Below are 230,686 nucleotides of genomic sequence, written 5' to 3' on the forward strand. Positions count from 1 at the left end.
ATCGCGCTCAACGCCCTGGCGAGGCTGGGCGGATCCACGATACGTCCGAGCTGGGCATCGACGATCCAGTGGCCGCCATCGGTGACGAAAACGTGGCCATCCTTGTCCCCGCCCTTGGCCTTGCGAACCGCCATTTGCCCGGAAACGCCGCATTCCGCAAATGCCTTCTCGATCGCCCGACGCGTCGCGCCGAGCCCGAACGGAATGACCTCGATGGGCAGCGGAAAGCCGCCGAGCGTCGGCACCCATTTGGTGTCGTCGGCAATCACGATCATGCGATCCGAGGCTGCCGCCACGATCTTCTCACGCAGCAGCGCACCGCCACCGCCCTTGATCAGGTTGAGCTCGGGATCGATCTCGTCGGCGCCGTCGACGGTAATGTCGAGATGCTCGATCTCATCCAGCGTCGTCAGCGGCACGCCGCAACGCTCCGCATCGGCGCGGGTCGCCTCCGAGGTCGGCACGCCGATCACCTTGAGTCCGGCGGCGACGCGTTCGCCCAGCAGCTCGACAAAATGCTTGGCGGTCGAGCCGGTGCCGAGGCCGAGCTGCATGCCGTCACGCACCTCTTCCAGCGCGCGCGCCGCAGCCTGCCGCTTCAACTGGTCCATGTTCACGTCTGGGCTCGCCTCTCAAATCAGGAGTGCCGCAGGTATCGTCGGCCGCGGCGGGCCTATGTAGCCTCGTTTTTCCCCGGAGAACAGGGTCTGGGAACAGGCCTATAAGCCGATCTTATGATCCCGCCCCTTGCGCCGGTACGGCCGGGCCGGTAGCGCTGGGATCATGACCTCCCCCTACACCCTCGTCTTCGATCTCGACGGCACGCTTGTGGATACGGCGCCCGACCTGATCACTGCGCTAAATCACGTGCTCGACCGCGAAGGCCTGCCGCCGGTGCCGATGGCCTCGGCCCGCAACATGATCGGCGCCGGCGCCCGCAAGCTGATCGAGCGGGGCCTGGAGGCCGAGGGCCGCACGGTCACGCCGGCCGACATGGACCGGATGACGGCAGATTTCATCGCCTATTACGCCGATCATATCGCGGTCGAATCGCAGCCGTTCGAGGGGCTGCTGGACGCGCTCGACCTGTTTGCGGCTCAGGGCCATCGTCTCGCGGTCTGCACCAACAAGCTGGAATGGCTGTCGAAGCGGCTCCTGGACCAGCTCGACCTGAGCCGGCGGTTCGCGGCGATCTGCGGCGCGGACACTTTTGGGGTCCAGAAGCCCGATCCGACCATTTTCCGCGAGACCGTGGCGCGGGCCGGAGGCGAGGTCAAAGCCAGCATCATGGTCGGCGACGCCGGGACCGATGTCGGCGTCGCCCGGCGCGCCGGGGTGCCCGTGATCGGGGTCAGTTTCGGCTACACGGACGTGCCAATCGCCGAGCTGAAGCCGGACCGGCTGATCCATCACATGCGCGACCTGCCGGCCGCCGCCCACAGCCTGATGACGGTTTCGGCGCCAGGCAAGGCCCTGATATAGCTGGGTTATTCCAGGGAACCCCGCGTTAACCATCTATTAACTATGCGCGCTCCGCCGGTTGCTTGCCTCAGGCGACGCTCCTAAGGTCCTGACGGGGTTATGTGGCGGTTCGTCGCAGTAAAGTGGATGGTCATGCGTCGTGTCATCGCGATTGCGCTAGCAGGAGCGAGCCTGGGTGGCTGCTCCTCGATGTCTTGGGACATGTTCAAATCGGCACCGCCAACGGTCCAGGTCCGGCTCGAATCCAATCCCCCGGGGGCCGACGCCAGGACGTCGCTCGGACCGGGCTGCAAGACCCCCTGCTCGGTCTCGGTTCCCGCGCCGGAGGCTCCGTTCACCGTCGACTACGCCCTCAATAAGTACCAGCCGACCAGCGTGCCGGTGAACGTGATCAAGAATCCCGGCGATTTCACCACGCCCGCCTCGGTGACCACCGATCCAAACCCGGTGTTCGCGGAGCTTCAGCCGGCGGTGCCGCCCAAGCCCGCGAAGAAGAAGCCGCACCGGCCGAAGAGGCCGAAACCGGCCGCAGCCGCACCCGCCGCGGCGCCGGCCGATGCTGCAGCGCCCGCAGCCGGTTCTGCGTTCCCCGATCCGAATGCGGGCAAGCGTTAATCCAAGCGTTGTCAATCCAAGCGTTGTTAATCTATGTATACCACCCGATTGTCCTCTGCCTGCGCGATGCTTAGATTGCGTCCGGAGCATCGCTGAAGCAAAGATGCGTCCGTCGCCGTAAGTGACCAGGCAGTTGGCAAGGCAGTTGGTATGAACGGATCTCCCGCGACCTCCCGCACCGCGCTCTCGAGCGCGATGACCGATCCGTTCGGGCGGACCATCACTTACCTGCGCGTCTCCGTCACCGATCGCTGCGATCTGCGCTGCTTCTATTGCATGTCGGAAGACATGACGTTCCTGCCCAAGGCCGATCTGCTGACGCTCGAGGAACTCGACCGGCTCTGTTCCGCCTTCATCGCCAAGGGCGTGAAGAAGCTGCGGCTCACCGGCGGCGAACCCTTGGTCCGGCGCAATGTGATGTCACTGGTGCGCTCGCTGTCGCGCCATCTCACTAGCGGCGCGTTGGGCGAGCTGACGCTGACGACAAACGGCACGCAACTCGCAAAACATGCCCGGGAGCTCGCCGATTGTGGCGTTCGCCGCATCAACGTCTCGCTCGACACGCTCGATCCCAGGAAGTTTCGCGAGATCACGCGCTGGGGCGAGATCGACAAGGTGCACGAGGGTATCGAAGCCGCGCGCGCCGCTGGCCTCGCGGTGAAGATCAACGCGGTGGCGCTGAAGAACCTCAACGAGGACGAGCTCCCCGATCTGATGCGCTGGGCCCACGGCAAGGGCATGGGGCTGACCCTGATCGAGGTCATGCCGATGGGCGAGATCGGTTCGGGCCGTATCGACCAGTATCTGCCGCTGTCGCTGGTGCGTGCGCGGCTCGCCCAGCAGTTCACGCTGACGGACCTCGCGGAAAGCACCGGCGGCCCGGCGCGCTACGTCAGTGTCGCCGAGACCGGCGGCAAGCTCGGCTTCATCACGCCGATGACCCACAATTTCTGCGAATCCTGCAACCGGGTACGCATCACCTGCACGGGCACGCTGCACACCTGTCTCGGCCACGAGGATGCCTCCGATTTGCGCAAACCTCTGCGTGCATCCGACGACGACACGCTGCTTGCGGCTGCGATCGATCGCGCCATCGGGCTGAAGCCCAAGGGCCACGACTTCATCATCGACCGCCGCCACGACCGTCCCAGCGTCTCCCGGCACATGAGCGTGACCGGCGGCTAGTTGACCCGCCGACGCCCGGGCAATTTCCCTTAACTATCAGCAAACTTCCAATTGACGGACGGCACGCCCGCTGGTTTTGTGCGGCGGCCTCATGCCTGCGCGGCGAGACAAGCCGAGCGCGCCGAGTCGGCGCAGACAAGACGGCCGGGGCACAAGCGGGGAGGACCTATCATTGACAGCGCTCCTGAAATTGAGCGGCAGGATCGACGCGTTTACACGCTGGACCGGCAAGCGCCTGGCCTGGCTGATTCTGGTCGCCGTCATCATCTCGGCGGCAAATGCGATCGTGCGCAAGGCCTTCGACACCTCGTCCAATTCCTGGCTCGAGCTACAGTGGGTCCTGTTCAGCATCGTGTTCCTGCTGTGCTCATCCTGGACGCTGCTCGACAACGAGCACATCCGGATCGATATCGTCAACGCCATGCTACCGAAGCCGGTTCGCAACATCATTGACGTGATCGGACACCTGTTCTTCCTGATCCCGCTGACGGTCGTCATGCTTGTCACCGGCGTGCCTTTCTTCCTGCGCTCGTTCCAGATCAACGAGCAATCAGGCAATGCCGGCGGCCTCCCGCAATGGCCGGCCAAGTCACTCGTCATGATCGGCTTCGCGCTGCTGCTCGTGCAGGCCATCTCCGAGGTGATTAAACGGGTCGCCATCATGCGCGGCATGATTCCGGATCCGCACGAGTCGCAGATTTCGGCGCTGGAGGCCGAAGTCGAGCACCTCGTTGAAGCGATCGAAAAAAAGTAGTTGGCGAGCGGCCTTCGTAGGGAGATTCAATGACCGCGTTTATTATCGCCAATATGGCGCCGATCATGTTTGCGTCGCTGGTGTTCGTGCTGCTGCTCGGCTATCCGGCGGCGTTTTCACTCGGTGCCGTAGGCCTGTTCTACGCCGTGATCGGCATCGAGCTCGGTCAATTCCATCCGGACTTTCTCCAGGCCCTGCCCGAGCGCGTCTACGGCGTAATGAACAACGACACGCTGCTAGCTATTCCGTTCTTCACTTTCATGGGGCTGGTGCTGGAGCGTTCCGGCATGGCCGAAGATCTGCTCGATACGATCGGCCAATTGTTCGGCACCATCCGCGGCGGCCTCGCCTATGCCGTCGTTTTCGTCGGCGCGCTGCTCGCGGCCACGACCGGCGTGGTCGCCGCATCGGTGATCTCGATGGGCCTGATCTCGCTGCCGATCATGCTGCGCTACGGCTACGACCGCCGCGTTGCGACCGGCATCATCGCCGCGTCCGGCACGCTGGCGCAGATCATCCCGCCTTCGCTCGTTCTGATCGTGATGGCTGACCAGCTCGGCAAGTCGGTCGGCGACATGTACGAGGGTGCATTCATTCCGGGTCTCGTGCTCGCAGGCCTCTATGCCGGCTACGCTTTTCTCGTCAGCTTGATCTTTCCAAAAGCGGTGCCGGGTCTTCCGAAGGAGGCGATCGGCTTCCGGGAGGACAGCGGCAGCCGCGGCCTGACGTCGCTCGGCGTGCTGTTCCTTGCGAGCTGCGTCTTCGGCTGGTTCATGATGCGGAATTCGGAGACGCATGGCGCCGACTTCGTCGTGCTGAGCATGTTCTTCGGCATCATCTTCGCGTTCGCCGTCGCCGTCGTGAACTGGATCATCGACAAGCTCACGGGCTTCCGTTTCCTTTCGAAAATGGCGCAGCAGACTACCTTCGTGATGGTGCCGCCGCTGTTCCTGATTTTCCTAGTGCTGGGCACGATCTTCATCGGCATCGCCACCCCGACAGAAGGCGGCGCGATGGGGGCCGCCGGCGCCCTGATTCTCGGTGCCGCGAAGCGGCGGCTGAACTGGGACCTGGTTCGCCAGGCCACCGAATCGACGGCCAAGCTGTCTGCCTTCGTCGTTTTCATTCTGGTCGGCGCGCGCGTGTTCTCGCTCACCTTCTACGGCGTCAGCGGCCACGTCTGGGTCGAGCATCTCCTGACCTCGCTGCCCGGCGGTCAGATCGGTTTCCTGCTCTTCGTCAACGCCTTCGTGTTCGTGCTGGCGTTCTTCCTCGACTTCTTCGAGCTCGCCTTCATTGTAATCCCCTTGCTCGGCCCCGCCGCCGAGCATCTCGGCATCGACCTGATCTGGTTCGGCGTCATTCTCGGCGTGAACATGCAGACCTCGTTCATGCACCCGCCGTTCGGCTTCGCATTGTTCTATCTGCGCTCGGTCGCGCCGAAGGAGCGCTATAATGACCGCGTCACCGGCAAGCGCATGGAGCCGGTCACGACCGGCCAGATCTATTGGGGCGCGGTGCCATTCGTGGTGATCCAGGTCATCATGGTCGTGCTGGTGATCACGTTCCCGTCGATGGTGATGCACTACAAGGGCGTGCAGTCGACCGTCGATCCGAACACCATCAAGATCGAGATCCCGCAAATCGATCTGCCGCCACTCGATTTCGGCCAGCCACAGAAGTAGCTGACGCGGACCGTCTGGCCTCTGCGTTCCAGGGCAATCACATGTGGGAGCGATTCCCGTGTGGCCATCCTTCGAGACGCCCGCCGTTGGCGGGCCCTCAGGATGAGGACCGGGTGTGCGGCCGTAGTTTTGACGAGCACCGATGCCGCTTAGCCTCATCCTGAGGAGACCGCGAAGCGGTCGTCTCGAAGGACGAGGCGCGCACTCAGCGGCGTGACAAGCGCCGGAAACGCAGGCATACCGGGCCATCCTCCAACAATGGACCGCCGCGCATGTCCCGATCGCTCCCTGCCCCATCGTTCGTTGGTTCGTTGATCGCGTCGCTCTGGCTGGCATGCGCCGCAACCGTCGCGCATGCCGCGCCGGTGGCGGATGTCCATACACTGGCGCAGAAGGAGCAGCAGCCGCTGCTCGACACGCTGCGCGATCTCGTCAGCATCGAATCCGGCAGCAAGGATGTCGAGGGCCTGAACCTGATCGCAGGCCGCGTCGCCGACCAGCTCAAGCAGATCGGCGGCACGGTGGAGATCCTGCAGCCCACCGACATCTATCGCCTCGACGACACGCCGGAGAAGATCGGCCCGGCCGTGCACGCCGTCTTCAAGGGCACCGGAGCTAAGAAGATCATGCTGATCGCCCATATGGACACCGTGTACCTGAAGGGCATGCTGAAGGACCAGCCGTTCCGCATCGACGGCGACAAGGCCTACGGCCTCGGCATTGCCGACGACAAGCAAGGCGTCGCCCTCATTCTCCACACCGTGGCGATGCTGCAGAAGCTCAACTTCAAAGACTACGGCACGCTCACCGTGCTGACCAATGGCGACGAGGAGATCTCCTCGCCCGGCTGGCGCAGCACCATCACCAAATTCGCCGCCGATCAGGACGTCGTGTTCTCGTTCGAGGGCGGCGGCACCGACGGCACGCTGCGGCTCGCCACCAGCGGCATCGGCTCGGCCTACCTCACGGTGACCGGCAAGTCCTCGCATGCGGGCGCGCGGCCGGAGGGCGGCATCAATGCGCTCTATGAGCTCTCGCACCAGGTGCTGCAGATGAAGGACCTGTCAAAGCCCGAGCAGGGCCTGAAGCTGAACTGGACCGTCTCCAAGGCCGGCACCAACCGCAACGTGATCCCCGCCGAGGCCACCGCCCAGGCCGATGCGCGCGCGCTCAAGGTCGCCGATTTCGACGAGCTGGAGAAGGCGCTGCAGGACAAGATCAGGAATCGCCTGCTGCCCGATTCCAAGGTCGAGCTGAAGTTCGAGGTGCGCCGTCCGCCGCTGGAAGCCAACGACGCCTCGCGGCATGTCGCGGCCTACGGCAAGACGATCTATCAGGAGCTCGGGATGCCCCTCAAGGTCGACGAGAAGGCGACAGGCGGCGGCACCGATGCCGCGTTTGCCGCGCTCAAGACCAAGGGCGCCGTGGTCGAAGGAATGGGCCTGTCGGGCTTCGGCGCGCATTCCAACGATGCCGAATATGTGAAGCTCGATACCATCGTGCCGCGTCTCTACCTGACCACGCGCATGATCATGGATCTGTCGACCGGCAAGCTGAAATAGCCGCCCCTTCTTCCTTCTCCCCTTGTGGGAGAAGGTGGCGCAAAGCGCCGGATGAGGGGTTCTATCGGCGAATTCAACTGCGAGAGGGACTCGCGGAGAGAACCCCTCACCCGTCTCGCCGCTAGCGCGACGAGCCACCCTCTCCCACAAGGGGAGAGGGAAAGGATCCTTCCTCCGCCAGCCTGAACCGTAGCGTGAATTCGGCGCCGCCGCCGGGGAGATTGTCCACCGCAACCGTGGCGGCGTGATCGTCGGCGACGCCGCGCACGATCGAAAGGCCCAGGCCCGCGCCATTGCTGCGCTGGCGATCCCGGCGCCAGAAGCGCTGGAAGATCAGCTCGCGCTCGGCTTCCGTGACGCCCGGACCGCAATCGCGCACGCGCACCGAACCATCGTCGCCGACCTCGACGTCGACCGAGGTCTCCTTCGCGGTGAACTTGATGGCGTTTTCGGCGAGGTTGAAGACCGCGCGCTGGAGCATCTCGGAATTGCCGTGGATCATCACCGGCGCGTCGGCGCCCCGGAGCGCGATGTCCTTGTGCTGCGCGATCGCGAGCGGCGCGATTGCGCCGACCACCTCCGCACAGACAGCGCGCAAATCCGCGGTCTCGCCGGGATCGAGCACCAGCGTGTCGAGCTCGGCGATCTCCAGGAGCTGAGCGACGATCCGGCTCATGCCTTCGATGTCGTCATGCAGCGCTTGCCTCGCCGCACTGTTGCCGAGCGTCTCGATCCGCGTGCGCAGGATCGCAAGCGGCGTGCGCAGTTGATGCGCGGCGTCGGCCGTGAACTGGCGTTGCACGCGAAAGCCGTCCTCGAGACGATCCAGCGCCCGGTTGACGGCGGTGACGAGCGGCATGATCTCGCGCGGAATCTGCTCCGTCGGCAGGCGGATGTCGGTACGCGACGGGCCGATATTGCTCGCCTCCTCCGAGGCCATCCACAACGGCGCGATCGCGCGGCGGAAGATGATGATATCGATGGCGAGCAGGATCAGGAGAATGGGGATGGTGATCCAGCCGACCCGGCGGAAGAAGTTGGACACGATGTCGTCGGTGATGACGTCGCGATGCGACAGGTCTTCCGCGACCTGAATGCGAACAATGGTGTCGCCGATCGTCTGGGACACGTCGGCGCCGGAGATCGACCCTGATTCCACGTCACCGGTCTTCTTGTGCGACGAGAACAGGACGCGGCCGTCGGCATCGCGGATGTCGTACTGGTAGCGGCCATAGGCTTCCGAATAGAGGCCGCGCAGGCTGTCGGGCAGATTGAATGTCACCCTGCCGTCGGGCTGGACCGCGATACGCTCGGCCAGCGTCTCGGCCTGGGCGCGCATCGCCGCGCGATGCAGCTGGTCGATCTCGGAGTTCAAGAGCCAGAACAGGACCAGCGGCAGGAAGATCGCGACCACCGCGACCGCGATGATGTGCAAGAACACGATGCGCGAGATCAGCGATTTGAACGACGGCCTGGCGAACAACCCGGCGGCCACGCTATTTCTCCTCGGCCATCATGTAGCCGACGCCGCGGATGGTGTGGATCACGACCTTGGCGCCATGCTCGGCAAGTTGCTTGCGCAGCCGGGAAACGTACACCTCGACCGCATTCGAGGCGACCTCGCCATCGAGCCCGAAGATGTGATCCTCGACGTTCTTCTTCGGCACCACCCGCCCCTGCCGGCGCAGCAGGATCTCCAGCACCGAGGTCTCGCGCGACGAGATGATGCGCGGCTTGTCGTCGATGAAGATCTGGCGGCTCTCGGTATCGTAGACGAGATTGGCAAGATGCAGCGAGCGGCCGAGCAGCTGGCCCGGACGACGCAGAATCGCCTCCAGCCGCGCCACCAGCTCCTCCATCGCGAACGGTTTTGCCAGGTAATCGTCGGCGCCGCTGCGCAGGCCGTTGACGCGATCCTGCACGCCGCCGCGTGCGGTCAGCACCAGCACCGGCAGCGGTTCCATCTGCCGTCGCAGTTCGCGCAACACCGACAGGCCGTCGCCGTCGGGCAGGCCGAGATCGAGGATCATCGCGGCATAGCTGACATTGTGCACCGCCTCGCGCGCCTCCGCGGTGCTGCCCACGATATCGCTCTCATAGCCGGCCGCCGAAAGCCCGCTGGCCACGAGCTTCGACAGCTCGACATTATCTTCGACGATCAGAAGACGCATCATATTCCCGGCGGATGTTCCGGTGTCGCCGCGCGGCTCGCGCCGCACCCTCGCTCTCATCCACCATTCCGGGCGTCTCGGCCAGCGAAAAACAACCCGACCGGCCGCTCGTCCATCTGTCAGGTTCATGTAAGCCCGAGCCGCGCGTATCGGCTGCGGGCAGTCGCGCCAATGCTTGATCTAACGTTGCCGCGTCCGAACGGACGGCGCCGGGCGTCAATTTCGGATTATTCGATTATCGTTTTCTGCAAGGCAAAGCCCCGGAGCCTTCGCTCCGGGGCCGTGCTCGTCAGCTGGGAACGCGCTTCGCTCAGCTCTGCGAATTGCGCGCCATGAAGTTGTCGTAGCCGACTTCGGCGACCTGGAACCACTGATAGCCGTTGTTCGAGAAGGCCGTCAGCGACTCGTACACCTTCTTGAAGTCCGCGTTGGTGGACGAGACCTCGGCATGCAGCTCCTTGGCCGCCTTGAAGGAGGCCTGCATGATCTCCGGCGAGAACGGATGCAGCTTGGCGCCCGCGGCGAGCAAGCGGCGCAACGCTTGCGGATTGGATTGATCGTACTTCGCCATCATCCAGTTGTTGGCAAAGTGCCCCGCCTGCTCGAGAATGCTCTGGTAGTATTTCGGCAGCGCATTCCACTTATCCTGATTAACGAAGGCGAGCAGCATCGGTCCGCCTTCCCACCAGCCCGGGAAGTAATAATGCGGCGCCACCTTGACGAAGCCGAGCTTCTCGTCGTCATACGGGCCGACCCATTCGGCGGCGTCGATGGTGCCCTTCTCCAGCGCCGGATAGATGTCGCCGCCGGCGATCTGCTGCGGCACCGCGCCGAGCTTCTGCAAGACCCGGCCGGCAAAGCCACCGATGCGGAACTTCAGGCCATTGAAGTCCTGGGGCACCTTGACTTCCTTGCGAAACCAGCCGCCCATCTGGCAGCCGGTATTGCCGGCGAGCAGCGAGACGACGTTGTACTTCTTGTAGAACTCGTTGAGGATTTCCCTGCCGCCGCCGAGCATGTACCAGGCCTGGTTGATGCGCATGTTTGGCCCGAATGGCACCGACGAACCGAAAGTGAAGGTCGGGTCCTTGCCGAAATAGTAATAGGACGCCGTATGGCCGATCTCGCAGGTGCCGTTCTGCACGGCGTCGAGCACCTGGAGGCCGGGCACGATTTCGCCACCGGCGAAGGTCTGGATCTGGAATTTGTTGTCGGTGGCTTCGGCCACCATCTTGGCCATCATCTCGGCGCCGCCGTAGAGCGTGTCGAGCGATTTCGGCCAGCTCGTCGGCATGCGCCATTTGATTTCCGGCATCGACTGCGCGATCGCGGGCGCCGCGAGCGTGGCGGCGCCGGCCGCACCAAGTCCTGTGACCTTGATGAAGTCTCGTCTCTTCATGGTTTCCTGCCCTGATGGATGGTGATTGTGGGCCTTCTTGCCGAGGCTTGGCGGCCAGCATGGCGCAACGCTCTCGCAATTTCCATTGTGATCGCACTGCGGTAAAAGAAAAAGGGCCGGCCTTCTCCTGGGTCAGGCGGACACGGTCGCGATCATTTCGGATTAAGCGATGATCGCCTTTTGCCACTGTTTTGCCCGACGTGTCAAATGGCTTCGAAGCTCGGGCTGAGCCCAACTCCATCCACGCGTCATTGCGAGCGCAGCGAAGCAATCCAGAATCTTTCCGCGGAGGGACGCTGGATTGCTTCGCTGCGCTCGCAATGACGGCGTGGGAACAGACGCGCGCCAAACACCGATGTCGTTCCCGGGATTCGTCGTCAGGCAAATCGCAGCACTAACTTCGACTACGCGCCGATTACTCTTCCCTCCGATTTATCCCGCCCCGCCAAACCGTTGGCCGCCGCCACCGGGCAACATGCCATCACCCCGCCTCTACTGTGCATGGGGTTGTTTTGCGGATTTTTGTTCGGCATGCGCTGTCGCCACCGCGCCCGCGGCAATGAAAAGCCCGGCCTCGCGAACGAGGCCGGGCCATTCAGTCTGACAGCTTGAGCTTGGATCAGCCGCGGGTGCGCGAGCGGATCATGAAGCTGTCGTAGGTGTATTCGGCGACCTGCCACCACAGGTACTCGTCCGAGCGGTAGGCCTGCATGGCGTCGATCGACTTCTTGAAGTCGGGGTTCTTGGCCGAGATCTCGGCCCACAACTCGTTGGTGGCCTTGAGGCAGGCTTCCAGCACTTCGTTGGTGAAGGGACGAAGCTGGGTGCCGCCGGCGACCAGACGCTTCAGCGCGCCCGGGTTCACCATGTCGTAGCGCGCGGCCATCCAGGTGTTGGTGTTGACGGTCGCGTTGGTGAGGATCGCCTGATAGGCCTTCGGCAGCTCGTTCCACTTGTCGATATTGGCGAAGGCGTGAACGGTCGGACCGCCCTCCCAGAAGCCCGGATAGTAGTAGTACTTCGCGACCTTGGCGAAGCCGAGCTTCTCGTCATCGTAGGGGCCGACCCATTCGGCGGCGTCGATGGTGCCCTTCTCGAGCGACGGATAGATGTCGCCGCCGGCAAGCTGCTGCGGCACCACGCCGACCTTCTGGAGCACCTGACCGGCGATGCCGCCGATGCGGAATTTCAGGCCCGAGAGATCGGCAACCGTCTTGATCTCCTTGCGGAACCAGCCGCCCATCTGGGTGCCGGTGTTGCCGCAGGGGAAGCCGACCACGTTCGACTTCTTGAAGAACTCGTTGGCGAGCTCGTTGCCGCCGCCCTGGTACAGCCAGGAATTCTGCTGGCGCGCGTTGAGGCCGAAGGGCACCGACGCGAAGATCGCGAAGGTCGGATCCTTGCCGACGTAGTAGTACGACACGGTGTGGCACATCTCGACGGTGCCCTTCTGCGTCGCATCCAGCGCCTGAAGGCCGGGAACGATTTCACCGGCCTGGAAGACCTGGATCTGGAACTTGTTGTCGGTCATTTCGGCGACGTACTTCGCCATCTGCTCGGCACCACCGTAGATGGTGTCGAGCGACTTCGGGAAGCTCGAAGTCAGGCGCCACTTGATCTCGGGCGAGGACTGCGCAATCGCCGGCGAGGCCACCGCGGCGGTCGCCGCCGCACCTGCCGCCGACACTTTCAGAAAATCACGACGCTTCATCTTCAGGTCTCTCCTTGTTGGGGCGTTTCCCCTAACTTCCTCTTTGCTGCCGCTCATTCCGGCGACGCGATGTAGGCCGCGTCGAACCGAAGGGGCTTCGCTGCCGTGGGCCTTTAACACGGAAGCCCCTGCCGCGGAACGCGACAATGGCATGACGGGGGGCGACGAAAGTCGCATGTCCCCGGACAATCGGCTCAGGCGGCTGCGATGACGCCCTTGAGCTGGTCCCGGACCTGTCCCGCGATGGCGCGATAGATCGCCGCATGGGGGCCGTCCGGCTCGCTGTCCACGACCGGATTGCCGGCGTCCGAGCTGGCGCGAATCGCCATGTGCAGCGGGATTTCGCCCAGGAACGGGACTGCGAGCTTCTCGGCCTCGTGGCGCGCCCCGCCATGGCCGAAGATATCGGATTTCGTGCCGCAATGCGGACACTGGAAGTAGCTCATGTTCTCGACGATGCCGAGCACGGGCACGTTGACCTTCTTGAACATGGCAAGCCCGCGCCGTGCATCGATCAGGGACAGGTCCTGCGGGGTCGAGACGATCACGGCGCCCTTCAGCGGCACGTTCTGCGCCAGCGTGAGCTGGGCATCGCCGGTGCCCGGCGGCATGTCGACGACGAGCACGTCGAGCGTGCCCCACGCGACGTCGCGCAGCATCTGCGTCACCGCCGACATCACCATCGGGCCGCGCCAGATCATCGCGGTCTCTTCCTTGACCAGGAAGCCGATCGACATGATGGCGAGGCCGAAGCGCCGGAGCGGAATCATCTTGCGCTCGGCGTCGAGCTCCGGCTTCTCGTGCAGGCCGGTCAGGCGCGGCATCGACGGGCCGTAGATGTCGGCATCGAGCAGCCCGACCTTGAGGCCGAGGTCGCGCAGACCCAATGCCAGGTTGAGCGCGGTGGTCGATTTGCCGACGCCGCCCTTGCCCGAGGCCACCGCGATCACGGCGGCCACGCCCGGAATTTCGGACTGCCGCGCCATCGGCGATTGGGCACCGCCCTGCGGCGGCGGCTTGTGGGCATGGACCGGCTGCACACCGGGCGCGCCGCGGCTCGGGGTTGGCGGCGGTGGCGGTGCGGCGCCGGCCTTGCGCTCGGCAGTCAGCGCCACCATCGCGGTGGTGACGCCTGGAATGCTGCGTACGGCGGCCTCGGCTTCGGCACGGACGGATTCCCAGGCCCGCGCCTCGGCGGCATCGACATTGATCGAGAAGAACACCTTGCCGTCGGACGCGCTGATCGCGCTCAGCACATTGGCATTGGTGAGCGCGACCCCGCGGGGCGACTTGATCCTGGCGAGGCTATCGAGAACCTGTTGCTGCGTGACGCTCAATGCGCATCTCCTAAAGTTCAGGATGCCCCATTAGAGCGGAAACGGCCAAAAGGCTACTGCTTGCCGATATCGTCAGCCATCTCGGCGGGCCCGGGCACCTGGCAGGAGTCGAATTTCATGCCCTTTGAAGCCAGCCGCTGCCTAAGGTCCGCCATCCTAGCACAGGAGGCCGCCAAACGAAGCCGTTGCCCTCCGGCCGCAAGGGTTTATGGTGCGCGCGGTCCGCTTTCAGGCGGAACCTCAGGACCCCGGCCGGCGTCCCTCGCCCGGCTGCAACCGTAAAACTCAAGCTACGGACACACACATGGCTAAAGTCGCTTTCCTCGGTCTCGGCGTGATGGGCTTCCCCATGGCCGGACACCTCGTGAAAAAAGGGGGCCATGAGGTCACCGTCTACAACCGCACCGCGGCCAAGGCGAAGGAATGGGCGGACAAGTTCGGCGGCAACACCGCGGCGACCCCGAAGGCCGCGGCCGAGGGCCAGGATTTCGTGATGTGCTGCGTCGGCAACGACAGCGATTTGCGCGCGGTCACGATCGGCGCCGACGGCGCCTTTGCCGGCATGAAGAAGGGCGCGACCTTCATCGATCACACCACCGCTTCCGCCGAAGTCGCGCGCGAGCTCGACGCGGCTGCGACCAAAGCCGGCTTCAAGTTCATCGACGCTCCCGTCTCCGGCGGCCAGGCCGGTGCCGAGAACGGCGTGTTGACGGTGATGTGCGGCGGCACCGAGGGCGCCTATGCCGGGGCCGAGCCGATCATCACAGGCGCCTACGCCCGGATGTGCAAACTGCTCGGGCCAGCGGGCTCCGGCCAGCTGACCAAGATGGTCAACCAGATCTGCATCGCCGGCCTCGTGCAGGGCCTCTCCGAGGGTATCCATTTCGCCAAGAAGAGTGGCCTCGACGTCGCCGCAGTGATCGAGACCATCTCCAAGGGCGCCGCGCAATCGTGGCAGATGGAGAACCGCTACAAGACCATGAACGACGACAAGTACGATTTCGGCTTCGCGGTCGAATGGATGCGCAAGGACCTCTCGATCTCGCTGGCCGAAGCCCGCCGCAACGGCGCCAATCTGCCTGTCACCGCGCTGGTCGACCAGTTCTATGCTGAGGTCGAGAAGATGGGCGGCAAGCGCTGGGATACGTCGAGCCTGCTCGCGCGCCTCAATCGCTGACCTGACACTGCCTTGCTGACAGCGATCGCCGCCATCTTCATCCTGACCTATGTGGCGATCGCGTTCGAGCATCCCCTAGGGATCAGCAAGACCGCAACCGCGCTCCTCGGCGCGGGACTGCTGTGGACGATCTACGCGGTCAGGATCGGCGATCACGCGCTGGTTAGCCATCAGCTCGACGAATCGGTCGCCGCCACCGCGCAGATCGTGTTCTTCCTGATCGGCGCGATGACCATCGTCGAGGTGATCGACGCCCATGACGGCTTCGAGGTCATCACCTCGCGCATCAACACCACGAGCCAGGTCACACTCATGTGGCTGGTTGGCTTCGTGGCGTTCTTCCTGAGCGCGATCCTGGACAATCTGACCACGACCATCGTCATGGTTTCGCTGGTCCAGCGTCTCATCGCCCGGCGCGAGGACCGCCTTCTGTTCGCCTCCCTCATCGTCATCGCCGCCAATGCCGGCGGCGCATGGACCGTGATCGGCGACGTCACCACGACCATGCTGTGGATCGGCGGACAGATCACGCCGTTGAACATCATGCGCGTAGTGTTCCTGCCCTCCCTGGTCAATCTGCTGGTGCCGCTGGCCTTCATCAGCCTGTCGCTCAGGGGCAAGACCGTCGCGGCACCGTCGAGGGACACCGGATTGCTCGCCGTCGACCGGTTCGAGCGCAATCTGATGTTCTATCTCGGGCTCGGCGTGCTGATCGCGGTGCCGGCCTTCAAGACGGTCACGCACCTGCCGCCCTTCATGGGCGTGCTGCTCGGCCTCGGCATCGTCTGGCTGGTCGGCGAGGTCGTTCATCGCGACAAGGACGAGCACGTGCGCGGTCCCCTCTCGCTCGCGCATGCGCTGACCCGGATTGACATGGGCTCGATCGTGTTCTTCCTCGGCATTCTGCTGGCGGTCGCCTGCCTCGAGCATGCCGGCCTCCTGACGATGCTGGCCCGATGGCTGGAGGCGACCATCGGCCGCCAGGACGTCATCGTCGTCGTGCTCGGCCTGCTCAGTGCGATCATCGACAACGTGCCGCTGGTCGCAGCGACCATGGGAATGTACGACCTCGGCCACTACCCGCCGGACACCTTCCTCTGGGAGTTCATCGCCTATTGCGCCGGCACCGGCGGCTCGATCCTGATCATCGGCTCTGCCGCGGGCGTTGCAGCCATGGGGCTCGAGCGGATCGAGTTCCTCTGGTACGCCCGCCGCATCGCCGTGCCCGCGCTTGCGGGCTATCTGGCCGGCGCCGTGGTCTACGTCGCGCAGCATGCCTGGCTGCATTGAGGGGCGACTGCCGGATCCAAATTAACGCCGGGTTAACGTAATTCTTTAGCTCCTTAAGTCACCTCTTAAGGATTTCTTGCCAGAGATAGACAATGCAGAAGGCCCGCGTCCGACGTGGGCAGGAATCGTTGTTGCTTGATGAGTAACCCCGCTGAAAAGCCTGAAGTTGTGCAGCTTCCGGCCGAGCCAATCAGCGCTCCGTCGGCGAGCAGCCGAAGGGCTGCGTCGCAGCGGGTGCGCGAGGCGCGCGATAAGTTAACGTCGACCAGCGGAACCCGGCCGGCCTTCGACGCCGAGCTGTTGCGCCAATATGCCCAGACGCGACTGTCCGCCTCCTATGTCGTGCTGCTGCTGGTGGTCGCCACCGGCGTGCTGTTCGGACTGTGGATGCAGCCGATCCCGGCCGCGGCCTGGACCGCCGGCATGATCTGCCTTCACGGGGCGATGATCCGCAGCTGCCGCCGCTTCCTGGCCGAGCCTGCCTCACCTGCGGCGACGCGTACTTGGCGGACACGCTTTGTCGTGCTCGATCTGCTCTACGGCCTGTGCTGGATGGCGATCCTGATTCATCCCGTGCTCGACATGGTCACGGAATCGCTGATGATGTTCCTGATGCTGCTGGTGATCGCAGTGTCGAGCATGTTGGCGGCCAATCTGCCGATCGCAGCCCTTGCCGCCACCGCGCCGGTTGCTGTCGCAATGGCGTTGAGCTTTGCGATGAGCGGTTCGCTCGACAACTATATCCTGGCCGGGCTCGCGCTCGCGGCCGAAGGCTATTTCGTGCTGCTGGCACATCGCCTGCACTCCTCGACCTTCGCTACGCTCGAGGCGCGCGCCGAGAAGGACGCGCTGATCGGCGAGCTCGAGCAGGCCAAGGCGATCTCCGACGAGGCGCGCCACCGTGCCGAATCCGCCAACGTCGCCAAGTCGCGCTTCCTTGCGCAGATGAGCCATGAGCTGCGCACGCCGCTCAATGCCATTCTCGGCTTCTCCGAGGTGATGAAGAGCGAGATCTTTGGCGCGCATGCGGTTCCGGTCTACAAGGAATATTCCGCCGACATCCATAATTCCGGCGTGCACCTGCTCAACCTCATCAACGAGATCCTCGATCTGTCGCGGATCGAGGCCGGCCGCTACGAATTGAACGAGGAAGCGGTGTCGCTGGTCGGAATCGTCGCCGACTGCCATCATCTGATGAAGCTGCGCGCATCCAGCCGCGGCATCACCATCCACGAGGTGTTCGAGCACGCCATGCCGCGGCTTTGGGCCGACGAGCGCGCGATCCGCCAGGTCGTGCTCAACCTGCTCTCCAATTCGATCAAGTTCACCCCGCAAGGCGGCGAGATCTGGCTCAAGGCCGGCTGGACCGCTTCGGGCGGGCAATATCTGTCGGTGAAGGACTCCGGTCCCGGCATCCCCGAGGACGAGATCCCGGTCGTGCTCGCCTCGTTCGGCCAGGGCTCCAACTCGATCAAATCGGCCGAACAAGGCGCGGGCCTCGGTCTGCCCATCGCCAAGAACCTGATCGATCTGCATGGCGGCACGTTCACGCTGAAGTCGAAGCTGCGCATCGGCACCGAGGTGATCGTCACCTTCCCGCCGGAGCGCGTGATGAGCGCGCTCGCGCCGCTGTCGGAGGATGCGCCGCCGCTCCAGCCGGAGAGTGCCATGGTGCCCGACGAGAAGCGCCGGCCGCGCCACAAGCCGATCATGAGCGCGGGCACGGGCTCGTAAACACATGCTTGCAGACATGCCCGCCAATCCTTCACTATGCCCGGATGAGCAAAGAAACGCCGTGTGTCGCCGTCTGCATGATCGATCCCAGGACCAAGCTGTGCTTCGGCTGCGGCCGGACATTGCCGGAGATCGCGCGCTGGCACGCCATGGAGAGCGCGGAACGGCTCTCAGTGATGGCGCTGTTGCCCGCGCGCCTGGCCGATGCCGGCCTGCAGCCGATCGCGGCATCGTCGAAACGCGCCTGACCGGTGAGCGTGCCATCGGAGGCGCGCGATGATCCGCTTCCTGCTCGTTCTCATCACGCTCGCCGCCACGGCCGGCGCCGTGGTCGCCTATGGCGATCCCGACCAGATCGCGCGCGCGAGCCACAAGGTCTCGCACATTTTTCGCGCGCAAACGCCAACGCCTGCCCCCGCCGTGCAAATCCCACGCGGCCAGGGCGGCGAGTTCGCGCTGCGCGCCAAGATCAACGGCGTGGCCGCACCCATGGTGATCGATACCGGCGCCACCTCCGTGGTGCTGACCTGGGAAACCGCGAAAGCGATCGGGCTGCCGCTCGATATGCTCGAATATGACGTCGATCTCGAGACCGCCGGCGGCCGCACCAAGGCGGCGCGGCTCACGATCGACCGTCTCTCCGTCGGCCATCTCGTCGAGAAATCGGTGCCGGCCCTCGTCGTCCAGCGCGGCCAGATGAAGACCAATCTGCTCGGCATGAGCTTCCTCGACCGCCTGGAGAGCTGGGGCGTGCGGTCCGATACGCTGATGCTCACCGGCTACCCGGAGCTCCAGAGCAGCCACCGCCGCTCGCGGACGGCGGTCGATTAAGGGCGGCGCTCGCCGTCCGCGCACGATCACTTCGACAGACCCGTCAGCCATCCACCGAACGACCACGGCTGTGGCATTTACGCCATTTACAAACCGTCTAGTCGGTTTATAAGGGAACTGTTCCCGGATCGGGGTTGGACGTGCGCCGCTCTGCGTGACGGAGGCGGCCGAGTGGGAGATTGAAAATGATGACTACCAGAGCCGCCTTACGCCGCGCGATGCGCACCCTGCCCTTTGCCGCGGCATTCGCCGCAGGCAGCGCCAGCGCAGCCGATCTGTCGCCGCGTTACGCCGCGCCGGCCTACACGGCACCGCAGCCTGTCTATTCCTGGACCGGCCTCTATGCCGGTCTCAACGCCGGCTACGCCGAGAGCGGCGACAACGCCTTCAGCAATCTCGTCGGGGTGAGCGGCGGCAAGGTCAAGGGCGCGCTCGGTGGCGTGCAGATCGGCTACAACTACCAGCTCTCGCCGATGTTCGTGGTTGGCATCGAGAACGACTTCGAAGGCGGAGACATCAAGAACCACGACGCGATCAACAGCGCCGCGATCAGCCTGCCCTGGTACATGACCGGCCGCGCCCGCGCCGGCATCGCGACGATGGATTCACGGCTGCTGTTCTTCGGGACCGCAGGTCTTGCCGCCGGCGAATTGAAGGACGGCCCGATCAACAAGATGAAGATGGGCTGGACCGCGGGCGGCGGCGTGGAATGGGCGTTCCTGCCGAAATGGTCGGCCAAGGCCGAGTATCTCTACACCGAGTTCAAGCACGACGACCTGCCGGATTGGAACGCTGCGAAATTCCACAGCTTCCGCGTCGGCGTGAACTACCATTTCGACCTGTTCCGCTGAGCATAACCGAGAGAGAGAGAGAGAGAGAGAGAGAGAGAGAGACGGATTCTGCGATCCGGCTCTTTCTCGGCTAGGCGGCCTCCGCCGGCGCGCGTGCACCAACACGCGCGATCGCATCACGCAAGACGTCGACGCCGGCGCCCGGCTTCACACCGTGCTCGGCGAGATGCCGGCGGAAGGCGCGCGCGCCGGGCACAGCGTGGAACGCACCGACGAAGTGGCGCGTGATGGCATGCAGTCGCGTGCCGCGCGCGAGCTGCGCCTCGATGTAGGGCATCATCGCCTCGAACGCGTCCTGTATGGTCGCATGTGATGCCGCCTCGCCGAACAGCTCGGGATCAACCGAGAGCAGCCGCCACGGCTCCTGATAGGCGGCACGGCCGAGCATCACGCCGTCGACATGCGCAAGATGCGCTTTCGCCTCCTCGATACTCGGAACGCCGCCGTTGATGATGACGGGCACATCCGGCATCGCGCGCTTGAGCCGATAGACGCGGTCATAGTCGAGCGGCGGGATATCGCGGTTCTCCTTCGGCGACAAACCGTTCAGCCAGGCCTTCCGGGCGTGCACGATCAGCGCGTCGCAGCCCGCAGCGACCACCGCGTGCGCCAACGTATCGAGCGCGACTTCCGGATCCTGGTCGTCGATGCCAATGCGGCATTTCACCGTGACGGGAATTGAGACTGCGCGCTTCATCGCCTCGACACATCGCGCGACGAGCTCCGGCTCCGCCATCAGACAGGCGCCGAAGCGTCCGTCCTTCACGCGATCGGACGGGCAGCCCACATTGAGATTGATCTCGTCGTAGCCAAAACCCTCGCCGATCCGCGCGGCTTCAGCGAGGTCGCGCGGATCCGAGCCGCCAAGCTGTAGCGCCACCGGATGCTCGGTCGCGTCGAAGCCGAGCAGCCGCTCCCGGTCGCCATGAATGATGGCGCCGGTGGTCAGCATCTCCGTATAGAGCAACCCCCGCCGTGTCAGGTGTCGGTGGAACACCCGGCAGTGCCGGTCTGTCCAATCCATCATGGGGGCAACGGAAAATACGTGAGCTAACATGTTGTTTTCATTAAGTTTTACGACCTCTGTCGGTCCAATCGACTTTGGTCCGACGGACAATCTAAAGCGTTAGAGCTAAAGCATTCTCCTTTCTTTTCAACGGTTTAATCTGATCGCTCGATTATTTCCGCTTATTTCGACCATGCCCGGTACTGCACGGCAGTACAAAAATGCCCGTGCAGTACCGCTCCTCGACAAAGTGTTTTGGCTACGCCAGCTCGTCGAATTTGAAATGGGAATGGCACTGCCGTGACTTAGACGCCTGACCGGTCAGCGGTGCGCGCGAGACCTATGTGGGTTCGTTCGGCGTAACCGCCCGATCAGAAAACAGATCACGCGTACCCAACACCTTGTAACCTATCGCCTGATAGCCAACACGGCGTTTCGCAGCCATGCGGGCCAGGACCGGCACTCTCATGTCGGCATAATCATAAATGATCACCTCGCGCTTGACGTCGTTGAGACGATGCAACCGTCCGGCGTACTGAGCGAGGGTACCTTTCCAAGCAATTGGCATGGTAAGAAAGAGGGTGTCGAGGCGGGAATCATCGAAACCTTCGCCGAGATAACGTCCGGTCGCGACAATGACACGTTCCTCGGCTTGGGGAATTGCAGCGAGCCGCGCGGCTATGTCGCGGCGCTGCTTTTCGCTTTGCCCACCGCGCAATACGACGACATGTTTTGCGAAACGCTCAAGACGCTTTGCGATGATCTCCAAATGGGCGGTACGCTCGGTTATCACGACGGGTGAACGGCCCGCTTCCAGCGCAGTCAAGACGTCATCAAATATGAGATCATTGCGTGCTTCATCGGCAATCATTTCCTTGAAAACTTCCTGGATAGAAGGGACCGAAGTGTCCAATGCCGTTTGAAGTTGGAAGCCGGTATCCCTGATCCGCACCACGTGATCGAATGGGCGCTTGGCTGCCTCGGATCGCGCATCTACGCGATGGCGGACGGGACCACATTGCATAACGATGATCGGGTGATGTCCGTCTTTTCGCGTAACCGTCGCTGACAGGCCGAGGACATAGCGGGCCTTGCTGCGGCGCGCGACCAATTCGAAGCTTACAGCCGACAGATGGTGGCATTCGTCGACGACGAGATGCCCATAATTGCCGACGATATCATCGACTTCAAGCTTGCGAACCAGGCTCTGAATCAAGGCGACGTCGACCTGACCTTTCGGTTTGCGGCGGCCGCCGCCGATCATGCCGATCGCGTCACGCGGCATATTTGAGAACGCGGTGAGTCTCTCGATCCATTGATCCATGAGCTGACGGCGATGAACGAGGACCAATGTATTCCGCCCGCGTTCGGCCATCATCCGGATGGCTAAGATCGTCTTTCCGAACGCCGTCGTTGCCGCGAGCACACCGGTATCATGCGGCAACAGGGCCGCTATCGCGGTTTCCTGATCGGAGCGCAATTCACCAGTGAAGGCAAATGGGATCGCCGCACCGGAAAAACGGCAATCTTCGATTGTTACTGTAATTCCAAATGACGCAAGCAGATCTAGTACGGCGTCGAAGCAGCCGCGAGGCAGCGCAACGTGATGGCTGGTCAACTCTGCGCAAGAGATGATCCGCGGCTTGTCATGGGTCGATCGGCGCATTGCTTGTGCGGCATAAAATTCGGGATTCTGGAATGCCGCCAGGCGAACCAGGCGCGCGATCAGCGACGGTGGCAGCGCGTGACGCGGGAGGTAGATCTGGTCCGCCTGTACGACAGTGATCGCACCCGGCAATGGCTCGCGGATTGCTGGCGGCGCCTGTCGCCGCGACGGCGGGGCTAGCCACGGTTCTTCGTCTTCGTCTGCGAGAGGAATACGCACACCCAGAATTTTTCCAGATGCACTTGCTTCCTCGACCAGATGTTCCACCTTTGCTCGCGGCATAGCTGCAATCGCGGACAGGAAGGCCCACTGATCCGGATACGGCGAACAAGAATCGTCGATGAACTCGCTGTTGCCAGAACTTCGCGCGAGCCCCTGAAGAGGCAAAGCAATCAGGTTGCCGAAGCCACCCGCTGGCATGATATCCTGACTCGGAAAAAACCGATCGTAGGATCCGAATCCGATATCGGGGACTCGTTCCATCGCGTCGGTAATCAGGAAGGCCCCAAGACGGCGCGCCAATGCCGCTGAGATCGGCTCGTCGAAAAAGATCCAGGCGTGAGCACCGTTTCCGGATCGGGACCGCTCAATGGCAACAGGTATTCCATGACGCTCGCAGGCGTCCCTAAACGCAAAGGCATCCCTTCGCCAATCCCCTTCGTCGAAATCCGCGGCCAGGAACGAACAGGCGTTGTCCGCAAGCATCGGATAGACGCCCATCACAAACGGGGCGCCGTTCGGGTCGGTTCCGCGGAGATGGCGTTCGATTGCCACGTCGTCTACGGGCAGGAATGCCTGATTTGGACATCCTGAACATTTGACTCTCGGTTTTTCGCAGATCCCACGGCGCCATTCATTCGCGCAGGCGGGTGCGTAGCCGCTCCGCTCCGTCGTACGGTTCTCCCAACGGATAGGGTAGACATCTGAGCGGCCGCGGAAGAGCCGGCGAAACAGCGCAAGCTTCTTCTCGATTGGCGAATTCCGGTCCGTGGGATCGCCAGCGTGTCCCGAAGGGACCACCTTGATTGGCTCGGTCTCCTCACTCCGCATCGATTGTAAGGTGTTGATCTCGGCTACGACATCCGCACGCTCGCGCTCCAGCGCGGTAAGCCGGGCCCTGAGTTCAGTAATTCTGGCGTTTGTTTGCTTCATCGCGAAGGCTGTAGTGCGCCGATGTTTATTCTCCCGAATAATACCAATCCTGAAGCAGCAATTTAACTCAAAGATCGCCAATCGCCGGTCTCGGCACCAGCAGTCGAAAGGAGTTGCCGACTCATACAAAATTTTGTATAGTCAGTTTTAATGATTGATCTCAAGCCGGTCGAATTCCGAGGCAGCGCACTCGACGATTTGCGTGCGTTTCCACAAGCGGCTCGGCGCGAGGCGGGGCATCAACTCGATCAAGTCCAGCATGGGCGCGAGCCCGACGACTGGAAGCCCATGAATACGGTTGGCCGAGGGGTGCGGGAAATTCGGATTCGCGATGCCGCGGGAGCATTCAGAGTGCTGTATGTAGCGAAGTTTGATGATGCCGTTTACGTGCTGCACTGCTTCCAGAAAAAGACACAGAAAACGAGCAAAGCAGATCTGAACTTGGCTGCGCAGCGTTACCGCGATTTATTAAAGGAGCTAGGTCAATGAGCAAGAAACGCTTCGACAATGTGTGGGATGCAATTGAGGATACACCTGCGCAGGCTGAGAACATGAAGCTCCGTTCGGCGTTGATCATGGCTTTGAAGGCTCATATCGCTCGGACAGGGCTAAGCCAATCGGAAGCTGCCAAGCTGCTAGGTGTTACCCAGCCGCGTATCTCTGATCTCATGCGCGGCAAGATCGAATTGTTTGGCCTCGATACCTTGGTCAATATGATCGGAGCTGCCGGCCTGCATGTTGAAATGCGCATCTCGGACGCAGCCTAAATCAAACGCCGCTCGCCGCGGGCGCGGTACAGCATTTGGTACTGCACGGCTGACTACGACCCCGCTTAAATGCTGATCGTATTTCCCTTTTTGAGATGTCCCGATCCAATCCATCATGGGTGCGACGGAAAAGAGATAGCTTTTTGGTTTCAATGACATACCTATGTAGGACGCACTCAGCCTTTGCAACATCATCCTCAAGATCGTGCTTGCAGGCAATCGATTTGAGAATCGCGACCATCAAGAGACGTCGCCGCGACCGCATTTTGCGGGCTGGCGTCGTTTGGGAGCGTGCTGTTGTCCGACGACGTCGGGTCGTTCACGGCGTTGGTGCGTTTCGCCGAAGCGGCCTTCAGGCCGCCACCGGTGTTCGTTCGCGCTCAAAGACGAAGCCGTGTCTTTTTGACCGGGCCCACTCCCACATGAGCTCGACGGGCAGGCGGTTGGGGAATTCCAGCTCGGTGTCGGGATCGACGACCACAAGCCCGTCGGGCTTGGCGACTTGTGAGGCGATTTTTGCCCAGATACTTGGTGCGCGCCACACCGACTGGGATCGGAAGGCCAAGCTCGATGCGCACGCACCAGCGGATTGAGCCGGCAATTTCGACAGGCGAACGATGGGTGCAGCCCGCAACGTCGGCAAAGGCCTGGTTAATGGAAATGCATTCCAGAAGCTGCGTGAAATCGCCGATCACCTTGATAGCTGTGTTACCCAGCCGTTGGTATTCCCCAAAATGCCCGCTCGCAAAGGCGATCTGCGGGCAGAGTTTGCGCGCCTATCGTCCCGGCATGCCCCCGCGCACTCCGAAGGCCCTGGCTTCGTACGATGCGGCAAGCATAACCCTACCGCCGACGGCGATTGGCTTGCCGCGCAACGAAGGGTCAAACAGCTGCTCTACCGAGGCATAGAAGGCGTCCAGGTCCGCATTCAAGATGGTGCTGTCGTAGCCATCCCGATCGAGTGCCCCTGGCGTTTCGAGGACGAAGTACTGCCGAGAACATCGCGAGAATATTTGTAACGAATGTCAAGCTACAGAGTGGGATCGAAGCAACACAGACCACGCGGCGGATTTCTCAAGGAGTGGGTATTGGCTTCAACAGATCGTCCAAGCGGGATTGATCTTCGCGAAAATCACAGCTCTTCGAGGCGACGCCACCCATGCAGCACGCGACGGCCATGCGAGCTGAGCGCGAAGAAGCAACCACCGCCAGCGGGTTGGTCATGGGCGCGATCAATCTCCAAACCGGAATAATGGCAGTATAAGAGAGTACCAACGCCACCGTGGCCGACAAAGAGCGCGTCGCCCGGCGTGTTGCGCGCCAGCACGTGCTCGACCTCGCCGACAATGCGCCGCTGGGCGTCGACCGCTCGTTCCCAGCCACGAATGCTGACGTGGGGTTGCCCGAAGAACTGATTGGCCACCGCCTCGAACTGGTCGGGGACGAGGAAGCCGGTGGCCGATCGGTCGTTCTCGTGCATCGCCTCGCGCACTTCTATGTCGACGCGCAGCTTTGCGGCAATGATCTCGGCGGTCTCGATCGCCTTTCGCTCTCCGCTGGAGATGACTTGTGTGGTACCTAACAACTCTCCCCCGATCGTCAGGGCCTCGGTACGCGCTTTCCCGACCTCACTGAGGCCCCAGCGCGGAACGGGAATCGACGGATCGATACTCACCTGAGGATGGGTCAGATAGCGTACGACATTCGTCATGATTGAACGATCGCGACGTCAGACCAACTAGCAATCGGCATCGCAACACGCATGCCGGAGGCGTCGAAGACGTGTACGTCGGGAGCTGCCGCAACGAGCGTCACCGTCTCGCCTCGCGACGGCGTCTGGCGGCCGCGGACCTCTGCAACGAACATCCTGCCGTCGGCGCGGCGCAAATAGGCGAACGACGCCTCGCCAAGCCGTTCGACGAGCTCGACGATGCCTTCGGCGGTAAAGGGACCGTTCGCGCCCCGGACAAGATGCTCCGGACGAACACCGAGCGTCAGCACATCGCCGACCTTCAGCGATGCCGCCGGCAGATCGAGATCGACAAACCCGGCACCGGCGACACGCGCGTGTCCGCCCCCGATGCTTTCGACCGTTGCATCGAAGAAATTCATCGCGGGCGAGCCGATGAATCCGGCGACGAACAGGTTAGCGGGTTCATAGTAGAGGTCGAGCGGCTTGCCCACCTGCTCGATGCAGCCCTTGTTCATCACGACGATACGGTCGGCGAGCGTCATCGCCTCGACCTGATCGTGCGTCACATAAACGATCGTCGCTTTCAGCACTCTGTGCAAATTGGCGATCTCGACGCGGGTCGAGACGCGCAGCGCCGCATCGAGATTGGAGAGCGGTTCGTCGAACAGGAAGACGGCAGGTTCGCGCACGATCGCGCGTCCGATCGCAACGCGCTGACGCTGGCCGCCAGAGAGATCGCGCGGATAGCGATCGAGTAAGTCTACGAGTCGCAGCATGCGGGCGGCTTCCGCGACGCGCCGCTCCCGTTCGGCCGGCGCCACGCCGGTGAATTTCAGGCCGAACGTCATGTTCTTGCGCACATTCATGTGCGGATAGAGTGCGTAGGACTGGAACACCATCGCGATGCCGCGTTCGGCTGGAGCGAGCGTATTGACGCACCTCTCTGCGATATGGATGTCACCGCTCGAGACGCCATCGAGCCCGGCGATCATGCGCAGAAGCGTCGACTTGCCACAGCCCGATGGGCCGACGAGCACGACGAACTCGCCGTCCTCGATGCCCAGGTTGATGTCGTTGAGCACTGTCGCCGCGCCATAACGCTTATTGAGATGCTCGATGCGCAGATTGGCCATTCAACAACCTATTTGACTGCGCCGGAGGTGAGGCCCGCAATGAGTTGGCGCGAGAGGATCACGTAGATTATGACGACCGGCAGGATCGCCATTGACAGCGCCGCGAGCACGGAATTCCAGTCGGTGATGTACTGGCCAAGAAACTGCTGCACCCCAAGCGTGACTGTATGCGTCGAGTCGCTCGACGTCAGGATCAGCGGAAACCAGAGATCGTTCCAGATCGGCACGATAGTGAAGACGGCGACGGTCGCGATCGCCGGGCGCAGCAGAGGCGCGACCACTTCGAAGAAGATCCGGGTTTCCGGCACGCCGTCGCAGCGCGCGGCGTCCCGCAAGTCCCTGGGGATCTGCTGGACGAACTCGCTCAATATGAAGATCGACATCGGCAGGCCTTGCGCGACATAGACGAGGATCAAGGCTGTCAGCGTGTCGTTCAGGCCCGCAGACCGCATCATGTTCAGGATCGCGACGGAACCAAGCCGGATCGGCACCATGATGCCGATCGACAGGAACAGTGCGAGCGCCGTCGAACCGCGAAAGCGGTATTCGGTCAGGGCCCAGGCCGCCATCGCGCCAAACAGCAGCACGAGCGCCATGCTGACGAGAGTCACGATCAGCGAATTCGAATAATAGGTCAGGATATGAGAGGAGCGAAAAACCTTCTCATAGCCGACGAGGCTGAAGGTCGCAGCGTCCGGCGGGGCGAGCGGGCTGCCGAAGATGGCGCTACGCACCTTGAACGAATTCATCACGACGAGCAGGATTGGACCAACCGCAAGCAGGCTATAGGCGATCAGGACGAGATGGACACTGAAGCTCTTTGCGCGCTGCTCCGCCGTCATGCCGCCCTCAGAATGCGTAACGGCGGATGCGCCGCTGAACGAGGAAGAGATAGAGGCAGAGGCCGAGGAGAATGATGAAGAACATCACGGTCGCGACCGCGGCGCCCATCGTCGGATTGCCGAGCTGGAGTTGATTGCCGAAGAAGGTGCGATAGAAGAACGTGCCGAGAATGTCGGTCGCAAAATTCGGTCCCGCAAGCGCACCCTTGACCGAATAGATCAGGTCGAAAGCGTTGAAGTTCGCGACGAAGGTCAAGACCGAGACCAGGCTGATCGTCGGCAGGACGAGCGGAAGCTTGATGTGGAAGAAGATGCGGAATTGTCCGAGCCCATCGACGCGTGCCGCGTCGATCAACTCTTCGGGGATGTTGAGCAGCGCGGCGTAGATCAGCATCATCGGGATGCCGACGAATTGCCAGACGGAAATGAGGGACAGGGTTACGAGCGCGCTCGATTCGAGCCCCAGCCAGGGAGCGAACAGGGAGCCCAGGCCCACGGCCTTCAAAGCGCCGGCAGCGACGCCCCAGAGCGGGGACAGGATCAGGTTCCAGGAGAATCCGACGATGACAACCGAGAGCATCGTCGGCAAAAACATGACGGTGCGATAAAAGCCCTTGAGCCTCAGGCCCGGCAGGCTCAGCAATCCTGCGAGCGCAATACCGATCGGATTCTGCATGCACATGTGCACGGCGAAGAAGATCAGATTGTTTCCGAGGGAATTCCAGAACGGCTTCGACCACAGCGCATCGCCGAGCAGCGTCTCGAAATTGGCGAGGCCGACGAAAGATCGGGCTCCGGACGCATCGCTCGTGTAGGTGGAGAGCGCCATGGTCGCGACGAGAGGATAGATCGAGAACAGGGTGTAGATCACGACCGCCGGTCCGAGGAAGAACAGCAGAAGGCCCGCGAGTTTTGCGCGAGGCATCTGGGCCGTGATGTTCGAGACCGATTCAGCCATGATGGAAAGAGATTAAACCTGCGTTGTCGTCCCTCTCCGCGCTTGCGGCTCTTGCCGTCTTGTTAGCGGAGCGTGCAGCCACTGTCGAATGAAACAAGGACAGTCCCCCTCCCCGCCAAAGCGGGAAGAGGGACCGACTCACTTGGTGGGCTTGTACCACTTGTCGAGGCCATCCTGGAGCTGCTTGCCCGCAGCATCGGGCGTCAGCTTGCCGTTGACGACCTGCGCGGACACGTTCCAGAGCTCGTTTTCCAGATTCGGCGTACCGCGCGACAGGATCTGATACGAGTTGCGGATCGTCGACTTGCAGGCCTGGCGCCATCCGACCATGGTTGCGGCGACGTCGTCGTCGACCTTCACGGCAGTCTTGGCGAGGGGGAAGAAGCCGGGAAGCGCGTTGGCGTAGATCGTTGCGAATTCCGGCGTCGCCAGCCATTCCAGGAATTTCTTTGCGTCTTCCTTGTTCTTCGATGCTGCGTTCACGCCCATCGCGATGTCGGTGTGATCGGAGATGTAGCAATCCGTCGTGCCGGCCGGCTGCGGTGGCGGGAATGCACCCATGGCGAATTTCGCCTGGCCCCGGAAGGTCGAGATATCCCACGAGCCAGCCGCATAGATCGCGCCCTTGCCGAGCGAGAACAGGTTCTGACTGTCAGCGTAGGTCTGCGCCTGGAAGCCAGATCCGAGGTAGGGCGCCCAGCTTGCGATCTCCTTGAAGGCCGCGACGTATTGCGGATCGGTGAGCTTCTCCTTGCCCGCAATGAGATTGGCGCGACCGGTCTCGCCCTTCCAATAGTCGGGACCGACGTTCTGGAATCCCATGGTCGCGGCCTCCCACTGGTCAGCCGTGCCCATCACCAGCGGGACATAGGTCCCGTCCTTCTTGAATTTCTCAAGCACGGCGTGGAATTCATCGAGCGTCTTTGGCTCAGATGCGCCGACTTTGGCGAATGCTTCCTTGTTGTAGATGAACCCGGCGATGACGGAGGCGATCGGAACACAGAAGGTGGTTTTGCCGTCGTCAGTTTGCCACGCCGCCTTCGCGACATCAGAGAAATTGTCCATACCCTTGAGGCCGTCGACCGCATCAAGCTGATGCTTTTGATAGAGCGCGAGCGAGGCGTCGAACGGACGGCACGTAATGAGGTCGCCGGCGGTGCCGCCATCAAGCCGCGCGTTCAGGGCGGCGTTGTATTCCTTGGGCGCCGAAGGCGCGAATTCGATCTTGATGTCGGGATAGTGCTTGTTGAAGGCGGGGATGATCTTCGAGTTCCAGATGTCAGCGTCGTCATTGCGCCAGCTCTCGATCTTCAACGAGCCTGCCTGGGCCGACGCAAGCCCCGCAAGCAACGCCAACGCGGCAAGCTCAGCTCCCATTGCAGCCTTGAATGTCCGTCTCATGCTACGCTCCCTTGTTCGGGCCTTCGCCCTTGATCCCGTTGGCTCTTGCGCATGCGCGGCTCAACGCGTCGTCTATCCGGCCTTCCGCAGCAGCGAGCCACGCGACGGCTTCGCTCATGCTGACGACACCGCAGGCAATCAGGATCGCCGGCTTAACCTCGCCGCTGGCCTCGCGCAGCGCCGCTTCCGCTTCCGCATCGCTGACGCCGGCGATTGTTGCGACGATCCCGCGCGCCCGCTCGCGCAATTTCGCATTGTCGGCCTTCAGATTGACCATGAGGCCCCGATGGATGTGACCAAGCTCGAATCCCATCAATGACGAGAGCATGCCTAGCGCGGCCTTTTGCGCAACTCCGGCCGCGAGCCGTGTCGAGCCGCGCAGCGCCTCCTCTCCGCTATCGAGCAAGATCGACGCGTCGGCACCGACGAGCAAGGGCGAGCCCTGACGATGCGCGATGCCGATCACGAAGGCGCCACGGCGGCGCGCCGCTGCGGCCGCTGCGACTGTGAACGGCGTCGAGCCGCTCGCCGATACGACGATCACGGCATCATGAGAGAGATCACCGAGCCCGGTTATCGCGTGCTCACCGGCTGCGGCATCGTCCTCCGCGACGCCATCGATGCGGAACGGCTCGGTGGTCCCGCCGGGCAGGACAATCGCGATGCGGCTCTCATCGAGGCCGAACGTGCCGGGAAGCTCGGCTGCATCTTCAGCGGCCGCAAGACCGGAAGAGCCGGCGCCCGCATAGATCAGCCGTCCCCCTGCTCGCCAAATCGCCGCGAGGCGAAGCGCGGCGGCGCGGATGTCGCCGGAGGCAGCCGCGACCGAAGCGATCGCCCGGCGGTAGGATGCGAGCATCGCCTCCGCGAACACCGCCTCATCGATGGTCACGACACCACCGGTGTCGCGGCACCTCTCTCCGTCCGTCTCCAGCCGCGGCAGCACCGACATCGTGGATACCAATGGTAGATACCTCTTGTATTTACTTTTGCCACCTGACATACCACTTGTCTAGTGGCGTTAAGAACTTTTTAGGAGGCTCCGTGGCGACGGCCCAGTTTTTCCTCGGTGTGGATGGCGGCGCGACCCGCTGCCGCGCGAGATTGCGGGATTCGTCGGGTCGCGAACTCGGGCACGGCCTCGGGCCGGCTTCGAACATCTATCTCGATTTCGACGAAGCCATGCGGGTCGTCCGTGAAACGATCGAGTCCGCCATCGCGGCCGGCGCACCAAGGCAGGAGATCGCAGTCGGCCTTAGCCTTGCCGGGCTTTCGGACGACGAGGAAGCGGCGCGCGTCTCCGCCGCCCTGCCCGGCTTTGCACACATCGTCGCCGTCAATGATGCAGTCGCCGCCTGCGTCGGCGCCAATGGCCTCGGCGATGGCGGCCTGATTATCGCGGGCACGGGCTCGGCGGGCATAGCTCGCGTGGGAGCTCGAACGACTATTATCGGCGGACGCGGTTTCTGGCTTGGCGACGACGGATCCGCTGCACGGCTTGGCGAATCGGCGTTGCGTGCGACGCTGCGTGCGATCGATGGCCTCGAGCCGATGAGCGGCCTGGCGCAAGCACTCGGGCGCCATTTCGACGGCGATCCGTTGCGGATGAGCCGCTGGGCAGCGGACGCAAGGCCACGCGACTACGGCGCCTTCGCGCCCCAGATCCTGGACGTCGCCAGGTCCGGAGATATGCGCGCGCGCGAAATTGTCGGCGAAGCAGCCAGCGCGATAGCGGCGCTTGCGAACGCCCTGAATGCACTTGGCGCCGAGCGCGTTGCCCTCGCCGGCGGCTTCGGTGAGCCCTTGCGCCCGTTTTTGCCGCCTGATGTGGCCAAGCGCCTCTCCGCGCCCCGGCGCGACGCAGTCGACGGCGCGATCCTGCTCATCGGCGGAACGCTCGCGGAGGACGCCGCATGTCCATGACGGTCGAAACCGCGCCGGGCCAGAAGCTCTATCGCGCCGTGGTCGACGCGCTTCGGCGCGAGATTGAGACTGGACGCTTCGCAGAGACGCAATTGCTTCCGGCCGAGCGCGAATTGTGCGAGCTGCTCGAGGTATCGCGCACCACGCTACGCAAGGCGATTGCCGACTTGATCGCCGAAGGCGTGCTGTTTCACCGCCACGGCGCCGGCACCTTCATCCATCGCGCGACGCCGCGCGTCGAGCAGCCCTCCTCGCGCCTGACGAGCTTCACGGAGGACATGCGGCTGCGTGGATTGGAGGCGAGCTCGCGCGAGCTCGAGCGCGGCGTGTTCCTGCCGACACCGGAAGAGTCCATGATGCTTGGCGTACGGCCGAACGAACGCGTGTTCCGGCTCGGCCGCCTGCGCCTGGCTGACGGTTCGCCCATGGCGATCGAGCGCGCCGCCGTGCCGATACGCTTTCTTCCCGAACAGGATTCGGTCGGCGGCTCGCTGTACGAGGCGCTCTCCGCGCGAGGCTTCAAGCCCGCCCGGGGCTTGCAGCGCTTGCGTGCGACCCTCGTCGATCAGTCGGATGCGGAACTGCTCGGCGTCGCACCGGACAGCCCGGCGCTCTATATCCAGCGCATCGCCTATCTTGCCGACGGATCCTGCGTCGAATTCACGAAATCCTGGTACCGGGCGGACGCCTATGACTTCGTCTCCGAACTCACGCTGTCGCCACCGGCCCGAAAGGCGCACCGATGACGACCTACATGCTTCAGGAGATCGGCGAGACAGGCGAAGCGGTCGCGCGCCAGCTCGGCCACAACGCGGAGCGGCTCGCTGAACTTGGCGCGCGTCTGCGCATGCTCGATCCGCCACTCGTCGCGACCATCGCCCGCGGCTCGTCGGATTGCTGCGCGCTCTATCTGAAATACCTGGTCGAGATTGTCTCGGGGGTGCCTTGTGCCTCGATCGGCCCTTCCATCGCGACGCTTTATCGTACCCCGATGCGGCTCGCAGGTGGCGTTTCTGTCGCGATCTCGCAATCGGGACGCAGCCCCGACATTGTCGAAATGCAGCGCGCCACACGACGCGGCGGTGCGCTGGCCGTCGCACTTGTCAACGACGTAGCCTCGCCGCTCGCGCAAGAGGCCGAAGTGCTGCTGCCATTGTGTGCCGGCACAGAACGCTCCGTCGCGGCGACCAAATCGATGGTTGCAGGTCTCGTCGCGTGCGCGAGCCTGGTCGCGGCTTGGCGCCAGGATCGGCAGCTCGCAGACGCCCTCTCCGACCTGCCGGACATCCTGCGCGGGCAAGCAGCGCCGCCGCCCACGGCCATGCTGGAGGGACTCGCAAATGCCCGCAGCGCTTTCGTGCTCGGCCGCGGCGCCACGCTTGCGATCGCCGCGGAGGCGGCGCTGAAGCTCAAGGAAACCTGCGCGATTCACGCCGAAGCCTATTCCGCGGCCGAGGTGCTGCATGGCCCGGCCGAACTTGTGGAACCCGGCTTTCCCGTCATCGCCTTCCTGCCGTCCGACGCGGCGCGCGAAGGCATGCTGCCGACACTTGCGGCGCTGGCGAGTGCCGGCGCGAGGGTGATTACAATCGAGGCCGGAGGCGCCGACGAGGCGGATCGTCTCGCGACCGCAAAAGTGGAGGCGACGCTGCTGGAGCCCATCGTCATGATCCACCGCTTCTACCGCCTTGCCGAGGCGCTTGCGCTCCGGCTCGGGCGAGATCCCGACCGCCCGCGCAACCTGCGCAAGGTGACGGAGACCCGTTGATGATCGTTTTGACCGGCGCACGGATTTTTGATGGCGAGCGTTTTTTTGACGACCACGCGGTCGTCGTCGAAGGCGACCGCGTCGCCGCGATCCTCCCGTACTCCGAGAGACCGCATGGCCCGGTACGCGATCTCGGTGGCGGCCTGCTTGCGCCCGGCTACATCGATGTGCAGGTCAATGGCGGTGGCGGCGTCTTGTTCAACGAGGACCCGACGCCCGAAGGCATCGCCCGCATCGCCGCAGCGCATCGCAAGCACGGCACCGTCGGACTGCTGCCGACGCTGGTAACCGATGCCCCGCAAGTGATGGCGGCGGCAATCGCCGGGACGCGCGAAGCACGGCAACTGACCCCGGCGACGCTCGGCATCCATCTGGAAGGACCCTTCCTGGATCCGGCTCGCAAGGGCGCGCATGAGCTCAGACATATCCGCGACCTCAGGCCGGGCGACATTGCGACGATCGTCGAGGCGAACTGCGGCGCCGTCATGCTGACGCTCGCGCCCAATCGGGTCGATGCGGCGAGCATTGCCGAACTCGCGCGGCGTGGCGTGCTGATTTCGCTCGGCCATTCCAGTGCAAGCTACGCGGAGGCGCGCGCAGCCGTCAAAGCCGGCGCACACGCATTCACCCATCTGTTCAATGCGATGAGCGCACCCGCCGGGCGCGAACCAGGCATGGTCGGCGCAGCGCTCGATCTCGACGAGGCTTTCGTCGGGATCATCGCGGATGGTCATCATGTGCACGAGGCGAACCTTCGTATCGCCTTTGCCGCCAAGCGGCATGATCGCTTCATGCTGATCACCGACGCGATGCCACCGGCCGCCGGCGGTCCCGATCAGTTCGATCTACAGGGCCGCCGCGTGACGTGTGTGGACGGTTGCCTGCGGCTCGACGATGGGACGCTCGCCGGCTCGGTTCTGACCATGGACGAGGCGGTGCGCTATGCCGTCAACGTCGTGAGGCTTCCGCTCGCCGATGCCCTCGCTATGGCATCACGCGTTCCGGCGACGTTTCTCCGGCGCGACGCGGAACTTGGCCGTATCGCACCAGGCTATCTCGCAAGCCTCGTGCATCTCGACGACGAGCTACGGGTACTCGAAACCTGGATCGAGGGCCGGCCAACCGCCGACGGCTCCAAGCGCGACGAGCTGGCAGGCAACACCTGACTGAAGGACCGATCGAGCCATGTCCTCGCCTTCCATTTTGACCGCACAGAATGTTCGCGTTCTCGTGGTTGGCCTTGGCACCATGGGAACGAGCCACGCCCGCGCCTACAGATCGGTCGAGGGATTTGAGCTCGTCGGTCTTTGCACCTCCCGCGCAGCCGATCGCGACGATCTCGAGGCCGAGTTTCCCTCTCTTCCGCGCTTCGAAAGCCTCGACGAGGCGCTCACGAGCTTGCGTCCCGATGCCGTCGCGATCTGCACCTACACGGAGCATCACGCCGCCATGGCCTTGCAGGCTTTCGCCGCAGATGCGCATGTTTTCTGCGAAAAGCCGCTCGCCAACACGCTGGAGGCCGCGCGGCGGGTCGTCAGCGCTGCACGTACGGCCGGAAAGGCGCTGCTGATCGGCTATATCCTGCGCGTGCATCCCGCATGGTCGCGCTTCGTCGAGATCGGCCGGACGCTCGGAAAGCCGCTCGTGATGCGCATGAACCTCAACCAGCAGTCTACGGGCTCCTTCTGGGAGGTTCATAAGAACCTCATGCGGTCGACTTCGCCGATCGTCGATTGCGGCGTCCATTACGTCGACATCATGTGTCAGGTGACGCGGGCGCGTCCCGTCGCGGTCCATGCGGTCGGGGCGCGGCTGACGAGCGAGATCGCGCCTGCCATGTACAATTACGGCCATCTTCACATCATGTTCGACGATGGATCCGTCGGCTGGTACGAGGTCGGTTGGGGTCCGATGATGAGCGAGACCGCTCATTTCGTGAAGGACTTGATCGGCCCGAACGGCAGTGTGTCGATCGTCGCGAAAGAGAGCACCGATGCGGGCGCGCATTCGGCGGACCATGACACGCATACGCGGACCAACGCCCTTCGCATCCATCACGCGGCGCTCGTCACCGAAGGCCGCTTTGCGAAGCCGGATGAGTTGATCTCGACCGCAGACGAACCCGGCCATCAAGAGCTCTGCGAGCGCGAGCAGCGGCTGTTTCTGAGTGCGATCCGTGGCGAGATCGACCTATCCGAGCATCACGAGGACGCGATCAACTCACTCCGTATCGTCTTTGCCGCCGACGAGAGCGTCCGAAGCGGTGAAGTCGTCCGCCTGTAGATCCGCGCCTATCGAATGCGCCGCGCACCCGGATCGGAGAGAAATACCCAGGCAAGTACCCACACCACTGCGCGACAAGCAACGTACCGGCATGCATGGGACATCTTAATACGAGCCGGCATGTTGCTTCGGCCTGCGCAAGGCAGCGTCGAACGGGTTGATCTTCGCCGCCAGCGCCTCGGCCTCGCGCCTTAGCACCTGGACCACAATCGGCAAACGCTCAGCATTCAGCCGCCCGATTGTGGTGCCCATGCTGATCGCGGCGAGCGGCTGCCCAGTGCGTTGCGGCTAGGGGACCGACGACTAGGCGCGTCCCAAGCACTCCAAGGGCTTTTGCCTTGTAAGACGCCGCAAGCGCAACCCCACCGCCGACTGCTATAGACGTGTCGGCAGTTACGTCATTCGAACCCAGGCACCCTTGCGTGCCGAGGACTTCACCGCAGCATCGATGAACTTCACGCCTGCTAGGCCATCCTCAACGGTCGGAAAGGTCACCTCGGGATCCGGCCGTCCGCCGGCCCTTGCCGCGCGGATGGCGCGCGCTGCCTCGGCATAGATTGTTGCGAAACCCTCAAGATATCCCTCGGGGTGGCCGGAGGGGACGCGGGTGACGCGGCCCGCCTCGCCCAAGGCGCCGGCCCCGCCGCGGGTCAGGAGCTGCTTCGGCCGGCCGTAGGGCGTGAACCAGAGATGGTTCGGATTCTCCTGCGCCCATTCGAGGCCGCCTTTGCTGCCGTAGACGCGCAGCGTGAGGCCATTCTCATTGCCGACGGCGACCTGGCTCGCCCAAAGCATGCCCTTGGCGCCGCCCTTCCACTTGAGGAGGATCTGGACATCGTCGTCGAGACGCCGTCCTTCGACAAAGGTCGACAGCTGGGCGAACAGCTCGTCCAGTTCGAGCCCGGTGACGAAGCAGGCGAGATTGTAGGCATGAGTGCCGATGTCGCCGATGCACCCGCCGGCGCCGGACCGTGCCGGGTCCGTGCGCCACGCCGCCTGCTTGTGGCTGCTTGCCTCTAATCGCTCGGTCAGCCAGTCTTGGAGATATTCGGCATGGACCAGCCGAATCTCCCCGAGGTCGCCATTCGCGACCATGGCGCGCGCCTGCCGGACCATGGGATAGCCCGTATAGTTGTGCGTCACCACGAACACCTTGCCGCTCTTCTTGACGAGCGCCACCAGCTCTTCGGCCTCCGCCACGGTCGTCGTCAGGGGCTTGTCGCAGATGACGTGGATTCCGGCTTCAAGGAAGGTCTTCGCGACCGGGCTGTGCATATGGTTTGGAGTTACGATCGAGACCGCCTCGATGCCGTCCGCTCGCGCGGCTTCGGCCGTCGCCATCTCTTCGAAGGAGCCATAAGCGCGATCGTCGGCGATGCCGATCTCCTTCGCCGAGGCCTTGGCTCGAACCGGATCGGACGCGAGCGCGCCGGCAACCAGCTCGAACTGGTCGTCGATGCGAGCGGCAATGCGGTGGACGGCGCCGATGAAGGCCCCCTGTCCGCCGCCGACCATTCCCAGTCGGATACGCGCATGACCGCCGGGTTCATTGCTTGCGTTGATCGGCATATTCTCCTCCCGCTCAGGATAGGCCCAGCATCTTGCGGTTCGCCGTGTCGTCCGCGCCCGAGCCCGCGAAATCGTCGAAGGCTTTCTCAGTGACGCGGATGATATGGCTCTTGATGAACTCGGCGCCCTCGCGCGCGCCCTGCTCAGGATGCTTCAGCGCGCACTCCCATTCGAGCACCGCCCAGCTGCCGTAATCGTGTTGCGTAAGCTTCGAGAAGATGGCGCCGAAATCGACTTGGCCATCGCCCAGCGAACGGAAGCGACCGGCACGGTCGGCCCAGCTCTGAAACCCGCCATAGACGCCTTGACGGCCCGTCGGGTTGAACTCGGCGTCCTTGACGTGGAAGGCCTTGATGCGCTGGTGGTAGATGTCGATGTAGTCCAGATAGTCAAGCTGCTGCAGAACGAAGTGCGACGGGTCGTAGAGCAGATTCGCGCGCGTATGGTTATTGACCCGCTCCAGGAACATCTCGTAGGAGACGCCGTCGTGCAGATCCTCGCCCGGGTGGATCTCATAGGCAACATCAACGCCATGCTCGTCCGCATAGTCGAGGATCGGCCGCCAGCGCTTCGCGAGTTCGTCGAAGGCTGTTTCGACGAGGCCGGCCGGACGTTGCGGCCACGGATAGACATAGGGCCAGGCAAGTGCACCGGAGAAGGTCGCGTGTGCGGTGAGCCCGAGACGCCTGGAGGCTAAGATCGCGCGCTTGACCTGGTCGACGGCCCACGTCGTGCGCGCCTTGGCATTGCCGCGCACCTCCGGCACGGCGAAACCGTCGAATGCCGCATCATACGCCGGGTGAACGGCGACGAGCTGACCCTGAAGATGAGTCGAGAGCTCGGTGATGCAGAGGCCGTGATGGGCTGCTATACCTCTCACCTCGTCGGCGTAGTCCTGCGACTCCGAGGCCTTCTTCAAGTCGAAAAGCCGCCCATCCCAGCTCGGAATCTGAACCCCCTTGTAGCCAAGCGAGGCGGCCCATCCGCAGATCGAATCGAAGGAATTGAACGGCGCCGCGTCGGCAGCGAACTGAGCGAGGAATATCGCTGGTCCTTTGATCATCTTCATCGAATGCTTCCTTCTATCCTAGACGCTCCAGCAGCACCTGCCCGCTGAGTTCGATACCCCACCAAAACTCGCCTCCCCTTGCTGGTTCCCGGAGACCGGGCGGGCATTTCACTCCAATACCCAGATCGGGCAATCTTAGCTGAGGACTGTCCCGGCTTCAGAACGTCTCCCCGGCCCACAACGCCATCGCCTCGAGGTCGGACAGCGGGGCCGGTCGCTCGACGCGCGAGCGCACTGCGATCTCTCCGCCTTCGACGCCGGCCTTGAGGATCGCGTGCTTCACTTCCAGCGCATGGCTCGCCAGCGCTCCGGAGGAGCGGTGTGGCGTGCCGTGTAGCACCGCACTTGCGAGTTCGGCGACGCCCAGACAACGATAGTTGGCCTGATTCGGCATGTGATCGGCCCAATTCGGCGAGCGCCAGTTGGGCTTGCCGAACGGCCGGTCGTCGGCTGCGACCGAGATCCAATCGCCACCCTTCTCAGTGTATTGCACGGCGCCGCCGAAGAAATTGGGATCCGGCACCCGCAGCGAGCCCTCGGTGCCGTAAAGCTCGATCGGCGGATGTCCGTGTTTCCAGACGTCCCAGCTCATCGCAAAGATGATGTCGGCACCCGACTCGAAATGCAGCAGCGACATGACCGTCGTCGGGGTTTCAACCGCGACGGTTTTACCGTTCATCGGCCCCTTCGAGGTGACGAGCCGCGTGGCGAAGCCGGCGCTCGCGCGCCCCTGAACTCGTACAACGGGACCCAACAGGTTGATGAGGGCCGCCAGGTAGTAGGGGCCCATGTCGAGGATCGGTCCGCCGCCCGGCTTGAAGAAGAAGGTTGGATCGGGGTGCCAATGCTCCATGCCATGCGACATCAGAAAACAGGTGCCATAGAGCACCTTGCCGATCCGACCCGTATCGACGAACTCGCGCGCCATCCGTCCGCCGCCGCCAAGGAAAGTATCCGGCGCGCAGCCGAGCTTCAGGCCGCGACGCGCCGCCTCCGCGACCAAGGTCGCGGCGTCTTTGGCCTCAACAGTGATCGGCTTTTCGCCGAACACGTGCTTGCCGGCGTTAAACGCCGCCTGGCTCACGTCGTAGTGCGCGTTCGGCGTGGTGAGATTGATGATGATCTGGATCTCAGGACGCGCCAGCAGCGCCTCGATCGACAACGCCTCGATGCCGAACTGCCCCGCCTGGGCTTGCGCGGCCTCGGGCCGCAGGTCGGCACAGGCGACCAGCCTAAGATCGCGGAATTTCGGCAAGTTGTGCATGTAGATCGTCGAGATGTTGCCGCAACCGACGATGCCGACTCCGAGCCTGCTCATGATCCCCTCCCTGTTACGTCCAAGCGGTCACGGTCTCGAGCGCCCTGCGCGCGAAGCGGGCGACGTCATTCGGCTTGTCGTGTTCAGCGACGAACAAGGAGACCCTGGCCTCCGTCATCGCCGCGCGCAGCGCCGGCCAGTCCATGATGCCGTGGCCGGGATCAGCCCAGCCGTCCTCGTCGACGCACTGTCCCGATGGCGCAAGATCCTTGATGTGGCAGGCGACCAGGCGCTGCGCATGTTTCTTGATCTCGGCAACCGGATCGCCGCCGCCGCGCACGATCCAGGCGAGATCAGCCTCCCAAACGAGGTCGGGCGCCTCCTCGAACAGACATTCGAGATAGGTCTTACCGCTGCCGCTACGGCCGTATTCCCAATGATGGTTGTGCCAGCCAAATTTGAGCCCCTCGTCGGCCACCGCCTTTCCGATGTCAGCAAGCTCGCGCCCAATGCCGCGCCATTCCTTTTCTCCGCCCTCGCGCTCGCCCAATGGTGGGGCCGGCGCAAAGATGGTCTCGATGCCGAGTCCCTTGCACATCCTCGCCGTGTTGACCGCGTCCCCGCGCAGCCGGTCGAGCCCGACATGGGCGCTCGGCGCGGTCATCCCGTGGACATCGAGGAGCCTCTTCAGCGTCTCGGGATCGTTGAACAGTCCGCCCCAGGGCTCCACCATCGTGTAGCCGAGGCTGGACAGCAGGGCGATCTGCGCCTCGAGCGGGGTGATGGAGCGGGCTGAATACAGTTGTATGGACAATCGGTCGATCGGCTTGGTCATGTCGCGCTTTCGGTAGCTGGAGGATCTAGAGGCGTTGTCCGCTTGTCTCGTCGAACAGCGACAGCGCCTGGGCGGGAAACCGCAGCGCGAGCGTGTCGCCCTCGCGCATTTTCGCGTCGGCGTCATCGCGGAAGGAGAAGGTCGTGCCGTCGGCGAGGCGGCACCAGATCAGCGTGTCGGCCCCCATCGGCTCGACCATCTCGACGCGGGCGGACACTGCGGACGGATCGTCGGACGCAGTCAGCTCGATATGCTCGGGACGGATGCCGAGAACGGCCGGCGCGTCGGTCGGCAGGCCGCGGAAGGCGTAGCCGTTCAGTCCGAGCCGGTTTGCGCCGGCGATGAATCCGGTCTCGCCGTCACACGCGATCCGGCCGGGAATGAAATTCATCGCGGGCGAGCCAACGAAGGAGGCGACGAACCGGTTGACCGGCTCGCGATAGATCTTCTTCGGCGTGTCGAGCTGTTGGATCACGCCACCCTGCATCACTGCGATCCGATCCGCGAGCGTCAGCGCCTCGATCTGGTCGTGCGTCACATAGATCATGGTGGCGCTGAGCCGTGCATGCAGCCGCTTGATCTCGACCCTGAGTTCGGCGCGCAGCTGGGCATCGAGATTGGAGAGCGGCTCGTCGAACAAATACACGCCCGCATGGCGTACCAGCGCCCGTCCAATCGCGACTCGCTGGCGCTGCCCGCCGGACAACTCGCTGGGGCGGCGGTCGAGGAGACTGGTGAGCCGCAGCATCTGCGCGGCCTCGCCGACGCGGCGCTCGATCTCCTCCCGCGGCGTTCCCGCGACCTTCAGCCCGAACGACATGTTCCGGCGCACGCTCATGCGTGGATAGAGCGCGTAGCTCTGGAACACCATCGCGATGCCGCGATCCTTCGGTTCTGCCCAGGTGACATCGCGGCCGCCGATATGGATCTCGCCACCCTTGACGTCGATCAGCCCTGCGATCGCGTTGAGCAATGTCGACTTGCCGCAACCGGACGGTCCAAGCAGTACGAGGAACTCGGACGCCTCGACGTGGAGATTGAGATTCTCCAGCACCTTCAGGCCGCCAAAGCCGATCTGAAGGCTCCTGATGTCGACGTTCGATTTCTGCATGCTGCGTCAGCCTTTCACTGCGCCGGCGGCGATGCCGCGCACGAACCACCGGCCGGAGCCGAAATAGACGGCGAGTGGCAACAGCGCGGTTAGCAGCGTCGCCGCCATATCGACATTGTAGGCGCGCTCGCCTTGCGTCGAATTGACGATATTATTGAGCTGCACCGTCATCGGCAGATTGTCGCGGCCGGCGAAGACAAGCCCCAGAATGAAATCGTTCCAGATGCCGGTCGTCTGCAAGATGACCGCGACCACGATCATGGGGGTGGCCATCGGCATCATGATCCGCGCATAGATCTGGTAGAAGCCGGCGCCGTCGACACGGGCGGCTTTGAACAACTCCACCGGCAGCGAAGCGAAATAGTTGCGGAACAGCAGCGTCATGGTGGGTAAGCCAAAAATCGTGTGGATCATCACGATGGTGAGGAGCGACTGCCCGAGGCCGGTGAAGGAGAACACCCGAACCAGCGGATAGATGAACAGCTGATAGGGAATGAAGGCGACCACCATCATCGCGCCGAACAGGATGTTGGCGCCGCGCACACGCCATAGCGACAGCGCATAGCCGGTGAGCGAGCCGACCAGGATGGAGATCGCGACCGACGGCACCAGGATGCGCAGCGAGTTTAGAAAACCGATCTTGATGCCCTGGCAGGTCAGACCGGTGCAGGCCGAGGTCCAGGCCTTGACCCACGCTTCGATGCTGGGAGCTATCGGCAAGGCCAACAGATTGCCCTGCCGGATCTCTGCCATCGGCTTCAGCGAGGTGACGACCATTACATAGAGCGGCAGCAGGAAGTAGAGCGCGGTAATGAAGATGAAGGCATAGAGGCCCCAGCGGGCCGGGGTCATGCGCTTCGGCCGCCGTGCTGCGGGTAACGGCTGCGCCACCGCGGTCATCGCATCTCCCCCTTGCGCGCGCGCCAGTAGAGATAGGGCGCGACGACCGCGATCACCGTGATCAGCATGGTGGTGGCCGCCGCCGTCGCAAGCCCGATATTGGCGCGTTCGAACAGATGATCCATAACGAATTTGGCGGGCACCTCCGAGGCGATGCCGGGTCCGCCATTGGTCATCGATACCGAGAGGTCGTAGAGGCGCACCACGCCCGTCGAGAGCAACACCGCGGCGGTCGCAAAGCTCGCACCCATCATCGGAATGATGATCGACATATAGACCCGCCATTTCGGCAGGCCGTCGACCCGCGCCGCCTTCCAGATCTCCTCGTCGACGCCGCGCAACCCGGCGAGCATGATCGCCATCACCAACCCCGAAGCCTGCCAGACGCCCGCGATGACCAGGCAATAGATTGCGGTCTCCGGCCGTACAATCCAGTCGAACGTTGCGTTCTCGAAGCCCCAGCTGCGCAGCACGTGCTGGATGCCGAGCGTCGGGTTGAGCAGCCATTGCCAGACCAGGCCCGTGACGACGAAGGACATCGAATAGGGATAGAGAAAGATCGAGCGGATCGTGTCCTCGGCACGCACCCGCTGATCGATCGCAACCGCCAACAGGAAGCCGATCAAGAGCGCGAATGACACGAACAGCACACCGTAGATAACGATGTTGTGGACCGAGGTGATCCAGCGGTCATTGCCGAGCAACGTCTCGTATTGCCGAAGCCCGACGAAATTGTTGTTCGGCAGCATGCGCGAGTTGGTCAGCGACATCCAGACGGTCCAGCTGGTGGCACCGATATAGACGACGAGCATCACCAGCAGCGCCGGCAAGAGCGCGGAAATCGCGGAGAATCGTGAGGTCAACGAAAGACGCATCGGGCCCGCGCGAGCAAGGGTAGATTTCGATGACGGTCTGGGGCGGCCGACTAGTCAGCCGCCCCTGGCCGGGCGCGTCAGTACTGCGCCTTCAGCACGCCGGCGACCTTGGCGGAGAATTCGTCTGCGCCCATATTGGTGTTCCAGTACTGCGAGATCGCATCTTCCAGCGCACCAATAAGCGCAGGAGGTGCCAGCATGTCGGCCGATGGCAATTGCTGCGCGGTATTGGAGACATATTGCATGCCCTTCTGGGCGCAGGCGTCGAGCTGAGAGGCATCGACGTCGCTGCGGACGGGGATCGACCCCTTCTTCAGCGAGAACTGAATCTGGGTCTCGGGCTTCAGCATCAGCCTTGCGAGCGTCACCTGCGCCTTGGTGGTCGAAGCGTCCTTCGTCTTCGGGAACACGAACACGTCCCCGCCCATCATGTATCCGCCGCCGTGGTTGGACAGTACGGTGCAGCCGTAATCCTTCTCGGGGACCTTGCCGGCAGCAACGAATTCGCCCTTGGCCCAGTCGCCCATGATCTGCATCCCAGCTTTGCCCTGGATGACCAGATTGGTCGCATCGTTCCAGTTACGCCCGGGAGCGCCGGCATCGACATACGCCTTGAGCTTCTTGTAGGCGACCGCGACCGCCTTGAACTCGGCACTTTGCGCCAGCGCCGCGTCGCGCTTGCCCATGATCCCAACCCACATCGGCCCGCCGCCGACGCCGATCAGCACCGCGCTGAACAGATTGCGCTCCCATACCTTCTGACCCGAGAAGGCCAGCGGGATCACCTTGCCGTCGGCTTTCAGCCTGTCGAGAACAGCAAAGGCGTCGTCCCAAGTCTTCGGCTCGGCGGCGCCGACCGACACGAGCACGGATTTGTTGTACCAGAGCCAGTTCTGGCCATGGATGTTGATCGGCACCGCGAACATCTTGCCGTTACGAGTTGCAGCCGCAACGAACGCTGCAGGCATAACGCCGTTCCAATTGCCCTCGGCGGCGACCGCATCGACATCGGCGAGCAGATCACCCTCCACCAGTTCGTCGAATTGCTTGCCGGTGTTGAGTTGCATTGCGGTCGGCGGATTGCCGGCGACTGTACGGCTGATCGCGGCATTTCGCGCATTGGCGGCACCGGCTACAGCGCTGTCGATCCATGTTCCGCCGGCCTTGGTGAACTGATCGGCAAATACCTTGACCGCGGCAGCCTCGCCGCCAGAGGTCCACCAGTGGATGACCTCGGCCTTCATCTCTTCTGCGGAGACCGGTACCGAGACCCAAGCCGTGGCGATAACCGCCACCGATGCGAACAGCGCGCGCTTCATCATTCCCTCCCGGATATGCCTTTGCAGACCTGTGTATTCGGCTTGCGGCCCTTATGGGCTCGTTGTGGCTTTACGTATCGAATGTAATCGATTACATTTTTATCGTAGCAGGACTTCAAGATTTTGCAAGTCCCGTCATGACGCCGAGAGGGCGAGCCTCGATATGGCCAAGCGAACCGGAGTGACACGTCAAAAGGCGGCCAAAATCGCCGACGTCGCGCGACTGGCAGGAGTCTCGGTTGCGACCGTCAGCCGGACGCTGGCGCGCCCCGAGGTCGTGATTGAGGAGACCCGCACACGCGTACTCGCCGCCGTGCGCGACACGGGCTACATGCCCAACATTTCCGCAAGGAACCTGCGTGTCCGAAAGACCATGGTCGTGCTGGTGGCGGTGCCGGATATCGCCAACCCGTTCTTCGCTGAGGTTCTACAGGGTATCGACGACGCGCTGTCGGCCGCCGGCTACGGACTTATCATTGCCAATCTGGCCGGCTCGCCGGAGAAGGAGGCGCGCTACGTCGACTTGATCTGCGCCGGCCAAGCCGACGGCGTGCTGCTCTTGTGCGGTCACGTGATGCGCAGCCCGGACCGCGACCTACGCGACGCGCGTGTGCCGTTGGTTGCCGCTTGCGAGTACATCCCCTGCGAAAACTTCCCGCAGGTCACAATCGACAATGTTGGCACTGCGGGGGAGGCGGTGCGACACTTGGTCGAGTTGGGCCACACCAGCATCGCCTATTTGTCGGGGCCGAACTCCAACATCCTGGAGGAGCAGCGTCTCCAAGGCTATCGGCAGGCCTTGCGCGAGGCGGGAATTGCAGCCGATGCGAGCCTGATCCTGCCCGGCGATTTCACCTTCCGCACCGGCGTCGAGGCCGGCCGGACGCTTCTGACGCTCGATCCCGCGGCGCGTCCGACCGCGCTGTTTGCAGCCAATGACGAGATGGCGATCGGCCTGATCAAAACCGTGCACGCGGCCGGCTTGCACGTCCCGGACGATCTGTCCGTCGTCGGCTTTGACGGCATTGCCTACGCTGACTATTGCGAGCCGACCTTGACGACCATCGTCCAGCCCCGCCGCGACCTCGGGGCCACCGCCGCAGCCGAACTGATCACGCTGATGACGACCGGCAAGGCGGGGCTGCGGAAGCACATCAAGCTTCCCGCCAAGCTGATGCTGCGCGACAGCACGCGCCCGCCCCGGAAGGGTCCCGGCCGTACATTCCGAATCGCGAGGTCCGGCTAGCTAGGACGGCTGCAACTCCTGGACCCAGCCAAGATATGCGGCAGATCACTACCGACCGGACAGTGCTTATCATCGCGCCCCAGCCTTTCCACCATTTGCACAGCCGACCGGATCATCACCTTCGAACGCGATCGTCTGGCGGAAGACTCACACGAGCAATTGATCGGAAGCGCCGGTCACCACGCGATCCTGCACCGTGCCCGACAGGAATCCATGACGTTCGCTAGACGGCTCAACACCCTCCCCTGCGCAGGCCGGTCCGCAAATGTGACGAATTGGCGTTTCTGCTGGCGGCGCTCAAGATCGTGGACCGCGCCTTCTCCCGCCGATCGGCAATCTCTGCGTTCATCGCGGCCGTCTTCCTGGGCGCGCACATATTGGCGAGCGTCGAGACGATCGACATCACTGCCGTCGCGAATCCCGACACCAATTATGGTCCTCGCTGGCATTCGCTACACTCGTTTTCGAAGATGATGGCGAGGTATGCGCCGTTTTGCTCCTACGCTGTGAAGCCGGTCTTTTCGGCTATTCCCCAAAGCGCGCTGTAGGCCTCAAGCGCGGCAGAGCTCTCGGCGAGCAAGCGATGACTTTCGCTCCAATCCATCATGGGCAAATTTTGAGCTATCGAGGTCCAACGCAAGGCAAACGCCGATACGTTTTCCTACAACTGCACCCCCCGCGTGAGTGCGCCGTCGACGACAAGATTTGTGCCCGTGATGAAGCTGGCCGCGCGGCTGGCGAGAAACACGACCGCGTTGGCCATTTCCTGCGGCGTTCCCATCCGCCCCGTCGGGTTGAGGGCTAATGCAGTCTTGTAGAGCTCGGGGTTGTTGTCCTTGATCATGTTCCAGACCCCGCCATCGAAATAGGTATTGCCCGGGGAGACCGAGTTCGCGCGAATACCCTTCCCTGCGAGCTGATTGGCCAGTCCCTGCGTGTAGTGGATGATCGCCGCTTTGAAGGTGCCGTAGGGACCCGCGGCGAAATCGACCTCGCGACCTGAGACGCTGGAAATGGTGACAATCGCGCCGGCGGCACTCTTCTCCAGATAGGGCATGGCCGCGTTCACCAGCCGAACCGTACCCATCATATCGGTCGCAAACTCCTTCTCCCAGCTTTCGTCGTCCTGCCCGATGGCAAGCGCGCTGACATTGGCGACGACGACATCGATGCCACCGAGCTTGGCCGCCATATCGCCGACCCAGGCCTTCAGTGCTGCCGCATCGGAGACGTCGACCGCACCGCCATAGGCCGCGATCCCAACGGCCTTGAGCGCGGCGGTCGTGCTCTCAACCTCGGCCAGATTGCGAGAGCACACGCCGACATTGGCGCCTTCGGCGGCAAATGTCTCGGCGATCGCGCGGCCGATTCCCTTGGTGCTTCCCGTGACGAGAACCTTGGCGCCCTTCAGTCCCAGATCCATGGTCGGATTCCTTTTCGTGGTTCAGTAATTGTTCGCAGCCACCTTGACCAATCCACGATAGCTGTGCGGCATGCGCATCGAAACTAGATCCTTTCGACGCACGACATTGGTCGGATAGATGCTGTCCAGATTGGTCGTATCGACCAGTGCGGTTGCAATGCCCGCGGCGTCGGCCACGATCGCCTCCCGCCGCGGAAACGCGAACGTGTCAGGACCGAACACGCCGCTCAACCCGGGATAGCCGCGCTCGGGATCGACGACATTGGCGAAGGCGAAGAACAAATTGTTTTCGCCGGCGCGAACGCGGAAATGATGCCAATGATGCGGATCCGGACCGGTCGGAATCGGCTTCGGCTGCTCGACCTCCGTCCCGGCATGCGAAGAACTGAAGCGTCCCCTAATCGCGGCGGGACATGCGATGAGATCGCAGCCGCGGAGCGCCAAGACCCGGCCCGCTTCCGGGAAAGATGCGTCGTGACCGATCAGCAGCCCAATGCGGCCGATCGGCGTGTCAACGACGGTCCAACCGTCACCGGCCGTGGCCCAGCTTCGTTCGTCGATGGTGAGATGCGTCTTGCGATAGACCGAGATATCCCGATCCGGCGTGACCAGGCAGGCGCTGTTGTAGAGCGTATCGCCGTCTCGCTCGGCGAGGCCGCAGACCAGATACAGCCCGAGTTCCACTGCAAGCTCAGCAAGGCTGTCGGTCGCCGGTCCCGGTAACGGTTGCGCCGATGTCGCGGGATCGCCAAGTCCCGTCAGGGCAAGCTCCGGAAAGACAACGAGCTCAGCACCGTCGGCGCTGGCCTTGCGCGTGAGTGCTGCGATCTCCGCGAGATTTTGGCTGAGGTCATCGCCAGGGGCAAATTGCGCGACGCTGACCTGCGAAGCCTTTCCGGCTGGCCAGGGCTCGTAGCCGTAGAGGCCGAAGAAGTCACGCGGGTTCCAGCTGAAGGTATCGGTGAGCAACTCCGGATAGAGCTCAGGCCGCCGCTGCGCGAACACGGTTTCGCCGAGCACGCGGCGCGCGCGAGCAGCGTCGAGACTGATCTCGGACAGCAGGACACCATCGCCCTTATCGAGCACAGCCGTCACTTGCCCGTCCGGCGCGATCACGCAGCTGCCGCCGCTGAACTGCACGGAGCGTTCAAGCCCCCATCGATTGCTCTCAATGACGTAGCAGCCGTTCTCGAAGGCGCGGCTGATCCAGTAAGGCGCGGGCGTCCGCTCTGCCAGCCAGTTGGAGATATGGCAGATGACGTCCGCGCCCCCGAGCGCCATCAGCCGCGCGGTTTCCACGAAATGGATGTCCATACAGATCAGCAGTGCGATCCGCCCGATCGGCGTCTCGAACACCTGGTTGTGCAGATCGCCCGCCGCCGCCCATTTCGGCTCGGAGATATAGGGATGCGTCTTGCGGTGGCGACCGACAACGCCGTCGGGGCCGATCAGGACGGCTGTGTTGAAGTAGATGCCGTCCTCATCGACCTCCGGCATGCCGACAACGATGTAACAGGCGTGCTTGCGCGCCAGCGCCGCGAAACGGTTCGTGGTTGGCCCCGGGATCGTCTCGACAAAAGGCGCGACCTCGGCACGGTCGAACCAGCAATAGCCCGTCGTTCCCATTTCCGGCGTGACGATCAGCTTTGCGCCGGCAGCCGCCGCCTGCTCGCAGAGATCGAGAAGGCGAGTAATGTTGCGCTCCTTCTCGAACATGGTCGGCTCGAACTGGACGGCGGCGACCTTGTGCTTGGTGGACATGATCCGGCCGCCCTCAGACGAGATAGGATTTCTTGATGGAGGCGCCTAGCGTATATTTGGGATCGACCATGTTGCCGACACGCATGCGTCCGGCCTGCGTTAGCAGCATGTAGGCGTCGATCTCGTCGAAGCCGTAGTCGGCCGCCATCCAGCGGCAGAGCTCGCGATAGGCAATGCGGGCGGCATCCTCCATCGGCCGCGCCGAGCCAATGGTCATGATGAACTCCTTCGTCTCGAGCCGCGGCCACGCAATGGTCCAGCCCTTGACCAAATCGATCTGAACCGTGGTCACGGTCGGATGCTCGATGGCGACGCCGCAGAGCTCGCCATCGCCTTGTGCGGCATGGCAGTCGCCAAGATAAAGCAGCGCACCCTTGGTGTTGACCGGCAGGTAAATGACGGCACCGACACCGACATCAGGAAGGTCCATGTTGCCACCGTAATAGTCCGGAACCAGCGACGAGATCGCCTCAATCTCCGGCGAGGTGCCGATGGTGCCTATGAAGGGTTCATAGGGCAGCGTGATCTTGTCGTTCCACTTCGTTCCGGCCTTGGCATCGATCTCGAGCTTTTTAACTCGCTCGGGGAGCGCGGGATTGAGCAGCGCAGTTTGACCAGTGCTGACCAGCCCTCCGAAGTCCGGCATGACCACGGTGGTGCCGCACGGCTGCGGTCCCCGTGGCACGATGCTTTCGATATAAACGGCCAGCACGTCGCCTTTCTCGGCGCCATTGACGTGGATCGGGCCGTTCTGCGGATTGAGGAACGGGAAGTTGAGGATCTTGGACGGGCTATCGGTCTCGTGCTTGATTGCGCCTTCGAACGCGTCATGCGTCTCGGCGGAGACGACGGCGCCCGGATCAACCGTCAGCACCGGCTTCACATAGGGGCCGTAGACATAATGGTACTTGCCCTGCTCGGTTTCGGTGATCGTGTATTCCCTGCCGCGCTCGCCCTTGGCGACACCCTTGCGAGCCATAATCGAGTCGTTTTGCCAGGCCATTGCTGTTCTCCTTGGTTATAGGCGTCGCTTTCAAACCGCGAGGTGGCGGCGCATCTCCGCCTCATCGTCGAGCGCCGAGCGGTCGAGGCTTGCGACGATGCGGCCTTTGTCCATGACGTAGCAGCGCTGCGCGATAGCGCGGATCATGTCGAGATTCTGCTCAACCAGGATGATGGTCACACCGGTCCTTCGGTTGAGCTCGACCATATTGCGTGCGATGTCCTGGACGATGTTGGGCTGGATGCCCTCCGACGGTTCGTCGAGCAGGATGAGATTGGGATCAGCAATCAAGACTCGTCCGATCGCGAGTTGCTGCTGCTGGCCGCCGGACATGGTGCCGGCACGCTGGGTCCAGCGCTCGGCGAGAATCGGAAACGCCTCGACGATCTTGCGCCGACCCGCCTCGGGGATACCGCTGCCCTTGATCGCGGCGCCGACCGCGACGTTCTCGCCAACAGTCAGCCGCGGGAACACGTCGCGCCCCTGCGGCACATAACCCATACCGAGGCGAGCCCGCTTGTGCGCCGGGAGAGATTCCACCGCCTCGCCGCGATAGACGATGGAGCCGCTCATTGCTGGCACCAGCCCGATCAGGCTCTTCATCAGCGTGGACTTGCCGACACCATTGCGTCCGATGACAGCGACGATCTCGCCTTCCCGCACCTCGATCTCGAGGTCTTGCAGAACGGGCTTGCCACCATAGCCGGCGCGCAGAGCCAGCGTCGAGAGGATCACTTCCTTACGCGGCGTATCAAGCATGGGCCTGCCCCAGATAGATCGCCGCCACACGCTCGTCGGCCACGATCTCGTCGATCGAGCCTTGCGCAAAGACCTGGCCGAAATGCAACACGGTCACGCGCTGGGCAACCTGGCGTACGAAGGTCATGTCGTGCTCGATCGCCAGCACAGTCATGCCGTCGGCATTAAGCCGCTGCACCATCTCACCCGTCAGGTGGGTTTCCTCCGGAGACATACCGGCGGTTGGCTCATCCAGGAGCAGAAGACTCGGTTTCAAGCTGATCGCCATGCCGATCTCGAGCCACTGCTTCTGGCCGTGGCTAAGATTGCCGGCGGTCTGCGCGTGCTCGCTCTCCAGTCCGAGGAAGACGAGCAGTCTGTCGATCTCCGCTTCGAGCTCCCTACCGCGATGCCGGCTCTGCAAGGCGATCTCAACGTTCTGCCGGACGGATAAGCCCTTAAAGACTCCAGGCACCTGGAACTTGACCGACAGTCCGCGGCGAATCCGCGCAAACGACTTCAGCGCCGTGATGTTCTCTCCCGCGAAGAGGACATCGCCGCTGCCGGGATGGTGCTCACCGAGGATCAGGCGGAACAGCGTGCTCTTGCCGGCGCCGTTCGGGCCAATCAGGCAGTGGATCTCACCCGCCTCCAACGTGAGGTCAACGGCATTGGTGACGTGCAGGCCGCCAAAATGCTTGTTCAGTTTACGAAGCTCGAGCAACGCCATCAGCCGGCCCTTTGGGTGATACGCGCGGCGAGCCGTCCGAGCCAGTTCATCGTTCCGAGCACGAGGCCGTTCGGGGCAATGAGGACGGTCAGCACCAGCAGCACACCCATGAAGACGAGCGCATACTGGCTTCCGTAGATCGTAAGCGCCTGGAATGCCGCCAGCACGACCAGCGTGCCGACCACGGTCGAGGTCAGATCGCTGCGGCCGCCGACGGCAACCCAGATCAGCGGCAGCGCCGCTGCCGTCATACCCATGCTCGACGGTGTGATATATTGTCCCCACGCCGTGTAGAGCACGCCTGATATCCCCGCGAGCACGGCGCCGATGACGAAAGTGATGAGCTGGTACTTGCGCACATCGTAGCCCAGCATCTCGGCCCGTTCCGGGTTCTCGCGAATCGCGACGATCACGTTGCCGAACGACGAGTTCATCAGGATGCGCAAGGCCAGATAGACGAAGACCAAAAGGCCAAGCACGAAATAGTAGAGCCCAACATCGGCGAATAGCACGATCGGCTCACCCGGCCACGGGATGGTCAGAGGCGGCATCGCGCTCATGCCGTTGAAGCCGTTGAGCCGCGCGTTACCAATATGCCACTCCGGCCCCGCGGTCTGCGCCATGAAGCGCTCCAGCATCAAGGTCACGGCGAGCGTGACGATGCCGAGGAATACGCCGGCGATGCGGCCGAAGAACATGAAGTAGCCGAGCAAGGCCGCAAAGAGCGCAGCAATCGCGATTGCCGCCACCAACGCCACCAATGTGAACCCATAGGCCGAACCGAAATTGAGCGTCAGCACGCCGTAGCCGTAACCCGCGATGCCGAAGAACGCGGTTTGCCCGAAAGACAGTGAGCCGCCATAGCCCCAGATCAGGCAGAGGCTGAGAGCGATGAACACCCAGACGAAGAAGTAGACGGTGTTGCCGACCGTGTAGCCGTCGCTGAACAGTGGATAGGCGACCGCGATCATCATCACGACGGCAAACAGGCTCCAGAAGGCTGGACCACGACCGACGGTCTGCGGGCCTTCGAGACGACGAAAGAAAGAGACGAAACCGCTCACGACGCCATCACTCCGTCAGGTTCGTTCGCGCAGCACGAAACCGGAGATGCCCTTCGGCAGCACCCGGACCACAATGATGACAGCGACCAAAAGACCGATCTGACCAAATAACTGCCCTTGCCAGGACGTCATCCCCGACTTCACGATCGCAAGCAGGCCGCCGGCCGGCGCTGTGCCGAGGAACACGTCGGCGCCGCCGATTACCACGGTGACGAATGCCTCCATGATGAAGGTCGCGCCCATGGTGGGCACCAGCGTCATGGTCGGCGCATAAAGACCGCCAGCAAGACCGGCGAGCCCCGCGCCGCAGGCGAAGGTGAGGCTATAGATCAGGCGGGTGTCGACCCCGAGCGCGGCGGCCATATGCGGGACCTGAATGGTGGCGCGCGCCAGCACGCCGAAGCGGGTCCAGTTGAACAGCGCGTAGAGCCCGGCCAGCACGCCGAGCGCGGCGCAGAACAGCACAATGCGATAGATCGAATAGGAATAGTCGCCAACTTGAAAGCTGCCGAACGGCGTGCCGACGCCGGCCATGGTCGATCCGACCATGATCAACGTGCCCTGCGTTGCGATCAGGCTGAGGCCCCAAGTCGCGACGATGGTGTCGAGCGGCCGGTCGTAGAGATGGCGGATGACCGCCAGCTCGACCAGGACGCCGACGAGCGCGGATATGATCGTGCCTGCCAGTATGCCCAGCGGCAGCGGCAAGCCCGCATGCACGGTCGCCGCCGTCACATACGCACCGCACATGATGAACTCGCCATGAGCGAGATTGATCACGCCCATCATGCCGAAGATCACCGCGAGCCCGCAGGCCGACAGCACCAGGAACGCGAAGGCGTCACCGAATTGATAGAGCGCCGAAAAGACGTGGGTCGCGATGTCCATGAACCAACCAGTTTGTAGGAAGACGCGGCGTCACCGCCGCAGATGTCCGTGATCGCCCCGGCCCGCCGGCAACGCCGGGGCGTGCCCGGAGGGCCGGAGCGATCAGCCGCCGGGTCAGGGTTTCGGCGGCGGATTCGACGGCGTGTATTGGGCCATCGGATCTTTCTTGGTGAGATCGCAGCCGGCGTCACCCAGCCAGTACGGCTTGATGTCCTCCCAGGTCTTCGGGAAGGAGATCGAATGGTCGGCACCCACCTTGGCCAGATAGATCGTGTGCGACATATGCTGGCTCTTGGGGTCGATGCAGACCTTGCCCTCCGGCGCATCCATGCAGACATCTCCCATCGCGATCACCTTTCGGATGTCCTCCCGCTTGGTCGATTTCGCCCGCTCCACCATCTGCTTGTAGAGATAGACGGCGAGATAGGAGTTTTCCGCCTCCTGGTTCACATAGGGCTCGCTCGGGAACTTTGCCTTGAACTTGGCGTAGAACGCCTTGCTCTTGGGCGAGGCGATCTCCTCGATGTAGTTGGTGGTGACGTACATGTCCTTCAGGCTCGGCGGCTTGAAGCGCTTGTGTTCGTAGCCCTGGCCGACATTGACCGAGGACGCCATCGGCAGGTTGACGTTGGCGGAAGCCGCCTGCTCGTAATAGGAGGCCTGTGCGGTGCCGACCAGCAGCGTGACCACGAAGTCGGGCTTGGCCTTCTGGATATTCTGGATGCTCTGCGAGAATTGCGACACGCCGAGCGGGATGAATTCCTCGCCGGCCATCTTGCCACCGTTCTCCTTGACGATCTTGCGTACCCACTCCGCCGAGATCTGGCCGAAATTGTAATCGGCCGCCAGCGTGTAGACGTTCTTGCCGTACTTCTCCATCATGTAGGGGATCAGCGTGGAGAACTGCTGCTCGGGCACCGCGCCGGTGACGATCATGTGGCCGTCGCAGACGCCGCCTTCATACTGATTGTTGTAGAAGGCGAAGCCGTTGAACTGATCGACGATCGGGCGGTAGGCCTCGCGCGAGGCCGAAGAGAAGCCCGCGAACACGACGTCGACCTTGTCGCGCTGGAGCACGCGCCGCATGAACTCCTGGTAGCGGGTGTTGTCGGATTGGGTGTCGTAAGGAACGAGCTCAAGCGGCCGGCCCATGATGCCGCCGGCCTTGTTGATTTCCTCGGCGGCGAGCTCGATGGCGTGGACCTTGCCGATGGTGGCCGCGGCGAAGTCGCCGGACTGATCCTCCAGCACGCCGAGCTTGATCGGGTTCTCGGCCGCTGGTGCCAGGGTGGATCCGAGGACAAGCGTCCCCGTGAGGGCTGCGGCACGCAGCCCCCGCAATACAGACTTGCTCATTTTGCTTCTCCTAGATGGCTTGCTTGTCGCCGCCTTGCAGCATGATGCCGGTCGTGCGGCCCGTCATATCGGGCGGCTTCGCCCGTTTGTTCAGAAACTCCTCGCAATAGAGTTCCATGTTCTGCCGCGCGCGCATGCTTTCGCGACGGAGCCGGGAATAGGCACCCTCCTCGTCAAAGCCGTCCTGCTGCATCAGCAGGATGACGGCCCGGATCACCGCACGCCGACCGCGACGGCGCTCCTCGAGGTCCTGCAGACGCTCAAACATTTCAGCGCGCAGCAGGAACTGGTTGATGCCCATGAAAAGCGACGTATAGACCGCGCCACCATGCACCGGCTTGCGCAGGAATGAGGTGGCGCCAAGATTTACCAGCGCCTTGAGCCGGCTTGGCGCCTCGACGCCGACGAGCCCGATCACCGGCACCGGCGGCAGCCGCGAGGCCGGGTTGACCTCGATCGCAACCGCGCCTTCGAGGTCGCCGTCGACGAACAGGATGTCCCGGTCGGCCTGAAGGCTCGCAACGTCGATCTGCGCGTGGCTATCGATGATCTCCGGATATTCAGTGGAGACCCCGAGCTTGGCGAGCGTTGTTTCGAGCGTGCTTTCCCATCCGCCTCGCCGGGTGACGACGATGGCGCGGCCGCCCTTGAAGTTCTGTAGCAGTCGGGAGCTCATGATTGCACCACCTTCAACAGCGGAGAGCGCATCGCGCTGGCAAAGCGCGGCGACGACTGAACAAGATACGGATCTGGCGCGATCGGCTCGCGGGATTCCAGCAGCACCTCGAACTGCCCGTTGGCGGCCGAGCGACCGATCCGTGGCGTGAGCCAAGCGTGAAAGGTCTGCCGGTCGATGCGGACTTCCCCTTGCGGGGCGCGCAGTCGTTGATCGGCCACGGCGGCGCGCACCGTGCGGGCGTCGTCAGTCCCGGCCTGCGCCAATGCCGCTGCGAGCAGCTTGACGGCGATGTAGGAGGATTCAGCATCTGCCGACGACACCGGTCCATCCGGAAAAGACGCCGTGTAGGCGCGAATGAAGGCGGCATTCTCGGGAGAATTCAGCGAGGAGAAATAGACACTCGAGGACAGGTGCCCATCGACCGCGTCCGGGCCGATTTCCGGCAATTCCGGTTCCGACAGCGTGCAGCTCGCGACCGGAATTTCGGCGGCCTGGTCGATGCCGCGGGCGCGGCAGGCGGCACGGAACGCGCGGAAGAAGGCATAGGCACTCGTGCCGATCAGATTGTTGAAGACGAAATCGGGTCGCTGATCGATGATGGCCGCGATCACCTGGTCGACCTCGGTATCGCCGACCGAAAGATAGCGCTCGGCGAGCACGGCGCCGCCGCGCGCTATGAGCGCCTCGCGAAAGATGCGGTTGTTCTCCCAGGCCCAGATGTAGTTGGAGCCCACACAGAAGGCGCGAGAGCCGACCCGGGACGCCAGGTAATCGACCAACGGCAGTACGTGCTGGTTCGGTGCAGCGCCGGTATAAATGACGTTATCGGAACTCTCAAAGCCCTCGTAGTGAGACGGATACCACAACAGGCCATCGAACTTCTCGAAGCACGGGATCACCTCCTTGCGGCTCGACGAGGTGTAGCAGCCCACCACCTGGCGAATGCCGGCCCCCAGGAGTTCGAGACTGAGTGAACGATAACGAGCGAGGTCGCCGGAGGGATTGACCACGACCGGCTCCAACACCATGTCGCCACCGCTCGCATTGACCTCCTGGAAGGCCAGCAATGCGCCATTGAGAATCGAGCGCGCGACGACGCTGTAGGAGCCCGTCGTCGAGAACATCACGCCAATTCGATACCGCTTCTGCGCCATCACTCGATCCAAAACAAAAAAACGCCCGTCGGCTGTGAAGCCGAGGGCGCCCTCGCCGCCAACCAAACACGCGATGAAAGCGTGGCGTTGGAAATGGTTGAACTCACCGCGTTGATGGGCCGTCGTGCCCTACGCTTGCACGATACGGTCGTTGAGATCGGATACTAAGTCAAGCGCGTTGTTGCAGCTGAAATTGCCGCAATTCGTGCCGGACTGTAGCAAAACTGTGCAAGGTGGTTCAAGCGCTGGCCCGTTCGGGCGTCACTCTTGCGCAGTGACCATGTGCCACAATGTCTCGACCAGCACGGCGTAGCCCTTGTCGAGAGCTTCAGGTGCCGTGAATTCACGCGGATTGTGGCTGAGGCCGCCTTGGCTGGGCACGAATATGAGTGAAGCCGGAATGCGTTTCTGGATCGCCAGGGCATCATGCCCCGTGATGGTCTTGAGAGTCATGGCCTTGCAGCCGAGATCGCTCGCAACGGCCATGATCAACTCGACACCAGCCGGATCGAGCAAGGGGGCCGACCGCCTCTCGTCGGCGGCTATCGAGATGCTGACTCCGATCTCGCGAGCCTCTCGCTCGATCCGCTTCAGAAATCGGTCACTGATAGCGACAACGACGGCTTCGTCTTCGTGTCGGATCTCGAACCAGACCCTCGCTTGGCCCGCCACCACATTCGGCGAATTCGGGTAGACACTGATGCGAGCCGCCGAGGCATGCGCGCCGGCGTTCTCGCGCGCGACTTCGACATAGAGGGATTCGATCGCACGCGCGGCCGCGCGCAGCGCGTCTCGGCGCATCGACATCGGCATCGGTCCCGTATGCGAATAATCACCCTCGAAGACGACCGATATCTTGCGGGTCATCCAGGCGCCGGAAACCGCGGCAATGTCCCCTGAGGCCCGCTCAAGCCGATCGCCCTGTTCCACGTGAAGTTCCACATAGCGTACCGGGCGAAGCTCGAGTGGCGTGACACCACAATAGCCGATCGCGGCCAGCGCAGCGCCGAGCGTGACGCCGTCGCCGTCTACGCAGGCATAGGCATTCTGCAAGCTCAAGCTGCCGGCGAAGACGGAGCTACCGGTCAGGCTGGGCTGAAAACGGGCTCCCTCCTCATTGGTCCAGTTTGCGACAGCCAGATTACGTCGTGCGGCGCCGGGGGTCGCAAGACAACGCTCCCTGACCGCTTCCACCGCAAGGAGTCCTGCCAACACACCATAGGCACCATCGTATCGACCGCCCGTCGGCTGAGAATCGAGGTGCGAGCCGGTGATCACGACGTCGTCCGACGCAGGGGCAAGAATTGCGACGCCGAACATGTTGCCGATCGCATCGATCCTCGGCGCGAGGCCGCGTTCGCCGATCTCGCGCAGAAACAGATCTCGCGCCTGCTTGTCGAGCGCCGTTGCTGCAAGCCTGCAGACGCCGCCGTCATCGGTTGCACCAAACGCCGCAAAGCCTGCGATGAGATCGTGCAACGCGATCATGTTCCGAGATCGCCACGAATGGCTGCAAGCGTCAGTTGCTCGAACTCCGCTTCGGTCAACCGCCGGGGATTGCCGCCCGCGGTCGGATCCTTCACCGCATCGGCCGCAATTGCCCGGGCGTCACTCTCCTTCACACCGAGCTCGGCCAAAGTATGCGGCACGCCAAGCTTCTTTCGCAAGGCCAGGATCCAGGACAAAACCGCATCGAAACCATGGTTCGGCAAATTCAGCGCGCGAGCTATGTGCGGAATCTTGTCGGCGATCGCATCTTTATTGCAGACAACGACGTAAGGAAAGACCACAGCATTGGTCAGTCCATGATGGGTGTCGTAGCGCGCACCGACCGGATGGGAAACGGAATGGATTGCGCCCAGTCCCTTCTGGAACGCGGTAGCTCCCATCGACGCAGCCGCGAACATGTACGATCTGGCTTCGAGATCGCGACCATTCTCGACCGCACGCGGCAGGTAGGTGTCGACGATCTTCATCCCCTCAAGGGCAATGCCGTCGGCGAGCGGATGAAATACCTTGACGCAATAAGCCTCGAAGCAGTGCGACAGCGCGTCCATGCCGGTCGCCATCGTCAGAAACGGCGGGAGCCCAATTGCAAGCTCGGGATCCTCGATCGCGATCTTCGGCATCATCATCGGATGGAAGATGATCTTCTTCTCATGCGCGTCCTCGCGCGTGATCACGACGGCACGGCCCACCTCGGAACCCGTGCCGGCCGTGGTCGGCACGGCGATGATCGGTACGATGCCATTCGTGTTGGCGCGGGTCCACCAGTCGTCGACGTCCTCGAAGTCCCATACAGGTCGCGACTGCGCCACCATGAACGCAACGCATTTTCCGACGTCCAGCGCCGAACCTCCCCCGACCGCGATCACGCCGTCATGGCCGCCCGCCTTGAATGCCGCAACACCCGCACGCAAATTCGATTCCGTCGGATTGGCCTTCACGTCGGAGAATACGCCGAGCGGGATATCCGCCTCGCGAACGCGACTGACGATGCCGGCGATGAGGTCGGTCTTGGCAAGACCATGGTCGGTCACCAGCAGAGGCCTGGCAAGGCCGTATGTCCCGCACGCCTCGGCAAGCTCGGCGATGCGTCCCGGACCGGCGATGACGCGTGTCGGAAAATTCCAGGCCCCGGTGATTTGGACATCCATATGCGGCTCTCAGTGCTCGATGCGAAGGTGGAATGATTTTGGTCGGGTCAGCGCCTCAAAGCCGAGGCCCGACATGCCGGTGGCTGCGATTGGGCGGCGGGCAACCTCGCTGCCATCGATCGGTGAAATGCAGACAAAGTCGTTCACGGAAAGTTACTCGTTCGAGGGAAGGAGAAGCGGGATCAGATGATCTCGAAATAGCGAGCAAGCTCCCAATCGGTGATGGCCTTGCGGAATTCGCGCTCCTCCCACTGCCGTGTCATGGCGTAGTGATCGACGAAGACGTCGCCAAACAGATTGCGGGCCGCCTGCGAAGCCATCAATCGCTCGGCGGCTTCCGACAGCGTGCGCGGAAACACACGCTCGGGCGGGTGACTTCGCTCATAGGCATTCCCGACGATTGGCTCGCTCGGTTCGATCTTGTGTTCGATCCCCCAGAGTCCCGATCCCAGCGCCGCGGCAATCGCAAGGTACGGGTTGATATCGGCGGCGGCGACCCGGTACTCGACTCGTTGGCTAGCCGGCTTGCCTGGAATGACCCGCAGCGCACAGGTTCGATTCTCGATTCCCCAGGTCGCATCCGTCGGTGCCCAGAAGCCCGGTACCAGACGCGAATAGCTGTTCACGGTGGACGCAACCATCGCAAGCAGATCCGGCAGCAATGCCTGCTGACCGCCGACAAACCAGCGCATGGTATCGGACATGTTGCCTGGACGCCCGCTCTGGTAAAATGCCGGATTGCCGTCCTTGTCGCGCAGCGAGAGATGCAGGTGCCCGGACTGGCCGGGATACGCGTTCGACCATTTGGCCATGAAGGTGAGCATCTTGCCTTGGCGCTCGGCCCAGACTTTCGAAAAGGTCTTGAACAGCACCGCGCGATCCGCCGCCGCGAGCGCATCGGTGTACAGGATCGCCGCTTCCAGGACTCCGGGGCCGGTCTCGGTGTGCAGACCCTCGATCGGCATATCCATCTCGTCGCACAGCTTGAGCAGCGAGCGATGGAACTCCGACTCCACCGAGGCGCGCAGCATGGAATAGCCGAACCAGCCCGGCGTGAGATTCCTCAGCCCGCGAAAGCCCTTTTCCCGCACGCTGTGTGGCGTTTCATCGAACACGAAGAATTCAAACTCGGCCGCCACTGACGGGGCAAATCCCATGCCTTCGGCACGATCGATGACCCGGCGGAGCAGCCGGCGCGGGCACAGCTTTTCCGCTTCGCCCTCGAACTCGCCGAGGAAGAACAGCATGTTCTCTTCCATCGGGATATCGCGGCAGGTCGCCGGATCGATGCGGGCAGTGGCGTCCGGAAAAGACGTGTGCCACCCGGTAAACTTGCCGGCGTCGTACATCTGGTCGTTGGAATCCCAACCGAAGATGATGTCGCAGAAGCTGAGGCCGCCCTCCAATGCGCCAAAGAACTTGTCACGCGCGAGATATTTTCCACGAATGACGCCGTCAAGATCGACAATCCCAAGCTTGACGTGGGACAGGCCTCGCTCCTCGACCAGAGCCCTGGCATCGGCGGCGGATTTTACGTTTCTTGCATCCATGAACTTCGAACGAGCCCCTCAAGCCGCCAAGATCGCGCGCAACTCTTCGTCGCAGGCGGTGATGAACATATCCGCGTGATCCGTGCCGAAACACAGCGGCGGACGAATTTTGAGCGTACTGCCGAATGGTCCGGCGGCGCCGATCAGGAAGCCGCGCTGGCGCAGGCGGTTGATCAGCGTGATCGCGAGCTCCGGCGCCGGCTCCCTGCTGTCACGATCAGTTACGAGCTCGAGCCCGATGAACAGACCGGCACCGCGAACATCCCCGATCTGGATGTGCCGATTGCCGATCTCGCGCAATCCGTCCATCAGATGACGTCCGACCTCGCGCGCATTCTGCAACAGGCCCTCATCATTGATCACGTCGAGCACCGCAAGCCCCGCCGCAGCGGCCACCGGGTTGCCGCCGAACGTGTTGAAGTACTTCACTTCCGCCGCAAAACAATCGAGCAATGGTGCACGCAGAGCGACGCCTCCCATGGGGAACCCATTGCCCATGGGCTTGCCCATGGTCACGATGTCGGGGACGACACCATGACGCGCGAAGCCCCACATGGCTGCACCTGTGCGTCCAAAACCGGGCTGCACCTCGTCGGCAATGAACAGGCCCTTGCGTTCGTGGACGAGTTTCACGGTCGGCGCCAGGAAGCCGGCCGGATCGGAATAGACACCGTCGCTCGAAAAGATCGTATCCACCAGCAGCCCTGCAAACCCGACACCGCTTCGCTCGAGATCGGTAATTGCCGCAGCAACACCGTCGGCGAAACGCCGACCGGGATCGCCAACGGGATTGCGGAACATCTCAGGCGCCGGCACCACCCGCACATGGGACGGCAATGGTTGGCCGGGACGTGAGGACGGCGATACATCGGTCACGGCTGCAGTATTGCCGTGATACGCCGTCTCCGTGACGATGAAGCCGGCCCGGCCGGTTGCGACCTTCGCGATCCGCAGCGCCAGATCGTTAGCCTCGCTCCCGGTGCACGTCAGCGCCAGATGATCGATCTCGGATGGAAAGGTCGCCAGCAAGCGCTCCGCATAGACATCGACCACGTCGTTGAGATAGCGCGTGTGGATGTTGACCACGCCGACTTGGCGGCGAACGGCCTCGACGACGCGAGGGTGCGAATGCCCGACTGACGGGACGTTGTTATAGAGATCGAGATATCGGCGGCCTTCGAGGTCGAACATGTAGACGCCTTCGGCGCGCTCCATTCGGATCGGCTCCTCGTAAAACAGGACCGAAGCCTTGCCGAAGGATCGCAGGCGTCGTTGCACCGCCTCCCCGAGTTCGGCGCCCATCGCGGACGCGCGGCTCTGGTCGAAGGCGTTCAACGCCAGAATTTCTCGTTCCTTCTGCACCGCACGCCTCCTCTGACCGCGCCTTGCGCAAGTCAAAGCGATCACTGCAGCGATCGTGCCGCAGCCATTCCACGACCAGCTTGGAGAAATGTGTGAATTCCCACAACGTCAAGCTGATCAGAGGCAAGAAACATCAGAGCCTCAGGCACACAGCCTCTGGCGTTCGGAAATACTATTTTGTTTTCAATATATTAAGCCGATGCCGACGTGACTTGCGGCGATATCGGGCATTTGGCTGCACAAAATTTGAGGGAGTTGCCACAAAATTAGTGTATCTTTCCAATCTACCGTGAGAAAGAATTCCTTGTGCCGACGGCTGGGCAGGTGAGGACACCCCAATGACGAGCGAGCCGCTACAGACCAGCGACGCCTCCGGGGCCGACAAGCGGCCACGAAAGACCGATGGCGATCGCCTCTCGAAGCTGGCGCGCCACAAGCACATCATCGCGCAACTCACCGCCGCCCCTACCCTGCGCGCCTCCGAGATTGCGGCGTCGCTTGGTGTATCCGGCGAAACCATACGCCGTGACCTCGTTGAGCTTCAGGAACAGAAGCTCATCAACCGGACCTATGGCGGCGCCTCCCGCCCGTTTGCGCTCGAGCCGGCTCTCACCGATCGCAAGGCGCTCATGATCGCCGAACGCGAAGCGATCGCCGCCGTGATCGCCGACCTCGTTCTGCCAAACGAAGTCCTGATGCTGGCCGCGGGCGCCACGACGTTTCACGTCGCGAGACGATTGGCTTTGCGCGCGCGCGACATCACGGTCATCACGCACGACTATGCGATTGCTGGCGCGCTCGCCGTCAACTCCTCCATCAGGGTGCTGTGCTGCCCGGGCCGCTATCACCCGACCGAAGGCTACGTGTTCGGTACACAGACAATCGCCAACATCAACAGCTACGAGGCCAACCGTGCCATCGTGAGTGCGACAGGCATCAGCGCCCGGGGCGCGAACGATGCGGATGACGAGGCTGGCGCGATCTATGGCGCGATGGTGAAGCGCGCTGCGGAAGCGATCCTGGTCGCCGATCACAGCAAATTCGACCAGCGCGCTCTGACCGTGTTTGCGCAATGGACCGATATCGACCGTCTGGTTACCGATCGGCATCCGGAAGGATCTCTGGCAACGGCACTCCGTGAAGCCGGAACGGAGTTGATTGTTGCCCAACCCTGAGAAAGACCAAACCATGGCAAGCCTCACATCTCTTGCTTCTCGCGAGGAGTATACCGGCCTTGATGGTGACGGAGACAAGGGTCCTGCGCTGCATCAACGAACCAGGATCGGTCGCCTCGATCTCGAACTCGTCGAGCCGCACCGAGCCTTCACCTGCAGTTGGAAACGCACCTCCAGCATCCACGGTGCTTCCTATGCGCTTGTCTTTCCCCTGACGGGCTGTGTGGCATTCAGCCAGGACGGCCGCGTCGGTATTGCCAGGGCCGGCGAGTATGTCCTGCTCAGTGAACTCGCCTTCTACGAATTGTCGACCGACAAGGCCGCTCGCTTTCTGGTGCTTCGAATCCCGGCCGCGGAGCTGCGCGGACGTCTCGTGTCGATCGAGGATCACATCAGCCGGCGCTTCAAGCCAAACGAACAGATGACCCGCCTTCTGGCCGGAATGATCGGAAACGTGGCCGAGCTGTTCATCGAGCTTCCGGCGCCGAATCCACAGGCGCTTGCAACCGAAGTCATCAGCTTCGTAGCGCTCACGATCGGCTCGGAGGACCGGGGCGCCGCCACGGACGTCCGCAATGCGCGCTATCATCTGCGTCGCAGGATCGTTGATTTCATCGAAATCCATCTCGGCGACCAGTCCCTCTCACCGAAGAAAATTGCGGCCAGCAGCCGAATCTCGCTGAGCTATCTCTACAGTCTGTTCACGGACAACGAGACCACAGTCAGCCAGTTCGTACAGACCAAGCGGCTGCAGCGAGCCTACGAAATCCTGGTTGCCGATCCCAAGGGCCACCGTACCGTGTCAGAGGTCGCCTACGAAGTGGGCTTCAAGAACGTCTCGCATTTCTCGCGCTGCTTCAGCCGTCACTTCAAGGTGGCCCCGCGTGACGTTCGCCAGGCGCCGGAAGCCGCGCCCCGGCCCGGTGCTGCCGAACCGAACGAATCGTCTTCGCCACGATTGGCCTCCTCACGCAGGGCTTTCGGATCTCCGTATTGGGACGTCCACAAGCAAGAGCTTCGCGAGACGGTTTAGAGCCGAATTCCCAAGGCCAGCCGTTGCGCAGCTCTGCGCGACGCGCTTTCCCCTGGAGCGAGCATTGGACGACATTCAAGACAAGATTTCCGCGAACGAACTCGCTTCGTTCTTCGATGAACTCGCCGAAATGGCCGGCCGGATCGCGTTGACCTACTTTCGGTCCAGCGTCGATTTCGTACGCAAGCAGGACTTGACGCCGGTGACGATCGCCGATCGCGCGATCGAAGTGGAATTACGCCGCCTGATTGGCGCGCGCTTCCCCGATCACGGCATCCTCGGTGAGGAAATGGGATCGACCCTGGGCGATCGCTACACCTGGTATCTCGATCCGATCGACGGAACGAAGAGCTTCATCTCCGGAATGCCGCTGTTCGGCACGCTTGTCGCGCTGGCCGATGAGCGCGACGGGTCGGTTGTCGCCGGCATGATCGACATGCCGGCGCTGGCCGAACGGTGGTACGGCACGCCGCGTGGGGTCACGTTCAACGGCAAGCCGGCCAAGGTGAGCCGCACGGCAAGATTGGAAGACGCGCAGATCTACACATCCTCGCCGGACTTCTTTACGTCGCAGGATTGGGCTCGCTACGATCTGCTGAGCAAGAAGGCCATGTTCCGACGATTTGGCGGCGATTGCTATCAATATGGGCTGCTGGCGTCCGGCCATTGCGATCTCGTCGTCGAGACGTCGCTCAAGTCGTTCGACTTCATGGCATTGATTCCCGTGGTCGAGGGCGCCGGCGGAATCATACGCGACTGGGATGGGCGGCCGCTCACACCGGACTCCGACGGACGCGTGATCGCCGCAGCGAACGACAGCTTGCTCAAACAGGCCCTGACCGTCCTGAAGCAATAGCCACGAGAGGCGGCCCGGGCCGGCTCACACCAGCCGCAACCAGCTGTCCCAGCGCGGATCATACATCACGTCCCGGGCGCGCATGTATTTCCAGACACCGTACTTCTGGTAGTCAAAATCCCAGCTGTTGAGCTTGCGGTTGACGACCGCCCATGAGGCCCATTTCATGTCCGCGAGCGCACGGTTGAGAATGACGCGGGCAATCATCTGCGGACGAACCTCGCCCAGATATTGCTCGATGAGGGCTTCCGTCAGCTTCTCGTCAAAGAACATTTCGGCAAACAACACGCCGAGCTCGTAGCTGCGCTCATTGTTGGAGGCAAACTCGTAGTCGATCAGCTTCATCGGCCTGGGCGCGCCGGTCTCGGCCGAAATGAGGAAATTTCCCGGCATGGGATCGTTGAAGCACGGCACGAGATCGAGGCCCGACGCCAGGAAGGCTGACTTGGCCTGATTGTAACGGTGCATCAGCCAAGGCATGTCCTGCGGGAAATGCGACCCCAGTTCCTTGCCTTGCTCGATGTGTTCCTCGATCATGTCGAAGATCGTCTTGGTCTGGCCGAGCTTGGGGCCGCCATGCAGTCGACGATAGAGATCGAGAACGTCGGACTGGATGGCCGAATCGCCGAAATCCGCATTGGTGCAGGCGCGATAGCCCTCCAGAAATTCGCTGATCTCCAGCCCGTCCGCCGCGTCGAAGAAGACGACCTCCGGCCCGACACCCATGGCATGGGCATTGCGCGCGGCCTCGTTGGCGGTGACGCGATTGATGAACATTTCCGAGCCCTCGCCCGGCACCTTGACGAAATAGCGACGCCCGTCGCCGGCAATCTCGACCAGCCAGTTCTGGTTCGACAGGCCGCCGACCAGCGGCGCGTAGGCGCCCTCCTTGCCGCGCCATTGCGGGACGCGAGCGATTGCGGCTTCGATGTTGCGTTCGTGAAGCGTGGTCCCCTCACCAACTTTTCTACGAACGGTCATGCTATCCTCCGAAGCATCTCGCCAAAGCGGGGCTCCCGAACCACCATGCGGCAACGCACGAAGCGCCAACTGGCAAATTTGTAGAACTCCAGCGTGTTGCGTGCCGATTTGGCGGCGAGCAGCGCGCCGATCAATCCCCAGCGCAGATCATCAGCCACGCCGTAAATCCGCGCACGGTTGAATGCAACCTCCTCGAAGATCGCGGTGCTGCGGGTGAAAACGTCGCGTGCCTCGGGCTCCTGTGCACAGGCCTCGACCAGGAAGCTGCCGATATCCTCCAACGGGTCGGTCGTTGTCGCGCGATCCCAATCGATCAGACGAACCTCGCCTGCGTCGCTGATCAGGATATTCGACACATTGCCGTCGCCATGGATCGGCACCGCCTTGATATCCAGCGCTCGGAAGGCGTCGGCCGCAAAGCGCAACTCCTTGACCAGCCATTCGGCATCCGACGGCAATTGGGCCTTCGCGGCCGCCGCCGCAGCATAGAAATGCTCAATCTCGTCAAAGACACTCTTGCGGCGTGGCAGCGGTGGTCCGGCTTGAAACAGGCGCATCGCCGCAATGACGGCGTCAACGATCTCGGGCTCGAGCATCCGTTCCAATGTACCGACCCGCCAGCCCTGGTTGAGATCCTCCATCACCAGCAGGCCGGCCTTCGGGTCAGCCATCAGCACTTTGGGCCCGATGCCGAGATCGGATGCACGCTGCGCCGCCTCGAAGGCGCACGCCACGTCGATATAGAGCTTCGCATCACGATCCATGGCCTTGATGAAGATGCTCACGCCACCGCCCTTCCTGGTGGCGCGCCAGGGAAAGCCGTCGACACCTCGCCAGCTTGGCGAAGCCAGGATCGGGATGGCGGGTTCGATCACGATGTCTCCGGACCCCCATCCTGGGAGCCCGGCAATGGTATTCCGGATGGTGGCCGGTTCCGTTCCAGATTGACTCATGGCGACTTCTGATCTCTTGCGATTGCCGTTCAGCCGACCTTCATGTCCGCCAAATTTGATCAGGACTGATTTTGATCAGGACAGATGCAAAAGGGATGCCTCGCGCTCCACCAAAACATGCCGTTCGAGCGGCGGCTCTACCCCAACGCAGGCTATTTTCGCTATCCGGGACAGTGATCCGGAACGCTACTCATTGAGGCCACCATGTCTGCTGCAGAACTGATCGGGATGAGCCTTGCCGAGTTGACCGAGGCTTACGCCTCGCGTGCGCTATCGCCGGTAGACGTGCTGCGAGCCGTCCTCAGCCATTCCGAAGACGTCAATCCCGCGATCAACGCCTTGTTCAGCTTCCGTCCAGAGCAGGCCACGGCCAGCGCGCAACAGTCTGAAGCCCGATGGAAGGCCGGAGCTCCGCTGGGTCCGCTCGATGGCGTTCCGATGACCGTCAAGGACAGCGTCGCCATGGTCGGCTGGCCCTACTTTCATGGTATCGGGGCCAACCGCGCCCTGCCGCCCTCAAACTACGATTCGCCACCGGCGATCGCGCTGCACGAAGCCGGCGCTGTGATCTTTGCAAAAACCACCATGCCGGATTGCGGCCTGATGGCGTCAGGCATCAGTTCGCTGCACGGCATCACCCGCAACCCCTGGGGACTTGCCTGGAATACCGGCGGCTCGTCGGCGGGCGCCGGCGCGTCGGTCGCGGCCGGCGCCGGATATGTCTCCGTCGGTACGGATATCGCGGGCTCGGTCCGCCTGCCGGCCGCGCATTGCGGCCTCGCCGGGCTGAAACCAACGCACGGACGCGTGCCGCATCTGCCGGCCGATACGATGCGCATGGCCGGTCCCATGGGCCGCAGCGTCGACGACGTCGCACGCCTGCTGAGCGTGCTGACGCGGCAGGACGAGCGCGATACCTGGAGCCTCCCAGCCGACGGCGTGCGCTATCACGAGCGCCTCGCGCGCGATGTGAAGGGATTGAAGATCGGCGTCCTCACCGACATGGGTTTTGGCATGAAGCCCGAGGCGATCGTGCGCAACACCGTCGAGGCGGCCGGAAAGCTGCTGGCCGGAGCAGGCGCGATCGTCGAGCCGTTCACCTCGCCGCTCGATCATGACGCCTATGAGGCCATCGACTTGTTCCTTCAGGTCCGCGGCTATCTCGAATACACGTCCCTGCCCCCACACAGCGACGCGCCAAGCGACATCAATCCCTACGTCCGCGCGTGGAGCCTGGGCGGAGCGAAGCACTCAGGCACCGACCTTTACCGGGCACTCGGCCGGATCGCCAAGATGAAAGCGGCGCTGCTGGCGGCCTTCGAAGGCTGGGACTATGTCATCTCACCGACGCTGCCGGTGGTGAACTTTCCGGCCGAGGAGCCGGGCGTCTCCCGCGAGATGCCGCTCGAGCACACGCTGTTCACCGCCATGTTCAACCAGACCTGCCAGCCCGCCTCGACGGTCTGCATGGCGTTCGATTCCCGGCATCTGCCAATCGGTGTCCAGGTCATCGGCCATCGCTTCGACGATCTTGGCGTGCTGCAGGTGACCAAGGCGCTGGAGGATATGCGTCAAGTCAAGATGGATTGGCCGTTCAAGCCACGGCCCTGATCGCTAGAGCATTGAGGCTTCCAGGCCGGACAACAGAAAATCGAAAACAACCCCATACACAGTAGAAAATCGTCGGCGCGGCTTTGCGGATTTTGCGAATCGATTTGACACGTCGGGCAAAACACTGGCAGAGTGCGATCATCACACTTTGCGATTTCGTTTCGGCGGAGTGTTCGCCCATGCTCCTTCCTGGCGAGCAAGCTCCCTGAGCCAGTCGGCGTCATAGCCATCCGCGAGCAACATGGTTTTGGAAAGCAAGGCGCTGAGGAGCGACATTCGCGTCGTCGTAAAACACGAAACGTGCCCGTTAGGCTGCTTCTGCGAACGTCGCGATGCGTCCGGTCAGCGTGCGCCTTATTATTTTTTGTGCCGCGCTTACCGCCAGGGGTTTCGTTGGCGAACCTTTACATTGAGCCTGAGCTGATTGTTGGCGGCTAACTGCTGTTTGCAACCGGAAATCGGCCCGGCTCTACCAAAGGGCTCTGCCCGATAAGAGCGTCGAATGCACCTGTACGCTCAGAACGCGGGCTGATATGCTTCTATGATTGGGACAGCATGGTCGCCGGTCCGTTAGCCGTCGCATGGCTTCCCGGAATGATGCATGTCGTTCAGATCAAGTCCCGATCCCGCATTGCTCCGGATTTTTCGACGCAAATGGATTATCAAGCGGCTTAATGGTCCCGCGGACAACGCGATGGGAGGTGCGTCATGGCTGCATCTGACTGGCGTCTCGAAGGCGAATGGATCAAGAACTGCAATTGTGCATTTGGCTGCCCCTGCGATTTCAATGCGCCGCCGACCCACGGCAGCTGCAAGGGCTTGGTCGGCATGAGAATCACCAAAGGACATTTCGGGAGTACCAAGCTCGACGGCCTGGTGTTCGCCGCAACCGTCGATTTTCCCGGCGCACTGCATGAGGGCAACGGGCAGATGCAGCCGATCATCGACGAGCGCGCCACGGCGGAGCAGCGCGAGGCCCTGTTCAACATCTTCTCCGGCAAGCATTCAGCCGACGGCACGCTGTTCCATATCTTCAGCCTGATCGTCACCAAGATCCACGATCCGGTCTTCGTGCCATTCGAGTTCACCTTCGATAAGAACGGGCGCGTCGCCAAGCTCGTCGCCAAGGGCGTGCTGGAGACGGAGGTCGAGCCGATCAAGAACCCGGTGACCGGTACGCCACATCGCATCCAGGTCGTCATGCCGGAAGGGTTCGAGCACAAGGCCGCCGAGGTGGCCTCGGCCAACATCCGCTCGACCGGGGCGATCAAGTTCGACACGAAAGGCACGCACAGCTCTCTCGCAAACGTCGTACAGACGCCTGACGGTGTTGCGGCTTGATGCCATGTAAGGTTCTGTCTTTGATCTGACCTAGGCGTGTGTGAGCCCAATGGCTGAGCTGTTGGCCTTGGAATACCTGCTGCGGCGCGACCGCCTTATCGTCGGCGTCGGACTGGCTGTCGTGGTGGCGCTGGCGTGGGCATATCTGGCCACCGGGGCAGGCATGGACGCCGACATGCCCGACATGGCAATGGATATGCCGATGCCGTGGTCGCCGTTCTACGCTGCGCTCGTGTTCGTCATGTGGTGGGTCATGATGATCGCCATGATGGTGCCGAGCGCTGCTCCCACGATCCTGCTATTCACGGCAATCCGCCGCAAGCAAGTGACCTCCGTCAATCCCTCGGCGGAGGCCTGGCTTTTTTTGGGCGGCTATCTGCTGGTGTGGGCAGGTTTCAGCCTCTTCGCGATCCTGACGCAGTGGGGCCTCGAACGCGTCGGGCTATTGTCCATGGCTATGGCAAGCACCAGCCCGGTACTCGGCGGTGTCATTCTGCTCGCCGCAGGACTCTATCAGTTCACGCCGGTCAAGCATGCTTGCCTGCGCTACTGCCAGAGCCCGGTACTATTCCTAAGCCGGTACTGGCAACACGGTGCAGGGGGCGCACTACGCATGGGACTCCGGCACGGAGGCTACTGCCTCGGCTGTTGCTGGTTCCTGATGGCGCTATTGTTCGTTAGCGGGGTTATGAATCTTGTCTGGATTGCGGGCATCGCCCTCTATGTCGCATGCGAGAAATTGCTGCCACACGGCCGCGCATTCAGCCGCGCCGCCGGTGTCGCGCTAAGCGCTTCGGGCGTGTTTCTACTTGCCCGCGCGTTCGTTGCTTAATTGTCGAAGGGCGTCTGCGCATGGCCCGAACACGAAGCCGGGGCGGAGCACTAAATTGTCGGCTCATCGGGGTAGATCGGAAGCGGACGGCCGACCGCCGGAACGGCGCTTTTGACCCGCAGCGGACGTTAGCGGTCAGTCTGCCATGTCATCCAGACCGGGATGTTCTTTGTAGATGTTGTCCTGAAGCATGGTGTCTATCCGAGCGATGATATCGCCAACTGATGTTCTCAATCTCGCAAACTCATCGGCTGGAGAAGCGTCTTTGGCGAGCGAGAGCGCTAGGGACAACTCCTCAATGACGCGCTCTGCGTGCTGTTTAAATCGTGTGGCTGATTTCGCGTCCATAGAACCATCTCGCGGGAACAGGGCCTACCTTGCAAATGGCAGCATACTTGCCTTTGCACCAAGAAGCCTTCCAAATAGCGAGAGCGCTACGATTCCGTTAATGGCCCTTAGCAGACCTTGGCACTTGCTCCTGCGATGTCCATTCCGGACTTCGCGACCCATCAAAAGCCAGTGAACTTCGGGCTAGTTTTTTAATTGGTCTGGGGGACGTTTGGTATGGTGAAACTACCTAACCGAGTGCAATCACCATGGCCCTCAGAGCACTGAAAGAGTTCATTGCCTCCTCGAAGCCCGCTAGCGGATGGCAAGCGGCTGTGATCATCGTCGTGATGCTCCTGCCGCTCCCATTGTACATTCTACTGCCGGTCGGGACTGTCGTTCTTCTGATGAGGTGCCTCCTCAAATATTTAGATACGAAGCAGGATGTTGGTCGCGCAATCCGCCAACAGAATGTCGGCTAGCCCGGAGGCAAGCCGTGAGTAAGGTCAAAACTCCACGGGAAAAGAAGCAACTGAGCTACGCCAACGACCGACGAAACACCTACGGCGAAAATCAGAAGAGTAGTCGAAAGAACATTCCGCGCAGCAAGCAGCTCTCGCATCAGGATGAGCGGCGGGCGGTGCGACAAGCCCTCATCGCTGCGCAGGGGGCCGTTGCGGACGAAGTCGCCGATGAAGCCCAGTCGCAAGCATTGCGCAGAGGTCGAATGAAGAAGCTGAAGGCGTCTCGCAAATCACCGGATACGCCACTAGGCGAAGTGATTGAGCGACGGTTGCTCAGGCGACAAACGAAGACGAGTGATGAATAACTGCCCTGCGTCCGTCATCGCGGCGCCCGAAGATTGACCACGCGCTTAACTCGACATCTGTGTAAGCCCGAAGCCATTTCCGCTTTGCCCATCGGCGAAGTGGCGGCACTTATCCACGAGGTCGGCTCATTGAGGGATGGCGGACGAGATTTGCCCAAGGTTGAGGTCTGTGCATTTTGACCCCATAGCGGAGGTGGTGCCATTCATCAAAGTCGAGCATTTATTGGTACACATGGTAGAGACATCACATTTATGCAACCAAGGTCCCCGCCCATCCGCAGCGCGAAGCCGAGATGCAAAAAGATAACAAGACCCGTCCCTGCACCTGCGCTTTTCGCCAGCAACTGCATTGCGTCAGGTTTCAGATGGGCGAATGCGACCAGAAGCCGATCCCCCATACTTTTGACCACCCTAACGCTAGGTTTGGACGCATCACGCGGCCCGCGCCGTTAGCGAAGAAAAACGATGCCGCCGGTACCACACTGATTTATGTTCCCCTACTTGATGAGGGAACTGAGGTAATTCGCCCGACGTTTGGGCTGTCGCTCGGCGCCTATGTCTACCGAGTTTTAGCAACGCCAGAGTACGATCCTAGTGACGAGCATTGGAAATTTCCTCCGGGGAGCGTTGTCCGCTGTGCTCTGGAAATGCGCAGTGGCGGCGAAGCGTTGGTCGCTCAGGAATTGATCGCGGGATATTGAAATTCAACCATCTGGTCGCGTCCGGTTTTGGACCCGAAGCGGCCTTCACTAGATTTCTCTCAACTGCAAGCAAAGCTGCTAACTTGACGGAAGGTTTTGCCGGGTGAATGATCCATCGGTCGGATCTGAGTAGCAGGATGATAGATCGCGCAGCACGCGACCAGCTTTCGGGGAACCTTAGACACCTGATTGTCGGCGGGATTACCAACGATCAGTTTGAACGCGCTACGCCGGTGGACGACGGGGACCCGGCGATCTGGGCGATTACAGACATGTCGTGGCTCCTCTACAGCGATATGAAGGAGCATCGCTTGGTCGGACGTCACAGCATCGCTCCGGTCTGGAAACGCGAAGTGCTGCGCTGGATTTTGTTTCTCGACGGCGACTTTGAGTACCGCTGGCCGAAGATTTCATTGCCCGGCCTCCACCCCATACGACGTGCTCGCCCGATGTGGCTGAGTTGGCATAACACGATTTCTCACGATCGTGCCTCCGAGTTTCTTGCGGCTGGAGACTACAATGCTTGGCCGTTCATTTCCCGATCCGAGTACAAGCATGCCTTGAGGCATCCGAGACGGCTGGCGGGAAGGCCAAGATCATCACAAACTGAACAGCTCGGGAATTGAACGCGAGCGGCCAAAGATCACCCCCATCAACTGACAGATAGTTGCACCACGTCAACGGAAGCGGTGGGCCACGCCAGAGCGGCGCTTTTGACCCTGAGCCGACCTCTCGCCTATTCATTCAAATTCTAGCATTTGGCATGGTTGACGGTTCACGCGCCCGTTTTACGATCAGACGTGGCTGGTAGCATGACGTGACACACATCTTCGGACTGGTCGCATGAGCGCTTACGTGAGAACCATTTGCTACATTGCTTTCCTGTTCGCGTGGTGTGGCGGATTGTGGAGCTGCGTTCTAGCCGCGAAGCAGCTGCATGCAGCCGGCAACAGTATTTGGACGTTAAATACACGGGCGCGACTGAATGCCTGGAAGGGAGCAAATATTGTGCTCTTCCTTAGCTGTTCGGCCGTCGGTGCCGCTGCAATCCTGACGGCAATCGCAGTCCGGTAAGGCCGCTTCAATCAGCGGCTTCTTTCAATTTCGAAGTCCGCTGTTGGCCCATAGCTGACCTGCCGTGCGCATCCGGCCGAGGACCGCTTGTGGCCCATCGCTGCCTTTGCCCCAGTGCCGCTACATGTCGGTTCAGACGGGCAGAGCGGAAGTTCGCGGCCGAGCGCTAGACCGACGCTTTTGACCCATAACGGACAATCGATGAGCATCTCGTCGAGAGTCGGCACTCGACCCTCGGTGGGCTAGTTTCATTCTAGCGGCGGCTTAAGCTCCATCTCCGCCGCCGCCCATCCCCGGCAGATCGCTGCCACCATTGTCTGTCCGATCTCGTGACGTCTTTGTGCCCTGCCGAACCGCAAAGCCAATAAACCCGACAAGAGCTATGAGGGCGAGGAGTGGTCCTATCCAATTTGGCATCAGCTTCTCCCGTTAGACCGCCTCACTTGGCGACTCTTTCATATCATCCTAAGCGTGCAATGTCGCCTGTTGGTCATGGCTGCCCTTGATTCCGCGCTGCTAAATGTCGGCTCACAGTGGCAGACCGGAAGTTTGCAGATGAGCGCCAAACTGCGCTTTTGACCCGAAGCGGACCTCGTCCTCTTGCTAACTTGGAGGTCGGTCGATCGCCGCTATTATCCTTCCGGGACTCCGGCAATGTGCATTCCTTTAACAATGCGCTTGATTCCGGTGACGAACGCCGCCTCGCCGATCACGGGAGCGCTTTTGACGCGGCGGATGGTAAACCCTGGATCAAGCGCTAGTCCTGCTTTCACCGCGACTTGCGCCTCGTCTAACCTCCCGAGAAGCGCGAGCGTTGCAGCGTATCCGAAATGCAGCAGCGGATAATTTCGATTGGCCTCGATTCCTCGAGCAAACCAGACGGCTGCCTCAGCATCGGCAGCAATCAGCAGCTTGGAAAAGCCGGCCGTATTCATCCACCGGAACGCGGAGATATCGCGAGGAGAGAGCCGCAGGGCTTCATTGATGTGGGCCTCGGTATCGGCAGCGCAACCCATGTAGTTTTTCGCAACGCCCAGCATCTCGTAAGCGTCAGCCAAGTTGGGATCCAGCGCCAAGGCTCGCTCACACTCAGCGGTACCGTGGGCTACGCGATTGGTGCAGATGAGGACAATGGCCAAGGTGAAATGAGCCCAGGCATGGTCCGGCGCAAGGCATAGCGCCCTCAGCACCTTTGTCTCGGCTGCTGCCAGATGTTCGTGGGGCCGGTCGGTTAAGAATAATACTCCGAGTGCGGCCTCAACCGTCGCCGTCCTGCTCAGGGCGTCGGTATGATCGGGATCGATCGCCAGGGATTGTTCAAAAAAACCGCGAGCCTCTGCCAGATATTCGGGTGTCAATCCCTTATTCATGGAATGGCGGCCTCGGAAATAGAGGTCGGCCGCGTCAGGACTTGACCTTCTTGCCGCGCGACGCGACTCTGCGGCAACGAATTGGACGTCGAGAGTCCGGGCAAGTCTGGCCACGATCTCGTCTTGCATTTCCAGCAGGTCGGCGACCGGTTTGTCGAAACGCTCGGCCCACAAATAGCCGCCACTTTCGGCATCCGTCAGTTGCACATTGACCCGGAGGCGGCTTCCACCACGCTGGACCGACCCCTGGAGCACGTAGCGGATATTGAGTTCCTGACCAATCTGCTTGAGATCGACTGACTTGCCCCTGTAAGTGAACGCGGTGTGCCGACCGATAACCAAGGAGCCGCTGATGCGGGAGAGGTCTGTGGTCAGACTCTCGGTGATGCCATCGACGAAGTAGTCTTGCGCCGGATCACCGCTGAGATTTGCGAAAGGCAATACAACGATCGAAAGACGGGGTGGCAAAAGCGAGACCGGTTTTGCCCGCTCAGCCCATCCGAACGCCTGTCTATCCCGGGCCGGGGCGAAGGCCCGGACGGGCCGGGCGATATTTTTGAGGGTGAGTTCGCCAAGATCGACGAACTCAATGCCGACCTTGCCTCTGACTTGATCGTGGGCAGCGGAGGATATGCAGATGCCGCCTGAATCGGCGATGCCCTCAAGCCGAGCCGCGATGTTAACGCCGTCGCCAAAGATGTCATGTGGCTCGACGATCACGTCGCCAATGTTCACGCCTACGCGGAAGGCAATACGTCTGTGTTCCTCCTCGTTCTTTGTAAGTTCGTTGATGCGCGTTTGGAACTGCACAGCGGCTCGAACCGCCTCAACGGAGCTTGTAAACTCCGCCAAGAACCCATCGCCGGTGTTCTTCACGATACGTCCGCCGTGCTCGGCAATCGCTGGTAAGACAACGTGGGCTAGGAGCGCCGTGACCTTGGCGTGTGTAGCCTCTTCGTCATCGTGCATGAGCCGCGAATAGCCAGCCACGTCAGCAACCAATATCGCTGCCAACCTGCGCTCCATCGGGGCGGGGCGATCTTGTACCATAGCACTGGGCCTCGGGCACCCAATTATACGACAGAACGGCCAAGATGCCTACTGGAACGATGTCTGGTGTTGGCCCAGAGCGTCGTTTCGCTGCTACGCAACCCGTCAACTATCGGGGCATGGCGGACACTGACAAGCTGTCCGTCCAGCGGGTTTATGAGTTCGCGGCCTCGTCTCTAGGCCGCAGCCTGTGCCTGATCGCCATCGAGCAAGTGGCAGGCAGCGAAGCGCCCGGGCGAATGCTCGACGAGCCTCGGCGTCTCCACCCGGCAACGGCCGAATGCTTTCGGACAGCGCGATGCAAAGCTGCAACCCGCCGGGATGTCGATCGGGCTCGGCGGCTCGCCCTCCAGCAGGAAATCGGAGGGATCGAACGGCTTCTCTTCCAGAGTCGGAGCCGCCGACAGCAACGCCTTGGTATAGGGATGCTGCGGATCGAAGAACAGATCATGGTTGTCGGCGATCTCGACCATTTCGCCGAGATACATCACCGCGATCCGCGTGCAGACCTTCCGCACCATCGCCAGATCGTGCGAGATGAAAACGTAGGTGAGGTCGTTCTTTTCCTGCAGTTTCGAGAACAACTCGATCAGCCTGCCCTGCTCGCGCTGGTCCAGCGCCGACAAGGTCTCGTCGAGGATCAGGAGCTTGGGATCGAGAATCAGGGCTCTTGCGATCGAGATGCGCTGGCGCTCGCCGGTCGAGAGCGCGTTCGGCAGCTGATCGTAGAGCTCCGCGGCGAGACCGACTTCGGCCATCGCCGCGATCACCCGCTTCCGCAAATCGGCGCGCGGGACCCGGCTGCGGATCAGGAGACTCTCCTCGATCATGCGGCCGACCGTGGTACGCGGCGGCAAGGCATTGTAGGGGTCCTGCAAGAGAAGCTGGAACTCGTTGCGCTTGCGGATCAGGTCCCGCGATGACAGCGCGCCGAGCGAGGTCCCATTCAAGACGATACTGCCGCTGTCGGGCGTCTCCAGCCAGGCCAGCAGACGGGTCAGGGTCGACTTGCCGCAGCCGGATTCACCGACAATGCCGAAATTCTCGCGCGGCATGATGTCGAGCGTCACGCCACGCACGGCCTGCACATTGCTGTAAGTGTTGAAGCTGCCGCGCTTGCGGGCGCGATAGGTGCGATGGACGTTCTCCACCTTCATCAGCGGGGCTTCGCCTTGAGCCTGACGGCGAGCAAGCGGGCCCTCCGCCGTCTCCCACATCCGTGGCACGCTCGCGATAGCCTTGCGCGCGTAGTCGGATTGCGGCGAAGCCAACAGCTCCTCGAATGGCTGTTGCTCGACGAAGCGGCCCTGGTACAGCACGGCCGTCCGGTCTCCGAACTGGCCGAGTGTCGGCAAGGAGGACGACAGGTAGATCGTCGCCATCTTGTGCCGCATGCAGAGGTCATGGAGCAAAGCCACGATCTGCGCGGCAATGGTGACGTCCAGCGGCTGGGTCACGTTGTCGGCGATGAGCACGGCGGGTTCGGCACAAATGGCGTCCACGATCATCGCGCGCTGCATCATGCCGCCGGAGAATTTCGACGGGTAGTCCCAGTAACGTTCCTTTGGCGACGGGATTCGGACCTCGCCGAGCAGCTGCATGACCCGGTCACGACACTCGCGTCCGTTCCATTCAGGCCTGACGCTGTGCAGCTTCTCCGCGATCTGGACCCCGACCGGCACCGTCGGATCCAGCGAACTCTGCGGCTTGGAGCCGATATAGGCGATGTCGCGTCCGATCCGCACTTCGCGCGCACCGGCACCGAGGATGTCGTGTCCGGCGAAGGCGACCCGTCCGGCGCGATATTCCAGGCTCTCCGGCAACCAGTTCGCCAGCGCGCGGCTGAGCACCGTCTTGCCCGCACCGCTCTCCCCGTAGATGCCGAAAATCTCCGACGTGCTGAGGCTGAAGCTGATGTGATCGAGAATCGGAGCCGACCCCGGCGTCATGGCGCCGACCGTCAGATCGTCGATTTCGAGAATGCGCGAGAGATCCATCTCAAAGACCTCCATAGATGCGGTTGCGCGCCTTTTCCAGCGCCGAGCCCATGAGATTGATCGAGGTGAGCGCGACGGCGAGGAAGATGCCCGGGATGGTCCCGATCCACCAGGCATTGAGCAGGTATTTGCGGGAATCGGCGATGATGCTGCCAAAGCTTGGAGTCGGCGGCTGAATGCCGAGCCCAAGGAAGCCCAGGATCGCCTCGAATATCATCATGCGGGCAACGTCGAGCACCGCGACGAAGGCAATCGGCGGCAGGATGTTGGGTGCTGCGAATAGCAACAGGATGCGCCAATCTCCGGCCCCAAGCACGCGCAGACCACGCACATATTCCTTGCCGCGCTCGGCGACCGCGGCACTGCGGGCCACGCGCGCGTACAGCGGCCAGCCGGACAGCGCCAGAACGATGATGATGGTCGGGACAGTCGGCCGCGACACGCCGAGAATGGTGATCGCCAGGATAATCATCGGAATCGAGAGCTGGGCGTCGGTGATCCGCATGATGATGGTGTCCCACCACTTGCCCTTGAAGCCTGCAAACAGGCCGAGACCGCAGCCGATGATGAAGATCAGGAGGACCGTGACGATGCCGACCAGCAGCGAATAGCGCAGCCCGATCAGGCTCCGCATCAGGATGTCGCGGCCGAGCTGATCCGTGCCCAGCACGTGATCCCAGGTCCATTTGTCGCCCAAATAGACCGGCGCCAGGAACTTGTCCTTCACCACCATCTTGGTGGCACTGACCGACGACACCTCGGGATAGATCGCGGATGCGAGCAGCAGTGCGATGAAGACGAAGAAGCCGACCTTGAAGCTCGACATGCCCCAGGCTGCAGCCAGTATCCTCCGATTGACAGACCGGATGCGCGCCAATCGAGGCTCGGGCTCCGCAGCAATGACCGTGGTGGCCGTCATGGTCAGATCTCCACGCGCGGATCGATGAGATAGGCGACCAGATCCACGATGATATTGATGAAGACAAACACCGCGCTGGTCGTGATGGCGATGCCCTGGATCACCGGGAAATCGCGCCCGACGACAGACACGACGGTCAGATTGCCGAGACCCGGATAGTCAAAGATGTATTCGATCACCAGCACGCCGCCGATCAGGGTCGAAAGCTGGATCCCGAGCAGGTTGACCAGCGGGACCGCCGCATTGCGCAGAGCATGGGAATAGACGATGCGGCGGCGCGACAGGCCGCGAACCCTGGCTTCATCGATGAACGGCGCCTGCATCACTTCGCCGAGTGACGTCGTAAGCGTCCGGATGATGAAGGGCGCGATCTCCACCGCCAGCACCAAGGCCGGCAGAATGACATAGGAGAAGCCCTGGTAGCCGAGCGCCGGAAGCAGCTTCAGCTTGATCGACAGAAACAGGATCAGAACGATCGCGAGCCAGAAATTCGGGATCGACACGAACAGCGATTGCATGCCGAACGCCAGGGCGTTCTGCCATCGATGCTGATGCAGGCCGCCGGCTATTCCCACCGGGAACGAGATCAACAGCGCGAACAACAAGGCCATGCCGCCCAATTGCAGCGTGAATGGCAAACGCTCGAGAATGAGGTCGGTCACCAGCGCCATGTCCGACTTGGTCGGATCGACATATTGTCCGCCGGCGGCAATCATGCCGCTACGCGGCCGCAGATAGGATTGTCCGAGGTCGCCCTGGAGCAGACCGCGCATATAGCGGCCGTATTGGACGATGATGGGATCGCGCAGCCCCATCTTGGTCGCCACCTTCTCGACCACGTCGGGTGGTGCCATGCCACCGACGATCAGACGGACGGGATCGCCTGGAACCACGCGCAACAGCGTGAAGATGATCAACGAGGTGATGAAGACGATCAGGAGGCCCTGCGCGATCCGCTTGACCAGGAATTCCAGGATCAACATCGGGAAGAGCTACCCTTGCATTCGTCGGGGAGTACCGGCAGGTCGGACAAGTCCGACCTGCCGGAGCAATCATCATGCCAGTGTGGCCTTGGTCATGTCCTGCATGCCGTTCGGGTAGATGTAGAGGCCGTCGAGCTTCTTGCTGTAGGCGTGGATGAAGACCGACGTGAACAGCGCAAGTGCCGGCGCCTTCTTGGCGATGGTCGGCAGCGTCTCGGTCTGGAGGATCTTCTTGCGCTCCTCGATGGAGGTGGCGTTGCGCTCCTTGTCGAGCACCGCGTCGATGTCCTTGTCGACGATGCCGGTAATACGCTTCGACGACGAGTGGAAGTGGGTGCGCAGCACAAGATCCGGCTCAGGCGACCCTGTGCACCAGCCGCAGTCGATCATATTGCCTTCACCGCCACCCGGCTTGTCATAGAGCAAATTGCCCCAAGCCGCGACTTCGAGGGTCTGAAGATTGACTTTAAAGCCCTGCTCCTGAAGCATGCCGGTGATCAGTTCGGCATATTCCTTGGTCTTCGGATAGAAGCCGACCGAGGTGTAATAGGTGAGCTCGGGAAGGCCCTGGCCTTTCGGGAAACCGGCTTCCGCCAGCAGCTTCTGGGCCTTGGCTGGATCGAATTCCGGATAATCGGCGACCTCCGTATAGCCGAACTTCACCGGCGAGATGTGCGCCTTGGAGTAGGTTCCGGAGACGCCGAGCACTTCCAGCACCTGTTTGCGATCGATGGAGTGGCACGCCGCTAGCCGGATGCGCGGATCGTCGAACGGCTTTTTGGAGCAACGGAAGAACAGATATTTGTTCTCGACCGACACCGCCTTGTGGATGTTGAAGCGAGCATCCTTGGAAATCGTCTCGACCTGCTCCTGCTCCAACCGCTCGATAATGTCCGCCGAGCCGTTCAGCAGCGAGAGCGTCCGGGTCGTAGTGTCGCCGACGAAATGATATTCGACGCCGGGAATCTTCGGCGCGCCGAGGAAGAAATCGGCGTTGGCGGTGAGAACGGTCGTGTCGCCCTTCTGCTCGACGTATTTGTATGGCCCGGTGCCGTTCATGCGAGCCGACAACTGCGCCTTGTTGGCGATGTCCTTGGCAGACATGATCGGTAGGAACGAAGAGAGATAGTAGTAGAGCGCCGCCGGATAAGCGTGCGCCTTGGTATTGATGCGGCAGGTGAAATCGTCGACGACGTCAATGGTGACGAGGCCCGGATACCACTGCGCCGGCCGATCGGGCTGGCAGCCATACTCGTAGGTCGCCTTGACGTCGGCTGCCGTAAACGGCGTGCCGTCATGAAACTTCACGCCCTTGCGAAGCTTGACCTCCATCGTGGACGCATCGATCGGCGTCATGGACTCGGCCAATTCGAAGATCAGCTCGTCCGGCTTGTCCGGTTTCATCGGCGCGCGCGTCAGATAGCCGAACACGAATCCTTCGACGATCAACTGACCGAGATTGGTGTGCGTGGTCGGATCCCAATTTCCAGACAGCGCTTCCGCGCCGAGAAATCGCAGTGCCTTGCCTTCGGCTGCAAAGGCGGAGTTCACTAGAAAATCGGGATTGACCCGTCCGAAGCCAAACGCTGCGGCACCGGCAAGCCCACCTAACATCACGTCTCTACGGTTGATCATGTCCTAATCCCTCGATGATTTTGGCAATGCTGAAACTGCTGCCGAGGGCGCGGGGCACTCAGCCGTTTCGATCGTGTCGCGCAACTTGCCGCAACTTGCCTAGCCGCAACTTGCAAAGCGTAGACCAAAGCCCGTGCTTGCCCGATTCCTGCTGCTCCACGATTCCGTTGCTGACACTCCCGGATGCGACGATTGCGCGCGGCGGCTCCTGATCACCTGGAGCGCACCGCCCAACTCCGAGGCAGCCACGCCTGTCCACTGTGCAGGACAGGAATGATGGACGCACGGAACAGCCGCTCAGTGACGGTGAGCCTATAATTCCCATGTTTCGAAATGAGCGGAATCCCGGCCTTGAAGACACAGGAGTCCCCGACCCTGATCGAACAGGCGCTCGCGCATCTCGGCACCGCAAAGCACGAAACGATCATGATCGGCGACCAGGTCGCAACCGATATCGCGGCCGGCAACGCCGCGGGCCTGCACTCCATCCTGCTCGCCAGCGACGTCCCGTTCAATACGGCCGCAGATATCGTCCCTGATCGCATCGTGTCGAGCCTTCTTGATCTGCTCGACGCCCCTGCCAAGCGGACCGGTCCACTCTCATGATGACTCCGAGCTTGATCGCGCGCATGCAGACCCAGCTGGGCGCATCATTGCCGCTCTGGGGTCTCGCTTCACAATCGACGCTCTCCTTCCTCAGCCATTCCGAGAACACGACGTCGCCCGTAACGGATCCGGATTGCTCATTTCCCTTCAATCCGGCCGTTTCCTCTCAAGTCTTGCCTTCACTCAAGTCTTGCCTTCGCCCCTGTCTTTTAGCTCCAGTCCTGCCGTCGCTTCAGTCTTGCTGTTCTGGGACTCCAGAGCACGACAATCGACGTTGCCCCGCCACGATGCGTTCCCGGAATGTCACCGTCATCATAATTTCAGATATCCGCGAACGATATTTCGAATTTTACAAGCGTCTCCCGCAACGCAAAACTCCGTCTGTGATTGGCGGCGAGTGAGAAGGCGTTGAGATGACTTCCGGTGGCTTGGAGTTGGGCGCTCGCGACGTCAGCGTCCAATTCGAAGGCTTGAAAGCACTGTCCAAAGTCGCGCTCAACGTTCCGCGGGGACGCATCACCGGACTGATCGGCCCCAACGGCGCCGGTAAGACGACACTTATCAACGTGCTGACGGGGTTCCAGCCGGTCGGCACAGGGACCGTCGATCTGGAAGGCGAGATGCTCAATGGCATCCCGCCCCACAAGCTTCGACGCAAGGGCGTGGCTCGCACATTTCAGTCCGGCCGACTTTTCCGCGACCTGCCGGTCGTGGACAATCTCGAGGTCACGGGCGTGGGCATGGGCCAGACGCGGCGCGAGGCGATCGCGGAGGCCGAGCGCGTGATGGCCTGGCTTGGCATATCGCATCTCGGCAGCACGATCGCAGGCGCCCTGCCCTACACAGACGAGCGCCGCGTCGCCATCGGCCGCGCCATCATGTGCACGCCACGTTATTTGCTGCTCGACGAACCCGCAGCCGGCATGTCCGAGCATGAAAGCCACGACCTGGCCGTCATCATCAGGCGGATCGCGACTGAACTCGGCGTGGGCGTGCTGCTGATCGAGCACAACATCGGCCTCGTGCTCGAACTCTGCGAGCGCATCTTCGTGCTCGATTCCGGCGAGATCATCGAAGTCGGCGCGCCGGCGCAGATCCGCAACAGCGACGCGGTCCGGCACGCCTATATGGGCACGCAGCGCGACGAAGTGATCACGGCGCCCGCGGCCGAGATGGGCGCCGCATCATGACGCTGCTCGCCGTCGACGACATCACCGTCAGCTACGGACGCCTGACGGCGTTGCGCGGCGTCACGCTGAAGATCGCCGAAGGTGAGGTTCTGTTCGTGACAGGCCCCAACGGCGCAGGCAAGTCGACCCTGCTGAACGCGATCGCCGGCGTCGTGCCGGCGGGCTCGGGCTCCATCACCATGGACGGCGCCAACGTGACGGGTGCCTCGCCGGAGGACATCGCCCGGCGCGGATTTTCGCTGGTGCCGGAAGGACGCAACGTCTTCGGCGCACTGAGCATCGAGGAAAATCTGAAGGTCGGCACCGGCATGCGAGCCGACAGGCACAGAATCGCCGGCGACCTGGACTCCGTCTACGCCGAATTCCCGATGCTGGCCGATCGCCGCCACACTGCGGCTGGCATGCTCTCCGGCGGCCAGCAGCAGATGCTTGTCATCGGTCGTGCGTTGATGACGGCTCCGCGCATCATGGCCATCGACGAGCCTTCGCTGGGACTTGCACCCAAGATCATCGATCAGGTCTACGAGATCCTGGTGCGGCTACGGGCGCAGCGCAAGCTGACGCTGCTGATCGTCGAGCAGAGCTCGACGCGCGCCATGATGACCGGCGGACGCATGATCCTGATTCGCGGCGGACGCATCGTCCTCGAGGGCACCGCGGCCGACATGATCAAGGACGAACGTCTGAAGCAAGCCTATTTCGGCTTCGGAGACCACTGAGAATGACGGCGGTTCTGCAGATCATCTTCGACGCACTGAGCCTCGGCAGTCTCTATGCCCTGGGTGCCCTCGGCATCGCGCTGATCTTCGGCGTCATGCGGCTGGTCAACTTCGCCCATGGCGACTTCATCGCCTTCTGCGTGTTCGCAATGCTATGGCCGTCGATCGATGCAACCGCGGTCGTTTTCGCCGGCATGCTGCCGTTCTATCTCCTGATTCCACTGTTGCTGATGATCGGCGCGACACTGTCCATCCTGTCGGAGATCGTCGTATTCCGCCGTTTCCGCAACACCAATCCGGCGACGATGATGATCGCGTCCTTTGCCCTCGGCTTCGTCATCCGGCACTTGATGCTGATGCTCTATTCGAGCCGCCCGAAGTCGATCACGCTGTGGCCAAGCCTCGGCCTCCCGGTCGATTTTCTCGGCGCCCACATCCCGATGCTCCAAGTCGTGACCATCGTCATCACGCTGGCCGCGCTCGCTGTGCTGGTGCTGTTCCTCAAGCGCACGCGCTATGGCCTCGAAATGCGCGCCGCAGCCGAAAACTTCACCATGGCGCGCATGCTCGGGGTCCGTGCCAACGGCGTCATCCTGCTGGCCTTTGCCATCAGCGGCATGCTGGCCGCGGCGATCGGATTGATCCTGGCCACCATCTCCGGCACCGCCGACATCAACATGGGCGCCAACGTCATGCTGATCGCCTTCATCGCCACCGTGATCGGCGGTCTCGGCAGCGTGCCCGGTGCCGTCGCCGGCGGCTTCATCATCGGCGCCGCCAGCGTCATCTTCCAGGCGACACTGCCGCACGACGCGCGCGTCTTTCGCGATGCCTTCGTCTATGGCGCGGTGATCGTCGTCCTGCTGGTGCGGCCGCAAGGCCTGTTTGCACCGAAATCCGCCAAGCAGAGGGTCTGATCGATGCCAAAGCGGCCGTCCGTCATCCGGCAAACGATGCTGACACCGATCGTCCTGATCGTCGTCCTGCTCGTTATGGCTGCGCTGAGCTATCAGTTCGGCAGCCGCGCATTCAACCGGACCGCGGTCGAGATGTTCATCAACATCATGGTTGTCGTCGGCCTCTACGTGTTTGTCGGAAATTCGGGCCTGCTGTCGTTCGGGCACATCAGCTTCATGTGCCTCGGCGCCTACATGACCGCATGGCTCGCGATCCCGCCCGTGATGAAGTCGATGACGCTCAAGGGACTGCCGGCCTGGCTGCTGCACACGCAATTGCCGATGTGGGTGGCCACGCCGATTTCGGGCGTGTTCGCCGCCCTGTTCGCGCTCGTCGTCGGACGCGTCATCATGCGCCTGTCGGGGATTGCCGCCTCGATCGCGACTTTCGGACTGCTCGGCGTCATCAACAACGTCTATTCGAACTGGGATTCGGTCACGGGCGGACAAGGTTCGATCGTCGGCATCCCGCCGACCATGAATGTGTGGATCGGCTGGCTGGGTGCCGCAGTCGCGATCGCGATCGCCTACCTCTACGCGATTTCCCGCTCCGGGCTCGCGCTTCGGGCCACACGCGATGAGTCCGTTGCCGCCAGCGCCTCGGGTATCGACATTGTCCGCGAACGGCTGGTCGCGTTCGTGGTCAGCGCCTTCATCATCGGCATCGCCGGTGCGCTCTACGCGCACTTCCTCAGCATCGTCAACCCCGGTGCCTTCTATCTGCGGACGACCTTCATCACCCTCTCAATGCTGGTCGTCGGCGGCATGTACAGCCTCAGCGGCGCCGTCACCGGCGTCGTCACGATCTCGGTGCTGATCGAATTGTTCCGCAATCTTGAAAAAGGCATCAGCCTTGGCGCAATCAAGGTCGCACTGCCGAACGGGGTCCAGGAGATCGCGATCGGCATCATCACCATCGTCATCTTGATGTATCTGCCGACCGGTCTCACCCGCAACCAGGAGTTCTCCTGGCGCGGATGGCCGATGCTGCGACGTTTGTCACGCCCGGTGCGGACGGCGATGAAGGAACTGAACTGAAGTTCACTACACAACTGGAGGAATGGTTATGCGTCTTGCGAGAATACTGGGTGTCCTGACTGGAGTGTCCGCACTCTGGTTCGCACCGGCCAAGGCGGCCGACGGGATCGTCATCGGATTTGCGACCGCAGCGTCAGGCTTCATGCAGGCCTATGATAAGCCGGCACAAGATGCGGCAATGATCCGCATCGACGAGATCAACAAGGCGGGCGGCTTGCTCGGCAAGAAGATCAAGGCCGTCTTTGCCGATACCAAGACCGACCAGGCCGAGGGCGCCAAGGCCGGCCTTGCCGTGCTCGACCAGGGCGCAGATCTCGTGGTCGTCTCCTGCGACTACGATTTCGGCGCGCCGGCGGCACTCCAGGCGCAGGCGGCCGGCAAGGTCTCGTTCTTCCTCTGCGCCGAGTCGATCAAGGCCGGCATCCCCGGCGTCGGTCCCTACTCGTTCTCCGGCTCCGTTCTGGCGGCCGTGCAGGGCGCGACCATGGCGGAATGGGCCTACAACAAGAAGAATGCCCGCAGCTTCTACCGGCTGCTCGACAGCTGGACCGTCTACAACAAGGGCATCTGCGACGGCTTCGACTGGATGATGCCGAAGCTGAAGGACGCGACGCTGGCCGGAAGCGACACCTTCAAGAATGATGATGCTTCGATCGCGTCCCAGATCACGCGCATCAAGAGCCTGCCGAAGGAGCCCGACGCCATCATGGTCTGCACGATGATGCCGGGCGCGGTGTCGGCCATCAAGCAGATCCGGGCCGCCGGCATCAAGTCGATGATCCTCAACGGTTCGAGCATGGACGGCAGCTACTGGCTGAACGCCATTCCGGATCTGTCGAACTTCTACGTTCCGGTGCAGGGCTCGATCTACGGCGACGATCCCAATCCGAAGGTCAACGAGTTCAACAAGAAATACAAGGACGTGACGGGCGGCGATCCCTCCAGCCAGTACGTCTATCCCGGCTATGTCCTGATCGACGTCTGGGCCAAGGCGGTCGAGCACGCCAAGACCACCGACGCTCCGGCCGTCGTCGCTGAACTGGAAAAGATGAACAACGAGGCCACGCTGTTCGGGCCGCGCACCTTCAACAAGGACATCCACCATCAAAACCAGGGCCGTTACCTGATCATCGACACCGAGGCCGGCAAGCCGAAGATGGTCGATCAGTGGACCATCTCGGAGAAGATCCCGGTCGACTATCTGGTGTCGAAGTAAATCGGCAATGCGCCGCCCGCGGTGCCTGTCGCACCTGCGGGCGGCCGTCCCCCTTGGATCGAACGCAAGCCGTTGAGAGGAAACAGGAGAATGGTCGTGATTAATTGCGACATGGGCGAGGCCTATGGCCTCTACAAGATGGGCGACGACAAGGCGCTGATGCCCCACATCGATGTCGCCAACGTGGCTTGCGGCTTCCATGCATCCGACTTCAATCACATGCGGCAAACGGTGCAACTCGCCAAGCAGTTCGGCGTCAAGGTCGGCGCCCATCCGTCACTGCCGGACTTGCAGGGTTTTGGGCGGCGGGAGATGAAGATCGACCGCGAGGAGTTGACGAACTGCCTGCTTTATCAGATCGGCGCGCTCAAGGCATTCCTGGATGCCGAGGGCCTGCCGCTCAATCACATCAAGCCGCACGGCGCCCTCTATGGCATGGCCGCGCGCAGCGAGAACATCGCGGAGGCCGTCGCCGATGCCGCTGATGTCTATAAGGTGCCGCTGCTCGGCATGAAGGGTACGCTGCATCAGATGGTCTACGAGCGGCGCGGCCATACCTTCGTCGCCGAATACTATGCCGACCTCGACTACAATGCCGACGGCAGCCTCATCATCACGCGCGAGCACGAGGCCAAGGATCCGGCCGATGCGGCGTCGCGGTGCACGCGAGCCGTGAATGAAGGCAAGACCCGGTCGGTGGCCGGCAACGACGTCCTGGTCGGAGCCGACTCGATCTGCATCCACTCCGACACGCCCAATGCCGTCGCGATCGCGCACGCGGTTCGCGAAGCCGTCCGCCCCTATCTCACCGCGCGGTGAGAACGACCCGAAGAAGCGAACGACCAGGAGGACCCCATGGCAACTCAACAGATATTCTCGCCGCTGCCGGGCATATTCTATCGCAAGCCCGCGCCCGACAAGCCGGACTACAAGTCCGACGGAGATACCATCACGGAGCACGACACGATCGGTCTCATCGAGGTGATGAAATCGTTCAACGAGGTGAAGGCCGGCGCAGCGGGCAAGATCCTGCGCTTCCTGGCCGAGAACGAGGAGGCCATTATGGCGGGCCAGCCGATTGCCGAGATTGACGTTTGAGACGGTTCGCGCGTTCATGACGATCCAGAAGCTCCTCATCGCCAATCGCGGCGAGATCGCCGTCCGCATCATTCGTGCGGCGCGCGAGCTCGGTATTGCGACCGTCCAGGTCTACAGCAAGGCCGACAAGGACTCGCTTGCCGTCCGGCTGGCCGACCAGTCGATCGAGATCGGTCCGCCGCAGGCTTCAAAATCATACCTCAACCAGGCAACGATCCTCGCCGCCGCCGGGACGACCGGCGCCGACGCCATCCATCCCGGCTACGGCTTCCTGGCCGAGAACGCCGAGTTCGCGGCCGCGGTCGAAGCAGCGGGGCTGATCTTCGTCGGCCCGACCGCGCAATCGATCAGGCTGATGGGCGACAAGGTCGCGGCCCGGGAGGCTGCGCAAGCCGCCGGCGTGCCGACCGTCCCCGGCAGCGCCGGACGCCTGGAATCTGCCGACGCAGCCTTCGCATTGGTCGAGAAGACCGGCTTTCCCGTGATGATCAAGGCCGCGGCCGGCGGTGGCGGACGCGGCATCCGCATCGCGCGTTCCGCCGAGGAATTCCATCATTTGATGCCGCAGGCACAGGCGGAAGCACTCGCCGCCTTCGGCGATGGCGGGCTCTATGTCGAGAAGCTGATCGAAGGCGCGCGGCACATCGAGGTACAAATCCTCGGTGACGGGCGCGACGTCATCCATTGTTTCGAGCGCGAGTGCTCGCTGCAACGACGCCGTCAGAAGGTCTGGGAAGAGGCGCCCTCGCCGTCGCTGACGCCGGCCGTTCGCGACAGACTGTGTTCGTCGGCGGTCGCGCTCGCCAAGGCCGTCGACTATCGCGGCGCCGGAACGCTCGAATATCTCTATGACGACCGCAGTCACGAATTCTACTTTCTGGAGATGAACACGCGGATCCAGGTCGAGCATCCCGTCACGGAGATGGTCACCGGCATCGACCTCGTCTGCGAGATGATCCGGATCGCCGGCGGCGAGCCGCTCCGCATTCGCCAGGACCAGGTTCGCGTCCGCGGTCATTCGATCGAAGTCCGCATCAATGCCGAGGATCCCGCGAAGGGCTTTCTCCCGAGCCCCGGTACAATCAGCGCGCTCAGCGTGCCCAGTGGTGAAGGCGTGCGCTTCGACAGCATGCTTTATCAGGGCTACACGGTGCCGCCGTTCTACGACAGCCTGCTCGGCAAGCTGATCGTGCACGACGAGGACAGACCGCGTGCGATCCGGCGGCTCGAGCGCGCTCTTGCCGAGCTCAGCGTCGAGGGCCTGGCGACGACAAAGCCCCTGCATCAGGCGCTCGCGCGAGATCCCGACGTTCAGGCCGCGCGCTTTCATACCGCCTGGCTCGAGCCATGGCTGGAAAACCATGCGTCGTCGCTCGGCACCGCGGCGCCGTCACCGACCGCCAAGGTCGCGCAATGACCGCGAGAGAACCCGCCCCGTCAGCAACAGGAGGCCGCTAGTCATGCAAACCCGATTTTCCTACGGCGGCGATGAGCACATCTTCGCCGAGGTCGCTGAGTCCATGTCACTGGAGGCTTTCTTCAAGGGCCTGTTCGTCACCAATGCGGTGCGCGACGCCAGGATCAAGGGCGTGACCGAGATCTGCCCGGCCAATGCGTCCTATCAGGTCAAGTTCGATCCGGATCAGATCAAGCCCGACGACCTGCTTGCCGAGCTGAAACAGCTGGATTCCGCATCTGAAACATCCGCACCGGTCATCAAGACGCGGATCATCGAAATCCCCGTGCTCTACAATGATCCCTGGACGCACGACACCCTGATGCGCTTCCGCGAGCGCCACCAGGATCCGAACGGTACCGATCTCGAATATGCTGCGCGCATCAACGGGCTCGACGGGGTCGACGCCTTCATCAAGGCGCATTCCAGCGCGCCATGGTTCGTCTCGATGGTCGGCTTCGTCGCAGGCCTGCCGTTCCTCTACCAGATGGTGGAGCGCCAGCGGCAGATCCAGGCGCCGAAATATCTGCGCCCACGCACGGACACGCCGAAGCTCACGGTCGGGCACGGCGGATGCTTCAGCTGCATCTATTCGGTACGCGGCGCCGGTGGCTACCAGATGTTCGGCATCACGCCGATGCCGATCTACGATCCCAACCAGAAGATCAGCTATTTGCGCGACTTCATGTGCCTGTTCAAGCCGGGCGACATCGTGAAATGGAAGCCGATCGACCGAGCGGCCTATGACGCTGCCGTGGCCGATGTCGATGCCGGCCGTTTCGCGCCTGTTATCCGCGACGTTTCGTTTTCGCTAACCGAGTTCAACAACGACATCGACGCCTATAACCGCAAGCTCGAGGGGGTTCTCCATGGCAATTAAAGTCTTGAAGCCCGGCCTTGCCACCACCGTGCAGGACCTGGGGCGTCCCGGCTACTATCACATCGGCATTCCGCTCTCAGGCGGCATGGACCGTCACGCGCTTGCCGCGGCAAACCTGCTCGTGGGCAACGAGGAAGGCGCTGCGGTCCTCGAGGCCGTATTCATGGGGCCGGAGCTCGAATTCACCGATGACGCCCTGGTCGCAATCACCGGAGCCGAGCTGCCGCCGAAGCTCGATGGCGAGCCGCGCGAGACCTGGACGAGCTTCAAGGTGAAGCGCGGCCAAAAGCTGTCCTTCGATTTCCTCAAGCAGGGCGCCCGCGGCTATATTGCAATCGCTGGCGGCATCGACGTGCCGCTCGTCCTGGGCTCCCGCTCCACCTATGCGCTCGGCGCACTCGGCGGCTTCAAGGGCCGGAAGCTCGAAGCCGGTGACGAACTTCCGATCGGCAAAGCCGGTGCAGCCGTCAGGGATGGCCGCACAGTCGCGAAGGAGCTGCGCGGCCTGCCGGCGGCGATGCCGACCGAACTGCGCGTGATGCCCGGGCTTTACTGGCACCGCATCACCGAGACGGCCGGCGTTGGGTTTTTCGGCGACACCTGGAAGGTCGCACCGGAAGCTGACCGGATCGGCTACCGCTTCAAGGGCGGCAAGCCGCTCGAATTCGTGCCGCGCGAGCCGCCCTTCGGAGCCGGTTCTGATCCCTCCAACATCACCGATGCCTGCTACCCCTACGGATCAATCCAGGTTCCCGGCGGCACTGAGCCGATCGTGCTGCATCGTGATGCGGTCTCGGGCGGCGGCTATTTCATGGTCGGCACGGTCATCGCAGCGGACATGGATTTGATCGGCCAGCTCCAGCCCAACACTCCGGTGAAGTTCGTCAAGGTCGGGATGGATGAGGCCCTTGCGGCGCGCAAGAGCCGGGCCGGCTTGCTGGGCAAGCTTCGCAGTGCTCTATTGGCGTAGGCGCTGAAGGGCCGTACGGTATCTGCGCCCCCGGTCGACCAAGCTCCGATACGGCGCTTGGTCGCTCTGACCGTCCGCTATTCCACTATTGTGTTGCTCAAGTTGCCCGCGCGCAGACTAGGCACGGGAGTTGCATTGAAATCCTTTGCGCCCAAAAGCAGCGCTCAACCGCTCGTGAGTTAGGTAAAATCAAAATATCGGATCGACCGTGATGTCCGTTTCTCTGAAACAAATCCGCTATTTCGTCGCCGCCGCCGAGACGGGGCGTATCAGCCAAGCAGCCATCGACCTGAATGTCTCGCAATCCGCGGTCACCGCCGCGATCCAGCAACTCGAAGCCATCGTCTGTGCCCGCCTGCTGGAGCGCACCCCGACCGGCGTGACCGTCACCATGGAGGGCAACCGGTTCCTGTCGCAAGGACGCCAGATCCTTGCTTCAGTCGCCGAAGCCGTCCACGGGACGCATATGTCCGCCGGTCCGCTGTTCGGAACGGTGCGCATTGGCGTCACCTATACCGTTTCCGGTTATTTTCTGCCGCGGCATCAGATGCGTTTCCAGGCAAGCTTTCCCGGGATCACAGTCGAGCTGTTCGAGATGCCGCGCGACGTGCTCGAACGCGCCGTCGTCGACGGCGCGCTCGACCTTGCGGTCATGCTGGTCTCGAACCTGCACAACAACGCCATGCTTGCGAGCGAGACGTTGTTGCGGTCGCCGCGCCGGTTGTGGCTTTCTCCCGATCATCCACTGACACGCGCCGAGCGCGTCCATCTCGCTGAGATCGCGACCTACCCTTACGTTATGCTCACCGTCGACGAAGCCAAGCACACGTCGATGCGCTACTGGAATGCCTTGTCGCTCGAACCGCGAACGATCTTCCGCACCTCCTCCGTCGAAGCCGTCCGATCCATGGTTGCGGGCGGAATGGGCATTACCATCCTGTCCGATCTCGTCTACCGGCCCTGGTCGCTCGAGGGCCAGCGGATCGAGACCCGCGTCATCGAGAACGAAGTGCCCAGCATGGACGTCGGACTGGCCTGGCGCCGCGACAGCGAATTTTCCGATGCTGCGAAAGCGTATCGCGATTTCATGCGCTTTGCCGTGGCGGGGGTTGGTCCGGCACGTCCTCCGGTCGGCACCGACCACCGACAACGATCGGACGAGGCCATCGAAATCTGAGATATCGGCACCCGCTTATTTCGATTTGACGCCGTCATGTCGTCCTCGCCAAGCTTGGGCCGATCACGGCGGTCGGCGCGATGAAAGAGCGCAAGGCCCGAACGGGCGATGGCAGGGACGGAGTGCGGCATGCAGGCCACTTATGCGACCAGCAATGTTCCCTCGCAAAATCGGCGGCATTTCTGGCAGGACGTTGTCTCCAAGACATACTTCCCGCTTGATCTTGTCTTTCCCGGCGGCCGCGACTTCCACGCGAGCCTGGGCGCCTGGTCCATGGGCCCTCTCTCGGTCTCCCGCAATGTCTCGAATGGCCTGCTCTACAGGCGCCACGAACGGCACCTCGTGAACGAGCGGGAAGAATGTTTCCTCATCACGGTCCCGGAGCTCGCCGAAATCCGCTTCGAGCAGGACGGCAAGGATGTCCGGTGCCGGCCCGGCGCATTCGTGATCGAGCGAAGCCATCTGCCCTATGAATTCAGCCACGATGATCCGGCGGCGCTCTGGGTGCTGAAGATCCCAAGCGCCGTCTTGCGCGCAAGGATATCCCGTCCCGAACGCCTCGCAACCCTGCAATTCGACGCCAACCGCAGCGTGGGTGCACTGTTCGTCGACACGCTGCGGCTTGCCGGCGACCGCATCGCGGACATGGACGAGGCGGCCCGGGCCGTGATGGGCAAGCATCTCATCGATCTCCTGGCGATGGTGATCGAGTCGGATGACCGCGTGCTGGTGGGCCATTCCTCGTCCGTTCGCAACGGCCACCTCCATCGTTGCGAGCAGTTCATTCGCACGCGTCTCGACGACATGCGACTCACGCCGCAAATGATCGCGGACGGCTGTGGCATCTCGCTCAGATATCTGCATCAGGTTTTTGAGGGAGAAGGCATCACCGTTTGCGCCTATATCCGGAACCAACGCCTGTCAATGTCCGACGCCATGCTGCGCGATCCCGGCTGCCGCAAGAGCATTTCGGAAATCGCCTACCTGTGGGGGTTCGGAGACCAGGCGCAGTTCAGCCGGAATTACCGCAGCCGGTTCGGCTGCACCCCGAGCGAGGCTCGCGCGGCGGCGCGCACCGCCCCTTGCCTGAAAGCTCATTCGCGCGCCTGACCGACCTTTAGGCATCCGGCAGCCGGCGCCCGTGCGGCGGTCGTTGGTGCTCTCTCGCACAAATCTTCCTGCGCTCAGCGTCAAGAATTGCCGCCCCTGATCTGCCTATGATCGTCGATCGCAATTCGATGAGGAAGTCGCATGGTGCAGAACCTTCGCGTGGCCGTCGACGTCGGCGGCACCTTTACCGATATCTGCATCATGGACGAGGCAACCGGCCTGATCCGCATCGAGAAGACGGCGTCGACCCCCGACCCCATCGACGGGATCATGGGCGGTGTGTCCAAGGCCGGTGTCGATCTCGCCGAAGTGGCGCTCTTCTCCCACGGCACCACCGTTGCAACCAACGCGCTGATCACGCGCCGCCTGCCCCGCACCGCCGTGGTCACGACCAAGGGTTTTCGCGACGTCATCGAAATCCGCCGCGCCAACAAGGAAGACCTCTGGGACACCTACAAGGACGTCGTCAAGCCATACGTCCCGCGGCGCGACCGCCTGACCGTGCCGGAACGCGTCGACGCCGGCGGCATCGTGATCGAGCCGCTGGATGTCGAGGCAGCACGCAACGTCGCGCGTATCCTCAAGCGCCGCGGCGTTGCCGCGGTCGCGGTCTGCTTCATGAACGCCTATCTCAACGGAGCGAACGAGCGCGCCATGCGCGATATTCTCGTCGAGGAGATGCCCGACATCCCCGTCTCGATCTCCTCGCAGGTGCTCCCCGAAATCTTCGAGCACGAGCGGTTCTCGACCACGGTCGCCAATGCCGTCGTGAGCCCGGTCGTGGTCAGCTACACGAGCCGGCTCGGCGAGCGTCTCGCCGATGAGGGCTATACCCGCGATCTCCTGCTGCTGCATACCGGCGGCGGTGTCATGACGCCGGCCAGCGTCAAGGATTTTGCCGCGCGCCTTGCCGGTTCCGGAATTGCTGCCGGCGCCATCGCCAGCCGCTACATCGCCGGCCTCTGTGGCTTTCCCAACTCCATTGGCCTCGACATGGGAGGCACATCGACCGACGTCTCGCTCGCCTATGAGGGGCAGTCGCGCATCACCAAGGACTGGCACATCGAGTTCGGTTATCCGATCCGCTTTGCGTCCATTGAGGTCCTCACCATCGGAGCCGGCGGTGGATCGCTGGCCTGGACCGACTCGGCTGGCTCCCTGCGCAACGGCCCGCAATCGGCTGGCGCCTTTCCGGGCCCCGCCTGCTACAGCAACGGCAATACCCAGCCGACCAATACCGACGCCAACGTCACGCTCGGCCGGCTCGGCACAAATCTCGCCGGCGGCAAGGTGAAACTCGACCCCGCGCTGGCACGCCAGGCGGTCGAGGATGGCGTCGCAAAGCCCTTTGGCCTCGGCCTGCACGAGGCAGCCGACGCGATCGTCAAGGTCGCCAACGCCAACATGTCGGATGCTGTACGGCTGATCTCGATCAGCCGCGGCTACGACCCGCGCGACTTTGCCCTGGTTGCCTTCGGCGGCGCCGGCGCGCTGCATGGGGTCGATGTCGCCCGCGAGCTTGCGATCCCGGTCGTGATCGTGCCGCCCAACCCCGGCGTGACCTCGGCGCTCGGCTGTCTCCTGGTCGACATGCAGCACGATTTTTCGCAGAGCTGCATGACCGGCGCCGATGAGGCCGACGCCGCCGACATCGAAGCACAGTTCGCCGCTCTGGAGAAGGACGCGCTCGCCCGGCTTACTCACGAAGGCATTGCGTCACAGGATATCGTGCTCCAGCGATCGATCGACATGATGTACCGCGGCCAGTGGCGGTCGCTCGCGGTCCATGCACCGCGCCCCATCGGTGCGATCGCGGACCTCGTCCAAAGCTTTCATACCGAGCACAAGCGTGAGTACAATTTCCGCCGTGACAGCGCCCCGGTCAGCTTCTTCCGTCTCAATCTCAAGGCGGTGGGCGTCGTCCCCAAGGCGGAGTTCGCCATCCATGAACCGACCGGCGTGATCCCTGAGCCGGTTGGCCGCCGCAGGGTGTGGTTCGACGGCAACGGGTTGGACACGCCCGTCTACGAGCGCGACGACCTGCCCTGCGGCTTCTCCTTTCAAGGACCCGCGATCGTCGAGCAGGTCGACGCGACGACCGTCGTACCGCCAGGCGCCAGCGCCGAGGTCGACAAATATCTCAACATCATCATCCGCGTGAAGGAGTGAACCATGGCCGGAGATCTCCCGCTCGACCCCGTGACCTTCGAGGTCCTCAAGAACTCCTTCATTACCAGCGTCGACCAGATGGGCGAGCAGGTGCTACGGACCTGCTACTCCTTCGTCATCTACAACCGCGATTTTTCCAGCGCCCTGCACGACGCCAAGGGCGAATGCGCCGCACAGGGCAATCAGGACATCGCGGTCCATGTCGGTACGCTGCATTTCACCTGCAAGGACGTCATGCGCTTCTTCGACGGGGATATGCATGAAGGTGACGTCTTCGCCATCAACGACCCCTACGCCGGCGGCACGCATTTCCCGGATGTTCGCCTGATCCGGCCGATCTTCGCCGACGGCAAGATCATCGCCTTCAGCCAGTCGAACGGCCATTGGTCGGATGTCGGCGGCAGCGTGCCGGGGTCGTTCGACGTCTCCGCGCGCGAAATGTTCCGCGAGGGGCTGCGCATCACGCCGGTACGCCTGTTCGACAAGGGCCGCTTCTGCAAGGACGTCGCGCATCTGATCGCCTCGAACACGCGCGACCCGGTCTCGATCATCGGCGACATCCAGGCGCAGTCCCAGGCCACCCAGGTCTGCGAGCGCGAGATCCTGCGTCTCGTCAACAAATATGGTCGCGACACGGTCGAGACCGGTCTTGCTGCCGTGCAGGACTATGTCGAACGTTCGGTGCGCCAGCGCATTGCGGCCCTGCCCGATGGCGAATGGGAGACGGTCGACTTCATCGACCGCGACCCCGCCGGCGGCGAAGGCATGATCCCGATCCGTATCAAGCTGACGATCAAGGGCGACCGCGCCATCTATGACTTCACCGGCAGCCATCCAACCATCGGTTCGATCTACAACTCGGCCTTCGGTACGACCTTCTCGGCCGTTGCGGCCGGCATGAAGACTTTCTTCCCGGATCTCCCGCTCAACTCCGGATTCTACCGCTGCTTTGAAATCATCGCGCCGGAAGGCTCAATCGTCGATGCCAAATGGCCGATCGCGGTCACCGGCTTCCTGATGCCGTTCGAGAAGATCATGAATTCGATCTACGAAATGTGGTCGAAGCTGATGCCGGAGCGCGCGCTCGCCTGCGCCTTCAATCTCGAATATCTGCTCACCGGTGGTCTCGACGCCCGCAGCCCGGACAAGCCCATCTTCATGTTCTACGACTGGCTGCCCGGCGGCTGGGGCGGGCGCAACGGCAAGGACGGCAGCAATGTCACGACGGCATGCTTCGGCACCGGCCTGATGTCGCAGCCCGTCGAGGGCCAGGAGCGCGCCAATCCGATCCTGACCACCGAATGCGAAATCCTGAAGGACTCGCCCGGTCCGGGCAAATGGCGCGGCGGCGCCGGGGTCGTGAAAACCTCCCGCGTGCTCCAGGCCGAGAAGACCGTGATCTCCTATATCTGCGACCGCGAGCGTGCCGTGGTATGGGGCATCGAAGGCGGTTTGCCGTCCATGCCGCACGGCCTGACATTGACCCGCGCCGGTGGCCAAGCCGAAGAGCGGCTCGGCTCGATCTTCTCGGACGTCCCGATCGGCGAAGGCGATATCTTCTCGCGCCCGACAGCCGGCGGCGGCGGGTTCGGCGATCCGCTCGAACGCGACCCGGCCCTCGTGATCGAGGACATCAAGGACGACTATGTCTCGGTCGAGCGGGCTGCGAAGGATTATGGCGTTGTCGTGCATACCGTTGACGCCGAGCTTTGCGAATATGAGGTCGACAAGGCCGCGACCGCGGCGCTTCGCACCAAAATCAAGGCCGAGCGTGTCGCCAATGTGCGGCTCGATCCTGAGATCGTGGCGAAAAATTATCGCAACGGCGCGATCGGCGTGCTCGACGTGATCCGCCAGCACGCCGTGATCCTCGACTGGGGCACCGGTGCTCTGCTTCCAAAATCCACAGGTCAGTTTCGCGAGGTGTTCGAGCGGCGCTCGGTGGCGAAGTGGAGCACGGGCTGACCGATCGAACCGAGAGCGCGGACGACATGGATACGCCTGCTTCGAGGTCCGTCTACGTTGCGCCATCGCTGACGTCCGCGCTCGATGCGCTCGACGAAGGCGGCGCCGCGGCCGCGCCCTTCGCCGGCGGCACCTGGATCATGCGCGCTCCAATCCGGCACGAGCTGCTCAAGCCCCGTTACGTCGCAATCGGGAGCATTCCGGAGCTCCATGGCATTAAAATCGATGCCGATGCGGTTGAAATCGGCGCGGCGGTCACGCACGCCACGCTGGCCGCAGCGCTGGCGGAGCTTTCGGAATTTAATGTGCTCACGGCGGCGGCCGGCCGCTCCGCCAATCCTGCTATCCGCGGGATGGCGACCATTGGCGGCAACCTCGCAACGACAGCATTTGCCGCGGCCGATTGCGTGCCCGCGCTGCTCTGCCTCGATGCCGAAGTCGAGATCGCGAGCCGAGGCAGCCGGGAGCGGATCGATCTGGAGCAATTTCTGACAATGAGATCGACACTTGCGCCCGGGTGGCTGGTCCAACGCATCATCGTGCCGCGGCAGGAGCGCAAGACCGCTCACGCTCGCCTGCCGCTGCGACAGGCCGGAGACTATCCGACCGCCATCGTCAGTCTCGCCGTGAGCCTTGACGATGTCGGGCGTGTTCAGACGGCACGTGTCGCCGTCGGTTCAGTCGAGCCGGTTGCGCGTCGATGGGAGCGCCTTGAGGACGCTCTTGTCGGACATCCGCTGAACGCGGCGAAGGCTGCGCATGCAGCGGCCGGATTGGCCGATGAATTTACGGGTCGCGACAGTACCGACGTGCCTGCCTGGTACCGGGTGCGTGTTCTACCCGGCCTCGTCCGCCGTGCAGCCGCCGCGCTTGGCACTTGAACCGTCGGGGATGAACATGGGCCTTAGCCTGACTGTCAACGGCGATCACCTCACCTCCACTGCCGATCCCATCACGCCACTCGTCGACGTCCTGCGCGAGGAGTTTCATCTGACGGGCGCAAAGCCGGTGTGTCGCGAGGGCTTCTGCGGCGCCTGCATGGTGTTGATCGACGGCAATCCCACCCCGTCGTGCCTGATGCCGGCCGCGCTCGCCAAGGGCTGCGATATCCGTACCGTCGAGGGCCTTGCCGTCAATGGCGGATTGAACCCGATCCAGGCCGCGCTCGAGGCCTGCGACGCGGTCCAATGCGGCATGTGCTTTCCCGGCATGGTCGTGAGCCTGACGCATCTCCTCACAACCCGCCCCGGGGCAACGCGCGACGATATTCGTGCTGCTCTCACGGGCAACATCTGCCGCTGCACCGGATATGAACGCATCATCGAAGCCGCGCTGCTGGCGCTTGCGACGACATGACGGGAGACGCAAAAGTGTCCGATGCCTCCGCAACCATGAACTTTGCGCGTCGCGACGCGGCGGACAAGCTGCGCGGCCGCACGCGCTACACCATCGATCGCTACCTTCCCGGCATGCTGCACGCGGCTATCTTGCGTGCCGGCGTGCCATCAGGCAGGATCGCCCGTCTCGACATCACCAAGGCTGCCCGCATGCCCGGTGTGCGCGCCGTCGTGACCGCCGCCGATGCGCCCGGCATGATCGGGATCGGCATCGCCGACCACCCGCTCTTTGCCCGCGACGTGATCCGCTACGACGGCGAGCCGATCGCCGCGATCGCGGCGGACACGCTGATGCAGGCTCACGCCGCGCTTGCTGCAATTGACGTCGAGATCGAACCACTGCCCGTGGTTCTCACCATGGCGGATGCGCTTGCGCCGGACGCTCCGCTCGTGCATCCCGACTGGCGCAACTACGAGGTTCTGCTCGAGGGCGGTGTCCGCGGAGGCAACATCGCCTGGGAGGCGACCGTCGTTCGCGGCGACGTCGATGCTGCGTTTGCCCGGAGCGACGTCGAGATCATCGATAGCTCCTTCAGGGTCGGTCGCCAGAACCACGTCGCCTTCGAGCCGCGCGCAGTGGTCGCAAGTTATGAAGACGGGCGCTTCCACATCGAGACATCCACCCAGGTGCCCTGGACCATCCGCAACGCAACCGCACGCCTGCTGGGCGTGCCGGCCTCGCGGGTCCGCGTCACGGTACCGCCGGTCGGCGGCGGCTTCGGCCTCAAATTCGATCTCGCGATCGAGCCTTTTGCGGCCCTTCTCGCTCGCGCGAGCGGACGGCCGGTCCGGCTTGTCAATTCGCGCGAGGAGGAGATGCTCACCTGTCTCTTTCGCGAAAACGCCGAGATTCGCATACGCTCGGCGGTGACGCGCGATGGCGAGATCGTCGGACGGGAAGCCGTCGTGCTGATGGATTGCGGCGCATATGGTGGCGAACAGATTTTCCTGACGACGATGACCGCTCACACGCTTGGCGGAAATTACTCCCTTGGCGCAGTGCGGCTCGTCTCGCGCGCGGTCTATACCAACACCGCTCCGAACGGCGCTTTCCGCGCCTGCAACGGCGTCTACAACACCTTTGCGCTCGAGCTGCACAGCGACGAAATCGCGGCCCGGATCGGCATGGATCCCCTTGCCTTCCGCCGCCGCAACGTGCTCGGCGACGGCGATCTCGGGGCCACCGGCCAGGTGTTCGAGGGCGACGTGCTCGGCCCAATGCTGGACCGGATGGATACGATGCGCGATGCCGCCGCAACGCCGCCCGGGCGTGATGACGGCCGGCTTTATGGACGCGCGACCGTCGTCGGCACATGGTTCGTCTTTGTCGGCCCGTCGGCCGCGACCGTGAACATGAATGCCGACGGGACGGCGACGCTGGTGACGTCGGGGGTCGAGATCGGGTCAGGCTCCATGATGCAGGCTCTGCCTCAGATCGTGGCCGGCACGCTCGGCCTCAGCCCTCATGATGTGATCGTGCGCGCAGCCGACACGGACGCCGCCGGCTACGATGTCGGTGTCGGAGGAGGACGAACCACCGTGTCGCTCGGTGCGGCCAGCTTGTCGGCGGCACACGAGGTGCGCACGAAGCTGCTGAAGGTCGCCTCCGAGATGATCGAGGCCGCGCCCGAGGATCTGGTCATGCGCTCGGGGCGAATTGAAATTGCCGGAGCACCGGGCTCCGGCCGCCCGATCTCCGAGGTTGCGGCCCGCGCCCAGGCGCAGATCGGCCCGATCTCCGGCACCGGCGCCTTCACAGGAGCCGGTATGCCTGCGATGCCCGGCTGCGTCGCCGGCCATTTCATCGACGCGATCGACATCCCCGTCTTCGCCGTCCATGATTGTGAGGTTGCCGTCGACACTGAGACAGGACACGTCGAGGTATTGAGCTATCGCGTCGTGCAGGACGTCGGCCGCGCGCTGAACCCGCGCGCAATCCATGGCCAGATCCAGGGCGGCGTTGTGCAGGGATTGGGCTATGCCCTGCATGAGGAAGTGACGATCGGCAGCAATGGCCGCGTCCGTCAAAATGGCTTCGAGACCTACCGCGTGCCGCTGGCCCTCGATGTCGTGCCGGTCGAGATCAACCTGTACGAAGGTGCGCCGTCGATCGGTCCGCTCGGGACGAAGGGCGCCGGCGAAGTTCCGATCCTGAATGTCGCAGCCGCCGTCGCTTGTGCCGTCGCCAACGCAATCGGAAAACCGATCCTGGAGCTGCCACTAACTCCGCCGCGGGTGCTCGAACTCCTCCTCGACCAAAGGCCAACTCTCTCCCTGCCCCACATTGCCGAAGCCTGGACAAACAATCTGCTGCGCCCGCACAAATCAGACGGGTGGAATTGAACGACCAAAGGCGGCAAGATTCCGCTTGGAGCTTTCGCCCCTAAAACGAGCACCCAGGCTCGGCTGGATCGGTCACCCCGACCGTATGGTAGGCGCGGCCGAAATAGATCAGATTGTCGGTGCAGCCGGATTTTTGCACAGCCACGACACGGCAGAACAGCACATCATGCGTGCCGACATTGACGATATCGGCAATCCGGCAGTCGAACGCGGCAGCACAGTCGGCCAGCATCGGCGCGCCTGTTTCGAGCGTCGACCACGCGGCTGCGGCAAACCGTTCCTCCGCTGGCACCTTGCCGCCGAACAAGCGGGACAGTGGCTCGTGCCGGGCCGAGAGCACGTTGACGCACACCACCTTGTTGCGCGTCACGCCGGCATAGGCCGAGGAGCCGCGGTTGATGCAAACCAGCAGCGTCGGCGGATCGTCCGTGACGCTGCAAATCGCAGATGCAGTAAATCCGGCACGGCCAGCGCCGCCGTCGGTCGTGACGATACTGACGGCCGCACCGAGACGAGCCATCGCGTCGCGGTAGTCTTGAGGGGCGACGTCCTGCATCGGTATTCTTACGCCTCGACGGCAGACGCAAAGGCGAGCCTGCGCAACACCTGCACCAGCACGGACGCGCCGGCGGCAACGTGATCAGGTTCGGCCCATTCGTGCTCGACATGGCTCGCGCCGTCGCGGCACGGGATGAAGATCATGGCAGCGGGACAGATTTTGGCGAGATGACGGGCATCGTGACCGGCCGCGGAAAGGATCGTCATGGCGGAATGTCCCTGCTCACGCGCCGCCTGTGCGATGCTCGCCCGCAGGCGCTCATCGAAGGCGTTCGACGGCGCATCGACGAGCGGCGTCACCGTGACCGCGCACGGTGAGGCGTTCTCCTCGCAAAGCGCTTTGATACGCGCACCGGCCGCATCGAGCACGGCATTGTCAGGGTGACGCAGATCGATACTGAAGCTGACGCGCGACGGCACTACGGACGGCGCATTCGGCGAGACTGTAACCCGGCCGATGGTGAATTTGATGTCTGCGTCAATGGTGCCGATCTCGGTATGGAGCGCCGTCGCCATCCGGGCAAAGGCCGCGAGCGCATCCCGCCGCTCCAACTGCGCCAGCGTGCCGGCATGGCCCTCGGCACCCACGACCACCACCTGAAAGGTCTTCTTGCCCTGGATGCCGGTGACGACACCGATGGTGCAGGCGGCCGCTTCCAGCAATGGTCCCTGCTCAATGTGCAATTCGAGATAGGCTCCGGCCGCCAAGCCGAGTGGTCGATGCGGCATATCGGGAAAAGCCTGATGGAGGCGATCGAGCGCCTCGCCGACGCTGATGCCGTCTGCATCGCGCGCGGCGCGGATCGCGTCCATGTCGCGCTCGCCCGTAAAGGCCTCCGAACCCATCATGCCCGGAGCGAAGCGCGAGCCCTCCTCGTTCATCCAGGCGACGACGATGATGTCGCGCGCAGGCTTGTCGCCTCGCTCGGCGAGCGAGACCACCGCCTCCAACGCTGCCATCACGCCGGCCGCACCGTCGAACTTGCCGCCGGTCGGCTGGCTATCGAGATGGCTACCAAGGAGAAACGGCGGCGCGGCGCGGTCGCGGCCGGCCAGCGTCAGGAACAGGTTTCCCGCATCATCCGTCGACGGTGTCAATCCTGCCTCAAGCGCCCAGCCGATGACCCGTCGCCACGCCGCGATCTCGCCATCGCTCAGCGCCTGGCGGTTGACCCCGCCGGCCGGCGTCGCGCCGATCTCGCCGAGCGCCATCAAGCGGGTCCAGAGCCGATCGGCGTTGATCAGAGGCTGGCTCGTCATCGATCTACTTCGTACGCATAATCTGGCCCGGCAGCGCGCGGGGATCGCGTGGCAGCCAGTGTCCGACCTCGACCTGGGCAATGAACTCGGCGAGCAGTGCGTTGAACGCCGCCGGTTCTTCGAGATTGAGCGTGTGGCCGGTCTTGGGGAAGACCGAGAGGCCGCAGGCCGGAATGGTCTTCTTCAGGAAGATGCCGGGCTGGAGGCAGTGATCGTCCTCGTCACCGACGACGACCAGCGTCGGCACCATCATCTTTTTCAGGCCGTCTTCGAGGTCATAGAAGGACGGCCGCCGCGCCTGGACGCCGCGCATGGTGTTGGCGGCACCACGATCGGAATGGGTGGCAAGACGATCGGCGAATTCCTGCCAGCCGCGCGGATCCTTGTTCTGGAACTGAACGCGGCTCGCGCCGAGCGCATAGATCTTCGAAAACTCCTTCGCGCCCTGCTTTTCGAAATTGTCGGCGACTTCGCGCGAGACGCCGCGAAAATACTCCTCGAACTCCTTCTCGCAGCCATAGCCGGCACCGGCAACCGTCAGCGACAGAGCGCGCTCCGGCGTACGCAGGCCGAAATGCACCGTGCAGAAGCCGCCCATGGAGAGGCCGACGATGTGCGCTTTCTCGATCTTGAGCGCGTCGAGCACGGCGACCGCATCGTCCGCAGCGATCGCCTGCGAATAGGCCTCCACGCTGTCGGGCACGTCCGACGGCGGATAGCCGCGCGCGGCGTAGCTGATGCAGCGGTAGCGGCGGCTGAAATAGCGGAGCTGCGGCTCCCAGCTTTCGTGATTGCCGCCGAACTCGTGAATGAAGAGGATCGGCGTGCCCTCGCCCGCTTCTTCCACGTGAAGCTCCACACCGTCCTTCGTTGTGATCATCGTCATCGGCATCGTCCCTAGAATTGCGGCGGCAGGTCGTTCAGCGTGCGTGCCTGCGCGACCATCTCCGGCAATAGCGTGCAGAGCTTTTCGACCCAGGCCTGCGGCACCGAGGTGCTGATCTTCACAAAACGGTTGCCGAAGCGCTGGGTGTGATAAGTGCCCTGGCGGATCATGATGCCCTGGCGGCGATAGCACTCGACCAGCGCCTCGGGGCGGATGCCTGCCGCGATGGTTTCGAGCACCAGGAAGTTTCCGTGCGAGGGCATGATCGGCAGCGCGAGTCCCTCGATACCGGCCGCCGCCTCCTGGATCATCGCCTTGTTGGCGCGGTCGGTGCTGCGGACCTTCTTCATCCATTCGGCCTTGACCGACAAGCCCGCCTGCGCGGCGCGCTGGGCGATGACGCTTGCGCCGAGCACGCTGGTGGAGGTGTGCGCCAACTCCTCGAACAGGTCGGGCGCTGCGACAAGCGCACCGATGCGCAGGCCGGCGAGCCCGAGCCATTTCGAAAAGCTGGTCGAGACCACCGAGCCTTTCGGCGCCACATGAAGTGCCGGCGTGTGGCCGTCGGCGAAATCGCGGTAGGTGCAGTCGTGCACCAGCAGCGCGCCGCAGTCGCGCGCGATCGCCGCAAAACTCTCGATCTCCTCGCGCGTGTAGCGGATGCCGAGCGGATTGTTGGGATCGACCAGATAAATGATCGCGGTGCGCTCATCGACATGGGCCTTCAGCGCCTCAGCCGTCAGGCGATAGTTGCAGGCCGGATCGTAGATCGGAATCTCGATCACCTCGGCGCCCTGCTGGCGCGCGAACAGGCACGGCCATTTCCAGGTCGGATCGGTCGTCACAAACGTCGTGCCGGGCTTGCAGCGGGCGCGGCAGATCATGGCCAGCGCGTTGACGCCACCCTCAGTCACCAGCGCTTCGGCACCGGGCGTGCCGAGATCAGCGACGATCGCCGCGCGTAGCGCCTCGAAGCCGAGCGGCGGGGCATAGGCATTGAACTCGCCCGCCTCGATCGAGCGCAGCATCGCTTCGCGCACGGCGGGATGGCTCTCGATATGGTTGGTGTTCTGGCCGAGCCAACAGAGTTCCGGCGTCGCCAAGAGCTCGTCGAAATAGCGATTGCGGACCAGCGCCGCGGATTGAGGTCCCGACATCGACGCCTCAGATCACCGAGCCGCGCGCGGCAATGCCGCCGTCGATCGTCACCACGGTGCCGGTGACGTAGCCCGACCGCGGCGAGGACAGGAAGGCGACGAGATCGGCCACTTCTTCCGACGTCGCTGGGCGCTTGCCCGGATATTTGTCGAATAGCTCCTCCCAGCGGCTTTCGTCGCCGAGCATGTCGATCGCCTTGCGCTTCATGATCTTGAGCATGCGGTCGGTGGCCACCGGCCCCGGATTGACCGCGACGACGCGCACGCCGTGATCGAGACTGCGGCCGCCGAGCGCCTTGGTGAAGGACATCAGCGCCGCATTGCCGGTCGAGCCCGCGATGTAGCTCGCGTCCCAGTTCTCACCCGAATTGCCGATGATGTTGATGATGACGCCGTCCTTGCCCTTCATGCGCGGATAATAAAGACGCGACAGCGTGATGTAGCCGAACACCTTGAGATCGAAGCCGCGCCGCCATGCGGCATCGTCGAGGATCTCCAGCGAGCCGGCCGGGATGTCGCCGGCGTTGTTGATGAGAATGTCGATGTCGCCGACTTCGGCCGCGAGCTTCTCCATCGCAGCCGTACTCGACAGGTCGAGTGCGTGGATGCTGATCTTCACACCATGGCGGGCTTCGAGCTGCTTCTTGGCCTCGAGCATCGCCTCGCCGTTGCGGGCAGCGAGATGCAAATGACAGCCCTCCGCGGCGAAGAGCTCGGCCACCGCAAGTCCAATTCCTTTCGACGCCCCGGTGATCAGGGCGGTCTTGTTCGTCAGCTTCAGGTCCACTCCGGGTCTCCAGGATGCAAGCTAGATATACAAGGTCTAGCAATTTGCATACCAACCGATCCCCGGGTCATTCGAAGCCGGCGAGAAAGTCCAGAAGGTTGTCGCCGAGCAGGTTGACGTGGTCCCGCATGGCGCTGTGCGCGCGCTCCGGATCGTGAGCCAGGATCGCCTGCATGATCGCCTCATGCTCGCGGATCGTATCGGCGATCCGGTTCGGCATGCGCGTCACCCGGCGGCGATAGGCCGCCACCTGATTGCGCAGCTTGCGGGTTTGATCCGCGAGGAAGGCATTGCGCGAGGCCTCGTAGATCGCTTCGTGGAATTCCTGGTTGATGTCGTAGAAGACGTCGATGTCGCCGGTTTCGCCCGCCGCCACAAGCCGCTGGTGAATCTCGTCAATTTCCGCCCCCCAGGCTTGCGAGACACGCCGCGCGGCAAGCCGTGCGCAGAGCCCCTCCAGCTCCGCCATGACCTGAAACATCTCGATCAGCGCCTGCGCCTTGATGCTCCGGACCGTCGCGCCCTGCCGGCCGCGCAGCTCGACCAAATTGTTGGCGGCCATCAGGCGGAACGCCTCTCGCACCGGCGTGCGCGAGACGCCGAAACGCTGGGCGATTTCCTGTTCGTCGAGCCGGCTGCCGGGTTCGAGATGGCCCGCCGCGATCGCCCCTTCGAGCTTCTGGCGCAGGCTCTCGGCGAGCGTCATGCCGGGGCTCGCAGCGAGGGTTTCGTGCCCATTTTTGACGCGCTTGCCTCCACTCTGTGCACTAATATCTGCCATCATGTTTCTCCGATACCAATGTAAGTATACATATTGGCGCTCACATCCCAGTGAAATGCCCTATTCTCTCTCGGAGATGCACACCTCTCCGACCTTCTCGCCGTCGATCTCGCAAGTCTTATGCCTGATTTGCGGGGAAATCGCACTGGCACACGAGTTGCTAAGAGATTTCGACGCGGCCCGCTTTCGTATGCGAATGGCCGCCGCCATTATACAAGGACATGCCGGTGCAGGCCGCCCGCCTCCCCAATCCCGGACCGACCATCGAAGTCCCGCAGGCTCACCCAAAACCTGAGCCGCTGCTCGAGCTGCGCGCGATCAACAAGGCCTTTGGCTCCGTCGTGGCGCTGTCCGGACTTCATGCGAGCGTCGCGCCCGGCGAGTTCGTCACCGTCGTCGGCCCCAGCGGCTGCGGCAAGAGCACGCTCTTCAACATCGTCGCCGGCCTTGAGGAGCCGGACGCCGGCGGCATCCTGCGCTTCGAGGGCAAGAGCTGCCATGCCGCCGACCTGCTCGGCCGCGTCTCCTTCATGCCGCAGCGCGACCTCTTGTTTCCCTGGCGTAACGTGGTGGACAACGCCATCCTAGCGCTCGAGGTCGAGGGCATGCCGCGCGACCAGGCGCGTGCCAAGGCGCTCAAGATGCTGCCCGAGTTCGGGCTGGCGGGATTCGAGAAGCAATATCCCAATCAATTGTCCGGCGGCATGCGCCAGCGCGTCGCCCTGATGCGCACCTTCCTGTTCGAGCGCGACCTGATGCTGCTGGACGAGCCGTTCGGCGCGCTCGACGCGCTGACGCGGGCGATGATGCAGCGCTGGCTGCTCGATGTCTGGCAGAAATACCGCCGCACCATTCTCTTCATCACCCACGACGTCGACGAGGCGATCTTCCTCGGCGACCGCGTGTTGGTCATGACCGCACGTCCCGGCTCGGTGAAGCTCGAACAGGTCGTCGATCTTCCCCGCCCGCGCAAGCCCGAGATCGTCACCTCCCCTGAATTCGTGCGCCTCAAGCGCGCGCTGCTCGATGCGATCGAGGAGGAAAGCATGAAATCGTTCCAATCCTCCATCGCGCAGGAGAAGTCGCAATGAACGCGATGTCAGCGAGAGAACAGCGGGGGATCAATCCGGCGGAGTGGGACGCCCGCGTCAAGCTCGCCGCCTGCTATCGCATGGTCGCCAAGCTCGGCATGGACGACTTGATCTATAATCACATCTCGATGCGCGTTCCCGGCCATGACGATCAGTTCCTGATCAATCCCTATGGGCTTCTGTTCGACGAGATCACAGCCTCGAGCCTGGTGAAGATCGACACCAAGGGCAACAAGCTCGACGACACGCCGCAGGCCGTCAACGTCGCCGCCTTCGTCATCCATGCCGCGATCCACACCTCGAACCATGATGCGGCCTGCGTGCTGCACACCCATTCCGACGCGAGCGTTGCAGTCTCCGGACAGGAGAAGGGCCTGCTGCCGCTCAGCCAGTTCGCGATGCGCTTCCACGATCGCCAGGCTTTTCACGATTACGAGGGCGTCGCCATCGACCTCGACGAGCAAGTTCGCCTGATACGCGATCTCGGCCAGCACAAGGTCATGCTGATGCGCAATCACGGCATCCTCACCGTCGGCCGGACGCCAGGCGAAGCCTTCATGCTGCTCTATTATTTCGAGCGCGCCGCGCGGATCCAGCTCCAGATGCAGGCCGCGGCCGCAGCCGGCGCCAAGCTCGTGATGCCACCGCACGAGGTCTGCGAGAAGGCCGCCCGCCAATTCTGGGAATTGCAGGGCGACATTCTCGTGCCCGGCGAACGCGAATGGCCGGCACTGATGCGCCAGCTCGACCGCACCGATCCATCCTATCGCAATTGATTTTCATCGCCTGGAGTATGACCATGTTGAGCCGACGCCACGCCTTCTCTGTCCTCTCCGCACTCGCACTGGCGACCGGCTCACTTGTCACGGCTGCGCCCGCCGCCGAGTTGCAGAAGGCAAGCCTGCGCCTGAAATGGTTGCCGCAGGCGCAGTTCGCCGGCTTCTACGTCGCGGTGGCCAAGGGCTACTACAAAGCCGAAGGCATCGACCTCACCATCAATCCCGGCGGACCCAATCTGCTGACCGAAAATCTGGTCGCGACCGGCGCCGATACGTTCGGCTTGTCCGGCGGCACCGACAGCGTGTTCGCGGCGCGCGACAAGGGGCTGCCGATCGTCTGCATCGGCGTGTCGCACCAGATCACGCCGTTCATCTTCGTCACCCGCAAGGACGGTCCCGTGAAGACGCTCCAGGACTTCAAGGGCAAGACCGTCACCACATGGTTCACCGGCGCCAACCATGTGCTGAACGGCATGCTGGCCAAGGAAGGCATCAAGCCGGATGAGCTGAAGATCCAGCCGCAGCAGGTTTCGGTGACGCCCTTCGTCGACGGCAACGTCGACGTGATCACGGCGACCTACTACAATGAGTTCTACACCATCCAGTCGCGCATGCCGAAGGACAGCCTGAAGACCTTCGTCGCCGAGGATTACGGCATCACCTTCCCGCGCGACACGCTGATCGTGGCCGAGGCGACCGCCAAGGAGAAGCCGGAGCTGGTCAAGGCGTTTCTGCGGGCGTCGCTGAAGGGCTGGAAGGACGCGTTCTCAGATCCCAAGGGCGCCGTCGACACCGTGATGGCCGCAGCCCCGACGCTCGACCGCGCACAGCAGGAGTTCATGCTGACCGAGGTGAAGCGCCTGATGACAGCCGGCGCAGCCTCGAAGAACGGCATGTTCTGGATCGACGCCGCCGCGGTGAAGACCGCACACGACTTCTTCCTGAAATACGGCGTGATCTCCAAGCCGCTCGATCTTGCCGCCGCCTATGACGCCAGCTTCATCCAGAGCATCCCTGCGGCGGACCGGCTACCGTGAGCCGCCCTGCGGCGACATCGTTCAGTGACGGCCGCGCTGCCGTGCGATCGATCACGATGCCGGATTCGTTGCGCAAGCTGATCCGACTCCTGCTTGGCCTCGCTATCGCGGCGGTGATCTGGGAAGGCGCGGTGCTGCTGTTCGGCATTCGGCCCTATTATTTGCCGCGCCTCAGCGCGATCCTGATGGCGATGGCGGCGACGCCCCGCGCCTATGTCGACGGCTTCCTGCGCACCCTCGCCGAGACGCTGATCGGCTTCGCCTCCGGCGGCGCGTTCGGCGTGCTGATGGGCGTCGTATTCTTCCGCGTCCGCGCACTACGCGAGATGGTGTTTCCGATCTTCGTGGTGTCGCAGACCATTCCGGTCATCGCCTTCGGCGCGCTGGTCGTGCTGTGGTTCGGCAACACGCTGCTCGCCAAGGCGATCATCGCGTTCTACCTGACCTTCTTTCCGGTGACGGTGAACACCCTGCTCGGCCTCGAAACCGTCGACCTCAGGCAGGTCGACCTGATGCGCAGCTTCGGCGCCTCCAACGGCCAGCTCCTGCTGCGCTTGCAGCTTCCGACCGCGCTGCCGCAGATCTTCGTCGCGCTGCGGCTCGCCGCGTCACTGAGCCTCGTCGGCGCCATCGTCGGTGAATGGTTCGGCGACACCACGGGGCTCGGCGTGTTGCTGCTCCAGGCCATGTTCACCGAGAACGTCGTGGCGATCTGGGGCGCTCTGCTGGCTTCGGCGCTGCTCGGCACCGGCTTCTATGCGGTGGTCGCCGCAGTCGAGCGGCGCCTCGTGTTCTGGAACGCCGAGCAATGAGCCGCGCAATCGCCTCTCCCTCGCTCGCCGTCCAGCGCGGCATTTTGGGCGCCGTCCTCCTGATCGCATGCTGGGAAGGCACAGCGCGTGGACTGCACCTGCCGGCTTATGTTCTTCCCGCGGTCAGCGACATCCTCGTCGGACTATGGTCGAAACGTGCAACGCTCATCGACGCTGCCGGCTACACCCTGTTCGAAGCGCTGGTGGGCTACGGACTCGGCTGCCTGATCGGCATTGGCCTCGCCGTCGCCATCGCGTTGGTGCCGGCGCTTCGCGCCGCGATCCTGCCGCTCGCAACCGCGATCAATTCGGTGCCCGTGGTCGGCTATTCGCCATTGATCCTGCTCTGGTTCGGGATCGGCGTCAGCTCGAAGATCGTCATGGTGGCAATGGCGGTGAGCTTCACCATCCTGCTGTCGATGCTGTCCGGGCTCGACCGTGTCGACCGCCGCGCCGTCGACCTCATGAAGAGTTTTGGCGCAAGCCGTTTTGGCGTGCTGTGGCGCCTGTGCTTGCCGACCGCGCTACCGCTGCTGCTCGCCGGCATGCGCGTCTCGACGGTACGCAGCGTGATCGTGGCGATCGTCACCGAGATGCTCGGCGCCCAGGGGGGGCTCGGCTGGGTGATCTACCAGGCCGTGCTCCAGATCGATTTCGTCCAGGTCTGGTCGGCGATCTTCGTCGCCTCCGCCGCGAGCCTCGCCTTCTTCGGCCTGATCGGCTTCCTCGAGCGAAAAATCCTGTTCTGGACATGACGCCATGAAACGACAAATGCATCTCGGCCTGTTCATCCTGGGCACCGGCAGCCATGTCGCGGGATGGCGCTATCCCGGCGCGGTCGACAGCTTTCAGGATTTTGCGGCGATCCAGGAGATCGGCCGCACCGCCGAGCGCGGCAAGTTCGACCTGATCTTCATGGGCGACAATCTCTATGCCGATGCCGTTGCCCATCCCTCCTACACGCTGCGGCTCGAACCGCTGACCATGCTGGCCGCGCTTTCAACCTCGACCAGCCATATCGGTCTCGGCGCCACCGTCTCCACCACCTACAGCGATCCGTTCTCGGTCGCGCGCGTCTTTGCCTCGCTCGACCATATTTCCAAGGGACGCGCGGCTTGGAATGCGGTGACGACGGCCAACCCGGCCACGGCTGCAAATTTCGGTACCGCTCACCCCGACCACGCCCGCCGCTACGAGATGGCAGGCGAATTCCTCGACGTGGTCAAAGGCCTGTGGGACGGCTGGGCGGATGATGCCATCGTCGCCGACCGCGCCAGCGGCGTCTACATCGATCCGGCGAAGCTGCGCGCGATCGACCATGACGGCGCGTTCTTCAAGGTGAAGGGCCCGCTCAACATCGGCCGCAGCCCGCAAGGCCGCCCCGTCGTGCTGCAAGCCGGCGGCTCTGAGGCCGGGCAAACGCTCGCCGCGCGCACCGCCGACATCGTATTCTCCGTGGTGCAGGACATCGACGAAGCCAAAGCCGGCTACACTTCGCTGAAGACGCGGCTGCCGGCGTTCGGCCGCAAGGCCGAGGATGTCACGGTGCTGCCCGGCGTGATGCCCGTCGTCGGCCGCACCGACAAGGAGGCGTTCGAGAAGCTCAACGTGCTCCAGACCTTTGTCAGCGGCAGCAACGCGCTTGCCATCCTGTCCGACCGCTTCGGGCGCGACATGTCTGCTTACGACCTCGACGGGCCGATCCCCGACATCACGCCGTCCGACAGCTACCACAGCTTCGCCAGCGTCATGCTGGCCAAGGGCCGCCGTGAGAACATGACGCTGCGCGACCTTTACAACCTCACAGCTGCCGCCCGCGGCCATTGGGTGCTGTGCGGCTCGGCCGAGCGCATCGCCGACACGCTCCAGCTCTGGTTCGAAGAGCATGCCGCCGACGGCTTTAACGTCATGCCGCCCTATTTCCACGAAGGTTTCGAGGATTTCGTCCAGCTCGTCGTGCCGATCTTGCAGGAGCGCGGGCTGTTCCGCACGGACTATGAGGGAACCACGCTGCGCGATCACCTCGGCCTATCGCGGCCGGCCAATCCGTTCTTCCAGGCCTAGTCTAGCCCGCACTGGCGATCCGCAAGGTGCGCTCAAGCGCCTGCCGACCTCGCGGGCGAAACCCATCTCGTGAGCGACGCACAGCATGGTCATGCCCTCTTCCGGGGGCCTCTTCGCTCGCAAGAGTCCCCAAAAGCGAAAGCATCTCTTCGCCATTCCTCATCGAACACTGCGGCCCGCGCACTCCCCGTGCCGACATCGATGCCGAGGAAATGCTTTTCCGGCATGCTCCGTGATTTCCTTACCGTGTTTGACGATGACGCGTCTTACAAGTCGTTGCTCTGGGGCAGGATGACGAGATCGCGGATGGTGACGTTCCTCGGCCGCGTCAGCATGAACAGCACGGCCTCGGCCACTTCCGCCGGCTGCATCAAGCCTCCGGCGGCCAATTCGTCATCGAGCTTGTCCTTGGGCCAGTCCTTGATCAGGGCCGTGACCACGGGACCTGGAGCCACGGCGCCGACGCGCAGCCCATGCTTGGCGACCTGCCGCCTGACCGTATGCACGAACGCCTGAACGGCATGCTTGGAAGCGGTGTAGATCGGCTCCCAGACCACCGGCACCAGACCCGCAATCGAGCTCGTCACGATAATGTCGCCCGTCCCGCGCGCAACCATGTGTGGCAGGACGGCGTGTACCGAGCGGAAGGCAGCGTTGACGTTGAGGTTCAGTACGCGGTCCCAGATATCGGGATCGCCGTCGAGGATATCGCCGCCGACGTAGGTTCCTGCATTCGCATGGAAGATGTCGAGTTGGCCCGCGAGGTCCAGTATCCGCGGCATCATACGGCTGACGCTTTCAGGCATGGTGAGGTCGATCGTCAACGGGATCGCCTCCTGACCGAGGATTGCGCAAGCCGACTTCAAGGCATCCTCGTCACGGTCGACCAGCACGACGCGCGCGCCCTCGCGCAGCAAAATCCTGGAGCATTCCAGACCGATCCCCGAGGCCGCTCCCGTGATGGCGGCCACTTTTCCGGACAGCGTGAGAGTCATGGCATTCCTGTTGCTTGGGGTGATTTCAGGCCCGGCCATGGGACATGCGCGAGCGGCGGGCCAGCGAATCGACGATGACGGCAACGGCCAGCACGGCACCAGTGATCATGTACCGGAGCGAAGATGATAGATCGAGCAGCGTCAGACCACTTGCAATCGATTGAATTACGATGATGCCAAGCAACGCGGAATAAGCGCTGCCGCGACCGCCGAACAGGCTGGTTCCACCGATCACGGCGGCAGCGATGGCGTTGAGATTGACATCGCCGGTGCCGGCCTGCTGGCTCGCGGACGCGAGGCGCGCCGCCGAAAGGATGCCGCCAGCGGCCGCGAAGGTCGCGCATAGCACGAAGGCCGTCATGTGGGTCCGACGCACGTTGATTCCGGCGCGGCGCGCCGCCTCCCGGTTGCCGCCGACGGCATTCATCGAGCGTCCCCACTTCGTTCGGGTCAACGCATAATTCATCGCGACGACCAGGGCTACGAACAAACCGAACATCCAGGGCACGCCGCGATCCTGGTTGAGATAATAAACGACGAGCTCGAGCACGATCGTGATCACGATGCCGCGAAGCAACAGGCTGCCCAGCGATCTCGCCGACAGACCAGCCCGCTTGCGGCGGGCAGCCGTTCGAAAGGCTGTTGCGAAGATCACCGCGCCGGTCACCGCAGCCAGCGTGTAGGCGACCGCAGGCGACATCACCAGCGTCTGGCCAAAATTCACAAGCGACGAGCCATACGGCAGATTGATCGAGCCCGTCGAGCCCAGAAGATAAAGCTGCAAGCCCAGAACCGCGAGCAGGCCGGCCAGTGTCGAGACGAAGCTTGGCATCCCGAAGCGGTTAAACAACACCGCGTAGAGTGCGCCAATGGCTCCGCCGACGACGAGGCCCGCGAAAATCGCGAGCCATGCGGGCCATTCCATGTTGACCCAGAGCACGCCGACCACGGCCGAAGCGAAACCGCTGACCGAGCCGACCGACAGATCGATTTCACCGACCATCAGGACGCAGACAATCCCAAGCGCGATCACCCCCACCGTCGAACAGTCGAACAGCAGGTTGACGAGATTGTTGCTCGACAGGAACACGGGATTGAGGCTCTGGAACGCCGTGCAGATGATCACGAGCCCGATCACGACCGGAAGCGCACCGAGATCGCCGGAGCGGACCCGGTCCAGGAAGGCGCGCGTGGCGCCGGCAAGACCCGCATCATGGCGAATCCGCTCGTCCGCGCGATCGAGCGGCGCCGACGTTGCGCGACGTTCCTTGTCGCCGTTCACGGCCGCGGCTCCCCTGAATGTTCACGTGAGCCCTGTCGCCGCTCCGCGCGGCGGGACACGGCATTGTTCGAGGCCCCCGTGATGGCGCTCACGAGCTCCTGGTTGGAAGCGTCGGGATGGAAGATGCCGTTGTTGCGTCCGAGCCGCAGCACCACGATCCGGTCCGCGACCGCGCGGACGTCTTCCATATTGTGGCTGATCATCACCACGGCGAGACCACGATCGCGGACGCGCTCGATCAAATCCAGCACCTCGGCGGTCTGCGCCACGCCAAGCGCAGCCGTTGGTTCGTCGAGCAGGATCAGCTTCGGCTCGAGCAGCAGCGAACGGGCGATCGCAACCGTCTGGCGCTGGCCGCCGGAAAGCGATGCCACCGGCTCGCGAACACTAGGGATGCGCGCCGACAGTTCGTTGAGCAGAGTCCAGGCCCGAATCTCCATCGCCACCTCGTCGAGACGCCATGGATCAAGCTCCCGTCCGAGGAAAATGTTAGCGACGACGTCGAGATTCTCGCACAGCGCCAAGTCCTGGAATACGGTCGCGATTCCGAGCCGCAGCGACGCGGCCGGATCGTCGAGGACTACGATTTCACCGCAGAAGGTGATCGTGCCCGAATCCGGCAGATGAACGCCGGCGAGGATCTTCACCAGGGTCGACTTGCCGGCGCCATTGTCGCCGACTAGCGCGACGACCTCGCCGGCGTGCACATCCAGATCGATATTGGTCAAGGCGGAGACGGCGCCGAAGCTCTTCGAAATGCCGCGCAGGCTGAGCACTAAGCCGTTCCGCGAATTGGATTGGGATACCGGGTCGGTCATGCGGGCGTTCCGTGATCGTCCCGGCTATGCGGCGAACCGAACCGCATCGCCGGGCCAAATGATACCTTGCCGAAATTCTACTTCGTAATGCCGAGTTTCTTGCAGCCTTCGGTATAGCGGCCCGCGCAGAGCACTTCGGAAGTCTGGATCGGCTTGCCGTTGATCCGCTTGTCTACGATCTCTGCCTTGAGGTTGTCGGCCGTAACCAGCGTCGGCGTGAACAGCTGCGATGGCGTGTTGAACAGCGTCGTCTCAGATTTTGGCTTCTCCCCCGCCAGCAATTGGACGGCCACATTGGCCGCTGCGGCGGCGACGATCTCGCTTGGCTTGTTGATGGTGTTGTATTGGTCGCCGGCGATAATGAGTTGAAGGCCGGCGATCGTGGCGTCGTTGCCCGTGACCGGCGGCACCGGATTGACGCCGGCGGCCTTGAGCGCCGCAATCGCGGCGCCGCCGGTACCGTCGTTGGCAGCAACAACGCCCACGATCTTCTTTCCGAAACGGGTGATCTGGCCGCTCGCCCACTGCTGTGCCTTCGGCGGCGCCCAATCCGGCGTGTCGTACTCTGCGAGCGTCTTGTACCCGCTGCCGGCCAGACCGTCGTGGATGCCGTCCCTGATCAGCCCGGCCGCGGCATCGGTCGGTGAGCCGTTGATCTCCAGCACGCCGACATCGTCGGCCGGCACGTTGGTCGCCTTGAGATGGTCGACCAGCGATTTGGCGATCGCCTTGCCGATCGCCTTGTTGTCGAAGGACACGTAGAAGTCCGCTGGCGTGGAGGGGATCGGCCGGTCATAGGCAATGACCTTCACGCCCTGGCCCTGCGCCTGCTTCACCAGCGACGCTGCGGCGGTGGAATCGACGGGATCGATGACAATCACCTTGGCGCCTTGCGAAATAACAGAATTGAACTGCTGCTGCTGGCGCGACGCATTGGCGTCGGCATTCTGATAGAGCACCTTGCAGGTCGGGCACAGCTTGCTCATTTCAGCCACGAAACCGGGGTGATCGTGTTCTTCGTAACGGGTCGATGCCTGGTCCGGCATCAGAAAGGCGACGGTCGCTCCTGACACCTTGGCATTCTGACCGAAAGCGGAGCCTCCAGTCAGGACGCCCAAGGCTAGCGCCGCCACCCCAACCGCGTTCAATGATGATCGTGTCATATGGTCTTCTCCCTAGTGTAAGAGCAACCTTTCCGGTTGCCTTTTGAATGCGTAGGGTTGGCGCCGGCGATCCCGGACGATCCCGCTTCTTTTTGTCTATCGCTGAACACAACAGTCTTCGTTGGCGCAACCGGTGGAAGCCGGTCGGCCGTGATTTGTCGACGTTGCGTTCCCTCCCGCGCTTGCAGCTACGCGATTATGCCGTGGTGCTTTCTCATGCAGCTTTGGGCGCGTTGATGTTGTCGAACAGCAACCGCCGAAACTGTGATGGCGTCATTCCCTTTTCGGCGAGGAACTGTCGGTTGAAATTCGACATGTTGTTGTAGCCGACTTCATAGCAGATGCTTGCGATCGAAGCCTGCTCGTCGCTCATCAGAATTTGGCAGGCAAGATTGATGCGCAGCCGTTTGACATATTGCGTCAGCGACATGCCGGTGTGCTGGCGGAACGCACGCGAGAAGGCGCTTGTGGTCTGGCCTGCGATCTCGGCGAGATCCATCTCGCTGAACGGCTTGGTCAGATGCTTGCGGAGATAAGCGAGCGCCTTATTGATGCCCGCGGACATATAGCCGGACGGATCGGGCAGATAGCTAGCGCTGGCCAGCACGCGCGATCCCCGTGCCCGGCTCAACACGCCGGCGATCAGCATGAACAGCTCGATGCGGCGCATGCCATTGGCTTGCATCGTCTCTTCGAGCAGCGGCAACAGCCGCTGGCTGGTTTCGCTGCTGAACAGCACACCTCGCCGCGACGATTCCAGCACCGGCTGCAGCGCCGCGAGTTCCGGCAGGGCCTTGATGGCGCCGTCGATGAACTCCTCGCTGAACTGGATAATGCGGCAACGCAGCGGAATGCTGGTCCCCGGCGGAATGTCGCTGACCCAATTGTGCGGCAGATTGGGCCCGGTCAGCACGAGGTTGCCGGGCGCGAAATCGCCGATGAAATCGCCGACGAAATAGCGGCCGGTGGTCGCCGCCACCATGTGCAGCTCATATTCCGGGTGAAAATGCCATCGTACGGTGCGGAAAGGATAACCGTGCGACCAGGCGGCGAACGACTCCCCCGGCCTTATCTGGACCAGTTCAAGATCCGGCTCCATGTCCTTCCTCCCGGTCGCGGGCAAGATATCCGCAACGACCTCGTTCCCAGCTGGCCGATTTTCTTGATACCGGCTCTTGCTTGACCGCCACGGTAGGTCACGAAATAGACGCGTACCACCACATTTGGCGGCCAATCGTGATACTTTTTTGACTTGACTGACACCCCCGGATGCAAAAAGCGAGTTCACGTCTTGGCCGGCCAACACGACTGGTTTCAAGTAGAACCTGGCAACATTTTTGTGCGTACCGTCGCGGAACCCGGCGCGAAATGCGTGGGCCTGCCTGCACCACAAACGGTCATTCCGTAACCGCTAATGCGGGCGGCGGAATCCGATCCGGAGCAGCCATCGTCAGCCGATCCGGAAATTCGCCGCGACAAAACCATGGGGCCGGAGTTGCCTCCCGCCCCATCCGTCGCATTGGACAGACTTACTTGCCGATACAGGTGGCGACGGTCGCGGGCGTGCAGACATCGAGACCGGTGTAAGTCGGATCCGCAGGCGCGGGCTTGCCCGATTTCATCGCTTCCAGCGCCAACATCGTCTTGTAACCCATTTCGAACGGCCGCTGGCCGACCTGGCCGAGCGACAGGCCCTCCTTCATCTGATCGATCTGCACCGGCAGTGTGTCTGCCACCACAAGGGCAAGTGCTTTCGAGGCGATCTTATCCTTGTACGGTGCCACCGCGGCGCGGTTTGCGTCGGGAATGAACTGCGGGAAACCACCGGTCGGGATGAACGCATCGAGTTTCGGGTTCTTCGCCATAGTGTCGGTGAACTGCTGCACAGATACCGGGAAGTCGTCATTGGTATAAAGCGGACAACCCTGAATCTCGGTCCACCCGTTCTGGCCGCTCAAGCGGTCGCCAGGAGAAGCGGCCGATTTCTTGCCCGACAATGTGTCGCGAATTCCCTGCATCCGTTCATTGTGGTTGGCGGCAGCGGCGCCGCCCGACTGGATGCAGACGGTGCCGCCGTTCGGCTTGATCTGCATCGCGAGTTTGGCGAGGTTCACACCGATCTCGTAATTGTGGGTGCCGATATAAGCGACGCGCAGGCTCTTGCTGTCAGGCAGCAGATCGGAGTCCCAGGTAAGAACGGGAATACCGGCCTGCTTGGCAGCTTGTAAGGCCACGGCGACGGCTGCGGCATTGGATGGCGATACGGCAATGCCATTCACCTTCTTGGCAATCAAATCCTGCAGGATTTGCACTTGCTCCTCGCCGCCGCCGTGCTCACCAGGGCCGATATACATGCATTCAAAGGCACCTTTTGATTCTGCTTCGGCCTTCTTGCAGCCGTCGCGGGCCTGATCGAAGAACGGGTTGTTCATGTTCTTTGGCACCAAAGCGAAGACATCCTTCGCCTGGGCGCCGGACATCGCTATCGACATCGCGCCGAAAGCGAAAGCCGTGCTTAAAAGAAATCTTTTCATCTCGTTTCCTCCTCATTGACCTTCACTGATTGCCCGCAGTGAATTCGGTTTCTAACGATGCTTCTTCGGCAACAACCGCTCCAAAATTGCCGCAACGATCGCCTTGCCTCCGGTTTGCATGCCGAGAAGCACCGCTAGAATGATGAAGGCGCCGACAAATGCGCCCTGCCAATTGGAATCGATGCCCGCCATCAACAAGGCATTGCGAATGACCTCGAGAAAAGCCGAACCGATGAAAGCCCCGAAGGCAGTACCCGCCCCACCCATCAGGTTCGCCCCGCCGATCACGGTCGCCGCGATGACGCGCAGCTCGTAGCCCTGTCCCATGGCGTTGATGGCCGAGCCGTTGTAACCGAGCAGCAGAAGCGAGGCTAACGACGCGGTGAATGCGGAAAAAACATAGGCTTGAAATTTGATCCAATCGACGGGAACACCGGTGAGCCGGGCAGCCTGCTCGTTGCCACCTATTGCAAAGAGATGGCGGCCCCAGGCTTTGGAGTTGAACACGTAGCCGACGATGAGGGCGAGTCCGACCATGACCCAGAAATGCGAGGACAATTCGGGCATCCACTGCGGCGCCCAACCGGCCGGCGCGCGCAAGGGCCATTTCGCCTGACCGATGGCTCTAACGATGGGCGCGTCCGGTCCGAACTGATAGAGCATCTGGTTGGCCGAAAACACCACCGCAAGCGACCGTGCGATTGACAGCATGCCAAGTGTCACGACGAAGGAAGGCATACCGACATAGGCCACGAAAAAGCCGTTGACCGCGCCGCAAGCAATCCCGGCAATCATCCCCATCGCGAAGGCGAGATACCAGGGATAGTGCCAGGTCAGGAACAGGCCCGCGACAATCGCCACCAGGCCCATCACGGACCCTACAGAGAGGTCAATGCCGCCGGTGATGATGACCACGGTCATCCCCATTGCCATGATTCCGATCGGCGCGAAGTTGCGCGTGACGTTGGCGGCATTTTCGACGGTGCCGAAGCTCGGTTCGTTGATGGCCATGATCACGACCAGCGCGATAAGCGCGATCGTCACCCAGAATGGCTGGCTCGCGAAGACACGCGCAGCGAAAGTCTGCTCCTTGTTCTCCGCAACATCTGAAATTGCGGCATGACCTGGGTCGGCCGCCTTGACGAGATCATGCTGCACGGATCGCTCCCGTAATCAGGCCGGTGATTTCCTCCGGCGAGGTCGATGTGGTTGCCTTGTCGGCCACTTTGGTACCGCGCCGCATGACAATGATGCGGTCGCTCACCGCGAACACGTCCGGCATACGATGGCTGATGAGAATAACCGCCACCCCCTGGTGCTTCAGACGGCGGATGAGCTCGAGCACCTCGGCGACCTGGCGCACCGAGATGGCGGCGGTCGGCTCGTCCATCAGGACAAGCTTCGCGTTGGAAAGCCGGGTGCGGGCGATGGCCACCGCCTGGCGCTGGCCGCCCGACATTTTCCTGACCAGATCGCGCGGCCGCGTTTCGGATTTCAGCTCGTCGAACAATTTCGCCGAGCGGTCGATCATCGCCTGCTTGTTGAGTACCCGAAAGGGCCAGAACCCCTTGTTTAGCTCGCGGCCCAGGAACACGTTCTGCGCGGCCGTGAGATTGTCCGCAAGCGCGAGATCCTGGTAGACGACCTCGATGCCCTTGGCGCGCGCCTGGATGGGCTTATGGAAATGGCAGACCTCGCCGTCGACAAGAACTTCGCCATCGGTTGGTGGAAAATTCCCGGCAATCAGCTTGACCAGAGTGGACTTGCCGGCACCATTGTCGCCCATCAACCCCACGACCTCGCCGGGCTCGACCGACCAGCTGATGTCGTTGACCGCGTGAATAGCGCCAAAACTCTTCGATACGTTACGAACTTCAAGCAGAGCCACTGCAGCACCTCCCCTGTCATGCAGCTCTTCCGGCTGCTTCAAGTTCGACTACCTTATCATAGCCGGGGTTGCGCCCGGCATTCCAGCGGCAATGGTCGCCGGTCTACTCGATCGCTTGCCACGTCCGCGATTTGGATGATCGAACCGCGGTATCGATGATCTTCTGAATTTCCCAAGCTTCGCGAAAATCCGGCCCGCGCCTCTCTCCACCAGCAATCGCTTCCAGGAATTCCGCAACCTCGATCGTCTTGAGATCGTTGAAGCCAAGTTGGTGACCCGGCGCGACGCAGAACAGCCCATAGGGATGATGCTGGGGCCCTGCCTCGATGCGCGTATAACCGCTGTGGCGTGGGTCGCCGCCGGTACGGTAATGCAGTAGCTCATTGAGGCGTTCTTGCGTATAGACAAGAGACCCCTTTGCGCCGGTCAATTCAAACCCGAGCTGCATTTTTCGTCCTGTCGCCACCCAGTTTGCTTCAATCGTTCCGCGGCATCGCCGCTCAAATCTCACGGCGAGGCGCGCAATATCATCGACTTCGACGGCGCGGCGTTCCGATGAACCGGCGCGAACGGGGCGGCTTTTGACGACGGTTTCCAAATCAGCGTCGACGTGGCTGATGGGGCCGAGAAGAAAACGGGCCATTCCGATAATATGGCTGCCGATATCGGCGATCGCACCCGCTCCACCGCTGGCATCCAGGCGCCAGTTGTAGGGAGCTTCCGGATCCGCCATGTAATCTTCGGCGTGAATGCCGCGAAAGCCGGTGATTTCTCCGAGTTCTCCGGCCGCAACCATGGAGCGGGCAAGTTTCAGGATCGGATTTTTGATGTAGTTATAACCAACTTGCGTCACGACGCCGGCTGCTTCAGCGGCCTCCATCATATCCTTTGCCGCATCGGCATTTGGCGCGATCGGCTTCTCGCAATGGACGTGCTTGCCCGCCGCTATGGCCGCGAGCGCCATTTCGCGGTGAACGGCATTTGGCGCCGTGATCGAGACGACCTCGATATCCTGGTCGTCTACGAGCGCCCGCCAATCGGTTCGCCAGCGGCGAAAACCGAATTGTTTGGCGGCCTGCTCTGCGGCTTCTCCATTGATATCTGCAACCGACTGCAGAACCGGACGCAGACTGTCCGGAAAAATGCCGGCAACGGCCCGATAGGCAAAGCTATGGGCCTTGCCCATGAAGCCGGTGCCAATGACGCCTACGCCAATATCCCGCATGTCGTCCCGATCCCATTCTGATCAAACTTTGACGGCTCGGCCCGTCAGGGCGGACTCAAGAGCGCAGTCGGCCAAACGAAGCGCCTGGCGCCCGTCATGCGGGGTCGTAGGCAGTGGCGAACCGCTTTCGAGCGCATCGGCAAATTGATCGAATTCCGCCTTGTAGGCCTCGGCATATCGCTCCAGAAAGAAATTCAGGAGCGGGTCGCGCGCTTCTGTCCCGGCCTTACTCCAACGCCGGACCGTGGTCGGCCGCAGATTCTCGTTCAGCAGCATTCCAGTCGATCCAAAGATTTCCATCCGTTGATCATAGCCATAGACCGCTTCGCGGCAGCAGTTGATATGACATTGCCGACCCGAAGCCGTGCGCATCTGAACCATGAGCGTGTCGAAATCGTCGAACTCAGCCAATCCCGGATCGACAAGTCGGCTCGCCGTCGCCATGACCTCGATCGGCTCTTCGCCGAGCAGCCAGCGCGCCATGTCGAAATCGTGAATCACCATATCGCGAAAGATTCCGCCGGAGTGACGTACGTACTCGCGCGGCGGCATTCCCGGGTCCCGGCTGCTGATGATGACCTGCCGCACATCGCCGATTTCACCGTCATCGATCGATCTGCGGAGCTGTCGGGCGCTTGGATCGAAGCGGCGGTTGAATGCCACCATGACGCGGCCGTTGAGCCGCTCGACCTCAAGGACAGCAGCGTCCACTTTGGTGATGTCGAGGTCGATCGGCTTCTCGCAAAGTACGGCCTTTCCGTTCCGCACTGCATGCAGCATCAAGCTGACATGAGTATCCGTCGGCGTGCCGATGATGACGGCATCGACATCGCCTCGCTCGATCGCCGCGCCGGGATCAAGCGAGGCCTCGCAACCGAGGCGATCCGCCAACTCCTTAGCTGCAGTGCCGTATGGATCGGCAACTGTCACAAGCTTTGCCTTGGGGTTTCCCGCCACGTTGGCCGCATGGATTTTCCCAATTCGCCCAGCGCCAAGAACCGCAACTCGCAACATGTAGGAAACTCCGTCCTATCCTGGGGTTGAGCGACTTCCTTCGCCAAACCCGCATTGATGCGCTGACGCAAAGGACACTGGTGTGACGCGGGTAACCTCGTCCTGCACAACGTTCCGCTGCTATTGAAGCTCAGGAGCCGACACGTTGGCGCAAGGTCGGGACGCGATGAATCTATCTGTCAGGCCTACCTCCCGTGATCGCAACCGCCTATGCGGGTCTACTGTTCTTACAGCGAGCAAATCCGCTCTTGCGACTTCAGCGACGTTTCCTCATTTCGAATTCTGTTGTCGGCGCATTCCATACGCCCTAAACAATTATCGTTGCTTAATTCTACTTTTGCAACAATAATTTCACGATCGGCAAATGAACTTTTTTGACACTGATGAACCACGCGGATTCCGAGATACGCCAAAGAAATGATTTTCAGGCGGGTGATGGAAATCGCAGGCAAGGAATGAGAATGCCAACCAAGCGCAGCGGACCAGCAGCAACAATCCCGAAAAATTATGAGGGGATCGTCAATCTGATCACTCGCGAATACCCAAACTTATCGACCGGATTTCAGCAGATCGCGAGATTCCTGACGCAGAATCCGAATGTGGTGGCACTCGAGTCGATCAATGCTGTCGCCGCCAAATGCCGGACTCATCCATCGAGCCTCGTCCGCTTCGCGCAGAGCCTCGGCTACTCCGGCTTCAAACAGCTGCAATCTGTTTTTCAAACCAGACTTGCCACTGCCGCCCCCGGATTTCGGGAGCGCATCAGCGCTCTCGAAAGTGAACTTTCACGAAATAAGGACCACGGCAGTCTCGGCTATTTGCGGGATCTGGTCGTGCGCGACATGGCGGCACTTCAAGATCTTCTCGAAGTCATATCGGAAAAAACCCTCGCCGACACCGCCAAGCTGCTCGTGCAGGCGGAAACGATTTACATTGCCGGACAACTCCGATCCGAACCTATTGCATCGTTGCTCAGGTATCTTCTGACGATGCTGCGCCGCCGTGTCGTCCTTCTCGATCCTGCCGGTGGCCTGGCGCAGGAAATGGCGACGACCATGACCGACCGCGACGTCCTGATCGCAATCGCATTTCGACATTATGCAAAAGAAGTCGTCGTCATATCCGAGGTGGCCGTAGCCAACGGAACTTACATCATAGCCATTACCGACAGCCAATTGTCGCCCCTCGCAAAAGACGCCCGGACACTCTTCACGATTCCAGAGGACGAATATCTGTTCTCCAGGTCGCTCGCGGCACCGATGTGCTTGGTCCAGTGTATTGCGATGGCAACTGCCGCCCTGCTTCAGCCAGGCCGGGACTCGACGCCACGAATTCCGACGGTGACCGAGATGGCGCGCAATCGAACTGTCGCGCAAACACGGCAGCAAAGGCATTCTTCCAGGCGATGATATTGAGCGCTCCGGCGTTTTAGCAATTTATCTTGCTAAAAGCACGAAATGACAATAAATCTTCCCGAAACCGAATATGCACCATCGAAGGTGATCGAGAATTTCGGGAGGAACGCGCATGTCGACGGTTCGCTGCACCATGGCGCAGGCCCTGGTTCGCTATCTGTGCAATCAGTTTACGATCATTGATGGCAGAAAGGAGATGCTTTTTCCCGGCGTCTTTGCCATTTTTGGCCATGGCAATGTCACCTGCCTGTCGGAAGCCTTGGAAGCCGTAAAAGATACTCTGCCGACCTGGCGCGGTCAGAATGAGCAATCGATGGCGCTTGCCGCCATAGGCTTCGCCAAGGCCAAACGCCGCCGCCAGGTCATGGTCGCCACCTCCTCGATCGGTCCCGGCGCACTGAACATGGTAACTGCCGCCGGAGTTGCCCATTCCAACCGCCTGCCGGTCTTGCTGCTGTCCGGTGATACATTCGTCAATCGCCGCCCCGATCCGGTCATGCAACAGGTCGAGCACTTCGGTGACCCTTCGATCAATGTCAATGACGCCTTTCGTGCCGTGACGCGCTATTGGGATCGCATTACCCACCCGGAACAGATCATCTCGTCGCTGCCGCAGGCTGTCGCTGTCCTGCTCGATCCGGCGGATTGCGGCCCGGCCTTCATCGCGCTGCCGCAGGACGTGCAGGAAATGGCCTGGGACTATCCGGAAGCCTTTTTCAGACCAACCGTCCATGCCATTGCACGTCCGCGCGCCGACAAGGATCGTCTGGCTCAGGCGCTCGAAATTCTCAAGAGCGCCAAACGACCGCTGATCATTTCAGGCGGAGGCGTGCGCTATTCCGGCGCCGAAGAAGTTCTCGGCGCTTTTGCAACGGAGCACGGCATTCCGGTTGCCGAAACCATCGCGGGCAAAGGTGCGTTCACGCACCATCACCCAGCTCATATCGGTCCGATCGGCATCGTTGGCTCGACCTCGGCCAATGCTCTCGCAGCTGAAGCCGATATCATTCTGGCTATCGGCACCCGCTTGATGGATTTTACCACGGGATCATGGACTTGCTTCGCGCCGGACGCGAAATTCGTCTCGATCAACGCGGCGCGCTTCGACGCAACCAAGCATCAAGCCCTCGCGGTGATCGGCGACGCACGCGAGACCGTTGCTGAACTGGCAGCTTCCCTCAAAGGGTGGAAGTCCGACGTGACATGGACCAATCACGGCAAATCCGAGTTTGCGAAATGGAACGCTGCGCTCGATTCCTATCAGAGACCCACGAACGAACCCATTCCAACCTATGCGCAGGTGGTTGGCATCGTCAGTTCGCATGCCGGCGAGCGCGACTATCTCATAGCTGCCGCCGGCGGCCTGCCCGGCGAAGTGATGAAGAACTGGCGCGTCAAAAGCCCCAATACTTTCGACTGCGAATTCGGCTTCTCCTGCATGGGCTATGAAATCGCGGCTGGATGGGGGGCGGCCATGGCGGACCCTACCCGCGTCCCGATCGTCATGGTGGGTGACGGTACCTACATGATGATGAACTCGGATATCTATTCAACCGTTCTCACCGGCCACAAGATCATCGTGATCGTTTGCGACAATGGCGGCTATGCCGTGATCAATCGCCTGCAGAACGGCAAGGGCGGCGCAAGCTTCAACAACCTGATCAAGGATTGCCGCGTCAAGCAACCGTTCGCCGTGGACTTTGCCAGGCACGCCGAATCCATGGGAGCGCTCGCGCGAAAGGTCGAAAGCCTCGCCGATCTCGGTGCTGCCATGGATTGGGCCTTGAGCACCGATCGTACCACGGTATTGACCATCGTCTCCGACGCTCTCACCTGGACGCCCGGCGATGCCTGGTGGGATGTCGGCGTGCCGCAAGTCAGCGCCCGCGAGAGCGTTCTCGAGGCCTCGAAAGGCCAACTCGACGGCCGCAAAAAACAGCGTGTCGGCGTTTAGCGCCGTTTGCGCAAGTGACAAGCGGTTAAACTCCCGGAGACTCCTATGAAGGCGAAATTGGGTATCGCTCCGATCGCGTGGTGGAATGACGACCTGGAGGAGCTGAGCGATGATGTTTCGCTCGAAGAATGTCTGCGTCAGGCGAGCGAGGCCGGTTTCACCGGCATGGAGACGGGCCGCCGTTTTCCGATGGACGCGAACGTGCTTGGCCCCGTCCTGAAAGCCCACAGAATGAAGGTATGCGGCGGCTGGTTCTCCGGTCTGTTGCTCGATGGCGATTTGGAACAGGAAAAGCAACGCGTCACCGAGCAAATGGCGTTGTTCAAGGCTGTCAACGCCCCCTGCATCGTTTACGGCGAATGCGCACGTACTGTTCAGGGCGATCGTTCGAGGCCTCTGGCAACGAAGCCCAAGCTCTCGGAGGACGAAATCAAGGTCTATGCCCACAAGATGACGAAGTTTGGCGAATGGTGCGCCGAGCAGGGCATGCCGCTATCCTATCACCACCATATGGCCGCCGTGATCGAGACCGAGCCGGAACTCGACATGTTCATGAGACATTCCGGCGAAGGCATCCCGCTGCTGTTTGATGCAGGCCACATGGCTTTTGCTGGCGGCGACGTCATGCGCGTCATCGACAAGCACCACAAGCGCATCACGCATGTTCACACCAAGGATGTGCGCATGGATGTGATCGGCAAGCTTGACCGCACCAGAGAGAGTTTTCTCGACGCGGTCGTCAAGGGCGCCTTCACGGTGCCTGGCGACGGCTCGCTCGACTTCGCCTCCATCGTCGGACGACTGGCCTCCTATGGCTATGAGGGCTGGTTCGTCGTCGAGGCCGAGCAGGATCCGAAGATCAATCCACCGCTCGCAATGGCAAAAAAAGGACACGCGGAGCTGGTGCGCGTAATGGCCTTGGCTGGCTATGAGGTCGTTCGATGAATCGCTTGGGTCGTAGGGTGCGCATGATCGCCGCGTGAGGCGAGGACGCAGCGCGGCAATTGTCCGGGCACACGACTGCGAACGGATCGGATGCGTCCGAAGGCGTTGGGCCGGGAAAGCCTAAAGGAGCAAGGAAATGGGTGTTGGCGTGGGTGTCATTGGAACGGGCGTGATGGGTTCGGAACATGCGCGCCTCGTCAGTCGCGAGATTCCCGGCGCGCATCTGGCGGGGGTCTTCGACGCCGATGCCGCCCGCGCGCAAGCGGCCGCGGCGGGCGCCGCTGTCTTTCCCGACCCTCGATCTCTGATCGCCTCAGACCGCATTGGAGCGGTGATCATCGCATCGCCGGACGGGACGCATGCGGAGATGACCTTGGCCTGCCTGGAAGCGGGCAAGCCCGTCCTGTGCGAAAAGCCGCTGGCCTTCTCCGCGGCGGAAGCCCTGCGCGTGGTTCAGACTGAAGTCGCATTGAAGCGCAGGCTGATCCAGGTCGGCTATATGCGGCGGTTTGATCCCGGCTATCAGGAGATGAAGCGGATAAAGGACGAAGGCGCTGTGGGCGCAACCGTCTTGCTGCACAACGTCCACCGAAACGTCAGCGCGCCGGAGTGGTTTACCGGACCGATGGCGGTGACGAATTCATTCGTGCACGAGATCGACATCAGCCGATGGCTGACCGGATCGGAAATGGTCTCGGCTCATGTCGCCAGCGGGCCCGGCGGCGAACCGCTGATGATCACGATGCGGACCGACCGCGACGAGATCGTGTCGACCGAGGTCAATATCAACGCCGCCTACGGCTATCATGTCCATGCCGAACTGGTGGGTCGGGAAGGAACGATCGCGCTGGCTCTGCCCTCGCTCACGATGCGCAACAAGGACCGCATTGGCGGAGTCTCCTATCCCGGCAATTGGATTCCGCGCTTTGGCGACGCCTATCGCAGGCAATTGACCGACTGGATTGGCGCGGTGACGACAGAAATTCCGGTCGGGGCAAGCGCCTGGGACGGCTACATGGCCTCGGCCATCGCCGAGCAGATCGCAGCAGGTCTAACCGAGAACCATGCGACGACGTTGAAATACCCGTCACGTCCCTCGTTGTACGACTGAACCCATACGCCAAACCACAGGCGAGACGTTTCATCCCCTTTCAGGCGTTCCATCGGCGACATCAGGGAGAGAATTGATGATCAATTATGCCGTCGTCGGCGCCGGCTGGATTTCGCAGCAAGCGTTCCTGCCCGGCGTGGTTCAGTCCGGAAATTCGCGGGTTACGGCCATCGTGACCGGCGACCACGCCAAGGCAGCGCGCCTCGCGGACTTTTACGGCATTGGCACGGTTGTCGGCTATGACGGCTACGACGCCCTGATCGCCAGCCCCGGGATCGACGCGGTCTACATCGCCCTGCCGAACCACATGCATGCCGATTACGCCATTCGGGCCGCACGCGCCGGCAAGCACGTCATGGTCGAGAAGCCGCTCGCCGTGAGCGAGGACGAAGCGCTCGCCATGATCGCCGCGGCGCGCAGCGCCAACGTGTTTCTGATGACCGCGTACCGGCTGCACCACGAACCGGGAACCGTCGCCGTTCTCGAACACATCCGCGCCAACGCCATCGGCCGACCGCTGTTCTTTCAGTCGGTGTTCAGCTTCCAGACGTCTCTGGGGAATCATCGGTTGCAAGCGACGGCCTGGGGTGGCCCGCTTCAGGACGTCGGCGTCTATTGCATCAACGCCGCCCGTCACATCTTTGCGGAAGAGCCGATCGAAGCCATAGCGACGGCGCACCGGCCGGTCGACGACCCGCGCTTTGGCGAGGTGGACGCCTCGGTGGCTGCAACGCTGCGATTTCCCTCGGGCGGCCTCGCACAATTCGTCGCCAGCTTCGCGGCAGCGGCGGTCGACAATTATCGGGTCGTGGGAACGACGGGCGACCTGGAGCTCGATCCTGGCTTCAGATTCGAAACTGCGACACGGCTGCGGCTGCGCAGTGACGGAAAGATCGCCGAGACCCGGTTTCCGCAAATCGATCATTTTGGCGCGCAGGTCGCGTATTTCTCGGACTGCATCAGATCGGGAACGCCGCCTGAAGCGGATGGCGACGAGGGCTTGGCGGACATGCGCGCACTGCTCGCCATTCAACGGGCCGCTTCAACCGGGGTACCGCAAGCGATTTCGGCTCAACCGCGCTCTCGCCACCCGACCCCCGACATGGTGCGGCTTACTCCCGTAACTGATCGTCGCCTCGTTGTCTGATTGCTACGGCCGGTTACCAAATCGAAGGACATCGTCATGAGCGGACTGACTGGAAAAATTGCGGTCATTACCGGTGGCACGCAGGGACTCGGCGCAGCCATCGCGAGGTTGTTTGCCGATCGTGGCGCATCCGGCATCGTGACTTGCGGCCGCTCGGCGGCAAAAGGCCAGACGAAAGCCAGAGAAATTCAGGACGCAACCGGCACGAGGGTGGTGTTTGTCGCCGCCGATTTGGGCAAGGTCGAAGATTGCCGGACCGTCATAGCAAAGGCCGACGCAGAATTCGGCCGCGTCGACGTACTGGTGAATGCCGCTGGAGTAACAGATCGCGGCACGATCCTCGATACGTCGCCTGAATTGTTCGACAGGATCTTCAATGTCAACGTTCGCGGCCCATTTTTCCTGATGCAGGAAACGATCAAGATCATGCGCCGTGAAAAGATCGCGGGCAACATCGTGAATATTGGTTCGATGTCGGCCAAAGCCGGCCAACCGTTCATCGCCGCCTATTGCTCGTCAAAAGGCGCCCTGGCAACACTTACGGAGAATACGGCCTATGCCGTCATGCGTAATCGGATCCGCGTCAACGGGCTGAATATCGGATGGATGGCCACCGAAGGCGAAGACCGGACTCAAATCGAGCATCATGGTGCAAGCTCGGATTGGCTCAAACAGGCGTCGGCCGCTCAACCATTTGGCCGTCTCATTGACCCCCATGAGGTTGCGCGTGCCGTTGCCTTTCTGTCGACGGATGAGTCAGGTCTGATGACGGGGTCCATGGTGAACTACGACCAGTCGATCTGGGGTGCATACGGCTCCTCACCACAGCCCGAGTCTGCGCTGTAGATTGATCGCCGCACTCCTTTCCACCAAGCGGGTGACCGGATCCACCGTGCTCATCCCGTGTGAAAATGGGGAGCAGCCAGCAACGCCGGGTCCTGCAAGCAGCCGGTCGGATAAAATGCCTGGTGGATCGGGCCAGAGGCGTCTCCGGGCAACCTGGCGGCTGCCGCGAATTGATCCATCATGGCTGCAAGGCGACCAATATGCCCCGCATCCCCGCTCGAAGGGCCATTCGGGCCAGCCGATGAAGACTGCGCTGCACCCGACGTTGGCGCCGGAGGATCGGTCACTTGCATGGTCTGCGCCACCGACGTCGCGGTTTCGCCCGTAGTTGTGTTGCTCGCCGTTACCGTGAACGTAGCGACCGGGTGGTCGGTGCCCGTATAGCTCGACGACAGCGTCAGCCCGGTGAGTGGATTGCCTGTCGTGGAGGAGCCCTCGGTAATGGACCAGGTATAGGTTCCGTTGGATTGAAGGCTGCTCGTCACAGTGTTTCCGGCTGGGGCTGTGATCGACTCGTAACTGGGCAAGCCGCTGATCGTCAGCGACAGTTTGTCGTCGGAGTCGACGGGCGTCGCGGTGATGCCCAACGCCACGGATCCTCCGGCCTGCACGGTCAGCGAGGTGTTGCTGATGGTCAGTGCCGGGACCTCGGGCCCCGCGTCCTGATCCACTGCGGCCAGCGCGGCCCCACCGGCAGCTGTCCCAAACACTTGAATGGGCGGCGCTGTCGCGGCGTTGTTGGGAGCGGTCAAGCCCAATGAATCAGTGATCGTGCTCAGAACATTGTAGTGATTGTAGGCGGCGCCGTAGTTTCCCGCGACCACGTTGGCGCCATACAAGAGAGTTGGAACCTGATTGGAAGCAGCCTCGGAAGTCGAATCGTCATTTTCGTCCCAGGTCACGATCAGCAGCGAATTGTTGTTGACCGCCCACTGAGCATAGCCGCCCAGGTTTTGCTGAAGCCATGTATCACCCTGGGCGATCGTCCCGTCGTGCATGTCGTTACTCACGCTGGGAATGACGAACGAGACGGTCGGCAGGCTCGAATAATTGCCGTTGGCAAAAAGCGCCGGGAAGCTGGTGAAATCCGTTTGAACCGTGCGCCCCTCCGGGAATGAAACCCAGGGGTCATGGTTGAAGTCACTGCCGATCCCGCCCTCGTCCACATAGCCCGTGAACGAGAGACCCGCGTTGTGCAAGACCGTGTAAAGTGTTGGGTCCGGGAGGCTGTAGGAGTTGTCGTCGGTTGTACCGAATGTCGAGCCGGCATAGAGGGCGAAATAGTCCGGCTGGCTTGGATGAGCCTCCGACGTCATGTTGGTTAGCGATGCGCCGCCGGCCATGAGGCTGTTGATGTAAGGTGCTTGGCTATTGCCGGCGATCTGGTCATAGTTGTGGTTTTCTTCAACGACGACCACGATATGGCTGTACTTCGGTACGCCAGTGGTGGTCGTGGTCGGGTTGACCTGCAGGGTGCCGGTGGGATTGTAGTTGGCGGCGCCAGACAAGTTGGCGGCGTTGCCGGGTCTGTCGTTGATCGCCCCGCCGTTGAGGTTCAACGACGAGGTGGCGAGATCGGACGTGGTCTGGCCTGCAGCGACCGTGTAGCTGAAGGTGAGCGCGGTGCTGCCGGAGCCACCAGTGTAGCTCGCCGTGCCGCCATCGTTGAGGGTGAGCGTCGGCGTGCCGCCGGTGGTGCTGACTGTGACGGCCTCACTGAGATTGACGGTCAAGGTGACGACTTGGCCGGTGTTCACACTGCCGGTGCCGTTGGTGATGCCGGTGCCGGTCGCGACGATCGAGGCGATTGTCGGCGCCGTCGTGTCGATCTGCAGGATTCCGACCGGGTTGGAGTTGGTGGCGCCCGCCAGATTGGCGACGTTGCCGTTGCCGTCGACGATGGTTCCGCCGTTGAGGGTGAGCGATGAGACGATGAGATCGGCGGTGTTCTGGCCTGCCGCGACCGTGTAGCTGAAGGTGAGCGCAGTGCTCCCCGACCCGCCGGCGTAGGTTGCCGTGCCGCCATCGTTGAGAGTGAGCCTCGGGGCGCCTCCGGCGGTATTCACCGTCACGGCCGCACTGAAGTTGACCGTCAGCGTGACCACCTTGCCGGCATTGAGATCGCCGACGCCGTTGGTGATGCCAGTGCCGGAGGTCGCGATCGAGGCAATCGTCGCGGGCGGCCTGTTGACCTGCAGGATGCCGGTCGGATTGTAATTGGTGGCGCCCGCCAGATTGAGAACATTGCCGGCTCCGTCGTTGGCGACCGCGCCGTTGAGGTTGAACGCCGAGATGGCGAGATCGGCTGTGGTCTGCCCCGCCGCGGCCGTGTAGCTAAAGGTGAGCGCGGTGCTGCCCGAGCCGCCGGTATAGCTCGCCGTGCCGCCATCGTTGAGGGCGAGCGTCGGCGTGCCGCCGGTGGTGTTGACCGTCACCGCCTCGCTCAGATTGGCCGTCAAGGTGACGACCGCTCCAGTATTCACATTGCCGGTGCCGTTGGTGATACCGGTGCCGGTCGCAACGATCGAGGCAATCGTCGGCGCCGTCGTGTCGATCTGTAACGTGCCGGCCGGATTGTAGTTGGTGGCCGCCGTCAGATTGGCAGCAATGCCGTTGCCACCGGTGATCGTCGCGCCGTTGAGGGTGAGCGATGAGACGATGAGATCGGCGGTATTCTGGGCTGCCGCAACCGTGTAGCTGAAGGTGAGCGCCGTGCTCCCCGAGCCGCCGGTGTAGCTTGCCGTGCCGCCGTCGTTGAGGGTGAGCCTCGGGGTGCCCCCCGTGGTATTGACCGTCACGGCCGCGCTGAAGTTCACGGTCAGCGTGACCGCCTTTCCCGCGTTGAGATCGCCGGCGCCGCTGGTGATGCCGGTGCCCGAGGCCGCGATCGAGGCAACCGTCGGTGCCGTCGGGTTGACCTGCAGGATGCCGGCGGGATTGTAGTTGGTGGCGCCCGACAGATTGGCGGCGTTGCCGGCGCCGTCGTTGACGACGGCGCCGTTGAGGTTGAGCGCCGAGATGGCGAGATCGGACGTGGTCTGGCCCGCCGCCACTGTGTAGCTGAAGGTGAGTGCGGTGCTGCCCGAGCCACCGGTATAGCTCGCCGTGCCACCATCATTGAGGGTCAGCGTCGGTGCGCCACCGGTGGCGTTGACCGTCACGGCCTCGCTGAGATTGACGGTCAAGGTAACGACCGCGCCGGTATTCACATTGCCGCTGCCGTTGGTGATTCCGGTGCCGGTCGCAACGATCGAGGCAATCGTAGGCGCGGTCGTGTCGATCTGAAGGGTGCCGGTCGGATTGTAGTTGGTGGCGCCTGACAGGTTAGCGGCGTGGCTGCCGCCATCGGTGATGCTCGCGCCGTTAAGGTTGAACGACGAGATGACGAGATCGGCGGTGTTCTGGCCTGCCGCCACCGTGTAGCTGAAGGTGAGCGCAGTGCCGCCCGAACCGCCGGTATAGCTCGCCGTGCCGCCATCGTTGAGGGTCAGCGTCGGTGCGCCGCCGGTGGTGTTGACCGTCACGGCCGCACTGAAGTTGACCGTCAGCGTAACCAGCTTGCCGGCATTGAGATCGCCGCCGCCGCTGGTGATGCCGCTGCCCGAGGACGCGATCGAGGCAACCGTCGGCGCCGTTGCCGCGGAACCCTGGACGGCGATCTGAGCGACCACAGTCTGCCACCAGCCGTTGGCCACGTATTCGTTCGATATCCAGAATCCGTTTGCGTTGTTCGGATCGGCTATTGCGGTCGAATAGGTCCCCCAACGCTGGTCGTTCAGACTTCCGGTATCAAGAAACGTGGTGCTCGCCTGGTAAAGCGTCGGGCCGCTGAAAGCGGAAGCGCCGGCGCCGAGCACCATGTAGTAGTCGGAAGGATACATGTTCGGCCCCGAGGCCGAGAAATTGATGAGCACGTCGCCGTTCTTGTCGACCGCAATCGAAGGATCGAACACGGCGACACCCGTGCCGATGGACGCGCCGGAAATGACGTTCCCGATGACAAATTGCGGATTCGTGGGATCGGTGACATCGAGCTTGAACCACTCGATTTGAGCGAGCCCCCCTGCGGTCGGCATGGCTTCGCTCACGCCGTAAACGTAATTGTGTCCTCCCGAGGAAGTGTAGGCAAGGCTTTGGATGCGCCCGTCGTTAATGCCGATCCTCTTGGTCGTGCCCAACTGCGCGGCGGTGTAGTCGCTTCCGCCCCCTCCCACATCGGCGTCGCCGAGGAAGATCGTTTGGGTCCCGCTGAAGCCATGCGTCGGATCGTACGTTTGATATGCGAGCGCGGTTTCCCTCGCGGTCGAATGGGCGCTCAAATAGTAGGTCACCCCGTTGTCGCCGGCGACGTTGCGCATGATGCCAGCGGTCCCAGGTACGCTACTGCTGGCGTCAGGCGTGATCGCGCCGTTTCCAGCGGCTATTACCCTGCTTTCGTTGACGACGAATTCGCCATTGTTGTAGCCGCCTCCCGCGTCTAGAAATTCGGGCGTGGAGATATAGATTTTGCCGTTGCTGACCGACAGATAGGGCATGTCCGATTGGGTCGTGGTGCCGTTGGACGTGTCGATCGAAGCCAAATACCAGCCGTCGCTCGGATTGCTATCGACCGACACGGCGACGTCGATATTGGTGGCGAAGTTCCCGCCTCCTGGTTGAAAATTATCCACAGTGACCACATAGCGGCCGGTCGAACTGTCATAGACGGCGCGCGCATCGAGGAGGCTGTTGTCAAGCGTGCCGCCAAGCGACGAGAACAAGCTATACAATGATCCGTTGGATACAATTGGATTGCCGCTAAGGTCGGTTATCTCGTAGTGCGTGGTCTCCGCGGTGAAAATGTAATTCGGCCCTACCGCTAACGCATTTTGGGGCGGATTGTTGGTCCGGTCGGACAATCCGGAAAATGAGCGAGTGACCGAGGCGGACGCCCTCGCCGGCGTCGACGAATAGAAGTTGAGCGCCGGCACGCCGGCGCTGGCGCCGATCGGCGCAGCCCCGTAAAGGCTTTCGATCGTGGCAAGCAGGGAATAGGGGTCAGCCGGCGAGTCGTTGACGGCCCCTGCCGGAACGCCTCCGCCGACGACGATTGCCGCAACGTGATTGGGGTAGGTCACCGCCGGATTGGTGTTGTTTTCGTCGAAGGTGACGATCAGCAGCGAATTGTTGGCCTGCGCCCAGGCCGCGTAGGCAGAGAGATTGGCCTGGACCCAGGCGTCGCCCGCCGGAATCCCGCCGCCGTTGTCGCTTGTCGGCGTCATGTTGTCGGCGTCGTTGGGCGAAGCATAGGAAACCGTCGGAAGGTTGGCGAAGCCGGCCGCGGTCTGAGGGAAAGCGCTGAAATCGTGACCATCGTTGGCCGAATTGGCGAAGTGGATCCACGGTTGGCGTTCGGGATCCGCCGTGGTTTCGGCGTAACCGCCGAACGTGTAACCGCTAGCGGCGAGCGTGCTCGCCAGCGTCGGTACGCTGGCCGGAAGTTGGGGAAAGGTGCCGTTGTTGGTGACGCCCTGCGTCGAGCCGGAAAACAGGGCAATGTAGTTGGGCTGGCTCGGATGGGTCACACCGTAGTAATTGGTGAGGAGCATCCCCTGAGCGATCAGCGAGTTCAGGTAAGGCGCCTGGGAACTACCTACGATGTCGGAGTAGTTCTCGTTCTCCAGGGAAAGGACGACGATGTGGCTAGGTCTGGTGGTGGTGGCCGGGTTGACCTGCAGGGTGCCGGCGGGATTGTAGTTGGTCGCGCCGGCCAAGTTGGCGCCGTTGCCGGCGCCGTCGCTGATGACCGCGCCGTTGAGGTTGAGCGACGAGATGGCGAGATCAGACGTGGTCTGGCCCGCCGCCACCGTGTAGCTGAAGGTGAGCGCTGCGCTGCCTGAGCCGCCGGTATAGCTCGCCGTGCCACCATCATTGAGGGTCAGCGTCGGTGCGCCACCGGTGGTGTTGACCGTCACCGCCTCGCTGAGATTGACGGTCAATGCGACGACCTGGCCGGTGCTCACATTGCCGCTGCCATTGGTGATGCCGGTGCCGGAAGCGACGATCGAGGCAATCGTAGGCGCGGTCGTGTCGATCTGCAGGGTGCCGGTCGGATTATAGTTGGTGGCACCTGACAGGTTAGCGGCGTTGCTGCCGCCATCTGTGATGCTCGAGCCGTTAAGGTTGAACGACGAGATGACGAGATCGGCGGTGTTCTGGCCTGCCGCCACCGTGTAGCTGAAGGTGAGCGCAGTGCCGCCCGAGCCACCGGTGTAGCTCGCCGTGCCGCCATCGTTGAGGGTCAGCGTCGGGGTTCCGCCCGCGGTGTTGACCGTCACGGCCGCACTGAAGTTCACGGTCAACGTGACCGCCTTTCCCGCGTTGAGATCGCCGGCGCCGCTGGTGATGCCGGTGCCCGAGGCCGCGATCGAGGCAACCGTCGGTGCCGTCGGGTTGACCTGCAGGATGCCGGCGGGATTGTAGTTGGCGGCGCCCGACAGATTGGCGGCGTTGCCGGCGCCGTCGTTGACGACGGCGCCGTTGAGGTTGAGCGCCGAGATGGCGAGATCGGACGTGGTCTGGCCCGCCGCCACCGTGTAGCTGAAGGTGAGTGCGGTGCTGCCCGAGCCACCGGTATAGCTCGCCGTGCCACCATCATTGAGGGTCAGCGTCGGTGCGCCACCGGTGGCGTTGACCGTCACGGCCTCGCTGAGATTGACGGTCAAGGTAACGACCGCGCCGGTATTCACATTGCCGCTGCCGTTGGTGATTCCGGTGCCGGTCGCAACGATCGAGGCAATCGTAGGCGCGGTCGTGTCGATCTGAAGGGTGCCGGTCGGATTGTAGTTGGTGGCGCCTGACAGGTTAGCGGCGTGGCTGCCGCCATCGGTGATGCTCGCGCCGTTAAGGTTGAACGACGAGATGACGAGATCGGCGGTGTTCTGGCCTGCCGCCACCGTGTAGCTGAAGGTGAGCGCAGTGCCGCCCGAACCGCCGGTATAGCTCGCCGTGCCGCCATCGTTGAGGGTCAGCGTCGGTGCGCCGCCGGTGGTGTTGACCGTCACGGCCGCACTGAAGTTGACCGTCAGCGTAACCAGCTTGCCGGCATTGAGATCGCCGCCGCCGCTGGTGATGCCGGTCCCGGAAGCGGCAATCGAGGCAATCGTTGGGCCGGTTGCCGCGGAGTTCTGGATGGCGATCCGGGCGACCGACGTCTGCCACCAGCCGCTGGCGACGTATTCATTCGATATCCAGAACGAACTCGGATTGTTGGGGTCGACGGTGGCTGATGAATTGGAGCCCCATGGCTGCACGCTGCTTCCATCGCCCGAGTTGAAAAAACTGGTACTCGCCTGATACAGGACCGGCGCGCTGAAAGAACCGGCGGGATCGCTGCCGCCCTGGAAGACGTAGTAGTCCGCCGGATACATGTTCGGACCACTGGCGGTGAAATTGATGACGACATCGCCCGATGCGTCCACCGCGATGGACGGATTGAAGGTTGCCACACCGGTTCCGATTGCGGCACCGGAGATGTCGCCCTGTGCCACGAGGGACGGAGCACTCGGATTGCTGACGTCGATCTTGAACCAATGGACCAGCGGCACGCTCGAGCCGCTCGGCTTCATCTCGGCCACTCCATAGAGGAAGCCGTTGGCATAGACCATGTTGGCAATGCGGTTATCGCCGGCATCGAGCAGGAGGCTCGTCCCCTGCTGCTGGGCGGTGTAGCTGCCGCCCTGGTCGATATTGCCAAGGGCGATCGTGCTGGTGGCGCTGAAACTATTGGTGTTCTTGTCGTAGGTCTGCAGGCCAACGACGACCTGGCCTCCGCTGGAGAAGGCGCTCGCGTAGTAGGTCTTGCCATTGTTGCCGGCTGCAACGGCAAAGATGTCCTGCGTCGACGGCATGACTTCGCTTGTGGTCACGCTCAACGTGCCGCCGCCATAGATGCCACCGCCCGCACCGGCCGTATCGCCGATCACCCAGTTTTCCGTGCCGGCGTAACCGGACACGTTGATGTTGTACTGTGCTGCCGAGATGTAGACGTTCGAACCGTCGACCGCCAATGTCGGGCGGTCAGAGTCAGTCGACTGACCGTTGATCGTGACAGTCGTATTGAGCTGCGAGAAGGTCCAGCCATCGTTCGGATTTGAGTCCTTGGAGACGGCAATATCCATGGCGGTGGTGGTGCCGTCCGGCGCCAGGTACTCCATCATCGCGACAAAGCGCTGATTGACGCTGTCGTAGACGACGCGCTGATCGAAAAGGCCGCCGGTCGGCGACAGCGATGAGAAGAAGCTGTAGACCGACTGCTGGGTCGGCGACCCGCCGGTCAGGTTCGTCCATTCGATCAGCGATCCCTCGATCATCACAACGAAGTTCGACCCGACGGCAAGTCCGTTGTGCGGCGGATAGGTGCTGGTGGTCGATGGCCCGGAAAACGATGTCTGGATGGTCGAGGAATAGGTCACCTTAATGCTCCCTCTGTCCGAGTCTGCACATCATTTTTGAACATTCACGTTGCCGCGTAACATTCGGCCGGGCCGCGGCGAAATTCGGTGAAGTTCGCAAGTCAACGTTTGGCGGAGCTTTGCAATCCAGGTTTTCCTCCCGGATGCGCCAATGCGCATGCCGGCCCCACAGATAGATGATCTCTGTCCGCCTTCGGAGCTAACGCTGTCTCTGGCGGGTCGCTTGATATTGGACGACGTGTAAGCTGGAATTTGTAGCAGGACGACGGACTATTCTGTCGACCCAAAGGGAGTACTCCCCCCATCGGATCCGAGTGTTGCCCGCACTTTCGTTGCGTTACCGGCGACGCCGGGCGACCGCGAGACACTGTGCCGCAAGGGACATTTGCTTCTACTCGACCGTCACCGATTTGGCGAGATTGCGCGGCTGGTCCACATCGGTGCCCATGATCACGGCCGTATGATAGGCGAGCAACTGGATGGGAACGGCGTAGACGATCGGCGCGAAGGTCGGCACCATGTCCGGCAGCAGTACCGTGGCTTCGGGCTCCATGGCCGCCTCCGCCGCTCCCCTGGCATCCGTCATCAGAATGATCCTGCCCCCGCGCGCGGCGACCTCTTGCATGTTCGACATGGTCTTTTCGAACAGACTGTCGAAGGGCGCGATGACCACAACAGGCATGTTCTCATCGATCAGGGCAATCGGGCCATGTTTGAGTTCGCCTGCGGCATAGCCTTCGGCGTGGATGTAGGAGATCTCTTTCAGCTTCAGCGCACCTTCGAGCGCCAGCGGATAGCTGGTGCCGCGGCCAAGATAAAGCACGTCCCGCGTTTTCGCGATGGTGCGAGCCAGCTTCTCGATCTGCGGCTCGCTGGCGAGGGCTGCCGCCATCAAACGCGGCACTTCGATCAACGCTCTGACCAGCCTCTTCTCCTCGCCCGCGGAGATCTCGCCGCGCGCTGCTCCCGCAGCGACCGCGAGGGCGGCGAGCGCCATCAGTTGACACGTGAAGGCCTTGGTGGAGGCGACGCCGATTTCCGGACCAGCCAACGTCGGCAGCACTATGTCGCTCTCACGCGCAATGGTGGAAGTCGGCACATTCACGACGGAGACGGTGTGCGCCCCTTTTTCCTTGGCATGGCGAAGTGCCGCCAGCGTGTCGGCGGTCTCGCCCGATTGCGAGATGAAGATCGCGAGGTCGCCTCTGCGGAGTGGCGCTTCGCGATAGCGGAATTCGGAGGCAATATCGACATCAACCGGGATATGTGCCAGCTGTTCGATCCAGTACTTCGCGATCGCGCCGGCATAGCTTGCGGTGCCGCAGGCCGTAATCGTCGCGCGCCTCACGTCGCTGAAGTGGAACGGCAGCTTGATCGGCAACACCGCCCGCTCGGCTCTCATATCGACATAATGGGCGAGCGTGCGGCCGACCACGTCCGGCTGCTCGCAAATCTCCTTGGCCATGAAATGGCGATAGTTGGCTTTGTCGGCGACGAACGATGCCCCGCCCGAATTCAGCACCTCGCGGGCAACGACCGCGCCATTCGCGTCCCGGATCACTCCTTTCTCACGCGACAGCTCAACCCAGTCACCGTCCTCGAGATAGCTGATGCTGTCGGCGAAGGGAGCGAGTGCAATCGCATCTGAACCGAGATAGGTCTCGCCTTTGCCATACCCCACCGCCAGAGGCGAACCCCTGCGTGCTCCGATCAGAAGATCGCGATATCCCTTGAAAAGGAACACTAAGGCAAAGGCGCCACGCAGCTGCGGCAACGACGCCCACACGGCTTCCTGAGGCGAATAGCCCATCAGCAGATAGGAATGAACGAGATGTACGACGACTTCCGTATCGGTATCGCTCGTGAAGGTTGCGCCCTTCTCTTCCAGCGCCTGGCGCAGTTTTCTGAAGTTCTCGATGATGCCATTGTGCACTACGGCGACGCGCTCGGTCGCATGTGGATGGGCATTGTGCTCGGTCGGCTTGCCGTGCGTGGCCCAGCGCGTGTGACCAATTCCGGCATCACCGCTCAGTGGGTCGGCAAGCAGCCGCGCCTCCAGGTTCTTGAGCTTGCCTTCGGCCCGGCGGCGTTCGAGACGACCGTCATCGAGAGTTGCCAGGCCCGTTGAGTCATACCCCCGATATTCGAGCCGCCTGAGTGAATCGATCAATCGCCCCGATACCGCGGTTCGTCCTAGAATACCGATAATTCCGCACATTTGTCAGATCCCTCGCCCCGCCGACAATCAGAAATGCACGCGCACGATGATCATCGTCGCCCAATACACGGTTCGCGCAAATTGAGGCGGTCGAATCGGGAGAATTGCAGCAACAAACGCGGGGTACTCCGCTCGAGCGAGCGAATGCGGCAAGCGCCCTCCTCTGTTCGAGGAGGCGCTCGCGCGGCGCAGATCAATGTTGTGAATGCGATTACGGCGGGTGGATCCGCGATCCCGGACCCAGACCGTGCTGCCAGGCGCCTCACGCGAGCCGGTTCAATGATTGCTGCCCGAGAGTCGGCGCGAACGCCTGCAAGTGAATCAGCAGGGCAAGCCCTCCGCCGTCGCTATACCTTCGATGCGAAGAGATCGCGGCCCCGGCGGGGGGCTGATTTGCAGGGAAGCCGGGGCCGCCGAACACGCCGAATTGGGCAATTGCGGCGCAACGTGAGCTTAGAGCGCAAGAAGCAAGAATCCATGTCAATCACGAGAATCCGGTTCGACGTTGAGGTACTCAACAATGATCATGGACGTGGAATGGCAGCTCGTCGTAGGTCCACTCGGGGACGCTACTGCGACGTCCGCTTGGTTTTGTCCCGGGGATGCACTCGTTTTCCGGAAGCGCCAATGCCCCGCTATTTTTTCCACGTTCACGACGGCGGCGACTCAGTACCAGACGACCTCGGCTTGGATCTCCCCGACATCGACGCCGCGCGGACGGCGGCCATTGAGTTGAGCCGCGAAATCCTGCGAAGTGACGTCGTCGGACCATTTCAGGACTATCCGTCTTGGCGGATCGAGGTGAGCGACAGCCCTGAACTGACCAGTCTGCCACTGTTTGTCCTCCATTTTTCGGTCGAGCAATAGCCTGCAGCAAGCACCTGCTGATAGAACCCCGCTGGCGTCGGATTAATCCCGGTCGAACGTCAGTTGGCCCCGGCAGACCATCGCTCGCGCACGGGACTGGAAGCAAGAACAGCTTTCAGAGCTCTCCGCTCATTCATTCCGTCGACTTGGCCGGAGTGCCCCGATCAATCCGCGAAATGGCCAAGGCCGCGAGCGCTGTCCGGTTGCTGATCTCCAGCTTCTGGAAGATGTGGTGAAGATGGACTTTGATTGTGCCGTCGGCAATGTTCAAGCGGCGTCCAATTTGCTTGTTTGATAGTCCTTCCGAAACCAAGCGCATGATCTGACGCTCTCGGTCCGTCAGCACAGCCAGCGCACTCTCTGAATTCACCTCCTGCCCCGCCGGCATAACCTGATCAATTGAGGATTGCGGCACGATTCTTTCGCCGCTTGCGATTTGCCGTAAAGATTGCACCAGCGCTTCGGGTAAGGTCTCCTTCAGGATCACGCTGCAGCCATCGAACGCGTCCGGCGAGATCAGCCCGTAGACTTCTGAGGGGATGAAAAACACCAGGCGGATCGGGCGATCGGCTGGATTGAGGGCAGAGGAGCCCAGTGCGATCAGCTCGGACATCGTTGAATCGAGAATCGCGATATCGGGCGCAAGGCTGTCGATCGCCTGCACGCAGCTAGCAGCATCACCACAAGATGCAACGATTTCGAAGTCATCTTCCGAGCCGAGCACGCTGGTCAAACCTCGCAAGACCACCGGATGCCGGTCTGCAATCACTATTCTTGTGCAATTCATTGGGCTTCTCAATCAGTCGCCCCCGCTTCTCAATCAGTCGCCCCCCCCCCGCTTCTCAATCAGTCGCCCCCGATGTCAACGTTCACCCACCTCTCATTGTTTCACGTCTCTGCCGGCCATACGGCCCCGCGCGATATCTTACCGCAGAACTACGATCATTGTCCCGGGGCGCCTCGCCCGTAGAACCCCGGTGCGGATCGCCACATTGCGTTCTCGCGACGAGAAATTCCCGTAACGACGCCCCAGAAACTCATATTTCCTACTTCTGGCAGCTTCATCAATACACCTCTCCCGGCGATTGCGTCGGTCGGCGATATTTCAGTCCGACCCGCGGCTCTAGGGATGCACGCAATGTGCGGAAACATTTTGATGTTGGCTCATCTGCAGATTGCGTGAATCGCGCTCCGCGACGCCAGTGGATTCCGCAAGTGCACCTATAACGAACGGTATATATGGAAATCGAAAATCCGGATTTAACGTTCATAAAACCTTAACAAACAAATTAAGGGCCAAGAACCTGCCAAATAACGGCAAAGGCTGGAAGCACACAGCCGGGGTAGCACGAAAGAGTAGCCGCCGAACAAAACCGATCAACTGAGCGACCTGTAAGGAGGCAGGCGGAATGATCGGCGGAGTTCACTTTGACTTCTAAATGTTTCGAAAATGTTTCGTTGCAGTCGTAGCGTAGGTGCTGGAGGGTACAATGCCGAGGCGTCAGTCTTATGAAACAATTCTTATTGGAAAGAACATTTTAGTCAGAGAGGGAATTTCACGGATCCTACATGCTGCAAATTTCAGGATCGTGCTCTCTGCTTCGAGCGCTGATGAGCTACCAAGCGAGCTCCAATCACATCAGCTGCTGTTTCTCATTATCCACAACGGCGATAGCTTCGATGTCGCCTTGGAGCAAATCCGTTTCGTCAGAGCTCGAAGCCCTGATGCTCGGATCGCAGTCGTATCGGATCATTATTGCCCAAGCGACCTTGTCTCGGCCCATCGGGCTGGTGCGAGCGGCTATTTCGTGAACGTCAATTCTTGCGATGCCTTCATCAAATCCATTGAGCTCGTGACGATGGGAGAGGCCGTCTTTCCTCCGGCATTCCTGTCGTTCGCGCTTGACGGCATTCTTGAGCGCGAAGCGGCACCGACCGAAGAGGTCGAGCATGGCATCGTGCTCACCGCGGGGGAGCCGGTTGCGCCACATCTTTCTCCACGTGAGAAGGCGATCTTGTCTTGCTTGATCGAGGGCAGTTCGAACAAATCCATCGCCCGAAAGATCGACATAGCCGAGGCGACCGTGAAAGTTCATGTTAAGGCGATCCTGCGCAAGATCCGTGTCCAGAACCGAACCCAGGCTGCGATCTGGGGAATGAACAATGGGTCACTGGTGCACTCCGCAAATGGACACACCTTGCCCTCGATCATCCCTCAACCCGTAGGCTTCAGCGCGTTGCGATCCGATCGCCGAAATCACGCCAATCAAACTCCGGGCGTTACCAAACTCGACTAGCGGACCCTGGCCGCGTCTACCACCTCATCGCAACGGCATCTCGACATGCGATAAAGGACTAATCCCGCGGCACGGCAACCATCACGCGGTCTGCAATCTTCTCGACGCGCCACAGCAGCCACGCTGCTGTGGCGTTCGTCTGTCGTGCAGACCTCGACCGTCCCGGTCCACCCACAGCGCACTGATAGTGCTTTGATTTCCGCGTGCTTGAACGCGCCAACCAGCACGGCTACGTGGCCATCGCCTTTCGCGCTCACGCCTCTGCGCGCGGCATTCGAAATCGATCACGGTCGCACTGAATGCACCTGATCGTGTCCGCATACCCAAATCGTCTCATGCAAATGCACGAAGACGCGTCAGCTGAATTGCGCTTACGTTCTTTACACGCTCCTGCCCGATCAGCACGCTGAGATCGGACTTATGCGGGCGAAAGTACATAGTTGAACGATTGCAAATTCTAGCAATGCGGAGGGTCTTATGAAGGCGGTTATTCAATGCGGCGGCAAAGGAACTCGCTTACGCCCCCACACCTCAATTTTGCCGAAACCACTTATGCCAATCGGTGCGCGTCCTGTACTTGAGCTCGTTCTCAAGTGGCTCAGGCGAAACGGGATCAGGGAGGTCTACGTCACGACCGGATATCTGGGCCACCTTATCCGCAGCGTCTGCGGAGACGGCAACCAGTGGAACATGCGCATCAACTATACGCAGGAAATGGAGCCGCTCGGAACCATTGGCCCACTGTCGCTGCTGCGCGACCAACTCGACGAGCCGTTTCTCGTACTCAATGGCGACGTGCTGACGGATCTGAATCTCAATCAGTTCGTGAACTGCCATCGGCGCAGCAACTCTCCGCTCTCGATCGCCACGTCGATCCGGCCGACCAAGATGGACTTTGGCGTGATCGAAGAGATGGAAGGGCGCGTGAGCGATTTCCGCGAAAAGCCCGAGCTCACGCATCTCGTCAGCATGGGGATCTACTGCATGGACCCGTCTATCGTCGAGCGGATCCCGTCAGGCGTTCCCTTCGGGTTTGACGATCTGATGTTCCAGATGCTCAACGAGGACGTGCCAGTCAACGTGTTCAAGCACAGCGGCCTCTGGCTCGACATCGGACGCGTCGAGGACTTCCTGAAAGCACAGGATGTCGCATGGGACGAACAGTCCCCTGCACTCGCAAGTTTCGCCGCCGCCTGAGGCCGGTTCTCATCCTGCAGTGATCGCAACAGTCGCGCTCGCGGCGCGAGCTCGCGCCCAGAATTGGAGATGAACAACATGCTATTGGTATCAGAGCCGGTCTTGGGCGAAGAGGAGAAGGGCGCTCTCGCCGCGGTCATTGAAAGCGGCTGGGTGACGATGGGAGATCGAGTTCGCGACTTCGAGCAGGCGTTCGCCCGCCTGCACGAGGCCGAGGATGCGGTCGCCGTCGGCTCCTGCACGGCGGCCCTCCACCTCATCCTGCACGCCCTTGGCATTGGCCCCGGCGACGAGGTCCTCGTCCCCTCGCTGACCTTCGTAGCGACCGCCAACAGCGTCCTCTATGTCGGCGCCAAACCAGTCTTCGTCGATATCGGGTCGGCAGAGGTTCCACTGATGTCGCTGGACGAAGCGGAAGCAAGGTGCACCTCCAGGACCAAGGCCATCATCCTCGTTCATTTTGCCGGCTACCTTGCACATCGCGATGCCTGGCAATCCTTTGCACGCCGGAAGGGGCTGCTCTTGATCGAGGACGCCGCTCATGCACCCGGATTGCCCGAGGTCGGCAGCTATGGCGAGGCGGCCGCCTTCAGCTTCTACGGAAACAAGAACATGACCACGGCCGAAGGAGGCGCGATCATTGCGCGCAGCCGGGCCCTGCGCGAGACCATCCGGCAGGCCCGCGCTCATGGGATGACAAGCGGTGCACGGCAGCGCCTCACCAGCCGCCGTCCCGACTACGACGTGACTGTTCTCGGCTTCAACTACCGGATGGACGAGCTGCGGGCTGCGCTTGGCCTCGTGCAGCTCAAGAAGTTGCCGGAATGGAACAAGATCAGGCGGCGGTTGTCGGCCACATACCGTGAGCTCATGGCGGAACATTGCCCATCGGTGATGATACCTTTTGAAGATCCCTGGCCGTCGACCCACCATTTGATGCCGGTCGTGCTGCCGCCGGCAACCAGCCGGCAGCGCGTCATCGATCGCCTGCGCAAGCATGGCATTCAGACCACGGTTCACTATCCGCCCGTTCACCGCCTGACTTTCTACAGAGATCTCTATCCAGAGATTCTCCTCCCGCGCACCGAGGATTTTGCTCGACGCGAATTGACGCTGCCTTTGCATCCACGAATGACGACGGCGGATGTCGAGAAAGTCGTGATTGCACTGACGACTGCACTCACCACCGATTTCCCAGTGGGGGCGGTAGCATGACCCTACCCGAGATAGCGAACCGGTGGGGCGCGCAATCTCGTTCATCTCGCTTGAGTGCACGGCGCGCAATCGATGTTCTCTGTGCCGGCACCGCGATGGTATCGCTTTCACCCGTCTTCGTCGTTGTCGCGTTCGTCATTTGGCTCGAGAGCGGGCGGCCACTCCTGTTCTCGCAACTTCGCCTGGGACAAAGCGGCGAACCGTTTCGCATGTACAAGTTTCGCAAGTTCGGACCGAGCTGCGGCAGCGACGGCTCGCCCCTGACGCTGCAGGAGGATGAACGTTTGACGGCCGTCGGCCGAATCCTCGCCGCGACCAAGCTGGATGAGCTGCCACAGCTCTGGAACGTCCTGCGAGGCGACATGTCTCTCGTCGGCCCCCGACCGGAGTCTCTCAGCTTTTCCGATTGCTTTCGCGACGGCTTCGAAAAGCTGCTCGACTACAAACCAGGTGTGTTCGGCCCGTGTCAGGTCCTGTTCAGACACGAAAATAGGATGTACCCCACCGACGCGCCGGCAGCGGAGTACTATCGAAAAGTGCTGTTTCCAGCCAAGGCGAAGATCGACCTTGCCTATTTTCCGCGACGGACTCTCGTATCGGATTTCGGCTGGATCGCCCGTGCCGGGCACGTCATCGCCGTGGAATGCTGGGGCGCGTTAACGCGGAAGCTTCGATCAAGATGAGAGAAAGAGAGGGGCGATGATGACCTATCTTGGAGCAAAAGTTCTCGTGACAGGAGCCGACGGCTTCATCGGATCGCACCTGACGGAGCACCTCGTTTCGGCAGGAGCTGACGTAACTGCGTTGGCGCAATACAACTCCTTCGATAGCCATGGCTGGCTCGACGATATCCCCCAAACAACCCGACAGAAGCTCAATCTCGTGCGCGGCGACATTCGCGACGCGGCCTTCGTCAGCCGGCTAGTCCAGGGCCATCACTATGTCTTTCACCTCGCGGCGCTGATCGCCATACCCTATTCCTATCTCGCGCCGCAATCCTACGTGGAGACCAACGTACTCGGTACATTGAACATCCTCGAGGCCGCACGGCAACACGGCATCGAACGGCTGGTCGTGACGTCGACGAGCGAGGTCTATGGTACGGCGATGAAGATGCCGATCGATGAATCTCACCCGCTGCAAGGGCAATCGCCCTACTCCGCCTCCAAGATCGGCGCAGACATGATGGCCGAGGCCTTCGCGCGCTCGTTCGGCGTTCCCGTCGTAATCCTCAGACCGTTCAACACGTTCGGACCTCGGCAAAGCGAACGCGCGATCATCGGCACGATCATCCGGCAGGCCCTCGATCCGGAATGCGGTGCGATCATGGTCGGTGATACGACCACCGTCCGCGATCTGACATTCGTCACGGATACAGCCGCGGCATTCATGGCGGCCGGACTAGCGGACGGCGTCGAATATGGTCATGCCTACAACGCCGGCAGTCAGCGCGCCATCACAATTGGTGATCTGATCGACAACATTCTCGAGCTGACGTCCAGTCACAAGCCGGTCCTTCGCGACGAAAAGCGCCTGCGGCCGACAAATTCGGAAGTGCGCGCGCTCCTTGCCGACTCCACCCGGTTCGTACGGGCGACCGGCTGGACGCCGAAGGTCACGCTGCGCGAGGGACTGGAGCGAACCGTCAATTGGTGGCGCGGTCGCCTCTCCACTAAGAAAATCCGACAGCAGACGGATTTTATTACATGACGAGGCCGCGCAACCGATGCTCGATTATGCAAGGAGATCGCTATGGGCGACACCAAGGGCGTCAGGACGTTCAGCCGCATCTCGATTGCCGGCTGGATGGCGATAGTTCTGCTCGCCAGCAGCCCGTGCTTCGCAGCACAGTATAGGCTGGCGGCGGGTGATACCGTCGAAGTGTCGATCGGAGGTGCGTCGGAACAACGTCACCGGGCGCAAATCCAGATCGACGGCACGATCGCTCTTCCCGGAATCGGCACGGTCGAGGTCGCGGGCCTGACTACGGCCGAGTTACAGAGCCGGATGGAAACGTTGCTGCAGTCGAAGATATTGCGGCAACGGCTGCCAGACGGGCGCGAACAGGCAATCGTCGTCGTGCCTGGCGACGTGATCGCGAGCGTGGTGGAGTATCGTCCCATTTACGTTACCGGTGACGTTCTGACGCCCGGACAGTTGGCATACAGGTCCTCGATGACCGTGCGCCAGGCTGTCGCGGTTTCCGGCGGTTACAGCCTGTTGCGTTCCCGCAATCAGCCCGGCGCCAACGATCCAGCGGATCTTCTGCGCGACTATCAGTCCTTTTCCACGGAGTACGTGAAAGAGTACTTCCATATCCTTCGTGTCGATGCCGAACTCGCAGACAAGGACACCTTCGATCAGACGCCGCCCCAGGACATCTCTTTGCCGTCATCTGCAATCGTTCCGATCGTGCAGGCTGAGGCAGAGTCGCTAAAGACCGCCCAACGCGACTATCGCAAGGAGCGGATGTTTCTGGAAAACGCCGTAAAGCAAGCGGACGGACAGTTCGCGGCGCTCAGTAAGCAGCAGGAAGGCGAAGAAAAAGGCGTGCAGGCGGATGAGGAAGAACTCGATCGCGTCGTGAAGCTGTTCGGTTCGGGCTCCCTACCGAGTCCCCGCGTCACTGAAAGTCGACGTGCCCTTCTGCTTTCATCGACGCGCCGTCTGCAAACCATGGTCGAGCTCATGCGTCTCCAACGCCAGCGCGAGGATTCCGCCCGGCAGATCGATCGCGCCGCAAGCCAGCGCTCGATCACGTTGCTTCATGAGCTGAGGGACTCCAACGTCCACATAACCGACCTGCGCATCAGAATGAGGTCGTTAGCGCAGAAGCTGCAGCCCGTAAGCGGAAGCGCGGCGGTACCAGCGGGAACAGGTGACCTAAAGCCCCAGGTCACCGTCGTACGAAAGTCCGGCCAGAGTTGGGAAAAGATCGTCGCAACCGAAGATTTCGACCTGGAACCAGGTGACGTCATCGAAATCGCGTTGCACGCCCCGGGCGGCTCATAACGCCACCGGCTTAAACGTGTATCGCACCGACCCGCAGAGCCTCCACCGGGGCAGTCAACAAGCGATCTCCGCCTACCCCGCGTGAGCCTCCTCCGCTTCCCCGAGAACATCGGCTGGATTACTCCCAAGTTGACCGCCTAACTCCGATTCAACGTTTACAACGCGCCCGCCAATTGGAGAATGGTCGTCAGATATCGTTCATTTGAACGAGCCGGTAGACGAAAAGGGCGCATCGAATGCTGAACTTGACCCAGAGCAGCTCGGTTGCATCGCGTTACCAATCCAGGGAGTCCATTTTCAACATTTCCAACCGTGCTCCTCCAATCCTCTCCAGTGACCGTCGGTCCGACGTGCGCGATGAAATGTACGCAGCCCTTGGCCGTATCGGCTGCGCGCACATCGTGCTCAAACACAACCGTGTGGTCGAGGTGAGCCCGACGGGCCGGGCCATACTGGAGCGCCGTTGTGGATCCGCTCTGGATACGAGATCGCTGTCCGGCGCTGTAAGGGAACTCGTAAAATGCGCGGGCGTCGAAGTTCCTGCGGGTTCGATGGCGTGGCTGGCAACGTCCTCCCGCGAAGGCATAACGAGCCTGGTCAATCAGATAGCCAATGTCTGGTCGGACGACACCTGCGCCATCGTCCTGCTCGACCTCGATGCTCGTCCGGAGCCGTCGCCCCGAACGCTGCAACGCTTGTTTGGCCTCACGACCGCTGAGATTCATGTCGCCATCGAATTGGCACGCGGCGGCAATTTGCTCGACATTGCCCGTTCTCAACAGTTGAGCCGAACGACAATCCGCTCCCATCTCGCGTCGCTGTTCGTCAAGACACAGACGCGGCGCCAAGTGGAGCTGGTCTCTCTCTTGGGACGTATCGCCCTGATACCTTAACTACACTACTTCCGTTTCCAACCTACTCTGCTGCCGAGGGGGCACATCCCAACGATGATCGTCGTGAGGCCACTCTCCGGCGAGTTTCACCGGCATGGCCCTGGGGCGCCGCCCGACGGCCAAAGAGGCTTGCTCATCCATCCTCAGAGCCTCCTGGCCGCTATCTTTCCCGTAATATTTCCTGATTGTAGCGCGTCAACGGTGAGAGCAGGTAGCTGATGATGCGTCTCGAACCCGTCCTGATCTCAATGGTCACCGCCATTCCGGGCGACAGCTGGACGGTCCGACCCTCTATCTCCATCGAGGTACGGTCGAGGCTGACGCGGGCCGCATAGATCAGCTCCTGCCCTTTCGGCTCGCTGGACGCGATCTCCGTTCCGCCGGACTGATCCCTCGCCCCGTCCTCACGCCGATCACGTATGATCGCATCCCGTGAAACGCTGAGCACCCGACCATTCAGCAGGCCATAGCGGGTAAAATTGAAAGTATCGATCTTGATTGCGACAGTCTGCCCCGGAACGACAAAGCCAATATCTCGGTTCGATACCAGCGCCTCAATCTCGAAATCCGGATTCAACGAAACTACGGCCGCCAGTGTTTGCGCCGGTGTGACCACGCCACCGATCGTGTGCACCGCCAGCTGCTGCACCACGCCATCTACCGGCGCGGTGAGAATCTGCAGCTTCGCCTTTTGCTCCGCCTTGATCATGTCCTGAGCGAGACCGGCGGCCCGCTGTTCGGCCTTGGACAGATCGTCATAGAGCGCTCGCCGGAACTCCGCTTCCGCTTTGGATCTGGCCTGCGCGAGACTCGCCGTCGCGGCCTCCGCTTCGCGGAGCCGACTCTGCTGGACCAGAACGTCATGCTGTTGGCCGACCAGTTCCTGAGCCTCGGTCAGGTAGGTGATCTTGGACCCGATCGCCTTGTCGTAGAGATATTTGCGAACGTTCACACGCTCCTCGAGGAGGGGGATGGTTGCATCGAGTTTGGATATCGTCGCCGCGATGGTCTCGCTCTCAGCCTTTTTCTGTCCCAACTGCCTGTCGAGCTCCGACAGCCTTGTGCTGTGCTCTGCCATCTGGCTGGCCAGGAACTGACGATGCAGCTCGATCGCCTGCTGGCTGGCTCCTATCGGAGGGGCGAACGCCGCCATCGGATCGCCGGGTGCCAGCGCCGCGCGCAACCTGGCACTGTCAAGCTGCGTAGCAACCAGGTCGCTCTTCACGTGATCAAGTTCGGCGGCAGTGATAGTTGGATCCAGTTCGATCAACACGTCACCCGCCTTAACCATCGCGCCGTCCCTGACGTGAATCGCGCGCACCACCCCCGTTTCCGCCGGCTGGATTACTTTGGTTCGGCCATTCACCACGATCTTGCCCGGCGCGGTCGCGACAACATCGACCTTGGAAAGCGTCGCCCAGACCATTGTGACGCAAAACAGCAAGATAATGACCATGCCGGTGGCGCGGCCGACCGGCGACGGCGGCCTCTCGAGAACCTCCAGCGCGGCTGGGAGAAAGGCGGTCTCCTCTTCGCGGCGCCGGCGGCGATCCGGGAACGGAACGATGCTTCTAGCGATGGTCATTGATCCCTGCCTGGAGCAAGTGCAAGTTTGCATAGCGCCCGTTCGAGCGGATCAACTCATCATGGGTGCCGTCCTCGACGATCCGCCCGCGATCGATGGTGATGATCCGATTTGCTCGTCGTACCGTGGAGAGCCGATGGGCAATGATAAAGACGGTGCGCCTCTCGCAAATGCGTCGCATGTTGTCCTGGATGATGCGTTCGCTCTCATAGTCGAGGGCGCTGGTGGCCTCATCGAAAATTAAAATACGAGGATCATTGACCAGCGCGCGGGCAATCGCGATCCGCTGCCGCTGGCCACCCGAAAGGCTGCAGCCGCGCTCACCGACGATGGTATCGTAGCCCTCAGGTAGCTCGAGTATGAACTCGTGTGCTCCAGCAAGGATGGCCGCATCGATGATCCGCTGCATCGGCATGGCAGAATCGGCAAGCGCGATGTTCTCGGCCACGGTTCGGTTGAAAAGTACGTCCTCCTGCAGAACGACGCCGACCTGCCGCCGCAGCCAGGCGGCATCGGTCAAGGCGAGATCAACACCATCGACGAGGACACGGCCACTTTCCGGCACGTACAGCCGCTCGAGGAGCTTGGTCAGCGTGCTCTTGCCCGAGCCGGACGGACCAACAATGCCGACGACTTGGCCTGCCGGAACATGGAATCCAATGTCGTGCAGCGTCTCAGGCCCGTCGGTGCGATAGCGGAATGTAACGTGATCGAATGTGACGGCGCCCGTGATCGGCGGGAGCACGGCGCGCCCTATGCCGACAGTCGGCTCCGGCCGCGTATTAAGGATATCGCCCAACCGATCGATCGAGAGACGAACCTGGTGGAAGTCCTGCCAGATCTGGGCGATGCGCAAGACAGGCATGTTCACGCGGTTTGCCAGCATATTGAAGGCCACCAATTCACCGACGGTCAGGCGACCTTCGATCACCAACTTCGCGCCGAAGAACAGGATCGCAACCGTAACCAGATGGCTCACCAATTGCACCGCCTGACTTGCGACATTTCCAAGACTCACAACGCGAAAGCTCGCGGAAACATAGGCAGCGAGCTGTTCCTCCCAGCGCCTGTTCATCTGGGGCTCAACGGCCAGGGCCTTCAACGTCTGCACGCCCGTTATGCTCTCGACCAGGAAGGCCTGATTTTCTGCGCCGCGACGGAATTTTTCATCCAACCGCTGACGGAACAGCGGCGTCGCAATGGCCGAAATGCCGATGTAGAACGGAAACCCTCCCAGAACGATCAGCGTGAGCATTGGCGAGTAAACGAACATCACCGCAATGAAAACTGCGGTGAACATGAAATCGATAATGAAAGTCAGCGCGGAACTCGTCAGAAAGTTGCGGACATTTTCCAGCTCCTGAACGCGCGCGACCGAGTCGCCGACCCTTCGGGTTTGAAAATACATGAGTGGTAATGACGCCAGATGGCGGTAGAGGCGGGCGCCTAACTCGACGTCGATGCGGTTGGTAGTATGAGAAAAGAGGTAAGTGCGTAACGCGCCCAGCACTGCTTCGAACACGGCGATCACGGCCAGACCGATCACCAAGACTTCCAGCGTACTGATCCCGCGGTGGACGAGCACCTTGTCGATGACCACCTGAAAGAATAGCGGGCTGACGAGGGCGAATACCTGGAGGAAGAAGGACGCGAGCAGAACCTCCCCGAGCAGGTGCCGATATTTCCGAATTGCACCGAGAAACCAGGTAAAGTCGAATCGGCGAGACAGATCGGAAAGCGACGCCCTGCGCGCCATCAAGACCATGCGGCCATCCCAGAGCGCCTCGAATTCGGCACGACTGAGTTTGCGCGGACGGGGGTCCGAGGGACACTGAACCAACACCTCGTCCCCGTCCGCCTTGCCGACCAGGAGGAAGCCGCCTTGATTAAGCACGGCGATCCCCGGCAAGGGTAAGCGCACAAGCCGTGCCCAATCGGTCTTAATCGTGCGCGCCTTGAGGCCGAAAGCCTTCGCACAGCGCACCATCTCCGTCACGCCGATGTTACGTGTACCCAATCGGTGACAGAGTTGCTCCTTGTCGGCTGCAATGCCGTGCAACCTAAGCAACAAGACGAGGGCAAAGGGCGCCGACTTCTCTGGAGACGCCATTTCTTGGATATCCCGCATGTGGTTCGCCAACATCTCGCGATCAATAACATCAGATCCGGCAGCAACCCGAGTGGCCATTTATGGTCCTCGTCTCGCGCTCGATCCGGCGAGCGCTGGTTGCTCGTGAAGCACGTCTTGCAGTGAAGTCGGCTCCTGCGGTCGCGACTCTAACCGTGCTCACGAGATACCCGCGCGGCAAAAACGCGGTACATGTGCAGTTTCATTAGGCCCTAATAGGTAGCCCAGAAGGTCAAGCGCCCGCACCGGGACGGCGTCATCGACAGGCCGCCGCTCGGTGGCGCAGCGGGAGACTCTGTGGCGAACAATTGTCCGGCCAGAGAGGCGAACTGTGAGGTAATCCAAAGGGGGTACCGAAACGATGGCCGCATCATATAGCCTCACCTGCCGGCCGGGCATCGATCGAGTACAGCCTTATCAAATCCATTCCCGCCGCAAGCGCGCGATCGTCCTGACGCAGCATCGCAACGCGCCGCCGCCGATTGCGCGAGTGGATCGTGTGGTTACCCCTTTATTCAGATACGATCGCAAATGTGCCGTGATAATAGTGGATTCCCGACAACCCTCTCGGTTGAGTGGCTAAGTTCACGCTTCCCTGAGCGTGTCGGCGCTTTCGAGCGGATACCATTTTTCGGTTTCCGATTGATGTATGGGCCGCGGCGCCGTTCAAGTGGGCTGCGATCCAATGGATGAATTGACGAGATCCTGTCTCGGCGGACGGGCTGCCGGCATTTGCCAAGACGTGGGCGATTGAGACGTGGGCGATATCGAATAAGGGAGCTTTGCGAATGTTGAAGCTAGGGCTGAGCGGCGATCAAAGATACGGCTCTCACCTCCCTGATAACCATCCAAGTGGGACGTCGAGGGCCCGACGCGATCCGCTGCAGCCCCATCTTCTTTATATCGGGGGCGAAGATCATCATCTGCGCATTCCGGCGATGTGCGCGCTGCGCGACCACGGCTTCCGCATAACAGCCGTGGCGAGCGGCGACCCAGCTCCATTTGCGCAAGCAGGCATCCGCTATCGAGACTTCCAGTTCAACCGGTTCGTAAACCCGCGGGCCGACTGGGCGGCGATCAAAAGCCTTACGAAAATCCTGGTCGAGGAGCAGCCTGATCTCGCGCAAAGCTTTGACACCAAACCCTCGATATTTCTGCCTTTGGCTGCGCGGAGCGCTCCTGGTGTGCTGGCCATTCGTACGATTAATGGACGCGCCTTTCTCTATTCATCTCGCTCCCCTCTCGCCCTGACACTACGTCCGGTTTATCGCGCGCTCCACAAGCTCGCGGCTCGCACCGCTGCCGCTACGGTATTCGAGATCGGTGACGACCGCGCATTCTTCGAGCGTCACGGGATCGCCGGCAAGATGCCCGTTCTGATTCGAGGTGCGGGCGTCGATGTCGAGGGGTTCGATCGAGCACTGAGCTCAGGACCCTCGCCAGCTCAGCTCCGCCAAGAACTCGGGCTTGGCGACGCCGAAGTCGTGATTACGGTGACGCGGATGACCAGGCAGAAGGGCATTCCGGCGCTACTCGACGCGGCTGCCCGGGTGCACGAGGTGCGTCCCGATGTACGCTTCCTGCTGGTCGGACCGCGCGAATCCGAAGGCCCCCTCGCCATCACGCAAGCCGAGATTGATCGGCATGCACCCTATGTGAAGGCGATCGGGCCGAGATCGGACATCCCGGCCCTGCTCAGGCTCGCAAATGTATTCGCGTTTCCGACTGAGTACCGTGAAGGCGTGCCTCGGGTTCTCCTCGAGGCCGCACTCGCCGGCCTGCCAACCGTGACCACGACCATGCCGGGTTGCGCTGAAGTCATCCGCGACGGATGGAATGGCTTGCTGGTGCCCCCGGGAGCGCCGCCCGTATTGGCCGCAAAGATTCTCCACTTGCTCGCCAATCGAGAGAAGGGCCTGGCCATGGCAGATCGCGCCGCCGAGTATGTCAGGAGGGAGTTCTCGCTCGCGACCGTTGTCGCTCAGCATGCGAATCTCTACAGGCAGTTGATCGATCGTGCGTCCCCAGCCCGGTTCAAGGACCGCAGCCTCGCGGCGGCGAGGGAGGATACATGCAGCGCCCTGTAGGGAAACGTGCCGCGTGCGTTACGTGGGCCGCGGTAGCAGTGCTGCTGGGGGCCGGCGCATTGCTCCTGCAGGCGCTCGTGTTCGATACGCCCACGCACGCGCAGGCCACAACCACGCTGCATTTCGCCTCCAACGGAAATTTCGACCCGGCCGGCAACTATCTTCCCGGTGCTGCCGGCTTCAATTTGGCGGACGTCAGCAGCCTGGCGCAGATGGAGGCTCTGCCGGAAGGTGTGAGGGGCCTGGTGTGGGTCGGTCAATGCAACGGCGCGGACACTAAATTCGTGGATACCGTCCGCCCATTCATCGGCCATGCGAAACTGTTCGGCTTCTATTTGATGGACGATCCGGATCCGACTGGACAGCACTTCCCGCTTTGTACGGCTGACAATCTGAAGGCGGAATCGGACTGGATCCATGCCAACGTGCCCGGCGCAAAGGCTTTCATCCTGCTCATGACGATGACGTCGTCACGAACGCCGTCCTTCAAGAACGCCTACGACCCTGCCAACTCGCATGTCGACCTGTTCGGCATCGATCCCTACCCTTGCCGGACGGAGTTGAACGGCTGCGATTACCACCAGATCGACCGCTACGTCGCGGCGGCCGAGGCCGCGGGGGTGCCGCGCGACAAGATGGTCCCGGTCTACCAAACCTTTGGCGGCGGCCGCTGGATCAATGACGGCGGAGGCCGATACGTGCTGCCGACCGCAAGTCAGATGCAGCTGATGTTGGCTCGCTGGGACGCGCTCCTGCCGGCTCCCGTTTTCGACTTCGCCTACAGCTGGGGACCGCAGAATGGAGACTGGGCCCTCGCCGGTTCACCGGAATTGCAGGCAGCGTTCTTGAGCCGCAATCGAAACCCAATCGCTTTGAACCGAATGAATTGAAGTCCGATGGAAACCGCCCGAACGCGTCGCAACCGCAAGACATGCCAGCCGGGCGACACTTATGTGCGCCTCAAGATAAGAGCGACGGACAGGAGGTCTGGACTCCTGCCTGCTGCACCGCAAACCTTCGCGATTTTTCAGATCCTCACTCAAAGACTGCCCTCTTCGATCGAGCGGCGGTTACGGAATCGATCGACGCAGCGCGAGGTACGTCGATGATCCTGGACTTCCTGTTCGCATTCGGACTGCTGCTGACGCCCGCCTCCCAATTGCGGCTTGCAGGCTTGCCAGTCGGACCGGGCGAACTTTGTCTATTTATCTGGGTGATCCTCGTACTCGGTCGCGAAGCAGCTCGCCTTCGCTTGCTCCTGACGCCGGCTCTGTCGCGGCTACTGGTATTCTGGTCGCTGTTTGTCCTTGCGCAGAGCCTCGGAACGCTGATGGCAAAGCTGATCGGCGACGAGCACGATTCCGAATGGTTCATGCACGATGTCATGGCCTATCCCCTGTTGGCCGCCATCAGTTGCCTGAGCGTGGTCGGGCCGCACCCCCGAGCCAGGTTGCGGCGCATCACCTGGCTTCTGTGTGGACTCGGCACGCCGGTTATCGTCGCACAACTGGCCGACGCCTGGGGTCTCTACGATTTACCTTCGGTCGATCCGATGTGGTGGGATCAATTCCGAGGCTGGTCGTCGAATCCGCATCAACTTGCAGTTCTCTGCATGGTGCTTGGAATTCTATCGCTCCATCTTGCCGAAACGTCCACCACGCTCGGCTCGAGGATTGGCGCTCTCGCCTGCGCCATCATCCCAGTCTACACGGGCCGGATCACCGGGAGCGACTCGTTTACCCTCATTCTTGTGCTCGCCGGCCCGATCTTCTTGGCGTTCAAGTGCCGAATCTGGCTGTTCTCGCGAGCGCGGCAGATCAGCTTCCGTTCGGCGTTCGCCTGGGTGATTGTGCTGGCCTTGCCCGGGCTCGTGATTTCGATCGCGCCGCTGGCCTATTCGATTGCGGTCGAAGCCAGCGACCTCGCCAAATCGATGGCACGGGAAAACCCCGAGCAAACCAGAGAGAAGACGGAATTGCGATTTGAGCTTTGGAGCCAGGCCGTCAGGCGGGGAGTCCAATCCGGCATGCTCGGCCTAGGCCCTGGTCCGCATCTCGAAATTCCGAGTTCCATCGTCTCGGCAAGGAACCTGGATACGATCCACCCCCAGTTTGTCGAGCACCCCAAGCCCTCGTTCGTGCCGAACTTCGAGGCGCACAATACGATGCTCGACCTATTTACCCAGGGCGGGCTCCTGGTCGTCTTAAGCTTCGTCTGGCTCGTAGTAATGGCTTTCAAGTCCGCCTACGCGACCGGTCAAGCAGGCTTGCCAACGTTACTGTGCGGTCTCTGCATTTACGCCATCGCCACCTTCCTGCTTCGGCATCCGATCTTCTGGTTTGCAATCGCTGTCTGCCTGACCGCAGAGCCGATGCCGGCGGGCCAACTACGATCGATCGCCAGAGGCAACGCACTGCGTTGCCATGCTCGCCTCGCGAACGCATGGGGTCGATCTCTTACACGTCCGCGACCGGCATATGGCGCGAGCCAACTGGGCTCGAGGTCGAGCTAGCTGCGAGGATGGACCGATGGCAGGGAGGTACGGATGCAGTTGATGGATAAGACGGGTCTCATCGCCGACAGCATACCATTGAGGCCCGATTACGAAGGCATGCGGCAAGACGACCCGACCACGATCGCGCTCGAACCGGGCTTCCAGCAGGTGATTGGGATCCTGCGTCGGAGGAGCAAGTTCATCCTCACCATCGCCGGGGTAGGAGCGATGCTTGCCGGCATCGCCGGCCTGGTCATCACACCCAAATATACGGCGACCGCGCAGGTCGTCCAGGTTCAGGGCGGCACTTCCCTAAGTCCCGAGGCGCTCCAGCAGGCCGTCGACACTCAGGTGACCATGCTGACATCTCCCTATCACCTGCGCCACGTTCTCGACAGCTTTCGAAACGACCCAAAGTTTCGCGGACTGGCGCCCGACGTCGCAGTGGATCCGGCCATCGTGCCGAAACCTGCTCAGGCCGAGACGAGCGAGGCCGGCCCGCTAGGCCTGAATGAGCTCAAGCGACGGCTGGGTGTCTGGATTGGACCGCTATTCCATCACAGGCGAACCGACGCAGGCCTGCAATTCGACGATCTCCAGCGTCGTCTGCAGGTCCTCCAGGAACGCCGCTCACGCATCATCAACGTCACCTTCCAGTGGACGAGTCCCGAGAGAGCCGCCGACATCGTCAACCGGATCGTCGCGCTGTACGTTCAGAGCAATGCCGAGCAGCAGCGAGCCTACACCGCCGGCGAACTGGCCCGGCTTGACGAACGAATGGCGACGGTCAAGGCCGACATCGAGCGGACCAGCGCAGCTCTGCACCAGGCAATCCAGCGGCGCGCCGATGTGGGCCGCAACGCCGGCGGCGAAGAACAGGGAGCTAGCGCCGACCCACGCGAACTCGAACGCCGAACCGCCGCCAACGCACAGCTTTATGCAAGTCTTCTCCAGCGCCAGAAGGAGATCCGCGAACAGGAAGAGCTCGTCAACCCGGACGTCAGCATTCTTTCACTTGCCTCTCCGCCGTCGCGACCGAGTTCTCCGAATCCAATCCTGTTCATGCTCCCTGCCCTGATCGTCTCGCTCATCTGCGGGAGCTTCGTCGCGCTCATCCAGGAGCGCCTCGACAAATCGCTGCGCAGCGAGAAGGAAATCACCGATGCGCTCGGACTCTCCTGCATCGGTTTGGTCCCGCAAATGCCCGCGGGCCATCTGACTGACGCAGGAGACTATGTTCGGGTCGAGCCATTCTCTCCGTACGCGGAAGCGCTTCGGTCAACGGCTGCGACGTTACGTCTGGCCGAGCCAGGCCATGCGAAAACGGTCCTGATCAGCTCCAGTATCGCAGGCGAAGGGAAAACCACGCTCGCCAGGGGCCTTGCGGCTTATGTCGGCCTTGTTGGGCGGCGTGCGCTCCTGATCGGCATCGACCTTCACAGAGGCATGCGCGTTACCGAGTTCGACAACGCCGGCGAGCGACGAATCGTCGGTCTACAGAACCGATCGCTGGCGGACTCGATCCGGCACATTCCGCAGGCCGGCTTCGACTACCTCCGGATACCCGGCTATCGGCTCGACCCAATAAGTGCCATCGAACAGATGGCAGAACTCATTCGCCAACTGCGCGAACGCTACGATTGCGTGATCATCGATGGTCCGCCCGCCCTTGCAGCCATCGAGGCCCGATTGCTCCCACCGATCGCCGACAAGCTTCTCTTCGTCGTCAAATGGGGGAGCACGAGGCGGGACGTCGCTCAGAACGCCTTGGGCCTCCTTCGCAACTGCGGGCGTTTCGACAACGAGCGCGGCGATTTTGCAGCGGCCATCGCGACACAGGTCGATCTCAAGAAACAGGCGCAATACGGTTATGGCGATGCGAGCGAATTTGCCGCCGGGGCGGCAGACGCGCCTCGCGCCGGCATACGCCAACGCTTCCTCGCAATCACCTCCTCCCTGTTTCAGTGGATGCAGGAGATCGGACTTCAAGCTGCAAGATCATTCGGCCGAAAAGGGCACGAAAGATGAGACAGGATGCCCTGCACAGGACAGACCTGACCGGCTCGACCGCCGAGAGCGCGATCTTGCCGCTGAATCTTATGGTCTTGAACGACTTTGATCGGCGCGACATCACCTACTTCTACTGGAAGAGCAGCAATCGAATTTACCGCGGGCTGACCGGCGACGGCGACCTCGATCTGCTTGTCGCAAAACAGGATCAGCACCGCGCTCAGGCGATTCTCCTCGAGCGCGGTCTCAAGCTCTTTCCCGCCGTCGCCTATCGTGACCATCCGTCGGTCCTGAGCTATCTTGGCCATGACGAACCGAGTGGGCGGATCGTGCATCTCCATCTGCATGTCCGACTGGTCGCCGGCGCCAGCCTGCTCAAGAACTACCACCTGCCGTGGGAAGAGGCCCTGGCGAAGCGAGCGATTGCTCATCCGGAGCTGCCGATCCGTATCCTGGAGCCTGTGGACGAGGCATTGCTGTTGATCGTACGCGGCTGCCTCGAGCTAAGGCGATCGGATCCGGTCGTGCTCCGCAACTGGCAGGCAATGACGCGCAAATTTGCACTTGATCGCACGGAACTCGCCGGTCGAATTCCTCGCGCGGCACTCAGAAGGCGAGCGGCTGAACTTCTGGGCGGCGATCTGGCCGACATGGTCGCCGATGCCCTGTATTGCCAACCCGCGCTGGAACATCAGCATCATCTGCGGCGGCGTATCCGAATGCACTTCGCGCCGCATCGTATCTACAACGATCTTGAGGCAGGACTGCGGAGCCTGACACGCGCCACACACCTCGTCGCCGGTTACCTGAACAAGCGCTTTCTCTGGGCACCGCGACCATGGAGCCGACGAGCCCCAGGTGGTGGGCACGTCGTGGCCGTCATCGGCGTCGACGGCAGTGGGAAATCAACCATCGTCGCGACAATCCGGCAGTGGCTCGGCGAGGAAATGGATGTCATTCCCATCTATTTCGGTACCGGGGCAGGACGCCCCTCTCTCGTCTTATGGCCACTCAAGCTGATGGTGCCTCTGGTCACGCCGTTGTTCAAGACCAAGCCCAAAGGCTCATCGCATGGCAAGATCTCGGACCGCCCTCCGAGCCGAGTGTACAGCGCTCTCATGGCGATCTGGGCGACGGCCACGGCCATCGAAAAGCGCTCCAAGCTGTCGGCCGCGCATCGCGGGGCCCGCCGGGGCCTTGTCGTGGTCACGGACCGATACCCGCAGAACGAGATCGCCGGCTTCAACGAAGGTCCGCTGATGCCACGCCTGATCGGGATTCCGCTCTGGCTACGTCGGTTTGAAGCCAAAGCCTATTCACTTGCCGAGCGCCTTCCACCGGACATCGTCATCAAGCTGGTCGTTCCGCCGGAGGTTTGCGCCAAACGCGAACCCGACATGGATCCTGCCGTGATCACGCAGCGTATCGCAGCTATCCCGCGACTAGCGTTTTCCGGCGCGCGCGTCGTCTCGATCGACGCCCAACAGCCTCTAGCCGATGTCATTCGCGCGGTGAAGAAGGAGGTGTGGCGGATACTCTAGAGCAAACGACAGAACTGTCCAATTTCAATCATTTCATTTGTCTGAGTTCGGATATGATCATCGAGCTTTTCGGTCCTCCAGGCGCCGGCAAGACCACTCTTGCTCGTACTCTTGCCGCACGTCTGCGCGAGCGTGACTACACCGTGGACCTCGTACTCAGCCATCGGCCGGCGGAACGCTCGCCAAGCGAGACCGTCACGCCGTCAACGCCCCTTCGGAAGATCTCCTTCACGACGCGGCGCTTGACGCGTCCGCTGGCGGAATTGGTGTCCATGATATTCCGACCGCGGGGGATTTCACGCGATCTCGGGACAGCATTGAATCTGATCAAGGTCCTTCCACCGTCCAACCCGCTCTCTTCGCTCAGGCTGCTGCAATACATGTCCAGATTGTCGCACGCATGGTTTCACAGATCCGCGATCGCGCACATCGTCTTGTTCGACCAGGCGTTCGTCCAGGCGATTTGCTCTCTGACACTGCTTTGCGGCATCGCCGACGAAGCATTGATCTCGTACGCGCTGGATCTTGTTCCCGCACCGGACCTTCTGATACGCCTCGACGCGCCGACCACGCTCCTCGAGGAGCGGCTTCGCGACCGACATCATCTCGGGGGCAAGATCGAACAGCTGCTCGAGCTGGACGTGGAAACCAGCCTCAGCTCACGCAGCATCGTCGACCTCCTGCACGAATTACTGCGCAGGAAAGGCCGTAACGTCGTGACCATCTCGTCGCTCAATCAGGCGTCTCTCGCCACGGCCGTCGAACAAATGGAACGTCAGATCGTGAGCATCGTCGAGCAACAGAAGCGCGCCACGACCAAACCAGCACATGTTGAAGCGGAACTCTCAGACCATTCCCTGTTGAATCATTTTCCTTGAATCGTTTTTCGACCCGGATTTTTGGGCGCTCGGTAGAGCCAGTACTGCAAGGACAGAAAATGGAAATGCACGACCGGAGCGTTGGCCACGCGCGGATCAGACGAGTGGTGATCGGAGGAGCTGCCGCATTCTCAATCTACGTTGCCAGCGCCGGCGTAACTGCCTGCGCGCAACTCCTGATAGCCAGAATTGTCGGCGCTCACACTTACGGCGTCTACGCCTATGTCATCGCCTGGATAACCATCCTCGCATATTTCTGCGCGCTCGGCTTCGACATCGCACTGCTGCGCTTCGTGTCCGCGTATCAAACCACGGGAGCCAGCGGCCTTGCGCGAGGCGTCATCCAATACGCGGAGCGACGTTCACTTGGCATAAGCCTTCTAGTCGCGTTCATCGGGGCGGGCATTATCGAGATCTGGCCCCGGCCGTTCTCGACGGAGTTGACGAACACCTTTCTGGTCGGCTTCGTTCTCATTCCCATTCTGGCGCTGTTATGGATACGCTGCTCGATCGTCCGCGCTTTTGGCGGCGTTGTGCCGGCACTGTTGCCCGACCGCGTGGTGCGGGACGGATTACTTGTGATCATCGTCGTCATGGCCGGTCTTTTCCTCGGATCGCGCATCGAGGCACAGGGGATCATGATGGCGACCGTCGCCGGCGCCGTCGTCGGACTCGTGCTCGCCAGCCAGGCTGTTCGGAGATTGTGTCCAGACGCAATCAGGGCGGCAGAGCCTCAATATGCGCCCACAAGTTGGCGGCAGACTGCCGTCCCGTTCATGATCATCGCGGGCGCAGAAGCTCTGCTCAACCGCGCCGGCGTGGTGCTGCTCGGATGGTTCGGGGAAACCAGAGAGGCCGGAATATATAGCCTGGTCTTCAATATCGCATTCCTCGTGGCATTGCCCCGCACTGCGATCAATACCCTGTTCGCGCCGACCATCTCAAGCCTGTTCACAAGGAACGATCGGGCGACCTTGCAGGCACTCGTGACTAAGGCCGCTTTGTGGACGCTCTGTACCTCGGTGGGCATCGCGCTCGGATTGGCGATCATGGCCGAGCCACTTCTCTCCTGGTTCGGAGGGGATTTTGTGGCTGGCGCCGCCGCCCTGCGCATCTTGCTCCTGGGGCAGGTGATCGCAGCCGCCTTCGGATCTCTGCTGCTCATCATGACGATGACCGAGCACGAACGGGGGGCTGCCGTACTGCTGACCCTGAGCGCCGCCATCAACATCCTCGCCAGCATCGCATTCATCTACTGGCTTGGATTGACCGGCGCTGCGATCGCCAGCGCAACCGCGCTGATCATCTGGCACATCGCCATGGCCTTCTTCATTTTCCGGTACCTGCGGCTGCTGCCCGGCGTCCTCGGGGTATTCGTGCCGAACCGCAAGGAAAAAGCCACGGCGCGCCCCGATGTCCGTGTAGAGGCGCCGTCCGTTTGAGATTTCGTACCTCGCCGGCGCACCACAACGACGCGCCGGCCGGCCGCGTTTCAGGGGCGCAGGTAGCTCCAACCCTGCTCCTGCAGCTCCATCAGCCGAACCACGCCGGATTTGGTGACCTTCGCCTGCGAGATCAGAGGTATCTCCTTGGCTTCGGTCCTCGCCATGTTCTCCTTGGTGTTTCCGCACGCGGAGAACGAGACTTCGGGCATGGTCTCGCTCATGGACCTGATGCGCGCTTTCACAGGCGAGGTGTCGTCTCGCAACATGTGCAATCCTGGTCCGAATGCCACCAGTTCGACCTCGACCTTCTGACCGATTTCCGAATAGTGCTGAACCGTGTTGCTGACGTTGTTCAACGCGAGGTTCATGAGCGCCGGATCATTGACGTCCACCTGGACGACGAGCCGGTGCGACTGCACACGCTTGGGACTGACGATCATCTTGGCATTGGCGTTGAGCTTAGGGCTTCCAGCTTGAGAGGCATGAGTTGTCTGGACCGCGCTCACCAGAAACGCGCCAGTAAAGGTCAGACTGGCGAAAACGACGATTGTCTTGTTCATGCTGTTTTCCCCTGAATTGTGCGGAACGCGCAGCCTGGGCTGGCCCGTCCAATCTGTTGCGAGCGGCTGCGTTGGTCAAGGAAGGCACAGCAGCAGCGCCGACGATCTACTTTATTCCCGGTACGGCGCGCCTCTACCTCCTTGTGGCTACCTATACTGCCACATCGACAGAGCACCGACCAAGGCGGTGTCATTGATGACGCCGAATGACAAGGTGCCTAAGGCTAGTCTGAGCTGTCACGATGGAGTTACAGGCAATTGCGCACGAAATGATCGACTCGCTGAGCGGCATTCCCCGTTCTTTCCGACAGGGCCGATCGCTTGGCGGAGATGTCGTGTGGACAGCCGCTGCGGCGGCATTCCTCCTGGCACTCCTTGTCGGATTCGCGCATGGCGGCCCGCGCGACGCTATCGAGTTCGGCGTCCCGGCGATTGAAGCCGAACGGATCAGGCAGCACGAGGCACTCGAACAGGAGCGTGATCGAGCCGACAGGCTCGCACGTGAACTGGCAAGTGTCCGAGCAGAGCTTAACGCTGCCCAGCTCGAGCGGGCGCACGCGATGGGAGCCATTGAGCTGGGGATCAGGCAGACCCACGCCCTTGAGCTGGAACGGGACAAGGTGAACAATCTCGCGCGAGACCTCTCATTCCTCGGGGCGGAGCTCGCGGCGGCCCGGATCGCAGCCTCAAAAGCGATGCAGATCTCCGCAGCAGAACCCAAGCAAGAGCCGATAGTCGCACCTGGAAGCGGCACAGAGAGCACTACGGCCGAGCTTGCATCGCTCCGATCGGACCTCGACGTCGCGCGGAGCGCGGCGACTGAAGCAACAACGGCCCTCGCCGCCGAGGTTGCAGGGAAGCAAGCGCTCGAAGTCGAGCTGAAGCAGCAACGCGACAGATCCGAGGGGGCCGCCACCGAACTGACTTCCGTCAGGGCCGAGCTCGAAACCGCACGGACCGCCGCCACCGACTCTTCCAAAGCCGCCGCTGCCGAAGCCACGCAAAAGCAGGCCATTGAGCAGGAACTGAAGCTGCAACGCGACAGGTCGGATGCCGCCGCAACGGAACTGGTCACCCTGCGGACGGCGGCCAGCACAGCTCGAGCCGAGACCTCCGACGTTGCGAAGGCGGCCGCTGCAAAGTCGGAGCGGAGTGTCGCCCTGGAGAAAGAACTGGCGCAACAGCGAGACCGAGCAGATGCCGCCGTGAAGCGGCTCGCCTTCGTCCAGGCTGAGTTCGAGGCCGCGCAAACCGCTGTTATGAAGACCCGCAAAACCGAGACCGAGCAGAGGGAGGCGCTGGAACGCGAGCTAGGCCAGCAGCGAGATAGAGCAGACGCGCTCGCACGCGAAACGGTATCGCTGACGAACCAACGTGATGACGCGCGTTCCGCCGCCGGAGAGGCCGCTAGGGTCACCGATGCCGCCCAGGCCGAGAACAAGAAGGCAGCAGTCAGACAGAGGGACAAGAGCGAAGCTCTCCTTCGCGAACTGACCTCCGCGCGGAAAGAGGTCGAGGAACGTTCTGCAGGCCTCGCCGCTGCCTATGCCGAGATCCTCAGGGTCACGGACCTCAACGCGACGGCCGCGAAGCAGAACGATGCCCTCGCCGGTGAGCGCAAGCGCGCCGACGATCTCGCACGAGAGCTTGCATCGGCCAAGGTCCAGCTCGCGGATGCGAACGGAAAATTGGCCGCAGCGGCTTCCTCCGCAAATCGGCCGCCGGAGCGGACCGCACTTGAGCGTACGCCCGATCTCGCTCCTAACGGCGAGGGAGGAGGCCGCTCGCGCGAGCAGGACACCGCCCGGACGGTCGCCTCCAACCCACAACCTACCTCGAAACCTGGCTCATCGACATTGCAGGCGCAAACGACAATTCGCGCCCCGCCCGCGGATCCGGGCTCGAAAGTCGCTGCGGCATCGGAGCGCTCTGCTCGAGCGAGCGCGACGCCCCGCGCCCCCGCAGACGAGCAGAGGCTGCTTGCACGGGCGACTGCGTTGCTCCGGCAGGTCGACATCAGCAGCGCTCGCCAGTTGCTGGAGTTGGCTCTTGCACACGGCAGCGCGCAGGCCGCCTTCATGCTTGCGGAGACCTATGATCCGCCCGTGCTGGAATCGTGGCGTGCGCGCGGCGTCGCGGGCGATCGGACCAAAGCGCGCGACTTGTATCAAAGAGCAAAGGCCGGCGGCATTGACGATGCAGAGGAGCGCATCAAGGCGCTGAAGTAGCGTCGCACCAGATCTCGAAGCAGCCAGACGACGGAGAACGACACATGGGCATGATCAAGTTCGCGTCCGCAATTTTATCGGCGCTGGTCGGGCTGCAAATGGCGGCGAGCGCCCAGTCTGTCAGGACTCCTGCAGCGCCAGCCGCGGCACCGGCAAAGAACGCCGACATGATCGCAAAAGAGCGCATTAATGCTTGGACCGTCGGGCTCGCAGGCGGTCTCATCGAGGGTGCTCCGCTTCGACTTGCGGCGGAGATCGCCCGCGTCGTCAACGAGGAAGACAAGCTCCACGTCATCCCGATCGTGACGACCGGCGCGACGGAGAACGTCAATTCGCTGCTCTATCTGCGGGGGGTGGATGCGGCGATCATCAATACGGACGCCCTCGACGAGTACAAGGCCCAAGTCCCGTCGATCGACCGGCGAATCGTCTACATTCTCAACCTTTTTCCAGCTGAACTGCACGTCTTCGTGCGCCCCGAGATCAAGTCGCTCGATGACCTCAAGGGTAAGAAGGTCAACTTCAACACGCAAGGCACAGCGGCCGCTTATTCCGGTCCGTTGATCTTCAGCCGGCTGGGGTTGAATGTCGAGAAGATGTTCATTCCCCATCAGGTCGCATTGCAGCAGATGAAGAGCGGGGAAATCGCGGCGGTTGTGTTCATCACGTCGAAGCCGGTCGATGCGTTTCTGAAGGGGCGTTGGGAGCCGGGATTCAAGTTCCTGCCGGTGGAATACGATTCACGATTCGAGGACTACTATCTCCCGTCAGCGATCGACTCGACGGACTATCCGAGCCTCGTGTCGAAAGGAGAACGCATCTCAACCATCGCGGTCCCCACCATTTTGGCAGGCTACAACTGGCCGAAACAATCCGACCGCTACGTGCGCATGGCCCGCTTCGTGGATCAGTTGTTCGGCCGGCTCGACCGCCTGCAGTCGCCTGGCTTCGATCCGAAATGGAAGGATGTGAGCCTCCGCGCCAACGTGCCCGGCCTCGCCCGGTTCGGCCCCGCACAGGAATGGCTCGATCGCTCACCGGGCGCGACGGTGGGACTGTCACGATGAAGGGCACGGTTGCCGTGGCTTTGATTACACTCGCAAGTCTAAGCCTGCCGACCCGCGCACAGGCGGGCGATGCTACCGATCGGTTGAAGGAATGTGCCCGGTTCCAAGGAATGGAACGGCTGAAATGCGTCGACAATTTGCTGAGTGAGGCGGCAGAACCGACCACAACGGCACCACCTCGAGGGCTGGACTGGATCATCAGCGAGACGACCTCGCCGGTGGACTACAAGCCGCAGATCTCGGCGCAGACCATGGGACGTCGAGCCACGAAGGATGCCCCCTCCTCGATCGCGATCCGCTGTCGCGGCAGTCGGACCGAGCTGACAATACCCACCTCGCCATCCTGGAAGCAGCCTCCAGAGGCCGATGTGAAAGTCGTGTACCAGATCAACGACCAGCCATCCGTCGAAGAGCGCTGGCGCGCAACGGAGGGAGGCAGAAGTCTTACGTTTCAGGGTGACGCCGTTCGCCTGTTGCGCGCGATGCCGGAGGGCGGCCGGCTCCTGATCAAGGTCTACGCGGGAAAGACTCTCCCATACGAAAACACGTTTGACCTGGTCGGCCTGGATTCCGTCCGACGCAAGCTCGCGACCGCCTGCAATTGGTCGGGTTCGTGAGGAGGCGCCCCACCTGATCGGAGATCGGTTCTCTCCCTCGCTCCTCCCTCCGGCGCACTAGTTCTCCCGCATGCCGCGACGTATCGCGTCCGTCATCGGTTGTGTGAGATAGGCCAGCACGGTGCGTTCCCCGGTCGCGATGAGAACGTCGGCCATCATCCCCGGCTTGAGCCTTTCTCGGATCGTCTCGGGGAATTTCGCCACCTGCACCGAGACCTTGACCTCGTAATAGGGTTGATGCGTCGCTTCATCGCGAACCGCATCGGCTGCGATCGAGAGAACTTCGCCGACGGCGATCGGGGTGGAGCGCGCCTTGAACGAAGGAAGCCGGATTTCCGTGGGCAATCCGACCTGTACATGATTGATATCGAGGGACGACACTTTCGCCGCGACCACGAGCACGTCGTTATCGGGCACGACCTCCATCAGGACCTCGCCGGCCCTGATCACCGCTCCCACCGTATGGACTTTCAAATTCACAATGCGTCCGGAACGCGGTGCTCGCACCTCCATCCGAGCCAGAACGTCGTCAGCGGCCCGCAGCTTCTCGCGCGCGTCGGCAAGTTGCGCCCTCGTCTCGGTCAGCTTTCCGGTCGCTTCCTCCAGGACTTTCTGTCCGACCTGCTCGATCTGCAACCTCGACTCGTCGATCACGCGCCCGTAGCGGGCGATATCGGCCTCGTAGGCGCCGATCTTGCCATCGAGCTCGGACTTGCTGCGCTCAAGGGTTGCGACACGGGCGAACGCAACGATCCCCTGGTCGGCGAGCGGCTTGAGCTTGGCATATTCCTGGCTCACGCTATCGAACTGCGCCCGCGTCGCCTTGCTTTGCGCATCATTTCCCTGAATCTGCCGCTGCGCCTGCGCAATGCGCTCTTCAAGAATCGATACCTCGATTTTTCGCGCGGCGCGGCGTTCGTCAAAACGCCGCTTCTGGTCGCCCATCGCGCGTTGCGCCGATGGATCGGAAGCATTCTGAGTCAGTTCGGCGGGAAACGTGATCTTATCGCGTCCCTCGGCTTCTGCCTGTAAGCGCGCCTCCTCGCCAATCGCCGAATAAACGGCCGAGCGCGCGATCCCCTCCTTCGCCCGTTCCTGGGTTGAATCGAGTCGCAACAGGACCTGCCCTTCTGCGACATGAGCGTCGCCGGTCACCATCAGACTTTGAACGATGCCGCCTTCAAGGTGCTGCACGGCCTTCTTGTCGCTCTCGACCACGACCGAGCCCGTCGCCACCACGGCGCCATCGATCGAGGCCAGGGCGGCCCAACCGCCAAACACGACGAATGTGAAGAACACGATGGCGAAGCCCCGCCTCGCTGGAGTGTGCCAATCGCCGGACGGGCCACCAGCGGCTTGCCCCGAGCCCCGCAGCGAAAGCAACGGCCCAATGGCCATCGCAAGACGAGGAAGCCGCCTTGCCAGTGACCGCAAATTGGCTATGGCGTCGGACAGGATGTGGCGCGCCCGAGGCCTGCCGCTCGCGCTCAAGCGCTTCAGAAGCTCCGTGAATTCATTTTGAGGAGAGGCTTCTTTGACCGACATCATGTTGTCCATCATTGCCTCGTCGCGTGAGCTGCGCGCACCGGCTTCGCAAGAGGCGCGTTGAGGGGAGCGCCGTCGGCGCGATGATGAGCTTCGACTTGGTGACGGTGCTCACCCGGCGCTCGCGCATCGCGATGCATCGGCGTGACCGCCTGCCCCAGCAGCACGGGAAGAAGTTCGTCGCGTGTTCCGACCCGCCCGAGGCGTCCTTCGTGCATGAAGACGATCTTGTCGACCAGGGCGAGCAGGTTGGGGCGGTGATTGATGATCACGACCGTTACGCGGTGCTTCCGGAGCGTCTGGATCGCATCTGCGAGAGCGCGGTCGCCATCGCCGTCCAAATTGGCATTCGGCTCGTCGAGCACGACCAGCACGGGCCTGCCGAACAGCGCGCGCGCCAACCCGATGCGCTGCCGCTGACCGCCCGAAAGACCGGCCCCGTTATCGCCGACGACGGTGTCATAGCCCTTCGGAAGCCGCTGAATCATGGCATGCGCGGACGCCAGTTGCGCAGCCTCGATGACCGATTCATCCGTCGCGTCGTCGCGAAAGCGAGCGATATTGTCGCGCACCGTGCCGGCGAACAGCTCGACGTCCTGCGGAAGATACCCTAGGCGTTGCCCAAGGAAATTAGGATCGAAATGCCTTGTGTCGTTCCCATCGATGCGCACGCAACCGCGGACGACGGGCCAAGAGCCGACAAGAGCCCGTGCCAGCGACGATTTCCCGGAGCCAGACTGTCCGACTACTGCAACGATCTCACCGGGGGCCAAGTGGAAAGAAACATCTGCGACCGCCGGCATTTGGGATCCGGGTACGAGCACCGTGACGGCTTCGACCGAAACCTCACCAGCCAGTGGCGGCAACTTGGTTGGCGGGCGCTCTGAAGCCCGAGTTCGAAGCGCGGCGTCGAGCCGCGCATACGACGTACGCGCGACGACGAGAGCCTTCCATTGCGATACGGCCGCTTCCACCGGTGCAAGCGCGCGCCCCATGATGAGCGAAGCCGCGAACAGAACGCCTCCCGAGATCTCCTGCTGAATTGCGAGATAGGCTCCTACTCCCATGATCGACACCTGGAGTGCCATCCGCAGGAATTTGGAGATCGCAAGGAGCGTGCCACCGCGTTCGCCCGCGCGGGCGCCGTCGAGAAGCGCCTCGCCATGTGTCGAGCTCCAGGCGTTGCGCACGGCGGGTCCCATTCCCAACGCACGGATGGCCTCGGCGTTGCGTAGCGAGGATGTCAATCGGTCCAGGGCATGAAGGTTTTTCGACGCGGCCGCAATGAGCGGCGCCTTGGTGGCACGCTCATTGAGGAAGGCCAGAAAGAGAATGGCAACCGCACCGGTCAAAGCGACCAAGCCAATCAAAGGATGAAGCAGGAAGCATATTGCCAGGAATATCGGTGTCCACGGCACGTCCATCAACGACGTGATCACACCACCCGACAGGACCTCGCGCAGAGTGTCCACGTCACGAAGCAGTTGGACGTGATGCGAGCTGCTCGTGCTCAGGGAATGGCCGAGCGCGGTCTCGAAGACTTCCCCGGAAAGGAGCTGGTCGAACTGCAGGCCGACTTGCACCAGGACCCGGCTGCGAAAATGCTCGAGTGCCGCATAGCTGACAAATACCGCGAGCGCGATCAGCGAGAGCAGCAGGAGGGTCATTCCGTTCCGGCTGGTCAGCACGCGGTCGTAGATCTGCATCGTGTAGAGCGGCGAAACGAACACCAGCAGGTTTATGAAGATAGATAGTCCACCTGCCGCAAGCAGGCCAGGACGTATCTGACGGAATCCATCCGCGAGCGCGGAAACCTTTGCCGAAGCGTACATGTGCATATCCGGGCGGCCCTTGGACGGGCAGCGGCAAGCAGTTGAAATTTTGCATGTGATCGAGCGCGAGCGCTCGCATTCCAACATTCCGCCTTGCGCAGAATGGCACCCCGGCCCGCGGCCACTGCGGCAGCAAGCGATCCCCTAGGCAATTCTCATACGCGGGGCGTGCCCCGCGTATGTCTCTGTTGACGAAAACGGTCTCTCAGATCAGAAGTGCCACGCGTGATGGTCAGTGTGATGACTGATCAGATCTGCCATATGAGTCGCGGCATCCGTGTGGGTCGAAGTGGCATCCGTTGCACCGCTTCCGCTCGCAGTCGCAATCGGCGTTGTGGACGTCGGAGCGATTGCCGACGAGGTTGTCGGTGCGCTCGTCGCAAGCTGCGAAAAATCGAGCCCGTGATGGTGATGATGGTGCTGACCATCGGTCGTCGTCGATGTCGAACCGCCGGACGAACTGCCGCTGGTCGAGCCCGTGGTCGTGCCACCGGTGGTCGTACCGCCGCCCGCCGCGGTACCTGTGCCGCCGCTCGAGCCAGTGGTTGTGCCACCGCTCGAACCGGTCACGGGTGTCGTGCTACCGCCCGAACTGCCCGTCGAGCTTCCGCTGGTGCCTCCGGCCGGCGTCGTGCTCGTGGCGGTGTTGTGCTGCAGAAATACGCTCTGCAACGCGGACGAGCCCTCGAGTGCCGTATCGCCGTTCTGCGAACCCCACGCATAGGCGTAGTCGAAGGCCGGATTTGGCACGGCCGCCGCCCAATGAGCGAGCATCGTCTGTTCCTGCGCGGCTGTCGGCATCACGTAGTGGCCTCCGCTGTCATCGGCCCAGTTGCCGCCGCCGAAGGTCTGGAACACCGGGACGATGTGGTCCGCCGAAATCCCCGCGGATTCGGCGGCGGTCACGGCCTTGTCGATCATGCTGTAATCGACCGTGCTCATGTCCGACCGGACCGGATACGGATCGATGCCGAATAGATCGATGTGGGTGTTGGTCGGGTTGTAGGTGTTCGCGAACGTCGGATTTTCCGAAGACCCCATGTTCATCATGGTGATGAAGGTCTTTGCGCCGGGAACGTTGGCGTGGATGTAGTCCGACTCAGCCTTGAGGTTGGCCGCCGTCACCAGCGTATTGTACTGTCCCGTCGGATCCGGCTCATCCTTGAGATAGAAGCCGTAGACTTTCGGATTTCCGATGTAGGGCTTCACTGCATCCATGAAGCTCTGGGTGACGCCGTCCCCCTGGTCAAGGTAGACCATGCCGCGCACGCCAGACGGCAATGCATTCAACTCGTCTACCGACGAAACATCGGCCAGGTTGAAGCCAGCCGCGGCTGGCGCGTAGGTACCTTGCGCATTGATGTTGTTACCTGCGGTATAGTGTAGTGTCAAATCGCTTCCCCTATCGTGGTGAGTGCCCCCAGCACCTCCAAGTCTGAGTGCAACCGGCCTCTCATTGCGGGTGAACGTATGTTTACGTTTGAGGCAGGAATCTCGGTTCGATTGGGCGGAACCAAGGGATTATTGTGCCGAAAAGTTGGGCGCTCAATTGCGCCGCAATTTGCCCGATGCATCCTTTCCAGGCGTTTCGCCAACAGCGTCAGTGGTCTGAGGTGCGACGCGCACGCGAGATGCGCCCAGTCTCCGTGCATGGCCGACGTTCACAACCTGATTGAGCTGCTCGAATCACACCGGGAGCAGACCAGCAGAACGGCCAGGCGAGGTACCTCTAATGGAGCATTCGCATCTACGATCATACCGTTCGACCTAACGCTCCGGGGGCGAGCGAAGACGAACAGCGGATAGCCGACAATACGTTGCCCGTTTCGGGTGCCGGCGATCGCGCACAGTGGTTGAAGCGAACCGAGTGGATTTATGGCTCCGGATTACTCCCGACGAAGGATGTTTTCACCGAAGCGTTTCCGTGATTCAGTCCGGGACGTTGGGGGGCCGGATGCGAGTTCATGGCGCGGATTTGGTGTTGAGCAGGTATTGTGGCGCTGAAGCCGAGCAGGCGGAGAGAATTAGGAACTGCAGTTGGGCATCGGATGATTTGGTCTTTTCAGCACTGTTGTCCGAGACCTCTTTCTATCGCCGAAATACGACAGCTGCTATTTTCGTCTGGCCCGCGATCGAACTTCCCGCCTGCCTGCGCACCCCTCGTTCACAGCGCACGCGTTAGCGAACTCTTCGAGTAGAACTAGCTCATTCGCTGCCGAGGATGTCATGGCAGGATTGGTCCAAGCCGAACTCAAGTTTCCACCGGGCTCACGGATTCAGGTGAAGCCGGGAGCCGGTCCTCGCTTGGCTGCAAGGACGGGGACCGTGATCAGGGCTGGATACTATCCGAAGAGTCTCCGCGTGATTCTGGACGGATCGAAGGGACCAATCACTCTTCATATGGACTACGTGGCCATGATCGACACGTGAAGCAGGCGCCACGCTCTCGTCCGAGCACAAAGCCGCCGGGCCTAATTTAGACGAGGCCCGCCGAAGTCCCGGCGACGGCGGGGCGCTCCTTCGCTCTTTGCGCCCGATAACCGGAGGCGCGATACGCCGCTATTGGCGCGATCGCTCCGCCGGCGCGCAGGCGAGCGGCGGCGAGGAGCGGCGAGACATCTGTCGTGAAGGCGCGTTTCAATTCGAGATGCGCGCCGAGCGCATCATTCGTCTCTTGCGCAGCTTCGAGCGCCGCGCGATCGACGATCAGAGCCTGCGCATAAGCACGCTGCAATTCGATTGCCGATTGCATCAAGCTCTCGATCGGATCAGTGACGTTATGCGATTGGTCAATCATATAAGCGGGCGCGACGCCTTCCGCTTTGCGGCGCTCGGCGTCGATCAGCTCGTTGAAGACCAGAAACAGCCGAAACGGATCGACCGAGCCGCTATCGAGATCGTCGTCGCCATATCTTGAATCGTTGAAATGGAAGCCCGCGAGCTTCTTGAAGCGAACCAGCCGAGCGACGATTTGCTCGATATTCACGTTCGGCGCATGATGGCCGAGATCGACGAGGCAATAGGCCTTGGGCCCGAGCTCCTGCGCGGCGGCGAAGCTGGTGCCCCAATCCGGGATCACCGTGGAATAGAAGGCCGGCTCGTAGAACTTGTGCTCGAGGAACACGCGCCAGTCGGCGGGCAGCGCCGCAACGATCTCACGCATTGCGTCGATATAGCGGTCGAGGACCTTGGTCAGACTAGACTGGCCGGCGAAGTTCGAACCATCGGCAATCCAGACCGTCAGCGCTTTCGAACCGAGTTTGCGGCCGATCTCGATGCATTCGATGTTGTGCGCAACGGCCTGGTCGCGCACCGCCTTGTCCGTATGCGACAACGAACCGAACTTGTAAGAGAGCGCTTGCCCGGGCTGATCCTGGAACGTGTTGGAGTTGACCGCGTCGAAGGCAAGGCCATGCGCCGCAGCTTTTTCGCGCAACGCCGCATTGTCATCGACCTTGTCCCACGGAAGATGCGGCGAAACGGCCGGCGTCGCCCGCGCCAATTGATGGATGACGGCGCAATCATCGATCTTCTCGAAGACGTTGCGCGGTTCGCCCGGGCCCGGAAAGCGGGCGAAGCGCGTGCCCCCGGTACCGACGCCCCAGGTCGGAATGGCAACGCCGAAGCCCGTCACCTTCCGGACCAGCGCTTCGGCATCGATCCCGCGCCGCGCCAGCGTGCGTTCAAGCGCGTGATAGTCCTCCGTCGTCGCGCCGTCGAGCCGCGCGTTGTGGTCGGCAATGAAATCGGCGCTGATCGAGAATGGCGCGCTCATCGCGTGAACGCCTGGGCATTGCCGGCATCGATATTGAGGATGTTGCCGGTCGATTTGGCCGAAAGATCGGAAGCGAAAAAGTAGATGCCCTCGGCAATGTCCGCGGGGAAGACCGACAATTTCAACATCGAGCGTTGGCGGTAGACTTCTTCGAGCTGGTCTTCCCCGACCTTGTTGGACGCCGCGCGTTGTTGGCGCCACTCGCCTTCCCAAATTTTTGAGCCGCGCAATACCGCGTCGGGATTGACCGTGTTGACGCGGATGCCGTGCGCCGCGCCCTCCAGCGCCAGGCAGCGGGCGAGATGGATCTCGGACGCCTTGGCAGCGCAATAGGCCGAAGCGCCCGCCGAAGCGGCGAGGCCATTTTTCGAGGCAACGAAGATGATAGTACCGCCGGTCTTCTGGCGCTGCAGCAGCCGGAACGCCTCGCGCGACACAAGGAAATAGCCCGTCGCGAGAATGTCCATGTTCTTCTGCCAAAGTGCAAGACTTGTGTCCTCGACCGGCGACGCCGACGCAATGCCGGCATTCGAGACGACGATGTCGACGCCGCCAAAGGCGAGCGCGGTCTCTTCGAACGAGGCGATCACCGCCGCCTCGTCGGTCACGTCAAGCTTCACGCCGACCGCCGCGTCGCGGCCATAGCGTTTCGCGATCGCCGCGACGCGCTCTTTCAACGCCTCCTCGTCGATATCGGCGACGACGACGCAGGCGCCTTCGTCGAGCAACCGCTGCGCGGTTGCCCCGCCAATGCCGCCGGCGCCACCCGTTACGTAGGCGATCCGTCCGGCCAGCGGCTTCGGCTTGGGCAAACGCTGGAGCTTGGCTTCTTCAAGCAGCCAATATTCGATGTTGAAGGCCTCTTGTTCGGCAAGGCCGACATAGGCGCTGACACCCGAGGCACCGCGCATGACGTTGATCGCGTTGACATAGAACTCGCCGGCGATGCGGGCCGTAGCCTTGTCCTTGGCGAAGGTGAACATGCCGATCCCCGGCGCAAGATAGACGACCGCGTTGGGATCGCGCATAGCCGGCGAATCCGGATGTTTGCAGCGCTCGTAATAGGCGGCGTAATCGCGCCTGTAGGCGGCGAGCAGATCGTCGAGACCGGCGATCACCTCGTCGAGGTTGTCGCGGCCCGGATCGTAAGGGAGAACCAGCGGCCTGATCTTGGTGCGCAGAAAGTGATCCGGGCACGACGTGCCGAGCGGCGCCAGCTTCGTCAGCGAATTGGAGTTGACGAATTCCAGCACTTCCGGCGCGTCGGTGAAATGACCGATCTTGCGCTCGTCGGCGGAAATCTTGCCGCGGATCAGCGGCATCAGTATGGCCGCGACGTCGCAGCGCTTTTCCGGCGCGGCCGTTTCGACCTTGGTGCCCCCGAAGGAAGGCTTCTGCTCATGCGCCGCAAGCCAGTCGGCGGCCTGCTGAATGATACGCAAGGTCGTCTCGTAGCAGGCTTTCGACGTCTCGGCCCACGTAAAGAGCCCGTGGCCGCCGAGGATCACGCCGACATACTCTGGATGTCGCGAGGCCATCTCGCCGAGTTTCAAGCCGAGATCGAAGCCCGGCCGCTGCCACGGCAAGAAACCGAGCTTCCCGCCGAAAACCTCTCTGGTCAGCCGCTCAGCATCGGCCGAGGCGGCGACGGCGATCACCGCGTCCGCATGGACGTGATCGACATGGCGATGCGGCACGAAGGCGTGCAAGGGCGTATCGATCGAGGTCGCGCGCGGATTGAGATCGAAGGTGCAGTGATTGAACAAAGCGACCATCTCGTCCTCTTCGGCGAGACCCCGATAGAGACCTTTCAGGCTCTCGAGCTTGTCGAGGTACAACGTCGCGAAGCCGTCGCGCTTCATCGAGCCGAGGTCGCCGCCCGAGCCCTTGACCCAAAGGACGCGAACGTTCGCGCGGGTCAGCGGATCCCGCGCATCGACCTTGGCCGACGTGTTGCCGCCGCCGAAATTGGTGATGCGCAGATCGACCCCGAGCAAATTCGAGCGATACAGCAACTGGCCCGGCTCATCGAGCCCGGCGGCGACGGCGTCGTCCCATAGATTGGGCAACGGCATGCCCGCAGCCTCGCTCATTGGACGTTCTCCTGTGCTTCGTTTGAAGCCAGCTTATGTCCGACATTCGATCACGGTCAATCATGGATGCCCGTCATCGCGATGCAACATGATTGATGCAGCGCGATAATGATCGATCTTGAAAGTTTGGAGTTGACCCGTCCTCGGGAGCATGACCAATTTACGGGCAAGGGGAGGAAGATCGACGTGCACGAGCGAGAACGCTGGCAGGTCATCAAGGCGCTCTTGCGAGAGCGGTCGCTAGTGCGCATCGCCGATGCCTGCCGCGCGACGGGCGCCTCCGAAGCATCCATCCGGCGGGACTTCGCCAGTCTCGCCGAGCAGGGCGTCGCGATCAGGGTGCATGGCGGGCTTGAGACATTGTCCGACGCAACCAATGCGCAGGGCGACGTCCTCTCCCTTGCGACCCGCTCTTTCGATGTCAGCCAGACGCTCAACATCGATGCCAAGCGGGCGATCGCCAAGGCGGCCGTCGCGCTCTGCGCCGACGGCGAGACGATCATCATCAATGGCGGCACGACCACCTACCAAATGGGTGAATATCTGCGCGAGCGGCACCTGAAAGTGCTGACCAATTCTTATCCGCTCGCCGAAGTGCTGATCCACAAATCGAAATGCCGCGTCGCTCTGCCGGGCGGCGAGGTCTATCGCGAGCAGGGCATGATCGTCTCGCCCTTCGAGGAGGACGCAATCCAGCATTATTCAGCTACGCGCATGTTCATGAGCGCGATCTCGATCGGGCCGCTCGGCGTCATCGAGGGCGATCCCCTGCTCGCTCGTGCCGAGTCCAAGCTGTTGAAGCGCGCCAACAAGTTGACCGTCCTCGCCGATTCCTCAAAATTCAACCAGCGCGGCAGCCTTGTCGTTTGCCCGCTGTCGCGCATCCACACGCTGATCACCGACGCCGACGCACCGGGCGCCGCGCTCGACATGTTGCGCGAACAGGGCATTCATGTCGTCGTCGCGACCGGCGCCGACGCTATCGCGGCGGCTTGAAGCGATGGCGAACGATCAAGCCCTTCGCGAAACCGCCGCGCCGCCTCGCCTTTCGGTGTACAACATCGAGAAGTCCTTTCCGGGTGTGAACGCGCTTTCGGGCGTCTCGTTCAACGTCGCAAAGGGCGAGGTCCACGCCTTGCTTGGCGAGAACGGCGCCGGCAAATCGACCTTGATCAAGATTGTCTCCGGCGTGTTTCCGCCCGACCGCGGCGAAGTGATCGTCGACGGCAAGCCAGTCAATCTCGCGCGGCCGGACGACGCCAGGCGCGCTGGCATTGCGACGATCTATCAAGAGCTGCTGCTGTTTCCTGAGCTCAGCGTCGCCGAAAACGTTTTCATGGGCCATGCGCCGCGTGCGGGGCTCGGCCGGCTCGACTGGCGCGCAATGCGCGAAAAGACGAGACATCTGCTCGCTGCACTGGAGATTCACGACCTGCACGCCGACCGCGTCGTCGGCTCGCTCAGCGTCGGCAATCGCCAGCGCGTCGAAATCCTGCGCGCTCTGTCGCAAGATGCCCGCATCTTGATCATGGACGAGCCGACCGCGGCCCTGACCGAATACGACGTCACCCGGCTCTTCGATATTGTGCGCAAGCTGAAGGCGCGCGGCGTCGCGGTGATCTATATCAGCCACCGGCTCGACGAGATTTTCGCGATCGCCGATCGTGTCACCGTGCTGCGTGACGGGGCGCATATCGCCACCAAGCGCGTCGCTGACACGGCGGCAGCCGAACTCGTGCAATTGATGGTTGGCCGCAAGATCGAAAGCCTGTTTCCGAAGATCACGCTTCCGATCGGCGGACCGGTGCTGGAGGTCAAAGATCTCGAGCGGCGGCCGCTCACCAAAAGGATCAGCCTTACCGTGCGCGCCGGCGAAATCGTCGGCCTTGCCGGCCTTGTTGGCTCGGGCCGAAGCGAGCTGGCGCAGACGATCTTCGGTGTGACGCCTGCCGAAGGTGGCGAAATCAAAATCCGCGGCCAGGCAGTCTACATCCGTTCCCCCGCGCAGGCCCGCACGCTCGGCATCGCTTATGTGCCGGAAGACCGCGGCACGCAGGGGCTGGTGAGGCCGATGACGGTGCGCGAGAACTTCAGCCTCGCCGCGCTAGGCAAGGTCGCATTCGGCGGCTTTATCGATCGCGCCGCTGAGCGCAAGATGGCCAGCGACGGCGTCAAGTGCTTTGCGGTCAAGACGAGCTCGCTCGAGCAGATTGCGGGCAAGCTCTCTGGCGGTAATCAGCAGAAGATCGTGCTCGGAAAATGGCTCGCCAATAAGCCGAAGCTGCTAATTCTTGACGAGCCTACACGCGGCATCGATGTCGGGGCTAAGGCGGAGATCCATCGCCTGATGGGCGAGCTCGCGGCACAGGGGCTCGCGATCCTGATGATTTCGAGCGAGTTGCCCGAAGTGCTCGGGATGAGCGACCGCGTGCTCGTCATGCGTGAAGGTCGTATCGTCGCGGAGTTCTTGCGCGAAGACGCAACGCAGGAAACGGTCGGCGCGGCGATGATGGGCAGCCACAAGAGCGCGGAGAAAGTGGCATGACCGCGACGACATTAATCCACGCCGAAGCCAGCCCACGGCGGCTACTCAAGGCGCTGGCCTCGCAGGAGGCCTTGCTGGCCATCGCAGTGATCGGCCTCGCGATCATCGTCGGCCTTTACAATCCGCGCTTTCTGGCGATGCGCAATCTTTCGGACGTTCTGCTCGGCAACGCCTATATCGCGGTCGCCGCGGTCGGTATGTCGATGGTGATCATCTCCGGCAACATCGACATTTCCGTCGGCTCGCTGATCGGCGTCCTGGCGACCGTCAGCGGCACTTTGGCGGTGGAAGGCGCGCCGATCATCATCACCTGGCTGGCGCCGCTCGTCGTCGGCATCCTCGTGATGGCCTTTCAGGGCGCCATCATCGCGTATCTGCGCATTCCAGCCATCGTCGTGACGCTCGGCATGCTCTCCATCCTCAAAGGCGGGCTGATCGGCGTCACTGGCGGCAAGTGGATCACCGATCTGCCCGACAGCTTCCATCTCGCCAACATCGAGCTTTTCGACGCCGTGCCGATGCCGGTGTTTCTCATGATCGTCGCGACGATCCTAGCCGCCTGGTGGATGCGCTATTCGGCGCCGGGCCGTGCGATCTACGCAGTAGGCGGCAACGCGGAGGCGGCGCGTCTCTGTGGTATCTCGCCGCCGCGGGCCACGGTGATGGTTTTCGCGCTGCACGGCTTCTTCGCCGGCGTCGCGGCCCTGCTCTATGCGACGCAACTCCGCGTCATACAATCGACCGTGCCGCCGAATCTCGAATTGACGATCATCACTGCGTCGGTCGTCGGCGGCGTCAGCATTCTCGGCGGCGTCGGCACTGTGATCGGCTCTACTCTCGCCGCGATTCTGATCGCCGAGATCGCCAGCGCGCTGGTGTTCACCGACGTCTCGCCGTACTGGATCCGCGCAGTGCAGGGCGTGCTCATTCTTATAACCGTCATCGCCGATATCTTGCGGCGCCGGCGCATGGCCAGAGCATGAGCGCGATGAGCGAAATCCCCCTTCCCCAGATCGCGAAGCGCGTCGCCCCCTGGTGGCTCCTGCGACATGAGACCATGCTGGCGCTGATCCTCTTCGTCGCGCTGATCATTCTCGGCGCCCTGAACAATCGCTTTCTGACGCTCGACAATCTGCTCAATCAGGGCCGGCTGACGACCGAAGTCGGGCTCATCGCCCTGCCTATGACCTTCATCATCATCACCGGCGGCATCGATCTTTCGGTCGGCTCGATCGTCGGGCTCTGCGCTATCTTGCTTGGCTATTCATGGAAGACCTTCGGTTTTCCATTGCCCCTGGCAATCGCCTTCACGCTCGTCGTCGGCGCTACCGCCGGCTTCTTCAACGGCCTTGGTATCACCAGGCTCAGAGTGCCGCCGTTGATCATGACAATCGCGACGCTCGCGCTCTATCGCGGCCTTGCCGAGGGCATAAGCCAGGCTCGCTCGGTGCGCGGGTATCCGGAATGGTTCTATTTCATCGGCCAGTCCGATCTCTTCGGCGTGCCGGCGCAGCTCTGGCTGCTGTTGATCGCGATCGTCGTCGCCGGGATTGCGCTCGACCGCACGACTTTCGGCCGCACACTCTATGCGATCGGCAACAATGAAACCGCCGCTCGCTTTTCCGGCTTGCCGGTCGATCGCGCCAAGCTAATCATCTACACTTTGTCCGGCTTGATGGCGGGACTCTCAGCCGTCGTCCTCGTCTCGCGCGTGACGACGACGCGCTCCGACATGGGTATTGGCTATGAGCTCGACGTGATCGCGACGGTGGTGCTCGGAGGCACCAGCATATTCGGTGGCGTCGGCACGATCTGGGGCACCGTCGTCGGCCTCGCAATGATCCAGCTTCTGAAAAATGGGCTCGCGCTAACCGGCGTCAAGGGCGATGCTACGATTGTCGTGATCGGCACGGTGCTGATCCTGTCGACACTTGTCGCGAGCTTGCTCCAGCGACGCCGCGGCGTCTGACGTTCTGTTTCTTAAGGCCGCACAAAGCGGCTGCAACGTGGGAGGAAGAGCATGAAACTCGGATTAGCCATAGCGCTGATGAGCGCGACGCTGCTGGCCGGTACGGCCTATGCGGCGGAGAAGAGATGGGACGGCGCGGACGATCTACCGGTCAATCCGCTTGCCTGTTCGGCTGGCGAGGCCAGCGCCGCGCCTGCGGCCAAACCTTACGATGGTGGCCAACCCACCAATGCGCCCGACAAGGCCGGCAAGCCGATCTCGCTGGTCGACGTGCCGAAGCTGATCGGCATCGGATATTTCAATGCGACCACGAAAGGCATGCAGGACGCCGCCAAGGCGCTCGGCAACGTCGCAGCGAAGACCGACGGCCCGACCGAAGCCAAGATCGACGAGCAGATCAAGTTCATCGACAATTACATCACCAGCGGCGTCGACGGCATTCTCTTCGCAGCCAACGATCCGGTAGCGATCGCGCCGGTTCTGAAGAAAGCACTCTCGAAGGGTATTCATGTCGTCGGCTATGACGCCAACTCGACACCGAATGCGCGCGAATGGTTCGTCAACCAGGCCGAGTTCAACGGCATCGCCAAGGCGATGATCGACTCGATGGCCAACGAGGCCGGCGAGGACAAGAGCTTCGCGATCGTCACCTCGACCTTCACGACTCCAAATCAGGCGCGCTGGATCGCCGAAATGTGGGCCTACGCGCAGAAGTGCCATCCCAAGCTGAAATGGCTCGAAACGGTCGAAGCGCAGGAGGACAACAATCTCTCCTTCAACCAGGCGACGACGCTGATCAACAAGCATGGCGACAAGCTCTCCGGTCTTTTCGGCATGACCTCGGTCGCGACGCCCGCTTCGGCGGAAGCCGTGACCAAAGCTAAGCTATGCGGCAAGGTCGCGGTGGTCGGCCTCGCCACGCCCAACGCGATGAAGCCCTATGTCAACGCCGACTGCGTCAAGTCCGTCGTGCTGTGGAACCCGGTCGATCTTGGCTATGCGGCAACCTACGTGATGCGCGCTGTGGTCGACGGCAAGCTGAAACCCGGCGCGACCTCGGTCGAAGCCGGCAAGCTCGGCAAGCTGAACGTCGTCAACGGCAGCGAAATTCTGCTTGGGGCGCCCTTCATCTTCACGAAACAGAACATCAAGGATTTCGACTTCTGATTTGGGCTCGTCGCCCGGCCGTCGAACGCGGCCGGGCGACACACTCTTGGCCTTCGTTGTCATTGCCGCGACAAGCCGGCTATAACGCGATGGCGACGTTGCTTGCCGAGATGTTCCATGTGCCTTGAGCTTCACGATGAGCCAGACGGTCGCAGTTTTTGACATCGGCAAGACCAACGTAAAGCTTGCCTTGTTCGACGACGGCCGGCTTCTCTGGGAAAAGTCGGCGCCCAACCGCGTCCTGCCGGGCCCGCCCTATCCGCATGAAGATGTTGAGAGCGCTTGGAACTTCTTCCTCGACGCGCTTCGTGAGGCCGCACTCACGCATCAGATCAGCGCGATCGTTCCGACCGCGCATGGCGCAGCCGGCGCTTTGATCGGTGAGAGCAAGCTCGCTGCTCCCGTCATGGACTACGAATTCGCGGGCGTAGAAGTGATCGAATCCGATTATGCTAGGCTGCGGCCGCCCTTTTCGGAGAGCCTGTCGCCGAAAGTACCGGCCGGCCTCAATCTCGGCCGGCAGCTCGCCTATCAGAAGTGGCGCCGTCCGGATCTTTTCGCCAAAGCAAGGTATTTCGTTGGCTATCCGCAATATTGGGCTTGGCGCCTGACCGGCGTCGCGGCCTCGGAAGTCACCTCGCTCGGCGCCCATACGGATCTCTGGGCGCCGCGGCAGGGACAGGTCTCGAGCCTCGTCAAAGCTCTTGGCGTCCACCACTTGCTGCCGCCGCTGCGCCGCGCCTTCGACCCGCTCGGTCCGATTCAGCCGGACATCGCTGCCCTAACCGGGCTCGCGCCTGAAACGCAAGTCTTTTGCGGTATCCACGATTCCAACGCTTCACTTCTGCCCTACCTCATCTCGCGCCAGGCACCGTTCACCGTGTTGTCGACCGGCACCTGGGTGATCCTGATGTGTGTGGGCCTTTCGCTCGATCAGCTCGATCCTCGCGACGACACGCTCGCCAACGTCGACGCGCTCGGCCGTCCCATCGCCTGCGGGCGTTTCATGGGAGGACGCGAATTCGCCGTCATCGCGGGCGGCGGCGGCAATCCGGATCTCGACGCGGTTGAGCGCGTCATTGGCTCCGGCGCGATGGCACTGCCCTGCTTCTCCGGCCAGGGCGGACCTTATGCGGCGACCAAGGGCATAATTCGCGGCGAGGTTGCGGCGCACGATCAGACCGCACTGGCGACGCTGTATTGCGCCCTGGTTGGCGATCTCATGCTGACGCGCATGGGAGCGACCAGCGGCGATCTGATCATCGAAGGGACCTTCGCCGGCAATCTCGCCTTCTGTCAGACGCTCGGGGCATTGCGGCCGAAGCAGCGCGTCTTTGCGGCGGAGGACGTGGTGGGCACGGCGCGCGGCGCCGCAATGCTGGCGCACTGGCCGCCAGGCTATCCCATTACGGCGCCGGCGCCCGTCCCTGCAGCTTCGATCGCGGGCCTCGATGCGTATCGCGATGCCTGGACGGCGGCGATCAACTCGATCGCTCGCCGAGCTACGAATGCTTGATTTCGCGAACCGTCGCCTTCCGGCGGGAGCTGCGACGGGCAATAATTCTAACGGAAGCCGTAAGCCAATCCAAATCGCGAATTCGCGCGCACCGAGGAGGCGCGCTCTTCAGCGCGGCACGACGGCCGTCGCTTCGATCTCGAGGCGCGCGGAGGGCTCGACAAGGCGCACGACCTGCACGAGCGCCATGCTCGGGTAGTGGGTGCCGATGACCTCGCGATAGACTTTGCCGAGCGCCTTGAGATTGGACACGTATTCGTCCATGTCCACGACATACCAGGTCAGGCGCACGAGATGTTGGGGCTCTGCGCCGCCCTCTGCCAGGATCGCGACAATGTTTTCGAGTACCAGCCGGACCTGCGCGACAAACCCGTCGGCAAATCGGCACGCAACGTCCCAACCGACGACACCCCCCGTCACGACAAGGCGTCCCTCGGCCATCATACCGTTAGAATAGCCTTTCGGCTGCGGCCAGCCGCCGGGCTGAAGCATCTGCAAACCGCTGGTCGCGCCGGCTTCCGGCTTTCTCATCGTGCTCATGCGGAATTCTCAATTCTCTCAGCGCGGCTTCAAGAGGTCGCGCGCGACAATCAGCTTCTGGACCTCGGTCGCGCCCTCGTAGATGCGTAGCGCGCGGATTTCGCGATAGAGGCTTTCGACGATCTCGCCCTTGCGCACACCGCGACCGCCGAACATCTGGACGGCGCGGTCGATGACGCGCTGCGCGGTCTCGGTTGCGGTCAGCTTTGCCATTGCGGCTTCGCGCGTCGTCGAAAGCTTCTGGACATCGCGGCGCCAGGCCGCGCGGTAGGTCAGGAGTGCGGCAGCATCGGTGTCGGTCGCCATGTCGCCGAGCGCGGCCTGGGTCAGTTGCAGATCTCCCAGCGTCGCGCCGAACATGTGCCGGTTGCGCGCGTGCGACAGCGCTTCGTCAAGCGCGCGCCGGGCGAAGCCCAGGGCTGCGGCCGCGACCGACGCGCGGAAAATATCCAGCGTTTGCATCGCGAGCTTGAACCCGCTGCCCGGCGTGCCAAGGCGGCGGCTCGCCGGGATCCGGCAATTGGTAAAGCGCAACGTGGCCAACGGATGCGGCGCGATGACGTCGATGCGCTCGGCGATGCCGAAGCCGGGATCATCGGGAAAGACGACAAAAGCCGAAATGCCGCGGGCGCCCGGCGCCTCGCCGGTTCGCGCAAACAGCGTGTAGACGTCGGCAATGCCGCCGTTGGAGATCCAGGTCTTCTCGCCGTCGATGACATAGTCGTTGCCGTCGGCGCGCGCGGTGCAGGACATCGCCGCGACGTCCGACCCCGCCTCCTTCTCGGACAGCGCGAAGGCCGCAAGCCATTCGCCGGAGCGGACCTTTGGCAGTACGGCCTTGCGCAGCTCCGCAGCACCGCCGAGCGCAATCGCGCCTGAACCGAGCCCCTGCATGGCGAAGGCGAAATCGGCGAGGCCATCGGCATAGGCAAGCGACTCGCGCGACAGGCAGATCGAGCGAGAATCGATCGTCGCCGCATCGCCATCGGGAGCCGCGACCGCGCAATCGAGCAGCCCGGCCTCACCCATCGCGCGCACGAGCCTGCGGCAGGCGCCATCGATGTCGCTGTGATCGATCTTGTCGAGGGCCCCCGACTGCACGAAGCGGTCGAGTACATCGCCAATCGCATGATGACGCGGCTCGAAAAACGGCCAGTCAAGCCATTCGCGCCGGATCACCTTTGCCACGGAGCTCATCTGATCCCTCCTCCGCTCACTGAGCAGCCGGCCGGGCCGCCGCCGATACAGACTATGCGCATGATCCCCTAGCTTTCGCGGGGTCACGCCATGTGGTGAACCTTCACCTCAATTAGTTTAAGCCTAAAATATTTTGTCGGTGCATGCCTTGTCAAGGTGGGTTCTGCAAAGAGCTCGGGCGACGGGTTCGGCTCCGCAGTGTCGACCTTGAGATACAGTGCCAATTGGATACAGAGCAGCGCCGGTTCCGAGACGCCCGGGCTAAGCCTTGAATTTACTTTTGGCACGAACTATCTTGCTAGCGACCCATGAGAGCTGCGCCAGCTTTCAACAAGCCACGAAGCCCGGGAGATTCGATTGGCATTCGCGAAAGAGCCGACGCCTGTTTCAGCCAGGAATGGGGTGGATCAGGAGGCCGAGTACAGGGCTCAAACGCGAGTTTGGCTCCGGCTGCTCGCCTGTACGACCCTGATCGAAGGCGAGCTGCGGCGCCGGTTTCGCGATGAGTTCGATTTCACGATGCCCCGCTTCGATGTTCTGGCTCAGCTCGACCGCGAGCCGAGCGGGCTTGTGCTGGGAGAGCTGCCCAAGCGTCTGATGGTCTCGGCCGGGAACCTCACGCCGATCGTGGACCGCCTGGTCGCGGATGGATACATCACCCGCACGCCGTCGAACCTCGACCGCCGCGTGCAGATTGTCTGCATGACGGTCGAAGGCCGCAAGACCTTCAGGCGAATGGCTAAGAGCCACGGCGCGTGGCTCGCTGAGCTGCTGGCGGATTTCCCCGCGGACCGGTTCGACGGCTTGATCGGCGAGCTCGACGAGCTCAAGGGCGCTGTGAGGGACGCTCTGCAAAAACCTTGAGCGGGCGCAACTGTCAGCGTCGCACTTTCACTCCGGCCGCTTCGCGATCCCATGTATCCGCAGTGACGCCCGCGTCGCGCAGCACGCCCTTCTTGATCTTGCCGTTCTCCGTCAGCGGCATCTGGCTCAAAATGCGCACGTAACGCGGGATAGCGAAATAAGCGATCTGTCCTTCGCAATGCCTGACGATGTCGACCGGGTCGAGCGATTGGCCCGGCTCCAGCAGGATCGCCGCCGCAACCTCGTCCTCGCCCAACTCCGACGGCAGCGGGTAGATCGCGCAGGCGGCGACCGCGCGGTGGGACTGGATGGTCTGCTCGACCTCCCACGAGGACACGTTCTCGCCGCGCCTGCGGATCGAATCCTTCATGCGGTCGATGAAGCGATAGTGTCCGCCAGGATCTCGAACCACACGATCGCCCGAGTGAAACCACAGATTTCGCCAGGCATCGACCGTCTTCTCCGGCAAGCCGAAATAGCCGGTGGCGAAAGCAAAGGGCTCTCCGGCGCGAAGCACGAGCTCGCCGGCCTCTCCATCAGGAAGCGCTGTATCATTCTCGTCGACGATCCGCGCCTCGATGCCGTCGGCCAGATAGCCCATCGTCCCCGGACGATCGGACGGGATCGCGCCTGCAAATACGAAGTTCGTCTCGGTCGACCCATAGCCGTCGACCAACGGCACGCCAAAGCGTTCGCGGAACGGACCGTGGATCTGCGGCGGCACGCCGCCGCCAAGCGCAACGCGAAGGCGATGCGTCGAATCCTCCGCGCTCTGCGGCTGCGCCAGAAGCATTGACGCCATCGCGCCGAGCAGATAGCCGACCGTCGCATCGTGCCGCCGCGCGGCAGCCCAGAAGCCGGAAGCGGAGAATTTCGACTCGAGCACGTAGGTGCATCCGTTCAGCAGCGCCTGATAGAACGCATTCAGCGCGTTGGTGTGGAACAGCGGCAGCGTCGTGAACAGCACATCGCCCTCGCGGATTCCGAGCGCCCGCGCCGAATAGATGCCCCACCAGAACAGTTGTGCCTGCGGACAACACACACCCTTTGCAGGCCCCGTCGTGCCCGACGTATAGAGAATCGCAACGGTGTCGCCCGGACGCACGGCACCTGCCGGGGCCGCGGCTCCCAGCGCCGGCAACGGTACCGCGGAAAGCCTGGCATCGCTGGCCCCGGCAGCAGCTCCGATGATCCAGGTCCGAGGCGGCAGCTCGACACCCGCCTCGACACTCTCGATCGCGCTAGCGAACTGGGCCTCGACGACAAGGAGCGCGGGACGCGAGTTGCGAAAGATGTGGGAGAGCTGGAAGCCGCGGAGCGCGGTATTGATCGGGACCGCGATGGCGCCGAGCCACGCACAGCCGAGGTAGACCTGCAAGAACTCCGGACGGTTCGAGCACATCAGCGCGACCCGATCGCCCGGCTTGATCCCCGCGTCGATGAGCGCCTGGGCCGACGCGGCCGCGATCGCCGCGGTCTGCGCAAAGGTCCAGCGTGCCTCACCCGCAACCAGCAATATCCGCTCACCGTAGCGTTCCGCCTGCCGCGTGAGGAAGGTGGAAAGAATCCGGTCCGACGGCGGAAACGACGTCACCGCGCGCGCCCAGGCCGGCGTCACGTTCTCCCCGCCGATCGCTTTGCTGATATTCGCCGGCGCCTCGTTCTCCGTTACGATCATGCTCCCGCCTCAGGGCAACAGCTTGTATTTGCCGTCCTCGATCTGGACCATGATGCGTGAGCGATCGTCGACGCCATGCCGATCCGCCGGCGTATAGGTGTAGACGCCCTGCGTTCCCACGACCTCCTTGGTCGCGAACAGCGCCTGACGAAGCGCGGTACGGAATTCCGGCGACCCGGGCTTGGCGCCGGTCGCCATCGCGCGCTTGCCCGCATCGGCGAAGACCAGCCAGCCGTCGAAGGAATAGGACGAGAACGAATCCGTCGGTGCCTCGCCGTTCGCCTTCTCAAAGGCCGCACGGAAATCCAGGGCAACCTTCTGGATCGGATTGCTGGCCGGAAGCTGCTCCGCCGCGGTCACAGGTCCGGTCGGGCAGATGATGCCGTTGGCGGCCTTGCCGGCAAGACGGAGGAAATCGGCGCTGATCAGCCCGTGATTGCCGTAGAGCGGCCCCTTATATCCGCGCTCGGACAAGGCGAGGACCGGCAACGCGCCGGGCGTCCCGGTGCCGCCGAGCATGATGGCGTCGGGACGTGCAGCGAGAGCGCGCAGCACCTGGGCCGTGACCGAGGAGTCTGATCTGGCGTAGCGTTCGTTGGCAATGACCTTGATATCGGCGGTCTTCGCACTTTGATCGAGCGAATTGTACATGAGATCGCCGAACGCATCGGAGAAACCAATGAATGCGACGGTCTTCAGGCCCCGTGCCTTCATGTGGTCGACGATGCCTTGTACGAGAAGCGGCGTTGGTTGCGGCGTCTGGACGACCCAGGGGCCGCCATCACCGGCCGGCACCGGCGCGATCGGAGACACCGCGATCATCGGAATCTTCATCTCGATGGCCGCAGTCGCCATCGCGAGCGTCTGGGGTGCGCCGGACGTGCCGATGAGCACATCGACCTTCTCCTGCTCGACGAGCTTGCGTGCGTTGCGCGCCGACGCGGTCGGATCGGAACCGTCATCAAGCTGGATGACCCGGATCTTCTCGCCGCCGACCTCGCCGATATAGGTCTGGCCCGCCGCGATCCCCTTCGCGTTCGGAATTCCGATCGACGACACCGGTCCGCTGAGGCCGGTGACGAATCCGACGAGGATCTCGGCGTGCGCAAGTTGCGGGACGGCAAGAAGCAATGCGGTCGAGGCCAGCAAGCTCTTGATCAAGTTCATGGCACCTGTCTTTCGTGGGAGTTTCTTGTTCTGATTGGCAAGCGCCATGGATTGGGTTCAGATTGACGATACCAGCGCGATGACGCGAAGCGGACTGCCGGAGCCGTTCTGGATCTTCAGCGGCGAGGCCACGATGATGGCGCCGGTGGCCGGAAGCTGATCCAGATTGCACAGGCATTGCAGGCCGTAGCGGCCCGCGCCGTGCAGAAAGTGATGCGCCGGATAAGGCGGCTCGAAATGCCCGGCCTGCCCCGCATCCGTGCCGATGGTCTCGGTGCCAAACCCGATGACGCCACGCTCCTCCACCAGCCACTTCATGACGGCCGGGTTGGGGCCCGGCGTGTGTGCGCCGTCATCCCCGAGATTGGCGTAGTCGCGCCAACCCTTCTTCGACCAGTCGGTCCGCAGCAGCACCCAGTTCCGCTCCGGGATTCGTCCATGCTTGGCTTCCCAGGCTTCGACGAGCGGGACCGTCAGCAGGAAATCGGGATCCTGAGCCGCCTGCGCGGAGCAGTCGATGACACAGGCCGGCGCGATCATGTCCTTGGCCGGCATGGTGTCGACGGCATTGTTCGGCAGGTTCTTGCCGGTGAACCAGTGAATCGGCGCGTCGAAATGCGTGCCGGTATGTTCGCCGAACGTGACATTGTTCCAGTACCAGGCCGGGCCACGACCATCGTATCGCGAGATTTCCTGGATGCGGACCGGCGCTGCCTGGCCGAACTCCGGCGGCAGCACGATGACCGGAAAATCCGGACTGAGTGTGAAGGTCAGATCGACGACGCGCACCGCGCCGGAAGAAATCGCACTCGCCAGCTCCAGGAGATTGTTGCTTTGCATCGTCACGTCCTCCGGCTTGGTTGAAATCCCGATGTCACCTGTCGAGCTCGCGCTCGAGCGCTTTCGGATTGGCCGCCAGACGTTGCCGGATCTCTTCGGCGACATCTCCGACATACATCTCCTCGAGCCCGCCTTTCAGCCCCGACACGATTGCCTGCGCGATCGCGCGCGGCGCGACCTTCGGCGGCGGTACGGTCTGGAACCATTCGGTGTCGACCGGCCCGGTGAACAGATTCATCACCCTGACCCCGCCGGGCCGGAGCTCGGCGCGAAGGCAGTGCGAGAGCGACAGGCACGCTGCCTGCGAGGCCGAGTAAGCGCCAAAGGCAGGCCAGTTCGCCAGCGCGTAGATCGACAGGATGTTGACCCACGCGGCGCTGTTACTGATGCCGTCGGCGCCGCGCATCCGCATGGCGGGGCCGAAGGCCTGCGCCAAGTTGATGAAGCCGAGATAGGCCTGGTCGATCTCGTCGCGTGCGATGCTCGTGCCCCTGCGGTCAAGCAGGCCGCCGGGCCGCACATATTCCGTTGTGTTGACGAGGATATCGACCTTGCCGCCAATATCGGCTGCGAGATCAGCGGCAGATTTTTCGTCGGCCGCGTCAAGCGTCACGATCTCGATCCCGTCCTGACCGCGCAGCAGCTTCTCGCCGGCGAACGGCCGCCACGGTTCGGCAACGCCGACGAACACCGTCTTGGCGCCTGCGGCCTTCAAGGCGGCGACGACTTCCTGGCCGATCACGCTGCGGCCGTTGGTGACCAGCACGCGCCGGAATTTCGGATCGGCCGTCATTTCCCGCCACTGCTTGTCGTCTGCCATGTTGGGAGTCTCCCCCTCGGGATGGGCAAAGGCCACCGCCTGGCCGCTCTTGTCGAGATGCAACGACATGCGAACGGCTGCGCCCTCCGCGCAGTCGGCATGGAGATGGGCCACGATCGTCGGACCGCAATCCATCTTGACGAGGCCGATCCGCCACGGCGCCCGTTCGCGGAAATAGACGTCGCTCGGCACGCGTGCCGTCGTCTCGGCAAGCAGCGTACCCCGGCGCGGCGCATCGACGAATGCAAGGCCGGCCGACAGGCAAGACGGACATGCCTCCCGCGCCGGATAAGCAAAGGAACCGCAAGCCGCGCAGCATTGCAGCATAAAGCGGCCTTCGGCTGCCGCCCGCGTGAACCCATGCGAGATCCTGCTGCGCGGCCGCGGTGGCGAGGCAGGCAGCCGCGTCCGCAGCAGCGGATTCTTGCGCGAGGGCGGCTTGATCGGCTCTATCATCGTGAAGGCCCTGCAAGGATAGCGGCGCCCGAGGCGAGACCGCGGTCATAGTTGATCATACCGAACCCCGAGGCCAGGGCGAGGCTCGCATTGCTGACCTGGGTGGGGCCTGCACTCCCCAGAACCTGCCGCAGTCCCTCGACGAGACCGAGATAGGCGCCGGCGGCACCGGCCTGCCCGACCGAGAGCTGTCCGCCCGACGTATTGTGCGGAAAGTCACCATCGATGGTGAGGTCGTGCTGGCGCACGAACTCGGCCCCCTCGCCCTTCTTGCAGAAGCCAAGATCCTCGAACTGCATCATGGTTATGACGGGATAGTCGTCATAGGTCTGCACGACATCGAGATCGTCAGGCATCACGCCAGCCATCGCGTAGAGCTCGCCGATGTCCATCGCCCAGCCGCCGCGCACCTGCATCGGATCGTCGGCGAAGGCATTGTGCCGCTCGATCGTCGAGAGCAGTCGTGCGGCCGGCAGGCCCAACGATGCCGCTGTCTCGTCGCGCATGACGAGGAACGCTTCCGCACCGGCGCAGGGCATCACGCAGTCGAATAGGTGGATCGGATCAGAAATCGGCCGGGCCGCGAGATATTGTTCGAGCGTCAACGGCGTCTTCATCAACGCATACGGGTTGCGCAAGGCATTAGTGCGCTGGGCGACGGCGATCCTTCCGACGTCCTCGCGCGTGACGCCGAGGGTCCGCATGTAGTTGCGTGCGATCAGTGCGAAACTCGCATTGGCGCCGCCGGCGCCGTAAGGATAGACCGCATCCTGGTTGAAGCGCGAGAAGTTCTCGAGCGTCAGCCGGAAGGAATCGACATAGTTGGTGTCGCCCGCCACGCAGGCCACAATGTCAGCGTCATGGGCCTGAACCGCGCGCGCCGCCTTTCGCAACCCAGCGATGGCGCTGGCGCCACCGAGCGGAATCGTATCCAGCCATCGCACGCAGAGTCCGAAATGCTGCGTCAGTCCCACCCCGCTGTCGGTGCCCATGGTGAAGCTGGAAACGCACAGGCCGTCGATGTCGGAGGCCTTGATGCCGGCCTGTGCAACAAGCGCGCTGAGCGCTCGGCCGATCCACCACTGCGCGCTTTCGATGGAGTAGCGCACATAGGGAATCGTGACGGGCGCCGCAATCACGACGCCATCATACGGTGTGCGTAAGGTATTGGTCACCGACCGCCCGCCTCGTTCATCCTCAGACCACCGTCAGTTTCACGTCAATATTGCCTCGGGTTGCGTTCGAATAGGGGCAGCGCTCGTGCGCGCCGGCGACGACCTCTTCGGCCACCGGTTTTTCGACACCTGGCAAATTGACTTTCAGCTCGACAGCCAGCGCGTATCCGACGGGAACCGGCCCCATCGCGACCTTCGCAGTCACGGAAGGCTCGGCAGAGGGCACAACCTTCCGCGTCCGCGCGACGAGCTTGACCGCACCGAGAAAGCACGCGGCGTAGCCGGCCGCAAAGAGCTGCTCGGGATTTGTGCCCTCGCCGCCGGAGCCGCCCATCGATTTCGGCAAGGACAGCGACACCGACAAAAGACCGTCGGCGCTGGCGGCCTTGCCATCCCGTCCTCCGGTCGCCGTCACCTCGGTCTCGTACAGGATCTTTTCGGGAGTCATCATGACTTATTCTCCAGGAATAGTTTTCGAGGACGAGCGACTGTTACGCGCGAGCAACGCGCGGAAATCGGCGCGCGCCTGGGCATTGGCCCGCTTGAAGCTCGGCCCGCGGCTGGGCTCGGTGCCGTTGAGCTGCCGAAGCTGCACCCACATCTCGGCACTCTTCAGCGCCACCGCCGCGCAGTTGACCACCGGCGCGTGGCCGACCTTCAGGCCATGCTCTTTCCCGATCAAAAGGCCTGGCAAGACGCCGGCCGGGATCACGACGTCCGCGCCGCGCTCGATCAGCGGACGTGCGCAGGCGACAAAATCCTCGATCATGCGAGCTTGCGCGGCAGCGTCTCCGGCGAACGCATCGGCGAAATCCTCCGGCTTGCAGCCAAGACCGGTCACGTGGACCACCCGATCACGGAGACCGTAACGCTCTGCCTGCTCGTAGTGCCAGACCTCGAAGACGGGATCGAGCGTCACAAGGCCGAGCCGCCGACCGAGCTGCGAGGCCGCGAGCAGCGTCGCCTCGCCGGTCCCGATCACGGGAATGTCGAGCGCCGAGCGCAGCTCGTAGAGTCCGGGATCCTGGAAATGCCCCATGACGAAGGCGTCGAACCCGCCCTCCTCCGCCGCGATGCCGTTATCGATCGCCTGGACGGCGCAGCGCAGTTCGGCAAGCCGTCCGAACTCCCGGTCCGGCGGCGTAATGCCCTCGACGTGAACCGTCGTGCCTGATGCAGCGATGTTGTTGAGGTATTCCGACAGCCGCGCCATGTAGGGCGCGTTGACGCTCGCATCAACGAAGCTCTGCCAGAAGATGCGCATCGTCCTTCTCCTCAAGCGGTGGTCGGAGGATCGGTCGTCGGCTGCCGATGAATATATTTCAACCATAAACTAATTCACGCGTCAAATGCGCGCGGCAGCGCCGGCGGCTCGCGCCGTCACGGCAAGGCGAGCACGGCCTTTTTTGTCCGGTCGAGCAGCAAAGAAACGCCGCACACTGACGAAATTGTATGCAGCAACATTTTTTTCTGACAGCCCCGTGACACGTGTTGACGGCGCCACCGGCAATACTTTAGGCTTTAAGTAATTCCTCGCCGGTCAGGGACCGGTGGCCATGACAATGATGTTGCAGGGCACCGATTTTGAGAGACTCAATCGTGTGGACAGTCGCCGTGCTCAAGCAGCCGGCAGTTGCAGCAGCGTCGCCGGTTGCGGATCGCGGCCGCGGCAACGACCTTTCATCGCTCCAGAAAAGTCCCGCCCGCATTTGCCGGTGGGCCCGTTGTTCGAGCGGCAAGCAACATCATGGCAGCTGACGCCCGGCCGACAAACTCACTTCGGTCGCGCCCGGATTTCGGCGCAAACAGCAATGCTTTCAATCGGTTCATTCGTCGTTCAAGCTCCCCGCACGGCAGCTTTGAAGCATTCCTATCCAGCATCAACGGAGGAGAACGCAAATGCGCAAGACTCTGAGCCTGTTTGCACTTGTCGCCGGTGTCTTCGCAGCTCCGGCCGCGCAGGCCGACATCACCATCGGTTTCGTCACCTCGCTCAGCGGCAACGGATCGTCGATCGGAATCCCCTATGGGCGCGGCATCAATGCGGCCTATGAATACAAGAAGACCATCAACGGCGAGACCATTCGCCTGATCCAGCTCGACGACGGCTCCGACCCGTCGGCCGCGACCCGCAATGCGCGCAAGCTCGTGGAAGAAGAGAAGGTCGACCTGCTGATCGGCACCGCGACCGCCCCCTCGACCATCGCGATGGCGGCGGTGGCGAGCGAGCTGAAAGTGCCGATGATCGCGGTCTCGCCGATCGGCAAGCTGCCGGAAACTCCCGAGCAGTGGGTGGTGTCGGTGCCGCAGCCGGCCTCCCTGCTCGTCAAGATCGTCGCCGACCGCATGAAGCGCGATGGCATAAAGAATATCGGCTATATCGGCTTCTCCGACGCATGGGGCGACCTCGTCTACAACGGCGCCAAGGCAGCCGAAGCCGCCGGTGACATCAAGATCCAGACCAACGAGCGATACGCCCGTACCGACACCTCCGTCACTGCACAGATCCTGAAGGTGCTTGCCGCCCGGCCGGACGCCGTGCTGGACGGCGGCTCGGGGACGCAAGGCGCGCTGCCTCTCCTCAGCCTCGCCGACCGCGGCTTCAAGGGCAACACTTACGGCACGGTGGCGCTGGTCAATCCGGACTTCGTCAACGTCGGCGGCAAGGCCGCTGACGGCATCCAGGTCTCCGCAGGCCCCGTGATCGTCGCCGAGCAACTTCCCGATGAGCACTTCGCCAAGAAGATCGCGCTGGATTTCCGCAGCGTCTACCAGAAGACCCATAACATCCCGACCACCGACGGCTTCTCCGCCTACTCCTTCGATGCCTGGCTGATTTTCGCCAACGCCGCCGAGCGCGCGCTCAAGACCGCGAAGCCTGGAACCGCGGAGTTCCGCACGGCGCTGCGGGACGCGATCCTCAGCACCAAGGAGCTGCCGGGCGTGCATGCCGTCTATAACTTCAAGCCGGGCTCAGTGACCGGCGTCGACGAGCGCTCGCTCGTCGTGGTGCGCCTGAGCGGCGGCGCCTGGAAATATGCGCCGTAGTCTGAAGGCGGCAGACAGTCAGGGCGGAGGAACGGCGTCTCAATGACGAGCGACATCGCAGTCATCCTTGCGATCGACGGGATCGCCACCGGCGCAGTCTATGCGCTGGTGGCGATCGGGACCGTCCTCATCTTCACGGTGACGCGGGTCATCTTCATTCCCTTTGGCGACATCGCCGCGTTCACCGCGCTGACGCTGGCCGCCCTCGATGCGAAGCGCTTTCCGGGCACGGGAGCGCTGGTCGTCATCCTGGCCTGCCTTGCGACGCTGATCGAGATCATCTCGATGGTCCGCTCCGGCGAGCTTCGCTTGCTGCCACGCGCGCTCTTGTTCTATCTCGCGCTTCCGCTTGCCGTGGTTGGCCTCGCCTGGCTGGCGATGCGCGCCGAGCCGCCGCTCGCCGTCAGGCTCGTGCTTGCCTTGATGCTGATCACGCCGATCGCCCCGCTGCTGGATCGGATCGTGTTCCGTCCGATCGCAGACGGAACGGTGCTATTGCTGCTGACGGTCTCCGTCGCTCTGCATTTCGCACTGGTCGGCCTGGGGCTGCTGTTCTTCGGACCTGAAGGTGTCAGGACCGAACCGCTGACGTCGCTCTCGACCGAGTTCGCCGGCGTGCTGGTCTCGGGCCAGACCATGCTGATCGTGATCGCGGCCCTTGTCTTCTCTGGCCTCCTCTATCTCTTCTTCGACTTCACGCTGGTCGGAAAATCGCTGCGCGCCACCGCCGTGAACCGGACCGGCTCCCGCCTGATGGGGATCCGGCCCGCCCGCGCCGGTACCATCGCCTATCTGCTGGGGTCGTTGATGGCGGGCGTCTCCGGAATCCTGATCGCGCCTGTGAATACCGTGTTCTACGATTCCGGCTTTCTGATCGGCCTCAAGGCCTTCGTCGGCGCCATCGTCGGCGGCATGACCAGCTATCCCGGTGCGGCGATCGGCGCCGTCGGCGTCGGCCTCCTCGAAAGCTTTGCGTCCTTCGAGAGCAGCGCGCTGAAGGACGTCATCGTGTTCTCGCTGCTGATCCCGATCCTGATCTGGCGATCCCTCGCCTCGCTGCATTCCGACGAGGAGATCGAGGAATGACGCGGTTCCATATTCAGCTTACCGCGATGGCGGCCGTGGTGTGCCTCGCACTCGCGCCCTTCGTCCTCAGCCCCTTCAGCATCACGCTGATGAACTATATCGGGATCTATTCGCTGGTCGCGATCGGGCTCGCGCTCCTCACCGGCGTCGGCGGCATCGTGTCGTTCGGACAGGCCGCCTTCGTGGGCATCGCGGCCTATGCCACCGCCTGGGTCTCCGCATTGAACGGGTATTCGCCGTGGCTCGGCCTCGTCTTTGGCGTTGCGATGACCTGCGCTGTCGCGGCCATCCTCGGCGTCGTCACCTTGCGGCTTCAGGGGCATTTCCTGTCGCTCTCGACCGTCGCGTGGGGCCTTGCGATCGGCTTCCTGTTCGGCAACGTCGAGGGGCTCGGCCGCTTCAACGGCATCTCGTCGATCCCGCCGATCAGCTTCGGTCCATTTGCGCTGGTCTCAAGCAGTCAGATTTATTTCCTGATCTGGGGCATCGTCGCCGCGGTCCTCCTGCTCGGATACAATTTGCTGGACTCCAGGCTCGGCCGTGCCATGCGCGCGCTCCGCGGCGGCAACACGCTGGTCGAGAGCCTCGGCATCAACGCGTTCCAGATCAAGCTCGTGACCTTCGTGATCGCAGCCTTCCTGGCCTCGCTCTCGGGGTGGCTCTACGCTCATATGAGCCGCTTCATCAGCCCGGGCCCGTTCGATGCCGGCATGGGCATCGAATATCTGATGATGTCGATGGTCGGCGGCGCCGGCAGCCTGCTCGGCGGTGTCGTCGGTGCAGCCGTTGTCACCCTGCTCAAGAACAGCGTGCAGGATTATCTGCCGCTGATCGCCAAGGGCGCCTCGGGGCAGCTCGAGATCGTCGCCTTCTCCGCATTGTTCATCCTGTTCCTGCAATGGGCGCGGCAGGGCATCGTGCCGTTCGTTGCGCGCTACCTGCCGAAGATCAAGCGCGAGCGGCCGCAGCCGGCGCTGCCGCTGCCCCGCCGCGCGCAACCGACGCCGGGCGAGCTGCTTCTGAAGGTCGATAGCGCCGAGCGCCGGTTCGGCGGCCTGGTTGCGGTCAACGATGTCAGCTTCGAAGTACGGTCCGGCGAGATCCTTGCCGTCATCGGCCCGAACGGCGCCGGCAAGAGCACGATGTTCAACTGCCTGACCGGCGCGCTCAGGGTCAACAAGGGCGAGATCGTCTTTGCGGGGCGCCCCATCACGCATGATGCACAATCCCGCATCGCCAAAGCCGGTGTCGCGCGGACCTTCCAGCATGTGAAGCTGAGGCCGCGCATGAGCCTGCTGGAAAACGTGATGCTCGGCACCTACGCCCGCACCCGCAGCGGCCTGCTCGCCGGCGCCTTCCGCCTCAACCAGCGTGAGGAGGCCAGTGCGCGGCACGAGGCGCTGATGCAGCTCGAACGCGTCGGGCTCGGCGAAAAGCCGTTCGAGCTCGCGGGCAATTTGCCGCTCGGCAACCAGCGCATCCTCGAGATCGCGCGTGCGCTGGCCGCCGACCCGGCGCTGCTGGTGCTGGACGAGCCTGCGGCGGGACTTCGCCGCCAGGAGAAGCTGCGGCTTGCGGAGCTGCTCAGGTCGCTGCGAGCGGATCACCTGACCATCCTGATCGTCGAGCACGACATGGAGTTCGTGATGTCGCTGGTCGACCGCATCGTGGTGCTCGATTTCGGCTCAAAGCTCTGCGAAGGCGCACCAGCGGCGATCCGCAGCGACGAGCGGGTTCAAGAGGCCTATCTCGGAGGCGTCGCGTGAGCGGAATGTTTTCCATGACGGACGTGACCGTCTGCTACGACAATGTCGAAGCGGTTCGTAACGTGTCGCTGTCGATCGAGGAAGGCCAGATCGTCACCGTCATCGGCCCGAACGGCGCCGGCAAGACCACGCTCTTGATGGCCGCCATCGGGCTGCTCGCCTCGCGCGGCCGCCTCGTCTTCCAAGGCAACGACATCGGCAGGATGTCGGTCGAGGACCGCGTCGAGCGCCGGCTGTGCCTGGTGCCGGAGAAGCGCGAACTGTTCTCCGACATGTCGGTCGCGGACAATCTCCTGCTCGGCTCCTACAGCTTGCGCGACCGCTCCGGCGTGCAGAAGACACTGGGCGAGGTCTATGATCGCTTTCCGCGCCTGAAGGAGCGGCAGCGCCAGGCCGCCGGCACCCTCTCAGGCGGCGAGCGCCAGATGCTCGCACTGGGACGCGCGCTGATGGCCAAGCCGAAACTGCTGATGCTGGACGAGCCGAGCCTCGGCCTTGCGCCGCTGATCGTGCGCGAGATCTTCCGCACCATCGCATCGCTGCGCGATCTCGGCGTCTCGATCCTCTTGGTCGAGCAGAACGCCCGCGCCGCGCTGGAGACGGCCGACTACGGCTACGTGCTCGAGACGGGCGAGGTCGTGCAGTCCGGCCCCGCCAAGGATCTGATCCACGATCCCAGGCTGATCACGGCCTATCTCGGCGGACATTAGAGCGGGCCGGGATCACACCCGGCGGCCCGCGCAACAAAACAATCGAAAACAACCCCATGCACAGTAGCCGGCGACAGCGATATCAATGGCTTAATCGCTGACATGCGGATTTTACGAAATCCACTTGATCCGTCGGGCAAAACAGTGGCACAATGCCATCATCGCCGCACATGGAGGTGGCTTGCACCGCCAACTGAAGGTGCGTCTGCCCGCCGAACTTGCTCTTCCATGTATTGAATTCTGGCGATTACATTTCGTCTCGGCGCGTGAATAATTAGCAGCCGTAAGCGGCGCACGGTAAGGTAGAGCAACCGGCTTTCAGAATGGACCGGCGGAGGGAAATCGCCATGAACTTGCGCAGTGCCCTGTGTGCCACGTGCCTGGTTGGCCTTGCCGCCAACAGTTCGGCAATCGCCGGAACCAACGATATCCTGATCGGACTCGACAACAAGATTACCTATGGTCCCGATGGCCCGACCAACGGCGCTCCAGGCAATGACGCCGTCATTGTCGTGGATGTCTCCGACCCCGCCAAACCCAGGATCCGTGCCAGCCTGCCGCTCACGAATTCCCTGCTCGGGCCGCCAACCAACCTGCAGATCACACCGGACGGCAAGCTCGGCCTGGTCGCCAATTCCGTGGTCCACGTCCAGGACGGCGACGCCTGGAAATCAGTCCCCGACGACAAGCTGTACGTCATTGATCTCGCCGCCGAGCCGCCGAAACTGATCGACACGGTGACCGTAGGACGGCAGCCGTCCGGCCTCTCGATTTCCAGGAAGGGCGACCTCGCGTTGATCGCCAACCGGGACGGCAAGAGTGTTTCCGTCGTCTCGATTCAGGGCTCGACGGTCAAACCAGTCGGCGAGGTCCCGCTGGAGCAGCAGGCTGCCGCCGTTGTCATCGCACCCGACGGCAAGCGCGCTTTCGTCTGCATGAATCTCGTCAACAAGATCGGCGTGCTGGCGATCGATGGAGAAAAGGTGACGTACGACAAGTCGATGGACATTCCATCGGCCCTCAATCCCTACAACATCGACATCACCCCGGACGGCAAATACGTCATCGCCTCGAACACCGGCGCACAGAAGAACAACGCCGACGCCGAGGTGATTATCGATGCGACCGGCCCGCATCCCCACGTGGTCGATGTGATGAGCCCTGGGACCGGACCGGAAGGCTTCGCGATCGCGCCCGATGGAAAGACCGCGGCCACCCCGCTCCTGCTCGGCACTGCGGCCAAGGACAGCGACTGGTTCAAGACCAAGGTCGGCGAACTCGTGCTGATGTCCATCGGGACCGATGGCAAGCTGACGGTGACGGCGCGCGCGCCGCTCGGCGGCCTGCCGGAAGGCGTCGTCTACAGCGCGAACAGCGATTACCTGTACGTGGCCAACTATTTCGAAAAGGACCTGCAGGTGTTTCAGCTCGCCGGCGGGAAGCTCACCGAAGTCGGAGGTTCAAGGCTAAAGCTGCCAGGCCAGCCCGCATCCATGCGCGCGCCGGCGCGGTAGACCACGCGTCACCCCTGCGCCGGCTCGGAAGCATGGAAGAGCGCTGCCGCCGCCGAGCCGCGCCGATGGTTACGGGCCAGACGAGCCCGGCAGCCCGCGTGCGGCTCTTACTCTTTGCGGCCTTCGTCCAGGAACGCCTGAACCGCCGGCTCGGAAGTGCTAAGTTTCCTTTTTTGCTTTTCGCTGAGCTTATTCGATATCATTTGCGGGGTTTATTGCCATGAAGTTGTTTCTGTCGACGCTGTTGGCAACCATAGTCCTCACAGCAACCGCTGCCTTGGCGCAGAATGGGCTTCCGACTTGGGCGTTCTTGTGGGACCCGACCGTCAAGGTGCCCCCGGCTGACGACAAGCCCAGTCAACTCGCCGGCAGTAGCGCCACGTTCAGCTGGAAGCAGGCGCGGGACCTTTTCTTTGCGCCTGATTGGCATCCGGGTGACCATCCGGTCATGCCGGAGATCGTTGCCAACGGGCGGAAGCCGGATGTCCGCGCTTGCGGATCGTGCCACCGCGTCGAAGGGACCGGCGGTCCTGAAAATGCAAGTCTCGCGGGCTTGCCGGAAAGCTATCTCGTTCAGCAGCTGGCTGATCTTAAAAGTGGCGCGCGAAAGATGTCAGGGCCAGAAAGACCCTCCACACAATTGATGATGGCGTCAGTCAAAGCCATGACCGACCCCGAGGTGCATGCTGCGGCCGAGTATTTCGCTGCGCAGAAGCCCAGGCGGATTATCAAAGTCGTCGAAAGCGAGAGCATTCCAAAGACAGGGCCATCCCGCTTGTTCTACGTCAAAAGCCCCGAGGGTGGCTCCGAAAGCCTTGGCTCGCGCATCGTCGAGATGCCGGACGATGTAGATCAGTTCGAGCTCCGAGACTCGCGAGCGACCTTCACCGCCTATGTACCGGTTGGAAGCTTGGCAAGGGGAGAAACACTTGCGAAGACCGGCGGATCTGGAACAACCGTTTCCTGCAGTGTCTGCCACGGTCCGGAGTTGAAAGGCGCTGGCAACATTCCCGCAATTGCCGGTCGCTCACCGACCTACATCGTGCGCCAGCTCTACGAGTTCCAGAATGGGGGGCGCGTGGCAAGCGCAAGCTCTCTGATGAAACCGACCGTGGAAAAGCTGTCACAGAACGATATGATCGCCCTGGCTGCCTACGTGGCGTCGCTCTCACCATAATCCGAGCCGCTGATGCGGAAATCACGCCGTTTCTCCTGTGGCCCTTCTTCGGAAGTGCCGTGACCTGTGACTTACGTCTGAAATCTGACTTTGTTTTTCGCGCTCTCGGCCATCTAAGGCCTGGACACAACCACCCGCGTCAGCATCGGAAAATGCTTGTTGCCGCCCGCGAACGGCGGGAATTTTACGAAGTCCGCGCGCATGCGCTGGATCACGTCGGAGCCGAGCGCATGCGCGAGGGCTTGCGGGCTGTCGAACACCAGCTTGTTGCGTTGCATGTACTCGACGCGCTGCGACGGCAGCCGGTCGATCCAATCGATGCGGGTGTAGATCTCGATCTGGCGGACGTTCGGGAAGGTCCGCATGATCGACGGATGGTGCTCCAGATAATGCAGGTTCCAGGCGTTCATGTCCTCGGCTGGCCCGGGATAGTGGACGAGGTAACTGCACGGAGTTGTCGTTCCCGCCGGATGTTCGGCGACATCGACGGGAAACGCGCGCGTCAGCATCACCTGGTGGGTGACGTCCAATCCGGTGAAGCTCGATAATCCGCCGCCGGTCGCGAGGCTGGCGAGCGCTCCGCCGCGATCCAGCGCGGCTTCGCAAGCGAGCAGGTCCGGAAACCGCAATTGGAGCGCGAAGGCTGGTCCAAAACCGTCAGCCTTGTAGGGATGATCGACCGATTGATCCAGCGGCGTGAACAGCAGGCCCTCGGTCATCTGCGGGACCGCCCCGACCAGCACGGCGGCGGCGTCCAGTGCGTCCGGTCTAACCCGCCGTTCGCCTGCCGGATCGGAGAATGTCATGAACAAGGAGATCATGATGGCGTTGCTTCAGCTTCCTCATCGACATGCAGATGCGCCAAAAGCGCTGTGCGTACATCATCGGGCCATGGAATCGCATGATGATCGACAAGCGAGGTCGCGGCAAGGATCTGACGCGCACGCCAGCGCATGCCGGTCGCGCCCGAGACCACGTGCTCCAAATGGAGAGACGATCCGCCGACCCGGCCGATCCGCAACTTGAACGTCAGGAGATCGCCGAACATCGATGGCCAGGAGAAGTCGCAGGTCAGGTGCACCGTCGGCGTCCCGATCTTTCGGACCATGATCAGTTCCGGCCATGGAAAACCGATTGCCGCCCAAAAGTCTTCGACGACGCCATTGAGGATGTTCAGGTAGGAGGGGAAGTACGCGATGCCCGAGGGATCGCAGTCTCCGAACCTGAGCTCGCGATCGAACGAGAAAATCGTCATCAGATCGCAACGACCGGGTGCCTGATGACACCGACGCCGTCGACCCCTGCCTCCACCACGTCACCCGGCCACAGCCATTCCTGCGGGCTCATGCCGGCGCCGACGCCTTCGGGCGTTCCGGTCGCGATGATGTCGCCCGGCTCCAGCGTCATGCCCGATGAAATGTCCGATATCAGAACCGGAATGTCGAAGATCATGTATTTGGTATTGGAGTCCTGCTTCATGATCCCGTTCTTGGTCAGCCAGAGCCGCAGGTCATGCGGGTTGGGAATCTCGTCCGCGGTCACGATGCACGGGCCGAACGGCGCATAGGTGTCCATGCCCTTGGAGAAGATCCACTGGCCGGCGCGGCGATTGTCGCGCGCGGAAATGTCGATCATCACCGAATAGCCGAAGACGTGGCCCATCGCCTTCCCGGTCGCGACGCGGGTCGCGGTCTTGCCGATGATGACGGCGAGCTCGACCTCCCAGTCGAGCTGCTGCGTCATCTTCGCGTTGTGCTGGATCGCGCCGCCCGGACCGATCACCGAGGTCGGCGGCTTGGAGAAGACGACCGGCTGCTTCGGCAGATCCTTGTCCGTATCCAGGCTCCTGGCGGACTCTGCGACGTGCGCACGGTAGTTCAGCCCGATGCCGAAGATGTTCTTGCGCGGCCGCGGGATCGGAGCCTGCAGCTTCACATCCTCGACCGGAACGGCGGCGCCGGCCGGCAGGCGCCCATCGGCACTGTCGAGCTTATCCCTCAACGCCGGCAGCAGCGTCACGCTGTTGTCGATCAACGACAGCATGTCGCTCGGCCATGCAAGGCCATGCGACGCACCGAGGCGTTCGACGTCCACAACCAAGCCATCAACGAGGACCCCGAGGCGGGCACCGCTGGAGCCCAAGGTGTAGGTAACAAGGCGCATCGAATCTCTATCCGGCTGTTTCGGTTGAATTCTGCTGGAGGTACGTCAGGCAGCGACCGGCTGGTGACCGGCATTGTCGCCATAGGCCTCTTCCCGGTAGAAGCCGAGGCCTTCGATGACAGGCAGATCGTTGAAGCAGAACAGGCAGGCATCCTCGTTCTCCGAGGCGTTGCCGTGCTCATGCCAGGCCCAGGACGGAACGCAGAAGATGTCGCGCTCCTGCCACTCGAAACGCTTGCCGCCGATCACCGAATAGCCGCGACCCTTGGCGACCTGATAGATAAAGCTGCCGGTGTGGCGGTGCGACTTCGTTCGTTCGCCCGGCCGCAGCAACTGCATGCTGGCGCCGATCGTCTGCATCACGTGCCCGCCGGTGATCGGATTGACGTAGTTCATGAGAATGCCGTCATAGGGCGATCCGTCGCTTGCGTCCGCATATTTGCGCAAGGATTCGTAGGTCGGCTCCCACTCGTATTTGAACATCGGGGAATAGCCCTTCGACCATTTCGAGTCGGCCGGGCGAAGACCGGGATTGCCCCAGGTTTTGGTCATGTCGTCGACGGGATAGCCGGACTCTTCCTGCTGAACCTTGGGATGGACCGCGAAGAAGTTGGCTTCCAGCGCGTTGACCAGGGGGATATCGAGGCCATCCTGCCAGATGCAGACCGAGCCGTTGGCTTCGACACCATGCTCGTGCCAGGTGCCGTTCGGCGTCAGCACGAAATCCCGCGCCCCCAGCGTCATCTTGTGACCGTCGACGATGGTGTAGGCACCGGATCCTTCCATGATGAAGCGCAGGGCTGAAGCAGAATGCGCGTGCGCGGTCGCGACCTCACCGGGATGCATCACCTGCAATCCCGAATAGAGCCAGCCGACCGCGGCCGAGACGTCGCGGCGGCCGGGATTGTTGAGATAGATCACCCGCCGCCCCGCCTTTTCCGGCGAGACCAGCTCGACCGAGCGCAGCACGTGCTCGCGCAGATCGTTGTAGCGCCAGAGCACGGGAACGGAGGCCGATTGCGGCGCCCACGGCTCGATCTTGTTGGCGACCGTCCACAGCGCGCCGGCCTCGTGCTTTTCGAGGTCCTTGTAGTAGGCCTTGAGCTCGGGCGTGTCCTCGACATTGGCCCGGCCGACGACGTTCTCGCGCATCCTGTCCTCCAAGTCCGTCAAGTGGCTTCAACCAAGCATGATGAATTTGCACGCGAATGTCTCCACATCGTCATGGCCGGGCTTGTCCCGGCCATCCACGACCTTTCGCGCGGCACAAAGAACGTGGATGCCCGGGACAAGCCCGGGCATGACGAGTTTGTGGTGCTACCATTCCCAACAACCATCCCCATCATTCCGATTTGGGTGGTATCGACGAGAAGCTCGCCTGCTCGATGGCATCACCATCGGCGAGGTCCAGCGGCGCCAGCGGACGCCGGTTGATCCTGAGATCAAAGATGTCGAACCGGTTGTAGTGCCCGACGATGTCATGCATCTGCTTCGGCTGGATACAGCGCTCCAAGTCGATGTCGGCATAGACGATGCCTTCGTCGTCGATCAGGGCATCGCCGACCACGCGGCCATCCGGCCCGATGATGCCGGAGAAGGCACTCGACTTCCGCTGCAAACGCGCGCGTGCGTCGGGAACAACGGTCTCCATCGTCGTGATGATCTGCTCCGACACCGTCGAGCAGGAGACGACCGTAAAAATCTTGCCTTCAAAGGAATGTGCAATCGCGCGCAACTTGATCGCCTCCGCCATGTCGTAGTCGGGGGGCGCGACCGGAAGCGAGATGTAGCTGGCGACATGCACGAGCTCGCCCTGACCCAACAGCGCAAAGCGCGCGAGCGTGTTGGTGTTCTCGCCGCAGGCAAGGCCTCCCAGTCGCCCGATCTCGGTATCATAGACGCGCAGGCTCGATCCATCACCGCCGGTCCAGGTCAGCTTCTCTGCCCAAGTCGGGACCAGCTTGCGGTGCTTGCCAAGCAACGCGCCATCCGGCCCGATGAAAACCATTGTATTGTAGATCGCGCCCAGCGACACCGGGCTGCGCTCGTTGACGCCGAGCACGACGTAGCAGGCGCAATCGCGCGCCGCTTTGCGGACGACATCGATCTCCGGACCCGGCACCAGCACCGATGCCTTGGCGAGCTTCTCGAACCATGCGCTGCCGGTGACGGGATCGGTGATCCAGTTCCAGTAGGGATAGCCGGGAACGAACACCTCGGGGAACGCGACGAGCTTCGCGCCATTGGCTGCGGCTTCACGGACCAGTGATGCCGCCTTGTCGGCTGTCGCACCCGGGTTGAGATAGACAGGTGAAGCCTGGACGGCAGCAGCTCTAAAGCGAGGCAGCTTCAGCATTGGCCCTACCCTGTCGCCGGCTCATGACCGCCTTGTCGGAGCAGAAGCCCGCAAGCGTGATAGCATGGCGCGGCGTTGACTTACTTCACATGTAAACGTATGCTATCGCATATTTCTGGAGGGTGCAATGGCTGAACGGTCTTTTGCTCGCGAGGTCGAGGATCTCCGGCTCGGCGATGGCGACACGTTCCGCGGCGAAGGCATCCTCGCCATCACCAAGGCGCTGCTGCAATCCGGCGTCGCCTATGTCGGCGGCTATCAGGGCTCGCCGATCTCGCACCTGATGGACGTGCTCGCCGACGCCAAGGACGTGCTCGACGATCTCGGCGTCGTGTTCCAGAGCTCCGCCAACGAGGCGGCCGCGGCGGCGATGCTGTCGGCGTCGGTGATGTATCCCCTGCGCGGCGCGGTGGCGTGGAAATCCACCGTCGGCACCAATGTCGCCTCGGACGCGCTCGCCAATCTCGCCTCGGGCGGCGTCACCGGCGGCACCATGATCATCGTCGGCGAGGACTATGGCGAGGGCTCCTCCATCATGCAGGAGCGCACCCACGCGTTTGCGATGAAATCGCAGATCTGGCTGCTCGATCCCCGCCCCGATCATGAGTGCATCGTTAATCTGATCGAGAAGGGTTTTGAGCTCTCCGAATTCTCGAACACGCCTGTCATGCTCGAGGTACGTGTTCGCGCCTGTCACATGCATGGGACCTTTGCCTGCAAGGACAACCGCAAGCCGGCGCACACCATCAAGGATGCGCTCAACAATCCCAGGCGCGACGTCAACCGCATCGTGCTGCCGCCGGCGGCCTATGAGCATGAGCAGGAAAAGATCAAGACGCGGATGCCCGCGGCTGTTGGATTCGTCCGCGACAACAAGTTGAATGAGTGGATGGGGCCGACGCAGGGCAAGGTCGGCATCATCATGCAGGGCGGGATGTACAACAATGTCATCCGCGCGCTGCAATATCTCGGGCTGTCGGATGCCTATGGCAACACGCAAGTCCCGCTCTACGTCATGAACGTCACCTACCCCGTGATCGACACCGAGGTTGCGGAGTTCTGTGCCGGCAAGGAGGCCGTCCTGATCGTCGAGGAAGGCCAGCCGGAATATCTGGAGCAGGCCATCAACACGGTCCTGCGGCGCAAGGACATCCAGGCGCGCGTCCATGGCAAGGACGTGCTGCCGATGGGCGGCGACTACACCGCGCAGGTTCTGCTCGGCGGCGTCAGGGAGTTTCTGGAGAAGACCGAGCCGCGGCTGCTCGGCAACCGCCCGCCGGCGCCGGATGCGTCGCCCGTGCTCAAACACCCCGCGGTCGAGAAGCTCAAGCAGGTGGTGCCGGCGCGCCCGCCCGGACTCTGCACCGGCTGCCCGGAGCGGCCGATCTTCGCGGCGATGAAGCTCGTCGAGGAAGAGCTCGGCCAGCACCACGTCTCGGCCGACATCGGCTGCCATCTGTTCTCGATCCTGCCGCCCTTCAATATCGGCGCGACCACGATGGGCTTCGGCCTCGGTCCGGCCTCGACCTCGGCCTTCAACGTCAAGGCCGACAAGCGCTCGATCGCGGTGATGGGCGACGGCGGCTTCTGGCACAACGGATTGACCAGCGGCATCGGCAATGCCGTGTTCAACAAGCATGACGGCGTCTTCGTTATCGTCGATAATTTCTACACTTCGGCGACCGGCGGGCAGGACATCCTGTCCTCGCGCGCGACCAACAAGCGGCGCGACACCAATAACTCCATCGTCAAGGCCGTGAAGGGCATCGGCGGCCAATGGGTGCGCCAGCTCGACCGCACCTACGACGTCGGCAAGATGCGCGACACGCTGAAGGAGGCGCTGACGACCAAGGACGAAGGTCCCAAGGTCATCGTCGCCTCCTCCGAATGCATGCTGAACAAGCAGCGCCGCGTGAAGCCGCAGATCAACAAGGCGATCAAGGACGGATTGCGCACCGTCAAGGAGCGCTTCGGCGTCGACGAGGACATCTGCACCGGCGATCACGCCTGCATCCGGCTCTCCGGCTGCCCGTCGCTGTCGGTGAAGCAGCTCGACGATCCCTTGCGCGACGATCCGGTCGCGGCGATCGACAATTCCTGCGTCGGCTGCGGCAATTGCGGCGAGGTCGCGGAAGCCGCCGTGCTCTGCCCCTCGTTCTATCGTGCCGACGTCATTCACAATCCGACGCGCTGGGACAGCTTCAAATCGAAGGTCGCCATGACCGTGATCGGCTGGCTGCAGCGGCGGCGCGACCGGCGTCGTCCCGCGCTCGAGGCGCTGGCATGAGAGACGAGACGGTCCGGCTGGCCCTTCCCGCCGCCGGCGAGGCAACCGAGCGGCCGATCTCGCTCGCGATCGTCGCGATGGGCGGCCAGGGCGGCGGTGTCCTGACCGACTGGATCGTCCAGCTTGCCGAAAACCACGGCTGGGTCGCGCAATCGACTTCGGTGCCCGGCGTCGCCCAGCGCACCGGCGCGACGATCTACTACATCGAGGCGATGCCGCCGCTCGATGGCCGCAAGCCGATCCTGTCGCTGATGCCGACACCCGGCGACGTCGACGTGGTGATGGCCGCGGAGTTCATGGAGGCCGGCCGATCCATCCTGCGCGGCCTCGTGACGCCGGATCGCACCACGCTGATCGCCTCCAACCACCGGTCGTTTGCGATCGGCGAGAAGATCACGCCGGGCAACGGCATTGCCGATGGCGGTGCCGTCACCGGCGCCATCGGGGTTGCCGCCAAGACCGAGATCATCTTCGATCTGAACGCGCTGGCGATCGCCCATGGCAGCGTCATCTCGGCCGCGATGTTCGGCGCGCTCGCGGCGGCCGGTGTGCTGCCGTTCAGCCGCGACAGCTATCTCGACGTCATCCGCGCAGGTGGGAAAGGTGCGAAGGCCAGCATCGAGACTTTCGAGGCCGCCTTTGACCGGGTCAAGACCGGCGCCGCCGACGTTGCCGCGCCCGCGCAAGCCAGACAGGCCGACAACGCCGCTTCTCCCGCAACGCGCGATCCGGATCTCGCCGGCCTCGTCGCGAGATTGAATCAGGAGCTGCCCGAACCCGCGCTCGCTATGGCACGCGCGGGCTTGCGGAAGGTGGTCGACTTCCAGGACGTCGCCTATGGCGGCGAATATCTCGACATCCTCAAGACGTTGCACGTGGCCGACCGAAACGCCGGCGGTGGCGCGCACGCTTATGCCTTCACGCAGGCCGCGGCAAAATACCTGGCCAACGCCATGAGCTATGACGACGTCATCCGCGTCGCCGACCTCAAGACGCGCGCCGGTCGCCGCGCGCGCATCGAGAGCGAGCTCGAGATGTCGCAGGGCCAAGTGCTCCAGACCACCGAATTCATGCATCCCCGCATGGAGGAGGTCATGGGCATGCTGCCCGCGGGTTTTGGCCGCTGGCTTGGCACCAGGCCGCGCCTGCTCGGCTGGCTCGATCGCCGCGTCAACCGGGGACGCCGGGTGCGGACCTACTCGCTGCCCTGGTTCCTTGCGCTCTATGTCGTGGGCGGACTGCGCGGCCTGCGCCGCCGCTCGCTGCGTCACGTCATCGAGACGGCGCACCGGGACGGATGGCTCAAGGCCGCAACCGACGCGGTCGGTACCAATTACCAGCTCGGCGTCGAGATCCTGCAATGCCGACGCCTGGTGAAAGGCTATTCCGATACACACGCCAGAGGCCTGTCGAAATTCGACCGGACGCTCGCGGCCATCAAGCTGGTCGAGCGACGCGACGATGCCGCCGACTGGGCGCGCCGCCTGCGGGAGGCCGCGCTGAAGGACAGCGCCGGCAAGGAGCTCGACGGCGTGATCCAGACCATCAAGACTTTTGCATGACAGCACTCAAAGAGAACATTGTTCCCGTCCCTGGGCAGATTGAAACCCGGCTCTGGCTGCAATTGCTGTCGCTGCATGGCGAGCTGTTCGCGTCGCTGAGTGCGATGTTGAACTCCGAGTTCGGCCTGTCGCTCGCAAAATTCGACGTGCTGGCCCAGCTCGATCGTTGCAGGGACGGCCTCGCGCTCGGGCAATTGTCGCAGAACCTGAAAGTCACCGGCGGCAATGTCTCGGGGCTGGTGCAGCGTCTGCTCGCCGACGGCCTCATCAGCAGGGAGATGTCGAGCGAGGACCGGCGGTCCTTCATCGTGCGCCTGACGCCGAAAGGCGAAGCGCTGTTCAGGAAGGCCGCCGACGTCCACAAGAAGCATCTCGGCAAACGGCTCGAGAACGTTTCGGCCCGGGAGCTGGACGGCGCGCTGTCCGTGCTAAAATCGCTTTCTTCAAAACTTCATACCGAGACCAAGAAGCAAAGTCGCAAGAGATAATGGCCAGAGAATCCAAGAGCAGGTGGAAGTCGGGTCCGCCCAGGACAAGGGACCAGCTGCAAACCTACATCCCGTATCTGTTCAACCGGCTCGCCAATCGCTGGAACCTCGATCAGAACCGCGACCTGAGCGAGCACGGCGTCAACAATGTCGTATTCCGGACGCTGTCGGTCCTGTTCATCTACAAGACCCTCACCGTCAACGAGGTCGCCGTTCTCGCGGTGACCGAGCAGTCGACCGCGAGCCGCATGGTCGAGTCCATGGTGTCGTCGGGCCTCGTCAAGCGCGAGATCGCCGAGGAAGACCAGCGCCGCCGCGTCGTGGGACTGACGCCCGAGGGCGAAGCGCTGCTGCGCAAGATCTGGCCGATCATGGCGAACAACTACGACAAGCTGATCGAAGGCATCGAGCCTGATGACATCGAGGTCTGTGCGCGGGTGCTGGCCAAGATGGTCGAGAATATCCGCCAGAACCAGATCTGAAGAACTATGGACCGAGGCCGACAAGGCTGGTGCCGCCGCAGACATAGAGCACCTGGCCGGTGACGAAATCGGAGCGGTCGTCGAGGAAGAACTCGATCGCGTGCGCGACATCCTCGCGCGAACCGAGCCGCCCGACCGGGACATTGCGCGCCATCCGCTCCTGCTGCTCGGAGCCCTTTGGGACGATGCCCCAGAAATTGTCGGTCAGGATCGGCCCCGGTGCGACGACATTCACGGTGATGCCGCTCGCGGCAAGCTCCAGCGCCCAGGTCCGCGCCATGCCATGCACGCCGGCCTTGGTGGCCGAATAGGCCGAGCGCGTCGCCGCGCCCATTGCGGCGCGCGAAGAGACGAACACGATGCGCCCGAAGCGGCGCGCACGCATCCCTTCCAGCGCGGCCTGGGTCAGCAGCATCGGCGCGCCCAGGTGCAGCTGCGCCAGCATCAGAACGTCTTCCGGCTTGGCGTCCGGCAGCAGGTTCGGCAGGATCACGCCGGCATTGTGCACGAGGCGGTCGACGGCGTGATCCCGGCAGATTTTTTGCGCGATCGCGCGTGTCGCCTCGATGGAGGAGAGATCAGCGCAATAGGCCGCTAGCAGATCATGCGTCCAGGTTGGCTTCTCCAGCCCGACCGAGACCACGCGCTGCCCGCGCTCGAGGAGCTTTTTCGCCAGCGCCTCGCCGATCCCCGAATTGCCGCCGGTGATGAGTGTCGTGCGGGTCTCGCTCATGGTCAAACCTGCCGCTTCTTGAGGTCGCGCAGATCGAAGAAGGCGCCATCGCGCATTAGCCTTGCGACAACATCCTTCAGCCCGGCGCGCTGGATCTTCTCGGTTGCGGTCAGCGGCAGGCTGTCGACGAAGCAGATCCAGCCCGGCGCCTTGTAATAGGCCATCTGCACCAGGCTCCAGCGCACGATCTCTTCGGCGACCGCACGATCAGCGCCGGCCTGCTCGGTGATGATGACCGCTGCAACTTCGTCGCCGCGCACCTGATCGGGCGTGGCCGCAACCGCGGCCTGCCGGATCGCGGGATGGCGGTTGAGGACGGACTCGACCTCGACTGCGGCAATGTTCTCGCCGGATCGCCGGATCACGTTCTTCTTGCGATCGACGAAATGGAGATCGCCGTCCGCATCGCGCGATACGATATCGCCAGTGTGCAACCAGCCGCCGTCCCACGCCTCGGCGGTCGCTTCCGGGTTCTTCAGGTACCCGCGGAAGAAGCCGTAGCGCGGATCCGCACCGCCCCGCCGCACCAGCAGCTCGCCCGGCATTCCCACCGGCGCATCGTTGCCGCTGTCGTCGACGATACGAACGTCGATTTCGGGCGCCGGGCGGCCGAAGCAACTGGTGCCGATCTTGCGCGGCTCGACATTGGCGGCGATGACGCCACCGCTTCCGGTCTCCGTCATCGCCCAGGCCTCGAGCAGCGGAAAGCCGAAGCGCTGCTCGAATGGCGCATGCAGAAGCTTGTCGACGCCGGCGCCGAAGCCGAAGCGCACGGTGTGTGCGCGGTCCTGCTCCGAAGGCGGCGCACTCATCAGCATCGAGGGCATCACCCCGAGATAATGCAGGCAGGTGGCGCGGCTGTCGCGGACGGAAGCCCACCAGGTGCGCGGGTGGAAGCGATCGAGCATGGTCAGGCTGCCGCCGACCGACAGCATCGCCATCAGCGACACTGCCATCGCGTTCATGTGAAACAGCGGCAGTGGCGTGATCATGCGCTCGCCGTCTGCCTTGAGGTCAATCAGCCCACCGACATCGCGATACCAGTTGCCGGAATGCAGGAAATAGGTGTTGGTGAGCACGCAGCCCTTGGGCTGGCCTGTTGTCCCCGACGTGTAGAGCAGCGCGCATTCGCTCGCCTCGCCTCCCACGGTCGAAGGTCGCGCCCCACCGAAGGGCGCGGGGATATCGTCACGGTCGGTCACGACTGGAATCGGTCGACCCGCCTGATGCGCCGCGGTCTCGACCTCGCCGCGCCGCTCGGCGAGGACGAACGCCGCGTTCATCTCGGAATGCGCAATGATGTATTCGAGCTCGCTCATCCGCAGATCCGGATTGATCGGCACGACGGACACGCCGAGTGCGTTCAGCGCAAACCACAGCTCGATGAACACCGGCCGGTTCTGGAGCAGCAACCCGACCCTGTGGCCCTCGCCATAGCCTCGGCTCGCAAATGCCGACCGCCAGTGCTCGACCCGATCGAGCATGGCGCGATAGGAGATCTCACCTGCCGCGATGCCGTAGATGCCGGCCGTCTCCGGCAGCACGTTGAGGAAGCCCGCCTCGCCTCGGCGCAGCGCGGTTTCACGGAAGCGGGCGTAGACTGTAGCGGTCAAGGCATTACTCACATGAAGAGCTGGATGTTGCCGAACGGCGCATCAAAATTGACGAGATCGACGCGCTTGAGCTTGATCTTCAGGGCGTCACCGACCTCTACGAATTCGTGCGACGCCCAGCCCGAATAGCGCTCCAGCATGTCGCCGCGGGTCTCGGTGTAGATGTAGGACGTCCGCGCCTTGAACACGCCGGCAGCGGTGTCGCAGGCCACGATCTGCGGCGCCTGGAGCAGATGGTGGCAGCGGCTCTTCGGCTTCTGGCTGAAGGTTCGCTCGCCGGTGAGACGCTCGACCCGCACCTTGAGCAGCAGCAGGTCCTCGTACATCAGCGACGGCTGGAGCACCGGATCCTGCTGCTGCCATTCCAGCGGCATCCAGTAACGCCCCTCGGGGTGAAACAGCTCGAGCCACGCCTGCCATTGCATCGTGTCGAGAAATTCGGCCTCCTGGTAGATCAGGTCGGCGATCGTCTTCTCGGTGATCATTCGGCGGCCTCGATGTGCTTGTCCATGTCCATGGTCATGAACTTGGCCCAGGCATGAAACTGGTTCCGCATCTGGCGCTCGGAGGTGCCGTTGATGACGGCGGTGACGTTCTGCTCTTCATTGCTCTCGTAGAGCCGCCGTAGATTGACCCATTGATTGCCGTTGGACTTCAGCCCTTCCTGCGCCCGCTCGTACATCTCCAGATCGTCGTGGCCGACGATCGAGGTCGGCGCATTGATGAAACGGTTGTACATCAGCGCGCGCTCGTAGAGCTTGTCGGGCGCGCCGACCAGACGATAGACCCAGCTCTCGACCAGCGTCCTGTCGACCGCGATCGGGATGAAGTTGCGCAGGATCTGGACGGCTCCCTTCACCATGATGTTGGGAAAATACACGGTGTTGTGCCTGACCTCGCCGAGAATTTCGTGCGCCCGCGTCTCACCGTGAGCCGCGACCATCTGGTCGAGATAGCCCGGGATATCCGAATAGTTCGAATGGATGGAGTTGGCGACGCCGGTGTGGCCATGGCCGTTCGGCCAGATCCTGATGCCGCTCTGCTCGTAGAACTCGTACGGGTTCATGAAGGGACCGTAGAGCTGCACCGCCATCGGCGTCTCCGTGGAGCAGCCTTGCTCGCGCTTCCAGACCTTGACCGCGGTGCCGGCCGAGCTCTCATGCGCGACCATCGGATGACACGTGTCGGTCTGGTTCTCGACCAGCATCTTCCAGTTGCAGGTATGCATGTAGCGGATCGGCGTGGCCACGACGGCGAGCTTGCCCTCCGGGGAGCGGTCGACCATGTTGTCGATGGTCGAAAGGCTCTCGCCGAAATAGTCCTCGAAGGACACGCCGTTGTCGCTCAGTCGCGCGAAGATGAAATCGCGATAGATCACGACGTTCCTGACTTTCGACAGCCCCCCATTGGCCTGGGTGTCGCCAAAGCCGGTGCCCTCGTAGCCCTTCTTGAGCGGGATCGCGAGCAGCGATCCATCGGTCTTGAAAGACCAGGCGTGATAGGGGCAGCGGAAGAACTTTCCGGTGTTGCCGCAGGGCTCGGACGCGATCTTCACGCCCTTGTGCGGACAGCGGTTGTAGAAGACGTGGATGGAGCCGTCGCTATGGCGGCTCGCCAGCACCGGCTGCCGGCCGATATTGGCGGTGATGAAATCGCCGGGCTTTGCAAGCTGGCTCGCATGCCCGACATAGACCCAGCTGTTCGGGAACAGGTGCTCCATCTCGAGCTCGAAGACCTCGGGGTCGACATAGACGTCGCGGTGCACCTCGGCGTCGCGCACCAGCGCCGCAACCGCGTGGGCATTCCGTCCGTATTTCGCCATGGCGTCCCTCGCCTCCCTCATAGATCCAGCACCAGACGTTCCGATTTCGCGCGTGACACGCAGATCTGCATGACCTTGTTGGAGGCCTTCTCGTCATCGCTGAGGATGACGTCGCGATGGTCGGGCACCCCTTCGATCACGCCGCACTGGCAGATGCCGCAATCGCCGCGCTGGCAGTCGTAGAGCACGTCGAGACCCGCAGCCTGCAGCGCCTGGATGATGGTCTGACCGGCCGCGACGCTGACCACCTGCCCGGTCGACTTGAGCTCGACCTCGAACGGCCTGTCGGGCGAGGACGGCTGCTCCGCCTTGAAGAGCTCGTAGTGGATGCGGTCGGCCGGAATGCTCGCGGCAAGCGCAGCCGCTCTCACCGCTTCGATCATGCCCGCCGGACCGCAGACGTAGATGTGGGAGCTTGCGGCTGCATCGCCGAGCGCGATTGCGATGTCCAGGCGGGACTCGTCACCGTCGTAGTGAATGGACAGACTCTTGGCGCAAATCTCCTGGAGATGCGGCACGAACGCCAACAGCCCTTGCGTGCGTCCCGAATAGTGCAGGCGAAACGGAGTTGCGCGGGCGGTGAGCTCTGCCGCCATCGACAGGATCGGCGTGACACCGATGCCGCCGGCAAACAGCAGCGCGGGCGCCGCGTTCTCATGCAGACGAAAATTGTTGACCGGCGCACTCGCCTGCACGACATCGCCGATCTTCAGCGCATGCATGAATTGCGAACCGCCGCTTGAAGCCTCCTCGCGCAGCACCCCGAGCGCCAGCGTACCCTCGGGGCGGCCGGGCAAAGCCATCAACGAGTACGGCCGGTCTCCTCCATTCGGAAGCGCCACGCGGATATGTGCGCCCGCCTGCCATCGCGGCACGACGCCGTCCTCCACGTCAAACACAAGGCCCCGTATGAACGGCGTCTCCGCGGCATACGATCTCACCTTGAGCTTAAGCGGATGCGCGTCCATTTAGGCATCTCACAAATTATATGTATTTGCATATTTTTAGACATGTAATAATTGCCTGTCAATCGTCAGTACAGGTGCAGGTCCGGATTGCAGTCCGGTGCACACGTTCCTGCGCACGTTGCCCCTAAGCGATTGAAAAGCCTGGAGCCCTTCAGTCCTAAATCCCTGGTCGGATTCCTTTTCCTGGTTCAGTAGTTGCTTGCGGCACCACTGATCAGCCCACGATAGCTGTGCGCCATGCGCATCGAAACCAGATCTTTTCGACGCACCACATTGGTCGGATAGACGCTGTCCAGGTTGGTGGTGTCGACCGGGAGCTTGACCCGCAACGCCCGCGAAAACCGCAGGCTAGGAAATGGCCTTCCCTGAAACCTTGTCGAAAAGGTGCGTTCGCTCCAGATCAAGAGCGACGTCTATGAAGCGATCCGGCGCGGCGGCGACACCGACCGGCATCTGAGCCGTGAACGGAAATGCGCCTACGGTTCCGATCACCAGCGTATGCGGCCCGAGCGGCTCCACGTCTTTCACCATCAAGCGGATCGATGAGCCCATCGGCGCATCTTGCCGCAGCACATGGTCGGGCCGCACGCCGAGCACAACCGGCTTGCCGACGCTCCCGGCATAGGCCGCCTCGCGGGACTTCGGCAATTTCAGCACCGTACCCGACGGCTCGCTGAAGACCAGCGCGCCGTCGCGAGCGGCAATCTCGCCATGGATAAAATTCATGCTGGGTGCGCCCATGAATCCCGCGACGAAGAGATTGCTGGGCTTCTCGTAGATCGTGATCGGGTCGGCCGCCTGCTCGATCCGGCCGCGATTCATCACCACGACGCGATCCGCCATGGTCATCGCCTCGACCTGATCGTGCGTGACATAGACGATCGTCTTGGCGAGACGGCGGTGCAGTGCCTTGATCTCGGTCCGCATCTCGATGCGGAGCTTGGCGTCGAGGTTTGACAATGGCTCGTCGAACAGAAACACGTCCGGGCTGCGCACGATGGCACGGCCGATCGCCACGCGCTGACGCTGTCCGCCTGAGAGCTGCTTAGGCCGGCGGTCCAGATATTGCTCGAGCTCGAGAACCCGTGCCACGTCCTGGACTGCTTTCGCGATGCTGGCGCGTGAGTCGCCCCGCACCTTCATGCCGTAGCCGATGTTCTCCCCGACCGTCATATGTGGATAGAGCGCATAGTTCTGGAACACCATCGCACAATTGCGCAAGCCCGGGCGCAACTGCGTCACGTCGCGGCTGCCGATGCGGATGTTTCCGCTGGTGACCGCCTCCAGCCCTGCAATCATGCGTAACGTCGTGGTCTTGCCGCAGCCGGACGGGCCGACAAGCACGACGAATTCCTCGTCGGCTACGTTCAGATCGAGCCCCTCGATGATCTTGTAGGGCCCATATACCTTGCTGACGTTTTCGATCTCGACGTGCGCCATGGATTCCTTTTTCCGTCCCTTATATCGACGGCCAACAAAGCCCGGATGATGCTTACGCATCATCCGGGGCAGTCTCCGCGGGAAGTTAGTTCTTGGGTGGAAGACCCATCGCGGCGCGATAGGCCGCCAGTTGCTTCGCGCGGCCGAACTCATCGGTCAGGCGATTCCATTCCTTCGCGACCGCGTCCAGCGCGGCCTGCGGCGTGGTCTGGCCGGCCAGCGCCTTGCCGAGCTCGATCTCGACGACCTCGGTGTAGGAGAAATAGCCGGGCAGACGCATGTCGAGCGCGACATTCTTGGCATTGATCGAATCCGCTTGCGCGCCGAGATATTCCTTGGCCTCTTCCGGCGAGAAATTCTTGCTCCACAATTGCAGATTGGCCGTGTGCGATTTGCGGTAAGGATTGACCCCGGTGCCGCCGGTGATCGCCGCCTGCCCCGACACTTCGGGGCTCGTCAGCGTCTTGACGAAGTCCCACGCTGCCTGCTGGTTCTTGCCGACCTTCGGTACCGCGATCTGCCATCCACCGAACGCCATGAATGGCGTCGGCAACACGCTTGCGAACTTGTCCCACTTCTTGGTCTTGGCATTCCAGATCTCATCCGATCCCGGCAGGATCGCCGAACCGACCTTGCCCGAAATCTTCGATTGCTTGGGATCGGCGGCGATCACGCCGGTATCACCCCAGCCGATCGACTCGGCCACCTGGCCACCGGCCACGGCGGCATTGACCTCGCCGAACGAGAAGTTCAGCGCATTGGGCGGGCCAAGCTTTGAAGCCCGGATGTATTCCTCGAGTCCCTTCACCCAGCCAGGATTGTTGATCTGGGCATCCATCGTCTCGGGATCGAAGAACATCGCGCCCGGATAGTTCGGGTTGTTGGTATAGGCCGCCGCGTGGCTGAAGAAGAACCAGAACTGCTGGCCGCCGCGACGGAAGGCTTCAGCCGTGCCCCAGAGTCCCTTGTCCGGGCGCTGGAAGAACTCCGCGATGTCGAGATACTGCTTCCAGGTCTTTGGCGGTGCCAGATCATAGCCGTACTTGGCCTTGAAGGCGTCCTTCTCCTTGGGATCGCTGAACAGGTCGGTGCGATAGGTGTAGGTGTGGACGTCGCCGTCCATCGACTGCGAATAGATCTTGCCTTCCCACACCATCAGGCGCTCGCGATAGGCCGGCTCGACATCGTCCCAATCCTTGCCGGACTGCATCTCCTTCGGCATCTCGCTGAGAAAGGAGACAAAGTCCGGCAGCCAGGCCGGCGCAAAGCTGACCAGATCGAACGTCGCGTCCGACCCGGTAAGCGATGTAACGATCTTCGGGTAGAGCTCCGACCACGGAAACTCGACGACATTGACTTTGCCGCAGGTCTTCTTGGTCCATTCGTCCGCGCCGAGCTTGAGCGCGGAGGCGATATACGGTCCGGTCTGCGACGCCACCGTCAAGGTGACGCCGGAGTAATCCGGGCTACAGGCAGCGTTCGCCTGGCTCACGGTGCAAGCCATCGCGAGCGAGGTGGTCAGCATCAGAAACGTCCGTCGCAACATCGTCCAGTCCTCCCTACATAAGTTTTTGCTATTTGATCGCTCCGAGCAGCAGGCCCGACCGCATCATGCGACTGAGCAGACCCGCCATGATCATCATCGGAATGATGGCGACGAGCGCCGCGGCCGAGATCGCCCACCATTCGTCGCCGCGCTGGCTGTTCTGTCCCGCCACCAGGATAGGCAGCGTCTGCCATCTGGAATTGGTCAGGAACAGCGCGAACAGGAACTCGTTCCAGACGAAGGCGAGCGTGATCATGAAAGTCGCCAGCAGCCCGTTCATCGACATCGGCACCACGATGCCGAGGAAGATGCGCCAGCTCGGCACATTGTCGACCATCGCGGCTTCTTCGACCTCGATCGGAATGGCCTCGAAAAAATCGCGCATCAGCCAGACCACGATCGGCAGCGAGAACGCGACGTAGCACAGCGTCAGGCCGACATAGCTATCGATGAGCTGGAAGCCGAGCCGGCCGATTTCGCTGTAGAGCAGATACAGCGCGAAGGCCGTGACGATCGGCGGAAACATGCGCTGGCTGACGAACCAGAACAGGATGTCCTCATTGCCGAGGATCGGCCCCGGCAGCGGCAGACGGTTGGCCAAAATTGCAGCGGCAAGCGCGATCGGGAACGCCAGCAGCAGCGCCTGCGGGCGGGTGAATCCGAACGAATTGTTGAACAGCAGATAGCCGCCGAGCGCGAGCAGGAAGAAGATCAGGCCGGCGCCGAAGCGCACCCTGAATTCGAACCGCACCAGCGCATAGGCTGCCATCGCGCCGACCGCGGTCGCGATCGCCGCCGCCGACATACCGACGATCGTCGAGTTCAGGAAGGTTCGGAAGAACTCGCCACGGATACCCTGGTAGAGATCGATGAAGGGCTGCAGGGTCGGCGTGAAGTCGACGAACGGAATATAGGTCGGGCCGCCGACCACGCCCGGCGGGGTCTTGAACGCCGTCACCACCACCCAATAGAGCGGAAACGCCGTGATCAGGCACCAGACGAGCACGCCGGCCGTGACCAGGCGGCGACTCCAGCTCGACAGTCCGGTCAGGCCCTGCCCGCTCATCGGCGCTTCTCCAGATGCGGCCGCAGCAGCGCCAGATAGGTCACGCCGATGATCGTGATCGCGATCAGGAACAGGAAGCTGAGTGCCGACGTGTAGCCGAGATTGAACTTCTTGAAGCCCTCCTGATAGGCGAACAAGGTCAAGGTCTCGGTGTCCACGCCGGGTCCACCGCCCGTCATCACGAACACGGTGTCCATGATCTTGTAGCTCTCGATCAGGCGGATGAAGACGACCGCAGCGGAGATCGGCAGCATCATCGGAAAGGTGATGCCCCAGAATTGCTGCCAGGCGCTGGCGTTCTCGAGCTCGGCCGCCTCGTAGACATCTTCAGGGAGTGTTTGCAGGCCAGCCAGCATCATCAGGATGATGAACGGCGTCCACTGCCAGATCTCAACCGCAATGATGCAGGCGAGCGCCCAATGTCCGTTGGTGAGGAACGGCAGGTTCGCCAGTCCGAACATGGACAAAAGCTGGTTGAGCGGCCCCATGGTCGGATTGAAGATCATGCGAGCAACGAGCGCGACGGCAACCGGGGCCAGCAGCATGGGCAGCAGCAAGGCCACGCGAAACAGCCGTTCGCCCGGAATGCGCGCGTTCAGCGCGAGCGCAACGCCAAACCCGATCACGTACTGCAAACCGACCGCGATGAACGCGATCATCGTCGTCGTGAAGATCGCATTCCAGAAGCGCGGCTCTTGCAGGAGCGAAACATAGTTGCCGAGCCACACGACGCGCGGCGGGATCGGCGGAATCAGGCGATAGCTGAGGAAGCTCGTGGTGAACGAATAGATCAGCGGAAAGATCGAGATCGCCAGCACGACGAGCACCGCCGGCCAGATGAAGACATGCTTGATCGGATCGTTCCGCATCATGAGCAGATCATCGCTTCAACAGGGCTTCAATCTCGGCACGCCGCGGCATGGCAGGCGCAGTGCCCGCACGCGTCACGGAAATCCCCGCCGTGGCCGACCCGAACCGCGCCGCTTCCAGTGGATCGGCGCCGCCCGCAAGCGCTGCTGCGAAGCCACCGACGAATGCATCGCCCGCGCCCGCAGTTTCGACCACCTTGCCGGCGGCGAACGGGGGCACGTGCAGCGAGCGATCCCGCCCGTGAAACAGCGCCCCGCGTTCGCCGAGCGTGATCAGCGCGGTACCCGCTCCCTTGGCCAGCAACGCGTCTCCGGCGCGGCGCGCGCCGGCGAGATCGCTCACCGCGATCCCCGTCAGCGCTTCCGCCTCGGTCTCGTTGGGAACGACGTAGTCGCACAATGCAAACAGGCTGTCGTCGAATGCGCCCGCGGGTGCCGGGTTGAACACGGTGACGCTGCCGGCAGCGCGCGCGATCTCGAGGCCGCGCTGCGCGGCGGCGACCGGTTGCTCGAGCTGGGTCACGAAGACGCGGCTGGTGCGGATCGCATCCGCGGCCGCGTCGACGTCGGTGGGGCCGAGACCGTCGGCCGCTCCGCTCACCACGATGATGGCGTTGTCGCCGCGTGTCTCGTGGACATAGATGAAGGCGGCGCCGGTCGGCGCCTCCGCAGTCCTGGCCACGCACGGGCGAATTCCCTCGGCCTCCCACGTCTTGATGGCAAGATCGCCGAAGGCGTCGCGGCCAATCCGGGAGATGAAGGTCACGTCCGCGCCCGCGCGCGCAGCGGCCACGGCCTGGTTCGATCCCTTGCCGCCTGGTCCCATGGCAAATCCCGAGCCAGCGATCGTCTCGCCGATCGCAGGCATGTTGCCGGCCCGAAAGGCCAGATCGACAACGAAGATGCCGAGCACTGCGACGCCAGTCTTGCTCATGGTCGTCACTCTTCGTCCGGCGCGATGACGCCCTTGGAGAACAGGAAGCAGCCATAGAAGCGCCGCTCACCGGTGGCGATCACGCAATAGGCCGCCTTGGCCTTTTCATAGAAGGCGTGGCGCTCGACCCCGACCAGCGGCCAGGAGCGTCCCTCGGCGCGGTCGATCGCGGCCTGCACCTCGCGCTGCACCGGCGGCACCTCCTGGGGCTGGCCGACGATCTCCATGCGGATCGCGGCATCGTCGACGAACGTATCGAGCGGCAGCACCGAGAGGATGGCTTCGATCGCCTTTGCCGTGCTGACGTTGTCGATGCGAAGCAGCTCGCCGAACACGGTCTGGCGTGCGATCGAGTCAGCAGGAAAATTGGTATCGCACACCACGAGGCGGTCTCCGTGCCCCATCGCGCGCAAGGCATAGAGCACGTCGGCATTGAGCAGTGGATTGATGCCCTTGAGCATGTTGCGTCCCTCCCTTGTCGTCAAAATCGCCCGAACTCTGATGGTTCGGATGCCAACCAGTATCACCGCAAGGTGACGTCTTCAGTCCCCGTAGGGAATCCAGATGTTCTTCACCTGCACCGCATGACGGAGCAGGATCGGACCTTCGCTCGCCGCCCGGTCGTACCAATCGAGCGCCAGCCCGTGGTCGACCAGCGTGCGCTTGAGATTGCCGACCGACAGCCGCTCGGCGGCGGTCGAGGCCTCTTGCGAGCCGAACACCCAGAGCGCATCGACGTCGTCATGCTCGGCAAGGACCTTTGCCAGGACATCGCGCTCACCGGTGACGATATTCACCACGCCTGGCGGCACGTCCGACGTCTCCAGCACCTGGTAGAAATCGGTCGCTGCAAGCGGATGCCGCTCGCTCGGGACGGCGACGACCCGGTTGCCCATCGCGATCAACGGTGCCACCAGGCTGATGAAGCCCAGCAACGGGGCCTCGTCCGGACAGGCCACCCCGACCACGCCGATCGGCTCGTGCATGGCAAGCGCCACGCCGCGCAACGGCGGCGCATGGATCGTCCCCTCGTATTTATCGGCCCACGCCCCATAGCTGAACAGCCGCTCGATACTCGCCTCGACCTCCGCGCGCGCCTTTGCGGGCGAAACGCCGGTCATATCACCGATGCGCTTGGCGAACTCGTCGCCGCGCGCGGACAGATTCTCGGCAAGATAGTAGAGGATTTGGGCGCGATTATGCGTCGTCGCCCGCGCCCACCCTTCGGCCGAGCGCGCGGCGGCCACGGCGTTACGGATATCCTTGCGATTGCCCTCGCCGGCTTCGCCGAACTGCCGCCCCTTCGGCGACAGCACTGCGCGCGAATAATTTCCGTCAGGACGGACCTGCTTGCCGCCGACAAACAGCTTTGCGGTCCGATCGATCGACGGCGTGCCAAATCCGGCGCCGTCGGCAGCAGCCGCCGGGGATGGCGGCGGCACCTTCGCCCGCGCCTTCCGCCCGCTCCAGGCCTTCGGCTTGAGATATTCGTAGAGGCCTTCCCGGCCACCCTCGCGGCCGAAGCCGGACTCGCGATAGCCGCCGAAGCCGACGCTGGCATCAAACAAATTGGCCGCATTGACCCAGACCACGCCGGCCTGAAGTTTTGGCGCGATATCGAGCGCCAGGCCGATGGTCTCGCTCCACACGCTGGCGGCAAGGCCATAGCGCGTGTTGTTGGCGAGCATCACCGCCTCGTCCGGCGTCCGGAACGTCATCGCGACCAGCACCGGGCCAAAGATCTCCTCGATCGCCACGGTCGATGACGGATGTACGTTCCAGAGCAAGGTCGGGGGATAGAAGCATCCCTCGGCGGGGATCGGCCCCGGCGCCTGATATTTCTCGGCGCCCTCCTTCACTCCCGTTTCGACCAGCGCCTTGATCCGCTCGAGCTGCACTGGTGCGACCACCGCGCCCATGTCGATCGCCTTGTCGAGCGGCGGACCCACGCGCAGCGTCTCCATGCGGCGGATCAGGCGCTTGCGGAATGTCTCTGCAATGCCCTCCTGCAACAGCAGCCGCGATCCGGCGCAGCAGACCTGGCCCTGGTTGAACCAGATCGCGTCGACCACGCCTTCCACGGCGCCATCGAGGTCGGCGTCGTCGAACACGATGAATGGCGACTTGCCGCCAAGCTCGAGCGTCAGCGATTTGCCGCTCCCGGCGGTCGACTGACGGATCAACCGCCCGACCTCGGTCGATCCGGTGAAGGCGATCTTGTCGACACCGGGATTTTCGACGAGCAACGCGCCGGTGGCGCCATCGCCCGTCACCACATTCAACACGCCGGGCGGCAGGCCGGCTTCCGCCGCGAGCTCGGCGAACAGCAGCGCGGTGAGTGACGTGAATTCTGCCGGTTTCAGCACCACGGTATTGCCGGTCGCCAGCGCGGGCGCGATCTTCCAGGCCAGCATCAGCAGCGGAAAGTTCCAGGGGATGATCTGGCCGATCACACCGACCGGGACATGGTCGACGAATTCGCGCTCCTGCAACTGCGCCCAGCCGGCGTGATACAGGAAGTGGCGCGCGGCGAGTGGCACGTCGAGATCGCGGGTTTCCCTGATCGGCTTGCCATTGTCGATCGCTTCCAGCACCGCGAACAGGCGAGCATGACGCTGCAGCATGCGCGCCAGCGCATAGAGATGACGGGCACGACCGTGACCACCGAGCTTTGCCCATGACGACTGCGCCGATCGCGCGGCGCCGACGGCAGCCTCGACATCCGCAGCGATGCCTTGCGCGATCCTGGCCAGCGTCTTGCCGGTGGCCGGCTCGATCGTCGTCAGATGCTTGCCCGACGCTGGAGCTGCGAATTTGCCGGCAATGAAATGCCCAAACGTCGCCTCGTGCCGCTTCAGCCAGGCGCGCGCCTCGCCGTCCGCCTCGGGGGCAGGACCATAATCCATGGTCTCGTAGTAATGTGCGATACTCATGCTCAGCCCACGGGATGACGGTTGAAGGCCGAGTAGCGGCCGGTGACGTGATGCTCAAGCTGACGCTCGATGTCGGCGAGCAGGCTCGAGGCGCCGACGCGGAACAGATCCGGCTCGAGCCAATCGCGTCCCAACTCCTCCTTCATCAGGAACTGGTAGTTGAGCACGTCCTTCGCCGTCGAGATTCCGCCGGCCGGCTTGAAGCCGATCTTGAAGCCGGTGCGCTCCTCATAGATCCTGATCATGCGCAGCATCGCGAGTGTCACCGGCAACGTGGCATTGACGCCTTCCTTGCCGGTGGAGGTCTTGATGAAGTCGGCGCCCGCCATCATGCAGACCATCGACGCCTTGGCGACGTTGCGCAGCGTTTTGAGATCGCCCGTTGCCAGGATCGTCTTCAGATGCGCATCGCCGCAGGCGGCGCGGAAATCCCGGACCTCGGCGTAAAGAGCCCGCCAGTCCCCGGTCAGCACATGCTCACGCGTGATGACGATGTCGATCTCATGCGCACCGTCCCTGACGGACGCCTCGATCTCCTTGAGCTTCAGATCATGGGGCACGAGGCCTGCAGGAAATCCGGTCGAGACCGCAGCAACCGGAATGTCATACCCCTCGAGCGCTTCGACCGCGGTTGCGACGAAGCGGTGATAGACGCAGATCGCGCCCGTGTGCAGCCCGCGCCCGGCAAAGCCGAGTGCATCGAGGAGGTCGCTTCGTATCGGCGCCCTCGCCTTGGCGCAGAGGCGCTTCACCCGCTCAGTCGTATCGTCGCCGTTGAGCGTCGTCAGGTCGATGCAGGTGATCGCCTTGAGCAACCATGCCGCCTGCGCGTCCTTCTTGACGGTGCGTCGGCCCGGCAGGCTGGCAACCCGGCGCTCGGCGGCGGACAGATTGATCCTGATCTCATCGACCCAGTCCATCTCGAGGGCGCGGCCGCTGTTGCGCGCGATCGGATGCGGACGATTGTGATCCCGCGCATGGGGCTGCGCCGGCACCGCGGATGGATTTGATATCAAGACGCCCTGCGCCATCGGTATGCCGCGCGATGCTAGCGAATCGGCTGAAGTGGCAGATAGACTGAATGTGCCGATTGCGACATGCGATCCTCCCATCCCTTGCCCGCCGGAGCTTCTGCTGCCTGCCATCGCGGACAGCGGAAACACCCTTCGGGCCAGATGTTATTATTGTAACAAATTGACGTTGCTAAACTCACATCATTGTAAGATCATTGTCAACCGGATAAGCAAGCTCGGTGACGAAAATGACTGAAACGCCGACCGCACGCCCCAGCGAGACCCGCGTCCAGCGGCTGCAGCGGCTGCGCCGCGCCGTCGAGACGAGCGGCGCACTGCATCTGAAGGACGCCGCAGGACTGCTGAAGGTGTCGGAGATGACGGTCAGGCGCGACCTAGCCGGGCCCGAGGCGGTGCTCGCCCTGCTCGGCGGTTACGTCGTCAACGCGGCGTCGCCGACCGGGATCAAGTACACGTTCGAGCAGGAAATCGACCAGCATACGCAGGACAAGCTCCTCGCCTGCCGATCCGCAGCCGCCTCGATCAAGGAAGGTGATACCATCTTCATCGACTGCGGCACCACGATGCAGTCGCTCGCGGATTGCCTGCCCGAGGACATGCCTCTTTCGGTGATCTGCTATTCGCTGAACGTCGCCTCGATCGTCACCCACCGTGCAGCGACGCAGGTGATGTTGATGGGCGGGCTCTAC

Annotated in this window: 195 protein-coding genes and 3 pseudogenes (2 of these 198 cut by a window edge); 96 read left to right on the forward strand and 102 right to left on the reverse strand. The window is 62.5% G+C overall.

Going from position 1 to position 230,686, the window contains the following annotated elements; translation table 11 throughout:
• Positions 1–617 carry the 5' portion of a ribose-5-phosphate isomerase RpiA gene (rpiA, locus tag ABIC09_RS13300; RefSeq protein ID WP_148753173.1) on the reverse strand. 109 nt of this gene lie to the left of the window's left edge, so only the first 617 of its 726 coding nucleotides appear in the window; its start codon is at positions 615–617; its stop codon lies beyond the left edge, outside the window.
• 166 nt (positions 618–783) lie between these two features.
• Between rpiA and ABIC09_RS13305 the strand changes: the two genes are divergently transcribed.
• The 6 genes from ABIC09_RS13305 (at position 784) to ABIC09_RS13330 (ending at position 7,283) form a co-directional block, all read left to right on the forward strand.
• The gene (locus ABIC09_RS13305; protein ID WP_354109533.1) at positions 784–1,482 is read left to right on the forward strand and encodes an HAD family hydrolase; all 699 of its coding nucleotides are present in this window, start codon (positions 784–786) and stop codon (positions 1,480–1,482) included.
• A gap of 132 nt (positions 1,483–1,614) precedes the next feature.
• Entirely contained in the window at positions 1,615–2,097 is a 483-nt protein-coding gene (locus tag ABIC09_RS13310; RefSeq protein WP_354109534.1) for a hypothetical protein, read from the forward strand.
• A 150-nt stretch (positions 2,098–2,247) separates the two neighbouring features.
• A complete protein-coding gene (gene moaA, locus ABIC09_RS13315) occupies positions 2,248–3,282 on the forward strand; it encodes a GTP 3',8-cyclase MoaA (protein ID WP_354109535.1) in 1,035 nt (344 codons plus the stop codon).
• A 172-nt stretch (positions 3,283–3,454) separates the two neighbouring features.
• Complete coding sequence (locus ABIC09_RS13320; protein WP_148753177.1) at positions 3,455–4,036, forward strand: TRAP transporter small permease subunit; 582 nt, start codon at positions 3,455–3,457, stop codon at positions 4,034–4,036.
• A 29-nt stretch (positions 4,037–4,065) separates the two neighbouring features.
• Entirely contained in the window at positions 4,066–5,721 is a 1,656-nt protein-coding gene (locus ABIC09_RS13325) for a TRAP transporter large permease (RefSeq protein WP_354109536.1), read from the forward strand.
• 272 nt (positions 5,722–5,993) lie between these two features.
• The gene (locus ABIC09_RS13330) at positions 5,994–7,283 is read left to right on the forward strand and encodes a M20/M25/M40 family metallo-hydrolase (RefSeq protein ID WP_354085399.1); all 1,290 of its coding nucleotides are present in this window, start codon (positions 5,994–5,996) and stop codon (positions 7,281–7,283) included.
• A gap of 121 nt (positions 7,284–7,404) precedes the next feature.
• On the opposite strand, the gene ABIC09_RS13335 is transcribed toward ABIC09_RS13330, so the two are convergent.
• The 5 genes from ABIC09_RS13335 to ABIC09_RS13355 form a co-directional block, all read right to left on the reverse strand.
• Complete coding sequence (locus ABIC09_RS13335; RefSeq protein ID WP_354109537.1) at positions 7,405–8,778, reverse strand: sensor histidine kinase; 1,374 nt, start codon at positions 8,776–8,778, stop codon at positions 7,405–7,407.
• A gap of 1 nt (position 8,779) precedes the next feature.
• Positions 8,780–9,454: a response regulator transcription factor gene (locus ABIC09_RS13340; protein WP_148753957.1), complete on the reverse strand. Its 675-nt coding sequence runs from the start codon at positions 9,452–9,454 to the stop codon at positions 8,780–8,782.
• A gap of 310 nt (positions 9,455–9,764) precedes the next feature.
• Positions 9,765–10,853, reverse strand: a complete 1,089-nt coding sequence (locus ABIC09_RS13345) for a TRAP transporter substrate-binding protein (protein WP_354109538.1) — start codon at positions 10,851–10,853, stop codon at positions 9,765–9,767.
• Between the two features lie 619 nt (positions 10,854–11,472).
• Positions 11,473–12,564, reverse strand: a complete 1,092-nt coding sequence (locus tag ABIC09_RS13350; RefSeq protein ID WP_148753946.1) for a TRAP transporter substrate-binding protein — start codon at positions 12,562–12,564, stop codon at positions 11,473–11,475.
• Positions 12,565–12,758: 194 nt separating this feature from the next.
• Positions 12,759–13,901, reverse strand: coding sequence for an Mrp/NBP35 family ATP-binding protein (locus ABIC09_RS13355; RefSeq protein ID WP_354109539.1), 1,143 nt, complete (start codon positions 13,899–13,901; stop codon positions 12,759–12,761).
• A 280-nt stretch (positions 13,902–14,181) separates the two neighbouring features.
• Between ABIC09_RS13355 and ABIC09_RS13360 the strand changes: the two are divergent.
• The 6 genes and pseudogenes from ABIC09_RS13360 to ABIC09_RS13385 all read left to right on the forward strand — a co-directional run.
• Positions 14,182–15,078, forward strand: a pseudogene (locus tag ABIC09_RS13360) (NAD(P)-dependent oxidoreductase); the annotation flags it as partial.
• A 12-nt stretch (positions 15,079–15,090) separates the two neighbouring features.
• Entirely contained in the window at positions 15,091–16,368 is a 1,278-nt protein-coding gene (gene nhaD / locus ABIC09_RS13365; protein WP_354109540.1) for a sodium:proton antiporter NhaD, read from the forward strand.
• Positions 16,369–16,506: 138 nt separating this feature from the next.
• A complete protein-coding gene (locus ABIC09_RS13370) occupies positions 16,507–18,102 on the forward strand; it encodes a sensor histidine kinase (RefSeq protein WP_148753950.1) in 1,596 nt (531 codons plus the stop codon).
• Between the two features lie 44 nt (positions 18,103–18,146).
• Entirely contained in the window at positions 18,147–18,350 is a 204-nt protein-coding gene (locus tag ABIC09_RS13375; RefSeq protein ID WP_354109541.1) for a DUF1289 domain-containing protein, read from the forward strand.
• A gap of 28 nt (positions 18,351–18,378) precedes the next feature.
• Positions 18,379–18,933, forward strand: coding sequence for a TIGR02281 family clan AA aspartic protease (locus tag ABIC09_RS13380; protein ID WP_148753952.1), 555 nt, complete (start codon positions 18,379–18,381; stop codon positions 18,931–18,933).
• 188 nt (positions 18,934–19,121) lie between these two features.
• Positions 19,122–19,784, forward strand: a complete 663-nt coding sequence (locus ABIC09_RS13385) for an outer membrane protein (RefSeq protein WP_354109675.1) — start codon at positions 19,122–19,124, stop codon at positions 19,782–19,784.
• A 70-nt stretch (positions 19,785–19,854) separates the two neighbouring features.
• Here the strand turns inward: ABIC09_RS13385 and dusA are convergent, their stop codons facing one another.
• Complete coding sequence (gene dusA, locus ABIC09_RS13390; protein WP_354109542.1) at positions 19,855–20,841, reverse strand: tRNA dihydrouridine(20/20a) synthase DusA; 987 nt, start codon at positions 20,839–20,841, stop codon at positions 19,855–19,857.
• Positions 20,842–21,130: 289 nt separating this feature from the next.
• Positions 21,131–23,689, reverse strand: coding sequence for a TOTE conflict system archaeo-eukaryotic primase domain-containing protein (locus ABIC09_RS13395; RefSeq protein WP_354109543.1), 2,559 nt, complete (start codon positions 23,687–23,689; stop codon positions 21,131–21,133).
• Between the two features lie 69 nt (positions 23,690–23,758).
• Here ABIC09_RS13395 and ABIC09_RS13400 point away from each other — a divergent pair, with 69 nt between their 5' ends.
• The gene (locus tag ABIC09_RS13400; protein WP_148753955.1) at positions 23,759–24,097 is read left to right on the forward strand and encodes a type II toxin-antitoxin system RelE/ParE family toxin; all 339 of its coding nucleotides are present in this window, start codon (positions 23,759–23,761) and stop codon (positions 24,095–24,097) included.
• Complete coding sequence (locus tag ABIC09_RS13405; RefSeq protein WP_148753956.1) at positions 24,094–24,375, forward strand: helix-turn-helix domain-containing protein; 282 nt, start codon at positions 24,094–24,096, stop codon at positions 24,373–24,375. The genes ABIC09_RS13400 and ABIC09_RS13405 overlap by 4 nt, the downstream gene beginning before the upstream one ends.
• 352 nt (positions 24,376–24,727) lie before the next feature.
• Here the strand turns inward: ABIC09_RS13405 and ABIC09_RS37425 are convergent, their stop codons facing one another.
• The 8 genes and pseudogenes from ABIC09_RS37425 to ABIC09_RS13440 all read right to left on the reverse strand — a co-directional run bounded on the left by ABIC09_RS37425 (position 24,728) and on the right by ABIC09_RS13440 (position 31,366).
• Positions 24,728–24,940 carry a hypothetical protein gene (locus ABIC09_RS37425; protein ID WP_502917669.1) on the reverse strand — a complete coding sequence of 71 codons (213 nt, stop codon included), beginning with the start codon at positions 24,938–24,940 and terminating at the stop codon, positions 24,728–24,730.
• Positions 24,941–24,950: 10 nt separating this feature from the next.
• Positions 24,951–25,307: pseudogene (locus ABIC09_RS13410) on the reverse strand (Y-family DNA polymerase); the annotation flags it as partial.
• Positions 25,308–25,507: 200 nt separating this feature from the next.
• Positions 25,508–26,086 (reverse strand): histidine phosphatase family protein, encoded by a 579-nt coding sequence (locus tag ABIC09_RS13415; RefSeq protein ID WP_354109544.1) that lies wholly within the window; start codon positions 26,084–26,086, stop codon positions 25,508–25,510.
• Entirely contained in the window at positions 26,083–27,201 is a 1,119-nt protein-coding gene (locus ABIC09_RS13420; RefSeq protein ID WP_354109545.1) for an ABC transporter ATP-binding protein, read from the reverse strand. The genes ABIC09_RS13415 and ABIC09_RS13420 overlap by 4 nt, the downstream gene beginning before the upstream one ends.
• A gap of 8 nt (positions 27,202–27,209) precedes the next feature.
• Positions 27,210–28,043, reverse strand: coding sequence for a carbohydrate ABC transporter permease (locus ABIC09_RS13425; RefSeq protein WP_354109546.1), 834 nt, complete (start codon positions 28,041–28,043; stop codon positions 27,210–27,212).
• Between the two features lie 7 nt (positions 28,044–28,050).
• Positions 28,051–29,001 carry a carbohydrate ABC transporter permease gene (locus tag ABIC09_RS13430; protein WP_354109547.1) on the reverse strand — a complete coding sequence of 317 codons (951 nt, stop codon included), beginning with the start codon at positions 28,999–29,001 and terminating at the stop codon, positions 28,051–28,053.
• 138 nt (positions 29,002–29,139) lie between these two features.
• Positions 29,140–30,402 carry an ABC transporter substrate-binding protein gene (locus tag ABIC09_RS13435; protein WP_354086523.1) on the reverse strand — a complete coding sequence of 421 codons (1,263 nt, stop codon included), beginning with the start codon at positions 30,400–30,402 and terminating at the stop codon, positions 29,140–29,142.
• A 1-nt stretch (position 30,403) separates the two neighbouring features.
• Positions 30,404–31,366, reverse strand: a complete 963-nt coding sequence (locus ABIC09_RS13440) for an N-acetylmuramic acid 6-phosphate etherase (RefSeq protein WP_354109548.1) — start codon at positions 31,364–31,366, stop codon at positions 30,404–30,406.
• Here ABIC09_RS13440 and ABIC09_RS13445 point away from each other — a divergent pair.
• Genes ABIC09_RS13445 through ABIC09_RS13465 form a run of 5 tightly spaced genes read left to right on the forward strand, consistent with a single transcriptional unit; the run spans position 31,366 to position 36,376 of the window.
• Positions 31,366–32,325 carry a glucosamine kinase nucleotide-binding domain-containing protein gene (locus ABIC09_RS13445; RefSeq protein ID WP_354109549.1) on the forward strand — a complete coding sequence of 320 codons (960 nt, stop codon included), beginning with the start codon at positions 31,366–31,368 and terminating at the stop codon, positions 32,323–32,325. The genes ABIC09_RS13440 and ABIC09_RS13445 overlap by 1 nt on opposite strands.
• Positions 32,316–33,071, forward strand: a complete 756-nt coding sequence (locus tag ABIC09_RS13450) for a GntR family transcriptional regulator (protein ID WP_246229590.1) — start codon at positions 32,316–32,318, stop codon at positions 33,069–33,071. The genes ABIC09_RS13445 and ABIC09_RS13450 overlap by 10 nt, the downstream gene beginning before the upstream one ends.
• Positions 33,068–34,093 carry an SIS domain-containing protein gene (locus tag ABIC09_RS13455; protein WP_354109550.1) on the forward strand — a complete coding sequence of 342 codons (1,026 nt, stop codon included), beginning with the start codon at positions 33,068–33,070 and terminating at the stop codon, positions 34,091–34,093. The genes ABIC09_RS13450 and ABIC09_RS13455 overlap by 4 nt, the downstream gene beginning before the upstream one ends.
• Positions 34,093–35,259 (forward strand): N-acetylglucosamine-6-phosphate deacetylase, encoded by a 1,167-nt coding sequence (nagA, locus tag ABIC09_RS13460; RefSeq protein ID WP_354109551.1) that lies wholly within the window; start codon positions 34,093–34,095, stop codon positions 35,257–35,259. The genes ABIC09_RS13455 and nagA overlap by 1 nt, the downstream gene beginning before the upstream one ends.
• Positions 35,260–35,296: 37 nt before the next feature.
• A complete protein-coding gene (locus ABIC09_RS13465; protein ID WP_354109676.1) occupies positions 35,297–36,376 on the forward strand; it encodes a Gfo/Idh/MocA family protein in 1,080 nt (359 codons plus the stop codon).
• A gap of 105 nt (positions 36,377–36,481) precedes the next feature.
• Here ABIC09_RS13465 and ABIC09_RS13470 read toward each other — a convergent pair whose 3' ends face one another.
• From ABIC09_RS13470 to ABIC09_RS13510, 9 genes are all read right to left on the reverse strand, one after another.
• Complete coding sequence (locus ABIC09_RS13470) at positions 36,482–36,628, reverse strand: hypothetical protein (protein WP_354109552.1); 147 nt, start codon at positions 36,626–36,628, stop codon at positions 36,482–36,484.
• A 141-nt stretch (positions 36,629–36,769) separates the two neighbouring features.
• Complete coding sequence (locus ABIC09_RS13475) at positions 36,770–37,945, reverse strand: Gfo/Idh/MocA family protein (RefSeq protein ID WP_354109553.1); 1,176 nt, start codon at positions 37,943–37,945, stop codon at positions 36,770–36,772.
• 13 nt (positions 37,946–37,958) lie between these two features.
• Positions 37,959–39,014: a sugar phosphate isomerase/epimerase family protein gene (locus ABIC09_RS13480; RefSeq protein ID WP_148749097.1), complete on the reverse strand. Its 1,056-nt coding sequence runs from the start codon at positions 39,012–39,014 to the stop codon at positions 37,959–37,961.
• A 157-nt stretch (positions 39,015–39,171) separates the two neighbouring features.
• Entirely contained in the window at positions 39,172–40,332 is a 1,161-nt protein-coding gene (locus tag ABIC09_RS13485; RefSeq protein WP_148749098.1) for a Gfo/Idh/MocA family protein, read from the reverse strand.
• A gap of 13 nt (positions 40,333–40,345) precedes the next feature.
• The gene (locus ABIC09_RS13490; RefSeq protein WP_187434610.1) at positions 40,346–41,107 is read right to left on the reverse strand and encodes a sugar phosphate isomerase/epimerase family protein; all 762 of its coding nucleotides are present in this window, start codon (positions 41,105–41,107) and stop codon (positions 40,346–40,348) included.
• A 25-nt stretch (positions 41,108–41,132) separates the two neighbouring features.
• Positions 41,133–42,218 (reverse strand): ABC transporter ATP-binding protein, encoded by a 1,086-nt coding sequence (locus tag ABIC09_RS13495; protein ID WP_354109554.1) that lies wholly within the window; start codon positions 42,216–42,218, stop codon positions 41,133–41,135.
• Between the two features lie 6 nt (positions 42,219–42,224).
• The gene (locus ABIC09_RS13500; protein WP_210250852.1) at positions 42,225–43,109 is read right to left on the reverse strand and encodes a carbohydrate ABC transporter permease; all 885 of its coding nucleotides are present in this window, start codon (positions 43,107–43,109) and stop codon (positions 42,225–42,227) included.
• Positions 43,110–43,114: 5 nt separating this feature from the next.
• Positions 43,115–43,993, reverse strand: a complete 879-nt coding sequence (locus tag ABIC09_RS13505) for a carbohydrate ABC transporter permease (protein WP_148749102.1) — start codon at positions 43,991–43,993, stop codon at positions 43,115–43,117.
• Positions 43,994–44,070: 77 nt separating this feature from the next.
• Positions 44,071–45,312 carry an ABC transporter substrate-binding protein gene (locus ABIC09_RS13510; protein WP_354109555.1) on the reverse strand — a complete coding sequence of 414 codons (1,242 nt, stop codon included), beginning with the start codon at positions 45,310–45,312 and terminating at the stop codon, positions 44,071–44,073.
• Positions 45,313–45,493: 181 nt separating this feature from the next.
• Between ABIC09_RS13510 and ABIC09_RS13515 the strand changes: the two genes are divergently transcribed.
• Both ABIC09_RS13515 and ABIC09_RS13520 read left to right on the forward strand, forming a co-directional pair.
• Positions 45,494–46,558, forward strand: coding sequence for a LacI family DNA-binding transcriptional regulator (locus tag ABIC09_RS13515; protein WP_354109556.1), 1,065 nt, complete (start codon positions 45,494–45,496; stop codon positions 46,556–46,558).
• Between the two features lie 275 nt (positions 46,559–46,833).
• On the forward strand, positions 46,834–47,106 hold the full coding sequence (locus ABIC09_RS13520) for a hypothetical protein (protein WP_354109557.1): 273 nt from the start codon (positions 46,834–46,836) through the stop codon (positions 47,104–47,106).
• A gap of 113 nt (positions 47,107–47,219) precedes the next feature.
• On the opposite strand, the gene ABIC09_RS13525 is transcribed toward ABIC09_RS13520, so the two are convergent.
• From ABIC09_RS13525 to ABIC09_RS13590, 14 genes are all read right to left on the reverse strand, one after another.
• A complete protein-coding gene (locus tag ABIC09_RS13525; protein ID WP_354109558.1) occupies positions 47,220–47,981 on the reverse strand; it encodes an SDR family NAD(P)-dependent oxidoreductase in 762 nt (253 codons plus the stop codon).
• Positions 47,982–48,002: 21 nt separating this feature from the next.
• Positions 48,003–49,742: a nitrilase-related carbon-nitrogen hydrolase gene (locus ABIC09_RS13530; protein ID WP_354109559.1), complete on the reverse strand. Its 1,740-nt coding sequence runs from the start codon at positions 49,740–49,742 to the stop codon at positions 48,003–48,005.
• A gap of 13 nt (positions 49,743–49,755) precedes the next feature.
• The gene (locus ABIC09_RS13535) at positions 49,756–50,745 is read right to left on the reverse strand and encodes an acetamidase/formamidase family protein (protein WP_148749107.1); all 990 of its coding nucleotides are present in this window, start codon (positions 50,743–50,745) and stop codon (positions 49,756–49,758) included.
• A 30-nt stretch (positions 50,746–50,775) separates the two neighbouring features.
• Positions 50,776–51,504 (reverse strand): ABC transporter ATP-binding protein, encoded by a 729-nt coding sequence (locus tag ABIC09_RS13540; RefSeq protein ID WP_354109560.1) that lies wholly within the window; start codon positions 51,502–51,504, stop codon positions 50,776–50,778.
• Positions 51,497–52,213 (reverse strand): ABC transporter ATP-binding protein, encoded by a 717-nt coding sequence (locus ABIC09_RS13545; RefSeq protein WP_354109561.1) that lies wholly within the window; start codon positions 52,211–52,213, stop codon positions 51,497–51,499. Before ABIC09_RS13545 ends, ABIC09_RS13540 begins: the two co-directional genes overlap by 8 nt.
• Positions 52,213–53,277, reverse strand: coding sequence for a branched-chain amino acid ABC transporter permease (locus tag ABIC09_RS13550; protein WP_354109562.1), 1,065 nt, complete (start codon positions 53,275–53,277; stop codon positions 52,213–52,215). Before ABIC09_RS13550 ends, ABIC09_RS13545 begins: the two co-directional genes overlap by 1 nt.
• A 15-nt stretch (positions 53,278–53,292) precedes the next feature.
• A complete protein-coding gene (locus tag ABIC09_RS13555; RefSeq protein ID WP_354032155.1) occupies positions 53,293–54,165 on the reverse strand; it encodes an ABC transporter permease subunit in 873 nt (290 codons plus the stop codon).
• Between the two features lie 114 nt (positions 54,166–54,279).
• Complete coding sequence (locus ABIC09_RS13560) at positions 54,280–55,521, reverse strand: urea ABC transporter substrate-binding protein (protein ID WP_354109563.1); 1,242 nt, start codon at positions 55,519–55,521, stop codon at positions 54,280–54,282.
• A 10-nt stretch (positions 55,522–55,531) separates the two neighbouring features.
• The gene (locus tag ABIC09_RS13565) at positions 55,532–56,197 is read right to left on the reverse strand and encodes an ANTAR domain-containing response regulator (protein ID WP_148749112.1); all 666 of its coding nucleotides are present in this window, start codon (positions 56,195–56,197) and stop codon (positions 55,532–55,534) included.
• A complete protein-coding gene (locus tag ABIC09_RS13570) occupies positions 56,194–57,354 on the reverse strand; it encodes a transporter substrate-binding domain-containing protein (protein ID WP_354109677.1) in 1,161 nt (386 codons plus the stop codon). Before ABIC09_RS13570 ends, ABIC09_RS13565 begins: the two co-directional genes overlap by 4 nt.
• Positions 57,355–57,615: 261 nt before the next feature.
• The gene (locus ABIC09_RS13575; protein ID WP_354109564.1) at positions 57,616–58,842 is read right to left on the reverse strand and encodes a Zn-dependent hydrolase; all 1,227 of its coding nucleotides are present in this window, start codon (positions 58,840–58,842) and stop codon (positions 57,616–57,618) included.
• Positions 58,839–60,011, reverse strand: coding sequence for an iron-containing alcohol dehydrogenase (locus tag ABIC09_RS13580; protein WP_354109565.1), 1,173 nt, complete (start codon positions 60,009–60,011; stop codon positions 58,839–58,841). The genes ABIC09_RS13575 and ABIC09_RS13580 overlap by 4 nt, the downstream gene beginning before the upstream one ends.
• A 182-nt stretch (positions 60,012–60,193) precedes the next feature.
• Complete coding sequence (locus ABIC09_RS13585; protein WP_354109566.1) at positions 60,194–61,360, reverse strand: glutamine synthetase family protein; 1,167 nt, start codon at positions 61,358–61,360, stop codon at positions 60,194–60,196.
• Positions 61,361–61,579: 219 nt separating this feature from the next.
• Complete coding sequence (locus ABIC09_RS13590) at positions 61,580–62,923, reverse strand: aspartate aminotransferase family protein (protein ID WP_354109567.1); 1,344 nt, start codon at positions 62,921–62,923, stop codon at positions 61,580–61,582.
• Between the two features lie 338 nt (positions 62,924–63,261).
• On the opposite strand from ABIC09_RS13590, the gene ABIC09_RS13595 reads away from it, so the two are divergent.
• From ABIC09_RS13595 to ABIC09_RS13605, 3 genes are all read left to right on the forward strand, one after another.
• The gene (locus ABIC09_RS13595) at positions 63,262–64,098 is read left to right on the forward strand and encodes a DeoR/GlpR family DNA-binding transcription regulator (protein WP_354086500.1); all 837 of its coding nucleotides are present in this window, start codon (positions 63,262–63,264) and stop codon (positions 64,096–64,098) included.
• A gap of 13 nt (positions 64,099–64,111) precedes the next feature.
• Positions 64,112–65,131, forward strand: a complete 1,020-nt coding sequence (locus ABIC09_RS13600; RefSeq protein ID WP_354109568.1) for a helix-turn-helix domain-containing protein — start codon at positions 64,112–64,114, stop codon at positions 65,129–65,131.
• Positions 65,132–65,195: 64 nt separating this feature from the next.
• A complete protein-coding gene (locus ABIC09_RS13605; RefSeq protein WP_148749118.1) occupies positions 65,196–65,987 on the forward strand; it encodes an inositol monophosphatase family protein in 792 nt (263 codons plus the stop codon).
• Positions 65,988–66,011: 24 nt separating this feature from the next.
• Here ABIC09_RS13605 and ABIC09_RS13610 read toward each other — a convergent pair whose 3' ends face one another.
• Both ABIC09_RS13610 and ABIC09_RS13615 read right to left on the reverse strand, forming a co-directional pair.
• The gene (locus ABIC09_RS13610; RefSeq protein ID WP_354109569.1) at positions 66,012–66,968 is read right to left on the reverse strand and encodes a phosphotransferase; all 957 of its coding nucleotides are present in this window, start codon (positions 66,966–66,968) and stop codon (positions 66,012–66,014) included.
• Positions 66,965–67,843 carry a phosphotransferase gene (locus ABIC09_RS13615; RefSeq protein WP_354109570.1) on the reverse strand — a complete coding sequence of 293 codons (879 nt, stop codon included), beginning with the start codon at positions 67,841–67,843 and terminating at the stop codon, positions 66,965–66,967. Before ABIC09_RS13615 ends, ABIC09_RS13610 begins: the two co-directional genes overlap by 4 nt.
• A 282-nt stretch (positions 67,844–68,125) precedes the next feature.
• On the opposite strand from ABIC09_RS13615, the gene ABIC09_RS13620 reads away from it, so the two are divergent.
• On the forward strand, positions 68,126–69,532 hold the full coding sequence (locus ABIC09_RS13620; RefSeq protein ID WP_354109571.1) for an amidase: 1,407 nt from the start codon (positions 68,126–68,128) through the stop codon (positions 69,530–69,532).
• Between the two features lie 150 nt (positions 69,533–69,682).
• On the opposite strand, the pseudogene ABIC09_RS13625 reads toward ABIC09_RS13620, so the two are convergent.
• A pseudogene (locus ABIC09_RS13625) lies at positions 69,683–69,802 on the reverse strand (IS5/IS1182 family transposase); the annotation flags it as partial.
• A 438-nt stretch (positions 69,803–70,240) separates the two neighbouring features.
• On the opposite strand from ABIC09_RS13625, the gene ABIC09_RS13630 reads away from it, so the two are divergent.
• Together ABIC09_RS13630 and ABIC09_RS13635 are read left to right on the forward strand one after the other, a co-directional pair.
• Entirely contained in the window at positions 70,241–70,873 is a 633-nt protein-coding gene (locus ABIC09_RS13630; RefSeq protein ID WP_148749122.1) for a DUF1326 domain-containing protein, read from the forward strand.
• Positions 70,874–70,922: 49 nt separating this feature from the next.
• The gene (locus tag ABIC09_RS13635; RefSeq protein ID WP_354109572.1) at positions 70,923–71,705 is read left to right on the forward strand and encodes a DUF2182 domain-containing protein; all 783 of its coding nucleotides are present in this window, start codon (positions 70,923–70,925) and stop codon (positions 71,703–71,705) included.
• A 135-nt stretch (positions 71,706–71,840) separates the two neighbouring features.
• On the opposite strand, the gene ABIC09_RS13640 is transcribed toward ABIC09_RS13635, so the two are convergent.
• Entirely contained in the window at positions 71,841–72,053 is a 213-nt protein-coding gene (locus ABIC09_RS13640) for a hypothetical protein (protein WP_354086494.1), read from the reverse strand.
• A 475-nt stretch (positions 72,054–72,528) separates the two neighbouring features.
• On the opposite strand from ABIC09_RS13640, the gene ABIC09_RS13645 reads away from it, so the two are divergent.
• The 3 genes from ABIC09_RS13645 to ABIC09_RS13655 all read left to right on the forward strand — a co-directional run bounded on the left by ABIC09_RS13645 (position 72,529) and on the right by ABIC09_RS13655 (position 74,188).
• Positions 72,529–72,861 carry a hypothetical protein gene (locus ABIC09_RS13645; RefSeq protein WP_354109573.1) on the forward strand — a complete coding sequence of 111 codons (333 nt, stop codon included), beginning with the start codon at positions 72,529–72,531 and terminating at the stop codon, positions 72,859–72,861.
• 293 nt (positions 72,862–73,154) lie between these two features.
• Positions 73,155–73,562 (forward strand): hypothetical protein, encoded by a 408-nt coding sequence (locus tag ABIC09_RS13650; RefSeq protein WP_354109574.1) that lies wholly within the window; start codon positions 73,155–73,157, stop codon positions 73,560–73,562.
• Positions 73,563–73,699: 137 nt separating this feature from the next.
• Positions 73,700–74,188 carry a hypothetical protein gene (locus tag ABIC09_RS13655; RefSeq protein ID WP_354109575.1) on the forward strand — a complete coding sequence of 163 codons (489 nt, stop codon included), beginning with the start codon at positions 73,700–73,702 and terminating at the stop codon, positions 74,186–74,188.
• A gap of 1,080 nt (positions 74,189–75,268) precedes the next feature.
• On the opposite strand, the gene ABIC09_RS13660 is transcribed toward ABIC09_RS13655, so the two are convergent.
• From ABIC09_RS13660 to ABIC09_RS13680, 5 genes are all read right to left on the reverse strand, one after another.
• Positions 75,269–77,056 (reverse strand): adenylate/guanylate cyclase domain-containing protein, encoded by a 1,788-nt coding sequence (locus tag ABIC09_RS13660; RefSeq protein WP_354109576.1) that lies wholly within the window; start codon positions 77,054–77,056, stop codon positions 75,269–75,271.
• A gap of 176 nt (positions 77,057–77,232) precedes the next feature.
• Positions 77,233–79,053, reverse strand: a complete 1,821-nt coding sequence (locus ABIC09_RS13665; protein ID WP_354109577.1) for an ABC transporter ATP-binding protein — start codon at positions 79,051–79,053, stop codon at positions 77,233–77,235.
• Position 79,054: 1 nt separating this feature from the next.
• Positions 79,055–79,972, reverse strand: a complete 918-nt coding sequence (locus ABIC09_RS13670; RefSeq protein WP_148749128.1) for an ABC transporter permease — start codon at positions 79,970–79,972, stop codon at positions 79,055–79,057.
• Between the two features lie 2 nt (positions 79,973–79,974).
• Positions 79,975–80,955: an ABC transporter permease gene (locus ABIC09_RS13675; RefSeq protein ID WP_354032135.1), complete on the reverse strand. Its 981-nt coding sequence runs from the start codon at positions 80,953–80,955 to the stop codon at positions 79,975–79,977.
• Positions 80,956–81,027: 72 nt separating this feature from the next.
• Positions 81,028–82,590, reverse strand: coding sequence for an ABC transporter substrate-binding protein (locus ABIC09_RS13680; protein ID WP_148749130.1), 1,563 nt, complete (start codon positions 82,588–82,590; stop codon positions 81,028–81,030).
• Between the two features lie 351 nt (positions 82,591–82,941).
• Here ABIC09_RS13680 and ABIC09_RS13685 point away from each other — a divergent pair, with 351 nt between their 5' ends.
• From ABIC09_RS13685 to ABIC09_RS13770, 18 genes are all read left to right on the forward strand, one after another.
• Entirely contained in the window at positions 82,942–83,196 is a 255-nt protein-coding gene (locus tag ABIC09_RS13685) for an HAD hydrolase-like protein (protein WP_354109578.1), read from the forward strand.
• Between the two features lie 413 nt (positions 83,197–83,609).
• The gene (locus ABIC09_RS13690) at positions 83,610–84,386 is read left to right on the forward strand and encodes an ABC transporter ATP-binding protein (protein WP_354109579.1); all 777 of its coding nucleotides are present in this window, start codon (positions 83,610–83,612) and stop codon (positions 84,384–84,386) included.
• A complete protein-coding gene (locus ABIC09_RS13695; RefSeq protein WP_354109580.1) occupies positions 84,383–85,105 on the forward strand; it encodes an ABC transporter ATP-binding protein in 723 nt (240 codons plus the stop codon). Before ABIC09_RS13690 ends, ABIC09_RS13695 begins: the two co-directional genes overlap by 4 nt.
• A gap of 2 nt (positions 85,106–85,107) precedes the next feature.
• On the forward strand, positions 85,108–86,022 hold the full coding sequence (locus tag ABIC09_RS13700; RefSeq protein ID WP_354109581.1) for a branched-chain amino acid ABC transporter permease: 915 nt from the start codon (positions 85,108–85,110) through the stop codon (positions 86,020–86,022).
• Positions 86,023–86,025: 3 nt separating this feature from the next.
• Complete coding sequence (locus ABIC09_RS13705) at positions 86,026–87,099, forward strand: branched-chain amino acid ABC transporter permease (protein ID WP_354032130.1); 1,074 nt, start codon at positions 86,026–86,028, stop codon at positions 87,097–87,099.
• 64 nt (positions 87,100–87,163) lie between these two features.
• Positions 87,164–88,315 carry an ABC transporter substrate-binding protein gene (locus ABIC09_RS13710; RefSeq protein ID WP_354109582.1) on the forward strand — a complete coding sequence of 384 codons (1,152 nt, stop codon included), beginning with the start codon at positions 87,164–87,166 and terminating at the stop codon, positions 88,313–88,315.
• A 90-nt stretch (positions 88,316–88,405) separates the two neighbouring features.
• Entirely contained in the window at positions 88,406–89,134 is a 729-nt protein-coding gene (locus ABIC09_RS13715; RefSeq protein WP_148749136.1) for a LamB/YcsF family protein, read from the forward strand.
• A 36-nt stretch (positions 89,135–89,170) separates the two neighbouring features.
• Positions 89,171–89,413, forward strand: a complete 243-nt coding sequence (locus tag ABIC09_RS13720; protein ID WP_148749137.1) for an acetyl-CoA carboxylase — start codon at positions 89,171–89,173, stop codon at positions 89,411–89,413.
• A 16-nt stretch (positions 89,414–89,429) separates the two neighbouring features.
• Positions 89,430–90,830, forward strand: coding sequence for an acetyl-CoA carboxylase biotin carboxylase subunit (locus tag ABIC09_RS13725; RefSeq protein WP_354032128.1), 1,401 nt, complete (start codon positions 89,430–89,432; stop codon positions 90,828–90,830).
• A 43-nt stretch (positions 90,831–90,873) separates the two neighbouring features.
• The gene (locus ABIC09_RS13730; RefSeq protein ID WP_354109583.1) at positions 90,874–91,749 is read left to right on the forward strand and encodes a 5-oxoprolinase subunit B family protein; all 876 of its coding nucleotides are present in this window, start codon (positions 90,874–90,876) and stop codon (positions 91,747–91,749) included.
• Complete coding sequence (locus tag ABIC09_RS13735) at positions 91,739–92,719, forward strand: 5-oxoprolinase subunit C family protein (protein WP_148749140.1); 981 nt, start codon at positions 91,739–91,741, stop codon at positions 92,717–92,719. The genes ABIC09_RS13730 and ABIC09_RS13735 overlap by 11 nt, the downstream gene beginning before the upstream one ends.
• Before the next feature lie 211 nt (positions 92,720–92,930).
• Positions 92,931–93,896, forward strand: a complete 966-nt coding sequence (locus ABIC09_RS13740) for a LysR family transcriptional regulator (RefSeq protein ID WP_354085714.1) — start codon at positions 92,931–92,933, stop codon at positions 93,894–93,896.
• A gap of 129 nt (positions 93,897–94,025) precedes the next feature.
• Positions 94,026–95,006: an AraC-like ligand-binding domain-containing protein gene (locus ABIC09_RS13745; RefSeq protein WP_354085715.1), complete on the forward strand. Its 981-nt coding sequence runs from the start codon at positions 94,026–94,028 to the stop codon at positions 95,004–95,006.
• Positions 95,007–95,150: 144 nt separating this feature from the next.
• A complete protein-coding gene (locus ABIC09_RS13750) occupies positions 95,151–97,175 on the forward strand; it encodes a hydantoinase/oxoprolinase family protein (RefSeq protein ID WP_354032192.1) in 2,025 nt (674 codons plus the stop codon).
• A 3-nt stretch (positions 97,176–97,178) separates the two neighbouring features.
• Complete coding sequence (locus ABIC09_RS13755) at positions 97,179–99,140, forward strand: hydantoinase B/oxoprolinase family protein (protein WP_354109584.1); 1,962 nt, start codon at positions 97,179–97,181, stop codon at positions 99,138–99,140.
• A 26-nt stretch (positions 99,141–99,166) separates the two neighbouring features.
• Positions 99,167–100,021 carry an FAD binding domain-containing protein gene (locus ABIC09_RS13760; RefSeq protein ID WP_354109585.1) on the forward strand — a complete coding sequence of 285 codons (855 nt, stop codon included), beginning with the start codon at positions 99,167–99,169 and terminating at the stop codon, positions 100,019–100,021.
• A 10-nt stretch (positions 100,022–100,031) separates the two neighbouring features.
• Positions 100,032–100,496, forward strand: a complete 465-nt coding sequence (locus tag ABIC09_RS13765; protein WP_354085718.1) for a (2Fe-2S)-binding protein — start codon at positions 100,032–100,034, stop codon at positions 100,494–100,496.
• A gap of 14 nt (positions 100,497–100,510) precedes the next feature.
• The gene (locus ABIC09_RS13770) at positions 100,511–102,880 is read left to right on the forward strand and encodes a xanthine dehydrogenase family protein molybdopterin-binding subunit (RefSeq protein WP_354109586.1); all 2,370 of its coding nucleotides are present in this window, start codon (positions 100,511–100,513) and stop codon (positions 102,878–102,880) included.
• Positions 102,881–102,920: 40 nt separating this feature from the next.
• Here ABIC09_RS13770 and ABIC09_RS13775 read toward each other — a convergent pair whose 3' ends face one another.
• The 6 genes from ABIC09_RS13775 to ABIC09_RS13800 all read right to left on the reverse strand — a co-directional run bounded on the left by ABIC09_RS13775 (position 102,921) and on the right by ABIC09_RS13800 (position 108,234).
• Entirely contained in the window at positions 102,921–103,436 is a 516-nt protein-coding gene (locus ABIC09_RS13775) for a flavin reductase (protein ID WP_354109587.1), read from the reverse strand.
• Between the two features lie 8 nt (positions 103,437–103,444).
• Positions 103,445–104,698, reverse strand: a complete 1,254-nt coding sequence (locus ABIC09_RS13780; RefSeq protein ID WP_354109588.1) for a Zn-dependent hydrolase — start codon at positions 104,696–104,698, stop codon at positions 103,445–103,447.
• A 4-nt stretch (positions 104,699–104,702) separates the two neighbouring features.
• The gene (locus ABIC09_RS13785) at positions 104,703–105,584 is read right to left on the reverse strand and encodes an alpha/beta fold hydrolase (RefSeq protein ID WP_354109589.1); all 882 of its coding nucleotides are present in this window, start codon (positions 105,582–105,584) and stop codon (positions 104,703–104,705) included.
• A gap of 11 nt (positions 105,585–105,595) precedes the next feature.
• Positions 105,596–106,741 carry a pyridoxal phosphate-dependent aminotransferase gene (locus ABIC09_RS13790; RefSeq protein WP_354109590.1) on the reverse strand — a complete coding sequence of 382 codons (1,146 nt, stop codon included), beginning with the start codon at positions 106,739–106,741 and terminating at the stop codon, positions 105,596–105,598.
• A 7-nt stretch (positions 106,742–106,748) separates the two neighbouring features.
• Positions 106,749–107,528, reverse strand: coding sequence for an SDR family oxidoreductase (locus ABIC09_RS13795; RefSeq protein ID WP_148749149.1), 780 nt, complete (start codon positions 107,526–107,528; stop codon positions 106,749–106,751).
• 67 nt (positions 107,529–107,595) lie between these two features.
• Positions 107,596–108,234: a GntR family transcriptional regulator gene (locus tag ABIC09_RS13800; protein ID WP_354109591.1), complete on the reverse strand. Its 639-nt coding sequence runs from the start codon at positions 108,232–108,234 to the stop codon at positions 107,596–107,598.
• Between the two features lie 302 nt (positions 108,235–108,536).
• Here ABIC09_RS13800 and ABIC09_RS13805 point away from each other — a divergent pair, with 302 nt between their 5' ends.
• From ABIC09_RS13805 to ABIC09_RS13830, 6 genes are read left to right on the forward strand one after another with little or no spacing between them, the layout of a single operon-like run.
• On the forward strand, positions 108,537–109,400 hold the full coding sequence (locus ABIC09_RS13805; protein WP_502917667.1) for an ABC transporter ATP-binding protein: 864 nt from the start codon (positions 108,537–108,539) through the stop codon (positions 109,398–109,400).
• Positions 109,397–110,176 (forward strand): class II aldolase/adducin family protein, encoded by a 780-nt coding sequence (locus ABIC09_RS13810; RefSeq protein ID WP_354109593.1) that lies wholly within the window; start codon positions 109,397–109,399, stop codon positions 110,174–110,176. Before ABIC09_RS13805 ends, ABIC09_RS13810 begins: the two co-directional genes overlap by 4 nt.
• Positions 110,177–110,199: 23 nt before the next feature.
• Positions 110,200–111,216, forward strand: a complete 1,017-nt coding sequence (locus ABIC09_RS13815; RefSeq protein WP_354109594.1) for an ABC transporter substrate-binding protein — start codon at positions 110,200–110,202, stop codon at positions 111,214–111,216.
• Positions 111,213–112,028: an ABC transporter permease gene (locus tag ABIC09_RS13820; protein ID WP_354109595.1), complete on the forward strand. Its 816-nt coding sequence runs from the start codon at positions 111,213–111,215 to the stop codon at positions 112,026–112,028. The genes ABIC09_RS13815 and ABIC09_RS13820 overlap by 4 nt, the downstream gene beginning before the upstream one ends.
• Positions 112,025–112,783 carry an ABC transporter permease gene (locus tag ABIC09_RS13825; protein WP_354109596.1) on the forward strand — a complete coding sequence of 253 codons (759 nt, stop codon included), beginning with the start codon at positions 112,025–112,027 and terminating at the stop codon, positions 112,781–112,783. Before ABIC09_RS13820 ends, ABIC09_RS13825 begins: the two co-directional genes overlap by 4 nt.
• Before the next feature lie 4 nt (positions 112,784–112,787).
• Positions 112,788–114,092 (forward strand): LLM class flavin-dependent oxidoreductase, encoded by a 1,305-nt coding sequence (locus ABIC09_RS13830; protein ID WP_354109597.1) that lies wholly within the window; start codon positions 112,788–112,790, stop codon positions 114,090–114,092.
• A 266-nt stretch (positions 114,093–114,358) separates the two neighbouring features.
• Here the strand turns inward: ABIC09_RS13830 and ABIC09_RS13835 are convergent, their stop codons facing one another.
• The 10 genes from ABIC09_RS13835 to iolG form a co-directional block, all read right to left on the reverse strand.
• On the reverse strand, positions 114,359–115,087 hold the full coding sequence (locus ABIC09_RS13835; protein WP_148749156.1) for an SDR family oxidoreductase: 729 nt from the start codon (positions 115,085–115,087) through the stop codon (positions 114,359–114,361).
• Positions 115,088–115,112: 25 nt separating this feature from the next.
• Positions 115,113–116,369: a sugar ABC transporter permease gene (locus ABIC09_RS13840; RefSeq protein WP_354109598.1), complete on the reverse strand. Its 1,257-nt coding sequence runs from the start codon at positions 116,367–116,369 to the stop codon at positions 115,113–115,115.
• On the reverse strand, positions 116,366–117,187 hold the full coding sequence (locus ABIC09_RS13845) for an ATP-binding cassette domain-containing protein (protein ID WP_354085733.1): 822 nt from the start codon (positions 117,185–117,187) through the stop codon (positions 116,366–116,368). Before ABIC09_RS13845 ends, ABIC09_RS13840 begins: the two co-directional genes overlap by 4 nt.
• Positions 117,188–117,264: 77 nt before the next feature.
• A complete protein-coding gene (locus tag ABIC09_RS13850; protein ID WP_354085734.1) occupies positions 117,265–118,350 on the reverse strand; it encodes an ABC transporter substrate-binding protein in 1,086 nt (361 codons plus the stop codon).
• A gap of 214 nt (positions 118,351–118,564) precedes the next feature.
• Complete coding sequence (locus ABIC09_RS13855) at positions 118,565–119,449, reverse strand: AraC family transcriptional regulator (protein WP_148749221.1); 885 nt, start codon at positions 119,447–119,449, stop codon at positions 118,565–118,567.
• Between the two features lie 430 nt (positions 119,450–119,879).
• Positions 119,880–120,884 (reverse strand): substrate-binding domain-containing protein, encoded by a 1,005-nt coding sequence (locus ABIC09_RS13860; RefSeq protein ID WP_354109599.1) that lies wholly within the window; start codon positions 120,882–120,884, stop codon positions 119,880–119,882.
• A 51-nt stretch (positions 120,885–120,935) separates the two neighbouring features.
• On the reverse strand, positions 120,936–121,895 hold the full coding sequence (locus ABIC09_RS13865) for an ABC transporter permease (RefSeq protein ID WP_347340217.1): 960 nt from the start codon (positions 121,893–121,895) through the stop codon (positions 120,936–120,938).
• Positions 121,896–122,031: 136 nt separating this feature from the next.
• Positions 122,032–122,772: an ATP-binding cassette domain-containing protein gene (locus tag ABIC09_RS13870; RefSeq protein ID WP_354032190.1), complete on the reverse strand. Its 741-nt coding sequence runs from the start codon at positions 122,770–122,772 to the stop codon at positions 122,032–122,034.
• Between the two features lie 103 nt (positions 122,773–122,875).
• Positions 122,876–123,997, reverse strand: coding sequence for a Gfo/Idh/MocA family protein (locus ABIC09_RS13875; RefSeq protein WP_354109600.1), 1,122 nt, complete (start codon positions 123,995–123,997; stop codon positions 122,876–122,878).
• A gap of 21 nt (positions 123,998–124,018) precedes the next feature.
• On the reverse strand, positions 124,019–125,011 hold the full coding sequence (gene iolG, locus ABIC09_RS13880; RefSeq protein ID WP_354109601.1) for an inositol 2-dehydrogenase: 993 nt from the start codon (positions 125,009–125,011) through the stop codon (positions 124,019–124,021).
• Between the two features lie 461 nt (positions 125,012–125,472).
• Between iolG and ABIC09_RS13885 the strand changes: the two genes are divergently transcribed.
• From ABIC09_RS13885 to ABIC09_RS13910, 6 genes are all read left to right on the forward strand, one after another.
• Positions 125,473–126,420, forward strand: a complete 948-nt coding sequence (locus ABIC09_RS13885; RefSeq protein WP_148749164.1) for a MurR/RpiR family transcriptional regulator — start codon at positions 125,473–125,475, stop codon at positions 126,418–126,420.
• Between the two features lie 118 nt (positions 126,421–126,538).
• Positions 126,539–128,380, forward strand: a complete 1,842-nt coding sequence (gene iolD / locus ABIC09_RS13890; RefSeq protein WP_354109602.1) for a 3D-(3,5/4)-trihydroxycyclohexane-1,2-dione acylhydrolase (decyclizing) — start codon at positions 126,539–126,541, stop codon at positions 128,378–128,380.
• A 45-nt stretch (positions 128,381–128,425) separates the two neighbouring features.
• Entirely contained in the window at positions 128,426–129,325 is a 900-nt protein-coding gene (iolE, locus tag ABIC09_RS13895) for a myo-inosose-2 dehydratase (RefSeq protein WP_354109603.1), read from the forward strand.
• 136 nt (positions 129,326–129,461) lie between these two features.
• Positions 129,462–130,436 carry a Gfo/Idh/MocA family oxidoreductase gene (locus ABIC09_RS13900; protein ID WP_354109604.1) on the forward strand — a complete coding sequence of 325 codons (975 nt, stop codon included), beginning with the start codon at positions 129,462–129,464 and terminating at the stop codon, positions 130,434–130,436.
• A gap of 76 nt (positions 130,437–130,512) precedes the next feature.
• Positions 130,513–131,583: a Gfo/Idh/MocA family protein gene (locus ABIC09_RS13905; RefSeq protein WP_354032103.1), complete on the forward strand. Its 1,071-nt coding sequence runs from the start codon at positions 130,513–130,515 to the stop codon at positions 131,581–131,583.
• A gap of 36 nt (positions 131,584–131,619) precedes the next feature.
• Entirely contained in the window at positions 131,620–132,429 is an 810-nt protein-coding gene (locus ABIC09_RS13910) for an SDR family oxidoreductase (protein WP_354109605.1), read from the forward strand.
• Between the two features lie 50 nt (positions 132,430–132,479).
• On the opposite strand, the gene ABIC09_RS13915 is transcribed toward ABIC09_RS13910, so the two are convergent.
• Positions 132,480–140,882 (reverse strand): beta strand repeat-containing protein, encoded by an 8,403-nt coding sequence (locus tag ABIC09_RS13915; RefSeq protein WP_354109606.1) that lies wholly within the window; start codon positions 140,880–140,882, stop codon positions 132,480–132,482.
• 391 nt (positions 140,883–141,273) lie between these two features.
• Complete coding sequence (gene glmS, locus ABIC09_RS13920) at positions 141,274–143,100, reverse strand: glutamine--fructose-6-phosphate transaminase (isomerizing) (RefSeq protein ID WP_354109607.1); 1,827 nt, start codon at positions 143,098–143,100, stop codon at positions 141,274–141,276.
• A 627-nt stretch (positions 143,101–143,727) separates the two neighbouring features.
• Between glmS and ABIC09_RS13925 the strand changes: the two genes are divergently transcribed.
• Positions 143,728–143,967: a DUF6894 family protein gene (locus ABIC09_RS13925; protein ID WP_148749172.1), complete on the forward strand. Its 240-nt coding sequence runs from the start codon at positions 143,728–143,730 to the stop codon at positions 143,965–143,967.
• 133 nt (positions 143,968–144,100) lie between these two features.
• Here the strand turns inward: ABIC09_RS13925 and ABIC09_RS13930 are convergent, their stop codons facing one another.
• Positions 144,101–144,754 carry a LuxR C-terminal-related transcriptional regulator gene (locus tag ABIC09_RS13930; RefSeq protein WP_354109608.1) on the reverse strand — a complete coding sequence of 218 codons (654 nt, stop codon included), beginning with the start codon at positions 144,752–144,754 and terminating at the stop codon, positions 144,101–144,103.
• Positions 144,755–145,457: 703 nt separating this feature from the next.
• Between ABIC09_RS13930 and ABIC09_RS13935 the strand changes: the two genes are divergently transcribed.
• The 7 genes from ABIC09_RS13935 (at position 145,458) to ABIC09_RS13965 (ending at position 152,581) form a co-directional block, all read left to right on the forward strand.
• Positions 145,458–146,264 (forward strand): LuxR C-terminal-related transcriptional regulator, encoded by an 807-nt coding sequence (locus ABIC09_RS13935; protein WP_148749174.1) that lies wholly within the window; start codon positions 145,458–145,460, stop codon positions 146,262–146,264.
• Positions 146,265–146,741: 477 nt separating this feature from the next.
• Positions 146,742–147,461, forward strand: coding sequence for a nucleotidyltransferase family protein (locus ABIC09_RS13940; protein WP_148749175.1), 720 nt, complete (start codon positions 146,742–146,744; stop codon positions 147,459–147,461).
• Between the two features lie 78 nt (positions 147,462–147,539).
• Positions 147,540–148,676 (forward strand): DegT/DnrJ/EryC1/StrS family aminotransferase, encoded by a 1,137-nt coding sequence (locus tag ABIC09_RS13945; RefSeq protein WP_354109678.1) that lies wholly within the window; start codon positions 147,540–147,542, stop codon positions 148,674–148,676.
• Positions 148,673–149,359: a sugar transferase gene (locus tag ABIC09_RS13950; RefSeq protein WP_354109609.1), complete on the forward strand. Its 687-nt coding sequence runs from the start codon at positions 148,673–148,675 to the stop codon at positions 149,357–149,359. The genes ABIC09_RS13945 and ABIC09_RS13950 overlap by 4 nt, the downstream gene beginning before the upstream one ends.
• Positions 149,360–149,378: 19 nt before the next feature.
• Complete coding sequence (locus ABIC09_RS13955) at positions 149,379–150,386, forward strand: SDR family NAD(P)-dependent oxidoreductase (protein ID WP_148749224.1); 1,008 nt, start codon at positions 149,379–149,381, stop codon at positions 150,384–150,386.
• A 42-nt stretch (positions 150,387–150,428) separates the two neighbouring features.
• The gene (locus ABIC09_RS13960) at positions 150,429–151,688 is read left to right on the forward strand and encodes a polysaccharide biosynthesis/export family protein (RefSeq protein ID WP_354109610.1); all 1,260 of its coding nucleotides are present in this window, start codon (positions 150,429–150,431) and stop codon (positions 151,686–151,688) included.
• 236 nt (positions 151,689–151,924) lie between these two features.
• A complete protein-coding gene (locus ABIC09_RS13965; protein WP_354109611.1) occupies positions 151,925–152,581 on the forward strand; it encodes a helix-turn-helix transcriptional regulator in 657 nt (218 codons plus the stop codon).
• Between the two features lie 160 nt (positions 152,582–152,741).
• Here the strand turns inward: ABIC09_RS13965 and ABIC09_RS13970 are convergent, their stop codons facing one another.
• Together ABIC09_RS13970 and ABIC09_RS13975 are read right to left on the reverse strand one after the other, a co-directional pair.
• Positions 152,742–154,166, reverse strand: a complete 1,425-nt coding sequence (locus ABIC09_RS13970; protein WP_354109612.1) for an HlyD family type I secretion periplasmic adaptor subunit — start codon at positions 154,164–154,166, stop codon at positions 152,742–152,744.
• Positions 154,153–156,294 (reverse strand): type I secretion system permease/ATPase, encoded by a 2,142-nt coding sequence (locus tag ABIC09_RS13975; protein WP_502916387.1) that lies wholly within the window; start codon positions 156,292–156,294, stop codon positions 154,153–154,155. Before ABIC09_RS13975 ends, ABIC09_RS13970 begins: the two co-directional genes overlap by 14 nt.
• Positions 156,295–157,082: 788 nt before the next feature.
• On the opposite strand from ABIC09_RS13975, the gene ABIC09_RS13980 reads away from it, so the two are divergent.
• The 7 genes from ABIC09_RS13980 to ABIC09_RS14010 all read left to right on the forward strand — a co-directional run bounded on the left by ABIC09_RS13980 (position 157,083) and on the right by ABIC09_RS14010 (position 166,746).
• Positions 157,083–158,381 carry a glycosyltransferase gene (locus ABIC09_RS13980; protein ID WP_354032095.1) on the forward strand — a complete coding sequence of 433 codons (1,299 nt, stop codon included), beginning with the start codon at positions 157,083–157,085 and terminating at the stop codon, positions 158,379–158,381.
• Positions 158,366–159,271, forward strand: a complete 906-nt coding sequence (locus tag ABIC09_RS13985) for a hypothetical protein (RefSeq protein WP_246229610.1) — start codon at positions 158,366–158,368, stop codon at positions 159,269–159,271. Before ABIC09_RS13980 ends, ABIC09_RS13985 begins: the two co-directional genes overlap by 16 nt.
• A gap of 215 nt (positions 159,272–159,486) precedes the next feature.
• The gene (locus ABIC09_RS13990) at positions 159,487–160,893 is read left to right on the forward strand and encodes an O-antigen ligase family protein (protein ID WP_354109613.1); all 1,407 of its coding nucleotides are present in this window, start codon (positions 159,487–159,489) and stop codon (positions 160,891–160,893) included.
• Positions 160,894–160,926: 33 nt separating this feature from the next.
• Positions 160,927–162,903 carry a tyrosine-protein kinase domain-containing protein gene (locus tag ABIC09_RS13995; protein ID WP_354109614.1) on the forward strand — a complete coding sequence of 659 codons (1,977 nt, stop codon included), beginning with the start codon at positions 160,927–160,929 and terminating at the stop codon, positions 162,901–162,903.
• Positions 162,900–164,426, forward strand: a complete 1,527-nt coding sequence (locus ABIC09_RS14000; RefSeq protein WP_354109615.1) for a hypothetical protein — start codon at positions 162,900–162,902, stop codon at positions 164,424–164,426. Before ABIC09_RS13995 ends, ABIC09_RS14000 begins: the two co-directional genes overlap by 4 nt.
• 53 nt (positions 164,427–164,479) lie before the next feature.
• Positions 164,480–165,304: a hypothetical protein gene (locus ABIC09_RS14005; RefSeq protein ID WP_148749184.1), complete on the forward strand. Its 825-nt coding sequence runs from the start codon at positions 164,480–164,482 to the stop codon at positions 165,302–165,304.
• A 59-nt stretch (positions 165,305–165,363) separates the two neighbouring features.
• The gene (locus ABIC09_RS14010) at positions 165,364–166,746 is read left to right on the forward strand and encodes an oligosaccharide flippase family protein (protein WP_354032090.1); all 1,383 of its coding nucleotides are present in this window, start codon (positions 165,364–165,366) and stop codon (positions 166,744–166,746) included.
• Positions 166,747–166,796: 50 nt separating this feature from the next.
• Here the strand turns inward: ABIC09_RS14010 and ABIC09_RS14015 are convergent, their stop codons facing one another.
• On the reverse strand, positions 166,797–167,309 hold the full coding sequence (locus tag ABIC09_RS14015) for a DsrE family protein (RefSeq protein WP_148749185.1): 513 nt from the start codon (positions 167,307–167,309) through the stop codon (positions 166,797–166,799).
• A gap of 242 nt (positions 167,310–167,551) precedes the next feature.
• Here ABIC09_RS14015 and ABIC09_RS14020 point away from each other — a divergent pair, with 242 nt between their 5' ends.
• From ABIC09_RS14020 to ABIC09_RS14030, 3 genes are read left to right on the forward strand one after another with little or no spacing between them, the layout of a single operon-like run.
• Positions 167,552–169,537 (forward strand): coiled-coil domain-containing protein, encoded by a 1,986-nt coding sequence (locus ABIC09_RS14020; protein ID WP_354109616.1) that lies wholly within the window; start codon positions 167,552–167,554, stop codon positions 169,535–169,537.
• A 44-nt stretch (positions 169,538–169,581) separates the two neighbouring features.
• Complete coding sequence (locus ABIC09_RS14025) at positions 169,582–170,604, forward strand: TAXI family TRAP transporter solute-binding subunit (RefSeq protein WP_354085751.1); 1,023 nt, start codon at positions 169,582–169,584, stop codon at positions 170,602–170,604.
• On the forward strand, positions 170,601–171,221 hold the full coding sequence (locus ABIC09_RS14030) for a hypothetical protein (RefSeq protein ID WP_354109617.1): 621 nt from the start codon (positions 170,601–170,603) through the stop codon (positions 171,219–171,221). The genes ABIC09_RS14025 and ABIC09_RS14030 overlap by 4 nt, the downstream gene beginning before the upstream one ends.
• 57 nt (positions 171,222–171,278) lie before the next feature.
• Here ABIC09_RS14030 and ABIC09_RS14035 read toward each other — a convergent pair whose 3' ends face one another.
• From ABIC09_RS14035 to ABIC09_RS14055, 5 genes are all read right to left on the reverse strand, one after another.
• Complete coding sequence (locus tag ABIC09_RS14035) at positions 171,279–172,781, reverse strand: HlyD family type I secretion periplasmic adaptor subunit (RefSeq protein ID WP_354109618.1); 1,503 nt, start codon at positions 172,779–172,781, stop codon at positions 171,279–171,281.
• The gene (locus ABIC09_RS14040) at positions 172,778–174,604 is read right to left on the reverse strand and encodes a type I secretion system permease/ATPase (protein ID WP_148749189.1); all 1,827 of its coding nucleotides are present in this window, start codon (positions 174,602–174,604) and stop codon (positions 172,778–172,780) included. Before ABIC09_RS14040 ends, ABIC09_RS14035 begins: the two co-directional genes overlap by 4 nt.
• Positions 174,605–174,808: 204 nt before the next feature.
• Entirely contained in the window at positions 174,809–175,990 is a 1,182-nt protein-coding gene (locus tag ABIC09_RS14045) for a calcium-binding protein (protein ID WP_354109619.1), read from the reverse strand.
• A gap of 1,084 nt (positions 175,991–177,074) precedes the next feature.
• Positions 177,075–178,373, reverse strand: a complete 1,299-nt coding sequence (gene rhaI, locus ABIC09_RS14050) for an L-rhamnose catabolism isomerase (RefSeq protein WP_354109620.1) — start codon at positions 178,371–178,373, stop codon at positions 177,075–177,077.
• Positions 178,370–180,466 (reverse strand): bifunctional rhamnulose-1-phosphate aldolase/short-chain dehydrogenase, encoded by a 2,097-nt coding sequence (locus ABIC09_RS14055; RefSeq protein ID WP_354109621.1) that lies wholly within the window; start codon positions 180,464–180,466, stop codon positions 178,370–178,372. Before ABIC09_RS14055 ends, rhaI begins: the two co-directional genes overlap by 4 nt.
• 186 nt (positions 180,467–180,652) lie before the next feature.
• On the opposite strand from ABIC09_RS14055, the gene ABIC09_RS14060 reads away from it, so the two are divergent.
• The 6 genes from ABIC09_RS14060 to ABIC09_RS14085 all read left to right on the forward strand — a co-directional run bounded on the left by ABIC09_RS14060 (position 180,653) and on the right by ABIC09_RS14085 (position 187,663).
• Complete coding sequence (locus ABIC09_RS14060; protein WP_354109622.1) at positions 180,653–181,462, forward strand: DeoR/GlpR family DNA-binding transcription regulator; 810 nt, start codon at positions 180,653–180,655, stop codon at positions 181,460–181,462.
• Positions 181,463–181,466: 4 nt separating this feature from the next.
• Positions 181,467–183,011, forward strand: coding sequence for a sugar ABC transporter ATP-binding protein (locus tag ABIC09_RS14065; RefSeq protein ID WP_354109623.1), 1,545 nt, complete (start codon positions 181,467–181,469; stop codon positions 183,009–183,011).
• Positions 183,008–183,994 carry an ABC transporter permease gene (locus ABIC09_RS14070; RefSeq protein WP_354085757.1) on the forward strand — a complete coding sequence of 329 codons (987 nt, stop codon included), beginning with the start codon at positions 183,008–183,010 and terminating at the stop codon, positions 183,992–183,994. The genes ABIC09_RS14065 and ABIC09_RS14070 overlap by 4 nt, the downstream gene beginning before the upstream one ends.
• On the forward strand, positions 183,991–184,980 hold the full coding sequence (locus ABIC09_RS14075; RefSeq protein WP_354085758.1) for an ABC transporter permease: 990 nt from the start codon (positions 183,991–183,993) through the stop codon (positions 184,978–184,980). Before ABIC09_RS14070 ends, ABIC09_RS14075 begins: the two co-directional genes overlap by 4 nt.
• A 51-nt stretch (positions 184,981–185,031) precedes the next feature.
• On the forward strand, positions 185,032–186,147 hold the full coding sequence (locus ABIC09_RS14080) for an autoinducer 2 ABC transporter substrate-binding protein (RefSeq protein ID WP_354109624.1): 1,116 nt from the start codon (positions 185,032–185,034) through the stop codon (positions 186,145–186,147).
• Positions 186,148–186,283: 136 nt separating this feature from the next.
• Positions 186,284–187,663 (forward strand): FGGY-family carbohydrate kinase, encoded by a 1,380-nt coding sequence (locus ABIC09_RS14085; RefSeq protein ID WP_354109625.1) that lies wholly within the window; start codon positions 186,284–186,286, stop codon positions 187,661–187,663.
• A 108-nt stretch (positions 187,664–187,771) separates the two neighbouring features.
• On the opposite strand, the gene ABIC09_RS14090 is transcribed toward ABIC09_RS14085, so the two are convergent.
• Positions 187,772–188,203 carry a RidA family protein gene (locus ABIC09_RS14090; protein ID WP_354109626.1) on the reverse strand — a complete coding sequence of 144 codons (432 nt, stop codon included), beginning with the start codon at positions 188,201–188,203 and terminating at the stop codon, positions 187,772–187,774.
• 18 nt (positions 188,204–188,221) lie between these two features.
• Positions 188,222–189,400 (reverse strand): acyl-CoA dehydrogenase family protein, encoded by a 1,179-nt coding sequence (locus ABIC09_RS14095; protein ID WP_354109627.1) that lies wholly within the window; start codon positions 189,398–189,400, stop codon positions 188,222–188,224.
• A gap of 357 nt (positions 189,401–189,757) precedes the next feature.
• Here ABIC09_RS14095 and ABIC09_RS14100 point away from each other — a divergent pair, with 357 nt between their 5' ends.
• Positions 189,758–190,264, forward strand: coding sequence for a MarR family winged helix-turn-helix transcriptional regulator (locus ABIC09_RS14100; protein ID WP_354085762.1), 507 nt, complete (start codon positions 189,758–189,760; stop codon positions 190,262–190,264).
• Between the two features lie 13 nt (positions 190,265–190,277).
• Here ABIC09_RS14100 and ABIC09_RS14105 read toward each other — a convergent pair whose 3' ends face one another.
• From ABIC09_RS14105 to ABIC09_RS14135, 7 genes are read right to left on the reverse strand one after another with little or no spacing between them, the layout of a single operon-like run.
• A complete protein-coding gene (locus tag ABIC09_RS14105) occupies positions 190,278–191,942 on the reverse strand; it encodes an ATP-dependent acyl-CoA ligase (protein WP_354109628.1) in 1,665 nt (554 codons plus the stop codon).
• Between the two features lie 9 nt (positions 191,943–191,951).
• The gene (locus tag ABIC09_RS14110; protein ID WP_354109629.1) at positions 191,952–193,109 is read right to left on the reverse strand and encodes an ABC transporter substrate-binding protein; all 1,158 of its coding nucleotides are present in this window, start codon (positions 193,107–193,109) and stop codon (positions 191,952–191,954) included.
• A gap of 57 nt (positions 193,110–193,166) precedes the next feature.
• Positions 193,167–193,949, reverse strand: coding sequence for a cyclase family protein (locus ABIC09_RS14115; protein WP_187434618.1), 783 nt, complete (start codon positions 193,947–193,949; stop codon positions 193,167–193,169).
• 34 nt (positions 193,950–193,983) lie between these two features.
• Positions 193,984–195,225 carry an SDR family NAD(P)-dependent oxidoreductase gene (locus ABIC09_RS14120; protein WP_354109630.1) on the reverse strand — a complete coding sequence of 414 codons (1,242 nt, stop codon included), beginning with the start codon at positions 195,223–195,225 and terminating at the stop codon, positions 193,984–193,986.
• Positions 195,222–196,400 carry a thiolase family protein gene (locus ABIC09_RS14125; RefSeq protein WP_354109631.1) on the reverse strand — a complete coding sequence of 393 codons (1,179 nt, stop codon included), beginning with the start codon at positions 196,398–196,400 and terminating at the stop codon, positions 195,222–195,224. Before ABIC09_RS14125 ends, ABIC09_RS14120 begins: the two co-directional genes overlap by 4 nt.
• A gap of 22 nt (positions 196,401–196,422) precedes the next feature.
• A complete protein-coding gene (locus ABIC09_RS14130; RefSeq protein ID WP_354109632.1) occupies positions 196,423–196,851 on the reverse strand; it encodes an organic hydroperoxide resistance protein in 429 nt (142 codons plus the stop codon).
• Between the two features lie 3 nt (positions 196,852–196,854).
• On the reverse strand, positions 196,855–197,664 hold the full coding sequence (locus tag ABIC09_RS14135; protein ID WP_354032070.1) for an aspartate/glutamate racemase family protein: 810 nt from the start codon (positions 197,662–197,664) through the stop codon (positions 196,855–196,857).
• A 635-nt stretch (positions 197,665–198,299) separates the two neighbouring features.
• Here ABIC09_RS14135 and ABIC09_RS14140 point away from each other — a divergent pair.
• The 6 genes from ABIC09_RS14140 to ABIC09_RS14165 all read left to right on the forward strand — a co-directional run bounded on the left by ABIC09_RS14140 (position 198,300) and on the right by ABIC09_RS14165 (position 205,701).
• Positions 198,300–199,448, forward strand: a complete 1,149-nt coding sequence (locus ABIC09_RS14140) for an ABC transporter substrate-binding protein (protein ID WP_354109633.1) — start codon at positions 198,300–198,302, stop codon at positions 199,446–199,448.
• A 42-nt stretch (positions 199,449–199,490) separates the two neighbouring features.
• Positions 199,491–200,534, forward strand: coding sequence for a branched-chain amino acid ABC transporter permease (locus tag ABIC09_RS14145; RefSeq protein WP_354109634.1), 1,044 nt, complete (start codon positions 199,491–199,493; stop codon positions 200,532–200,534).
• Entirely contained in the window at positions 200,531–202,300 is a 1,770-nt protein-coding gene (locus ABIC09_RS14150) for a branched-chain amino acid ABC transporter ATP-binding protein/permease (protein ID WP_354109635.1), read from the forward strand. Before ABIC09_RS14145 ends, ABIC09_RS14150 begins: the two co-directional genes overlap by 4 nt.
• Positions 202,297–203,010: an ABC transporter ATP-binding protein gene (locus tag ABIC09_RS14155; protein WP_354109636.1), complete on the forward strand. Its 714-nt coding sequence runs from the start codon at positions 202,297–202,299 to the stop codon at positions 203,008–203,010. The genes ABIC09_RS14150 and ABIC09_RS14155 overlap by 4 nt, the downstream gene beginning before the upstream one ends.
• A 347-nt stretch (positions 203,011–203,357) precedes the next feature.
• A complete protein-coding gene (locus tag ABIC09_RS14160; protein ID WP_354109637.1) occupies positions 203,358–204,524 on the forward strand; it encodes a YncE family protein in 1,167 nt (388 codons plus the stop codon).
• Positions 204,525–204,744: 220 nt separating this feature from the next.
• On the forward strand, positions 204,745–205,701 hold the full coding sequence (locus tag ABIC09_RS14165) for a c-type cytochrome (RefSeq protein WP_354109638.1): 957 nt from the start codon (positions 204,745–204,747) through the stop codon (positions 205,699–205,701).
• 113 nt (positions 205,702–205,814) lie between these two features.
• On the opposite strand, the gene ABIC09_RS14170 is transcribed toward ABIC09_RS14165, so the two are convergent.
• The 5 genes from ABIC09_RS14170 to ABIC09_RS14190 all read right to left on the reverse strand — a co-directional run bounded on the left by ABIC09_RS14170 (position 205,815) and on the right by ABIC09_RS14190 (position 210,220).
• Positions 205,815–206,522, reverse strand: coding sequence for a hypothetical protein (locus tag ABIC09_RS14170; RefSeq protein ID WP_354109639.1), 708 nt, complete (start codon positions 206,520–206,522; stop codon positions 205,815–205,817).
• Positions 206,519–206,956, reverse strand: coding sequence for an acyl-CoA thioesterase (locus ABIC09_RS14175; protein ID WP_354109640.1), 438 nt, complete (start codon positions 206,954–206,956; stop codon positions 206,519–206,521). The genes ABIC09_RS14170 and ABIC09_RS14175 overlap by 4 nt, the downstream gene beginning before the upstream one ends.
• Positions 206,956–207,864 (reverse strand): fumarylacetoacetate hydrolase family protein, encoded by a 909-nt coding sequence (locus tag ABIC09_RS14180; protein ID WP_354109641.1) that lies wholly within the window; start codon positions 207,862–207,864, stop codon positions 206,956–206,958. The genes ABIC09_RS14175 and ABIC09_RS14180 overlap by 1 nt, the downstream gene beginning before the upstream one ends.
• A 45-nt stretch (positions 207,865–207,909) precedes the next feature.
• The gene (locus tag ABIC09_RS14185; RefSeq protein WP_354109642.1) at positions 207,910–209,016 is read right to left on the reverse strand and encodes a cupin domain-containing protein; all 1,107 of its coding nucleotides are present in this window, start codon (positions 209,014–209,016) and stop codon (positions 207,910–207,912) included.
• A 190-nt stretch (positions 209,017–209,206) separates the two neighbouring features.
• Positions 209,207–210,220 carry a carbon-nitrogen hydrolase family protein gene (locus ABIC09_RS14190; protein ID WP_354109643.1) on the reverse strand — a complete coding sequence of 338 codons (1,014 nt, stop codon included), beginning with the start codon at positions 210,218–210,220 and terminating at the stop codon, positions 209,207–209,209.
• A 127-nt stretch (positions 210,221–210,347) separates the two neighbouring features.
• Between ABIC09_RS14190 and ABIC09_RS14195 the strand changes: the two genes are divergently transcribed.
• From ABIC09_RS14195 to ABIC09_RS14210, 4 genes are read left to right on the forward strand one after another with little or no spacing between them, the layout of a single operon-like run.
• Positions 210,348–212,507, forward strand: a complete 2,160-nt coding sequence (locus ABIC09_RS14195) for a thiamine pyrophosphate-dependent enzyme (RefSeq protein WP_354109644.1) — start codon at positions 210,348–210,350, stop codon at positions 212,505–212,507.
• Entirely contained in the window at positions 212,504–214,069 is a 1,566-nt protein-coding gene (locus tag ABIC09_RS14200; RefSeq protein WP_354109645.1) for an indolepyruvate oxidoreductase subunit beta family protein, read from the forward strand. Before ABIC09_RS14195 ends, ABIC09_RS14200 begins: the two co-directional genes overlap by 4 nt.
• Positions 214,066–214,557: a MarR family winged helix-turn-helix transcriptional regulator gene (locus ABIC09_RS14205; protein ID WP_354032060.1), complete on the forward strand. Its 492-nt coding sequence runs from the start codon at positions 214,066–214,068 to the stop codon at positions 214,555–214,557. The genes ABIC09_RS14200 and ABIC09_RS14205 overlap by 4 nt, the downstream gene beginning before the upstream one ends.
• The gene (locus ABIC09_RS14210; RefSeq protein ID WP_354109646.1) at positions 214,557–215,039 is read left to right on the forward strand and encodes a MarR family winged helix-turn-helix transcriptional regulator; all 483 of its coding nucleotides are present in this window, start codon (positions 214,557–214,559) and stop codon (positions 215,037–215,039) included. The genes ABIC09_RS14205 and ABIC09_RS14210 overlap by 1 nt, the downstream gene beginning before the upstream one ends.
• Before the next feature lie 4 nt (positions 215,040–215,043).
• Here the strand turns inward: ABIC09_RS14210 and ABIC09_RS14215 are convergent, their stop codons facing one another.
• The 13 genes from ABIC09_RS14215 to deoC all read right to left on the reverse strand — a co-directional run bounded on the left by ABIC09_RS14215 (position 215,044) and on the right by deoC (position 229,994).
• Positions 215,044–215,772, reverse strand: a complete 729-nt coding sequence (locus tag ABIC09_RS14215; protein ID WP_354109647.1) for an SDR family NAD(P)-dependent oxidoreductase — start codon at positions 215,770–215,772, stop codon at positions 215,044–215,046.
• A 2-nt stretch (positions 215,773–215,774) separates the two neighbouring features.
• Positions 215,775–217,385: an ATP-dependent acyl-CoA ligase gene (locus tag ABIC09_RS14220; protein WP_354109648.1), complete on the reverse strand. Its 1,611-nt coding sequence runs from the start codon at positions 217,383–217,385 to the stop codon at positions 215,775–215,777.
• Between the two features lie 8 nt (positions 217,386–217,393).
• A complete protein-coding gene (locus tag ABIC09_RS14225; protein ID WP_354109649.1) occupies positions 217,394–217,870 on the reverse strand; it encodes an aromatic-ring-hydroxylating dioxygenase subunit beta in 477 nt (158 codons plus the stop codon).
• Complete coding sequence (locus ABIC09_RS14230) at positions 217,867–219,207, reverse strand: aromatic ring-hydroxylating dioxygenase subunit alpha (RefSeq protein WP_354109650.1); 1,341 nt, start codon at positions 219,205–219,207, stop codon at positions 217,867–217,869. Before ABIC09_RS14230 ends, ABIC09_RS14225 begins: the two co-directional genes overlap by 4 nt.
• A gap of 17 nt (positions 219,208–219,224) precedes the next feature.
• Positions 219,225–220,175, reverse strand: coding sequence for a PDR/VanB family oxidoreductase (locus tag ABIC09_RS14235; protein WP_354109651.1), 951 nt, complete (start codon positions 220,173–220,175; stop codon positions 219,225–219,227).
• A gap of 348 nt (positions 220,176–220,523) precedes the next feature.
• Positions 220,524–221,615, reverse strand: a complete 1,092-nt coding sequence (locus ABIC09_RS14240) for an ABC transporter ATP-binding protein (protein WP_354109652.1) — start codon at positions 221,613–221,615, stop codon at positions 220,524–220,526.
• 85 nt (positions 221,616–221,700) lie between these two features.
• Entirely contained in the window at positions 221,701–223,140 is a 1,440-nt protein-coding gene (locus tag ABIC09_RS14245; protein ID WP_246230370.1) for an extracellular solute-binding protein, read from the reverse strand.
• A gap of 49 nt (positions 223,141–223,189) precedes the next feature.
• The gene (locus tag ABIC09_RS14250) at positions 223,190–224,227 is read right to left on the reverse strand and encodes a carbohydrate ABC transporter permease (RefSeq protein WP_148755449.1); all 1,038 of its coding nucleotides are present in this window, start codon (positions 224,225–224,227) and stop codon (positions 223,190–223,192) included.
• On the reverse strand, positions 224,224–225,099 hold the full coding sequence (locus tag ABIC09_RS14255) for a carbohydrate ABC transporter permease (RefSeq protein ID WP_148755450.1): 876 nt from the start codon (positions 225,097–225,099) through the stop codon (positions 224,224–224,226). Before ABIC09_RS14255 ends, ABIC09_RS14250 begins: the two co-directional genes overlap by 4 nt.
• 7 nt (positions 225,100–225,106) lie before the next feature.
• Entirely contained in the window at positions 225,107–226,030 is a 924-nt protein-coding gene (rbsK, locus tag ABIC09_RS14260; protein ID WP_354109653.1) for a ribokinase, read from the reverse strand.
• A 5-nt stretch (positions 226,031–226,035) separates the two neighbouring features.
• The gene (locus ABIC09_RS14265; RefSeq protein ID WP_354085790.1) at positions 226,036–226,491 is read right to left on the reverse strand and encodes an RbsD/FucU family protein; all 456 of its coding nucleotides are present in this window, start codon (positions 226,489–226,491) and stop codon (positions 226,036–226,038) included.
• Positions 226,492–226,572: 81 nt separating this feature from the next.
• Positions 226,573–228,963 carry an aldehyde dehydrogenase family protein gene (locus tag ABIC09_RS14270; RefSeq protein WP_354109654.1) on the reverse strand — a complete coding sequence of 797 codons (2,391 nt, stop codon included), beginning with the start codon at positions 228,961–228,963 and terminating at the stop codon, positions 226,573–226,575.
• A gap of 2 nt (positions 228,964–228,965) precedes the next feature.
• Entirely contained in the window at positions 228,966–229,994 is a 1,029-nt protein-coding gene (gene deoC, locus ABIC09_RS14275) for a deoxyribose-phosphate aldolase (RefSeq protein ID WP_502917668.1), read from the reverse strand.
• A 230-nt stretch (positions 229,995–230,224) separates the two neighbouring features.
• On the opposite strand from deoC, the gene ABIC09_RS14280 reads away from it, so the two are divergent.
• Positions 230,225–230,686 carry the 5' portion of a DeoR/GlpR family DNA-binding transcription regulator gene (locus ABIC09_RS14280; RefSeq protein WP_354032048.1) on the forward strand. Its footprint extends 333 nt past the window's final position, so the window shows 462 of its 795 coding nt (coding positions 1–462); it begins with the start codon at positions 230,225–230,227; its stop codon lies off the right edge, out of view.

The sequence above is a fragment of the Bradyrhizobium sp. S3.12.5 genome (assembly GCF_040548225.1).
Classification (GTDB): Bacteria; Pseudomonadota; Alphaproteobacteria; order Rhizobiales; family Xanthobacteraceae; genus Bradyrhizobium; species Bradyrhizobium cytisi.

Bases quoted from the DNA above. Each gene is read 5' to 3' on its own strand.
- ABIC09_RS13305 (WP_354109533.1), top strand. From the start codon at position 784: ATGACCTCCCCCTACACCCTCGTCTTCGATCTCGACGGCACGCTTGTG.
- ABIC09_RS13310 (WP_354109534.1), top strand. From the start codon at position 1,615: ATGCGTCGTGTCATCGCGATTGCGCTAGCAGGAGCGAGCCTGGGTGGC.
- moaA (WP_354109535.1), top strand. From the start codon at position 2,248: ATGAACGGATCTCCCGCGACCTCCCGCACCGCGCTCTCGAGCGCGATG.
- ABIC09_RS13325 (WP_354109536.1), top strand. From the start codon at position 4,066: ATGACCGCGTTTATTATCGCCAATATGGCGCCGATCATGTTTGCGTCG.
- ABIC09_RS13330 (WP_354085399.1), top strand. From the start codon at position 5,994: ATGTCCCGATCGCTCCCTGCCCCATCGTTCGTTGGTTCGTTGATCGCG.
- ABIC09_RS13340 (WP_148753957.1), bottom strand. From the start codon at position 9,454: ATGCGTCTTCTGATCGTCGAAGATAATGTCGAGCTGTCGAAGCTCGTG.
- ABIC09_RS13345 (WP_354109538.1), bottom strand. From the start codon at position 10,853: ATGAAGAGACGAGACTTCATCAAGGTCACAGGACTTGGTGCGGCCGGC.
- ABIC09_RS13350 (WP_148753946.1), bottom strand. From the start codon at position 12,564: ATGAAGCGTCGTGATTTTCTGAAAGTGTCGGCGGCAGGTGCGGCGGCG.
- ABIC09_RS13370 (WP_148753950.1), top strand. From the start codon at position 16,507: ATGAGTAACCCCGCTGAAAAGCCTGAAGTTGTGCAGCTTCCGGCCGAG.
- ABIC09_RS13375 (WP_354109541.1), top strand. From the start codon at position 18,147: ATGAGCAAAGAAACGCCGTGTGTCGCCGTCTGCATGATCGATCCCAGG.
- ABIC09_RS13380 (WP_148753952.1), top strand. From the start codon at position 18,379: ATGATCCGCTTCCTGCTCGTTCTCATCACGCTCGCCGCCACGGCCGGC.
- ABIC09_RS13385 (WP_354109675.1), top strand. From the start codon at position 19,122: ATGACTACCAGAGCCGCCTTACGCCGCGCGATGCGCACCCTGCCCTTT.
- dusA (WP_354109542.1), bottom strand. From the start codon at position 20,841: ATGTTAGCTCACGTATTTTCCGTTGCCCCCATGATGGATTGGACAGAC.
- ABIC09_RS13400 (WP_148753955.1), top strand. From the start codon at position 23,759: ATGATTGATCTCAAGCCGGTCGAATTCCGAGGCAGCGCACTCGACGAT.
- ABIC09_RS13405 (WP_148753956.1), top strand. From the start codon at position 24,094: ATGAGCAAGAAACGCTTCGACAATGTGTGGGATGCAATTGAGGATACA.
- ABIC09_RS13415 (WP_354109544.1), bottom strand. From the start codon at position 26,086: ATGACGAATGTCGTACGCTATCTGACCCATCCTCAGGTGAGTATCGAT.
- ABIC09_RS13420 (WP_354109545.1), bottom strand. From the start codon at position 27,201: ATGGCCAATCTGCGCATCGAGCATCTCAATAAGCGTTATGGCGCGGCG.
- ABIC09_RS13425 (WP_354109546.1), bottom strand. From the start codon at position 28,043: ATGACGGCGGAGCAGCGCGCAAAGAGCTTCAGTGTCCATCTCGTCCTG.
- ABIC09_RS13430 (WP_354109547.1), bottom strand. From the start codon at position 29,001: ATGGCTGAATCGGTCTCGAACATCACGGCCCAGATGCCTCGCGCAAAA.
- ABIC09_RS13435 (WP_354086523.1), bottom strand. From the start codon at position 30,402: ATGAGACGGACATTCAAGGCTGCAATGGGAGCTGAGCTTGCCGCGTTG.
- ABIC09_RS13445 (WP_354109549.1), top strand. From the start codon at position 31,366: ATGGTAGATACCTCTTGTATTTACTTTTGCCACCTGACATACCACTTG.
- ABIC09_RS13450 (WP_246229590.1), top strand. From the start codon at position 32,316: ATGTCCATGACGGTCGAAACCGCGCCGGGCCAGAAGCTCTATCGCGCC.
- ABIC09_RS13455 (WP_354109550.1), top strand. From the start codon at position 33,068: ATGACGACCTACATGCTTCAGGAGATCGGCGAGACAGGCGAAGCGGTC.
- nagA (WP_354109551.1), top strand. From the start codon at position 34,093: ATGATCGTTTTGACCGGCGCACGGATTTTTGATGGCGAGCGTTTTTTT.
- ABIC09_RS13470 (WP_354109552.1), bottom strand. From the start codon at position 36,628: ATGGGCACCACAATCGGGCGGCTGAATGCTGAGCGTTTGCCGATTGTG.
- ABIC09_RS13475 (WP_354109553.1), bottom strand. From the start codon at position 37,945: ATGCCGATCAACGCAAGCAATGAACCCGGCGGTCATGCGCGTATCCGA.
- ABIC09_RS13480 (WP_148749097.1), bottom strand. From the start codon at position 39,014: ATGAAGATGATCAAAGGACCAGCGATATTCCTCGCTCAGTTCGCTGCC.
- ABIC09_RS13485 (WP_148749098.1), bottom strand. From the start codon at position 40,332: ATGAGCAGGCTCGGAGTCGGCATCGTCGGTTGCGGCAACATCTCGACG.
- ABIC09_RS13490 (WP_187434610.1), bottom strand. From the start codon at position 41,107: ATGACCAAGCCGATCGACCGATTGTCCATACAACTGTATTCAGCCCGC.
- ABIC09_RS13495 (WP_354109554.1), bottom strand. From the start codon at position 42,218: ATGCAGAAATCGAACGTCGACATCAGGAGCCTTCAGATCGGCTTTGGC.
- ABIC09_RS13505 (WP_148749102.1), bottom strand. From the start codon at position 43,993: ATGCGTCTTTCGTTGACCTCACGATTCTCCGCGATTTCCGCGCTCTTG.
- ABIC09_RS13510 (WP_354109555.1), bottom strand. From the start codon at position 45,312: ATGAAGCGCGCGCTGTTCGCATCGGTGGCGGTTATCGCCACGGCTTGG.
- ABIC09_RS13525 (WP_354109558.1), bottom strand. From the start codon at position 47,981: ATGGATCTGGGACTGAAGGGCGCCAAGGTTCTCGTCACGGGAAGCACC.
- ABIC09_RS13530 (WP_354109559.1), bottom strand. From the start codon at position 49,742: ATGTCCACCAAGCACAAGGTCGCCGCCGTCCAGTTCGAGCCGACCATG.
- ABIC09_RS13535 (WP_148749107.1), bottom strand. From the start codon at position 50,745: ATGGCCTGGCAAAACGACTCGATTATGGCTCGCAAGGGTGTCGCCAAG.
- ABIC09_RS13540 (WP_354109560.1), bottom strand. From the start codon at position 51,504: ATGCTTGATACGCCGCGTAAGGAAGTGATCCTCTCGACGCTGGCTCTG.
- ABIC09_RS13545 (WP_354109561.1), bottom strand. From the start codon at position 52,213: ATGGCGTTGCTCGAGCTTCGTAAACTGAACAAGCATTTTGGCGGCCTG.
- ABIC09_RS13555 (WP_354032155.1), bottom strand. From the start codon at position 54,165: ATGGACATCGCGACCCACGTCTTTTCGGCGCTCTATCAATTCGGTGAC.
- ABIC09_RS13560 (WP_354109563.1), bottom strand. From the start codon at position 55,521: ATGAGCAAGTCTGTATTGCGGGGGCTGCGTGCCGCAGCCCTCACGGGG.
- ABIC09_RS13565 (WP_148749112.1), bottom strand. From the start codon at position 56,197: ATGAGCTCCCGACTGCTACAGAACTTCAAGGGCGGCCGCGCCATCGTC.
- ABIC09_RS13570 (WP_354109677.1), bottom strand. From the start codon at position 57,354: ATGGCGCAGAAGCGGTATCGAATTGGCGTGATGTTCTCGACGACGGGC.
- ABIC09_RS13575 (WP_354109564.1), bottom strand. From the start codon at position 58,842: ATGATCGCGTTGCACGATCTCATCGCAGGCTTTGCGGCGTTTGGTGCA.
- ABIC09_RS13580 (WP_354109565.1), bottom strand. From the start codon at position 60,011: ATGGATGTCCAAATCACCGGGGCCTGGAATTTTCCGACACGCGTCATC.
- ABIC09_RS13585 (WP_354109566.1), bottom strand. From the start codon at position 61,360: ATGTACGACGCCGGCAAGTTTACCGGGTGGCACACGTCTTTTCCGGAC.
- ABIC09_RS13595 (WP_354086500.1), top strand. From the start codon at position 63,262: ATGACGAGCGAGCCGCTACAGACCAGCGACGCCTCCGGGGCCGACAAG.
- ABIC09_RS13600 (WP_354109568.1), top strand. From the start codon at position 64,112: ATGGCAAGCCTCACATCTCTTGCTTCTCGCGAGGAGTATACCGGCCTT.
- ABIC09_RS13610 (WP_354109569.1), bottom strand. From the start codon at position 66,968: ATGACCGTTCGTAGAAAAGTTGGTGAGGGGACCACGCTTCACGAACGC.
- ABIC09_RS13620 (WP_354109571.1), top strand. From the start codon at position 68,126: ATGTCTGCTGCAGAACTGATCGGGATGAGCCTTGCCGAGTTGACCGAG.
- ABIC09_RS13630 (WP_148749122.1), top strand. From the start codon at position 70,241: ATGGCTGCATCTGACTGGCGTCTCGAAGGCGAATGGATCAAGAACTGC.
- ABIC09_RS13635 (WP_354109572.1), top strand. From the start codon at position 70,923: ATGGCTGAGCTGTTGGCCTTGGAATACCTGCTGCGGCGCGACCGCCTT.
- ABIC09_RS13640 (WP_354086494.1), bottom strand. From the start codon at position 72,053: ATGGACGCGAAATCAGCCACACGATTTAAACAGCACGCAGAGCGCGTC.
- ABIC09_RS13650 (WP_354109574.1), top strand. From the start codon at position 73,155: ATGCAAAAAGATAACAAGACCCGTCCCTGCACCTGCGCTTTTCGCCAG.
- ABIC09_RS13655 (WP_354109575.1), top strand. From the start codon at position 73,700: ATGATAGATCGCGCAGCACGCGACCAGCTTTCGGGGAACCTTAGACAC.
- ABIC09_RS13660 (WP_354109576.1), bottom strand. From the start codon at position 77,056: ATGGTACAAGATCGCCCCGCCCCGATGGAGCGCAGGTTGGCAGCGATA.
- ABIC09_RS13665 (WP_354109577.1), bottom strand. From the start codon at position 79,053: ATGGATCTCTCGCGCATTCTCGAAATCGACGATCTGACGGTCGGCGCC.
- ABIC09_RS13670 (WP_148749128.1), bottom strand. From the start codon at position 79,972: ATGACGGCCACCACGGTCATTGCTGCGGAGCCCGAGCCTCGATTGGCG.
- ABIC09_RS13675 (WP_354032135.1), bottom strand. From the start codon at position 80,955: ATGTTGATCCTGGAATTCCTGGTCAAGCGGATCGCGCAGGGCCTCCTG.
- ABIC09_RS13680 (WP_148749130.1), bottom strand. From the start codon at position 82,590: ATGATCAACCGTAGAGACGTGATGTTAGGTGGGCTTGCCGGTGCCGCA.
- ABIC09_RS13690 (WP_354109579.1), top strand. From the start codon at position 83,610: ATGACTTCCGGTGGCTTGGAGTTGGGCGCTCGCGACGTCAGCGTCCAA.
- ABIC09_RS13695 (WP_354109580.1), top strand. From the start codon at position 84,383: ATGACGCTGCTCGCCGTCGACGACATCACCGTCAGCTACGGACGCCTG.
- ABIC09_RS13700 (WP_354109581.1), top strand. From the start codon at position 85,108: ATGACGGCGGTTCTGCAGATCATCTTCGACGCACTGAGCCTCGGCAGT.
- ABIC09_RS13705 (WP_354032130.1), top strand. From the start codon at position 86,026: ATGCCAAAGCGGCCGTCCGTCATCCGGCAAACGATGCTGACACCGATC.
- ABIC09_RS13715 (WP_148749136.1), top strand. From the start codon at position 88,406: ATGGTCGTGATTAATTGCGACATGGGCGAGGCCTATGGCCTCTACAAG.
- ABIC09_RS13720 (WP_148749137.1), top strand. From the start codon at position 89,171: ATGGCAACTCAACAGATATTCTCGCCGCTGCCGGGCATATTCTATCGC.
- ABIC09_RS13725 (WP_354032128.1), top strand. From the start codon at position 89,430: ATGACGATCCAGAAGCTCCTCATCGCCAATCGCGGCGAGATCGCCGTC.
- ABIC09_RS13730 (WP_354109583.1), top strand. From the start codon at position 90,874: ATGCAAACCCGATTTTCCTACGGCGGCGATGAGCACATCTTCGCCGAG.
- ABIC09_RS13735 (WP_148749140.1), top strand. From the start codon at position 91,739: ATGGCAATTAAAGTCTTGAAGCCCGGCCTTGCCACCACCGTGCAGGAC.
- ABIC09_RS13740 (WP_354085714.1), top strand. From the start codon at position 92,931: ATGTCCGTTTCTCTGAAACAAATCCGCTATTTCGTCGCCGCCGCCGAG.
- ABIC09_RS13745 (WP_354085715.1), top strand. From the start codon at position 94,026: ATGCAGGCCACTTATGCGACCAGCAATGTTCCCTCGCAAAATCGGCGG.
- ABIC09_RS13755 (WP_354109584.1), top strand. From the start codon at position 97,179: ATGGCCGGAGATCTCCCGCTCGACCCCGTGACCTTCGAGGTCCTCAAG.
- ABIC09_RS13760 (WP_354109585.1), top strand. From the start codon at position 99,167: ATGGATACGCCTGCTTCGAGGTCCGTCTACGTTGCGCCATCGCTGACG.
- ABIC09_RS13765 (WP_354085718.1), top strand. From the start codon at position 100,032: ATGAACATGGGCCTTAGCCTGACTGTCAACGGCGATCACCTCACCTCC.
- ABIC09_RS13775 (WP_354109587.1), bottom strand. From the start codon at position 103,436: ATGCAGGACGTCGCCCCTCAAGACTACCGCGACGCGATGGCTCGTCTC.
- ABIC09_RS13780 (WP_354109588.1), bottom strand. From the start codon at position 104,698: ATGACGAGCCAGCCTCTGATCAACGCCGATCGGCTCTGGACCCGCTTG.
- ABIC09_RS13785 (WP_354109589.1), bottom strand. From the start codon at position 105,584: ATGACGATGATCACAACGAAGGACGGTGTGGAGCTTCACGTGGAAGAA.
- ABIC09_RS13790 (WP_354109590.1), bottom strand. From the start codon at position 106,741: ATGTCGGGACCTCAATCCGCGGCGCTGGTCCGCAATCGCTATTTCGAC.
- ABIC09_RS13800 (WP_354109591.1), bottom strand. From the start codon at position 108,234: ATGACGCTCGCCGAGAGCCTGCGCCAGAAGCTCGAAGGGGCGATCGCG.
- ABIC09_RS13810 (WP_354109593.1), top strand. From the start codon at position 109,397: ATGAACGCGATGTCAGCGAGAGAACAGCGGGGGATCAATCCGGCGGAG.
- ABIC09_RS13815 (WP_354109594.1), top strand. From the start codon at position 110,200: ATGTTGAGCCGACGCCACGCCTTCTCTGTCCTCTCCGCACTCGCACTG.
- ABIC09_RS13825 (WP_354109596.1), top strand. From the start codon at position 112,025: ATGAGCCGCGCAATCGCCTCTCCCTCGCTCGCCGTCCAGCGCGGCATT.
- ABIC09_RS13830 (WP_354109597.1), top strand. From the start codon at position 112,788: ATGAAACGACAAATGCATCTCGGCCTGTTCATCCTGGGCACCGGCAGC.
- ABIC09_RS13835 (WP_148749156.1), bottom strand. From the start codon at position 115,087: ATGACTCTCACGCTGTCCGGAAAAGTGGCCGCCATCACGGGAGCGGCC.
- ABIC09_RS13845 (WP_354085733.1), bottom strand. From the start codon at position 117,187: ATGACCGACCCGGTATCCCAATCCAATTCGCGGAACGGCTTAGTGCTC.
- ABIC09_RS13850 (WP_354085734.1), bottom strand. From the start codon at position 118,350: ATGACACGATCATCATTGAACGCGGTTGGGGTGGCGGCGCTAGCCTTG.
- ABIC09_RS13855 (WP_148749221.1), bottom strand. From the start codon at position 119,449: ATGGAGCCGGATCTTGAACTGGTCCAGATAAGGCCGGGGGAGTCGTTC.
- ABIC09_RS13860 (WP_354109599.1), bottom strand. From the start codon at position 120,884: ATGAAAAGATTTCTTTTAAGCACGGCTTTCGCTTTCGGCGCGATGTCG.
- ABIC09_RS13865 (WP_347340217.1), bottom strand. From the start codon at position 121,895: ATGGCCATCAACGAACCGAGCTTCGGCACCGTCGAAAATGCCGCCAAC.
- ABIC09_RS13875 (WP_354109600.1), bottom strand. From the start codon at position 123,997: ATGCGGGATATTGGCGTAGGCGTCATTGGCACCGGCTTCATGGGCAAG.
- iolG (WP_354109601.1), bottom strand. From the start codon at position 125,011: ATGTTGCGAGTTGCGGTTCTTGGCGCTGGGCGAATTGGGAAAATCCAT.
- ABIC09_RS13885 (WP_148749164.1), top strand. From the start codon at position 125,473: ATGCCAACCAAGCGCAGCGGACCAGCAGCAACAATCCCGAAAAATTAT.
- iolD (WP_354109602.1), top strand. From the start codon at position 126,539: ATGTCGACGGTTCGCTGCACCATGGCGCAGGCCCTGGTTCGCTATCTG.
- iolE (WP_354109603.1), top strand. From the start codon at position 128,426: ATGAAGGCGAAATTGGGTATCGCTCCGATCGCGTGGTGGAATGACGAC.
- ABIC09_RS13900 (WP_354109604.1), top strand. From the start codon at position 129,462: ATGGGTGTTGGCGTGGGTGTCATTGGAACGGGCGTGATGGGTTCGGAA.
- ABIC09_RS13905 (WP_354032103.1), top strand. From the start codon at position 130,513: ATGATCAATTATGCCGTCGTCGGCGCCGGCTGGATTTCGCAGCAAGCG.
- ABIC09_RS13910 (WP_354109605.1), top strand. From the start codon at position 131,620: ATGAGCGGACTGACTGGAAAAATTGCGGTCATTACCGGTGGCACGCAG.
- glmS (WP_354109607.1), bottom strand. From the start codon at position 143,100: ATGTGCGGAATTATCGGTATTCTAGGACGAACCGCGGTATCGGGGCGA.
- ABIC09_RS13925 (WP_148749172.1), top strand. From the start codon at position 143,728: ATGCCCCGCTATTTTTTCCACGTTCACGACGGCGGCGACTCAGTACCA.
- ABIC09_RS13930 (WP_354109608.1), bottom strand. From the start codon at position 144,754: ATGAATTGCACAAGAATAGTGATTGCAGACCGGCATCCGGTGGTCTTG.
- ABIC09_RS13935 (WP_148749174.1), top strand. From the start codon at position 145,458: ATGCCGAGGCGTCAGTCTTATGAAACAATTCTTATTGGAAAGAACATT.
- ABIC09_RS13940 (WP_148749175.1), top strand. From the start codon at position 146,742: ATGAAGGCGGTTATTCAATGCGGCGGCAAAGGAACTCGCTTACGCCCC.
- ABIC09_RS13945 (WP_354109678.1), top strand. From the start codon at position 147,540: ATGCTATTGGTATCAGAGCCGGTCTTGGGCGAAGAGGAGAAGGGCGCT.
- ABIC09_RS13950 (WP_354109609.1), top strand. From the start codon at position 148,673: ATGACCCTACCCGAGATAGCGAACCGGTGGGGCGCGCAATCTCGTTCA.
- ABIC09_RS13955 (WP_148749224.1), top strand. From the start codon at position 149,379: ATGACCTATCTTGGAGCAAAAGTTCTCGTGACAGGAGCCGACGGCTTC.
- ABIC09_RS13960 (WP_354109610.1), top strand. From the start codon at position 150,429: ATGGGCGACACCAAGGGCGTCAGGACGTTCAGCCGCATCTCGATTGCC.
- ABIC09_RS13965 (WP_354109611.1), top strand. From the start codon at position 151,925: ATGCTGAACTTGACCCAGAGCAGCTCGGTTGCATCGCGTTACCAATCC.
- ABIC09_RS13970 (WP_354109612.1), bottom strand. From the start codon at position 154,166: ATGACCATCGCTAGAAGCATCGTTCCGTTCCCGGATCGCCGCCGGCGC.
- ABIC09_RS13975 (WP_502916387.1), bottom strand. From the start codon at position 156,294: ATGCGGGATATCCAAGAAATGGCGTCTCCAGAGAAGTCGGCGCCCTTT.
- ABIC09_RS13980 (WP_354032095.1), top strand. From the start codon at position 157,083: ATGTTGAAGCTAGGGCTGAGCGGCGATCAAAGATACGGCTCTCACCTC.
- ABIC09_RS13985 (WP_246229610.1), top strand. From the start codon at position 158,366: ATGCAGCGCCCTGTAGGGAAACGTGCCGCGTGCGTTACGTGGGCCGCG.
- ABIC09_RS13990 (WP_354109613.1), top strand. From the start codon at position 159,487: ATGATCCTGGACTTCCTGTTCGCATTCGGACTGCTGCTGACGCCCGCC.
- ABIC09_RS13995 (WP_354109614.1), top strand. From the start codon at position 160,927: ATGCAGTTGATGGATAAGACGGGTCTCATCGCCGACAGCATACCATTG.
- ABIC09_RS14000 (WP_354109615.1), top strand. From the start codon at position 162,900: ATGAGACAGGATGCCCTGCACAGGACAGACCTGACCGGCTCGACCGCC.
- ABIC09_RS14005 (WP_148749184.1), top strand. From the start codon at position 164,480: ATGATCATCGAGCTTTTCGGTCCTCCAGGCGCCGGCAAGACCACTCTT.
- ABIC09_RS14010 (WP_354032090.1), top strand. From the start codon at position 165,364: ATGGAAATGCACGACCGGAGCGTTGGCCACGCGCGGATCAGACGAGTG.
- ABIC09_RS14015 (WP_148749185.1), bottom strand. From the start codon at position 167,309: ATGAACAAGACAATCGTCGTTTTCGCCAGTCTGACCTTTACTGGCGCG.
- ABIC09_RS14020 (WP_354109616.1), top strand. From the start codon at position 167,552: ATGGAGTTACAGGCAATTGCGCACGAAATGATCGACTCGCTGAGCGGC.
- ABIC09_RS14025 (WP_354085751.1), top strand. From the start codon at position 169,582: ATGGGCATGATCAAGTTCGCGTCCGCAATTTTATCGGCGCTGGTCGGG.
- ABIC09_RS14030 (WP_354109617.1), top strand. From the start codon at position 170,601: ATGAAGGGCACGGTTGCCGTGGCTTTGATTACACTCGCAAGTCTAAGC.
- ABIC09_RS14035 (WP_354109618.1), bottom strand. From the start codon at position 172,781: ATGATGGACAACATGATGTCGGTCAAAGAAGCCTCTCCTCAAAATGAA.
- ABIC09_RS14040 (WP_148749189.1), bottom strand. From the start codon at position 174,604: ATGCACATGTACGCTTCGGCAAAGGTTTCCGCGCTCGCGGATGGATTC.
- rhaI (WP_354109620.1), bottom strand. From the start codon at position 178,373: ATGAGCGCGCCATTCTCGATCAGCGCCGATTTCATTGCCGACCACAAC.
- ABIC09_RS14055 (WP_354109621.1), bottom strand. From the start codon at position 180,466: ATGAGCGAGGCTGCGGGCATGCCGTTGCCCAATCTATGGGACGACGCC.
- ABIC09_RS14065 (WP_354109623.1), top strand. From the start codon at position 181,467: ATGGCGAACGATCAAGCCCTTCGCGAAACCGCCGCGCCGCCTCGCCTT.
- ABIC09_RS14070 (WP_354085757.1), top strand. From the start codon at position 183,008: ATGACCGCGACGACATTAATCCACGCCGAAGCCAGCCCACGGCGGCTA.
- ABIC09_RS14075 (WP_354085758.1), top strand. From the start codon at position 183,991: ATGAGCGCGATGAGCGAAATCCCCCTTCCCCAGATCGCGAAGCGCGTC.
- ABIC09_RS14080 (WP_354109624.1), top strand. From the start codon at position 185,032: ATGAAACTCGGATTAGCCATAGCGCTGATGAGCGCGACGCTGCTGGCC.
- ABIC09_RS14085 (WP_354109625.1), top strand. From the start codon at position 186,284: ATGAGCCAGACGGTCGCAGTTTTTGACATCGGCAAGACCAACGTAAAG.
- ABIC09_RS14090 (WP_354109626.1), bottom strand. From the start codon at position 188,203: ATGAGCACGATGAGAAAGCCGGAAGCCGGCGCGACCAGCGGTTTGCAG.
- ABIC09_RS14095 (WP_354109627.1), bottom strand. From the start codon at position 189,400: ATGAGCTCCGTGGCAAAGGTGATCCGGCGCGAATGGCTTGACTGGCCG.
- ABIC09_RS14105 (WP_354109628.1), bottom strand. From the start codon at position 191,942: ATGATCGTAACGGAGAACGAGGCGCCGGCGAATATCAGCAAAGCGATC.
- ABIC09_RS14110 (WP_354109629.1), bottom strand. From the start codon at position 193,109: ATGAACTTGATCAAGAGCTTGCTGGCCTCGACCGCATTGCTTCTTGCC.
- ABIC09_RS14115 (WP_187434618.1), bottom strand. From the start codon at position 193,949: ATGCAAAGCAACAATCTCCTGGAGCTGGCGAGTGCGATTTCTTCCGGC.
- ABIC09_RS14120 (WP_354109630.1), bottom strand. From the start codon at position 195,225: ATGATAGAGCCGATCAAGCCGCCCTCGCGCAAGAATCCGCTGCTGCGG.
- ABIC09_RS14130 (WP_354109632.1), bottom strand. From the start codon at position 196,851: ATGATGACTCCCGAAAAGATCCTGTACGAGACCGAGGTGACGGCGACC.
- ABIC09_RS14135 (WP_354032070.1), bottom strand. From the start codon at position 197,664: ATGCGCATCTTCTGGCAGAGCTTCGTTGATGCGAGCGTCAACGCGCCC.
- ABIC09_RS14140 (WP_354109633.1), top strand. From the start codon at position 198,300: ATGCGCAAGACTCTGAGCCTGTTTGCACTTGTCGCCGGTGTCTTCGCA.
- ABIC09_RS14145 (WP_354109634.1), top strand. From the start codon at position 199,491: ATGACGAGCGACATCGCAGTCATCCTTGCGATCGACGGGATCGCCACC.
- ABIC09_RS14150 (WP_354109635.1), top strand. From the start codon at position 200,531: ATGACGCGGTTCCATATTCAGCTTACCGCGATGGCGGCCGTGGTGTGC.
- ABIC09_RS14160 (WP_354109637.1), top strand. From the start codon at position 203,358: ATGAACTTGCGCAGTGCCCTGTGTGCCACGTGCCTGGTTGGCCTTGCC.
- ABIC09_RS14165 (WP_354109638.1), top strand. From the start codon at position 204,745: ATGAAGTTGTTTCTGTCGACGCTGTTGGCAACCATAGTCCTCACAGCA.
- ABIC09_RS14170 (WP_354109639.1), bottom strand. From the start codon at position 206,522: ATGATCTCCTTGTTCATGACATTCTCCGATCCGGCAGGCGAACGGCGG.
- ABIC09_RS14175 (WP_354109640.1), bottom strand. From the start codon at position 206,956: ATGACGATTTTCTCGTTCGATCGCGAGCTCAGGTTCGGAGACTGCGAT.
- ABIC09_RS14180 (WP_354109641.1), bottom strand. From the start codon at position 207,864: ATGCGCCTTGTTACCTACACCTTGGGCTCCAGCGGTGCCCGCCTCGGG.
- ABIC09_RS14185 (WP_354109642.1), bottom strand. From the start codon at position 209,016: ATGCGCGAGAACGTCGTCGGCCGGGCCAATGTCGAGGACACGCCCGAG.
- ABIC09_RS14190 (WP_354109643.1), bottom strand. From the start codon at position 210,220: ATGCTGAAGCTGCCTCGCTTTAGAGCTGCTGCCGTCCAGGCTTCACCT.
- ABIC09_RS14195 (WP_354109644.1), top strand. From the start codon at position 210,348: ATGGCTGAACGGTCTTTTGCTCGCGAGGTCGAGGATCTCCGGCTCGGC.
- ABIC09_RS14200 (WP_354109645.1), top strand. From the start codon at position 212,504: ATGAGAGACGAGACGGTCCGGCTGGCCCTTCCCGCCGCCGGCGAGGCA.
- ABIC09_RS14205 (WP_354032060.1), top strand. From the start codon at position 214,066: ATGACAGCACTCAAAGAGAACATTGTTCCCGTCCCTGGGCAGATTGAA.
- ABIC09_RS14210 (WP_354109646.1), top strand. From the start codon at position 214,557: ATGGCCAGAGAATCCAAGAGCAGGTGGAAGTCGGGTCCGCCCAGGACA.
- ABIC09_RS14215 (WP_354109647.1), bottom strand. From the start codon at position 215,772: ATGAGCGAGACCCGCACGACACTCATCACCGGCGGCAATTCGGGGATC.
- ABIC09_RS14225 (WP_354109649.1), bottom strand. From the start codon at position 217,870: ATGATCACCGAGAAGACGATCGCCGACCTGATCTACCAGGAGGCCGAA.
- ABIC09_RS14230 (WP_354109650.1), bottom strand. From the start codon at position 219,207: ATGGCGAAATACGGACGGAATGCCCACGCGGTTGCGGCGCTGGTGCGC.
- ABIC09_RS14235 (WP_354109651.1), bottom strand. From the start codon at position 220,175: ATGGACGCGCATCCGCTTAAGCTCAAGGTGAGATCGTATGCCGCGGAG.
- ABIC09_RS14240 (WP_354109652.1), bottom strand. From the start codon at position 221,615: ATGGCGCACGTCGAGATCGAAAACGTCAGCAAGGTATATGGGCCCTAC.
- ABIC09_RS14245 (WP_246230370.1), bottom strand. From the start codon at position 223,140: ATGCTGACCACCTCGCTCGCGATGGCTTGCACCGTGAGCCAGGCGAAC.
- ABIC09_RS14250 (WP_148755449.1), bottom strand. From the start codon at position 224,227: ATGAGCGGGCAGGGCCTGACCGGACTGTCGAGCTGGAGTCGCCGCCTG.
- ABIC09_RS14255 (WP_148755450.1), bottom strand. From the start codon at position 225,099: ATGATGCGGAACGATCCGATCAAGCATGTCTTCATCTGGCCGGCGGTG.
- rbsK (WP_354109653.1), bottom strand. From the start codon at position 226,030: ATGAGCAAGACTGGCGTCGCAGTGCTCGGCATCTTCGTTGTCGATCTG.
- ABIC09_RS14265 (WP_354085790.1), bottom strand. From the start codon at position 226,491: ATGCTCAAGGGCATCAATCCACTGCTCAATGCCGACGTGCTCTATGCC.
- ABIC09_RS14270 (WP_354109654.1), bottom strand. From the start codon at position 228,963: ATGAGTATCGCACATTACTACGAGACCATGGATTATGGTCCTGCCCCC.
- deoC (WP_502917668.1), bottom strand. From the start codon at position 229,994: ATGGCGCAGGGCGTCTTGATATCAAATCCATCCGCGGTGCCGGCGCAG.